Source organism: Streptomyces sp. NPDC111606, assembly GCF_055656945.1.
The window spans coordinates 56744-283692 of record NZ_JBVKBY010000003.1 but is presented as its reverse complement, the minus strand read 5'-3'; the positions used below and the strand labels follow the sequence as shown (position 1 = coordinate 283692).

The following is a 226949-nucleotide window of genomic DNA, read 5'->3' as shown; positions in this document are numbered from 1 at the left end:
CAACGCCCAACTCGGCTTCTACACCTCCATCGCGGGCCTGGGGCTGTCCCCCGACGACACCACCATCAACGGCGACGTCACGGTCGACGCCGGCTGGTTCAACGGCAACGCCACGCAGAACTTCTGGCGTTCGGCGGAGAACCTGGCCCTGGTTCCGGTCAACGGAACCAACCGGTGGGCGGTCGCCCAGGCGGCCCCGTTCCGCCGGATGCACATCCGCGGCGGACTCAACCTCTCCCCCACCGGCTACGGCTGGGCGAGCGGCGGCTACATCGCGGACAGCCGCATCGACGGCCAGGTCGGGCCGTACTCGCAGCAGCAGTGGTACACCCGCGACAGCGCCATCGGCAGCTGGCTCAACGGCGTGTGGAACATGGTGTTCTCCGGCGTCGAGGGCGCCCCCGCGCCAAGCTTCCCCAACCCCCCGTACACCACCCTCGACACGACTCCCGTCTCCCGCGAGAAGCCGTTCCTGTACCTCCAGGGGAACGACTACCGGGTCTTCCTGCCGGAGAAGCGCACGAATGCCCGCGGCGTCACATGGGGCAACGGCACACCGAGAGGCACCTCGCTGCCGCTGACGCAGTTCTACGTCGCACGGCCCGGTGTCACGGCGGCCACGCTCAACGAGGCGCTGGCCCAGGGTCTGCACCTCCTGCTCACTCCGGGGATCTACCACCTCGACCGGCCGATCCAGGTCAACCGGCCGAACACCGTCGTCCTCGGCCTCGGATACGCGACCCTCATCCCCGACAACGGCGCCACGGCCGTGAAGGTCGCCGACGTCGACGGAGTCCGGCTGGCCGGCTTCCTGGTGGACGCCGGACCCGTCAACTCGCCGACACTGGTGGAGATCGGGCCGCGGGGCGCGTCCAGGGATCACTCCGCCAACCCGATCACGGTGCAGGACGTGTTCGTCCGCATCGGCGGGGCCGGTGCCGGCAAGGCCACCACCAGCATGGTGGTCAACAGCCGGCACACGATCGTCGACCACACGTGGGTGTGGCGGGCCGACCACGGCGAGGGAGTCGGCTGGGAGACCAACCGCGCCGACTACGGCGTCGTGGTCAACGGCGACGACGTCCTGGCGACCGGCCTGTTCGTCGAGCACTTCAACAAGTACGACGTGCAGTGGTTCGGCCAGCGCGGCCGCACGATCTTCTTCCAGAACGAGAAGGCGTACGACGCCCCGAACCAGGCCGCCATCCAGAACGGCTCGATCAGGGGTTACGCCGCCTACAAGGTCGGCGACGGCGTGACCTCGCACGAGGGCTGGGGGCTCGGCAGCTACTGCTACTACAACGTCAACCCCTCGATCGTGCAGCATCATGGCTTCGCCGCCCCGGCGCGGTCCGGGGTGCGCTTCCACAACCTGCTCGTGGTCTCGCTCGGCGGCAACGGACAGTACGAGTGCGTCATCAACGACACCGGGGCGCCGACGTCGGGGACGTCGACGGTGCCTTCGACCGTGGTGTCGTATCCATGAGGTGAAGCAGGCCGGACGAGGCCCCGTCCGTCGAGGACGGGGCCCCTGTGGCCTAGTGCGACACCGCAGCGACCGGCGCCGGCGCATAGCCGGTGGGCCGGGCCGTGAACGTGCCGCGTCCCTGCGTACGGCTACGCAGCCGTGTCGCGTAGCCGAACAGCTCGGCCAGCGGCACGGTCGCCGTCACGACCGCCGCCCCCGCCCGGGTGACGGAGCCCGTGACGCGGCCGCGGCGGGCGGCCAGGTCGCCGAGCACGGAGCCGACCGCTTCCTCCGGCACGGTGACCGTGACCTCGACGACCGGCTCCAGGACGACCATCGCGCAAGCGCGCAGGGCATCGCGGAGGCCGAGTCGGCCGGCCGTACGGAAGGCCGTGTCGGAGGAGTCCTTCACATGGGTCGATCCGTCGGTGAGCGTGACGCGCAGGCCCGTCACCGGATGGCCGCCGAGCGGACCCTCGGCGAGGGCGTCGCGGCATCCGGCCTCCACGGCACGGACGTACTCCTGTGGCACCCGGCCCCCGACGACCGTCGAGCGGAACTCGAAGCCGTTGCTGCCCTGTTCGGCCGCGGTGACCGTCAGGGGCTCGACGTCGAGAACCACATGCGCGAACTGCCCCGCTCCACCGTCCTGTTTGACATGACGGAACACGAAGCCGGAGACCCCTCGGCCGACCGTCTCGCGATACGACACCCGCGGCCGGCCGACGTTGACGTCCAGCCCGAGGTCACGCCGGATCTTCTCCACCGCGACCTCCAGATGCAGTTCACCCATGCCGGACAGCACCGTCTGACCGGTCTCGGCGTCGGTCCGCACGACCAGCGACGGATCCTCCTCCGCAAGCCGTGCCAGTGCCCCGGCCAGCCGGTCGGTGTCGGTGGACCTGCGTGCCTCGACCGCCACGGACACCACCGGGTCGGCCACGCTCGGCGGTTCGAGGACGAGCGGGGCGTCCGGTGCGCACAGGGTGGAGCCCGGGCGAGCCGACTTCAGGCCGACCACCGCCACGATGTCCCCGGCGACGGCACGGTCGATGTGGGCATGACGGTCGGCCTGGACCCGCAGGATCCGCCCGACCCGCTCGGTGCGTCGCGCGACTGCGTCGAACACCATGCCTCCCTTCTCGATCGTTCCCGAGTACACCCGCAGATAGGTCAGCCGCCCGGTCGGGGTCGCGCTCACCTTGAACGCCAGCGCCGCGAACGGTGCCGACGGGTCGGCGGGCCGCTCCTCGTCGGCACCGTCGCGCAGACCGCGTACGGCCGGTACGTCGAGCGGTGACGGAAGATACGCCACGACCGCGTCGAGCAGCGGCTCGACACCGCGGTTGCGGTAGGCCGAGCCGCACAGCACGACGACGCCCTCACCGCTGCGGGTCAGCTCCCGCAGGGCGGCGACCAGGCTCTCCGGGGAGAGCGCCGATCGCTCGCAGAACTCCTCCAGCGCGCCTGCATGCAGTTCGGCCACCGCTTCCTCCAGCAGCCGCCGACGCCGTTGCGCCTCGTCCAGGAGATCCTCGGGCACCGGCCCTTCCACGGCCTCCTCAGCACCGTCCGCCCACACCAGCGCCCGCATGCGTACGAGGTCCACGACCCCGCGGAATCCGTCCTCCGTGCCGATGGGCAACTGCACGACCAGCGGCGCAGGATGCAGCCGTTCCCTGATCGATTCGACAGCCGTGTCGAGGTCGGCCCCGGCCCGGTCGAGCTTGTTGACGAACGCGATCCTCGGAACGCCGTGCCGGTCCGCCTGCCGCCACACCGACTCGCTCTGCGGCTCGACCCCCGCCACGGCGTCGAACACCGCGACCGCGCCGTCCAGGACACGCAGCGACCGCTCCACCTCGTCGGCGAAGTCGACGTGCCCGGGGGTGTCGATCAGGTTGATCCGGTGACCGTCCCAGGCACAACTCACCGCCGCCGCGAAGATGGTGATACCGCGGTCCCGCTCCTGCGAGTCGAAGTCGGTGACGGTCGTGCCGTCGTGGACCTCGCCCCGCTTGTGGGTGGTCCCGGTGGCGTACAGGATCCGCTCGGTGACGGTGGTCTTGCCGGCGTCGACATGGGCGAGGATGCCGAGGTTGCGGACGACGGCGAGCGTGTTGAGGTTGGTGATGTTGGTGCGCACGGCCTTTGGCCTTTCGGATGATCCGTAAGTGGAACGGAAAGGGGGCAGCGCGATTCCCGGACGATACGTGCACGCACATGGCGCGGTGGCGCGGGCGTACGTCGGCATGACCTGCCGCCCCGTCAAATGGGTGGCGTGACAGGTGCGTTGACGTACTCGGGCGCTCTCAGGTGTTCGTCACGGACATCCGGTGCCGGCCGCGCAGCGGGCACCGGACGGACAAGGACACGAGGATCACGTCGTACCGGTCGTACCGGGAAGGGGAGACGACGACAGCGGTGCGGTCACGCACGGCCCGGCTCCCCTCGACTCGTCACGACGACGCGCCGCCGAGTGGTGGGCGGCGCGAGCTTGTGTGGTGAGTGTAGGGAGCCGGGCGAGGTCGAAGCAGCTGATTTTTTTCTACTGCTGGTGGTCGTCGATCGCGATGCCCGACGCCGGGCAGACCGCGGCTGCCTCGCGGGCGGCGGCGTGGAGATCCCCGGCGAGGCGTCCCGGCTCGCGGCGACGACATTCACCCGGGCAGGCCTCGGCCCTGCTGCGCAACGGTCTGGTGGAGCGGACCCTTGATCCGTCGGGCGGCGTGGCCGGCACGGTCAGCAGATCGGGCCCCGGTCACCCGCCGTGGCCCGCAGCAGATCCCGTACGAGGTCGAAGTCGATCTTCTCCGGTTTACGGAAGCGCAGGCATCCCTTGCCCATGTCCTGTCCGGCCAGCCGTTCCTGGAAGGCGTCACGGACATCACTGCGCATCAGATAGAAGGAGATGTACTGCCGCTGACTCGCGAACGCGATCTCGGCCTCGCCCTCGCGCTGGTACGTCGGCATGCCGTAGGCCATGACCTCGCTGAAGCCCTGCAGCTCCGCGCGGCACAACTGCCGCAGCCGCGTCAGGGCCACCCTCCGCTCCACCGGCACCTCGGCCAGGTAGCCGTCGACATCCTCCGCCGCGCTCCGCACCATGCGGCGAGGCTAAGTCCCGAGGCGATGCCGATCAATCACTCCAACAAACAACCCGTGCGGGTCGAGGTGGCCCTCGACCCGCACGGGTTGCTGATGATCTGTGTCCGAGGGGGGACTTGAACCCCCACGCCCGATAAAGGGCACTAGCACCTCAAGCTAGCGCGTCTGCCATTCCGCCACCCGGACTAGGTGCCTGCCGCCTTGCCGGGGGTCTTCCCGGCGGCGACGTGGACAACAATACCAAGCTTTCGGAGTGCCTTTCACCTGCGTTTCCGCCCGCCTGGCGGGGGTCCGGGACGGCACGGCCCGATGCCCTTAGGGTCGCATCATGAGTGACTGGACGGTTACGCAGAGCCCTGCCGCAGGGCGTCGCCCGCGTGCGCTGTCGCCCCTCAGGGAGCATCTGCGGGACACGTTCTGGTTCGCCCCCACGGCGGCGATGGTGACCGTCTTCGTGGTCTGGCTGGTGGCGCAAGCGCTCGACGCAGCCATCGTCGAGGCGCTCCAGAAGGACGGCGACTACGAGACGCTCGACGAGCTGCTGCGGTTCGCGGACGACGCGAAGGCCGTGGTGAGCGCCGTCGCCTCGGCGATGATGACCTTCATCGGTGTGGTTTTCAGCATCTCGCTGGTGGCCGTGCAGATGGCGAGCGGGCAGTTCACCCCGCGCGTGGTCCGGCTCTTCGTGCGGAGCCGGATCACCAAGGCGACCTTCGCGGTCTTCCTGGCGACCTTCGTCCTGAGCCTGCTGGTGCTGACCTCCTTCGACACCGCCGACGATGCCCGTGCCGTCACGACGGTGCCGCTGGTGCAGTCGGTTCTCACGCTCTGCATGGTCGCGTTGAGCCTGTTGCTCTTCGTGCTGTACGTGAACACCACTCTGCGGCTGATGCGGATCAGCCACGTGATCGCACGGATCGCCACCGAGTCCTTCCGGGTGGCCGCGTCGACGCCCGTGTCGGCGGACGGACCGGGCACGCCCGACCTCGGCACCGCGACCGCTTGGGTGCCGCACGAGGGCCGGGCCGGGGTGCTGCGGGATGTCCACATCACGCGGTTGGTCCGGGTGGCGCGCAAACACGGGGTGGTGCTGCGACTGATCCCTCGCATCGGGGACTTCGTGGTGCCCGGCACGCCCTTGCTGTCGGTGCACGGCGGCGCGGCCCCACCGCGCCGGGCGCTGCGGTACACGATCTCGGTGGGTGTGGAGCGGACCTACCACCAGGATCTCGGCTTCGGGCTGCGACAGTTGTCCGACATCGCGCTGCGCGCCCTGTCGCCCGCGATCAACGACCCGACGACCGCCGTCCAGGCGCTGGACCGTGTCGTCCAGTTCCTGGCCGCGCTGAGCCGTCGGCCGCTGGACGCCGCCCTGCACCGGGACCGGCGCGGGGTGGTGCGCCTGGTGCAGCCCGTGCCGGGGTGGACCGAGTTGGTGGATCTCGGGTTCACCGAGGTACGGGGCTGCGCCGTCGGCAGCCCGCAGGTCTCACGGCGCATGCTGGCCGGCCTGGACGACCTCCTTCTGCTCGCACCGCCGGAACGCGGCGAGCCGCTCTCCCGCCACCGCGACCTCCTCCACCGGGCGGTCGACCGCGCCGAGCAGTTCCCGGCGGACCGCGCGTTCGCCCTGCATCCGGACCGGCAGGGCATCGGGTGACAGATTGCCCATCAAACAGGGGCGCAACAGGCCCCCAGAGCCATGACGTCGGCGACCGACGCCGGGCACCCGCACGGCAGACCGCATGACGCACCCGGCATCGGACGCGACGCCCCCTCCTCACGGGCCGAGCTGATACTCCGGGAAATTCCCGGGCAACCGCTCCCCCGCAGGCCCTTGTGTCACCGCGCGCACCAGCAGCTCGCCGCCGACGAACGCCCCGCGCCAGGACGCGCCGAAGCCGCCGAACAGTTCGTCCCGGTCGCCGCGGGAGCGCGGCTTGCCGTGGCCGACCTTGAACGCGCGGATCTGCGGGGCCAGACGGTCGTACGTCGCCCGGTCGTCCGTGGACAGCGTGGCGACCAGCGCGCCGTTGGACGCGTTCATCGCCGCCAGCAGTTCCGCCTCCGTGTCGACCAGGACGATGGTGTCGACCGGGCCGAAGGGTTCCGCATGGTGCAGCGGGGAGGACGGGGGCGGATTGAGCAGCGTGACCGGCTGGACGTACGCCGAGGTGTCCTGGCCGGGCAGGAAGCGGGCGTCCGCCGGCTTGCCCCGGTGCAGCGGGACGGCGCCGCGGTCGATCGCCTCGGCGACCTGGTCCTGGAGTTCCTTGGCCTTGGCGGCGTTGATCACCGGCCCGAAGTCCAGTTGCGGGTAGGGGTCGTCGTCCTGTTTCTCCACCGCCAGCGGGTGGCCGACCCTGAGTGTGCGCACCGCCGGGAGGTAGGCCGCCAGGAACTCGTCGAACAGCTCACGCTGGACGACGAAGCGCGGGTACGCCGTGCAGCGCTGTTTGCCGTAGTCGAAGAGCTTGGGCACGACCGCCGTGAGCGCGTCCCAGTCCGTGTAGTTCCAGATGCCCCAGGTGTTGAGTCCCTCCTGTTCGAGTACGTGTCGTTTACCCAGGTCGGCGACTGCCGTGGCCACCGCGGCGCCGGTGTCCCGGCCGCCGACGAAGGAGACGCAGCCGATCTCGGGCGCCCGCACCAGCGCCTCCGACAGCTCGCCCCCGCTGCCGCTGACGAGGGTGACGGGAATTCCCTCGCGGGCGGCCAGCGCGCAGGCCAGGGTCAGACAGGCGACACCGCCGTCGGTCGGGGTCTTGGCGATGACCGCGTTGCCTGCCAGTGCTTGTACCAACACTGCGTGAACGAGCACGCTCATCGGGTAGTTCCAGCTCGCGATGTTGGATACCGGCCCTTCCAGCGGGGCCCGGCCGGCGACCATCGGCTCGATGCCGTCGACGTACCAGCGCACGCCGTCGATGGCCCGGTCGACATCCGCCCGGGCCAGCCGCCAGGGCTTGCCGATCTCCCAGACGAGCAGCAGGGCGAGCAGGTCCCGGTGCTGGGTCAGGGCGTCGAGGGTGGCCGCGACGCGGGCTCGGCGCTCTTCCAGCGGGATGTGCCGCCAGGCGCGGTGCTGGTCCAGCGATGCCCGCACGGCCTGGTGGGCGGCGGCCGGGTCCAGGCGCGGCGGCCCCGCGATCGGGGTGCCGTCGACGGGGCTGGTGGCGGGCAGGGCCCGGCCGTCGGCCTGCCAGGTGGAGTTCCAGAGGTTGAGGACACGGTCGTCCTGGAATGCCTCCGGGGCGACGGTGAGGCAGCGCTGCCAGGCGTCGGTCCAGGAGGTGCCGGATTTGAGGGTGAGGGTGGTTGCTGCCATCGGGTTCTCCGCTCTCGGTGCACAGTCGGGGGCGGTCGTACATGGCTACGGCGGAACTTAGCGGCGTGCGGCAACTCCTCAAAGTGACCGCGCGCCGACTATGAGTGACGTCACGCCTCGACGCCCAGGCGGTCCAGCACCAGGCGCGCGGTCTCGGTGGGTGTGCTGCCGACTCCCACGCCGACCGCTTCCAGCGCTTCCTTCTTCGCCGCCGCCGTGCCGGACGAGCCGGACACGATCGCGCCCGCGTGCCCCATCGTCTTGCCCTCGGGTGCGGTGAACCCGGCGATGTAACCGACGACCGGCTTGGTGACGTGGTCGCGGATGTACGCGGCCGCGCGTTCCTCCGCGTCACCGCCGATCTCCCCGATGAGGACGATCAGTTCGGTGTCGGGGTCGTCCTGGAAGGCTGCCAGGCAGTCGATGTGGGTGGTGCCGACGACCGGGTCGCCGCCGATGCCGACGCACGTCGAGAAGCCGATGTCGCGCAGCTCGTACATCAGTTGGTAGGTGAGCGTGCCGGATTTGGAGACGAGGCCGATACGGCCGGGCTTGGTGATGTCGGCCGGGATGATGCCGGCGTTGGACTGGCCAGGGGTGATCAGGCCGGGGCAGTTGGGGCCGATGACGCGAGTGCCCTTGGCCTTCGCGTACGAGGTGAAGGCGACGGAGTCGTGGACCGGGATGCCCTCCGTGATCACGACGGCGAGCCCGATGCCGGCGTCGGCGGCCTCGACGACGGCCGCCTTGGTGAAGGCGGGCGGCACGAAGACGACGGTCACGTCGGCGCCGGTCGCGCGCATCCCGTCGGCAACCGAACCGAAGACCGGGACGGCTCGGTCGTCGAAGTCGACGGTGCGGCCCGCCTTGCGCGGGTTGACGCCGCCGACGACGTTCGTGCCGGCGGCGAGCATGCGCCGGGTGTGCTTCATGCCCTCGCCGCCGGTCATGCCCTGGACGAGGACCTTGCTCTCCTTGGTGAGGTAGATGGCCATGTCGTCACGTCTCCTCAGGCTGTGGTGGCGAGTTGGGCGGCCCGCAGCGCGGCGCCGTCCATGGTGGTGGCCTGCTGGACCAGGGGGTGGGCGCGGTCGTCGAGGATGGCACGGCCGCGGGCGGCGTTGTTCCCGTCGAGACGCACGACGAGCGGCTTGGTCAACTGGACGGTGTCCAGGGCCTGCACGATGCCGTCGGCGACCGCGTCGCAGGCGGTGATCCCGCCGAAGACGTTGACGAACACCGACTTCACGGCAGGGTCGGAGAGGATGACCGACAGCCCGTCGGCCATGATCTGGGCCGATGCGCCGCCGCCGATGTCGAGGAAGTTCGCGGGGCGGGCACCGCAGCCCGCGACGACGTCGAGGGTCGACATGACGAGGCCGGCGCCGTTGCCGATGATGCCGACCTCGCCGTCGAGCTTGACGTAGTTGAGGCCCTTTGCGGCCGCCGCGGCCTCCAGCGCGTCGTCGTGCTCCACGCCCTCGGCGCCCCAACGCGCCTGCCGGAATCGGGCGTTGTCGTCGAGGGTGACCTTGCCGTCGAGGGCGAGGATCTGCCCCTGTCCGGTACGGACCAGCGGGTTCACCTCGACCAGGACGGCGTCCTCGCGGACCAGTACCTCCCAGAGCCGTATGAGGACGTCGACGGTCTGCGGTGGCAGTCCGGCCGCTTCCGCGATCTCGGCGGCCTTCGCGGAGGTGACGCCCTCGGCGGGGTCGACGGGGATGCGGGCCACGGCCTCCGGACGGCCGGCGGCCACCTCCTCGATGTCCATGCCGCCTTCGGCCGAGGCGATCGCGAGGAAGCGGCCCGCCGCGCGGTCGAGGACGAAGGACACGTAGAACTCGGTCTCGATGTCTACGGGTTGGGCCAGCATCACCTTGCCGACCGTGTGGCCCTTGATGTCCATGCCGAGGATCTGGCGTGCCGTGAGTTCGGCAGCGGCAGGGTCCGCGGCTAGCTTGACGCCGCCCGCCTTGCCCCGGCCACCGGTCTTCACCTGCGCCTTGACCACGACCCGGCCACCGAGCCGACGGGCGATCTCGCGGGCTTCCTTGGGCGAGTCCGTCACCTCCGCCCTCGGTACCAAGATGCCGTGTTCCTCGAAGAGTTCCCTTGCCTGGTGCTCGTACAGGTCCATTCCGGCTCCTGACTCAAAAGTGCCGCACGCCCCCTGGACACCACCCACCGGATGCGGGATAACAAGGTTCATACAGTATTCGTCGACTGTATGCAATGTACCGCGAGAGCCGTTCCACCCCCCTACGAAGGGACAGGACTTCGCCATGCCCGACGACACCCAGGACGTCATTTCCGGTGGTCATCTCGTTGCCAAGGCGCTGAAGGCCGAGGGGGTCGACCGCATCTACACCTTGTGCGGCGGCCACATCATCGACATCTACGACGGCTGCGTCGACGAGGGCATCGAAGTCGTCGACGTCCGCCACGAACAGGTCGCCGCCCACGCCGCCGACGGCTACGCCCGCATCACCGGCAAGCCCGGCTGCGCGGTCGTCACCGCGGGTCCCGGCACCACCGACGCCGTCACCGGCGTCGCGAACGCCTTCCGCGCCGAGTCACCGATGCTGCTCATCGGCGGCCAGGGCGCCCTCACCCAGCACAAGATGGGGTCCCTCCAGGACCTGCCGCACGTCGACATGATGACGCCGATCACCAAGTTCGCGGCGGCCGTGCCGGACACGGCACGCGCGGCGGACATGGTGTCGATGGCGTTCCGCGAGTGCTACCACGGTGCGCCCGGGCCCTCCTTCCTGGAGATCCCGCGCGACGTGCTCGACGCGAAGGTGCCGGTGAGCAAGGCGCGTGTGCCGAAGGAGGGGGCATACCGTGCCTCCACCCGCTCGGCCGGCGACCCCGAGGCGATCGAGAAGCTCGCCGACCTGCTGGTCCACGCCGAGAAGCCGGCCATTCTGCTCGGCAGTCAGGTATGGACGACACGCGGCACCGAGGCGGCCATCGAGCTCGTACGCACCCTCAACATCCCCGCGTACATGAACGGCGCCGGCCGCGGCACGCTGCCGCCCGGCGACCCGCACCACTTCCAGCTGTCACGGCGCTACGCGTTCTCCAACGCCGATGTCATCGTCATCGTCGGCACGCCCTTCGACTTCCGCATGGGCTACGGCAAGCGGCTGTCGCCGGACGCGAAGGTCGTGCAGATCGACCTCGACTACCGCACCGTCGGCAAGAACCGCGACATCGACCTCGGCATCGTCGGCGACGCGGGACTGGTGCTGAAGTCCGTCACCGAGGCCGCCTCCGGGCGCGTCAACGGCGGCGCGTCCAAGCGCAAGGAGTGGCTCGACGAGCTGCGCGCCGCCGAGCAGACGGCCCTGGAGAAGCGGCTGCCCAGCCTGAAGTCGGACGCCTCGCCGATCCACCCGTACCGGCTGGTCAGCGAGATCAACGACTTCCTCACCGAGGACTCGATCTACATCGGCGACGGCGGCGACATCGTCACCTTCTCCGGTCAGGTCGTGCAGCCCAAGTCGCCGGGCCACTGGATGGACCCGGGCCCGCTGGGCACGCTCGGCGTCGGGGTGCCGTTCGTGCTCGCGGCCAAGCAGGCGCGGCCCGACAAGGAGGTCGTCGCACTCTTCGGCGACGGGGCGTTCTCCCTCACCGGCTGGGACTTCGAGACGCTCGTCCGCTACAACCTCCCCTTCGTCGGCATCGTCGGCAACAACTCCTCGATGAACCAGATCCGTTACGGCCAGGCCCAGAAGTACGGCCTGGAGCGCGAGCGGGTCGGCAACACCCTCGGCGACGTCCACTACGACAAGTTCGCGCAGATGCTGGGCGGTTACGGCGAGGAGGTCCGTGACCCCGCCGACATCGGGCCCGCGCTGCGGCGCGCCCGTGAGTCCGGGAAGCCCTCGCTGATCAACGTCTGGGTCGACCCCGACGCGTACGCCCCCGGAACCATGAACCAGACCATGTACAAGTGAGGTGGCCTCCATGACTGGAACGCCGACCAAGGCCCTCGAAGGCATCCGCGTCCTGGACATGACCCACGTCCAGTCCGGGCCCTCCGCGACCCAGCTGCTCGCCTGGCTCGGCGCGGACGTCGTCAAGCTGGAGGCGCCGACCGGTGACATCACGCGCAAGCAGCTGCGCGATCTCCCGGACGTCGACTCCCTCTACTTCACGATGCTCAACTGCAACAAGCGGAGCATCACCCTCAACACCAAGACCGAGCGCGGCAAGGAGATCCTCACCGAGCTGATCCGGCGCTCCGACGTCATGGTCGAGAACTTCGGACCGGGCGCGGTCGACCGCATGGGCTTCACCTGGGACCGCATCCAGGAGATCAATCCGCGTATCGTCTATGCCTCCATCAAGGGGTTCGGCGACGGCCCGTACACCAACTTCAAGGCGTACGAGGTCGTTGCGCAGGCCATGGGTGGGTCGATGTCGACCACCGGTTTCGAAGACGGGCCGCCGCTGGCGACCGGAGCCCAGATCGGGGACTCGGGGACGGGTGTGCACGCCGTCGCGGGGATTCTCGCGGCGCTGTTCCAGCGCGAGAACACCGGGCGTGGGCAGCGGGTCAACGTGGCCATGCAGCACGCTGTACTCAACCTGTGCCGGGTGAAGCTGAGGGACCAGCAACGCCTGACACATGGGCCGCTTGCTGAATATCCGAACGAGGACTTCGGGACGGAAGTTCCCCGCTCGGGAAACGCGTCCGGCGGCGGTCAGCCCGGCTGGGCGGTCAAGTGCGCGCCGGGCGGCCCGAACGACTACGTGTACGTCATCGTGCAGCCGGTCGGCTGGCAGCCGCTCAGCGAGCTCATCGGCCGGCCCGAACTCGCCGCCGACCCCGAGTGGGCGACGCCGGAGGCCCGGCTGCCCAAGCTGAGCAAGATGTTCCAGCTGATCGAGGAGTGGTCCTCGACCCTGCCCAAGTGGGAGGTGCTGGAGCGGCTCAACGCGCACAACATCCCGTGCGGGCCGATCCTTTCCACCAAGGAGATCATCGAGGACTCCTCGCTGGTCGCCAACGAGATGGTCGTCACCGTGCCGCACCCCGAGCGGGGCGACTTCGTGACCGTCGGCAGCCCGCTGAAGCTCTCCGACTCCCCCGTCGAGGTGAGCAGTTCGCCGCTGCTCGGCCAGCACAACGAAGAGGTCTACGTCGGCGAGCTCGGTCTCGGCGACGAGGAACTGCGCCTGCTCAAGTCGAACGGAGTGATCTGACGTGATGGCCGAAGACCGCGTCCTGCGGGTGCGGACGCTCCTCGACTCCGTGCGGAGCGAGGGTCGCACCGCGCTGACCGCACCCGAGGGCAAGGTGATCGCCGACGCGTACGGGATCGCCGTACCGGGCGAGGAACTCGCGACGGACGTCGACGAGGCGGTGGCGTACGCGGCGCGCTTCGGCGGGCCGGTGGTGATGAAGATCGTCTCGCCCGACATCCTGCACAAGACCGACGCCGGCGGCGTGATCGTCGGAGTCGAGGGTGCGACGGACGTACGGGCCGCCTTCCACAAGATCATCGACAACGCCCGTGCGTACGACACGGATGCCCGCATCGAGGGCGTGCAGGTCCAGGAGCTGCTCCCGCAGGGGCAGGAGGTCATCGTCGGCGCGGTCACCGACCCGACGTTCGGGAAGGTCGTCGCCTTCGGGCTCGGCGGAGTGCTCGTCGAGGTCCTCAAGGACGTGACCTTCCGGCTCGCGCCCGTGGACGCCGACGAGGCGCTGTCCATGCTGGACTCGATCCGGGCGGCCGAGATCCTGCGCGGGGTGCGCGGCCAGGCGGCCGTGGACCGGTGGGCGGTCGCCGAGCAGATCCGCCGTGTCTCGCAGCTCGTGGCGGACTTCCCGGAGATCGCCGAGGTGGACCTCAACCCGGTGATCGCGACCGCGGAGGGGGCGGTCGCGGCCGACATCCGCGTGATCCTCGCCGAGGCGCCCGCGAAGCCACGTCGCCGCTACTCGCGCGAGGAGATCCTCACCTCGATGCGCCGGCTGATGCAGCCGTCATCGGTTGCCGTCATCGGTGCCTCCAACGAGCAGGGCAAGATCGGCAATTCGGTCATGCGCAACCTCATCGACGGTGGTTTCGCCGGGGACATCCATCCGGTGAACCCCAAGGCCGATGACATTCTGGGCCGCAAGGCGTACAAGAGTGTGACGGACGTTCCCGGTGAGGTGGATGTGGCGGTCTTCGCTATCCCCGCCAAGTTCGTGGCCTCGGCCCTGGAGGAGGTGGGACGCAAGGGGATCCCCAACGCCGTGCTGATCCCCTCCGGGTTCGCGGAGACCGGTGAGCACGAACTCCAGGAGGAGATCGTGGCCATCGCCGAGCGGCACGGCGTCCGCCTGCTCGGGCCGAACATCTACGGCTACTACTCGACGTGGCAGGACCTGTGCGCCACGTTCTGCACGCCGTACGACGTCAAGGGCGGGGTGGCGCTGACCTCGCAGTCCGGCGGCATCGGGATGGCCATCCTGGGCTTCGCGCGGACCACGAAGACGGGCGTGTCGGCGATCGTCGGCCTCGGCAACAAGTCGGACCTGGACGAGGACGACCTGCTGACCTGGTTCGGCGAGGACCCGCACACCGAGTGCATCGCGATGCACCTGGAGGACCTCAAGGACGGGCGCGCGTTCGTCGAGGCCGCGCGGGCGACCGTGCCGAAGAAGCCCGTCGTCGTCCTCAAGGCAGGTCGTACGGCGGCGGGCGCGAAGGCCGCGGGCTCGCACACCGGAGCCCTCGCCGGCGACGACGCCGTGTACGAGGACATCCTGAAGCAGGCCGGTGTCATCAGGGCACCAGGGCTCAACGAAATGCTGGAGTACGCGCGCGCGTTGCCCGTGCTCCCCGCCCCCAAGGGCGACAACGTCGTGATCATCACGGGGGCCGGCGGCAGCGGCGTACTGCTGTCGGACGCGGTGACCGACAACGGGCTGTCCCTGATGGAGATTCCGCCGGACCTGGACGAGGCCTTCCGGAAGTTCATCCCGCCATTCGGGGCTGCGGGCAACCCGGTGGACATCACGGGGGGCGAGCCGCCGTCGACGTACGAGGCGACGATCCGGCTCGGTCTGGAGGATCCGCGCATCCACTCACTCGTGCTCGGCTACTGGCACACGATCGTCACTCCCCCGATGGTCTTCGCGGAGCTCACCGCGCGCGTGGTGGCCGAATTCCGGGAGCGCGGCATAGAGAAGCCTGTCGTCGCCTCGCTCGCGGGTGACGTGGAGGTTGAGGAGGCCTGCCAGTACCTCTACGAGCGCGGGGTCGTGGCCTACCCGTACACGACCGAGAAGCCGGTGGCGGTGCTCGGCGCCAAGTACCGGTGGGCGCGGGCGGCCGGACTGTTGGGGGGCGGTTCATGAGGTGAGGCAGCGGGGGGCCGGCCGACGGTGCGCGTCGGCCGGCCCCGGGACCCGCGCGCGCACGAAAGGCATTGGACAGGGGGCGCTGGCCAGAACTTTCGACGCAAGGGGTGCAACTAACGTGACAACCACTGACGTTCCAAGGGTCGCCGCCTATCGGGAGGTGGCCGACAAGAACGGACGCGTCTACCGCGTGGGCGAGTCCGACATCGACATCATGGGTCGCAAGCGCAAGTGGATGGTGATCCTCCCCTGGATCGGCATGATGGGCATCTCCTCCGCCGAGTACGCGTTCGCGTCGGCCGAGGACACCCTGCACACCGCGCACAGCTGGAACAGCATGCACATCTTCTGGATGATGACCGTCTGGGTCTTCTTCCAGGCCGCGGTGGCCTTTCCCGCGGGCAAGCTGCGTGAGAGCGGAAAACTACCGGCCCGCTGGGCGATGATGTGCGGCGCGACAGGCACGTTGCTGGGCTACCTGTCGCTGGCCTTCGCGCCGCATGTCGTCTTCGCCTATATCGGCTTCAGCATGTTCAGCGGCATGGGCGCCGGCATGGTGTACGCCACCTGCGTCAACATGGTGGGCAAGTGGTATCCGGAGCGCAAGGGCGGCAAGACCGGGTTCGTCAACGGCGGTTTCGCCTACGGCTCGGTGCCCTTCGTCTTCATCTTCAACGGCTACATGGACCTCACCAACTTCCGCTGGGTACTGGTCTCGGTGGGTGTGTTCCTCGCCGGAATCGTCGCGGTCTCCGGCTACTTCTTCCGGGACCCGCCGAAGAACTGGTGGCCCGCCGACATCGACCCGCTCAACCCGCCGAAGGACCCGCGCGCGGCACGCTCGCTGCGGATGAACCCGCCGGCGGTCCACCAGTACTCCCCCAAGGAGGCATGGAAGACCGGCCGCGTGGCCCTGATGTGGTTCTGTCTGGCGTGCACGTCCGGCGTGAACATCTTCGGTATCGCATTCCAGGTCGACATCGGCGAGGAAGCCGGATTCGCGGGCGGGATCGTGGCCACGGCAATGTCCCTCAAGGCGATCGTCAACGGTACCGGCCGTGGCGTCATCGGCTGGCTCTCGGACCTCTACGGCCGCAAGCGGTGCCTGCTCGCCGTGTGCGTCATCCTGGGCCTCGCCCAGTTCGGCATCCTCTGGTCCGCGGACAGCAAGAACCTGACGCTGTTCCTGATCTTCTCCGCGATCTCCGGCTTCGGCGGCGGCGCCATCTTCCCGATGTTCGCGGCGCTCACCGCCGACTACTTCGGCGAGAACAACAACGCGTCCAACTACGGCATGGTCTACAGCGCCAAGCTCGTCTCGGGCCTGGGCGCGGGCATGGGTGCCGTGGTCGTCGGCAGCTGGGGGCACTCCGGTGCCTTCATCCTGGCCGGCTCCATCTCCCTCTTCGCCGGATGTGTGGCGCTGTTCCTCAGCCCACCGGGACGCGACAAGGACGAGAACCGCATCGTTGCCAACCCACGACCGCTCGGCGAGGACATGGCCTGACATGACGGCAGATCCGTACGCAGGAAGCAGTTCGTCCGCACCCTCCGACGCCGCACACCGTCCCTACCGCGAAGTGACCGACGCGCGAGGCCGCGTCTACCGCATCGGCGAGACCGACCGCGACATCCTCGGTCACTCCCGCAAGTTCATGGTGTATCTCCCGTGGATCGCCATGATGGCCATCAGCGTCTTCGAATACGCGTACGGCTCCGCGGAGGACACCCTGTCCCACGCGCACGGCTGGACGCAGAGCAACACCTTCTGGATCCTCAGCGTCTGGGTGTTCTTCCAGGCCGGCATCGCCTTCCCCGCGGGCTGGATGCGGGAGAAAGGCATCCTGACGGCCCGCACCGCCATGTACATCGGCTCCGGCATGTGCCTGCTGGGGTTCCTCGCCCTGTCGCACCTGGGCAATGTCTGGCTCGCGATCCTCGGATTCGGCGTCATCGGCGGCATCGGCGCCGGTCTGATCTACGCGACCTGCATCAACATGGTCGGCAAGTGGTTCCCCGAGCGGCGCGGCGCCCGGACCGGGTTCGTCAATGGAGGGTTCGCGTACGGATCCCTGCCGTTCATCTTCATCTTCAACTACGGGTTCGACACCGCGAACTACCACAGGGTGCTGGACCTGATCGGCTGCTACATCATGATCGTCGTCCTCGGAAGCGCGTTCTTCTTCAAGGACCCCCCGAAGAACTGGTGGCCCGCCGACATCGATCCACTGAGGCACACGGGCGACCGGAAGAACGCGGTGAGCCTGGCCAAGAACCCTCCGGCGGTCAAGCAGTACACGCCCCGGGAGGCCATCAGGACAGGCATGCTCCCACTGATGTGGCTGTCCATCGTCCTGACCGCCGGCGTATCGATCTTCGGCATCTCCTTCCAGGTCGACTATGCCAAGGAGGTGGGCTTCGGCCCACTCGTCGCAGCCTCGTCGATGGGCGTGATGGCAGTCATCAACGGCATCGGCCGAGGTGTCGTGGGCTGGCTGTCCGACCACTGGGGCCGCAAGTCGACCCTGGTGTTCGTGATCGTCGTCCTGGGCCTCGCCCAGTTCGGCGTGATCTGGGCCGGCGACGTCAGAAGCGAGTCGCTGTTCCTGTTCTTCGCCTTCCTCTCCGGCTTCGGCGGCGGCGCGTTCTACCCGCTCTTCGCGGCGCTCACCCCGGACTACTTCGGCGAGAACTACAACGCAAGCAACTACGGGCTCGTCTACAGCGGCAAGCTGGTCAGCGGCCTGTTCGGCGGCGGCCTCGGCTCCATGGTGGTCGCAGCGTGGGGCTACGACGGCGCGTACGCGCTCGCCGGCGGCGTGTCGATGGTGGCGGCGGGGATTGCCTTGCTGTTGCGGCAGCCGGGCCGCACGGCCGTGCCGTATCCCGCACCCTGACAGATCGCGCATGTGAGGAGGCCCTCCCCGTCCTGGGGAGGGCCTCCTCATGCCGCTACGGCGGTCAGCACTTCTCCCGCAGCGAATGAAGATGCTTGCTCGAACGGCGTGCGAACGTCAGGGAGTCGGTCGGGTTGTCGTGTTCCGCCTGCCAGTGGTGGGCGAATCGCTGACCGCGCAACTTCGTCACGGCGGAGATGAACCGCTTGTAGTCGATGTCGCCGTCCCCGACGTCGACCATGTCGTAGCCGTACTGGTTGGACGGGTCGCTCACCCCGTCCTTGACGTGGAAGAGCGGGTAGCGGTGCGGCTGCTTCAGCACGTAGTCGAGCGGCTCGAAGGGGGCTGCGGAGCCGTCGGGTCGCTTCGAGAAGCGGAACTGGCCCGAGTACGCCCAGAAGATGTCCATCTCCAGGAAGACGAGGTCGGGGTCGGTCTCGGCGAGCAGCACGTCGTAGAGACGGACCTTGGGGTTGTCGGTGGCGAAGGAGAATTCCTCGGAGTGGTTGTGCTGGTAGAACTTCATGCCGCGCGCCCTCGCCGCCGCGCCGTAGGTGTTGAACTCCTCGGCGGCACGCTTCCAGGCGTCGACGGTGGAGCCATAGCGGAACGGCCCGGAGGCGGTTCCTATGTGCTTCAGGCCGAGGGCCTGGGCGTCGTCGAGGACCTTGGTGAGGTTCTGGGCGAAGGTGTAGGCGCCCGGGTCGTCCGAGTAGTAGCCGACATGGCTGCCGATCGGGTTCAGGCCGTGGTTCCGGGCCAGCCGCTTGAGCTGGGCGAGGGTGATCGGGCCGGCCGAGCCCTGGGTGTAGCCGGCGAACTCGACCTCGTCGTAGCCGTACTTCTCCAGTTCGGCGAAGACGGGGGCGAAGCCGAGCGTGGAGACCTTGTCGCGCAGGCTGTACAGCTGGATGCCGAGGCGGCCGGGCGGGAGAACGGGACGGCCATGGCCGTGCCCGCGGCTGCCGGAGGCCGTGGCGGCTGCGGATGCGGTGTCCGGTGCGGCGGTCGCGGCGGGTGCTGCGGCGCCCAGCAGCGCGGCGGCCGTGGTGCCCGCCGCGACGCCGAGCATGCCTCGTCTGGTGAGGCGGTGGGTGAGTTCGGGGTCCGTCTGGGAAAAGCGGCTCATGCCTGGAACTCCCTGTGATCGAAGGCCGTTGTCAGTGGTGAGTGCTTCACTTGTGACCAGTCGGAAGAGACGGGTCGATGGGACCGGCGAGCAGGTGCGTGCCGGTCGTGATCCGTCAGCCGAGACCGGCGAGTTGGAGCAGGAGTGACTTCACATCGGTGGCCGCGACGCGGTCGCCGACAGCGCGGGGGGTGGAGCAGATGAGGAGCGGACCGTCGTCGTCGCTCGCAGGAAGGCGGCCGTGGCTGCCGCGAATAGGTGACGGATCCAGGGGCACGACCGCCATGCGGTAACGCATGCCGAGTTTCTTGCGGGCGAGCGCGGTCGCGGCCTTGACCTTGACGTAGGGGTCGAGGGGATCCATGAAGAGTTCGACCGGGTCGTAGCCGGGTTTGCGATGGATCTCGACGAGTCGCGCGAAGTCGGGCGCGCGGGCATCGTCCAGCCAGTAGTAGTACGTGAACCAGGCGTCCGGCTCCGCCACGGCGACGAGCTCGCCGGAGCGCGGATGGTCGAGATGGTGGGCCTTCTTGCCCTCGTCGTCGAGGAGTTGGGCGATGCCGGGCAGTCCGTCCAGTGCGGCCCGGGTCGCCTCGAGGTCTTCCGGCCGGCGTACGTAGACGTGCGCGATCTGGTGGTCGGCGACGGCGAAGGCACGTGACGCCATCGGGTCGAGGTATTCCATGCCGTCCTGCGTGTGCACCTCCAGCAGGCCTGCCCGCCGCAAGGCCCGGTTGATGTCCACGGGCCGGTCCGCGCGGGTGATGCCGTACTCGGAGAGCACGACCACGGTACGTCCCTCCGCTCGGGCGTCGTCCAGGAGCGGGGCCATGGCCGTGTCCAGGTCGGCGGCCGCTTTCAGCGAGCGCGGGTCGTCGGGGCCGAAGCGCTGCAGGTCGTAGTCGAGGTGAGGGAGGTAGCAGAGGGCCAGGTCGGGATGCCGGGTGCGGAGGATGTGACGGGTCGCGTCGATGATCCAGCGGCTGGAGACGAGATCGGCGCCGGGGCCCCAGAAGTGAAAGAGCGGGAAGGTGCCCAGCTTCTCGGTGAGTTCGTCGTGCAGGGCGGGCGGCCGGGTGTAGCAGTCGGGTTCCTTGCGGCCGTCGGAGTAGTAGATCGGCCGGGGGGTGACGGTGATGTCGGTGTCGGCGCCCATCGCGTACCACCAGCAGATGTTGGCGACGGTGTAACCGGGGTGGGCGCGACGGGCGGCGTCCCAGAGCTTGTCACCGGCGACCAGTCCGTTGTGCTGGCGCCACAGGAGTACGTCGCCGAGGTCACGGAAGTACCAGCCGTTGCCGACGATGCCGTGCTCCGACGGGTGGGTGCCGGTCAGGAAGGTGGACTGAGCGGCGCAGGTAACGGCGGGCAGGACGGTGCCGAGCGCTGCTTGGGAGCCGGACTGGGCGAAGGTCTTGAGGTGGGGCATGTGGTCGAGGAGACGGGGGGTGAGGCCGACGACGTCGAGGACGAGGAGAGGGGTGGGTCGGTGGGCGACGGTGACGTCCTCCGGTTGGGCTGCTTGGCCTGTGGTCGGGACGGCAGAGTCCGGTCGCTCGGTCCTGGTGGCTTCCGGTCGCTCCGCCCTGGCGGCCTCCCGTCGCTCGGTCCCGGCAGCCCCCGGTTGCTCGGTCATGGCAGCTCCTTCAGGCCGAGATCCGTCAACAGGTCGCGGGCGAGGGTGAGTTCGGCGGCGATGCCGTCGACGAGCTGGCTGCGGGCGCGAGGGCGCAGCTCGGCCGGGAGGGCCTGCCAGGTGTAGGTCTCGACCTCGAGATGGCGGGTGAGCGGGTGCGCGCCACCGACCAGGCGGGTCAGTGCGGCCTTGAGTACGGGAAGTGTGGAGGTGAGGGGCGCGGCGGGGGCCGCGTGGAGCGGGACATGGAAGTGGGCGCGCCACGGTGCGGCGTCGGGCAGGGCGTCACCCTTGAGCGCCTCACCCAGGTCGTCGGTGCCGCGCAGGCCGGCGGCGGTGGCGGTGCGGGTCTGGTGCAGGAAGCGGGGTTCGTCGAAGGCGGCGAGGGCTTCGCGAACGTCGGGGAGATGGGGGTGTTCGGCGTGCAGGGCGGCCGAGAGCTGGGACTTGACGACGGTGACGCCGGCTTCGGCGAGCGTGTCCATTGCGGTGTGCGGGTCTTCGAAGGAGGTGGCGAGGTGACAGGTGTCGACGCAGATGCCGATGCGGTCGTGGCCGATCGCAGTGAGTGGGGCGATCGCATCGCCGGTGGTCTCGACGGTGCAGCCGGGCTCGGGTTCCAGACCTATTCGGATGTCGCGGCCGGTCAATTCCCGCAGAGCGTCCAGACGTTGCGCGAGGGTGAGCAGGGCTGTACGGGCGGTCTCGGCGCCCTGCTTGTCATAGGCGGTGCGCCAGGCGAGGGGCAGTGTGGAGATGCTGCCTTCAGTCACGTCGTCGGGGAGCAGGCCGGCGAGGACCCGGGCCAGCGCGGTGGTGTGCTCGAGGCGCTCGGGGTCGGTCCAGTCCGGCTTGTAGACGCGGTACTTGACCTCTTCGGCTCCGAAGCCTTCATACGGGAAGCCGTTGAGGGTGACGACCTCGAGGCCACGCCTGTCGAGTTCCGTCCGCAGACGGCGCAGGGCGGACGGGTCGGTGACGAGCGCGTGGGCGGCGTCCTTGGCGAGCCACAGGCCGATGCCGAGGCGGTCGCGGCCGAGCCGTCGGCGGACGGGTTCGCAGTGGTCGCGGAGTTGTGCGAGGACGCCGTCGAGGGTCTCGGCCGGGTGGACGTTGGTGCAATACGCGAGGTGGACGGTGGAGCCGTCGGGGTGGCGGAAGCGCATGGGTCACGCCCCCGGAGTCGGGGCGGCGGACGTGTGGTCCCGCTCTCTTGGAGCGGCTACCGGTCCATCGGCATCCTTCGAGGCGTCGGCCGGTCCTTCGGCATTCTTCGGGGCCTCGGCCGATTCCTGGGGGCTCTTCGGGGCGCCGCGGAGGATGGAGTTGCCCTCGTGGGTCGCCTCCGGGGTCGCGACGTCGAGGCTGAGGCGGCCGCTGAGCCCGTAGAAGGCAACGGGGTTGCGCCACAGCACCAGGTCGACGACGTCCTCGTCGAAGCCTTCGGCGAGCATCAGGTCGGCGACCTTGCGGGTCTTCAGGGGGTCGCTCCTGCCCCAGTCGGCGGCGGAGTTCACCAGCACCTGCTCGGGCCCGTACTCACGGAGGATCGCGACCATCCGCTCCTCGTCCATCTTGGTGTCGGGATAGACGGAGAAGCCGAGCCAGCAGCCGCTGTCCTTGGCCTCCTTGACGGTGGTCTCGTTGAGGTGGTCGACCAGGACGCGGTCCGTGGGCAGTGCGGACTCCCGGACGACGTCGAGGGTGCGACGCAGGCCCGCCAGCTTGTCGCGGTGCGGAGTGTGGACGAGTGCGGGCAGTTCGTGGTCGGCGGCGAGCTGGAGCTGGGCGGCAAGGGCGGTGTCCTCGGCCGGGGTCATCGAGTCGTAGCCGATCTCGCCGACGGCGACGACCTGGTCCTTGACGAGATACCGGGGCAGTTCGTCGAGGACGGGAGCACAGCGCGGGTCGTTCGCCTCCTTGGGGTTGAGGGCGAGCGTGCAGTGGTGGGCGATGCCGTACTGCGCGGCGCGGAAGGGCTCCCAGCCGAGGAGGGAGTCGAAGTAGTCGAGGAAGGAGGCCGGAGAGGTGCGGGGTTGGCCGAGCCAGAAGGAGGGTTCGACGACGGCGCGGACGCCGGCGGCGTGCATGGCCTCGTAGTCGTCGGTGGTGCGCGACGTCATGTGGATGTGGGGGTCGAAGAGGCGCATCAGGACTCCTTGCCGTCGGTGCCGTCGGTGTCACGGGGGCCGTGGGGGGCCGGCGGAGTGGCTGTGGGGTCGGTCAGGGTCAGGACGCGGTGCAGATCCCCGGGGACCGGACGGCCGGCGGCGGTGCGTTCGGCCGCGTAGTCGCCGAGCATGCGGGCGAGTTCCGCGTCGTCGCGGGCACGACGGTCCAGCTCGGCGACCATGCCGACCGGCACACCGGTGAACAGGCACTTCAGGACGGCGTGGCGCCACTGGTGAGCGTCGAGGTGCCGGGCGGTGTAGGGGCCGACGGCCGCGGCGAGGAGGCTCGTGTCGTTGGTGCGCAGGGCGTCCTCGACGAGTGGCAGGGCCTCGGGGCCGGGCACGAGGTGGGGCAACGCCTGCAGGACGGCGCGGCGTTCCGCGGCGGTGCCTTGGAAGTACACGCGGGAGACGGCTTCGGCGTCGGCGCGAGCCGCATGCAGGATGAGGACGCGGGCGGCATCGGCGTACTCGGAACCGCAGCGGCGGCCGGCCTCGGCGATGCGCAACTCCCAGACGGAGATGGGCCCGTGGGTGCCGGGGTGGGAAGCCGCCTCGTCGAGGGCCCGGTGCAGCCAGGCGCGGCCGTTGGCGTCGAGGCGGGCGGTGACATAGCCGCGCAACTCGGCCGGCGGGATCAGAGCGAGACTCCCGGGGACGGGACCGGACGACTGCACGGTGTCGGGGCTGGGTTCCGTATCGGCCCGGGCGTTCGTGAGCGGGCGGCCTTCGGTGTCCGCGCCCGGGGTCGCCGGGCTGATGCGGGGCTGGGTCATGAGGTGCTCCCTTCAGGGGTGGCGGAGGGATCGCCGTGCGAGGGGACAGGGACGGGAGATCTGAGGGTCGTGGCCTCGGCGCTGCGGAGAAACGGGAGGGAGCGTTCGGCGAAGTGGGGTCCCGCGTGGGAGTGGCGGGGCAGTTCGACGACGGTCAGGCCTTGGTAGCCGGTGGCGGCGAGGGCCGCGAGCACGGGCGGGAAGTCGATCTCGCCGTCGCCGAAGGGGAGGTGTTCATGGATGCCGCGGCGCATGTCCTCGATCTGGACATGCCGGAGCCAGGGGGCGGCGGCGCGTATGCAGTCGGCGGGAGAGAGGGGTTCGAGGCACTGGCAGTGACCGATGTCGAGGGTCAGGCCGAGGTGGTCCGGGTCGCCGAGGGTGCGGCGGAGTCGGTGGAAGTCGGCGAGGGTGGCGAGGAGGTGACCTGGTTCGGGCTCGACGGCGAGTGGGACCCCGGCGGCGGTGGCGGCGTCCAGGACCGGGGTGAGTGCCTCGGCGAGACGGTCCCAGGCCGTGTCCGGGTCGGTGTCGGCGGGCGTGATTCCGCTGAAGCAGTGGACGGCGTGGGCGCCGAGGTCGGCGGCGACCCGGATGGCGCGGATCAGCAGGTCGACGCGGCGGGCGCGGTCGTCCGGGTCGGGGTCCAGCAGGGAGGGGCCGTGCTTGCGGCGCGGGTCGAGTACGTAGCGGGCGCCGGTCTCCACCGTGACGTCCAGACCGAGTGTGTCCAACCGCTGTGCGAGGCGGCGCGTGCGGGCTGCGAGGTCCGGGACGAGCGGGTCGAGGTGCATGTGGTCGAGCGTCAGGCCGACGCCGTCATAGCCGAGGTCGGCGAGCAGCGCGAGGGCGTCGTCGAGGCGGAGGTCGGCGAGGCCGTTGGTGCCGTAGCCGAAGCGGAGGGGGACGCCCGGGGAGGCCGGTTTGCCGTTGTTCCGCGCCGGGTGGGGCCGAGGGCTCATGTGACGCTCACCTTCTCCGCGTACTTCCGTCCGATCGGGGCGAGCGCGGCGATGGCCACGGCGGTGAGCCCGGATCCGGCGCGGGCCGCGAGCGCCGCTTGGAGCGGGATGGTGGCTCGGATGCCGCCGCCGACTGCTCGTTGGGTCAGGGGCGGTGAGGGGTTGAGCGCGGCGTGGGTGTAGGGGCGGCCGGCGGTGGCGGCGTAGGCAGTGGCGAGGGCGCTGCGCAGGGCGACGTCGAGCGTGAGGCCGCCGCTGTTGTGCGCGGGCGTGCGGCGACCGGCCCCGGCACTGGCGGCGCCGCCGATGCCGGGGCCGGCGCCCTCGCCGGGGCCAGTGAAGGTCCCGGCGCCGACGCCCGTCGATCTGGCCCTCGTCGACCCGGCTCGCTTCGAACCGCCTGCACCACGTGCCAAGAGCCCGGTGAGGGCGGCCGTCGCGGCGAGGGCGGCCAGGGGTGGCAGGGAGGTGCCTCCCTGGGTCTCCCGGCGGGAGACGGTGGTCACGGCGAGGGTGTGGGTGCCGAGGAGGGCGGCGGAGGGCAGTGCCGCCCGGGGGCCGCCGGTGGTGGCGGCGCCGAGGAGATGGTCGAGGCCGCGAGCGGCGGCCATGGCCACGGGGCCGGCGGGCGTGTGCTTCAGGGCGAGGTCGTACGCCCAGACGGTGGCGGCCAAGGGGGCGGCCACCGCCAGCGCGGGGCGGCCGGCTTTGGCGGCCAGGCCGAGCCCGGAGACGGTCAGGACACAGGCCGCGGTGAAAGCGGAGGACGGTCGGATGCGGCCGGAGGGCAGGGGGCGGTGGGGGCGTTCGGCGGCGTCCTCCGCGCGGTCCGCCCAGTCGTTGAGGGCCATGCCGGCCTCGTAGAGACAGAGGGAGGAGCCGATGGCCAGCAAGGTGCGGGAGTTGGGCCGGCCTCCGGCGGCGACGGCGCCGCTGAGGGCATCGCCGGGGACGGTGAACAGGGCAGGAAGCCGCAGCAGTTCGGCCCAGGCGTGTCTAACGCTCACGGCCGCTCCCCGGAGCGGGCTCGCCCGGATCGACGGCCCGTGCGGCAGCCTTCTCGGCGGGCTCACGGGGATCGACGCCGTGTACGGCAGCCTTCTCAGCGGGCTCACGCAGATCAGCGCCCTGCACCACAGCCTCCGCGACAGCCTGGCGCGGCGCGGCGCCCTGTCCGGCGGCCTCCTCATCCGGCCCACTCAGACCACCACCCCGTGCCGCAGCCTCCGCGGCGGACTCGCGCGGCCCGACGCCCCGCACCACGGCCTCCGCGGCAGACTCGCTCGGCTCGACGCCCTGTCCGGCAGCCTCCTCAGCCGGCCCACCCAGACCACCACCCCGTGCCGCAGCCTCCGCGGCGGACTCGCGCGGATCAACGCCCCGCACCACGGCCTCCGCGGCGGCCTCGTGCGGCTCGACGCCCTGTCCGGCAGCCTCCTCAGCCGGCCCGCCCAGACCACCACCCCGTGCCACAGCCTCCGCGGCAGACTCGCGTGGATCAACGCCCCGCGCCGTAGCCTCCCCAGCGGGCCCGCGCGGACCAACGCCCCCTGCCGCAGCCGCCTCTACCGTCCCGCGCAGCCCCCCGTCCCGAGCATCGGCAACGCGCTGACCGGCGCCCCGGGCAGCCGACCCGCCCCGACCCTCCTCGCCACGAGCGGGCTCGCCCGCGTGCGCTCGGCGGAGCCGCTCCCCGAGGCCCGCCAGCGCCGCGTACTGCTCCCCCAAGCTCGACGGTCCGTCCCCCACCGGGTCCTTGAAGTAGAAGCCGAGGTCGCCGAGCGGGCCCGTCAGGCCGGCCTCGTGGGCGCGGGCCGTGAGGCGGGCCAGGTCCAGGACCAGAGGTGCCGCGAGGGCCGAGTCGCAGCCCTGCCAGATGGTCTGGAGGATCATGCGTGTGCCGAGGAAGCCGTCGAAGGCGATGTGGTCCCAGGCGGTCTTCCAGTCGCCGAGGGCCGGGACGTCGTCGATATGGACCTCGCCCTCGGGGACGGTGCCGAGGGTGTCGGCGAGGACGCGTTCCTTGCCGGCGTTCTTCGCCGCGGCGGCCGCGGGGTCGGCGAGGGCGGCGCCGTCGCCGCCGCCGAGCAGGTTCGTGCCCGACCAGGCCCGTACGTTCAGCGCCCGCTGCGCGAACATCGGGCCCAGCACGGCCCGCAGCAGTGTCTGTCCGGTCTTGCCGTCCCGGCCCGCGTACGGCAGGCCGCTGCGCTCGGCCTCGCGGGCGGCGACGGGGTGGTGCATGCCCTCGGACGGGGTGAAGTTGACGTAGGGGCAGCCCGCGCGCAGGGCCGCCAGTGCATACAGGGTGCTGGCGGGCAGCGGGGTGCCGAGCCCCGCGGACGCCGGTTCCGTGGAGGCGACGTTCACCACGACCGCCCGCTCCAGTTCATGGCGGTGCACGAAGTCGCGTATGTCGTCGGCGAAGGCCGCGATCAGTTCGGCCTCGCTCCTGGTGTCTCCGGGGGCGGGGCCACCGGGCCTGATCTCCCGGTCGGCGGCGGCGAGTTCGGCGGCGACGGCGGTGGCGACTCCGGGCGGGAGGACGCCGCCGGCGGTCAGGGTCTCGGCGCGTTTGGGCAGGGGGCAGTCGAGGGTGTCGTGGCCGCCGAAGACGAGGTCGGCCAGCGCGGGCAGGCCGCTGTCGGTGAACGCCGGGGTCTCGCTCACCATGCCGGTGGGCGGGTGCAGTCCCGCGGTGACGGCGGCGCACCCCGTGACGACGGTGGTGGCGACGGAACCTCGGGCTCCGATCAGCCACACTCCCACACGCGGTCGGGAGAGGGACGCGGACATGGGCAGCCTCCTTGTCGTGCTTGTCGTGCGCGAACCCCGGGGGGAGGACAAAGACGGCGGGCGGGGGTCCGGCGTCCCCCGCCCGCCGCCGCTCAGCCGCCCGTGGTGGGCAGTTCCTTCAACTGGATGTTGCGGAAGGAGACCTGGTCGTCGGCGCCGTGGTTCTGGAGGCCGATGTGACCGTCGGTCAGGCTCCGCTGGGGGTCCTTGTTCGTGAAGTCGTTGATCTTGACTCCGTTGAGGAACACCTGGAGCCGTTCGCCCTGGACCTTGATCTCGTAGGAGTTCCACTGGCCGGGCGGACGCAGGACCTGGTCACGGGCCTTGATGTTCGCCGACTTGAACGAGTAGACGGAGCCCGTGGTGCGCTCGGGCGCGTCCGTGGCGTCGATCTGGATCTCGTAGCCCTTGTTCACCGCGGACCAGGGGTCGTCGGAGGCCGGGAAGCCCACGAAGATCCCGGAGTTGTCGTCGCCCTGCATCTTCCAGTCGAGCTTGAGGGAGTACGACTTGAGCTCCTTGGCCTGGTACCAGAGCAGACCCATGCCGCCCTCGGACTCCAGGGTGCCGTCCTTGACGTTGAACTTGCCGGGGCCGGCCTGCTTCCAGCCTTCCAGGGTCTGGCCGTTGAAGATCTTCCGGTAGTCCTTGCTCGGCTTGCAGTCCGCCTTGACCTGGCCGGTGGCGTACTGCAGACCGCCGAGCAGGTGGGCCCGGAAGGCCTCGTCGGCGTAGGACTCCTTGGTGTGGCCGCCGCCGGTGTAGAAGGAGCGGCCGCCGCCGTAGCTCTGGCACCAGGCGATCGGGTGGTCGCCCTTCATGTTCCCGCCCTGGTAGGTGGTCTCATCCAGGGTGGCGAGGACCTTGGCCTGCCCACGCGGGTTGGTGCGGTAGTTGTACCACTCGTCGGTGCGCTCCCAGGCGTCGCCCAGGTGCGCGGTCGAGGGGTGGTCGTGGTCCTCGACGCGGACGGTGGCCTTCTGGATGGCCGGGTGCGAGTCGAAGTAGGCGCCGACGAGGCCGCCGTAGAACTCCCACTCGTACTCGGTGTCGGCGGCGGCGTGGATGCCCATGTAGCCGCCACCGTTCTTGACGTAGTTCTCGAACGCCTGCTGCTGCTCGGCGTTGAGCACGTCACCGGTGGTGGACAGGAACGCCACCGCGTCGTACTTGGCGAGGTTGGTCGTGGTGAACTGCCGGGCCTCCTCGGTCGCGTCGACCGTGATGCCGGCCGGGGCGCCGAGCTCCTTCAGGGCGGCGATGCCGGCCGGGATGGAGTCGTGCCGGAAGCCGGCGGTCTTGGAGAAGACCAGGACCTTCTTGCCGCCCTTGAAGGGCTGCTTGGAGAACTCGAAGTCGTCCACGTCGTACAGCGCGCCCTCGCCGCCCTTGAAGACCAGGTAGATCTCCGTGGTCTTCTTGGGCAGGGACCGCAGCGGTACGTCGACGTTCTGGAAGGTCTCCCAGCCGCCGGTGGGCGGAATGTAGGCGGAGCCGTGCAGCGGTCCGTCGGGCGAGCCGGTGCGCAGTTCGATGAAGCCGCCCGCGCCGCCGGAGGAGGCCCGCACGGTCATCTTCTTCTGCCCGTCGAACCGGTAGGGGGTGAAGGAGATCCAGTCGCCGTCGTTGATGTCGCCGACGGTCTTGCCGCCGTTGGCGCCGGTCTTGTCGATGACGGACACGCCCGACTGGGTGGTGAAGTGCTCACCCTGTCGGTGCAGCGGCTGGAGCACGGCACGGGCGGTGCCGGTCAGGGTCTCCTGGCCGTTCGCCCCGCCGTCGGTGTAGCTGGCGCCGACGACGCCGTAGATGTTGGCGTTCGGGTCGTGGCCGCCGTCACCGGCGGGCGGCGTCAGGGTGCCCTCGCAGCCCATCTCGCTGGTCAGCTCGTGGGCGTGGGAGTCGTGACCGAGGCTGTAGGCGACCTTGACCTTGGAGCAGTCGACGGTCTCCTCGGGGTCGGTGACGGTCACCTTGAACGGCACGGGCTTGCCGAACTCGGCCAGAGCACCGTTGCCCGGGATGTCGATCTTCACCTTGGGCTCGGTGTTGCCGACCACGATCCGGGCGCTGGCGTTGCCGGTGTTGCCCTCGGGGTCCTTGGCGGTGAAGGTCGCGGTGTAGGTGCCGACCTTCTTGTACTGGTGGGTGGGGGTGAGACCCTCGCCCTTCGTGCCGTCGCCGAAGTCCCAGCTGTAGGTGAGGTCCGGGGAGTCGGCGTCCTTGGCGGAGGCGGTGAACTTGACCTTCAGGCCGGCCGCACCGGACGTCTTGTCGGCGCTCACCTCGGCGATCGGCGAGAAGCCGTCCTCGGCGTTCTCGATCCGGTACAGCGCGGAGTGCTCGTCGCCCTGGAACCAGGAGATGCCGTAGTCGAGGACGTAGAGCGCGCCGTCGGGGCCGAACTCCATGTCCATGATCTGGGTGCCGGTCCACGGGAAGTCGTTGATCTTCGCTACGGTGCCGTCCTCGTTCTGCTCGATCCGCTTGATCCAGCGGCGGCCGAACTCACCCGCGAAGAAGTCGCCGTCGTAGGCCTCGGGGAACTTCACCTTGGAGTCGAGGTCGGGGTCGTAGCGGTAGACCGGGCCCGCCATCGGGGACTCGGAGCCGCTGCCGAACTCGGGCACGGAGCCGCCGTCGTACGGGATCCACGCGGCCTGCGCGGGTGGCAGGTCGGTGAGGCCGGTGTTGTACGGCGAGGTGTTCTTCGGGGCGGCGCAGTCGAACTTCTCGCCGGAGGTGCCGGTGGCGAAGTCGTAGTCGACGTAGGCGTCGTTGTTGCCGGTGCAGAACGGCCAGCCGAAGTTCGCGGCCTTGGTGACCTTGGCGAACTCGACCTGTCCTGCCGGGCCCCGGCTGGGGCTGGCGGCGCCCGCGTCGGGCCCGTAGTCGCCGACGTAGACGACGCCGGTCTTGTCGTCGACGCTCATCCGGAACGGGTTGCGGAAGCCCATCGCGTAGATCTCGGGACGTGTCTTCTCGGTGCCCGGCGCGAAGAGGTTGCCCGCCGGGACGGTGTACGAGCCGTCCTCGGCGACCTTGATCCGCAGGAGCTTGCCCCGAAGGTCGTTGGTGTTGCCGGAGCTGCGGCGGGCGTCGAAGGCGGGGTTGCGGCCCTCGCGGTCGTCGATCGGCGTGTAGCCGTCGGACGCGAAGGGGTTGGTGTCGTCGCCGGTCGACAGGTAGAGGTTGCCGGCCGCGTCGAAGTCGATGTCGCCGCCGACGTGGCAGCAGGTGCCGCGGGAGGCCGCGACGTCGATGACCTTCTTCTCGCTGGCCGTGTTGAGCGTGCCATTGGCGTTCAGCGTGAAGCGGGAGAGGCGGTTGACGCCGTCGAATTTCTTGAACTCCTCGGCGGTGCCGGTCTCCGGGGCGTCGCCCACGGGGGTGTCGAGCGGCGGGGCGTAGTAGAGGTAGATCGCCCGGTTGTTCTCGAAGTCCGGGTCGATGCCGACGCCTTGGAGGCCCTCTTCGTCGTGGCTGTAGACGTCGAGCTTGCCGGCGATCTTGGTGACGCCGCCCTGGTCGGTGAGGCGCAGTGTGCCGTCGCGCGAGGTGTGCAGGACGCTGCGGTCCGGGAGTACGGCGAGCGACATCGGCTCGCCCATCTCGGGTTCGCCCTTGGCGAGCGGTACCTGCTGGAACTGTCCCTCGGCCGCCGGTTCGTCGTGTTCCGGGTGGCCGGGGTGGGCGCCGGCGACGGTCGCCGGGGTGCCCACGGCCAGGAGCAGGCCGGTGAACAGGGCGACGGCGGTGCGAAGTCTGGGGCGCGGGGTGCGGGTGCTGCGGAGCCTGGTTCTGTGCACGAAGTCCCTCCGGGAACGGGTGGGCCGTACGGGGTGGGTGCGAAGACGTGCGGTGCGGGCGCCGGGGTGCGCCGTCACCCCGGAGGTGGCTGTGCCGTGAACACTTCTGTGTGCCATGAACAGTTCTGCGTGTGTCCTGAACACTTCAGGGACGGTAACCGCGTCCGTCCGGGGCGAACACCCCTTGCGTCAGACTCGGTTGAACTTTCTCCCGTCAAAGGACAAAGCAGCATCTGGGCAGGTCGGAGGGGGGACCGGCGGTGCTGCCGGTCCCCGTCCCCGACCAGCGCCGGGTGCGTGGTTCAGTTGTTGAACGCGGCGTCGAAGGACGCGCTGGGCGGCTCGAAGTCGTACGCCTTGAGACGGGTCAGCGCCTCGGGGGCACCCTGGAGCCGGTCCATGCCGGCGTCCTCCCACTCGACGGAGATCGGGCCTTCGTAGTCGATGGAGCGCAGCATCCGGAAGACGTCCTCCCAGGGGACGTCGCCGTGTCCGGCCGACACGAAGTCCCAGCCGCGGCGCGGGTCGCCCCACGGCAGGTGTGAGCCGAGGCGGCCGTTGCGGCCGTCGAGGCGCTTGCGGGCCTCCTTGCAGTCGACGTGGTAAATGCGGTCGCGGAAGTCCCACAGGAACCCGACGGGGTCGAGGTCCTGCCACACGAAGTGCGACGGGTCGAAGTTCAGACCGAAGGCGGGGCGGCCGCCGACGGCCTCCAGGGCCCGCTGTGTCGTCCAGTAGTCGTAGGCGATCTCGCTCGGGTGGACCTCGTGCGCGAACCGCACGCCCTCGGAGTCGAAGACGTCCAGGATGGGGTTCCAGCGCGTCGCGAAGTCCTCGTAGCCGCGTTCGATCATCGACTCGGGCGCGGGCGGGAACATGGCGACCAGGTGCCAGATCGCGGAGCCGGTGAAGCCGATCACCGTGTCCACGCCGAAGGCGGCCGCGGCACGCGCGGTGTCCTTCATGCGGGCGGCGGCACGCTGCCGGACCCCTTCCGGGTCCCCGTCGCCCCACACCTCGACGGGCAGGATGGCCTGGTGGCGCTCGTCGATGATGGCGTCGCAGACGGCCTGGCCGACCAGGTGGTTGGAGATCGCCCAGCACTTGAGGCCGTACTTGTCGAGCAGTGCCTTCCTGGAGTCGATGTACGACGGGTCCGCGAGGGCCTTGTCGACCTCGAAGTGGTCGCCCCAGCAGGCGAGTTCGAGTCCGTCGTAGCCGAAGTCGCGGGCGAGCCGGCAGACCTCCTCCAGCGGCAGGTCGGCCCACTGGCCGGTGAACAGCGTGAACGTACGCGGCATGCGCGTCAGCCTCCTCAGACCGCTATCGGGGTGTAGACGGCGTTCTTCTCGGCGCTCTCCTCCACCGCCGCCAGTACGCGCTGAACCTGCAGCCCGTCGGCGAAGGAGGGTTCGGGCTGCCTGCCCTCGGCGACCGCGTGGACCAGGTCGCGGGCCTGGTGGACGAAGGTGTGCTCGTAGCCGAGGCCGTGGCCCGGGGGCCACCAGGCGTCCAGGTAGGGGTGGTCGGGTTCGGTGACGAGGATGCGGCGGAAGCCCGCGTGGGCTCCGGGTTCCGTACCGTCGTGGTAGGCGAGTTCGTTGAGGCGTTCCAGGTCGAAGGCGATCGAGCCGAGCTCGCCGTTGAGTTCGATGCGCAGGGAGTTCTTGCGGCCGGTGGCGTAGCGGGTGGCCTCGAAGGACGCGAGGGCGCCCGACGGGAGGCGGCCGGTGAAAAGGGCGGCGTCGTCGACGGTGACCTGGCCGGACCCGTTGGCGGAGACGGCGGACAGGCCACTCGTGGCGCCGCCGGGCAGCGGGCGCTCCCGTACGAAGGTCTCCGTCAGGGCCGACACCCCGGTCAGCCGCTCCCCTGCCAGGTACTGCGCGAGGTCGATGATGTGGGCGCCCAGGTCGCCGAGCGCGCCCGAGCCGGCGAGTTCCTTGCGCAGCCGCCAGGTCAGCGGGAACTCGGGGTCGACCAGCCAGTCCTGAAGGTACGTCACGCGCACGTGCCGCAGCGCGCCCAGGCGGCCCTCGGCGACCATGCTGCGGGCCAGGGCGGTGGCCGGCAGCCGCCGGTAGTTGAAGCCGACCATCGCCACCTGGCCACGCGCGAACGCCTCTTCGGCCGCCCGCGTCATCGACGTGGCTTCCTCGACCGTGTTGGCGAGGGGTTTCTCGCACAGGACGTGCTTGCCGGCGGCCAGGGCCGCGAGGGCGATCTCGGCGTGGCTGTCGCCGGGGGTGCAGATGTCGACGAGGTCGACGTCGTCCCGTTCGACGAGGGCACGCCAGTCGGTCTCGACGGACGCCCAGCCGTGCCGGTCGGCCGCCGCCCGCGCGGCGGCGGCGTCCCGGCCGCAGATCACGGCCTGAACCGGGTTCAGCGGCAGGTCGAAGACACGGCCCGCGGTGCGCCAGCCCTGGGAGTGTGCGGCGCCCATGAAGGCGTAGCCGACCATTCCGACGCGCAAGGGTGGCTTACCTGCTTCGGTCCCTTCTGACTGCTGCTGCGGCTGTCCCATGTGGGTGTCCTCCTCGTCCTGGTCGGGGTGGCGCACGTGGGGGGTGCGGGCGGAACGGATCACTTGAAGCCGGTGGACATGTACTGGTCGACGTTGGCCTTGTCGACGACCGCCGAGTAGAGCGTGATCGAGGCCGGGATCTCGAACTCGGCCATGCCGCTCACGCCCTTGCCCTGGCCGAGCGCGCGGGCCAGGTCGATGGCGGACGCGGCCATGGTCGGCGGGTACAGGACGGTGGCCTTGAGGACGCCGTCGTCCTGCTTGATCGCCTGGAAGGCGGACAGGGCACCGGCGCCGCCGACCATCAGGAAGTCGTCGCGCCCGGCCTGCTCGATGGCCCGCAGCGCGCCCACGCCCTGGTCGTCGTCGTGGTTCCAGAGCGCGTCGAACTTCGACTGGGCCTGCAGGAGCTGGGCCATCTTGGCCTGTCCGGACTCGACCGTGAACTCGGCGGCCTGGCGGGCCACCTTCTGGATGTTGGGGTAGTTCTTCAGCGCGTCGTCGAAGCCCTGGGTGCGCTGCTTGGTGAGTTCCAGGTTGTCGAGGCCGGCGAGTTCGATGACCTTGGCGCCGGACTTCCCCTTGAGCTTCTCGCCGATGTAGTGGCCGGCGTTGAGGCCCATGCCGTAGTTGTCGCCGCCGATCCAGCAGCGGTACGCCTGCGGGGTGTTGAAGATCCGGTCGAGGTTGATGACCGGGATGTTGGCGCGCATCGCCTTCAGGCCGACCTGGGTGAGCGCCTTGCCGTCGGCGGGCAGCACCACCAGCACGTCGACCTTCTTGTTGATCAGCGTCTCGATCTGGCCGATCTGTGCGGCGGTGTCGTTGGAGCCCTCGGTGATCTCCAGGGTGACGTCCGAGTACTTCTTGGCCCGGCTCTTGGCGTTGTCGTTGATGGCGTTGAGCCAGCCGTGGTCGGCCTGCGGTCCGGCGAAGCCGATGGTGACCTGCTTGCCGGGCTTGTCGTCGGCGGCCGGCTGATCGTTCGCGGCCGGCTCGTCCTTGGACTCGTTGCTCGTGCAACCCGTGAGGAGAGCGCCGGCTCCTATGGCGGCGGATCCGAACAACAGTCCTCTGCGACTGGTGAGTTCTGGCATGACGGTGAACCCTTTCCTCAGGTCGTGCGAAGCGGAAGCGGGACGACCCTCAGGTCGTGCTTGCGGTACGGCGCTGGACCAGCACGGCGGCGACGATGATCGCGCCCTTGGCGATCTGCTGGACGTCGCTCTGCAGGTTGTTCAGGGCGAAGATGTTGGTGATCGTGGTGAAGATCAGGACGCCGAGGACGGAGCCGACGATGGTGCCGCGGCCTCCGGTGAGCAGGGTGCCGCCGATGATCGCGGCGGCGATGGCGTCGAGTTCGTAGAGGTTTCCGTTGGTGTTCTGACCGGAGCCGGACAGGATGATCAGCAGGAAGGCGGCGATGCCGCAGCACAGTCCGGACAGGAGATAGAGGTAGAGCCGCTGGCGGCGGACGTCGATGCCGGCGAGCCGGGCCGCCTCCGCGTTGCCGCCGACGGCGACCGTGCGCCGCCCGAAGGTCGTGCGGTTCAGGACCAGCCAGCCGATGACCGTCACGACCGCGAACACCATGACCAGGGGCGGGATGCCGAGGACGTATGCGTCGCGCTCGCCGAGGTCGAGTACCGAGGGAATGGTGACGATCTGCGTCTTGCCGTCGGTGATCTGGAGAGCCAGCCCGCGTGCGGAGGCCAGCATGGCGAGGGTGGCGATGAACGGGACCATCGCGCCGTACGCGATCAGCATCCCGTTGACGAGCCCGCACCCCACGCCGACGATCACCGCCGTGAACAGGATGCCGGCGAAGCCGTACTCCTGGGTCGCGACGGTCGTCGCCCACACCGAGGCGAGCGCGACGATCGCGCCGACGGACAGGTCGATGCCGCCGGAGACGATGACGAAGGTCATGCCGACGGTGACGACGCCGATCACGGAGGCCTGGGTGAGGACGAGTTGGAGGTTGCGGGTGTCCAGGAACTCGTCCGGTTTGGTGATGCCGCCGATGATGATCAGTGCGGCGAGAACGCCGAGCAGGGAGAGCGTGCGCACGTCGGCGCGGGCCATCAGGCCCCGCCATGCGGGCGCTGCGCCGGCCGAGGGCACCTTGCCGGTGCTGTCCCGCGGCGGTGAGGCGTGCTGCGTCATGACGCCGGGCTTCCTTCCATGACGAGGTCGAGTACGCGGTGTTCGTCGAGTTCGCGCGCGGGAGCGGTGTGTACGACACGGCCCTCACGCAGCACCAGGACGCGATCGGCGAGGCCCAGCACTTCGGGCACTTCACTGGAGACCAGGAGCACGGCGAGGCCTTCGTCGGCCAACCGCCGGACCACGGCATACAGCTCGGCGCGGGCGCCGACGTCGACGCCGCGGGTGGGTTCGTCGAGCAGCAGGACGCGGCAGCCGCGCAGCAGCCAGCGGGCCAGCACGGCCTTCTGCTGGTTGCCGCCGGAGAGCGTGCGCACGGGCACCGAGGGGTTGTCGGGCCGCAGCGACAGTTCGCGGGTCGCGGCCCGGGCCGCCCCCAGTTCGGCGGCCCGGTCGATCCAGCCGCCGCGCGAGAAACGGGACATGGACGAGACCGACACATTGCGGGTGACGGACTCCAGCATCAGCAGCGCCTGCGCCTTGCGCTCCTCGGGGGCGAGCCCGAGCCCGGCGCGCACGGCAGCCCGCACGCTGCCCGACCTCAACGCCTTCCCGTCCACGAGGACTTGACCGGCGGTGGGCTTCCTGGCCCCGTAGATCGTCTCCAGGATCTCCGAGCGCCCCGAGCCCACCAGCCCGGCGAGCCCGACGATCTCCCCGGGCCGCACGGTCAGGTCGAGCGGCTCGAACTCGCCGTCCCGGGCGAGTCCCCGCACCTCCAGCAGCGGCTCCCCGGCCGCGGCGGCATCCTGCGCCGGCCGCTCGGGGAAGACGTACTCGACGTTGCGCCCCGTCATCATGGCCACGACCTCGCGCGTCGGCGTGGTCTTCGCGGGGAGCCCGCCCGCGACCGCCCGCCCGTCCTTCAGCACGGTCACCCGGTCGCCGATCCGGCGGATCTCCTCCAACCGGTGCGAGATGTAGACGACGGCGACTCCGGCGGCGGTGAGGTCGCCGACGATGCGGAAGAGGTTGTCGACCTCGTCCGGGTCCAGGGCCGCGGACGGCTCGTCCATCACGATCAGCCGTACGTCGTGGGAGAGCGCCCGTGCCATCGAGACGATCTGCTGCTGGGCCGCCGACAACTCCCCGACCAGGCGGGCGGGGTCGATCTCGGGATGCCCAAGTCGCTTGAGCAGCTGGGCTGTCGACGTCCGCGCGATCTTTGCGCGTACGACGAACCCGGCGGCCGTGGGTTCATGGCCCAGGTGGACGTTCTCGGCGACCGACAGGTGCTCCACCAGGTCGAGTTCCTGGTAGATGGTGGCGATGCCGAGGCGCATGGCGGCGATCGGCGAGCGGAGGGTGACCTCCTCGCCGCGCCAGCGGATGGTGCCGGTGTCGGGCTGGTGGGCGCCGGCCAGGACCTTGATGAGCGTGGACTTGCCCGCGCCGTTCTGACCGAGCAGACAGTGCACTTCACCGGCCTGGACGTCGAGGTCGACGCCGTCGAGGGCCCGGACTCCGGGGAACAACTTGGTGATGCCGGACATGCTGAGCAGGGGTGGTTCTGATGCCATGAGGTCCCCTTGGCGGGCGTGCGGGCCGGTTCAGGGCAGGGCGGAGCGAAACGCGGTGCTGTGCGGGGCAGAGCAGGGCGGTGCGAAGTGCTGTGCGGGTGAGCCGTACGACGTAGGTGGCTTACGCGGGTGAGAACAGGTGGTCGCTGATGAGCCGGGCCGCGCCGATGACTCCGGCGGTGGGGCCCAACTCCCCCAGGACGATCGGCAGGTTGCCGGTCGCCAGGGGCAGCGACTGGCGGTAGACCTGGGTGCGGATCGCGGCGAGCAGGTTGTGGCCGAGGCCGGTCACCCCGCCGCCGATCACCACCAGGCCGGGGTTGAAGAAGCTGACGAGTCCGGCGATGACCTGGCCGACGCGGTTGCCGCCCTCGCGGATCAGGTCGAGCGCGGCGGCGTCGCCCGCGGCGGCCGCGGCGGCGACGTCGACGGCGGTCAGCGTGCCGTTCGCCTCCAGCCGCGAGGCGAGTTCCTCCGACCGTCCCTGCTGGGCCGCCTCGACGGCGTCCCGGGCGAGGGCAGACCCGCTGAAGTGGGCCTCCAGACAGCCCCGGTTGCCGCAGGCGCAGGGGCGGCCGTCGGGCACGGCCTGGATGTGCCCGATGTCGCCCGCGCTGCCCGTGACGCCCCGGTGGACATCGCCCCCCGCGACGATGCCGCAGCCGATGCCGGTGCCGATCTTGATGCAGAGGAAGTCACCCACGGAGCGTGCCACGCCCGCGTGCTGCTCCCCCATCGCCATGAGGTTCACGTCGTTGTCGACCATGACCGGGCAGCCGAGTTCCTGGCTGAGCGCCTCCCGCACGGGGAAGCCGTCCCAGCCCGGCATGATCGGCGGGGCCACCGGTACGCCCTCGGGGAAGCGGACCGGTCCGGGGACGCCGATGCCGGCGCCGTCGTACCCTTCCGCGAGCCCCGAGGCCCTCAACTTCGCCGCCATGGAGAGGACTTGCTCGAAGACCGCGACCGGGCCCTCGCGGACGTCCATGGGCTGGTTGACATGGCCGAGGATTTCCAGCTCGGCGTTGGTGACGGCGACGTCGACCGAGGTCGCGCCGATGTCGACGCCGAGGAAACGCAGCCCGGGATTGAGCCGGACGTTGTGGGAGCGGCGGCCACCGCGCGAGGCGGCGAGTCCGTCGGCCACGACCAGTCCGGTCTCCAGCAGGCGGTCCACCTCCACGGCCAGCTTGGACCGCGAGAGGTCGATCTGATCGCCGAGCTGGGCCCGGGAGTTGGGCCCGCCGTCGCGCAGCAGCCTGAGCAGCTTGGCCTGATGGGCGTTCGCGGGTCGCGCCGTCATGCGTCTCACGAGCCCCTCCCCGCCTCAATCGGCCTGTGCGCGCCGGGTTTCGGCCACTTCCGCAGCCTGCTTTCGAGGGGAACGTAGCAGCGGGCGCCGGGACTGGGAAGAAGTTGCGCAGAGATTGCCATCAACTTTCTCCACTCACAGGACAAAGACGAGATCGGTACGTGCCGGCCATCGATCGTCTTTGTGGGCCCAGGGCGCGCAAGTGCCGCGCGAACGAAGCCGGTTGGCTACCCTGTCCCTCCAGCAGCAGTGCTTTGGGGGGAGCGCGGATGACTCAGGGAACCTCGTCCGACGAACCGGTATCGACGCAGGCCGCGGACAGCGCCGACGGCACGCCGTCACCATCTGTTCCCGCCATGCCGCCCCTGCCCGTCCCCGCCACTCCCCCGAGGTCCGGACGTTCGTCGCCCGACACCGGGCCCGGCTATGCGATGCGCGTGGCGAACGGGTCACACGGCTGGTACCACAACGCCGCCATCAGGGCCCGCCGCAACTTCCGGCTCACCGAGACCCTGCTGCTGCTCGTCTCCGCCTCGATCCCCGTCTCGGCGGTCATCTCACCCGGGACCGCCCAGGTGCCCGCGATCCTGGGCGGCGTCGTCGTGGTGATCACCGGTCTGCGGTCCGTCTTCCACTGGCAGGATGACTACCTGCGCTTCAGCGAGGCCCGCGAGGCGGTCGAGGCGGAACGCCGCCTCTACTACACCGGCGCCGAGCCGTACGCCGACCCGGGGACCCGGGACCGCATGCTCGCCGCCAACGTCACCCGCATCGAGCAGCGGGAGATGGGCACGTGGATCCAGCTCGCGAGTCCGCGCACGGATGCCACGGGGAACAACGGGCAGTACTGAACCCCGCGGCAGCGATCAGGACTTGCCCCGGTCGTGATACGACCGTCGCGTGTGCTCGGTGTGCTCCCGCATCAGCTGCGTGGCGCCCTGCTCGTCCCGGTCGGTGATCGCGGCGATCATGCCGCGGTGCTCGATCCAGGACTGCTGCCCGCGCTGACGGGCGACCGGCGTGTAGTACCAGCGCACCCGCCGGTCGACCTGGGCCGCCAGCTCGGCGAGGACCGCGTTGCCCGCGAGCTCCATGATCTTCGCGTGGAAGCGGGCGTTGAGGGCGACGGCGGCGTCCACGTCATCGGCGGCGACGGCCTTCTCGCCCTCCGCGCACAGCTTCTCCAGGGCCGCGATGCCGGCGCTGTCGGCGTGGGCGGCGGCGAGGCGGGCCGCCTCGGCCTCCAGCAGGGTGCGGACGGTGAGGAGCTGGTCGGCCTCCTCCTCCGTCGGCTCGTGCACGAACGCGCCCTGCGCGGGCCGTAGATCGACCCAGCCCTCGGTGTTCAGCCGCTGCAGCGCCTCGCGCACCGGCTGTCGGGACACACCGAGATGACCTGCCAGTTCGCTCTCGACCAGATGCTGGCCGGGCTGGAGGGCGCGGGTCGTGATGAGTTCGAGCAGCGCCTCGTAGACGCGGTCGCGCAGCGGGCCGGGCCGTTCGAGCTTGGGCACCGCACCCTGCGGCAGTCCTGTCGACAACATCGGTCCCCTCCTGGGCGCACACCGGGCGACTGCGTCGGGTAGCCGACCGTCACGGAAAGCCAGTATCAATTGTCTTTCGTCTACAGTCTACGGCGCACAAAGGCCAGGGAACCGGGGAGTTGGCCACATCACACCCGCATCACACCCGCATCAGGGGCAGCGCACGACCTGCCCCGCGTACGACAGGTTGCCGCCGAAGCCGAAGAGCAGCACCGGATCCCCGGACGAGATCCGCCCCTGTTCCACGAGCTTGGACAGCGCCAGCGGAATGCTCGCCGCCGAGGTGTTGCCGGACTCGGTCACATCCCGCGCGACCACGGCGTTGACCGCGCCGATCTTCTCGGCGAGGGGCTCGATGATGCGCAGGTTGGCCTGGTGCAGGACGACCCCGGCGAGGTCCGCGGGTGCGAGGCCCGCCCGCTCGCAGGCCCGGCGGGCGATGGCCGGCAACTGCGTCGTCGCCCAGCGGTAGACGCTCTGCCCCTCCTGCGCGAACCGCGCGGGCTGCCCCTCGATGCGCACCGCGTGCCCCATCTCGGGCACCGAACCCCACAGCACCGGCCCGATGCCGGCCTCGGCGGACGCCTCCACGACGGCCGCGCCGGCCCCGTCGCCGACCAGCACACAGGTCGTACGGTCGCTCCAGTCGGTCACGTCGGACATCTTGTCGGCGCCGATCACCAGCGCGCGGGCCGCGGCCCCCGCCCGGACGGCGTGGTCGGCGGTGGCCAGGGCGTGGGTGAACCCGGCGCAGACGACGTTGATGTCCATCGCGGCGGGCGACGGGATGCCGATGCGGGCCGCGACGCGGGCGGCCATGTTCGGGGATCGGTCGATGGCGGTGGAGGTGGCGACCAGGACCAGGTCGATGTCGCCGGGCGCGAGGCCCGCCGTCGCAAGCGCCTTGGCGGCGGCGTGCGCGGCCAGCTCGTCGACGGGTTCGTCGGGCCCGGCGATGTGGCGCGTACGGATGCCCACCCGGGAGGTGATCCACTCGTCACTGGTGTCGACCATGCCCGCCAGTTCCTCGTTGGTGAGCACCCTGGCGGGCTGATAGTGGCCGACTGCGGCGATGCGCGAGCCGTTCATCGATGGTGATCCCCTCGAACATCGGGTAGCGGGATTCACCAGTCTGATCAGTGACTCGCGGGTACGGCTGCAAGTGATGCCACAGGAATCGGGCGCCCGTGTTGTCGGCTTCTATCAGACCATCGGACGCCCGAACACTTCTCGAACGCCTACCCGGTGAACAGCTGCGTCGCCTTTTGTACGAGTTCGTAGAGCCCGTACGCGAGCGGTACCCCCACCCACACCCAGGCGAAGGCGATCAGGCCCCGTCGGCTAGGCGGACTGCTGTCGCTGGACATCTGCGGCCTCCTTCGACGCCGGGGCGGAGGTGGGGGACGGGACGTGGTGGCGGGGGTGGACGGGGCGGACGAGCTCGTTGGCGACGAAGCCGACGGCGAGCAGTCCGATCATGATGAACAGGGACATCGTGTACAGGGCCGAGCCGCCCTTGCCCGCCTCCTCCTGCCGGTCGGCGATCCAGTTCACGATCAGCGGTCCGAGGACGCCGGCCGTGGACCAGGCGGTGAGCAGCCGCCCGTGGATGGCGCCCACCTGGTAGGTGCCGAAGAGGTCCTTCAGATAGGCGGGGATCGTCGCGAAGCCACCGCCGTAGAAGGAGAGGATCACCAGCGCGCACAGGATGAACAGCGGCTTCGACGAATCGCCGGCCAGCGCGATCAGCCCGTACATCAGCGCGCCCACGCCCAGGTAGAGGCGGTAGATGTTCTTGCGTCCGATCAGGTCGGAGGTCGACGACCAGCCGATCCGGCCCGCCATGTTGGCGGCGGACAGCAGGGCGACGAAGCCCGCGGCGGCCGACACCGACACCGGCGTGGAGGTGTTCGCGAAGAAGTCCGTGATCATCGGGGCGGCCTTCTCCAGGATGCCGATGCCCGCGGTCACGTTCATGCAGAGCACGATCCACAGACACCAGAACTGCGGGGTGCGCACGGCGTTACGGGCGGACACCTGCGGTCCGTCGAACACGCCGGGCCCGTCGCCGACCGGCTTCTCGGTGCGCGGCACGCGGACCAGCAGCACGCCGAGCAGCATGAAGACGGAGTACGACAGTCCGTGCACCAGGAACGCCATCGCGATCCCGGAGCTGTCGCTGCCGAACGACTCCAGCATCTGCGCCGACCACGGCGAGGCGATGAGTGCGCCGCCGCCGAAGCCCATGATGGCGATGCCGGTGGCCATGCCGGGCCGGTCCGGGAACCACTTGATCAGCGTCGAGACCGGGGAGATGTAGCCGATGCCGAGGCCGATCCCGCCGACGAAGCCATAGCCGAAAACGATCAGCCAGTACTGCTCGGTGGCCGCGCCCAGCGCGGAGAGCAGGAAGCCGGACGAGAAACAGATCAGGGCGACCGTCATCGCCCAGCGCGGCCCGTTGCGCTCCACCAGCGTGCCGCCGAACGCAGCCGACAGACCGAGCATGACGATGCCGAGCTGGAACGGCAGCGCGCTCTGCGTGCCGCTGAGGCCCAGGGCGGATTCGAGCGGCGGCTTGAACACGCTCCAGGCGTAGGCCTGGCCGATGGACAGATGGACCGACAGAGCGGCGGGCGGAACCAGCCAGCGGCTCCATCCCGGGGGTGCGACCGGTGGACTCATGATCCCGAACGGTAGGGAGCAAGAGGGAGGTTGAGAAGTCGGCACGTCGACCGTATGCGGTGAGCGGTATGCAGCACGCGACGAACGGTCGAACACCGTCCGGGAAGGCACGGGATGGCACGGGAACCTGCGGGTGCGTGCGCGAACCCTTGCTGACCCCCTATCCATACTGTAGACAATATTCCGTCGACAGGATTCGACAGTTCCACTGCTGTCGGACCTTTCCCAGCCACCTCCGCGGTACTCCCTCGACCGAACGGAGCGTTCCGAAGTGAAAGTTGCAGTCCTCGGCGCCGGTGCCATCGGCGCCTACGTCGGAGCCGCGCTCCATCGCGCGGGCGCCGACGTGCACCTCATCGCCCGTGGACCGCATTTGGCGGCCATGAGGCAGCACGGAGTGCGGGTGCTCAGTCCGCGCGGCGACTTCACCGCCCGCGCACACGCGACCGACGACCCGGCCGAAGTCGGTCCGGTCGACTACGTCTTCCTCGGCCTGAAGGCCAACTCGTACGCGGCGTGCGGGCCGCTCATCGAGCCCCTGCTGCACGACACCACGGCGGTCGTGGCCGCCCAGAACGGCATCCCCTGGTGGTACTTCCACCGCCACGGCGGCCCCTACGAGGGCTACCGCATCGAAAGTGTGGACCCGGACGGCGCGGTCAGTGCGGTGCTCGCGCCCGAACGGGCCATCGGCTGTGTCGTGTACGCCGCGACCGAGCTCGAAGGGCCCGGTGTCGTACGGCACTTGGAAGGCACCCGGTTCTCCGTCGGCGAGCCCGACCGCAGCGTGTCCAAGCGCTGTCTGGACCTCGGCGAGGCGATGATCGCCGGTGGCCTGAAGTGCCCGGTCGAGCCGGACCTGCGCAACGACATCTGGCTCAAACTGCTCGGCAACATCTCCTTCAACCCGATCAGCGCGCTGGCCCGCGCCACCATGCGGCAGATGTGCCTGCACGGCGGCACCCGCAAGGTCATCGAGATCATGATGACCGAGACGCTCTCGGTCGCCGAGGCCCTCGGCTGCGAGGTCGGCGTCTCCATCGAGCGCCGCCTCGCGGGCGCCGAGCGGGTCGGCGACCACCGCACCTCCACGCTCCAGGACCTGGAGCGCGGCAAGCCGCTCGAACTCGACGTACTCCTCGCGGCGGTCGTCGAGTTGGCGGAGATCACCGGCGTGGAGGTGCCCACCCTGCGCACCGTGCACGCCATCTCGGACCTGCTCGCGCTGAGGAGCGCCGCATGAGGAGCGCCGTATGAGCAAACGCGACCGTACTCCGAAGACGTACACCAGGCTGACGCACCCGCTCGTCCGGGACTCCCGCGACGAGCCGTTCCGGCGGGCGAGCTGGGAGGAGGCGCTGGAGCGCGCGGCCCGCGGCCTCGCGGCGGCCCGCGGCGCGTTCGGCATGTTCTCCTGCGCCCGGGCCACCAACGAGATGAACTACATCGCGCAGAAGTTCGCCCGCGTCGTGATGGGCACCAACAACGTCGACTCCTGCAACCGCACCTGCCACGCGCCCAGCGTGGCCGGCCTGTCGGCGGCCTTCGGCTCGGGCGGCGGCACCTCCTCGTACGAGGAGATCGAGCACACCGACGTCATTGTGATGTGGGGCTCCAACGCCCGCTTCGCGCACCCGATCTTCTTCCAGCACGCGCTGAAGGGGATCAGGAACGGCGCCCGCATGTACGCCGTCGACCCGCGCCGCACCTCCACCGCAGAGTGGGCGGAGAGCTGGCTCGGGCTGAACGTCGGCACCGACATCCCGATGGCGCACGCGATCGGCCGCGAGATCATCCACGCCGGACTGGCCAACGAGGCCTTCGTCCAGCGGGCGACCAGCGGCTTCGAGGAGTACAAGGCGCTCGTCGAGCCGTGGACGCTGTCCCTCGCCGAGAAGGTGACGGGCGTACCGGCCGCCGCCATCCGCGAGCTGGCCCACGCCTATGCCCGCGCCGAGCGCGCGCAGTTGTGCTGGACCCTCGGCATCACCGAGCACCACAACGGCACCGACAACGTGCGCGCCCTGATCAACCTGTCCCTGCTGACCGGGCATGTCGGCCGCTACGGCAGCGGGCTCCAGCCCCTGCGCGGGCAGAACAACGTGCAGGGTGGCGGCGACATGGGCGCCATCCCCAACCGCCTCCCCGGCTTCCAGGACATCCTGGACTCCGACTCCCGGCTGAAGTTCGAGTCGGCGTGGGACACCGTCATCCAGCCCCACTACGGCCTCAACCTCACCGAGATGTTCGAGGCGATGGAGGAGGGCACGCTCAAGGCCGTCTACTGCATCGGCGAGAACCCGGCGCAGTCGGAGGCGGACAGCGAGCAGGCCGTACGGCGGATGCGGCAGCTGGACTTCCTCGTCGTGCAGGACATCTTCCTGACGAAGACGGCCGAGCTGGCGGACGTCATCCTCCCGGCCACCGCCGGCTGGGCCGAGACCGAGGGCACCACCACCAACAGCGAACGGCGGGTTCAGCGCGTCCGCCGGGCGGTCACCCCGCCGGGCGAGGCGCGCGAGGACATCGACATCATCTGCGAACTGGCGGCCAGGCTCGGCCACGAGTGGAAGTACGCCGACGCCGAGGCCGTCTGGAACGAGCTCAGGTCGGTGTCGCCGGACCACTACGGGATGACGTACGAGCGCCTGGCGGAGCACCAGGGCATCCAGTGGCCGTGCCCGAGCACGGAACAGCTGGAACCGACCTATCTGCACGGCCGGTTGTGGGAGTCCGACCCGGGCCGGCGCGGGATGCCGGCGCCGTTCGGGATCGTCCAGCACGATCCGCCGGTCGACCTCACCGACGAGGAGTTCCCGATCCGGCTCACCACCGGGCGGCGGCTCGACTCGTACAACACCGGTGTGCAGAGCGGGAGTTTCGCCTCCCCGCTGCGGCGCGGCGAGTTCGTGGAGCTGTGCCCGGAGGACGCCGAGCGGTACGGGGTCGTCGTCGGTGAGGAGGTCCGGGTGAGCTCGCGGCGTGGTTCGGTCGTCGCGCCGGTGTGGGTCGACACCGCGCTGCGGCCCGGGCTCGCCTTCATGACCATGCACTTTCCCGACGAGGTGGACACCAACCAGCTGACGATCGAGGCGAACTGCCCGATCGCGGGGACGGCGGAGTTCAAGGCGTCGGCGATCCGGATCGAGAAGCTCCCCGTCGCGACCATCGTGAGGTGACATAAGTGGACCTGCACTTCGGCGACAGCAAACCGACGGACGACGAACGGGCCGCCGTCGACGCCCTGTTGGGCCCGCCGGAGTCCTCCTGGGAGGGCGCCGACCGCTCCGACGCGGACCTGAGGTGGGCACGGGGCGGCCGGGAGGCCCGGGACCGCCGCGACCTGCTGTTGCCGGGGCTGCACGCGGTCAACGACCGGGTCGGCTGGATCAGCGACGGCGCCCTCGACTACCTGTGCCGGCGGCTGACCGTGCCCCCGGCGGAGGCCTACGGCGTCGCCACCTTCTACGCCCTGTTCTCGGTCAAGCCGCGCCCCGCCACCGTGCTCCACGTCTGCACGGACCTCGCGTGCGCGGCCGCCGGAGCGAGCGAGCTGTGCGCCGGGATCGAGGCGCGGCTCGGCCTCGGCAGCGGGGTGAGCGTGCAGCGCAGTCCGTGTCTGGGCCTGTGCGAACGGGCTCCGGCGGCGCTCGCGATCAAGGCCGGGGATCCGGTACGTACGGCGGTCTCGGCGCCGGCGACCGTGCACGACGCCGTCCTCGCCGCGCGCGCGCCGGACTCGGCGCCCAAGGAGCCGCCGGCGGCGCTTGCGGTTCCCCAGGCGGGCGGCGACGAGCTGATCCTGCTGCGCCGGGTCGGAGTCGTCGACCCGGCGTCGCTGGACGACTATCGCGCCCACGGCGGCTACACCGCCCTGCGCCGGGCCTTCGAGCTGGGCCCCGCCGGAGTCATCCGCGAGGTCACCGACTCCGGCCTGGTCGGGCGCGGCGGTGCCGCCTTCCCCACCGGGCGCAAATGGCAGGCCACGGCGTCGCAGCCCGACCATCCCCACTACGTCGTCTGCAACGCGGACGAATCCGAGCCGGGCACGTTCAAGGACCGCGTGATCATGGAGGGCGACCCGTACGCGCTGGTCGAGGCCATGACGATCGCGGCGTACGCCACCGGGGCGCACCAGGGTTACCTGTACCTGCGCGGCGAGTACCCACGCGCCCTGCACCTCCTGGAACACGCCCTTGCACAGGCACGCGCGCGCGGACTGCTCGGTGACGACATCCTCGGCCAGGGATACGCCTTCGACATCGAGATCCGGCGGGGGGCGGGGGCGTACATCTGCGGCGAGGAGACGGCTCTCTTCAACTCCATCGAGGGCTACCGCGGCGAGCCGCGCTCGAAGCCGCCGTTCCCGGTGGAGAAGGGCCTGTTCGGCAAGCCGACGGTCGAGAACAACGTGGAGACGCTGGTCAACGTCCTGCCGATCCTGACCATGGGCGCACCGGCGTACGCGGCGATCGGAACGGGGAAGTCCACCGGCCCGAAGCTGTTCTGCGTGTCGGGGAGCGTCGCACGGCCGGGCATCTACGAGCTCCCGTTCGGCGCGACGCTCGGTGAGCTGCTGGAGCTGGCCGGGGCGCGGGACGGGCTGCGGGCGGTGCTGCTGGGCGGGGCGGCGGGCGGCTTCGTACGGGCCGACGAGCTGGACATCCCGCTGACCTTCGAGGGCACGCGGGAGGCGGGCACCACACTCGGCTCGGGTGTGGTCATGGCCTTCGACGACACGGTCCCGCTGCCCCGGCTGCTGCTGCGCATCGCCGAGTTCTTCCGCGACGAGTCGTGCGGGCAGTGCGTGCCGTGCCGGGTCGGGACCGTCCGGCAGGAGGAGGCGCTGCACCGGATCGTGGAGCGCACGGGTGCGGCGGCCGCCGATGACATCGCCCTGCTCAGGGAGGTCGGCCGCGCGATGCGGGACGCCTCGATCTGCGGTCTCGGGCAGACCGCGTGGAACGCCGTGGAATCCGCCATCGACCGTCTGGGGGCGTACGAATGACCGTGATACCGCTGGGGATCCCGCGCCGGCTGCTGGAGTTCACGATCGACGGGGAGCCGGTGCGCGCTCCCGAGGGTTCGACGATCCTCGACGCGTGCCGGGCCGCCGGAAAGGACGTGCCGACCCTCTGCCAGGGCGACACGCTCACACCCAAGAACGCCTGCCGGGTGTGCGTCGTCGAGGTGGAGGGCTCCCGCACCCTGGTCCCGGCCTGCTCCCGCAGGGCCGAGCCCGGCATGGAGGTCCGTACCGACACGGAACGGGCCCGTCACAGCCGTAAGGTCGTCCTCGAACTCCTCGCGTCCTCGGTCGACTTGTCGACGACTCCACAAGTCGCTGAATGGATCAAGGAGTACGAGGCGAAACCGGACCGCTTCGGCCCGGACGCGGCCCGCCTCAACGAGGAACCCAAGGTCGACAACGATCTGTACGTGCGCGACTACGACAAGTGCATCCTCTGCTACAAGTGCGTGGACGCCTGCGGCGACCAGTGGCAGAACACCTTCGCGATCTCCGTCACCGGCCGCGGCTTCGACGCCCGGATCGCGGTCGAGCACGACGCCCCGCTGACCGACTCGGCGTGCGTGTACTGCGGGAACTGCATCGAGGTGTGCCCGACGGGGGCCCTGTCCTTCAAGTCGGAGTTCGACATGCGGGCGGCCGGCACGTGGGACGAGTCGGCGCAGACGGAGACGACCACCGTGTGCGCGTACTGCGGAGTGGGCTGCAACCTCACTCTCCACGTGCAGGACAATGAAATCGTGAAGGTCACCTCACCGCACGACAACCCGGTGACCCACGGCAACCTCTGCATCAAGGGCCGCTTCGGCTACCAGCACGTACAGAACCGGGGCTGAGACACGACATGGGACGAGTCACGGAACGACGCAAGGTGATCCGCATCCGGGACGGGGCCGTCTCCACGCGCCCGGACACGCTCGTCGCCGAGGAACCGCTGGAGATCAGACTGAACGGCAAGCCGCTCGCGATCACCATGCGCACTCCGGGCGACGACTTCGCGTTGGCGGCGGGTTTCCTGGTCAGCGAGGGCGTCCTCGCCGAGCAGGACGATCTGCAGAACATCGTGTACTGCGCGGGCGCCACGGTGGACGGCTCCAACACGTACAACGTGGTGGACGTGAGGACCGCGCCGGGCGTGCGGATCCCGGACATCACGCTCGAACGGAACGTCTACACGACCTCGTCCTGCGGCCTGTGCGGCAAGGCCAGCCTCGACGCGGTGCGCACGACGGCCCGCTGGCCGATAGCCGACACTCCCCCGGTCCGGGTCGAGCCCGAACTGCTCGCGAGCCTCCCCGACCGGCTCCGCGCGGCCCAGCGGGTCTTCGACCGGACCGGGGGCCTGCACGCGGCGGCCCTGTTCTCGGAGGACGGCGAGCTGCTGGACATCCGGGAGGACGTGGGCCGGCACAACGCGGTCGACAAGCTGGTCGGGCGCGCCCTTCAGAACGGGGACCTGCCGCAGTCCCGGACGATCCTGCTGGTCTCCGGGCGGGCCAGCTTCGAGCTGGCGCAGAAGGCCGTGATGGCGGGGATCCCGGTGCTCGCGGCGGTCTCGGCGCCCTCGTCGCTCGCGGTGGACCTGGCCGCGGAGACGGGGCTGACGCTGGTGGGCTTCCTGCGGGGCAGCTCCATGAACGTGTACGCGGGCGAACACCGGCTGGCCCTGCGGACCGCGGCCGCCCAGGCCTGACAGGCTCCCCGCGACACGGCGGCGGGGCCCCGACCGGCGGGGAGCGCCCCCTGCGCCGTACAGGGGCCCCGTCTCAGCCCGTGGCTCGCGCACGCGGTCAGCTCCGGGTGCCTGAGATCCGGATCAGCAGGTCCATGAACCGGTCGCGTTCGGCGCGTGACAGCGGGGCGAGAAGCGCGTCATTGGCCTCGCGGGCCGCCTTCTCACAGCGCTCGAGCAGACGCGCACCCGGGTCGGTGAGGGAGACCGCGTTCTTGCGGCGGTCGTTCGGGTCCGGCTCGCGCAGGACGAGACCGGCGGATTGCAGGTCGTTGAGGATCCCGACCAGGTCCTTGGGGTCGAGCTGAACGCCGCGGCCGAGATCCGCCTGCGCCACGGGGGCGAGGTCGCGGACGGCCGAGAGCACCACGTGGTGCCACATCTTCATGCCCTCGGCCGCGAGCGCCTCGGCGACCAGGGAACGCCCCCGGGCCGCCGCTCGGCCGAGCAGCCAGCTGGGGAGGGAGCGGATCGCGGGAAGGGGTGCTTCGGGCATGCCGGCACCCTATCGGGAATTCATTGGACTTCCCCATGACCGACGGCTAGCGTCAGCATCGCTCAAACCGTTGGTGATCCCAATGAATCCTGGAGGTGCGGTGCGCCGCGTCCGCTACGAATCCACCGGCGGCCCCCTGTTCCTGGAGGAGGCCCCCGTCCCGGAACCCGGCCCGGCGAGCTGCTCGTCCGCTGCGAGGCCGTCGGCGTCACGCTCCCCGTGGTCCGCAAGGTCACCGAGACGGCCGACCCCGTCCCGCTGGGCGGCGAGATCGCGGGCGAGGTCGTGGCCCTGGGTTCCGGAGCCGGCCGCTTCCGCACCGGCGACCGCGTGACCGGCCTGTGCTTCGGACACGGATACGCCGACTACGCGGTCCTGCAGGAGGGCATGGCCTCCCCCGTCCCCGACACCGCCACCGCCGTCGACGCGGTCGCCCTCGTCCGCAGCGGCCTGGTGGCGCTCGGCGCACTGGAGGCCGGCCGGCCGCGGCGCGGGGAGGCGGCACTGATCACCGCGGCGGCGAGCGGGGTGGGACACCTGGCCGTGCAGCTGGCGCGGGTGCGGGGCGCGGGACGGGTCGTGGGCGCCGTCTCCGATCCGGCAAAGGCGGACTTCGTGCGCTCCCTCGGCGCCGACGAGGTCGTCACGTACCGGGACGAGGACTGGGGGGACCCCGTCGACTACGTCCTCGACGCCGTCGGCGGCGACCTGCTGGGCCCCGCCCTCGCGGCGCTCACGCCGGGCGGGCGGCTCGTGGCCTACAGTTCGGGCGGCGGGACAATTCAGGCATACGACCTTCTTGTAGGCGCCAAGTCCGTCGTCGGATTCCAGATGGCACGCATCGCCCGAGGCGAGCCGGAGTCGTACGAGCGATGGCGGCGGGAGCTGTGGGAGCTGTTCGAGAAAGGCGCCGTCAAGCCCGCCGTGCACGGGGCGTTCACTCTGGAGGAGGCCCTCGAGGCCCATGTGGCGGTCGAGACGCGGGCCAACCGAGGGAAAGTAGTACTCCATACGTGAGTGACACGTGCACGGTTCTTGTGATGTGTGCGATAGCCCAACTAACGTCTGTGACGCGCACTTTGGACGTGGGATGTCCGAATGTTCGGATGCCTGGACGCATGACCAGACGATGAAGGGGCGGGCCGCACCATGCCTTCAAGAGTTCGCGCACGTCTCAGAGCTGCCCTCGTCGCGGCCGTCGCCACCCTCGCGACGGCCGCGACGTTAAGTCCGGCCGAGTCCCAACCGGCCACCAAGACACCGTCGTTCGAGCAGCAGGTCCTCTTCAAGGCGTCCCAGGATCCCGGGTACGCCTGCTTCCGCATTCCGGCGATCGTGAAGTCCAAGGACGGCACGCTGCTGGCGTTCGCCGAAGGGCGCGTGCTCAACTGCGGCGACGCCGCCGACATCGACATCGTGCTCAAGCGGTCGACGGACGGCGGCCGCACCTGGGGGCCGCTCCAGGTCGTCAACGAGGGCGCCGGCGACACGCACGGCAACCCGGCACCGATCGTGGACCGCGAGACCGGCCGCATCCTGCTGGCGGAAACGTACAACACGGGCCGCACGGACAGCGGCAGCTGCACCGTGCCGTGTGATCGCACCCCTCATCTGCAGTACAGCGACGACGACGGCGCGACCTGGTCGGCGCCGCGCGATCTGAGCGACCAGATACTGCCCGAGGAGTGGAACTCCTGGTATGCCACCGGCCCCGTGCACGGCATCCAGCTCACCAAGGGCAAGCACGCCGGCCGGCTCGTCTTCGGCGTCAACACCGAGACCTGGGACGGCAGTCGGGTCAGCGCCAACCACGCCGCGCTCATCGTCAGCGACGACGGCGGCAACACCTGGAAGGTCGGCGCCACCGACTCCTGGCCCATCTCCGCGGCCGACGGCACCTACCGGCAGAAGCCGTCCGAGGTGACCCTCACCGAGCGCACGGACGGCACGATCCTGATCAGCGGCAGGGAACAGGACGGCACCGATCTCGGCCATCGCAGCCAGACATACAGCCAGGACGGCGGCACCACCTTCACCGGCCCGTTCCGCGACCTTCCGGACCTCTACACGCCCCAGGTCCAGGGAGCCACGCTCCGCCTGGGCAACCGGCTGCTGCTGTCCGCCCCCGGCGACCCGGACCGCCGGCGGACCATGATGGTCAGGTCCTCGTACGACGGCGGCGCCACCTGGGACAGTGCGGACCGCGGCAAGGTCGTCACCACGGACTGGTCGGGCTACTCCGACATGGTGGACGTGGACGCGTCCACGGTGGGCCTGATGTACGAGGGCGGGGCCGTCGACGCGCGCGACGAGATCCGCTTCGCCCGCTTCAACGAGGACTGGCTGGGACCGCGGCGCGGCGCCGATCCGACCACCTTGGACCTCGCCCCCAGCGCACCCCGCGCGAGCGTCCTCGGCGGCCCCGAGGTGACGGACGGAGTGCTGGGCAATGCCTTCGAGTTCGACGGCGACAACGACGCCGTACGGCTGCCGTACCGGTCCCGACTCCCCCTCGGCACCGGCGAGTTCACGGTCTCGCTGTTCTTCCGCTACTCCGCGGCCTCCGGCGAACAGCCGTTCCTGTGGATGGGCGGGATCGGCAGCACCCAGCCCCAGATCTGGCTGCGTGGCGAGCCGGACAGCGACCGGGTGCGCGGCCTGATCACCACCCGGGAGGGGTTCGGGACGGTGCGCACGGCGTCCGTGTGGGCCGGGGACGCCCACAACGACGGCGAGTGGCACCACCTCGCGCTGCGGCGCGGCGGCGGCCGGCTGACGCTGTTCGTCGACGGCAGGGCCATCAGCACCACGGACGTGGCCGGTTCGGTCAGCCGCAACTCGCCGTTCGGCGTGCATGTCGGCCAGCGCATGGACAGCAGGGCGTTCCTCACCGGCGCGATCGACGACGTGCACGTGTGGAACCGGGCGCTCGGCGACGCGGAGCTCACCGCCGCGGCACGGGCCCGCACGACCGGTAGGACTTCGGCCACCTCCGACACCGTCCTGTGGCTGCCCATGGACCAAGTGCGCTGAGGCCACTAACGTCCCGTGCGTGCCCGACGACGCACGAGCACGGCAGCGCACGGGAACCGGCCTCGGCATACTGCTGGCCCTGGTTCTCGCGGCCGTGCTGCTCACCGCCCTCCCGGACGACGGCGAACGGGAGGGCGGTGGCGCGTGTGCACCGCACTCGGTCGCGGCCTGGTCGGCCGACGACAGGCTCACCGGCGAGTTCGCCCGGTACGGCGACAACCCGTCCCGCACCGACGACTGGACCGGCGGCGACGGCACGCACTCGGTACGGCTGCCGGACGGCCGTGTGCTGTGGCTGTTCTCGGACACCTACCTCGGCCAGGTGTACTCGCCGCCCAACCCGTTCGGCGAGTCCCACACCTGGCGGGAGGCGACCGCTCCCCTGGTGCGCAACTCGGCGGTCGTCATGCGCGACGGGCGCCTGGAGCGCACGCTGGCCACGCCGCTCTTCCCCGACCCCGCGCCGAACCAGTGGCGCTGGCCGGTCGCGGCCCGCGTCGAGCCCCGCTCCCCCGGCTCGTCGGAGCGGGTGCTGCGGGTGCTGCTGTGGGTGCGCGCGGCCGGGCAGCCGCCCTGGATCTTCGGCGTGCCCACCGCCACCGAGGTCGCCACGCTCACGCTGCCCGATCTGCGGGTCGAGTCGGTGGTGAAGGTTCTCGACCAGCAGCTGGTGCCTGATCCCTCCCGGCGCGTCCTGTTCGGGACGACGCTGGTCGAGGAGGACGGCTGGACGTATGTCTTCGGCGGCGACGACGGTCAGGCCGCGTCCCGGCCGGCCTCGCACGCATACGTGGCGCGCGTGCCCGAGGGCAGGCTCGCCGAGCCGGCTGCCTGGCGGTACTGGAACGGCTCCGAGTGGGCCGGGTCGGGTGCCCGGCCGCGCGCGGTGCTCGGGGACGGGCAGCGCACGGGGGTGGGGAGTGCCTTCTCGGTGGCGCGGGTGCGGGGGACGTACGTCCTGTTCACGATGGCCGCGGGCACGAAGGGGCTGACGACCGTCACGTCGTACTGGGCGTGCTCCCCCGCCGGCCCTTGGCACGGGCCGACGAAGGACTTCAGCCCGGCGCTGCCGCAGGGCGGCCAGGTCGCCGCCTACAACCCGCAGATACACCCCGAGTTGAGCGACGACGGACGCCTCGTTCTGAGCTACGACGTGAACTGGCTGGAGACGGGCGGCGCGGCGGCGCAGCTCAGCCGGAACGTGTCCCTGTACCGACCGCGGTTCGTGACGCTGCGGGTGGCGCAGACGCGGTGACCGGCTCGGGGGCGGCGCCCTCGGCGTCGCGGGCCTCGGCGTCGCGGGCCTCGGCGTCGCGGGCCCGGCGCTTGGCGATGACCGCGCACACCATCAGCTGCATCTGGTGGAACAGCATCAGCGGCAGGACGGCCAGCGAGGCGTGCGCGCCGAACAGGACGCTCGCCATGGGCAGCCCGGCGGCGAGGGACTTCTTCGAGCCGGCGAACTGGATCGCGATGCGGTCCTCGCGGTCGAAGCGCAGCGCCTTGGCGCCGTACCAGGTCAGCAGCAGCATCACGGCCAGCAGCACCGCCTCGACGGCGAGCAGCCCGCCCAGCCGTAGCGGGCTCACCTGGTGCCAGATGCCCTGGACCATGCCCGCGCTGAACGCGGTGTAGACGACCAGCAGGATCGAGCCGCGGTCGACGAGCCCGAGGACCTTCTTGTGCCGGGTGACGAAGCCGCCGATCCAGCGGCGCAGCAACTGCCCGGCGACGAACGGCACGAGCAGTTGCAGGACGATCTTGACCACCGAGTCGGCGGAGAAGCCGCCCCCGGTGCCGCCGAGCACGGCTGCCGCGAGGAGCGGGGTGATGACGATGCCCACCAGCGAGGAGAAGGAGCCGGCGCAGATCGCCGCGGGCACGTTGCCGCGGGCCATCGAGGTGAAGGCGATCGAGGACTGGATGGTCGACGGGACGAGGGTGAGGAAGAGCAGGCCCTGGTAGAGGGGGTGCGTCAGCAGCACCGGGACAAGCCCGCGAGCCGCCAGCCCCAGCAGCGGGAAGACGACGAAGGTGCAGGCCAGGACGGTGACATGGAGCCGCCAGTGCTTCAGGCCGTCCATCGCCTCACGGGTGGACAGGCGGGCGCCGTAGAGGAAGAACAGGAAGGCGATCGCGGCCGTGGAGGCCCCGGACGCCACATCGGAGGCCGTCCCGCGCGCCGGGAACAGGGCCGCGAGGCCCACGGTCCCGAGCAGCAGCAGGATGTACGGGTCGATCGGCATCCAACGCGGCCATTGCAGGCGTTTCACTGTGCTCCACTACTTCGCTGTCGTACTGGCTGTCGCTTCGCTGAACTTCGGGTTCCCGGCACGGACGTGCCCTCTCCATCGTCCTCCGGCGATCAGCGATCGGGAATCCGGCACACCACTCTGACTGTCATCACGTTCCGCGATAGCCCGCGCTAGGCTCGGGTCATGTACGACCCGTCTCATCTGCGTACGTTCCTCGCGGTGGCCCAGACCCTGAGCTTCACTCAGGCCGCCCGCCGCCTCGGGCTGCGCCAGTCCACGGTCAGCCAGCACGTACGCCGCCTGGAGGACGTCACCGGGCGGCCGCTGTTCACCCGGGACACGCACTCCGTGGAGCTGACCGAGGACGGCGAGGCGATGCTCGGCTTCGCCCGGCGGATCCTGGAGGTGCACGAGCAGGCGACGGCGTTCTTCACCGGCACCCGGCTGCGCGGCAGGCTCCGCTTCGGCGCGTCCGAGGACTTCGTGCTGACCCGGCTGCCGGAGATCCTGGAGGGCTTCCGCCACGACCACCCCGAGGTCGATCTGGAGCTGACGGTCGAACTCTCCGGCACCCTGCACGAGCAACTGGAAGCCGGAAAGCTGGACCTGGTGCTCGCCAAGCGGCGGCCCGAGGACCGGCGGGGCGACCTGGTCTGGCACGACCGGCTGGTGTGGATCGGCGCGGAGCGGCTGCGCCTGGAGCCGGACCGTCCGGTGCCGCTGATCGTCTATCCGCCACCGGGCATCACCAGGGCGCTCGCGCTGGAGGCGCTGGAGCGGCAGGGGCGTGACTGGCGGATCGTGTGCACGAGCGGCAGCCTCAACGGACTGATCGCGGCCGCACGAGCCGGGCTCGGCGTGATGGCGCACTCCCGGGGCCTGATTCCGCCGGGCCTGGTGCGGGTGCCCGACCGGTCCGGGCTGCCGGAACTGGGGCGGGTCGACTTCGTGCTGGTGCACGGCCGGCGACGGACGGCGGCTCAGGGGGCCGCGGATGCGTTGGCGGGGGCGATTCTGGCGGGCGGGGACCGGTTGCACCGCCGTTAGGGCGCGGGGCGCTTCAGCGCGGCGGGCGCTGATACGTCAGCTGCTTCACACGCCGCAGGAACACCGACGACTCCACGTGCTGTACGCCTTCCAGCCGCCCGAGCGGCCCGCTCAGATACGCGTACAGGTCCGCCGTGTTCCGCACCACCGCCGTGGCCACGATGCTGCACGGCCCCGCCGTCGCCGCGGCGTGGGCGATCTCGTCTGGGCGGGCACGGTGACGTTCGTGGCATTCGCTGGGGCCCTGACATACGGGCCGTGCGGGCCGGAAGTCACGGGTGGGGCGAGCCGGGGACGCTGGTGTGGTTCGCCGGTTCGGCGTTGGCGCTGGTCTGCTTCGGGGGTGATGGCGGGCGCGCTCGCCTTCAATGCGGCGGCGTTCGGCGCCATGGCGTACACCTCGATCTGGTTGCAGACCCTGCTGGGGATGAGCGCGGTGCGCGGCGGGGCGGTCTTCCTGTGGCTGTCGCTGGCGTCGTTCGTGGTCGCGGCGGCCGGCGGTCGGCTGCTGCACGGGGTGCCGGCGCGGCTCACCATCGGCGGCGGGCTGCTGCTGATCGGGGCGGGCCAGTACTGCATGGCGGTGCTGGACGCCGGGTCGACGGCAAGTGCCCTGATACCGGGGCTGGTGCTGGTGGGTGCCGGTACGGGGCGGGTGTCGCCCGGTATCGCGGGTGCCGCGCCGGCCGCCGTACCGCCGGAGCGGGCCGGCATGGCGGGCGGTGCCGTGAACACCTTCCGGCAGCTGGGGTACGCGGTGGGCATCGCCCTGTTCGGCACGGTGCTGACGTCGCGGATGTGCGACACGCTGCCCGCGGACGCGGGCCACGCCCTCGCGGGCGGCGGTGCCGGTGCGCTGCGGGACGTCTTCGGGGAGGGCGTGCTGCGCGCCGCGTTCGCAGGCGGGCTCGACGCGGTCGCGGTGGTGGCGGGCTCGACGGCGGCCGTGGCCGGAGTGCTGGTCCTCGCGCTGGTCAGGAGGCCACGCGTGACGAAGACCACGGTGACATCTGCGGGCCCTCGCGCGCTGGCACAGGCAGAGACGGAGGAGACGACGGCACGCAGGGGATGACATGATCAACAGGGCCCGTACCGGGTAGTCGGGTCGTACAGATTCGGTGGAGATTACGGGTCCGAAACTTACTCAACCGTCAGTTTTCTGTCCGACCCTTCCCTATGTGAGCGCATTTTCCGACGCTGACCAGTGCATACCCGAGCGCCCGGCGATTTCCGGCCCCCTCCCGTCCGAAACGCGGGTGGGGTAGCTTTCACGGCGCTGCGCGGAGCGTCAGCCGAGGCCATTCGGAGCGGGGAGCGGGGTTTGCGCGAGTTCACCAACCCTCCGTTTGCGTTGGCACCGCCGGTGGGCGGCCTGGCCGACGTCGTCTTCCAACATGCCCAGGAGGACCCGCTCCATGTCGCCCTCGGGCGCAAGGACGACCACGGGAACTGGCGGGACGTCACCGCCGCCGAGTTCCGGGACGAAGTGCTCGCCCTGGCCAAGGGCCTTCTCGCCCGCGGCATCCGGTTCGGCGACCGGGTCGCGATCATGTCCCGTACCCGGTACGAGTGGACGCTCTTCGACTTCGCACTGTGGACGATCGGCGCCCAGGTGGTTCCGATCTACCCGACCTCCTCGGCCGAGCAGTGCTTCTGGACGCTGTACGACGCCGAGGTGTCGGCGGCGATCGTGGAGCACGAGGACCACGCGATGACGATCGCCACGGTCATCGACCGGCTGCCGCAGCTGCACCAGCTGTGGCAGCTGGACTCGGGCGCCGTGCAGGAGCTGTACGACGCCGGCGCCCACCTCGACGACGAGGTGGTCCACCGCCACCGGCAGGCGGTCACGCCGGACTCGATCGCGACGATCATCTACACCTCGGGCACCACGGGCCGCCCCAAGGGCTGTGTGATCTCGCACGGCAACTTCATGTACGAGACCGACACGGTCATCGAGCGCTGGGAGCCGGTCTTCCACTCCAAGAAGGGCGACGAGGCGGCGACCTTGCTGTTCCTGCCGCTCGCGCACGTCTTCGGGCGGATGGTGCAGGTCGCCGCGATCCGCGGCAAGGTCCGCTTCGGCCACCAGCCGCAGATGAACGCGGCCGCCCTGCTGCCGGACCTCGCCGCGTTCAAGCCGACGTTCTTCCTCGCCGTGCCGTACATCTTCGAGAAGGTCTTCAACGCCTCCCGTCGCAAGGCCGAGAAGGAAGGCAAGTCCGGCCCCTTCGAGAAGGCCGTCGAGGTGGCCGTGAAGTACGCGGACGCCGTGGAGGCCAAGGCGTGGGGCATCGGCCCCGGCCCGTCGGCCGGTCTGCGCATGCAGCACCAGCTCTTCGACAAACTCGTCTACTCCAAGATGCGGGCCGCGATGGGCGGCCGGATCAAGCAGGCCATGACCGGCGGCTCGGCGATGGACCGACGGCTCGGCCTGTTCTTCGCGGGCGCCGGGGTCCACGTCTACGAGGGGTACGGCCTCACCGAGTCCACGGCGGCCGCGACCGCCAACCCGCCCTATCGCACCCGCTACGGCACCGTCGGGCAGCCCATCCCGGGCACGACCGTGCACATCGCGGACGACGGCGAGGTCTGGCTGCACGGCGGCAACGTCTTCCAGGGCTACCTCAACAACCAGAAGGCCACCGACGAGGCCCTGCACGACGGCTGGCTGGCCACCGGTGACCTGGGGTCCCTCGACGAGGACGGCTACCTCACCATCACCGGCCGCAAGAAGGAGATCCTGGTCACGTCCGGCGGCAAGAGTGTCTCGCCGGGCGTGCTGGAGGAGCGCGTCCGCGACCACCCGCTGGTCTCCCAGTGCATCGTCGTCGGCAACGATCGCCCGTACATCGCGGCCCTGGTCACCCTCGACCAGGAGGCCGTCGAGCACTGGCTGATGATGCGCGACAAACCCCAGATGACCCCGGCCCAACTGGTACGCGACGCCGACCTGGAGACCGAGGTGCGGCGCGCGGTCGTCGCCGCCAACACCCTTGTCTCGCAGGCCGAGTCGATCCGCACGTTCCGGATCCTCGCCCAGCCGTTCACCGAGGAGCACGGACTGCTCACGCCGTCGCTGAAGTTGAAGCGCAAGGCGATCGAGAACGCGTACTCGGGTGAGGTCGACGCGTTGTACCAGGCGTGAGTCCCGCCTTTTTCTCCGGTCCGGAATGCATGGGCGCCTGTGATCGTTGACGATGGTGAGTACCACCTGACGACAACCGTAAGGATCAAGAGCTCGTGAGCAGCAAGGTCCCCCCGATCATCCTCAACAACGGCGTCGAGATGCCCCAGCTGGGCTTCGGCGTCTGGCAGGTGCCGGACGACGAGGCCGAGCAGGCGGTCGCGACGGCGCTGGAGGCCGGGTACCGCAGCATCGACACAGCGGCGATCTACGGCAACGAGGAGGGCACCGGCAAGGCCATCGCCGCCTCCGGCGTCCCCCGCGAGGACATCTTCGTCACCACCAAGCTCTGGAACGGCGACCAGGGTTACGACGCCACGCTGCGCGCCTTCGACGTGTCCCTGGAGAAGCTCGGCCTGGACCACATCGACCTGTACCTCATCCACTGGCCGCTGCCGGCCCGTGGCACCTACGTCGACACCTACAAGGCGTTCGAGAAGCTCCACGCCGACGGCCGCGTCCGCGCGATCGGTGTCTCCAACTTCCTTCCGGAGCACCTTCGGCGCCTGATCGACGAGACGTCGGTCGTCCCCGCGGTCAACCAGATCGAGCTGCACCCGCATCTGCAGCAGCACGCCTCCCGCGAGTTCCACGCCGCGCAGGGCATCGCCACCGAGGCCTGGTCGCCGCTCGGCCAGGGCAAGGGGCTGCTGGAGGTTCCGGCGATCGTCGCCATCGCACAGAAGCACGACCGCACCCCGGCGCAGGTCGTGCTGCGCTGGCACCTCCAGCTGGGCAACGTCGTGATCCCGAAGTCCGTGACGCCGTCGCGGATCAAGGAGAACATCGGGGTCTTCGACTTCAGCCTGGACGACGAGGACCTCGCGGCGATCAGCGCGCTGAACGAGGACCGGCGCCTCGGCCCGGACCCGGCGACGTTCGACGCCTGACGTCCGTTTCCGTACGGCACTCCGCCCGCCGCTCAGCTGTATGAGCGGCGGGCGGACGCGTACGTGTCACCCCGGTCACCGACCTCAGTCACCGCGCACGTCGGTGTGGACGACCTCGAACTCCTCCAGCCCGACCACGGACACATGCGCCTTGGCCGCGCCCTCGTGCCGGGCCCCCGCCTGACCGGCTCGGGACGCCGCCAGGGACGTCTGGTCGACGAAGACCACTCCGGCGATCCCGCGCCCGCGCTCCCGGTCGACCATGAGGGACGCCCTGGCGAGCCCGGGGAGCGTCTCCAGCTTGGGCACCACCGTCGCCCGGAACGTGTCGGCGAGCAGGTCCGTGTCCATCGGGTCGAACTCCAGCCTGGTGAGCCGCAGTCCGCCGCCCGCCTGTGGCTGCCGGACCTGATGGAAGACCAGCGCCTCGTAGTTCTCGACCGCCAGGGTCCCCGCGAACGGCTCCAGCATCGCCGACCGCCGCTCGCGCAGCACCTCGTCGCTGTTGCGGCGGGCCTGCTCCGACTCCCACCAGCTCGCTGCGAGCAGTTTCCCGAGGACCCGGTCCACGAAGACACTCGCTCCCCGGTATCCCGGCCGGTCCTCCAGCAGATCGCGCCCCTGTGTGTTCATCGCCCTGATGGCCATGTCGATCTTCGCGGGATCACCAGTCGTGTAGACAGCGCGTACGAACATGACACCTCCCGGAAATCCGGGCATATGCGAACTTTTCGCTACGTCCAGTCTTCTACTGGGGGCATGGCGTCGCAATCAGCCATCAGTAAGGAAACTTTCCCGACGGAAGGGCCCCCTCCACAGTGCGCACCCGAAGACTGACCCTCGCAGCGGCCTCCGGAGCCGCGCTGCTGGCCACCGCGGCGCTTCCCGCGCAGGCCCGGCCGGCGGACCCCGAGGAAGCCGTCGTGAGCGCGGCCGACCTCCTCGCGAAGGTGACGTCCTGCTCGCAGATCTCGCACGGCAAGTACCGCACCGACCAGGCGGCCCCGGCCACCATCCCCGTCTGCGGCACGAAGAGTGCCGTGTTCTGGACCGCCGACATGGACATCGACTGCGACGGCCGGCGCACCGACAGCTGCAACGAGACCACCGACCCCTGGTTCCTCCCGGACACGGCGTTCCACCAGTCCGACGGCAAGCCCCTGCGGTCCGACACACTGCCGTACGTCGTCGTCCCCAGTCCCGGCGGCACCTGGGACTACCGCGCCGCCGCCATCAAGGGCGGCGGCGTGGCGGCGGTCGTCCACGACGACCAGGTCCTGTACGCCGTGGTCGGCGACACCGGCCCGCAGCAGATCATCGGCGAGGCCTCCTACGCCGCCGCCGAGGCCCTCGGCATCGACCCCGACCCGGCCGCCGGCGGGGCCGCCTCCGGCGTGACGTACATCCTCTTCAGGAACTCGCAGGTCTCGCCCATCGAGAACCACAGCGCGGCGGCCACGCTGGGCGAGAAGCTGGCGAAGGAGTTCGTCAGGGGCAGCTGATTCCGGGTGACCGATCCGGGGATCAGGTCAGTTGGGCTGTCCGAGCGGCCGTACGACCACGGTGTTGACGTCCACACCGTCGGGCTGCCGGACGGCCCACACCACCGAGTCGGCGATCTGGTCGGCGGTGAGCAGATGCCCGGGCGGCAGACTGCCGTGGGCGTCCCAGAAGGGTGTCTCCACCCGGCCCGGGGCCATGTGGGTCACGCCGATTCCCCAGTCGGTGACCTGCCGCCGGGTGTTCTCGGCGAGCCCGGTCACCGCCCACTTCGTCGCCCCGTAGATGTTCCCCGGCCCGGGCACGAACCCGGCGACGCTGCCGACGAGGACGATCCGGCCGCGGGTCTCCTTGAGGGCGTCGACGGACGCGCGGATCAGCAGGGCCGGGCCGAGGACGTTGGTCAGCACCATCTCGGTCCAGTCGGCCGGGTCACCCTCGGCGACCGAGTCATGGGTCGCGAAACCCGCGTTGGCGACGACGGTGTCCAGTCGGCCGAACGCCTTGAGCGTGGTCTCGACGGCCGCCTGGACGTCGCCGTAGTCGGCCGCGTTCCCGACGACCGTCAGCAAGCCGTCCGGATCCCCGAGCCCCTCGGCGAAGCCACGGAGCCGCGCCTCGCCCCGGCCGGTGACGGTGACCCGGTACCCGGCCTCCAGCAGCTGCCGTGCGACCGCGGCGCCGATACCGCTGCCGCCGCCGGTGATGAGCGCGACGGGTGAGTCCGTCATGGTGATCCCCCTGTGTGTCGTTGCGCGTGTCGTTCTGTGTCTCGTACGGACGAAGGGGAGTCCATCACTTGGAGAGCTCTCGAAGTCAAGGCACCGCGGAGGGGAGCGAGCGGCAGGCGTCGGCCGACGTCACTTCGTACGTACGGCCGTGTAGACCGTCTGGGCCGCCAGCAGGAACAGATCCGGCCGGTGATACACGCTCGCCTGGTCGTCCGGGTCGAGGAGCCGGTCGAGGGTCGCGCGGTCGTCGGCGTCGAGGTGGTCGCCGATGCCGTCGCGGGTGCGGGTCAGGGTGGTGACGACGTAGGCGCGGGCGCGGTCAGTGGTCGGGGCGGGCAGGTCGAGGAGGAAGGTGCGGGTGCCGCTGGGCCGGAGGCCGGCCGCGGCGAGCAGGGCGGGCCAGTCCTCGGTCTCGACGACCGTGCCGGGCAGGTCCGCGCGCATCGCTGCGAACCACTCCTCCTCCAGCGCGTCGAGGCGCGCCTGCAGCCCGGGCCGCCCGAAGCCGACGTCGCGCGGCAGGAACCGGGCCGACAGACCACCCTCCTGCAGCGCCAGCGTGCCGCCGAGGGTGAGGCGGGCGGCGAACGCGGCGAGGGCGGCGCGCTGGTCGCCGAGGTGATGCAGGGTGCGGCCGACCCACAGCAGATCGGCGGGATAGTCCAAGTCGTCCAGCACATCCGGGAGTTCACCGGCGAGGGTGCCGAAACGGTCGGCGACACCGAGCCTCCCGGCCCGCGCGCCGGCGCGCTCCAGGAGTGGCTCGGAAGCGTCGACGGCGACGACGCGGGCGCCGGGGAAGGTGTCGGCGAGCAGACAGGCGATCACGCCGGGGCCGCTGCCGGCGTCGACGATCAGCCCCGGTTCGGTCTGCCGTTTGGCCAGCCAGGCCATGGTGTGCTCGTAGAGGGGCGTGAACAGCTCCGCCTGCGCCTCCAGCTCCGGGCCCATCTCGGCCCAGTCGACGTCGGTGTGGTCGTGGTGATGGTGATCGGCGTGCCGGTCTGCGTGGTGGTTGTGCGCCATGTTCGTCAGCCTCTCCTTCGGATGAGGCCAGCGTGCGCCGACGCACCGCCGCGGGGCCACTGTCGTTGCCGGAACGGCAACAACCGAGCGCAAAAATGGGATGCGGCCCGCATGGCGGGTCGCCCACGATGGCCGGATGGACGACGAGATGGTGGAGCGCTTCCTCGAGGACGGGTTCGTGAGGATCGCAGGCGCCTTCCCGCCGCGCGTCGCCGGGCACTGTGAGCGGCTGCTGTGGCGGGAGACGGGGTACGACCCTCAGGACCCGACCACCTGGAAGGACCCCGTGCACTGGGTGTACGACATGGCGCAGGGCCCGTTCGCGGCCGCCGTCAACACCCCCGCCCTGCACGAGGCCTTCGACGTGCTGGTGGGTGAGGATCGCTGGCAGTCGCGCTACTCGCTGGGCAGCTTCCCGCTGCGGTTCCCGCACGAGGAGGAACCGGACGACGCGGGCTGGCACATCGAGGGCAGCTACGTGCCCGAGGGCGCCGAGCACCCGCATACGAACGTGCACTCGAAGGACCGCGCGCTGCTCATGCTGTTCCTGTTCAGCGAGGTCACCGAGGACGACGCCCCGACCCGGATCCGGGTCGGCTCGCATCTCGACGTACCACCGGTCCTGGCTCCGTACGGCGAGGCCGGCGCGTCCTTCCTGGAGCTCGGCCCGAAGGTCGCCGAGGCATCCGCGCACCGCCCGCTCGCCCACGCCACCGGCCGCCCCGGCGACGTCTACCTCTGCCACCCCTTCCTGGTGCACGCCGCCCAGCCGAACCACGGCACGCGCCCCCGCTTCATGGCACAGCCACCCCTGCACCCGGCGGTGCCGCTGGACCTGGACAGAGCCGACGGGAACTACTCGGCGGTGGAGTTCGCGATCCGCCGGGGCCTGGCCCAGGAGACCTGACCAGCCCCCGGCGACCCCCGCGCCCCGTCAGGGGCGCGGGGAACTGCGCGACCAGCCACGGACAACCCGCGGCCGAAGCCACCAGCGAACCATCACAGTGCCGGATACGCGTTCCGCATCAGCTGCTGGAACTGCGCCGAGAACCAGTGCCCCGACAGCGGAGCGTCCGGCAGGGCGCCGGACAGGTTGTTGCCGTTGCGCGGGTTGCCCGTGTACGTCGGGTCGCACATCCGGTCGAACCCCTTGCCCTCGTCGTTCGGGATCTCCCGGCTGGCACCGTCGGACTCCCCCGGCGGCTTGATCCAGACGTACGCGTCGATCCCGGCCGCGGGATTGGCCTGCGGGCGCTCGCCGAGTCCGGCGCCGGACTGGTTGCACCAGTTGCCGACGTGGATGCGGCGGTCGTAGCGGCCGCCGTTGACGTACGTGTCGACGTCGGTCGTCGCGCCCGGGCCGGCGGGCCGTGCGGTGCCGCCCCAGCCGTTCCTGGAGGTGTCGATCAGCATGCCGATGCCGGAGTTGAAGCCGGTCGTGACGAGCTGGTTGCGGAAGCCCTGTGCGAAGGACAGCTCGTCGGTGTACCGGTTCCAGTCGACCCACTTGGACTCGCGCACGGACTTGCCGCCGACGGTGTCGTTGACGGTGAAGTTGTTCTCCTTCAGGGCGCTGTAGTTGGCCGTGTTGGCGATGAAGCCGTGCACGTCGTTGACGGTGGCGCCCTCGGTTGTGGCCGCCTCCTTCATCACGGCCGCGCTGGCGGCGAAGTTGTCGTCCCAGCCGATCCAGCCGTGGTGCCCTGCGTCGATGTAGTTGTAGACGTTGGGCGCGTCACCGAGCTTGCCCAGCGCGTAGCCGACGCCCTTCTGGTAGTTGCCGTTGGCCTTCATCACGTCGCACTGCGGGGTGGCCGTGGGCCTGCTTCCGGTGTTGGTGACCAGGTTGGGCAGTGAGTCGATCTCGATGGTCGTCACGATCCGCAGCGAGGCGTACTTCGGGTCGGCGAGGATCGCGGCGATCGGGTCGATGTACTCGGTCTTGTACCGGCCGAGCTCCGTCGGGCCGAGTTCGCCGTTGGAGGCGAGGGCCGCGCAGTCGCGTCCGGGGAGGTTGTAGATCACCAGCTGGACGACGAGTTCGCCGGAGCCCTTCTGGGTCAGGGCCTCGTCGAGGTGGTCGCGCAGACCCATGCCGCCGTTGACGCCGTTGATGGCGGCGATGCGATCGAGCCAGACGCCGGTCGGCTGGTTCGCGATCCGGCTGCCGCCCGGCTCGGCGGCGGCCTTCGCGGACCACTCCGGGTTCACGTACACCTTGGCCCCGGAGTACGGGTTGTCGGCCTTCGGGCCGGTCGGGTCGGGATCCGTCGGGTCGGTGGGGCCCGAGCCGTCGTCGACGTTGCAGGCCACACCATCGAGGGTGAAGGTGGCCGGGATCGCGTTGGTGCCGCTGTAGGAGCCCTGGAAGCCGAAGCTGACGGATCCGCCCGTCGACAGGGTCCCGTTGTAGGTCTCGTTGGTGGCGGTCACCGCGGCACCGCTCTGGCTGATCCTGGCGTTCCAGCCGCTGGTGACCTTCTGGTTTCCGGCGTACGACCACTTCACCGACCAGTTGGACTTGGCGGCACCCTGGTTGGTGACCGTCACGGCGGCGGTGAAGCCGGTGTCCCACTGGTTCTGCACCTTGTAGTCGACCGTGCAGGGGACGGCGGCCGTGCCGATTGCGCCGGGGTCCGCGGCGAGCGCGGTCCCCGAGGCCCCGGCGACCAGTGCCAGGGCGGCGAGCATCGCAGTTCTGGTACGAGTCATGAGTGCGGGTTCCTTCTTGGTTGCGGGTGCTGACGGTCCATCCGTGCAGGGCGCGCAAGAGGCAAGGAGGAGGTGCCGACGACGGCTGAAATTGCTGAACGCGGGGGGTGTCGCATGAGCGACTCCTCACAGCTCCGGCACGTCGTGACGGACGCGTCGAGTGATGGAATCGCTCCCACTGGTGTCCATGAAGCTAGCGCCAAGTGCCGGTGAAGGACAGGGGAGTTGCTGACTTTCGCTCAACTGAACGCATCGAATCTTTTCGACTCTTCAAGCACCTTGACCCCTTGCACCCCCATCTCCACTATGGGAGCGCTCCCACTGGTTCAGGCCTTGACTTCTCCGAGCCGCAAGGAGGAACCAGCACGTGCATCCCCCACGCAGACGCAGAGCCCTACGACGGTTCTGGACGGCCGTCACGGCGGCCCTTGCGCTCCCCCTGACCATGCTGAGCGCGGCCTCAACTCCCGCTCAGGCAGCTGCCGTTCAGTGCAGTGTCGACTACCGGACCAACGACTGGGGCTCCGGCTTCACCGCGGACCTGACGCTCACCAACCGCGGCACCGACGTCATCGACGGCTGGACCCTGACGTACGGCTACACGGGCAACCAGAGACTCAGCAACGGCTGGAACGGCACCTGGTCCCAGTCGGGCCAGTCGATCACGGTGAAGAACGCCGGCCACAACGGGCGGATCGCCGCCGGAGCCGCGGTCACCACCGGCGCGCAGTTCGGCTACAGCGGCGCCAACGCCGCCCCCACGAACTTCGCGATCAACGGCACCAGCTGCACCGGCGCCCACCAGCCCCCCATCACCGTGCTGACCAGCCCGGCCGCTGGCGCCGTCTACTCGCAGGGCGACGCCGTCCCGCTCGCGGCCACCGCCGCTGCCGCGGACGGCGCGACGATCAGCAAGGTCGAGTTCTACGACAACACGACACTGCTGGGCACGGACACGACGGCGCCGTACTCGCTCTCGGCCTCGAGCTTGACCGTGGGCAGTCATTCGCTCCTGGCGAAGGGGTACGACAGCCTCGGCGCGTCCGCGGAGTCCACGCCGGTCGGCATCACGGTCGCCTTCGGTCCCGCCGTGGTGGCCACTCCCGCCCAACTCCCGGTCCAGCAGGGCAGGACGGCGACGTTCGAGCTGAAGCTGTCGACCCAGCCATCGGCCAATGTCACCGTCACAACCGCCCGCACGAGCGGCAACTCGGGCCTGTCGGTGACCGGCGGCGCCTCGCTCACCTTCACGCCCTCGAACTGGAACACCGCGCAGCGGGTCACCATCACCGCCGACAATTCCGGTACCGGCGCGGCGACTTTCGAGTCGACGGCCAACGGGCACGCGAAAGCGTCGGTCACGGTGACCCAGATCGCGGCGACGAAGGCGTACGACGCACGCTTCCTGGAGCTGTACGGCAAGATCACCGACCCGGCGAACGGCTACTTCTCGCCGGAGGGCATCCCCTACCACTCCATCGAGACGCTGATCGTCGAGGCGCCGGACCACGGCCACGAGACCACGTCCGAGGCCTACAGCTACCTTCTCTGGCTGCAGGCGATGTACGGCAAGGTCACGGGCGACTGGTCCAAGTTCAACGGCGCCTGGGAGATCATGGAGAAGTACATGATCCCGACCCACGCCGACCAGCCGACCAACTCCTTCTACAACGCCTCGAAGCCGGCGACGTACGCACCCGAGCTCGACACCCCGAACGAGTACCCGGCGAAGCTCGACGCGTCGGTCTCGGTCGGCTCGGACCCCATCGCCGGTGAACTGAAGAGCGCGTACGGCACGGACGACGTCTACGCCATGCACTGGCTGCAGGACGTCGACAACACCTACGGCTACGGCAACTCGCCGGGTAAGTGCGAGGCGGGGCCGGGCGACACGGGGCCGTCGTACATCAACACCTTCCAGCGCGGTGCGCAGGAGTCGGTGTGGGAGACGGTGCCTCAGCCGACCTGTGATCAGTTCAAGTACGGCGGAAAGAACGGGTACTTGGACCTCTTCACCGGTGACGCGTCGTACGCCAGGCAGTGGAAGTTCACCAACGCCCCGGACGCCGACGCCCGTGCGGTGCAGGCCGCGTACTGGGCCGACAAGTGGGCCGAGGAGCAAGGCAAGGGGGGTGACATCTCCGCGACCGTGGCGAAGGCCGCGAAGATGGGCGACTACCTGCGCTACGCGATGTACGACAAGTACTTCAAGAAGATCGGCAACTGCGTGGGGCCCGCCGGCTGCCCCGCCGGCACCGGCAAGGACGCCTCGCACTACCTGCTCTCCTGGTACTACGCCTGGGGCGGCGCCACCGACACCTCGGCGGGCTGGTCCTGGCGCATCGGCTCCAGCCATGCGCACGGCGGCTACCAGAACCCGATGGCCGCGTATGCACTCAGCGCGTATGCCGATCTGAAGCCCAAGTCGGCGACGGGGCAGGCGGACTGGGCCAAGTCGCTGGAGCGGCAGGTCGAGTTCTATCGCTGGCTGCAGTCCAGCGAGGGCGCGATCGCGGGCGGTGCGACCAACAGCTGGGCGGGCCGGTACGCGACCCCGCCGGCCGGGAAGTCGACCTTCTACGGCATGTACTACGACCAGCAGCCCGTCTACCACGACCCGCCGTCCAACCAGTGGTTCGGCTTCCAGGCGTGGTCGATGGAGCGGGTGGCCGAGTACTACCAGCAGACGGGGAACGCGGCCGCGAAGGGCGTCCTCGACAAGTGGGTCGACTGGGCGTTGTCCGAGACGACCGTCAATCCGGACGGTACGTACCGGATCCCGTCCACGCTCCAGTGGTCGGGGCAACCCGACACCTGGAACCCGTCAAGTCCGGGCGCGAACACCGGACTTCATGTCACCGTCGTCGACTACACCAACGACGTCGGCGTGGCGGCCGCGTACGCCAAGACCCTGACGTACTACGCCGACCGCTCGGGTGACACTGCGGCCGCGACGACGGCTAAGGCGCTGCTCGACGGCATGTGGGACAACCACCAGGACGACCTCGGCATCGCCGTCCCGGAGACCCGCGCCGACTACAGCCGCTTCGACGACGGGATCTACGTCCCGAGCGGGTGGAGCGGCACCATGCCGAACGGTGACGCGATCAACTCGTCGTCGACCTTCGACTCGATCCGGTCGTTCTACGAGGACGATCCGGCCTGGTCCAAGATCGAGGCGTATCTCGCGGGCGGGGCGGCGCCTTCGTTCACGTATCACCGGTTCTGGGCTCAGGCGGACATTGCGTTGGCCATGGGCTCGTATGCGGAGTTGCTCGAATAAGGGGCGCGGAGCGCCTTGGGGCGCGGGGTTGTCCGGCGACTGCAGGCCTTCTGCGGCTGTCGCGCGGTTCCCCGCGCCCCTTTCGGCGCGACCTTGCCCGGTGCTTGTACCTTCCCCCACATCGAAGGAGAGGACGCGTGCGAAGAACCCGCATCCTCACGGCCGTACTCGCATTCGCCGCCGGACTGCTCGCGGGCACTCCGCCCGCGCTCGCAGGCTCCGATGCTTCGAGGGAGGTGTCGATCAGCGCCGACACCTGCACCTGGGGGAACGCCCGCAACGGCCTCGGCGGCGCCTACCGCCGGCAGGAGTCGACGAAGACCTGGACGCCGCTGCTGGACTCGGTCGGCTGGGACGACTGGGGGCACACGGGTGTGGTGAGTCTGGCGTCCGACTCCGTGGACCCGGACAGGGTGTACGCGGCGGTAGGGATGTAGGCGGCTTCCAGGCCGACGTTCAGCTGTCCAACACCGGCTCAAGTGCCTGGAGCAGCTGGGCGCTTGACTGGTCCTTCGCTGACGGTCAGCGGATCACGCAGCTGTGGAACGCCGAGTACGCGCAGTCGGGCTCAGCCGTGACCATGAAGAACGTGGGCCGGAACGGGAACGTGGCGCCCGGGTCGTCCGTGGGCTTCGGGTTCACGGGGAGCTGGTCGGGGGCGAACGCCAAGCCGACGACGTTCGGGCTCGGGGCCGGAACTGGGCGGTGAGTTGAGTCAGGCCGAGGGCGGCGCGTGCCGTCGCAGGCGCGCGCCCTCCGTGCACTCCTACAGCTTCCACTCCCCGATCTGCTCAGCGAAGCCCGAGTCCATCCCGAAGGTGACAGTCGCCGCCTTCGACGCCTTCGGCACCTCGAACACGACCCAGCCCAGAGTCTTCGCGCCCGGCTTCAACCGGACGTCCGACGACATCGAGGGGCCGGCGGTGATGTCGGCGAGGACGGGCCCGAACTGCTGGCCCTGGTCATCCACGATCTTCGTCCCGTTGACCGGAGCATCGGAGTAGACCTTGGAGCCGGTGTTGACGAGTTGGAACTGCACGCCGATCCACCGGTTGCCGGACTCGGGGGCGAAGAACTCGTCACCGGACTTGGCGTTGTCGACGACCTTGACCACGGTGGCGTCGAGTCCGGTGCCACTGTCCGTGCCCTTGAGGGCGATCGTGTCGCCGACCTTGGCGACCTCGGGCGCGGCGCTGCTCTTCTCGGCGGTGGGCTCCTTCTCGTTGCCGCTGCCGGCCTTGGCAGAGGCGTTCGCCTTCGGCTTGTCGACGACTTCGTCGCCGGAGCCGCTGCCACAGGCGGACAGACCGAGCGCGGCGACGGCGACCGTCGCGGTGGCGACGAGACGAATGCGGGTGCGGGGGCGGTGGACCATGTTCTCCCCAGGTTTCGGTAGTACGCATGTGAAGGACCCGTGAAGAACACGAATGGTTGTACGGCTCATCGACCAAGACCCGAACCGTCGGAAACCCTAGGGAGTGCACATTCCCTTCACATGTGCTCTACGGTATTCCGCCTGTACTGGCATCACTCCGGGGGAATCAATGCGAACCCGCATCATTACCGCGACTCTGCTCTGTGCCGCCGCGGTCGGCGTCGTAGCCTGCCAACCATCCGAGGACAGCGAGTCGTCCGGCGCCGGCGCCACCTCGACAGCGTCCGCGGCCCCGACGAGCCGCCCGCCTTCGAGCGACGACAAGCCGGCCGAAGCCGAGAGGGCGACCGTCCCGAACTTCGTGGCAATGGGCCTGCAGTCCGCGCAGGACAAGGCACAGGAGCTCGGCTTCTACGCACTCACCTCGCACGACGCGCTCGGCCGGGACCGCATGCAGGCCTTCGACAGGAACTGGCAGGTCTGCAGCCAGAACGTCAAGGCCGGCACGTCGGTGTCGACGGACACGGAACTGGACTTCGGGGCGGTGAAGTTGGAGGAGAAGTGCCCGGCGAGGGAGGAGAAGGCGCCGTCGGCGGCGGGCGGCAGAATGCCGGACTTCAAGGGCAAGTCGGTGAAGGCTGCTCGGGCAGCTCTGGAGTCCGGCACGTCGATCACCGTCGATGACGCGAGCGGCGACGACCGTTGGGTACTGGTCGAATCGAACTGGCAGGTGTGCACGCAGTCCCCGGACGCCGGCTCCGCACTGAACGGGCGGCCCGTCACGTTCACCGCAGTCAAGTTCGACGAATCCTGCCCGTAGGCGAGACCGGTGAGACCGGCGGCCGTCGCGGAGAGTCGGACGGCCGCCGATCCATGTTCCAGTCGGGTCAAATCGCCCAAACTCAGGGCGTGTAGACCGTCGGCCTGGGCGCCGCGGCCATCCCGTTGCCTATGAAGAAGCTCGGGTGCGGCGGCTGGTTGTAAGCCGTGTTCTGCCAGGACAGGCCCGTGCGGTACATCGGGTCGTGGAGCAGGGTCGTGATCTTCGTGGTCGTCTCGTGCGGCGTCGAGTAGATCCTCAGCGCCGTGTTGCCGCTCGTGCGCCAGATGACCTCCTCGCGCCAGTCGCCGAGGATGTCGCCGGACAGGACGGGCGTGGCCTTCGTGCCGTTGTTGGAGGAGACGCCGGAGCCGGTGAGCAGGCGGGTGTCGGTCGACGTGCCGTACTTGTCGATGCGGGTGCCGTCGAGGAGTTCGCGGACGGGGTCGCCGTCCCACCAGGACAGGAAGTTGGCCGAGGACGGCTCGCGGCCCTTGGCGGCGCCGGCCTCGTCGCGGACGGAGGTGTCGGAGGCGGACCACATCTCGGCGCCGTCGTTGCCCGCCCAGATGTCCCCGGCGACTCCCCGGCCGTTGTCGCAGCAGGCGGCGAGCTTCCAGTTCACGGTGCCGTCGGCGGGGTTGATGTACAGCTCGGCCGGCTGGCCGGTCGACTCCGAGACCTTGAAGTACTCCAGGCCCGCGTGCGCGGGGTCGAGGTCGGCCAAGTGCTGGGCGTCGCCGTGGCCCGTCTTCGTGGTCCACAGGCCGTTGCCGTTGTCGTCGACGGCCATCGAGCCGTAGACGATCTCGTCCTTGCCGTCCCCGTCGACGTCCCCGACGGACAGACTGTGCGAGCCCTGTCCGTCGAATCCCTTGCCGCTGTTGGTGGAGGAGTTGGTGTCGAAGGTCCAGCGGCGTGTGAAGCTGCCGTTGCGCCAGTCCCAGGCGGCGATGACCGTGCGGGTGTAGTAGCCGCGGGCCATGATGAGGGAGGGTCGGGAGCCGTCCAGGTACGCGGTACCGGCGAGGAATCGGTCGACCCGGTTGCCGTACGAGTCGCCCCAGGACGAGACCGTGCCGCGAGCCGGGACGTAGTCGACCGTTCCCATCGCCTCGCCGGTCCGGCCATTGAACATGGTCAGGTATTCGGGGCCGGAGAGTACATAGCCGGACGAGTTCCGGTGGTCCGCCGACGAGCTGCCGATCACCCTGCCTGTGCCGTCCCGCGTGCCGTCGGCCGTCTTCATGGCGACCTCGGCCCTGCCGTCGCCGTCGTAGTCGTACACCTGGAACTGCGTGTAGTGCGCGCCCGAGCGGATGTTGCGGCCCAGGTCGACGCGCCACAGCCGGGTGCCGTCGAGCTTGATGCCGTCGACGATCGTGTTGCCGGTGTAGCCGGACTGGGAGTTGTCCTTGGCGTTGGTGGGCTGCCACTTGAGGACGAGGTCGAGAGCGCCGTCGCCGTCGAGGTCACCGACGGAGGCGTCGTTGGCCTCGTAGGTGTACGCCACTTGGTCGGGCGTCGTACCGCCGGCCGGCGGGCTGATCGGGACGTCCTTGTAGCCCGGGCGGAACTGGACGGCGTGGACCGAGTCGCCCTGCTCGACGCCGCCCACGATCGCGCGGACGGTGTAGTCGGCCTGCTCGGGGGCGCCGGAGTGGAAGTAGTTCGTGGAGCCGGTGATCGGGGTCGAGTTGACCTTCGTGCCGGCGCGGTAGACGTTGAAGGACACGTCGTTCGGGTCGGTGCCGAGCCAGCGCCAGCTGACCAGGTTGCCGTCGGCGGTGTGGACGCTGACCACCCCACGGTCCAGCTTCTCGACCTGGCGGGCGGTGGCGGCCTCGGCTGTTCCTGCGCCGTTCAGGGTGGTGAGCCCGGCGGCGGCCAGGGCTGCGGTGGCGAGGGTCGCGGCGAACGCGGCCCGGCGTCTGCGGTGCTTGCGCGGGTGCTGCACGTGACGTGCCTCCTCGGGAGGACGGACGGGTTCCGCTCCCTCAGTCGCCACCGTGCGTGCCGAAGTTGCCGTATCTCGCGGCCAGTTCGGCCACCGTCCGGGCGATCCTCTCGCGCAGTTCGGGTGGCTGGAGCACCTCGATGCCGGTGCCGAGGCGCAGGAACTCGGCGTGGGCGTGGTCGACGGACTCGATGGGGACGGTGACCCGTGTCCAGCCGTCCTCCTCCGTGCGCGCATCACCCCTCACCGACCCCGCGAGCTCGACGCCTGGCGCAAGCCGGACCACCGCCTCGTCCCGGCGCAGGCGGTCGCGGAAGTCGTGCTGGTACGCCGTCCAGTACGCGGGCAGGTCGAAGTCGACGGGTCGGGTGAACTCGGCCTCCGTGGTGGCGAGTTGGAGGATCTGATCGACGTGGTACGTGCGCGGTCCGGGGCCCGCGACGACGTACCAGCGGCCGGCCTTGAGGACGAGCCCGTACGGCTCCAGGCGCCGCTCCACGTCCGTGGGCGCACGCCAGCGGCGGTACAGGACCTGCAGGACACGGCTGTTCCAGACCGCGTCGGCCACCGCCGGGAGGTACGGCGTCTCGTCGGCGTCGGCGTACCAGCCGGGTGCGTCGAGATGGAAGCGGCCGCTGATCCGGTCGGCGTGGATGCGCAGTTCCGCGGGCAGCGCGGCACGCACCTTGAGCTGGGCCGCGGCCAGGACGGAGCCGAGGCCGAGTTGGGCGGCAGGGCCCGGGGCGCCCGCGAGGAAGAGGGCCTCGGCCTCGTCGGCGGTGAGCCCGGTGAGACGGGTGCGGTAGCCGTCGAGCAGGCGGTAGCCGCCGGCGTGGCCCGCGTCGCCGTACAGCGGAACTCCGGCCGCGCTCAGCGCCTCCACGTCCCGGTAGAGGGTGCGGACGGACACCTCCAGCTCCTCGGCGAGCTGGGCGGCGGTCATCCGACCCCGGGTCTGGAGGAGGAGCAGGATCGAGACCAGTCGGCTGGACTTCACTGACACAGGATGGCAGTGAAGCGGTCATAGCGTCCTGCCATGGCCCTTACGGAGAACCCCGCCTTCACCGAGAAACTGCTGACCGTACCGCCGCCGATCGAGGTGGCCGGGCGGCACATCAAGCGCTACCACGTCACCGCCGACCCGGCGGGCATCGCGCCCGAGGTCGAGAAGGCGGCGTACGCGATCCTGCCGGAGCTGCTGCCGGAGCCGGACGGCACTCCCCCGGCGACGTTCGTGGTCCTGCACCGGGGCGGCGACGACGGCGCCTATCTGAATGCCTACAGCTGGGTGTGGGACAACGTCCTGCACTTCAAGGGTGCGTCGGCGGGACAGCCGGTGCTCGGTTGCCCCGACCGCGACCCGACGCACTTCATCACGCCCGACCTGCCGTGGATCGGCTGCGTCTGGGAGCTCCCGCCGATCCTGCACGAACGGGACGCCTGGGTGCGGCACATGCTCGCGCCCGAAGTCCCTGATCTGACGGCCTACTTGGCCGATTCCCTGTCCGACGGCACCACTGGAGACCGCACATGAGCAGCCCGCACGACTTCGACTTCTTCCACGGCGACTGGGACGTCGTCAACCGCCGCCGCACGGACTTCCTCGACCCGGACAGCGACTGGGAGGAGTTCCCGGCGACCAGCCGCTGCCGGCCGCTGTTCGACGGCGCCGCCAACATCGACGAGGTCGACATGGCGCACCTGGGCTCGAAGGGGCTGACGCTGCGGCTCTTCGACCGGGCGACCGAGCAGTGGTCGCTGAACTGGTCCTCCAGCCGCACCGGCAAGCTGTTCCCGCCGGTGTTCGGGCGCTTCGAGGGCGAGCGCGGCGAGTTCCACGGCGACGACGTCCACGACGGCAAGGACGTACAGGTGCGGTTCGTCTGGTCGGGCGTCTCCGCCACCTCGGCACGCTGGGAGCAGGCGTTCTCCATGGACGGCGGTGAGACCTGGCTGACCAACTGGACCATGGACTTCACTCGGCCTTCCGGAACGCCCGGAGCGTGAACACCGGGTCCGGCCGGGGGCGGTCCTGGTCCGGGAGCCTCGCCAGACGGGCGACGAAGCCCTCGGCGAGGGTGCCGCCGGGCGGCACGGTGACGAACCAGCCCCGGCGCAGGTCGGCCACCGTACGGCGAGGGCTGCGGCCCTGGCCGTGACCGGTGAAGCCGGCCCCGCCGGCCGGGACCAGGCCGTGGCCGAGGGCGTGCGACTCGACGAGGTCCGCCGCGTCCCGGGCCGGGCGGGGCGGGCGGGAGGCCATGACGGCGTCGATGTCGCTGCCCACGTTGTGCGCGGCGCCCTTGTCGACCGTGGTGACGTAGACCCCGCCGGGCCGCAGCACACGGGCGCACTCGCCGACGATGGTCCGTACGTCCTGGTCGGACTGCGCGAGATGCAGCAACCACACGCTGGTGACGGCGTCGAAGCGGTCGGCCGGGAACGGCAGCCGGCGGCTGTCGGCGAGCAGCACGGCGCCGGGCAGGCGGGTGGCGGCCTGCCGGGCCATGGCGGGCGCGAGATCGACGCCGGTCACGGACAGGCCGTCCCGCCCGGCGGCGAGCCGCCGGGTCACGATGCCGGTGCCGCAGGCGACGTCGAGCAGCCGCCGGGTCCCGTCCGGCAGCAGGCCCAGCACCGCCTGGGCCGCGGCGGCCGCCCGGGGCTCGCCGCCGCGCGAGGCGTCGTACCGCTCGGCTTCCTTGTCGTAGTCGAGCACGCCCGTCACTGTGCCCCGTGGCCGGGGGCGAGCTCCTCGATCCTGTGGGCGAGTGCGAAGTCCCGCTCCGTCACGCCGCCCACGGTGTGGGTGTTCACGGTGAGGGACACCGTGTTGTAGCCGAGGGTGAGGTCGGAGTGGTGGTCGAGCTCCTCCTGGACCTGGGCGATGTGCACGACCATCGCCGTGGCCGCGAAGTGTGAGGCCAGCCGGTAGGAGCGGGCGATGCGGTCGCCGTCCGACGTCCAGCCCGGCAGCTCCGCGAGCCGGTCCTCGATCTCCTTCTGCGACAGCGGTTCGAGGGGCATGGCCTCGCTCCTTCCTGCACGGGAGGGTTCGTCTTCAGCCTGCCACAGCCTGCGCGCGGCGGCCCTGGTCAGACGGGTTCCCCAAGGCTCAGCGCCGCACGCCTTCGGCCGCCAGGTCGTCGGCCAGCGCGGCGATCTGCGCCCGGCCCTCGACGCGCTCCAGCCACTCGTGCGGCAGGCCGTGGTCGCCGTACCGGGCGCCCAGCAGGTTTCCGCAGATGGAGCCGGTGGAGTCGCTGTCGCCGGAGTGGTTGACGGAGAGCAGCAGAGCGTCCCGCACGGTGGGTGTGACAAGAGCGCAGTAGACACCGATGGCGAGCGCCTGCTCGGCGACCCAGCCCTCCCCCAGGGTCTCGACCTTCTCCGCGGTGGGTGCGCCCTGCCCGGCCAGGTCGACGGCCTCGGTGAGCGCGGCCGACGTCTCCTCGTGGCCGGGGTGGCGCGCCAGCAGCCGTAGCGTGCGCAGGACCGCGCCCTCCAGGGAGTCGCCCGCCACGAGGTGCGCCACGATCGCGGCCAGGGCCCCGGCCGCGTAGTAGCCGGTGGGGTGACCGTGGGTGATCTGGGCGGCACGGGCGGCCATGGCGAAGGCGCCGTCGGCGGAGTTCACCAGGCCGAAGGGTGCCGAGCGCATCACCGCGCCGCAGCCCTTGGAGTCGGGGTTGACCTCACCGGGCTTGCCGTCGAGCGCGAGCCCGGGGTCGGGTGCGTACAGCTGGGCGACCCCGGACACGCACGCGTTGCCGGGAGCCCGTCGGGCGTACAGCCACGCCTGGGTGATCAGACCGCCCTCGGGCGCGCCGCTCTGCGGCGGTGCGGCCTGCTCGGGGCCGGGGTGGCGCTGGGTCTCCAGCCAGCGTTCGTACGCCCAGCGCACCAGCATGACCCATCCGCCGCCGATGCCCTTGAGCCGCTCCCGTCGGTGGGCCTGGATCAGCGCCTCGGCGGTGAAGAGCGTCATCTGCGTGTCGTCGCTGATGCGGGCCACGTCGCTGTCCCCGGCGAACAGGGGTGCCGTCACTCCGCGCTCTCCGTTGGCGGCGCGGATCCGCTCCAGCGAGCTGAACTCGACCGGATAGCCGAGCGCGTCCCCGAGGGCCCCGCCGAGCAGACAGCCACGCACCCGGGCGCGGTACACGGCCTCGCCCGCCAGGGACGACATCCACGGCTCGTTCATTCGGCGCACTCCTCGACTACGGTCGTACTCATGACCATTGTCCCGTCCGGCAGCACCGAGCCCGCCAGCACCCCCTCCGGCCCGGGCGTCGGCCCGTTGCTGCGGGCCTGGCGGGAGCAACGGCGGGTCAGTCAGCTGGAGTTGGCGCTGCGGGCCGACTCCTCGGCGCGGCACATCAGCTTCATCGAGACGGGCCGTTCGCGGCCGAGCGAGGAGATGGTGCTGCGGCTCGCCGAGCACCTGGACGTGCCGGTGCGCGAGCGCAACGCGCTGCTGCTGGCCGCGGGCTACGCCCCGCGCTATCCGGAGACCCCGCTGGACGACCCGGCGCTGGACGCGCTGCGCGCGGGCATGGAACAGCTGATCCAGGGCTACGAGCCCTACCCGGCTCTCGTGGTGGACGCGATGTACAACGTCCACGCGGCCAACCGGGGCATCCTCATGATCCTCGACGGCATCCCGGAGCACCTGCTCGATCCCCCGCTGAACGCGATGCGCCTGACCCTGCACCCGGAGGGCCTCGCACCGCGCATCCGCAACCTGCGCGAGTGGCGCGGCCATCTCCTCGCGCAGATGGAGCGGCAGATCGCGCTGCACCGCTCCGAGCCGCTGCGCAAGCTGTACGAGGAGGTGGCCGCCTACCCGGTTCCGGAGGAGACGCCCGGCGCCGGGCCCACCGAGCCGGTCCCGTACTTCGCGCTGCCGATGCAGATCGAGCACGAGGGCCGTGTGCTGTCCTTCATCTCCTCCATCTCCACCTTCAACACCCCCATGGACGTGACCGTCGCCGAGCTGGCCATCGAGACGCTGCTCCCGGCCGACCCGGCGACGGTCAAGTACCTTCAGTCGCTAATGCCCTGACGGGTCTTCAGGGCCATGTGCTGCAGCACGGCGAACCCGGCGACGGTGAGCGCCTGCAGCACCGTCCACACGCCACCCGCGGTGGACGGCGACAGCCACAGCGCGAGGGCGGCGAGACTCAGCACACTCCAGGCGAGGTTGGCCTCGATCACGGCACGCACCGGGAGCGCGGCGGGGCGGGCACGCGAGGCGAGCAGGCCCACGGCGGCGGCGTACACGGTGAGGAAGGCACCGAGGGCGAGCAGCAGAGTGCTGTCGACCCCGAGCAGCCGTCCCAGCGGGCCGGACGCGACGAGATAGCCGAGCCCGTTGGCCCCGGTCACCACCGCGTCCAGGGCCAGGAAGCGGCGCAGCACGGTCTGCGGGTCGGAGGTCCGGGCGAGCGCGGTGAGCGAGGTGGCGGACATGACGAATCACCCTCCGTCGAGGTCGGATTGCGGCGGACCCGAATCCCGGGCCGGAGTGCGCCGACCCGGAACCCGGTGCCCCAACGGTCTCGCGGAGCGGCGGGACGGTCGATTACCTGCGGGGTAATGGCAACGCCTGCTCAGGGGCGCGGGGAACTGCGCGAGCGACCACGACGGACCGTCAGGCCGCAGACCACACCGACCACCCCATGGCCAACCGGAACGTGGCACACTGCACCCCGTACTTTCGGCGCGTAGGGGAGGCGTGGCGTGAGTGAGCGGCGGCCCGCGCCGACCGTGGGTCAAGTGGTGCTCGGCAGGCGCCTGCAGGAGCTGCGGGAGGCGGCCGGGCTGGGACGCGACGAGGCCGCACGCGTGCTGCGCGTGGCCGCGGCGACCGTACGGCGGATGGAGACGGCCGAGGTCGCGCTGAAGATCCCGTACGTACAGGTGCTGCTGGAGACCTACGGCGTGCCGGAGGACGAGGCGGCGGCGTTCGTCTCGCTGGCCGAGGAGGCCAACCAGCCGGGCTGGTGGCAGCGGTTCCACGACGTGCTCCCGGACTGGTTCAGCCTGTACGTGAGCCTGGAGGGCGCCGCCCGCATCGTCCGCTCCTACGAGCCGCACTTCGTGCCCGGCCTGCTGCAGACCGAGGAGTACGCGCGCGCCGTGCTGGAGGCGGGCACGATCGGCCAGACGGGGCCGGAGACCATCGAGCGGCATGTGTCGCTGCGCCTGGAACGGCAGCGGCTGCTGGAGCGCCCGGACCCGCCGCACCTGTGGGTGATCATGGACGAGACGGTGCTGCTGCGTCCGGTGAGCATCCGCGGCGAGGTGATGCGCGACCAGCTGGACAAGCTCCTGGGGTTCGCCGAGCGCGATCGCGTCACGCTGCAGATCGCCGAGTTCGCCTCGGGCCCGCATCCGGGGACGTACGCGCCCTTCACCCTGTTCCGTTTCGCCGAGCCCGAGCTGCCCGACATGGTCTACACCGAGTACCTGACCGGCGCCCTGTATCTGGACTCCCGCAAGGAGGTCGCCGCACATCTGGAGGTCCTGGACCACATGTCGACGGCCGCCGCGTCGGCCGAGCGCACCAGGAAGATCCTGCGGGAACACCGCAAGGACTGTTGAGGCCAAGGGCCGCGAAGGCCATCGATCCCCGAGGAGAACACATCGCATGACCGGTTCCGAGGCCGCGCCCACCCGCGTCGACACCAGCCGGCCGCACCCGGCCCGCGTCTACGACTGGTGGCTCGGCGGCAAGGACAACTACCCGGTGGACGAGGAGCTGGCCCGGAAGATCCTCGCCGTGGACGGCACGGTCCTGCGCGGGGCCCGCGCCAACCGCCGCTTCATGCACCGTGCCGTGCGCACCGTCGCCGAGGCCGGGATACGCCAGTTCCTGGACATCGGCACGGGCATCCCCACCGAGCCCAATCTGCACCAGGTGGCGCAGGGCGTCGCCGCGGAGTCCAAGGTCGTGTACGCGGACAACGACCCGATCGTGCTGCGGCACGCGGAGGCGCTGCTGCACGGGTCGGGAGAGGGCAGCACCGACTATGTGCACGCCGACGTCCGTGACGTCGACACGCTGCTGGGCCGGGCCGGGGAGTCCCTGGACCTCGGCCGGCCGGTGGCGCTGTCACTGGTCGCGCTGACCCACTACCTGGGTGACGACCCCGACGGCGACGACGTGTACGGCCTGCTGGAGAGGTACGTCGCCGCGCTCGCCCCGGGCAGCTATCTGATCCTCTCCCAGGTCACCCCGGACCTCAGCCCGGCGGCCATCGAGAAGGCGGCGAACCACTTCCGGCACAGCGGCACCCCGTTCTTCCCCCGGTCGCTGCCCGAGTTCTCCCGCTTCTTCGACGGTCTCGAGCTGCTCGGCCCCGGCGTCATCCCGGTCTACGGCTGGCGGCCGGAGGCGGCGGACGTGGCGGCCCAGGCGGAGGGCATCGTGCCGGTGTACGCGGGGGTCGCGCACAAGCCCTAGCCGTACGGGTGCCCGGCGACGGTTACCCGTACGGGTGCGGTGAAGGGGTGCGCTCCCGCGCCCCGTCCTAGGTTCGGGACCAGAGCCCCGGCCTCCGGGCAAGCAAGGGAGCGCCTGTGACCGACACGCGGATACCCGCCGTCCCGCCCGCCGAGCCGGGCGCGGCGCTGCTCAAGGCGGGCAGGTGGTTCCGGCCTGGCACGCCCGCGCCCGATCTGCACAGCGTCGCGCTGACGGGCGGGCGCGAGGCGGACGCCTTCTACCGGGACCGGTGGAGCCACGACAAGGTCGTGAACTCCACGCACGGCGTGAACTGCACGGGCTCGTGCCGCTGGCAGGTGTACGTCAAGGACGGCATCATCACCTGGGAGACCCAGCAGACCGACTATCCGAGCGTCGGCCCCGACCGCCCCGAGTACGAGCCCCGCGGCTGTCCCCGGGGCGCCGCCTTCTCCTGGTACACCTACTCCCCCACCCGGGTCCGCCACCCGTACATCAGGGGCGTCCTCCTGGAGATGTACCGGGAGGCGAAGCAACGCCTGCGCGATCCGGTCCTGGCCTGGGCGGACGTCGTGAACGACCCCGAGCGCCGCCGCCGTTACCAGCAGGCGCGCGGCAAGGGCGGTCTGGTGCGGGCGAGTTGGGACGAGGCGATCGAGATCGTCGCCGCCGCGCACGTCCACACCATCAAGACGTACGGCCCGGACCGCATCGCCGGCTTCTCCCCCATCCCCGCGATGTCGATGGTGTCGCAGGCGGCGGGCGCCCGCTTCCACTCCCTCATCGGCGCCCCGATGCTCTCCTTCTACGACTGGTACGCCGATCTGCCGGTCGCCTCCCCGCAGGTCTTCGGCGACCAGACCGACGTACCGGAGTCCGGCGACTGGTGGGACGCCGCGTATCTGATCATGTGGGGCTCGAACGTCCCGGTGACCCGGACGCCCGACGCGCACTGGATGGCGGAGGCCCGCTACCGGGGCCAGAAGGTCGTGGTGGTCGCCCCCGACTACGCCGACAACGCCAAGTTCGCCGACGAGTGGCTCCACCCGCACCCCGGCACGGACGGCGCGCTGGCCCTCGCCATGGGGCACGTCGTCCTCAAGGAGTTCTTCGTCGACCGCGAGACGCCGTTCTTCGCGGACTACGTGCGGCAGTTCACCGACCTGCCCTTCCTGGTCACGCTGGAGGAACGGGGCGGCGCCTACGTCCCGGCGAAGTTCCTGCGCGCCTCGGACCTGGGCCAGGAAGGCGCGAGCGCGGAGTGGAAGACGGTCGTGCTGGACGCCGCCACGGGACGCGCGGTCGCCCCGAACGGCTCCCTGGGCTTTCGCTGGTCCGAGTCGGGCATGGGCAAGTGGAATCTCGAACTCGGCGACATACGCCCGCAGTTGAGCCTGTACGGCAGTGAGGTCGCCGCGGGTGTCGAGGTGCTGCTGCCACGCTTCGACACGGAGGGCGGGGCGCACGGGCAGGGGCGCGGGGACGTCGTGAGGCGCGGTGTCCCGGCAACGAAGCTCGGCGGCGCGCAGGGGCCGCTGGTGACGACGGTCTTCGATCTGCTGCTGGCGCAGTACGGGGTGGCGCGGGAGGGCCTGCCCGGCCGTTGGCCCGTGTCGTACGACGACCGCGACGCGCCCGGCACCCCCGCCTGGCAGGAGGCGCACACTTCGGTCCCGGCCGCCAAGTGCGTACGCATCGCCCGGGAGTTCGCGCGGACCGCCGAGCGGTCGAAGGGCCGCTGCATGATCCTGATGGGAGCCGGCACCAACCACTGGTTCCACTCCGAGACGATCTACCGCGCCTTCCTCGCCCTGCTCCAGCTCACCGGCTGCCAGGGCCGCAACGGCGGCGGCTGGGCGCACTACGTGGGCCAGGAGAAGTGCCGTCCGGTGACCGGCTGGGCGACGCTCGCCTCGGCGTCGGACTGGTCGCGGCCGCCGCGCCAGATGATCGGCACGGCGTACTGGTTCCTCAACACCGACCAGTGGCGCTACGACCGTTTCACGGCCGACGTGCTCGCCTCGCCGCTCGGCACGGGCCGGTTCCGGGGGATGACGGGCGCGGACTGTCTCGCGCTGTCGGCGCGGACGGGGTGGATGCCGTCGTATCCGACCTTCGACCGCAATCCGCTGGAGCTGGGCGAGGTGTTCGGTGATCCGGTGTCGCGGGTGGTGGCCGAACTGCGCGCGGGGACCCTGAAGTTCGCCTGCGAGGACCCGGACGCGCCGGAGAACTGGCCGCGGGTGCTCACGCTGTGGCGGGCCAACCTGCTGGGCTCGTCGGCGAAGGGCGCCGAGTACTTCACGCGGCACCTGCTCGGCACGCACTCGTCCCTGCAGGCAGAGGAAGCCCCCGAGGACGTCCGGCCGCGGGATGTGACCTGGCACGACGAGGCGCCCGAGGGCAAGCTCGACCTGCTGCTGTCGCTGGACTTCCGGCAGACGTCGTCCACGCTGCTGTCGGACGTGGTCCTGCCCGCCGCGACCTGGTACGAGAAGCACGACCTGTCCAGCACGGACATGCACCCCTTCGTGCACTCCTTCACTCCGGCCGTGGACCCGCCGTGGCAGGCCCGCACCGACTTCGACGCGTTCAAGGTGCTGGCGGAGCGGCTGAGTGAGCTGGCCGTCGGTCATCTGGGGGTGCGCAAGGACCTGGTGGTGACCCCGCTCCAGCACGACACCCCGGGCGAGATGGCCCAGCCGGGCGGGGTCGTCCTGGACTGGAGGCGCGGGGAGTGCGATCCGGTGCCGGGGAAGACGATGCCGAACCTCACCGTGGTGGAGCGGGACTACACGGCGATCGGCGCCAAGTTCGCCGCGCTCGGGCCGCTGGCGGAGCAGCTCGGCCTGCCCGCCAAGGGCATCACGCTGAAGCCGGACGAAGAGGTCGAGGACCTCCGGCACCTGAACGGTGTGACACCCGACGGCCGGCCCCTGCTCGATACGGCCGTGAAGGCCGCGAACACCATCCTCGCCCTGTCCGGCACCACCAACGGGCGCCTCGCCACGCAGGGCTTCCGCACGCTCGAGGCCCGTACCGGGCAGGAGATGGCGCACCTGGCGGCCGAGCACGAGGGCAAGCGGGTCACGTACGCGGACACCCAGGCGGCGCCCGTCCCGGTGATCACCTCACCGGAGTGGTCGGGCAGCGAGTCGGGCGGGCGGCGCTACACCGCCTTCATCCTCAACACCGAGCACCTCAAGCCCTGGCACACCCTCACCGGCCGCCAGCACTTCTTCCTCGATCACGACTGGATCCACGAGCTGGGCGAGGCACTTCCCGTCTACCGGCCGCCGCTGGACATGAACAAGCTGTTCGGCGAACCGCGCCTGGGACCGGACGGGCAGAAGGAGGTGACGGTCCGGTACCTCACCCCGCACAACAAGTGGTCCATCCACTCCGAGTACCAGGACAACCTGTTCATGCTGGCGCTCTCCCGGGGCGGCCAGAACATCTGGATGTCCCCGCAGGACGCGGACGCGATCGGCGTCGTGGACAACGACTGGGTGGAGGCGGCCAACCGCAACGGCGTGGTCGTCGCCCGGGCCGTCGTCTCGCACCGGATGCCGCCCGGCACCGTCTACATGCACCACGCGCAGGAACGCACGGTCGCCGTCCCGAAGACGGAGGCCACCGGCAGGCGCGGCGGTATCCACAACTCGCTCACCCGGCTGATCCTCAAGCCGTCCCATCTCGTCGGCGGGTACGCCCAGCTGTCCTGGGCGTTCAACTACCTGGGCCCGACGGGCAATCAGCGCGACGAGGTGACGGTGATCCGCCGCCGCAGCCAGGAGGTCGAGTACTGATGCGTCCGATGGCCCAGATCGCGATGGTGATGAACCTCGACAAGTGCATCGGCTGTCACACCTGCTCGGTCACCTGCAAGCAGGCGTGGACCAACCGCCGGGGCATGGAGTACGTCTGGTTCAACAACGTCGAGACCCGCCCCGGCCAGGGCTACCCCCGCCGCTACGAGGACCAGGAGCGGTGGCGCGGCGGCTGGGAGCTGAACCGGCGCGGGGCCCTGAAGCTGAAGGCGGGCGGCCGCTTCCGCAAGCTCGCCGGGATCTTCTCCAATCCCGAACTCCCGGAGATCAAGGACTACTACGAGCCCTGGACGTACGACTACAAGAACCTCACCGACGCCCCGCTCGGCGACGACTACCCCGTCGCCCGGCCGATCTCGGAGCTCGACGGCAAACCGATGAAGATCGAGTGGTCGTCGAACTGGGACGACAACCTCGCCGGCGCCCCGGCCTACGGCGACCTCGACCCGATGGTGGAGCGGGCACGCACGCAGGCCTCCGAGAAGGTGCGCTTCGAGTTCGAGCAGACCTTCATGTTCTATCTGCCGCGCATCTGCGAGCACTGCCTCAACCCGTCCTGCGTGGCCTCGTGCCCGTCGGGGGCGATGTACAAGCGGGCGGAGGACGGCATCGTCCTCGTCGACCAGGACCGGTGCCGGGGCTGGCGGATGTGCGTGACGGGATGCCCGTACAAGAAGGTGTACTTCAACCACGCCACCGGCAAGGCGGAGAAGTGCACGATGTGCTACCCGCGGATCGAGGTCGGTCTGCCGACGGTCTGCTCGGAGACGTGCGTGGGCCGGCTGCGCTATCTCGGGGTGGTGCTGTACGACGCCGACAGGGTGACCGCCGCTGCGTCGGTGCGCAGCGAACGGGATCTGTACGAGGCGCAGTTGGGTGTCTTCCTCGATCCCGAGGACGCCGGGGTCCGGCACGCGTGCGACGCGGCGGGGATTCCGTACGACTGGGTGGAGGCGGCGCGCCGCTCCCCCGTGCACGCGCTGATCAGCAAGTACCGGGTGGCGCTGCCGCTGCATCCGGAGTACCGGACGATGCCGATGGTCTGGTACATCCCGCCGCTCTCCCCGGTGGTGGACGTGCTGACGGAGACCGGGCACGACGGTGAGGACGTGGGGAACCTGTTCGGCGCGATCGACAGCCTGCGCATTCCGCTGGAGTACCTGGCGGAGATGTTCACGGCCGGCGCCATCGGCCCGGTCCGGTCCTCGCTGGAGAAGCTCGCCGCGATGCGCTCCCACATGCGGGCGATCAACCTCGGTGAGGAGCCGGATCCCTCGGTGTCGGCCGCCGTCGGCATGGAGGCCCACGAGATCGAGGAGATGTACCGGCTGCTGGCGATCGCCAAGTACGAGGACCGGTACGTGATTCCGACGGCCGCCGTGGCGGACGCCCGGCACCTGGAGGAGTCCGCGCTGCCGCAGGGGTGCAGCCTCGACTACGACGGCGGGCCCGGGATGGGCGGGGACGGCCCCTTCGGCCAGGACTCGGGCCGCAAGCTGCTGCCGCTGGTGACGGTGGAGAACTTCCACGCCCTGCGCAAACGGCAGACGGCGGACCGCGCGGCCGACCTGCCCCCCACAGCCCCCATGGCCCAATCAGCCGACACAGCCGAGACCGAGGAGGCATGATGCCGTCCTTCGAGGTGCTGTACCAGGCGGCCGCACTCTGCCTGACCTACCCCGACGACGACTTCCGCGCCCGCCTGCCGCTGCTGCGCGAGGCGGCCCCGCAGCTACGGGAGTTCACCGACCACGCGGCCCTCACACCCCCGCAGGAACTGGCCGCCCACTACGTCCAGGTCTTCGACTTCAAGAACCGCCACAGCCTGTATCTGAGCTGGTGGCGCGACGGCGACACCCGGCGGCGCGGCATGTCGCTGCTGCGCTTCAAGGAGCTCTACCGCGCCCACGGCCTGGAGTTCACCGGCGAGGAACTGCCCGACTTCCTGCCCGCGGTACTGGAGTTCGCGGCCCGCACCGGCGACACCGGCCTCCTGCTGGAACACCGGGACTGTCTGGAGGAGCTCCGCGCCCGGCTCACCGACTTCGGCACACCGTACGCGTCCGTCCTGGACGCCGTGTGCGCCACACTGCCGACCGCACAACCGGGGGCACGCCCATGACCACACTGCTGTGGGGCGTCCTGCCCTACGTCGTCTTCGCCCTGCTCGTCGCCGGTCTGATCTGGCGCCACCGCTACGACCGCTTCGGCTGGACCACGCGCTCGTCCCAGATCTACGAGTCGAAGCTCCTGAACATCGCCTCGCCCGCCTTCCACTACGGCATCCTGTTCGTGCTGGTCGGCCATCTGGTGGGCCTGTTCGTCCCGGAGTCCTGGACGGACGCGCTCGGCGTCAGCGAGCACACGTACCACCTGTTCTCCCTCTACGGCGGCACGGCCGCGGGGGTGCTGACGGTCGTCGGGATCGTCCTGCTGATCTACCGCCGCCGCACGAAGGCACCCGTGTTCCGGGCGACCACGGCCAACGACAAGATCATGTACGTCGTGCTGGCGGCGGCCATCGTGATGGGCATGGTCGCCAAGCTGTCCCACTCCTCCGGCGACGGCTACAACTACCGCGAGTCCATCGCCCCGTGGGCCCGCAGTCTCTTCACCCTCCAACCGGACCTCGACCGGATGGCGGGCGTGCCGGTGCTGTACGAGGTGCACGCGGTGATCGGCATGGTGCTCATCGCGCTGGTGCCGTACACCCGACTGGTCCACATGTTCAGCGCGCCGGTGCAGTACCTGTTCCGGCCGTATGTGGTGTACCGCAGCCGGGACCCCAGGCAGTTGGGGCCCCGGCCGGAGCGGCGGGGCTGGGAGAAGACCGGGTCCTGAGCGCCCCTATGCGGCGCCGCCCTTCTGGTCCTTCTCGTCGTCCACGATCTCCGCGTCCACCACACCGTCGTCGTCCTGCGGCGCGGACTGCTCCGCGCCCGTGCCGGTGGCGCTGTCGCTCGGCGCCTGCTGGGACCGGGCGTACATCGCCTGGCCCATCTGCTGGCTGACCGAGGCGAGTTTCTCGATGCCGGTGCGCAGGGCGTTGGTCTCGGCGTTCTGCTCCAGCTGCTGCTTCAGGTCCGTGATCGCCGACTCGACCTCGGCCTTGGTGTCCGCCGGGACCTTGTCCTCGTTGTCGCGGATGAACTTCTCGGTCTGGTAGACGAGCTGTTCGGCCTGGTTGCGGGTCTCGGCGTCGTCGCGGCGCTTGCGGTCCTCCTCGGCGTACTGCTCGGCCTCCCGCATCATGCGGTCGATGTCGTCCTTCGGGAGGGCCGAACCGCCCGTGACCGTCATCTTCTGCTCACGGCCGGTCGCCAGGTCCTTCGCGGAGACGTGCATGATCCCGTTGGCGTCGATGTCGAAGGCGACCTCGATCTGCGGGACGCCGCGCGGGGCCGGCGGCAGGCCGGTGAGGTCGAAGACACCGAGCTTCTTGTTGTACGCCGCGATCTCACGTTCGCCCTGGTAGACCTGGATGCCGACCGAGGGCTGGTTGTCGGCGGCCGTGGTGAAGATCTCCGAACGCCGGGTGGGGATGGTCGTGTTGCGTTCGATGAGCTTCGTCATGATGCCGCCCTTGGTCTCGATGCCGAGGGACAGCGGGGTGACGTCGAGCAGCAGGACGTCCTTGACGTCGCCGCGGATGACACCGGCCTGGAGGGCGGCGCCGACGGCCACGACCTCGTCGGGGTTGACGCCCTTGTGCGGGTCCTTGCCGGTGAGTTCCTTGACGAGTTCGGTGACGGCGGGCATCCGGGTGGAGCCGCCGACGAGGATGACGTGGTCGACCGCCGAGAGCTTGATGCCTGCGTCCTTGACCGCCTGGTGGAAGGGGGTCTTGCAGCGGTCGAGGAGGTCCGCGGTGAGCTCCTGGAACTGGGCGCGGGTCAGCTTCTCGTCGAGGTGGAGCGGCCCTTCGGCGGAGGCCGTGATGTAGGGCAGGTTGATCGTCGTCTCGGTGGAGCTGGACAGCTCGATCTTGGCCTTCTCGGCGCCCTCGCGCAGCCGCTGCAGCGCCATCTTGTCGGTGCCGAGGTCGATGCCGTACTGCCCCTTGAACTTCTTCACCAGGTACTCGACGACCCGCTGGTCCCAGTCGTCGCCGCCCAGGTGGGTGTCGCCGTTGGTGGCCTTGACCTCGATGACGCCGTCGCCGATCTCCAGCAGCGAGACGTCGAAGGTGCCGCCGCCGAGGTCGAAGACCAGCACGGTCTGCTCCTCGCCCCGGTCGAGGCCGTAGGCGAGGGCGGCGGCCGTGGGCTCGTTGATGATCCTGAGCACCTTCAGGCCGGCGATCTCCCCGGCCTCCTTCGTGGCCTGCCGCTGGGCGTCGTCGAAGTAGGCGGGAACGGTGATCACCGCGTCGGTGACGTCCTCGCCGAGATACGACTCGGCGTCCCGCTTCAGTTTCTGCAGCACCCGGGCCGACAGTTCCTGGGCCCGGTAGCGGGAGCCGTCGACGTCGCCCTGATCCGGGAAGCGCCAGTTCGCGTCGCCCATGTGCCGCTTCATGGAGCGGGCGGTGCGCTCGACGTTCGTCACCGCCTGCCGTTTGGCCACCTCACCGACGAGTACCTCGCCGTTCTTGGCGAAGGCCACGACCGACGGTGTGGTCCTGGCCCCCTCCGCATTGGCGACGACAGTGGGTTCGCCGCCCTCCAGGACGGCGACCACCGAGTTCGTGGTCCCGAGATCGATCCCGACCGCGCGTGCCATCGCTGTCCCCTTCCGCCAGGGCACCCCTTGAACTCCAGCACAAAACTTGAGCGGGTTCTTGTCAATGGGACGGGTGACCGCGGGGACGGCCGCCAAACAGTGGCTGAGCGCTCACTCAGGGTTCGGGGGGCCGGCCCGAAGGGCCGCCCCCCAGGGGCGCGGGGCTGTATCGATATGCGGCTCCGCCGCGTGGGCGCGACCAGCCACGACGGCGCCGCAGCCGCAAGAGGCCCTGTCACGGCTCCCCGCGAAGCGCTACGCCAACTTCGCCGACAGCGTGATCGTCGTGCCCGTCAGCGCCTGACTGACCGGACAGTTCTTCTTGGCGTCCTCCGCCGCCGCAGCGAAGCCCTCGGCGTCGAGACCGGGCACGGTGCCCTCGACGGTGAGGTGAATCCCGGTGATCCCCTCACCCGGCTGGAAGTTCACGTCGGCCGAGGTGACGAGCTTGGTGGGCGGGGTGCCGGCACCCGCGAGGGCGTGCGACAGCGCCATGGAGAAGCAGCTGGAGTGCGCGGCGGCGATCAGCTCCTCGGGGCTGGTCTTGCCGTTCGCGTCCTGGGAGCGCGAGGCCCACGTGACCGGCTGGGCGGCGATGGCACCAGAAGAGTCGAAGTTGACAACACCGTTGCCCTCGAGCAGGTTGCCTTCCCAGACGGTGTGTGCGGAGCGCGTGGTAGCCACGGTTCTTCCTTTCGCGTGGGGGCCCGTTTCCTGGGTCCGTGCCCCCATCCGATCACACTCCGGCTCAACTCACCCGGAAGACCGGCCCACGCGGGGTGAACGGCAGACGACGGCCCTGCGGGAGCAGGTACGCGTGCTCGCGCCGCACCCGCAGCACGTCGCACCAGCCGTCCGTGATGACCAGGACGGGCGCGCCGGGCGGGAAGTCGTCGGCGCGCTGGAGGAGGTCGATCCCGGGCTGCAGGACCGTACCGCCACGGCCGTGCACCCGTACCCGCCCCGCGATCTCCGTCACCGGCACATAGCCGGCGTCGTAGGGTCCCGCGTCGCAGAACACCACCCGCGCGGCCGGTACGTCCCGGGCGGCGGCGTAGGAGGCGATGGCGCCGAGCGCCTTGCCGAGGAGCACGCTGCCCATCGAGCCGGAGGTGTCCAGGACGACACCGAAGGTGCAGCGGGCGATCTCCTCGGGCGGGAAGTAGCGCCCCGCGCGCGGGATGTCGGGCGTCGACGACTGGCGGCGCGAGGGACGGGCGTACGTCCGCACCGGCTCGGGGCGTGGCACGAACTCGTCGAACCAGCGGGCCAGTCGGGCGTCCCAGGGCAGCGGCGGATGGCTGAGCGCTCGGATCTCCTGGACCAGGCCGCCGGGCAGGAAGCCGCGTTCCTGCTGCTGGTGCAGGTCGAGGCCGTGGGAGAGGCCGCGGCGGTAGAACTCGTCGAGGTCGCAGTACTCGCCGGGGGCGCCGAGCGGGGCGCCCAGCACATCGCCGACGCCCTTGCCGCGCAAGGTGGCCAGACGGCGCATGCGGCGCAGGTCGCCGACGATGCGGTCGTACACCTCCTCGGCGGACAGGCCGCTGAACTGCGCGTCGTACAGGAGCCCTTGGGGCATCTCGCCGACCTGCATCTCGCGCAGCCAGCCGTTGATGACGTAGTCGCAGGCGACGTTGAACAGGTACGGGTCGCGGGTGCCGCAGCGGTCGCCGTGGCGCAGGGCGGCGTGCAGCATCTCGTGAGCCAGGATGAACCGCCACTCCTCGTCCTCGAACGTCCGCAGCGGGTTGATGTAGATCTCGCCGGCCTCGGCGTTGACGGCGGCTACGGCGATGCCGTGCGCGCGGGCGAGTTCGGCGTCGGCGACCAGCTTGATGCCGGCCGCGATGCCGCCGAGCAGCGGGTAGGAGGTGATGAACCACTCCAGTGCCCACTGCCACGGCCGCTTCTTGACCGGCTCGCCGAGCATGGATTCGCGGCGGCCGCCCGCCAGGTCCATGGCGGTGGAGACGGTGCGGGTCAGCGCGGTCGCGAAGGCCAGCTGGTGGTCCGGGGGCGACCCGAACCAGCCCATCCACTCCACGAGCAGCTGGTCGGCCTCGGAGCCCGCCGTGCCGCAGCGCTCGTACGCGGCCGGGATGCCGTCGCGCCGCCAGCGCGCGGCAAGCTGTTCCTCGTCGCCGTCCGGGTAGGTCAGGGGCAGGTGGTCCGGGGCCTTGCCGACCGGGAAGCTGAGCAGGAAGCGGTTGACGACGACGCAGCGGGCGGCGAGGTCGGCGCGGTCGGGCTGCACCGGCCTGCCCTTCCTGGAAGGGACGTGGCCGAAGCCGAGGTGCAGGACGGCGTGCGCGATCGCCCAGGCCCAGGCCGCGGGTTCGGCGATACGGTCGGGATGGACGTGCAGGTCGCCGTCGGAGTCGACGCGGACGAGTCCGTCGTGGGGCGCCTGCTCGCACTTCTCCTGGCGGCAGACGGTGAACTCGACGGTGGCGAGCGCGGGATTGGCTCGCACCAGTCGCAGGCCCTCGGCGAACGCCTCCGCCGCGAGGTCCCGCTTCTTCTTCCCCTTCCCCTTGTCGGGGGTACGGCTCATCGCCGCGCCTCCACCAGCCGGGGCATGTCCCGCGCGGCCTCCACGAGGAACCAGGACGGCAGGACCGGGTTGCCGTCGGTGTCGGAGGCGATGACGCTCTGGGCGACCTCGACGGAGATCTCCGCGAGCTGCACCAGCAGCGACTTCGCGCGGTACGCGGTCTGGCGGCCGGTCGCGGACATGTGGTCCTTGCTGACCGGCAGCTCCTTGATGAGACGGCCCCGGAAGGACTCGGCGAGGTAGTAGAGCAGGTCGCGGTCCTGCATACGGTGCGGCCAGCGGGCGTCGCCCTTGATGATGGCCTCGATGCCGTACTGGCTGCGCACGATCTTGACGTAGCCGCAGAACGCGGTGGCGTGCACGGGCGTCAGCGTGCCGTGCGCGAGGACCTTCAGCGTCTCCTCGTCGAGGTCCCGGCCGAACGAGTGCAGGGCGTCGGAGAGCATGTGCCAGGAACGGGGCGTGGAGAACGGCTCCTCGGTCTTCGGCGGCTTGGACCACAGGTGGTCGGGCCGGTCGATGAGGTGGTCCAGGATCCAGGGGTGGATGCCGTTGTTCACCGCCCAGGTCAGCCAGTCCTTGGCGGAGGCCTCCAGGTGGACGTGGGTGAGGCGGTTGACGAGCGCGGAGGCGATGGGCCGGGCGAGCGCGTTGTCGGTGGCCCGGTTGCCGGCGCCTATGACGATGGAGCCCTTGGGAAGCTCGTAGTTGCCGATACGGCGGTCCAGGATCAGCGAGTAGAACGCCTTCTGCACATCGGGGGTGGCCGCGTTCAGCTCGTCCAGGAACAGGCAGTACGGCTCGTCGCGGGCGATGGCCTCCGGCGGGCAGAACACCGACCGCCCCTCGCGGATCTGCGGCACGCCGATCAGGTCCTCCGGTGCCAGCTGGGTGCCGAGCAGGCTCACGCACTCCAGGCCCAGCGACTCGGCGAAGTTCCTGACCAGGGAGGACTTTCCGATGCCGGGGGCGCCCCAGATGAACACCGGCCGCACGGTGGCAAGGCCGAGAAGGAGGTCGGGGATACGGGCGGGCGTGACGGTGACGGCTGCCTGCAAAGCAGGGTCTCCCTTGGGGTGTTCGAGCAGTTTGCGACTCGAACAGTGTGTGCCCGTGAGGCTCTCGGACGCAGCCGATTTTCAGGCGGCCCGCTCCTGCGGCTCCACGTCCAAGGGCACCTGAGGCCCGTCCGACTCCCGCAGCCAGCGCCGCAGCACACGGTGGACGTGCTCGGCGCCCACGAGGTCCTCCCCGTCGCCGACCGGTGCGGAGAAGGCAAGCGGCGACAGCAGGAACGGCTTGCCCTGTGCCCCGCCGAGTCCGCCGTGCGAACCGATCTGCTCCTCGAAGGCGAGGACCTCGCCGTCGGCCTCGTCGTAGGCGGAGTTGACCATGATGTCGGCGGCGTTCGGGAAGGAGTTCGTACGGCGCACGGCGTCGGCGGCGCCCGGCCCGAAGGCCTCCAGCGGGCCCGGCTTGTCGTCGAGTTGGTCCAGCGGGATCTCGGCGCCGTATGCGCCCAGCACGACCCCTGAGTGCTCCTCGCTGCGGACGAGCAGGAAGCCGACGCCGGGGTGGTTGGCGAGGGTGGTGAGCAGGGCCGGGTGACGGGCGTCGATCTCCTCCTTGGTCATCCGGTGCGGCACGTCCGGGAAGGAGACCAGGCCCAGGTTGCCGGACGCCAGCACGATCGGCTCCGAGCGGCGGCGGGACGGGCGGTGCTGCTCGCCGCCGTCCTCGACGGGCCGGCGCAGCGCCGCACGCACGGCCGCGCGGGCCTCGGCGCCGCTGTGGGTGCGCCGCGCCCTGCGTGGCACGGGCAGACCGCAGCCGGCCCGCACCAGGTCACCGAGGCCGAGGCCGTAGCGGGCGCGGAAGGTCTCGCCGGGGCTCTGGCCATGGTCGGACAGCACGACGATCTGGTACGGCCGCGGCGCGTGCTCGGCGACCTTCTCGATCAACGCCAGCGCCCGGTCGAGGCGTTCGAGGACCTTCTCGGTGTCGCGGCCGCGCGGCCCGGAGTGGTGCGCCACCTCGTCGTACGCCACGAGGTCGGCGAAGACGGCGGTGCGGCCCGCGAGCATGTCGCCCATCACCGCGGCGACGACGACGTCCCGTTCGACGACGGTCGCGAAGGCACGGACGAGGGGGTAGAGGCCGCCGCGGGAGACCCTCGGTCGGACCTTGCGGGCGCGTGCCCGGGTGGACTGGCCGATCTCGCGGCCCACCTCGGCGGTGAAGGACAGGGCGGTGCGCACGGCGTTGGCCGGGTCGGAGAAGTAGGCGAAGTAGCCCGAGCGGGAGCGGTTCTCGCGGCTGCGGCGCTTGGTGGCGATGGACAGCACGAGGGCCTGTTCGTCGGCGCCGCCGCTGAAGAGGTTGCCGCGGCTGGCGCCGTCGGCGGTGAGCAGTCCGCCGTCGCCGGTGCGGTCGATGGCGCGGCGCTGGAGCTCGGCGGCGTTGGCGGGGCGGTTGCAGACCATGACCTCGCGGGCGGCCTTCTCGTACCAGCGGAAGGCGGGGACGTCGTGGTTGCTGCCGTGCAGGATGCCGAGCTGACTGGCGCCGGTCTGGCTGGACCAGTCGGTGCGCCAGGGGGTGAGCCGGTGGGTGGCGAGGGCGCTGTCCGCCTCTCCGATGCCGCCGTTGCCGAGCCAGCGGGCGACGGTGGGCATCAGGTCCTTGCCGACGGCGTCGAGGAGGACGTCGTGGCCGACGCCGTCGAGCTGGATGAAGACGGTGCCGGGGCTGGAAGGGCCGGGCGGCAGGGCCTTGCGGCGGCGGTCGGCGAGGCGGTACAGGCGGCGCCGGTACGCGTCGTCGTCCCGGACGGCGAGGGCGGCGCCGGTGGCGGAGGCGACGGCGGACATCACGGCGGCGACGATGACGGCGGTCTCGGGGGCGGCCTCGCTGTCGCCGGAGGGGACGAGACGCAGGGCGACGATCAGCAGCGAGCCGTTGAGGAAGAACACCAGCAGGCCCAGCACCAGGGCGGGCACCAGCAGCAGGAGCCGTACAAGGAGGGGCCAGGCGAGCGCGGACAGCAGACCGAAGGCACCGGCGCCGAGGGCGGCGGTCATGGCTATGTGGGTGGCGCTGTCACCGTCGGCCGACTGCAACTGGAAATCCGGCAGGATCCCGGCGAGCACGAGCATGGTGACGGTGGAGACGGCCCACACGGCCACGCTCCGCCCGACCTGACTGGCAACCCGCCGCCAACGCCCACCACGCACGCCCAGCCCACCTCACGTCCCGGCCCAGCACCCGAAACGGGCCTTTCACGCCCCAGCCTGGCACACCCCTCCGACACCGGACCGGACACGTCGTCCCGCCCGGCCGCCTCGGCACGCGCCGTGGGCCGTGATCGTCAACGGCCGTCGTAGCCGGCCGTCGGCATCGACAGCCTCCGGTGCACGCGCGCCTTCATCTGCGCGTCGTACAGCGGCTCCGCACGCCCCACGATCTCCACCCGCACACCCCGCCGGGCGCACTCCGCGGAGAAGTCGTCGACGGACGACAGCGCGCTCTCCAGCACCCTGCGGCTGGGCGCCACGAACAGGTCGAGGCCGGGGCGGACGCCCTCCCACAGCACGCTGTGGTCCGCCCGCAACCGGCGCACGAGGAGTTCGCGTGCGACGACGTACCCGTGCTCGGCGGCCCAGCGCGCGCACATCGCGTGCTGGCTGCGGGAGTCCACCAGGAAGGGGTCGGCGTCCAGCTCTTCGAGCGGCGTCAGACTGGCGATCGCCGTCACGCGCACTACGGATGCCCCCATGGCGTCCCCCTCACCTCCGGGTTTCGCCGCCGACCCTACTGCAGCCCGTAGGCTTCGGGGAGTCGCGCGAAGGGGGCAAAGAGGTGCCGGTGGAGATCACCTGGTGGGGCCATGCCACCTGCACGGTCGAGGATTCGAACGTGCGCCTCCTTACCGACCCTCTGTTCGCACGCCGGCTCGCACACCTGCGCCGCCGCCGGGGCGCACCGCCCCCGCCCGGCGCCTGGCGCGTGGACGTCGCCGTGGTCTCCCATCTGCACGCCGACCACCTGCACGTTCCGTCTCTCGCCAGGCTGCCGCAGGGCACCCGCCTGCTCGTGCCCCGGGGCGCGCCCCGGGCGGTGCCGGGCCTGCGCCGGCTCACGCATCTGCGGGTGACCGAGATGGCGCCGGGGGACGTGACGACGGTGGGCGACGTGGCCGTACGCGCCGTTCCCGCGCGGCACGACGGACGCCGGCTGCCCGTCGGCCCGCACCGCTCCCCCGCCCTGGGCTACGTCTTCGAGGGCGAGGCACGCACGTACTTCGCCGGGGACACCGGGCTGTTCGACGCGATGGCGAAGGAGGTCGGGCCGGTCGACGTCGCATTGCTGCCGGTCGGCGGCTGGGGACCGTATCTCGGGGACGGGCATCTGGACGCGGGGCGGGCGGCCGAGGCGCTGGCCCGGCTCGGGCCGCGCAGTGCGGTGCCGGTGCACTACGGCACGTACTGGCCGATCGGCATGGACGCCGTGCGCCCCCATGAATTCCATGCGCCCGGCGACGAGTTCGCACGGCTCGCGGCGGAGCGCGCGCCCGGCGTGGCGGTGCACCGGCTCGCGCACGGGGAGCGCGTGCGCCCGGAGGTGGCCCGGTGACGGTGTGGGCCGCCGCCACGACGACGGTGCCGTACGAGTCGACCCAGCAGGCGATCGGCTATCCGACGCTGTTCCTGCTGGTGCTGATCGGGGCGCTGGTGCCGGTGATCCCGACGGGCGCGCTGGTGAGTTCGGCGGCGGTGGTGGCGTTTCACCAGACGGCACCGTTCTCGCTGGCGCTGGTGTTCGTGACGGCGTCGACGGCGGCGTTCCTGGGCGATGCGACGCTGTACTGGCTGGGGCGGCGCGGCATGCGCTCGAAGAACGGCTCGCGCTGGCTGGAGGCGATCCGCTCGCGCGCGCCGGAGGAGCGGCTCACTCAGGCGCAGGACAAGCTCGCCGGGCACGGTGTGGCCGTGCTGGTGCTGTCGCGGCTGGTTCCTGCGGGGCGGTTGCCGGTGATGTTGGCCTGTCTGCTGGCCGAGTGGCCGATGCGGAGATTCGCCCGCGGTAACCTGCCGGCCTGCCTGGCCTGGGCTGTGACGTACCAGTTGATCGGGATTCTCGGTGGGTCGTTGTTCAGCGAACCCTGGGAGGGCGTGGTCGCGGCGGTGGCGCTGACGCTGGTCATCAGCGGAGCGCCCAGTGTGTGGCGTCGTCTGCGGAAGGCTTCGTCGGGGTGAGGTGCGATGCGCCCACAGGGCAGGGGCTCCGGTCGTGTGGCGACTGGGGACGGCAGGGGTTGATCGCGCCCACGCGGCGGAGCCGCATTTCGGCACGGCCCCGCGCCCCCAGGGCGTCACAGCACCCGTGAGCCACCGACCGGCAGGTCCCACAAGTCCTCCCTCGCCAGCCCGGCCTTTTCCCACGCCACCCGCGCGCGTGTGAGCGGCTCCAGGACCGGCTCAGCCGACAGGACGAACGTCGCCCAGTGCATCGGCGCCATCCTGCGGGCCCCCAGATCCTGGGCCGCCCGCACCGCCTCCTCCGGGTCGCAGTGGACGTCGCTGAGCCACCAGCGGGGGTCGTAGGCGCCGATGGGGAGCAGGGCGAGGTCGATGCCGGGGTAGCGCTCGCCGATGCGGGTGAACCAGTGGCCGTAGCCCGTGTCGCCGGCGAAGTACACGCGCTGTCCGTCGGGCGCGGTGAGCACCCAGCCGCCCCACAGACTGCGGCAGGTGTCGATCAGGGTGCGCTTGGACCAGTGGTGGGCCGGGACGAAGTCGAAGCGGACACCGCAGAGTTCGGCGGCCTCCCACCAGTCCAGCTCGGTGACCTGCGTGAACCGGCGGCGGCGGAACCAGGCGGCGAGGCCGGCCGGCACGAACACGGGGGTGTCGCGCGGGAGTCGGCGCAACGTGGGGGCGTCCAGGTGGTCGTAGTGGTTGTGGCTGATGACGACCGCGTCGACGCGCGGCAGGGCGCTCCAGGCGACGCCGACGGGGGTGATGCGGGCCGGGGTGCCGAGGATGCGGCGCGACCAGACGGGGTCGGTCAGGACCGTCAGTCCGCCGATCCGGACCACCCAACTGGCGTGGCCCGCCCAGGAGACGGCGACCGTGCGCGCGTCCACGCGGGGCACCGGGCCCGGCTCGAAGGGCAGCTTCGGGATGTCGGCGAGGCCCTCCCGGCCGGGGCGTACGGCGCCCTCTCGGGCGAACCGGGCGAGGGTCTTGAAGCCGGGCAGCGGGGCGGTGAGCCGGTCGTGGAAGGTCCGCGGCCACACCCGGCGTTCGCCCAGCGGGCGGGGCGCGGCGAGCGGCGGGAACGGGGGTGCGAAGGGCAGCGGGTCCGCCGGGGCGTCGGCTTCCCGGGTGGTCGTACGCGGTGGTGTCGACATGGATGAGTCGGACTGCTGCGTCATCGAGGCGGCTCCCATCGCTGAGCTTCGTCACGGAGATCGTCGAAGACCGACTTCAAGTGGATCAACGCACGGTGCACGTGTGGCAGTTCCAACGGCGAGGGTGACGTGATGCATTCCGCGCGTTCGGCTTCGGTACCGGCCAGCAGAGGGCCGGTGGACAGCCGTACGCGCAGCGCGCCGAGGTCGTCGCCGAAGCGGTGCCCGCCCGGTGCGGGCATGCCGAGCCGCTCGGCGAGGAAGTCCTCCAGGTCCTGCGCGTCCCCGACGCCGTGCGCGGACAGCCCGGCGCGCAGCGGGCCGAGATCGACGTACACGTGCCGCCCGGCCTGCGGGGGCCGCGCCACGGCGCCCGCTCCTACGGCAGCGGCGTGCACTGCGGCTGCCACGCGTGCGTGCAGGCGCACGGTGGCGCTGACCCGCGCCGTGACCGGCTCGGGCTCCTCCAGTGCGTACTGGGCCGCGCGGGCGACCGGGCCGGCGATCCGGGCGCCGAGCGCGGTGAGCACGTCGAGCACGCGCGCGTGGAGGCCGTTGCCGGCGTCGTCGGCGGGGAAGCGGGCCACCGCGGCCGGCCAGCCCTGCGGGAGGTGGGCGCCGGACAGGTCGGTGACGACGGTGACTTGGTCGGGCAGCATCTCGGCTGGGCTGACCAGCACGGTGTCGTGGACGGCGTGCACGGTGTCGCGCCAGGTCTCGTCACTGACGAGGTGCAGCCCCTCGCCGGTGGCCGCCTCCAGGGTCTCGTGCAGCACCTCGGGCGGGGCCACGGTGGCGGTGGGGTCGTCGGCGACGGACAGCACGAGCAACCGCGGGTCACCGCCCTCGGCGCGTACCCGGCGGACGGTCTCCAGCAGGGCGTACGGGTCCGGCACTCCGCCGCACTCCGCCGGTGTCGCCACGTGGAAGACGGGTCTGCCCAACAGGCGTGCGTACGGCGCCCACCAGGCGGCGCAGGGCCGCGGGACCAGGACGTCGCCGCCGATCGCGGCGGTCAGCGCGAGCAGCAGGGCGGGCGCCCCGGGAGCGGCCACTGCCCGCTCTGGCTCGGTCGGCAGACCGCGTCGGCCCCAGTAACCGCTCGCGGCGGCCAGGAGGCCGTCGCCGCCGCCGATCAGCTCGCTCTCGGCCCGGCCGGCGGCAGCCGCGAGGACGGCGGCCAGTTCGGGCAGCACGGGCAGCCCGTCGCCCGGGAGCGGGGGCCCGTAACGGACGGGGCCGTGGCCTTCGAGGTCCGTCGGGCGCATCCTTGCCTCCGCGCTGTGCCAGGTGCCTCAGTGGTTCGTCGTGCGGTGCTCCGTGCGGGTCGGTTGTTCCGTGGTGCGGGTTGCGGGGTTCGTACGGCGAGAGGGGCCGCACGGTGTGTCGTGCACCCCTCGCGCTCCGGGTACCCATCGTGCCCCCACCCCATGAGTGCCCGCAGGGGTCAGTCCTGCGCGGTGGGCGTCCTGCGTCGCAGCCGGTACACCGCACCGCCGGCCGCGCCCGCGATCAGCACGCCACCGGCGACGAGGGCGGGGACGGAGTCGGTGAAGGTGCCGCCGTCACCGGCGCGCACGCCGTGGTCGACGGCCGCGCTGTCGCAGTCCTGCGCGTGTGACCCGCTGTGGTCGCCCTTGCCCGAGGGCGCGGCTTCCTCCCACCCGCTTCCGGCCTTGCCGGGTTCGGTGTCGCCCGAGTGGGGCTCGGTGCAGGGATCGCCGCCCCCGTCGGCGCCGCCCCAGCCGCCCTCGGTGCCACCCTTGCCGCCCTCACCACCGCTCTCCGTGCCGTCCTTGCCGCCCTCGCCGCCCTCGCCGGCACCCTGGGTTGCGCCGTCCGTGCTGCTGCCCTTGCCCTCGCCTCCGGTACCACCCTTGCCGCCACCGCTGTCGAGGGCCACCGTGAGCGTCGCGCTCCACTCCTTGCCCTCCCCGCCGGGCGCCGCCGGGCAGGCGCCGTCCACCGTCCATGCGGAGTCCGGTCCGGCCGCGTCCGGGTCGTCCTCGAAGTTCTCGGCCGGCGGGATGCGAGCGGTTCCGCTGTAGGCGGGCCCGGCGGCCTTCTCGTCGTTGCCGGAGACCCGCTTCAGCTGGACGGTGCCCTCCTCGAAGGCCTGCGAGGTGGCGTCGATGGTGGCCGGAGCGGTGCTGCCGAGGGCGTCGCAGGAGACCGAGACCGTGACGCTGCCGCCCGGGGCGACGGAGCCGGGGCTGACCTCCGCGGTCGGCTCCGCGAAGGCGGCCGAGGCGACGAAGCCCAGGACGACACCGGCCAGGGCGGCGACGGACAGGGCGCGGGCGGTGCGGCGCATGGGTGAGCTCCTTCGGCCGGCTGCGGGGTACGGCGGTCGTGCCCCCGCAGCCATGACAGCCCGCCCGGCGTCCGGGCGCGCGCGGCCGGGCACCATTCGCGGGACGGGGGCGGCCGAGTGGGTGACGCCGTACGGTCGGCCGCTCCGTCAGTTCAGCAGCGCGGCCAAGTCCCGCTCCAGCCCCCGCCCCCGCCTGCTGACCACCCCGGCGGCGACGTCCGACAGCTTGCGGTTGGTGCCCTGGGAGATGCGGCGCAGTACGCCGAAGGCGGTGTCGGCGTCACAGCCGAGGACGTGCATGACGATGCCGCACGCCTGGTCGACGACGGGCCGGGAGCGCAGGGCGGCGCCGAGATGATCGAGCTCGCTGAGCGCGGCGCGGTAGGAGCGGTCGCGGACCAGGAAGCTGGTGGCGAGTTCGCCGAGGGCGTGCACGGGCCCGTGCGCGACGTCCTCCAAGGCGCCGGGCCGGAAGCTGTAGAGACTGAGCGTCACCGTGAGCCCGGAGCGGAGGAACGGGAGCGTGACGCTGGAGCGCACGCCCGAGTCGAGCGCCATGGCGCGGTACTCCGGCCAGCGCTCGTCGCGCAGCAGGTCGGCCGAGTCGACGGGCTCGCCCCGTTCCAGGGCCGCCGGGATGGGCCCGTCCCCGGAGCGGAGCTGCACGGCGACGAGTCCGGCGAGGTCGGGGTGGGTGACGGCGGCGGGCCGCTCGGCACCTGTATCGGCCACCATGCTGCTCGCGCCGCAGCAGTCGGCGGTGCAGCGCATGGCCTGTTCGACCAGTTCGGACAGCCTGCGCCCCGGCAGGGCGGCTTCGGCGGACCGGTCTCCCCAGCGACCTACGCCATCGTGAACGGGCATCCTCAACTCCTCCTCATTTTGGGCGCTTTCCCGGTACTGCGCGGGGAAAACAGTCGAGAACACCGGGGACCAGTTGGAGCCCCGCCGCCCCGGGCCCCATCGCCGCGAGCTAGGTTCGTCCCCATGGCGAAGACCGACGAATTCGGTGAAGAACTTGCGGATTTCGTGCGCCGCGTCGCGGAGCTCAAGGCGGCACGGACCGTTTCGGGAGAGGACCTGCCGACCGTCCTGGACGCGGCCATCTTCGAACTGGACCATGTCGCCGCCCAGTTGTGGCCGTCGTACGAGCGGCTGACCTCGGGCGAGCTGCCCCGTACGACGTCCGCCGACCGTCAGGAACAGCATCTGCTGCGGGCGGTGTTCCAGCGGTTTCCGCTGCCGGTCGCGCTGGTGGACCGGGAAGCGGTGGTGCGCCGGCTGAACTTCGCGGCGACCTCCTTCACCGGCGTCCGGGCGGGCTATGCGACGGGCCGGCCGCTGACCGGATTCCTCGCCCACGCCGACCGGGCGGCGTTCCGTTCACAGGCCGCCGCGGTGGCACGCGGCGAGGGCGACCGCAGCCTGACCGTGCACCTCCAGCAGCGCCCGTCCGTCCCGCTCCACGCGACCCTGACGGCCGTACGCCCCAGCGGGGAGCCCCACACCACCGTGCTGGTGGTGCTGCAGCCCGGCGACCTCCGCGCGACCGGGGTCCCCGCTCCGGGCGACAGCCCGACCACCCAGGTCCCCGACCTCACCGAGACCACCCGGCACGCGGCCCTGATGGACGTCCTGGACGAGATGACCACGACCCTGCTGACGGCACCGCGCGACGACCGCGAGGCAGTCGTCCGGCGCGCGGCCCAGGTGCTGCATGGGCGCTTCGCCGACTGGGTCATCGCCGACACGGGCACGGCAGGCGCGACCGGACTGTCCCGCACGACCGTGCTGGCCCCTTCGGAGAAGGAGGCGAAGACGCTGGCGGCCCGGTCGCCGGCCGACTGCCCCCTCGCCGTGGAGACGGCACGCACCGCCTCCGCCGCTCTCCAGGTCCGCCCGCCGAACCCGGACGCCTTCGGCCATGATGCCGAGGGCGCCCCGGTCCTCGTGCAGGCGAACGTCACGTCACTGCTGTGTGTGCCGCTCACCGTCGAGGGCGCCGTGGCGGGCGTCCTGACACTGTTCAGATGCGGCGCCCGCCTGGCGTTCTCGATGGCGGAGGCGCGGGCGATGGACACCATGTCCCGCCACATCGCGCTGGCGGTGACAGGACCGCCCTGAGCGGCGCGCGGCCGTGTCAGCCCACGTCGTCGAGCACCTGCTCACGCACCCGGGTGCAGCACCGGCTGATCAGCCGGGACACGTGCATCTGCGAGATACCGAGCTGTTCGGCGATCCGGCTCTGCGTCATGTCCCCGAAGAAGCGCATGTACAGGATGGCGCGCTCACGCTCGGGCAGGGCCGCCAGCCGCGGCGCCACGGCCTCGCGGTCCACGACCGTGTCCAGTGCGGGATCGGCGGAGCCCAGCGCGTCGCTGAGTGAGTAGCCGTCCTCGCTGCCGGGCAGCTCCGCGTCCAGCGACAGGGCGGTGAAGCTCTCCAGCGCCTCCAGACCGGCCTTGACGTCGGCCTCGCTCATGTCGGCGTGCTGTGCGATCTCCGCGACGGTCGGCCTGCGGCCCGAGACGGTCTGCAGGTCCTGGACCGCGAACCGCACGCGGTTACGCAGGTCCTGGACGCGGCGCGGCACGTGCAGCGTCCACATGTGGTCGCGGAAGTGGCGCTTGATCTCGCCGGTGATGGTGGGCACCGCGTAGCTCTCGAAGGCGTTGCCGCGCTCGGGGTCGTAGCGGTCGACGGCCTTGACCAGCCCGAGGGCGGCCACCTGGCGCAGGTCGTCAAAGCTCTCGCCGCGGCTGCGGAAACGTCCCGCGAGCCGGTCGGCCATGGGCAGCCACGCCTCGACGATCCTCTCGCGGACGGAGTCGCGCTGCTGCCCCTCGGGCAGGGTGGCGAGCTTGCGGAAGTCCTCCGCGGTGTCGGGGGCGTCGTCGTGCGGGTGGTGCTTCGCGCTCACTGAGGTGGGCATCGTGCGTCGCAACTCCCTTGGTTGTGCTCTGGCTTGGACGGTCACCGAGGGAGAGCGGGCGCGCGCCGGGGGACCGGACACACCCGTGGCGGGAATTGCCGCTCCCACGGACGTGCCTCCTGTCCGAAGCACTGGTTGTTCGCCTGCCCTCACTCCCGGTCCGCAAACACCCACACAGGTTTTCCGCCCGCGCGCGGGGTCACTCGAAGCGGTGCCGCGCAGCCCGACGGAGCCCAGGAGGTCCCGCATGAGCACCAAGGTCGCCGATCACATCCTGCAGCGCCTGCGCGAGTGGGGTGTGGAGCACGTCTTCGGGTATCCCGGTGACGGCATCAACGGCCTGCTCGCCGCGTGGGGACGCGCTGACAACCAGCCCCTGTTCATCCAGTCCCGGCACGAGGAGATGTCCGCGTTCCAGGCGGTCGGCTACGCCAAGTTCAGCGGGCGTCTCGGGGTGTGCGCGGCGACCTCCGGCCCCGGCGCGATCCATCTGCTCAACGGCCTGTACGACGCCAAGCTCGACCACGTCCCCGTCCTGGCAATCGTCGGCCAGACGCACCGCACCGCGATGGGCGGCTCGTACCAGCAGGAGGTGGACCTGCACTCGCTCTACAAGGACGTCGCCTCGGACTTCGTGGAGACGGTGACGGTTCCCGAGCAGCTGCCGAACGTCCTGGACCGGGCGATCCGCACCGCCTGCGCGCGCCGCGCCCCCACGGCGGTCATCATTCCCGGCGACGTCCAGGAACTCGAGTACTCCGCCCCCACGCACGACTTCAAGATGGTGCCCTCCAGCCTGGACAGCGGCAACTGGACGGCGACCCCCGCGGACGACTCGGTGCGTCGCGCGGCGGAGATCCTCAACTCCGGTGACAAGGTGGCCATCCTGGTCGGCCAGGGCGCGTCCGGGGCACGGGCCGAGGTGGAGCGGATCGCCGAACTGCTCGGCGCCGGCGTGGCCAAGGCACTGCTCGGCAAGGACGCCCTGAGCGACGAACTGCCGTACGTCACCGGCGCGATCGGCCTGCTGGGCACCCGCCCGTCGTACGAACTCATGCGGGACTGCGACACGCTGCTGACGATCGGATCCTCCTTCCCGTACACGCAGTTCCTTCCGGACTTCGGCAACGCGCGCGGGGTGCAGATCGACATCGATCCGCACATGGTCGGGATGCGCTATCCGTACGAGGTCAATCTCGTCGGCGACGCGAAGGCCACGCTGCAGCGGCTGATCCCGCTGATCCGCTCCGAGGAGCGCGGCCGCGAGTGGTACGACACGGTGTGCGACAACGTGGCGCACTGGCACGAGGTCATGGACCGGCGGGCGAAGCTGTCGGCCGACCCCATCAACCCGGAGTACGTCACCCGCGCCCTGGACCCGCTGCTCCCCGACAACGCGATCGTCTCCTCCGACTCGGGTTCGGCGGCGAACTGGTACGCCCGGCACCTGACGATGCGGCCGGGCATGCGCGGGTCGCTGTCCGGGACGCTCGCGACGATGGGCTGCGGTGTGCCGTACGCGATCGGCGCCAAGTTCGCCCACCCGGACCGTCCGGCGATCGCGCTGGTCGGGGACGGGGCGATGCAGATGAACGGCCTGGCGGAGCTGATCACCGCGGCGAAGTACAAGGACCTGTGGGAGGACCCGCGCCTGGTGGTCGGCATCTTCAACAACCACGACCTCAACCAGGTCACCTGGGAGATGCGCGCGATGGAGGGCGCCCCGTCCTTCCTGCCGTCCCAGGAACTCCCCGACGTCCGGTACGCCGCCTTCGCCCGCTCCCTCGGCCTGACCGGCATCCGCGTGGAGAAGCCGGAGGACGTGACGGCCGCCTGGCGCGCGGGCCTGGAGGCGGACGGCCCCGCGGTGATCGAGTTCCTCACCGACCCGGCCGTACCGCCGATCCCGCCGCACGCCACGTGGGACCAGATGGAGGCGACGGCCGCGTCGATCCTGAAGGGCGACGCGGATCGCGGGTCGATGATCCGACAGGGGTTCAAGGCGAAGATGCAGGACTTTCTGCCGGGGCGGGGCAAGAAGGGCGACTGAGCTGTTGAACAGCGCAGAAGAGTTCGCGTAGTAGACGATTCCCCAGCTGGTGATCTGTGTCAGGCACAGGGCGAGCAGCGCGGCGCGGGGCCGCGACCGGTCCCCCGTTCCGGTCGCGGCCCCGCGGGCGTCGACGTCGGTCAGCAGCCTCCGGACGAGGCCGGGGCGCCCACGCCGATCTGGAGGGTGGTCGGGGCCGCGCAGCAGCCGCCGCCCTCGCCGCTCTGCGCGGCGTCGGGCTCGTCGAACAGGCCTGCGCCGCCGCAGACTCCGGTCTCGGGGAGGGTGAGTTCGACGCGTTCGGCTGCCTCACGGTCTCCGGCGAGGGCAGCGGCGATGGAACGGACCTGCTCGTAGCCGGTCATCGCGAGGAAGGTCGGCGCACGGCCGTAGCTCTTCATGCCGACCAGGTAGATGCCCTGCTCCGGGTGCGAGAGCTCGTTCACGCCGTGCGGGTAGACGGTGCCGCACGAGTGCACGTTCGGGTCGATCAGCGGGGCCAGGGCGGTCGGTGCCTGGAGGCGGTCGTCGAGGCCGAGCCGGACTTCGGAGAGGAAGGACAGGTCCGGCCGGAAGCCGGTCAGGACGATGACCTCGTCGACAGGGTCCAGGCGCCGTCCGTCCTCGGCGACCAGGATCAGGCGGTCGCCGTCCCGTTCGACGGCCTCGGTGCGGAAGCCCGTGACCGCGGACGCATGACCGGCATCAACCGCAGCCTTCGCACGCAGACCGAGCGCACCGCGCGCCGGGAGCTGGTCAGCCTCGCCGCCGCCGTAGGTGTTGGCGCTGATACCGCGGCGCAGGATCCACACCGCGTGCGTCCCGTCCTCCTCCTTCGCGAGGTCCGCGAGGTAGGCGAGGGCGGTGAAGGCGGAAGCACCCGAACCCACGACGGCCGTGCGCTTGCCCGCATAACGGGCACGTACCGACGGGTCCTTGAGGTCGGGGACGCGGTGGGAGATACGGTCGGCGGCCGCCCTCTCGCCCAGGGCCGGCATGCCGTCGGCACCCATCGGACTTGAAGTGGACCAGGTGCCGGAGGCGTCGATGACGGCGCGGGCGCTGATCCGTTCCTCGGTGCCGTTCGCCGCGCGGACGTGCACGGTGAAGGGCTGCTCCTCGCGCCCGGCATCGACGATACGGTCCCGGCCCGCGCGGGCGACGCCGGTCACCGTGACGCCGTACCGGACCTTGTCCCCGAGGATGTCGGCGAGCGGCTGCAGGTACCGCTCGGCCCAGTCACCGCCCGTCGGGTAGGCGGTGCCGTCCGGGCGGACCCAGCCGGTCGGGGCCAGCAGCTTCTCGGCAGCCGGGTCGGTGAGCTCCGCCCACGGGGAGAAGAGCCGCACGTGGGACCAGTCCCGGACAGCGGTGCCGGCCGACGGTCCGGCCTCCAGGACCAGTGGTTCGATGCCGCGCTCGATGAGGTGGGCAGCGGCGGCCAGGCCGATGGGGCCGGCTCCGATGACCGCGACGGGCAGCTGGTCGGTGGTGGACGCGCTGTCAATGGGCTCAGCCACGACGATTCCCCTTTGCTTCGACATCCGTCGATCTCTTGCGCTGCCAAGCATGGCACCTGTATTGATGGACGTCAACATAGACGTTTGTCGAATCTGAAGATCGAAGCATGGAACAGGTAGACGTAGCGGTGATCGGGGGCGGACAGCCCGGACTGGCCGCCGAACACGCTCTGCGCCGCCAGGTTGGTTGCACTGCAGCGCAGAGGTCGGATTGATCCATGCGGCCGGCGCGAGGTGGCCAGTCGGCCTTCAGTTCCGCGGTTCCCTGGTCCGAAGTGGGTTGTGGGTACGTCGGCGAGGGCGTTCCCCGGTACGGGGTGACATCTCAGGCATAGGGCGGTACAGCCCACATGAACGGGCTCCTTCGGCAGAGGCCCAACTGGTGTTCATCTCGCCGGTCGGTCACCGGTGTCCGGCTGTTCCAGGTGAGAGGCCAGGACCGCCGCCTGGACGCGGCGCTGGACGCCGAGTTTGGCCAGAAGTCGGGAGATGTGGTTCTTGACGGTCTTCTCCGACAGGAAGAGCTTCTTGCCGATCTCGCGGTTGGTCAGGCCGTCGCCGATCAGCGCGAGGATGTCCCGCTCGCGGGGCGACAGGCTCGCCAGCTCGGGTGCGATGGCGGGCGTCTCGGCGGGGTCGGCGCGCAGTGAGCGCATCAGGCGGGCCGTGGTCGCAGGGTCGAGCATCGACTGGCCCGAGGCGACCGTGCGGACCGCGGAGATCAGGTCGGAGCCTCTGATCTGCTTGAGGACATAGCCCGAGGCACCGGCCATGATCGCGTCGAGCAACGCGTCCTCGTCGTCGAACGACGTCAGCATCAGACAGGCCAGCTCCGGCATCTGGCTGCGCAGCTCCCGGCAGACCGTGATGCCGTCCCCGTCGGGGAGGCGTACATCGAGCACGGCGACGTGGGGCCGCAGCGCCGGGCCCCGCGCGAGGGCGTGGGCGACGGTGTCGGCGTCGCCGACCACCGAGATGTCCGGTTCGGCGTCGAGCAGGTCGGTCAGGCCGCGTCGTACGACTTCGTGGTCGTCCAGCAGGAACACGCGGATCGGGTTCTGCTCCGTGAAGGTGCCTGTCTCGGTCATGACGACCCCTTGTTCCCCGGTGGTGCACAGCTGCGGACCATGGACTGCCCCTGGTCCCGATCATTGCTCGCCGGGGTCGGATGCACTAGGGCCGTCCGGCCCCATCGGCTACGCGATGCGCCCCCCACCGGCCCAACGGCGGTTCAGCGGCTCTGGGAGGTGTTCTGATCGCGGTCGAGGAGCAGGGGTGTGGCCGGTCGCGCCGTTCCCCGCGCCCCTTGGGGAGCTGCCGAACCGCAGATTGGCTTCACCGGGTCTGCTCAGAACCCAGTCGAGCTTTCCGCGGCTGTCGCGGCGGACGGGTCACCCGACGCGGTGATGCTGCCGTGGCCCTCCAGGTCGAAGTCCACGTCCACCACGCCCTCGACCGCGCGCACGAGACGGGCGGCCACAGGGATCAAGGACGTGTCCCGGACCTGCCCGGCTATCCTCACCACTCCGTCGTGCACCTCGACCCGGATTGCCGAGCCCGGCATCCGGAAAAGGTAGGCGACGAGCTCGCGGCGCACCTCCTCGGCGATCTCGTCGTCGCTGCGCAGGAACACTTTGAGCAGGTCGGCCCTGCTGACGATGCCCTCCAGCATGCCCAGCTCGTTGACCACCGGCAGTCGCTTGACCTTGGCGTGGGCCATGATGCGGGCGGCCTGGGCGAGTGTCGCGTCGGGGCGGGTGGTGAGCGCCGGAGAGGTCATCAGCTCCTCCGCGGTGATCGCGCCGGCCTTCGCCAGGTCGGACAGACGGCGGAGCTGGGTGTACCGGTCGGGGTCGCTGTCGCGGAACTCCTCCTTGGGCAGCAGGTCGGCCTCGGAGACGACACCGACGACGCGGCCCTCGCCTTCCAGGACCGGCAGAGCGCTGACCTTCCAGTCCTGCATCAGCTGCACGATCTCCTTGAAGGTGGCCTTGCGGCCGACGGCAGCGACGGTGTGGGTCATGACGTCGCTGACGATGTGCAGGGTGGCGTGCATGGTGGCGCTCCTTCCTCGCTTCGGTCCGCGGGGCGGCTCAGACGCAGCTGCCGGAGCCGTAGGGGGCGTACAGGTCCAGCAGCCGGGTCCGGGCGGAGCGGAGGCGGTGGGCGAGGACGTCGCCGACCCATTGGGTGACGGCGTGTCCCATGACCGGATCGTCCTGACACATCAGGCGTACGGCCTCGGCGTCGAACTCGTACGCCCGCACCGGAGTCGTCGCCTCGGCGCCCATGTGCCAGACGTGCGAAGTGAAGAGCCAGGACCAGCCGACGAGTTCGTTGTGCCGGAGGGTCTCGATGACGGCCGGGCGGCGGCCCGGCACGCGCATGTCGAGCTCGACGGTGCCGGTCCGGATGATCCAGAACCGGTCGGCCTTGCCGCCTTCCTCGAACAGGCGCGTGCCTTGCGAGAAGGCCACCTCGCGGGCGACGCGCATGAGTCGCTGCCGGTGTTCGGTGGGCAGGGCGCGGAGCATGCTGGGCGTGGGCGTGGTGATCATGGCGTGCCTCCCGACGCAGTGCAGGGACCTGTGCAGCCAGCGTGTGCCCATCGCCAACGGCCGACCATGGGCCACCCGGTCCATCCACGCGGGCCACTCGGCTCCGACGAGGAGACCTCCGGCACCCTCCCGCGATCCCGACGCGGAGGTTCCATGAAGGCGTAAGAGGTCCCGCCGGACGGAGGGGTGAGCGATGTGGGTGCTGCACCGACGCCCGACCACGGGAGGCTGTTCGCGTTCCTTCTGGTGGTCTCCGCGGCCGTCGGGTTCGTGGTGCGCGCGGTGCTCGACGCTCCGGCCATCCACAGAACTCGAGACAATCGCGATGCCCGTCACCGTGACTACGGGAAACCGGACCGCCGCCCGTGCCTGGCGTGGCTTCGCCGGTACGGGGTGGCGCGAGGCCATCGATGTCCGTGACTTCATTCCCTGTTCCCCGAGGAGCGGGACGCGCCGCTGAAGCGCGCGATCATGCCGAACGGCGGCCTGCGCCTGGTGGAGAACGGGCTACCGAACGTGTCCGTGCGCAGTTCAGGGCGCACGGACTGTCGGTCTACTGATCGTGAGCCCATCTCCGGTACGCGGCCACGGCGGTCGGCAGGGTGGGGAAGATCAGGTCTTCTCCCACGGAGTCGGCGAGGCCGTAGGCCTGGAGGTCGTCCTGGAGGTCCTGCTTGACTCGGGCGAGTGCGAAGACGATGCCGCGGTCGGTGAGCTCGCGGCGCAGTTCGTCGACGGCGTCCAACGCGGTGATGTCGACCTCCACATTGGCCTCGGTGTTGAGGACGAACCAGCGGACGGGGACGGTCTGTTCGTCGACTCCGGCCAGGGCACGGCGACGGAAGTCCTCGGCGTTGGCGAAGAACAGCGGTGAGTCGTAGCGGTAGACCAGCAGGCCGGGGATCGTGCGGGCGGTCGGGTAGTCATCGACGTCGTGCATCCCGGCGATCCCGGGAACCACGCCCTGGATCGCGTCGTGCGGACGGGCGACCCGCGTCAGGAGCTCCGCCACGGACAGACCGACCGCGACGAGGACGCCGTACAGGATGTCCAGGGCGAGCACCCCGGCCAGACAGCCGAAAGCGAGCAGGAGTTCGCGGCGGCGGAAGGACGCCAGCCGGCGGAAACCGGCGAGGTCGATCATGCGGACGGCGGCGTAGACGACGAGTGCGCCGAGAACGGCGGACGGTGTGCGGGTCAGCAGCGGGCTGAGGAAGAGCAGGACCATGAGGACCACAGCGCCGGCGACCAGTGAGTAGGCCTGGCTACGGGCGCCCGCCGAGGAGGCGAGCGCGGTGCGGCTGGCGCTGCTGCTGACGGGGAAGCCGTGCAGGGCACCGGCGCCGAGGTTGGCCGCGCCGAGCGCCAGGAACTCCTGGTTGGCGTCGAGCGCGGGCCCGTCGCCTTCACCTTTCGCGCGGCCCGTGAATGCCCGCGCGGTGAGGATGAAATCCGTGTACGCGACCAGGAGAACACCCAGCGCGGGCAGGACGAGGCGGGGCACCTCGGTCCAGTCCGGCCACGCCAGGCCGGGCAGCCCCGAGGGGACCTCGCCGATCACCTTGATGCCGTACCGGTCGTCGAGGTCGAAGGCCACCACGGCGATCGTGCCGAGGACGACGGCGAGCAGCGGTCCGGGTACGGCGCGGACGTGCCTCGCCACGATGAAGAGCAACGCGAGGATGGCGACGGAGAGCACGACGGTGGCCGTATGGGCGTCTGTCACGTCCCGCGCGAATGACCACAGCTGGGGGAAGAACCGGGTCTCCGTCGTCTCTACCCCGGTGAGTTTGGGCAGCTGGTCCACCATCATGATCAGCGCCACGCCGGCCATGTAGCCGATCAGTACCGGGCGGGAGAGCAGGTCCGCGACGAAGCCCAGCCGCACGGCCCGTGCGACCAGGCACAGTAGGCCGACCGTGACCGCGAGGGTGACCGCGAGGGTGGCGTAGCGCTCGGGGTCACCGGCAGCGAGCGGGGCGACCACGGTGGCGGTCATCAGTGCGGTCGTGGACTCGGGGCCGACCGAGAGCAGGCGTGAGGAGCCGAACAGCGCGTAGAGGGCGAGGGCGGGCAGGATCGCCCATAGTCCGGCCACCGGTGGGAGCCCGGCCACACCTGCATAGGCCATGACTTGAGGGACGAGGTACGCCGCCACCGTGACGCCGGCCAGTAGGTCGCCCCTCAGCCAGGAGCGCTGGTAGCCCAGAAGGGCTACGGCTCCGGGCACCAGACGGCGCCACCCCCGGACGTGCCCGTCTTCGCCCCGTGCCATCGGCCACCCTTCTCCGCCGAACACAGGATCCACCGGCCCGTTCAGGACCATGCGAGGTGAACCGTGTCCGGCCGAGCATGCACCCCAACGGGCCGTGAGAACAGGGCCGTTCAGCCCTACGGCCACGGACCTTCGGCATCCGGCGGCCACCCGCCCCGCCACCACGAGAGTGAGCAGCGGCGGACACCGACCGGGACCGTCACATCTCCCCGAAGGGAGTCACCACCATGGCCGTGCACGAGCACCCTCACCGGAGTTCGGGCCTCCACTTGCCGTCCTTCCGCAGGAACCGGACCGGCCCCGCCTCCGCCCCCGAGTCCGCCGTGTCGGCACTCAGCGACACGCACACCGCACGGGCCTACGTCTTCGCGTCCCTGCGGCTGCTCACCGGGTTCGTCTTCCTGTGGGCGTTCCTCGACAAGACCTTCGGCCTCGGCTACGCCACCCCCTCCGGCAAGGGCTGGACAGACGGCGGTTCGCCGACCAAGGGCTTCCTCAGCAGGGTTGCCGCCGGGCCGATGGAGTCCACCTTCCACGCCTGGGCCGGGGGCGCCTGGGCGGACTGGCTGTTCATGCTCGGCCTGCTCGGGATTGGCATCGCGCTCATCGCCGGTGTGGCGTTGCGGCTCGCAGCCGTGGCGGGCACCGTGATGATGACGCTGATGTGGGTCGCCGAGTGGCCGCCCGCCCAGACCCTTTCCGACGGTTCGCCGAGCATGTCGACGAACCCGTTCGCCGAATACCACCTCATCTATGCCGTCGTCCTGATCGCGCTCGCCGCCGTCTCCGCCGGCGACACCCTCGGCGTCGGCAAGTTCTGGGCCAAGCTCCCGCTCGTCCGCAGCAGCCCCTGGCTGCGCTGACCAGGGAGAGGGGGCGGCGCGGTGGGCCCCACGGCGGGCCCACCGCACCTCACCGCACCTCACCGGACCGGCCAGGGCCGATCGGCCCCTCGAAGGGACCTGCGGCCCCTACCCGGGGCCCTGTCCGAAGACGAAGCTCGAATCGGGACCACCGATTCAGGAGGCGGAATCATGACCCGCACCATTACCCTCAGCGTCACCGCCGGCCTCGACGGCTCACGTGAGAGCCGCGCCGCGGCAGAGTGGGCGGCCCGTGAAGCACAGTTGCTCGGCCTGCCGCTGAAGCTGGTCCACGTCCGGGAGCCCGTACCGGCGCCCATGGCACAGGCACCACTGCTCGGCTCTGAGACACAGCAGAACTGGACCGAGCGGATTCCCCGCGAGGCGGCCGAGGGCATCCGGCTGCGCCATCCCGGCCTCGACGTGATCAGCGAGCAGCTGTCCGGCCGGCCGGCCGAAACGCTGGTCGACGAGGCGAAGGACGCCGAACTGCTCGTCCTCGGCTCTCGCGGCATGAGCGGGATCGGCGGCTTCTTCGTCGGCTCGGTCGGACTGGCCGTCGTGGCACACACCGAGCGACCGGTCGTCCTGGTCCGCGCCGGCGAGCAGGCTGCCGACGAGCACGAGGCGGACCGCGCCGGCATCCCGTCCGCCGCGACCGCCTTCCGGCCCGTCGTCCTCGGCCTCGACATCGAGAGCCCGGACGACGAACTGATCGAGTTCGCGTTCGCCGCCGCCGCCCGCCGCGGTACTTCACTGCGGGTGGTGCACGGCTGGAACATCCCCCCGTACTACGCGTACGGCCTGTCCATGGACCTCGAACTCCACGGTTCTGTGGCAGGGGCCGAGGCCAGCGCCCTGACCGAGGTCCTGAGCCCATGGCGCAAGAAGTTCCCGGACGTCGAGGTCAGTGAGGAGTCCCCCTACGGAATCCCCGCCGCCCAGCTTGTCGACATCTCCCGCGAGGCATCACTGGTCGTAGTCGGCCGCCGCATACGCCGTAACCCGATCGGCGCGCACATCGGCCCCATCACCCACGCCGTCCTGCACCACTCCACCGCCCCCGTCGCTGTCGTTCCGCACCACTGACGGAAGAACCCGAGGAGCGCAAAACATGAAGGCAGCGGTCGTACGAGCCCTCGGCGAACCCCTGGTCATCGAGGACCGGCCCGACCCCAAGTGCGAGCACTGTCTGTCCGGCTGGGAGACGCTGTGCGAGCAGCAGATCAACACCGGGTACGGCTGCGACGGCGGCTACGCCGAGAAGATGCCGGCCTGGGCGGACTTCGCGCAGCCGGTGCCCGCAGGCGTCACCGCGATCGACACCGCCCCGCTGACCTGCGCCGGCGTCACCACGTACAAGGCACTCAAGGTCGCCGACGTGAAGCCCGCCCAGCTCCTCGCCAGCTCCGGGATCGGCGGACTCGGGCATCCGGCCGTGCAGTACGCGAAGATCGCCGGAGCTACGGTCGCCGCGATCGACGTCACCGACGAGAAGCTCGAACTCGCCGCCGAGCTGGGCGCCGACCTCGTCATCGACGCCCGCAAGCACGACATGGGCGAGGTCCTGAAGCGGCACGGCGGCGCCCACGCGGCCATCGCTCCGGCCGTGGACGAGGCCGCCTACGCAACCGTCAGCTCCGGGCTCCGACGCGGCGGCAAACTCGTCATGGTCGCGCTCCCCGCGCAGGGCACCATCCAGGTCCCGATCTTCGACACCGTCGTGAACGGCACGAGCGTGATCGGCTCGATCGTAGGTACCCGGCAAGACCTCGGCGTGGGACGGTGAGTGCGATGGACCTGCCCATCGTCGTGGGTGTCGACGGCTCCGAGCCCAGCCTGCGGGCCGTCGACTGGGCGGCCGACGAGGCCGCGTTGCGCGGGGTGCCGCTGCGACTGGTGTACGCCTCGCTGTGGGAGCGGTACGAAGGCTCCGCCGTCGCACACGACCTGGGCAAGCGGTCCGAGCAGGTCCGGGCCCAGGACATCGTGGACGCCGCCGCCCGGCGTGCCCACCGCCGTCAGGCCGAGGTGACGGTCTCCACCCTCACGCTGCCCGAGGAGCCCGAGTACGCGCTGGTGCGGGAGAGTCGCGGCGCCTCCCTGCTGGTGACCGGCACGCGCGGCCGCGGCGGCCTCACCGAGGCACTGTTGGGATCGGTGAGCCTGACCGTTGCCGGGCATGCGCACTGCCCGATGGTCGTCGTGCGCGGTAACCACGACGACCAGGCCCGGCGAGGGACGCACGGCCGCATCGTCGTCGGCGTCGGTGAACGGCCGACGACCCCGGCAGCGGTGCGCTTCGCCGCCGCCGAGGCGCGGCGCCGGGGCGCGGTCCTGGACGCCGTACGGGCCTGGCGGCACCCCGCGCACGAGAGCACGGACCACCCGCTGCTTGCCGGCGAACCCGCCCGCATGCATGAGCAGCAGGCCGCAGAGGTACTGGAGAAGGCACTGAACGACGTCCCCGCCGATATCGACGCACGTCGCCGTACGGTCGAGGGACACACCCGGAACGCCCTCATGGACGCCTCGCGTGGTGCCGACCTCCTGGTCATCGGCGCCGAGCGCCGCCACCGGCACTTCGGGCTCCAGTTGGGCCGGGTGGCCCACGGGGTGCTGCACCACTCGGCCTGCCCGGTGGCCATCGTGCCCGAGCCGGAGTGACATTCGAGGAAAGAAGCCCTGGTCGGCAGGGCGGTGCCTTGCGGCTGACCCTGCCGACTCCGCCACCGTGCGACCTGAATCGACGACTCCCGGAGTCTTCCCATGCCCAAGGTGGAACACCAGAACGCCACCGCACTTTCCGACGACGAACTGCGCACGATCGATGCCCATTGGCGGGCCGCCAACTACCTGGCCGCGGGCCAGATCTACCTGATGTCGAACCCACTGCTGACCGAGCCCCTCAGGCCCGAGCACATCAAGCCACGGCTGCTCGGCCATTGGGGCACATCACCGGGCCTGAACCTCGTGTACACGCACCTCAACCGCGTCATCAAGGCCCGCGGGCTCGACGCGTTGTGCGTATGGGGGCCGGGGCACGGCGGGCCGTCCGTGCTCGCCGGCTCCTGGCTGGACGGCAGCTACAGCGCGACCTATCCGGACGTGTCGCGGGACGCGCAGGGCATGGAGCGGTTGTTCCGGCAGTTCTCCTTCCCGGGCGGCGTACCGAGCCATGTGGCCCCGGAGGTCCCGGGGTCCATCCATGAAGGCGGCGAGCTCGGCTACTCGCTCGCCCACGCCTACGGCGCCGCCTTCGACAACCCGGATCTGCTCGTCGCGTGCGTGATCGGCGACGGTGAGGCGGAGACCGGGCCGCTGGCCGCTTCCTGGCACTCCAACAAGTTCCTCGACCCCGTCCACGACGGCGCCGTCCTGCCGATCCTGCACCTCAACGGCTACAAGATCGCCAACCCGACCGTGCTGTCCCGCCTGCCCGAGGCCGAACTCGACGCGCTGCTGCGCGGATACGGCCACGAGCCGCTCCACGTCACCGGCGATGACCCCGCGGCCGTCCACCGTGCGATGGCCCATGCCTTGGACGAGGCGTTGGACCGCATCACCCTGATGCAGCGGTCCGCCCGGGAGGGCGGCGTCGGCGAGCGCGTCCACTGGCCGGTGATCGTCCTGCGCACCCCGAAGGGCTGGACCGGGCCCGCCGAGGTCGACGGTCTGCCGGTGGAGGGCACCTGGCGCTCCCACCAGGTCCCGCTCGCCGGCGTGCGAGAGAACCCTGAGCACCTGCGGCAGCTGGAGGAATGGCTGCGTTCGTACCGGCCAGAAGAACTCTTCCACCCGGACGGCCGACCCGTCGCCGACGTCCTCGCCTGCGTTCCCGACGGTTCCCGGCGCCTCGGCACCACACCGCACGCCAATGGCGGGCTACTCCTGCACGACCTTCCGATCCGGTCCCTGGACTCCTACGCCGTACCGGTCGACAAGCCGGGCACGACCCTGCACGAGCCGACCCGCATTCTGGGGGACCTGCTGGAACAGGTCATGAAGGACACCGCTGCCCGCCGGGACTTCCGGCTGGTCGGCCCGGACGAGACAGCCTCCAACCGCCTCCAGGCCGTCTTCGACGCCAGCGGAAAGGCATGGCAGGCCGGAACCCTTCCGGTCGACGAGCATCTGGAACGGCACGGCCGCGTGCTGGAGATCCTCTCCGAACACCTCTGCCAGGGCTGGCTGGAGGGCTACCTCCTCACCGGCCGCCACGGACTGTTCTCCTGCTACGAGGCGTTCGTGCACATCGTCGACTCGATGGTCAACCAGCACATCAAGTGGCTGAAGACGTCCAGGCAGCTGCCCTGGCGTGCCCCCATCGCCTCCCTCAACTACCTCCTCACCTCGCACGTCTGGCGCCAGGACCACAACGGCTTCTCCCACCAGGACCCCGGCTTCGTCGACCACGTCCTCAACAAGAGCCCCGAAGTCGTACGGGTCTACCTGCCGCCGGACGCCAACACGCTCCTGTCCGTCGCCGACCACGCCCTGCGCAGCCGCGACTACGTCAATGTGATCGTCGCCGGCAAGCAGCCCTGCTTCGACTGGCTGTCCATGGACGCCGCCCGCGCCCACTGCGCACGCGGAGCCGGCATCTGGGACTGGGCCGGCACCGAGAACGGCGGCGAACCGGACGTCGTCCTCGCCTGCGCCGGCGACGTACCCACCCAGGAGATCCTGGCGGCCGCCCAGTTGCTCCGCCGTCACCTGCCCGGTCTCGCCGTCCGCGTGGTGAACGTCGTCGACATGACCCGGCTGCTGCCGCGCGAGGAACACCCGCACGGCATGACCGACTTCGAGTACGACGGCCTGTTCACCAAGGACAAGCCGGTGATCTTCGCCTACCACGGCTATCCCTGGCTGATCCACCGCCTCGCCTACCGGCGCACCGGTCACCCGAACCTGCACGTGCGCGGCTACAAGGAGTCCGGCACCACGACCACGCCCTTCGACATGGTCGTCCGCAACGACCTCGACCGCTACCGGCTCGTCATGGACGTCATCGACCGTGTCCCCGGCCTCGCGGTGCGCGCCGCCGCCGTACGCCAGCGGATGGCCGACGCCCGCACCCGCCACCACGCCTGGATCCGCGAGCACGGCACCGACCTGCCCGAGGTCGCGGACTGGACATGGAACGCCTGAAGATCACCGCTTCTCAAGGAGCGCCACCATGACCGTACGTGTCGGCATCAACGGCTTCGGCCGCATCGGCCGCACCTACCTGCGCACGGCCCTCGACCGTGCCGAGGCAGGCGGCCAGGACGTCGAGGTGGTCGCGATCAACGACATCACCTCACCCGCGCCCCCGGCCCACCTGCTGGAGTACGACTCGACGTTCGGGCACATCGGACGCGAGGTCGTCCACGACGACAGCTCGATCTGAACCGTGAGGCGAGCGTGGCGGAGATCAACGAGGCGTTCACCACGGCGGCCGAGGGTCCGCTCAGCGGCGTCCTGCGCGTTTCCAACGCCCCGATCGGGGCTGCACCAACCGGCTCCTCGACCTCACGGCTTGGTCGCCGACGGCTGAACACGGCGGGCTGAAGGGAGCTGGAGGGGGCCGGTGCCGCCGATCACCGGTCCCTTCCGCATGCCCGGACGACCAGCAGGGACGAGCAGCGGAGAACGTTGGGCCGAGCGGCCCCCGACAGACCCCGGACAGCCCATGGGACCGCTCGCCGATCCGCTGGATGCTCGAAGTGTCGAGAGGCCTGGAGGACCCACGATGACCACGACGAACGCCGACCAGCTCGACCGACCGCCGGTCCACGCCCTGCTCGCGGACGGCACCACCGTGTGCATCCGCCCCGTCGTGCCCGGCGACCACGATCAGCTGGAGGGGCTCTACGCGGAGATGTGCCCGGAGAACCTGCGGCTCAGGTTCTTCGCGGCGAGCCGCCGGTCCGGCGCCATGGCTGCCGACCGGGCCTGTGCTCCGTCCCGCACCGGCCACCGGGCCCTGTTGGCCGAGATGCAGGGCCGTGCGATCGGCCTCGCCGAGTACGAGGGGGGAGATGTAGCGGGCGACGGGGCGGACTCCGCCGAGATATCCGTCGCCGTGGCCGACGGGCTGCACCACCGCGGTGTGGGCACCCTGCTCGTCGAGCACCTGGTCTCCGCGGCCCGCGCCGAAGGCATCACCGCCTTCACCGCCGACGCCCTCAGCGAGAACCACGAGATCCTCCGCCTCTTCGCCGATCTCGGCCTGCGCGTCACCCGCCGATTCGACGGTCCGGAGGTGCGTTGCACAGTCGCGCTCGACGAGGACGACGCCTATCTGTCGGCCGTGGAGGTCCGCGGGCTTCGCGCCGGTGTGGCCAGTCTGCAGGCCCTGCTCCGGCCGGACGTGGTCGCGGTTGTCGGCGCCGGACGCAAGCCCGGCTCGGTCGGCCGGGCGATCCTCCATCATCTGCACTCCGGCGGTTTCACCCGACGCCTGTTCGCGGTGAACCCCAGCGCCACGTCCATCCTCGGCGTCCCGTGCCACCCGTCCGTCACCGCGCTGCCCAGGACCCCGGACCTCGTGGTTGTCGCCGTGCCCGCTGCGGCCGTCCCGGTCACCGCCGAGGAATGCGGCGAGGCAGGCGTGCGGGCTCTGCTCGTGGTGACCGCGGGCCTCGACTCCGACCAGGCACAGGCGCTGCGATCGGCCTGCCGTACCCACGGCATGCGCCTCGTCGGCCCGAACTGCCTGGGCATCGTCAACACCGAGCCGGAGCTGAAGCTCGACGCCACGTTCGCCGCCGGCCACCCGCGCCCCGGCACGGCGGGCGTCGCCGTCCAGTCCGGCGGCATCGGGATCGCTCTGCTCGACGGACTGTCCCGCCTGGGCATCGGCGTCTCCTCCTTCGCCTCCCTCGGCGACAAGTACGACGTCAGCGGCAACGACATGCTCCAGTGGTGGGAGAGCGACGGCCGCACCGGTCTCGCCCTGCTGCACCTGGAATCCTTCGGCAACCCGCGCGCCTTCTCCCGTACGGCCCGCAGGGCCACCCGCCGCATGCCGGTACTCACCGTCGATGCGGGGCGCACCGACGCGGGCCGCCGTGCCGCCGCCTCACACACCGCGGCCGCCGCCACCCGCACCATGACCCGCCAGGCGCTGTTCACCCAGGCCGGCATCACCGCGACCCGCTCGGTGGGTGAACTCCTGGAGACTGCCGCCCTGTTGGACTCCCAGCCGCTTCCGGAGGGCTCCCGCGTCGCGATCGTCACCAATGCGGGCGGCGCGGGCGTCCTGACTGCGGACGCCTGCGCGGAGGCCGGGCTCACCCTGCCGACGTTCACCCCCGCGACGACCGACGACCTGCTCGCCGTACTGCCCGAGGGCGCGGCCGTCGGCAACCCGATCGACGCCACCGCCGCGGTCACGGAGGAACAGCTCGGCACTTGCGTGGACCGACTCATACGGTGCGCCGGCATCGACGCCGTACTCGTGGCCCTCGTCCCCACCGCCGTGGCCGAGGCGACCGGCGACGACCTGGTGCGGGCACTCACCCGGGCGCCCGGACGCAGGGCGCGGCCGGTAGCCGTCGTTCGCTTGGAACAGGACCGGTCGGTCGAGCTGCTGCCTGCCGCCGACGGTGGCACGATCCCCGCCTACGCCGAACCGCACGCGGCGGCACGCGCGTTGGCCCACGCCGCCCACCGCGCCGCCTGGCTCGCACGCCCCGCCGGTACCGTCCCGGACCTGACGGACGTCGACACCCGGCGCGCTCACGAGATCACCGAGGAGTTTCTCCGCACGCACCCGTACGGCGGCTGGCTCGACCCACGCACCTGCGCCGACCTCCTGTCCTGCTACGCCGTCCCCCAGATCCCGTGGGCCTGGGCCGAGACCGAGGACCAAGCCGTCCTCGCCGCCGACCGGCTGCGCGGCTTCGACGGACGGGTCGTCATGAAGGCCCACTGGCCGGGGCTGGTCCACAAAAGCCAACAGCACGCCATCCACCTCGACCTGCGCGGAGACGCCCAGGTACGGGCGGCCTTCCGGGACCTGGACACACGGTTCGCCGACCTCATGACCGGTGTCGTCCTTCAACCGCTCGCCGACCGCGGGACCGAACTGTTCGCGGGCGTCGTCCAGGACGAGGTCTTCGGGCCGCTCATCCTTTTCGGGCTCGGCGGTACGGCCACCGAGGTGCTCGCCGACCATGCCGCCCGGCTCGCCCCGCTCACCGACCACGACGTGCACGACCTGATCACGTCGCCGCGCTGCGCCCCGCTCCTGTCCGGCGCCCACGGCAGCGCACCCGTCGACCTCGAAGACCTGGAACAACTGCTGCTGCGGCTGTCCCGCCTGGCGGCCGACCTGCCCCAACTCGCCGAGGCCGACTTCAACCCGGTCCTCGCCACACCGGGCCAAATCACCGTGCTCGACGCACGGATCCGCCTGCTGCCGCGCCGGCCCCACGACCCCTATCTGCGCCGCCTGCGCTGAGGAGGACCAGCCATGAAGCACAACAAGGTCGGTTCCGTGATGACCGGTAACGTCGTCCGGGCCGAGTACGGCACCCCCTTCAAGAAGGTGGCACGGCTGCTCGCCGACCACCGGATCAGCGGACTGCCGGTGGTCGACGAGGACGACAGGGTCATCGGGGTGATCTCGGAGACGGACCTGATGGCGCGCCAGGCAGTGGTCCCCGACCCGTACGAGCGGGAGCGCCGCTTCCGCCTGACCGGCCTGACCCGCAGCGCCCGGCGGCGGGCCGCGAAGGCCAAGGCCCGCACAGCCGGTCAGCTGATGACTGAACCGCCAATGACCGTGCACGCCGAGGACACCATCCTCGTGGCGGCCCGGATCATGGCCCAGCGGCGCGTGGAACGGCTGCCCGTCCTCGACGAGGAAGACCGGCTGGTCGGCATCGTCACACGGCGCGACCTGCTCCAGGTCTTCCTGCGGCCCGACGCGGAGATCCACGACGAGGTCGTCCAGGAGGTGCTGGTCCGCACCCTGTGGCTGGCGCCCCTCAGCATCGATGTCTCCGTGACGGAAGGGGTCGTGACGCTCACCGGCCAATTGGAGCGCAGGAGCGAGAAGGAGATCGCGGTCTCGATGACCTGCCAGATCGACGGCGTGGTCGCGGTCGTCGACCAGCTCGCCTGGCGCATCGACGACGCGGGGCTTCGGCCCGACGAGCGGGCACTGCAGGGCGTGGCCGAAGGCCGGCCGCGCCGGCTGTGAGAGGAGGCGAACCACCATGACCGGAAAGGTACTGGTGGCCTACGGAACCACCAACGGATCGACCGCGCAGATCGCCGAGACCATCGCCGACGTTCTGCGCAAGGGCGGGTTGAAGGCGGAAGCACTGCCCGCCCGGAGTGTGGCGAGCGTCGCGTCGTACGACGCCGTCGTGGTCGGCGGCGGACTGTACGCCGGACGCTGGCACAAGGACACCCGCCGCTTCGTCCGGCGGCACGGCCGGGCCCTCGCCGGTCGCCCGCTGTGGCTCTTCAGCAGCGGCCCCCTCGACGCCTCGGCCTCCGAGCGGGACATCCCGCCCGTACCCGGGGTGAAGAAGGCCATGGCCCGGCTGGATGCCAGGGAGCACGTCACGTTCGGCGGCTGCCTGGAGGAAGGCGCGAAGGGGTGGGTGGCAGGGATGATCCTGCGCTCCGGGAAGGGCGGGGACTTCCGGGACTTCACCGCGATCGAGGACTGGGCGGGGCGTGTGGCCGCCGAGTTGAGGGATGGTGTCCACCGCACGCACTGCCCCGTGGTCGTCGTTCCCGGCGACTGACCGGCACCCTCTCCTGGCTGCTGCTCGGGCGTGGCTCAGTCCGCGCCCGAGCGTCCGTCTGCAGTGAGCAGGATGCCCGTGACCAGGTCGGGCCGGATGCGGATCGCCTGGTCCATCTCCTGGTCCATCGCCTGCTCCACCCACGGCTGGACCAGGGCCCGGCAGCGGGCCAGGTCGTCGGGGTCGGTCACCAGCCGGGCGTACCCGGTCACCACCACACTCCACCCGAGACGCGTCTGCGGGTCGATCGCGTCCGCTTCGTAGGCGACCACGACACCCGGGTCGTCGGCCCGCTGGGTGTGCGAAGTCAGAGCAGCGCCCTCGTGGGTGCGGATGACGATGTCTCCGCCGTCGAGGGCGTGGTTGACCGGGCGTACGGTCGGCAGGGCGTGCCGGGTGAAGACGATCCTCCCCAGGGACACGCTGCCCAGCAGCCGCAGCGCCTCGGCGCCGTCCAGCTCGATACGGCGGCGCGGACCTTCGAGGAGCGGCCGACTGTCGTTGTGGACCATGAGGTGGCTTCCATCGGGTGCGTTACTCGGTCTGCAATCGGTGTGCATTCGGTCGGTGTACCGGCGGAGCGACACCGCGGGGGATCGGTGCCGCTCCTGCGTCCACTCTCTCCCCAGCCGCGGTCGGCGCCAAGGGCCGATGGGCCCCGGTGAGGGCCCGAACGGCCCTCACCGGCTGTCGCTGTCCTCGGTCCCGGACAGCGCCGCCCTGCCCGCCTCCAGACGTGCCACCGGCACCCGGAACGGCGAGCAGGACACGTAGTCCAGTCCTGCCGCGTGGAAGAAGTGGACGGAGTCGGGATCGCCACCGTGTTCGCCGCAGACGCCGATCGTCAGGCCGGGACGTGTGGCGCGGCCTTCGTCGACGGCGATCCGGACCAGCCGGCCGACGCCGTCGCGGTCGATCGTCTCGAACGGCGAGGCGGGGAAGACTCCCTTGTCGAGATAGGCGGAGAAGAACTCGGCCTCGACGTCGTCGCGGGAGAAACCCCAGGTGGTCTGGGTGAGGTCGTTCGTGCCGAAGGAGAAGAACTCCGCCTCTTCGGCGATACGGCCGGCGGTGAGCGCGGCGCGGGGCAGCTCGATCATCGTGCCGACCGGGCAGTGCACGGGGACGCCGGACTCCTCGGACACCTCGGCGAGCACCCGCTCCACTTCCGCACGCTCGATCCGCAGCTCTTCGACGGCGCCGACCAGCGGCACCATGATCTCGGCGTGCGGTGAGCCCCCGTCTCGTGTGCGGGCCACGACGGCCTCGGCGACGGCCCTCACCTGCATGGCCACCAGGCCAGGAACGACCAGGCCGAGGCGCACGCCCCGCAGGCCGAGCATCGGGTTCTCCTCGTGCATGCGGTTCACCGCGTCGAGCAACTCGACGTCGTGCGTGTCCGGTTGTTCAGCCGCTGCTACGCGCACGGCGAGTTCCGTGCGGTCGGGCAGGAACTCGTGCAGAGGCGGGTCCAGCAGGCGGACGGTGACCGGCAGGCCGTCCATCGCCTCCAGGATGTCGGTGAAGTCCTCGCGCTGGAGCGGCAGGAGAGCCGCGAGCGCCCGGTCACGCTCGACGTCGTCGCGGGCCAGGATCATCTCCTCCACCAGCTTGCGTCGCTCACCGAGGAACATGTGCTCGGTGCGGCAAAGCCCGATGCCCTGAGCGCCGAACCTGCGGGCGCGCCGCGCGTCCTCGGGGGTATCGGCGTTGGCCCGGACCTCCAACCGCCGTACGGCATCAGCATGTTCCAGCGCACGCGCGACGGCGGTGACCACGCCCGCCGACCGCCGGCCGGTCTCCAGGTACTGCATGACCACGGAGTCGGCCAGTGGCACCGACCCTGCGTACACGGCACCGTCGGAGCCGTCCACGGAGACCACCGTGCCCTCGGCGACGACATCGCCGGCGCGGGTGGTGAAACGCCGGGCCTCGGTGTCCACGGCGAGTTCCTCGGCACCGCACACGCAGACCTTGCCCATGCCCCGGGCCACCACGGCCGCGTGGCTCGTCTTGCCACCGCGGCTGGTAAGCACCGCCTGGGCGGCGATCATGCCCGGCAGATCGTCGGGGGTGGTCTCCTGGCGCACCAGGACCACCTTCTCGCCGGCCGCGGCACGTCGTACCGCCTCGGCGGAATCGAAGACCGCGGCCCCGACCGCGGCACCCGGTGACGCGGGGATGCCATGGGCGAGCGCCTCACCGGTCGCGGAGGCGTCGAAGCGGGGGAACATCAGCCGGGCGAGCCCGTCGCCGCCGACCCGCGCCAGAGCCTCGTCGGCGGAGACGAGCCCGTCGGCGGTGAGTTCGGCGGCGATGGTGAACGCGGCCTCAGCGGTGCGCTTGCCGACCCGGGTCTGGAGCATCCACAGCGTGCCGCGCTCAATGGTGAACTCGATATCGCACAGGTCCCGGTAGTGCCGCTCCAGGGTTCGCATGTGGGCGAGCAGTTGTGCGTACGACCGGGGATCGAGACGCTCCAGCTCGGCCAGCGGCACGGTGTTGCGGATGCCGGCGACGACGTCCTCGCCCTGCGCGTTGGGCAGGTAGTCGCCGTAGAGTCCGCTGCGGCCGGTGGCCGGGTCGCGGGTGAAGGCGACGCCGCTGCCGGAGTCGGGGCCGAGGTTGCCGAAGACCATGCGCTGCACGGTGACCGCGGTGCCCAGGTCGTCGGGGATGTGCTCGCGGCGCCGGTAGAGGCGGGCGCGTTCGCCGTTCCAGGAATGGAAGACCGCGAGGATCGCCCGGCGCAACTGCTCGGCGGGGGACTGCGGGAAGTCCTCCCCGGTCGCGTCACGGATCAGCTGCTTGTACGCCTCCACCAGCTCGGCCAGGTCGCCCGCGCCGAGGTGGAGGTCGTCGGGAGCGTCGCGCAGGCTCTTGAGCGTCGTCATGGTGTGCTCGAACAGCGCCGGGTCGACGCCCATGACCGTACTGCCGAACATCTGGACGAGCCTGCGGTACGAGTCCCACGCGAACCGCTCGCTCCCCGAGACCTTGGCCAGCCCCAGGACGGAGTCGTCGTTCAGGCCGATGTCGAGGACCGTCTCCATCATCCCGGGCATGGAGAACCGTGCCCCGGAACGGACGGACAGCAGCAGCGGATCGTCCCGCTGCCCCAGCCGTCGCCCGGCGGCGGCCTCGACGGTCGACAGGTGCCGGGAGACCTCCGCCGGCATGCCGTCCGGTTCCGTACCGGTGCCGAGAAAGGCCCGGCACGCGTCGGTCGTGACGGTGAAGCCCGGCGGGACCGGCAGACCCAACCGGGTCATCTCGGCCAGGTTCGCGCCTTTGCCGCCCAGCAGATCCGCCTTGTCGCGGCGGCCCTCGCGGAAGTCGTACACGTAACGGGCCATGACGCTGCGCTCCTAGGTCGGCTGGTCGGTTACGGTCCCGGCTGTCGAGCCACGACTCACTTCCAGCGTCGGACGTCGGTGGCCGGGTCGGCATGTGCTGGGCGTCCCCACAGCAGGGCCGAACGGCCCCAGCCGCCAACCTGTGAGCACGCCGCCGCAGGACCGCGTCCGGCTCGGTTCCCGTACCGTCACCCGCCGGGGGCCGGTACCGTGACCCATGACCGGAGCGGCCGGTGTCCGACCGCCCACGGGACCGGAGGAGACGCAGGTGGGAAGCGCCGAGGAACCTCGGGAAGCCCGCGTTCGGCTGCCGCAGCTGAGGCTGGACGAGCTACTGGAGGAGCTCCAGGCCCGGCTGGATGCGGCACGCGGCACGCGCGACCGGGTGCACAGCCTGCTGGAGGCGGTGCTCTCCGTCGGCCGGGAACTGGACCTGGAGCAGGCGCTGCACAGCATCGTCGAAGCCGCCGCGGTGCTCGTCGACGCCGAGTACGCCGCACTGGGAGTGATCGGGCCGGACGGCACGCGGCTGTCCGCCTTCCACACCGTCGGGGTCGGCGAGGATCAGATCGCCAGGATCGGCCACTTCCCCGAGGGCCACGGCATCCTCGGCGAGCTGATCCACCACCCGGAGCCGCTGCGCCTGGCCAAGATCTCCGAGCACCCGTCCTCGTACGGTTTCCCGCCGAACCACCCGCCGATGAACACCTTCCTCGGCGTTCCCATCCGGGTGCGCGACCAGGTCTTCGGCAACCTGTACCTCACCGAGAAGCGCGGCGGCGGACAGTTCGACGAGGAGGACGAATCCGTCCTGTCGACGCTTGCTGTCGCGGCGGGCGTCGCCATCGACAACGCCCGCCTCTACGAGGACTCCCGGCTGCGGGAGCGCTGGCTGCGGGCGAACGCGGAGATCACCCACACCCTGATGTCCGGCGGCGACCGCGGCGAGGTCCTGGGACTGATCGCCGACCGCGCCCGGGAGATCACGGGCGCGGCGCTGGCCGTCGTCGCGATGCCGATGGAGGACACCGACTCGCTCAGCGTGGAACTCGCCATCGGGCCGGAGGCGAAGGCGTTGCGTGGTCTGGTCCTGCCCGTCGATGGCAGCCTGATCGGCGAAGCCTTCTCGATGGTCGCCCCCGTTACCAGCCCGGACGTCTCCCATGACGAGCGGGTCTCGGCGTGGCGCCCACGCTTCACCGGCCTCGGCCCGGCGGCCGCGGTTCCGGTGGGGACAGGAGAGGGCGGCGTACGCGGCGTCGTTCTGCTGATCCGCGAGGCGGGGCAGACGGTGTTCACCGGGAAGGAGATCGAGCCGCTGCAGGGCTTCGCGGCGCAGGCTGCCGTAGCCATGGAGCTGGCCGAGCGCCGGCAGGACGCGGAGGAGGTCGCCGTGCTCAAGGACCGCGACCGCATCGCCCGCGACCTGCACGACCTGGCGATCCAGCGGCTCTTCGCCACTGGCATGACCCTTCAGAGTGCGGGCCGCTTCATCGAGCACCCTGAAGCCTCCGAACGCGTGGTGCGGGCGGTGGACGACCTGGATGAGACCATCAAGATCATCAGGTCGACGATCTTCGGCCTGCGTTCCCGTGAGGGCGCCGGCCGGTCCGGGCTGCGGGCGCGGGTGGTACGGATCGCGGGCGAGGCGGCACCCGTGCTTGGCTTCGCGCCCGGCGTGCGCATGGAGGGCTTGGTGGAGACGCAGGTGCCGCGCGAGATCGCCGACCACGTGGTCGCCGTCCTCTCCGAGGCCCTCACCAACATCGCCCGCCATGCCCATGCCGACCGCGCCGACGTAGCTCTGGCGGCCGACGCCCACCAGCTCCGCCTCACGGTCACCGACAACGGCGTCGGCATCCCCGCCGACGGCCGCCGCAGCGGGCTGCGCAACATGGCCGAGCGGGCACGGCAGCTGGGCGGTGAGCTGGAGCTGAGCAGCCCGCCCGTAGGGGGCACCAGCCTGGTGTGGTGGGTACCGGTGCCGACCGAGTAGAGCCGCCGGGCACAGCCGGTCCAGGTTGCCGGGATGCCCGCTCCACTCGGACCGAAGGCATGGTCCGAACGTCCCCGGCACCATGCCCGTCCGCCTCTCGTGGGCCGTCCCCCGCGAGTACGACGCTGAGATCAGAGCCCTGGCTGTCCGACAGGGCAGCCTCACGAAAGGCGGTGAGGGCGATGACACTCCCCCTGGTCGTAGGCGTCGACGGATCGGACGCGAGTCTGCTGGCCGTGGACTGGGCAGTGGACGAGGCCGCACGAGGCGATCTGCCGCTGCGGCTGGTGTACGCCTCCCTCTGGGAGCGCTACGAGGCCGCCGTACCGTCGCTCGGACGGGAACGCCCCTCCGAGCGCGTGCTGGCCGAACACATCGTCGCCTCGGCGGCTGAGCGTGCCGCACGGCGTGCCCCGGCGGTGAAGGTGACCACCGGCATCGTCCCCGCCGAGCCGGTCGACGCCCTTCTGCTCGAGGGCCACAATGCCTGCGCCCTGGTGACGGGAGACCGGGGCCGCGGTGAGCTGAAGGGACTGCTGCTCGGATCGGTGGGCCTGGGCGTGGCCGCCCGAGCACACTGCACGGTGATCGTGGTCCGTGGCGACGAGGCGGCCATGGTCGGCCTGCACGAGCGGATCCTGCTCGGCGTGGGAGATCCGGCCTCCGGCGACCGGGCCGTGCGCTTCGCCTTCCGCGAGGCTGAGGCACGCGGATGTGCTCTCGACGCCGTGCGCGCCTGGCGCTGGTCCGCACAAGAGGGCACGGACCATCCCGCGCGCGACGGCGAAAGGCGAGCGGCAGCTCAACTCGACGAAGTGCTGCGCGAGGCAGTGGCCGAACACCCGGGCGTCCGGGTACGCCGAGCCACTGTCGAGGGCCCGGCCAGCCGTATCCTCGTGACCCGCTCGGCCGACGCGGACCTTGTGATCATCGGCGCACGTCGCCGGCACGGCCACTTCGGCCTGCAACTCGGCCGCGTGGGCCACACGCTGCTGCACCACGCTCACTGCCCGGTGGCAGTCGTTCCGCAGTGGGCGTGAATGCTGACTCCCCGTGAGGCGGCGTGCATTCGGCATCCGTGGCGAGGACCTACGCCCCGTCGACGGCGGCACCGGCTCGGCGCCAACCCCTCGCTCACTGGTTCGACGTATGTCAACATAGATGCATGTCGAATACGACGACAGTGCTGCCCCTGCTGGAGCCCGAGGCCCCTGAGGCCGTGGAGCCCTGCTGCCCGCCGTTCACCGAACGAACGCTGACCGCCGAAGAGGCCGAGAAGACGGCCCGCATGTTCAAGGCACTCGGCGACCCGGTGCGCCTGCGGCTGTTCTCAGCAGTCGCCTCACACCCGGGCGGCGAGGCATGCGTGTGCGACATCTCCGACGTCGGCGTCTCCCAGCCGACCGTCTCCCACCACCTGAAGAAGCTCAAGGAAGCCGGACTGCTCACCTCCGAGCGTCGCGGCACCTGGGTCTACTACCGCGTCGAGCCGTCGGTGGTCGCCGCCATGGGACGGATGCTCGGAACCCTCGGCTGACGTTGCGCGTACGGCAGTGCGTCAGCTGAAGTTGGCCACCTGGGGACTGAACTCTTTTCCTTCGACCGACGCGAGCGTCCGGGGCCGCCGCGTGATCCCGCAAGTCACTTGATGTGGCGGGCGACCTTGGTGACGGCGTGGAGCAGGTACTCAAGGGGGCCGCGACGGAATATCCGGCTCCAGGCCCACGCCAGGAGCATGGCGGCGCCGATGAAGCCCAGGAGCACCACAAGCGCCGGGAAGTCCTGGCTGTCGATGCCGAGGACGCGGATGGCGACTATGTGCAGGACGTACGCGGTCAGGGACATCGCACCGACCGCGCAGACGGGTGCCGTCAGACGCGCGGAACGACGCATGCGGGCGGTGGCCATGAGGCACAGGGCCAGGACGACGAGAGCGACGCCCGTGTTACCGAGTATGGAGGCGGTCGTCTGGCTGTGCGGTGCGGCCACCAGCAGCCAGGCCGGAGTGTGCTCGACCGGCTCGCCCACGGCGTCGGACCACCAGGCCGATGACGCCGAGCCGCCCTCCGTGGTCGCGGCGACCGCGGCGCTCGCGTGCGGGACGAGGGTCAGGGCAAGCCAGGAGCCGCCGTAGCCGAGCACGGTCAGGGCGGTGCCCGTCAGGGCCAGCCGGCCACGGACACGGGCGCTCGTCAGGTCGAGGCGGGCGACCGCCATGCCCGCGATCATGAACGGTGCCCAGGTGAGGACGGGATACCCGCCGGTGAACATCAGGTCGAGCAAGCCGTCCGTGTCGCTGCTGCGGGCAATTGGATCCCAGCCGATGACGGTGTCGGCCCAGCTTCCTTCGTCGATCGACCGGTGGATGAGATACAGCAGCTGGGGCAGGACGAGTGCGCCCACGGCGGCCACGATCGCCAGCGTCCTGTCCGACAGCCGGTACAGCGGGAGGACGGAGAGGAACGTGAGCCCGTAGTAGGCCAGGATCACGTCGACCGACGTACCCAGCGCGGCCAGGGCGAAGCCCAGGGCGATGAGGACGACGGCCCTGATGACGACCCTTCCCACTGCCTGGCGCCCCGTGCGGCCGGTCCGGGGCTGCGGGCGGCCGGTGATGATGACGAGCGAGAAACCGGCGAGCAGGGCGAACAGGGCGGAGGAACGGCCCCGTGCCGTCTCCATCAGGAAGCCCAGGACCCCGCCCTCCGACGGGTCGGGGCCGACGTGGGCGGCGTACATGCCGAACATCGCCAGCCCACGGGCCAGGTCGAGGCCGATCAGGCGTCCGGTCGACGACGAGGGACGGGCCGGAACAGCACGACGGTCCCCCTCCCCGGTCGCCGTGGCGGGCACCGCGGCGGGTTGCGTGGGCGAGGGGCTGTTGTGTGTCATATCTCTTTAGGGTGCACATTCAACCCATTGGTGCACATACCGCATGATTCCGGACCTGACCTGCCGACTGGGCGGGGTCGGCCCCGGTCACCTGGCGGCACCCGATGCCAGGCTCCGGCGGCGGGCCTCGGCGTGAGATGACCGGGATACCGGCCCCCTGACGATTGCCGACGAATGGAGCCACAGGTGATCCGGGTGCTGGTGGTCGACGACGAGGCCCTGATTCGTACGGGCTTCACACACATCCTCAGTGCGTCCGAGGACATCGAGGTCGTCGGGGCGGTTCCCGGCAGCCAGGCGGTCCGGACGGCCGAGGAGGCAGGACCTGACGTCGTACTCCTCGACATCCGGATGCCCGATGTGGACGGACTCACCGTGCTGGCCGACCTGTGCGCGCTGCCGGACCCTCCGGTGGTCGCCATGCTCACCACGTTCGGCATGGACGAGTACGTGGCCACTGCACTGCGCTCGGGTGCCGCGGGCTTCCTGCTCAAGGACACCAATCCCGAACAACTTGCGGATCTGGTCCGCACGTTGGCAGAGGGCGGCGTCGTCCTTTCGCCCAAGGTCACACGGACTGTCGTGGACGGCTATCTGGACAACGAACCGAGTGAGCCTGCCGCCCGAGCCGTCGCACGGCTGACCGACCGGGAGCGCGCCGTGCTGATCCTCGTCGCCGAGGGACTGTCCAACAGCGGCATCGGCGGCCGGATGCACCTCAGCATCGGCACCGTGAAGGAGCATGTCAGCTCCATCCTCACCAAGTTGCGGGTGGGCAGCCGTGTCCAGGCGGCCCTGCTCGCCGAACGGGCCGGCCTGCTGAGGCTCCCCCAGGAGGGAGAGGACAGGTGACACCCCGACGCGTAGTTGCCACCGCCGCGCTGGTGGACGGCACGCTCATCGCAGCCTCGCTCCTGGATGTCTGGGTCAACGTCGACACCCAGGACCAGCCGGCCATGGCCTGCGGGCTGCTCGCCGCCGCCGCACTGACACTGCGCCGTCGGCTGCCCCTGCTCACCTTCGTTCTTGCGCTGCCCGCGACCCTGGTCACCGACGCGATCTTCGCCACCCTGGTCGCGTTGTACACCCTCGCCTCGCACACACGCCGACGCTCGCTGCTGATCGTCTGCGCCGCCGCGTTCACGCTCAGCGACATCGTCCCGTGGCACTGGCCACCCTCGCTGGAAGCGGTCGGGATCTCCGACAGCTCGCTTTTCATCGCGCTGGGCTACACCCTGGCCACGGCGGCCGCTCCCGTGTTCCTCGGCCAGCTCGTCCAGGCCCGACGCGAGCTGACGATGAGACTCGCCGAAGTGACCGAAGCGCGGGAACAGGAACGGCTGCTGACCGCGCAGTCCGTGCTGGCCAAGGAACGCGCCCAGCTCGCCCGGGAGATGCACGACGTGGTGTCCCACCAGGTCAGCCTTATCGCCGTGCAAGCCGGAGCCCTCCAGATGGGCAGCCGGGACTCCGCGGTCAAGGAGACCGCAGCCGCGATCCGGCGCCTGAGCGTGCAGACGCTCGACGAACTGCGGCACATGGTCCACGTACTGCGCGCTGCCGGCAGCCGCCCCACCGAACTGACCCCACAACCGTCCCTCGCCGACCTGCCGCGACTGGTGAGCGGCAGCGGCATCGAGACGGAGCTGCGGACCGACCTTCCCGACAACCTCCCGCCAACTGTCCAGCGAGCCGTGTACCGCACCGTGCAGGAGGCACTGACCAACGTCCGCAAGCACGCGCCCGGAGCAACGGCGACGGTCTGTGCCGACCACGAGAACGGGACTGTCCACATCACTGTCACCAACACCGCCCCCACCAGGCCGGCCCTCCCCCTGCCCGGCGCGCATCAGGGCCTGGTCGGCCTGCGTCAGCGCGCCGAGCTTCTCGGCGGCACCCTCAGCCACGGCCCCACGGACGACGGCGGCCACGAACTCCGTCTGGCGATCCCGGTCCCGGGGACGTGGGGCGCGGGATGAGCCCGCGCGAGCAGGACCCGAGCCGCGAAAGCGGCACCGGAGACGTGGCGCACCCGGAGGCCGGAGCCTCAGTGCCCCAGCGCTGCCCCTTCCGGGCGGTCCTCGTCCTGGTCCCTCGGCAGCAGCAGTTCCTCGTAGCGGCCCAGTGCCAGGACAGCGCCGAGCATGAGAAGCGGGAGTAGCACAGCGAGCAGCGCCATGACCTGGTCCTTCCCCAGAACCGAACGTATGTGGGGGATGAGATCCGGGTCACCCTCCCTGCCGTCGGCAAACCCTGTGTCGGCGTCCGATGTGCGGGTACGCGGTGCGGACGCGAAGATCTGGAGGGAGTCATGCAGCGAGGCAGTGACCGGCTGAGCGTCCACCGTGACGACGAGATGAAGCACGAACTGCAGGGGCTGCTGCGATCCGGGCATCCCACCCGGACGGAGGAGTGGCACGATCCGGAACCGACCGCCGACGACGACCTGCAGGTCGCGGGCGGCCCGGTGGCGCCGGGAACGTCCACTGCCTCCCTGGCGGTGGTCCGGCTGGAGCTGGCCCGGTTCCTGGGCCGCAGCTCGTTCCCGGCGACCCCACGGGAGCTGATGGGCGTGATGCGCCGCGGATACGCCCCCGACGCCCTGGTCGAGCCGATGGAGCGCCTGCCGCGTTCGACGCGCTACGCCAACGTCCAGGAGCTGGCCGAGGCCCTGACCGGGGGCGAGCGGACCGCGCGCCGGAGGAACGCATAGCGGCCCGGTCGGTGGGTACTGCGGGCGGGGTCACGCCGCCACGGCCGCGGCACCCGTCACCGGCCGGGAACGCAGGAGGGCCAGCGATGGCTGAGTTCGTGAAGGACGTCATGACGCCGGGCGTGGTCGCCGTCCGCCCGGACGCCTCGCTCGTCGAGGCGGCCCAGCTGATGCGGGCACAGGACATCGGTGATGTGGTGGTGGCCGACGGCCAGGACGTCGTGGGCGTCCTCACCGACCGTGACATCACGGTGCGGGCGGTCGCGGACGGCGCAGATCCGCTGACGGTGAGCGTCCGCTCCGTGTGCACCCGCAACCCGGTGATGATCGACCCGGGCGAACGGGTGTCCGTCGCGGTCGCGTTGATGCGCAAGCACTCCGTACGGCGGCTGCCGGTCGTCGAGGACGGGCTGCCGGTCGGCGTCCTCAGTCTCGGCGACCTCGCGGAGACCGAGGATCCCGACTCGGCGCTGGCGGACATCAGCCGCGCCGCTCCGGGCGAGTGAGCGGATGAGCCACGACCGGGCGGCGGGATCAGCACCTACGGCGCCACCGTCGACGTCAGCGACGCCACCGTCCGCTCTCTGATGTACGGGCTGCTGCGCACGAGGCGACCGCGCGACCAGGTCAGGTCCCTGCCGAGCGGCGGCCGCGGCGACCCCCACGAGGCCCGCTTCAGGGCCGCGAAAGTGAGTTGAGCATCATGCGTATCGCATTTCTGACCGCACCCGAGGGCGTCGAGGAGGTCGAGCTCACCGAGCCGTGGCAGGCGGCGGTGAACGCGGGCCATGAGCCGGTGCTCGTGTCGACGAAGCCGGGCACGATCCAGGCGTTCCACCATCTCGACAAGGCCGACAAGTTCCCGGTGCAGGAGGTCGTGGGCGAGACGTCGGCCGACTCCTTCGGCGGGCTGGTCCTGCCGGGCGGGGTCGCCAACCCGGACTATCTGCGGACGAACACCAAGGCCGTCGCGTTCGTGCGGGACTTCTTCGAGCAGGGCCGCCCGGTCGCCGCGATCTGCCATGCCGCCTGGACGCTGGTGGAGGCGGACGTCGTACGCGGCCGGGTGCTGACCTCCTGGCCGAGTCTGCAGACCGACATCCGCAACGCGGGCGGCACCTGGGTCGACGAGCAGGTGCGGATCTGCGACCACGGCAACAACAAGCTGGTCACCAGCCGCAAGCCGGACGATCTGAAGGCGTTCTGCGGGACGTTCCTGGAGGTGTTCGCCAGGGAGTCCAAGAGGGAGGCCGTCTGACGCGGGCCACCTCCTGTGGGAGTGCCCGTCCTCACCCCGTGCCCCGGTCGCGGGCGCCCTCGCGGGTGCGGCCCGAGGCCACGGTGCGGCGTGGGTTGCGGCGCAGGTATTCGCCCTCCAGCTGCGCCATGCGATCGTTGTGGGCCCGCAGCGCGTCGTTCGAGCCGTACAGCAGCGTGTCGTGGCGCGTCCGGTGGATGGTCTCCAGCTCCTTCATGAGCTGCTGGTCGTCCAGCCGGCCGGGGTCGACTCCGGTCATGGTGGTACCCCGCTCGTCGTGTTCAATCATGCGGTCCGGGTACCCGCCCGCCGAGCACACAGCACCCGAGCGGAGTACGGGAGACAGCCATGGATCTCGCCTTCCTGCATCCACTGTACGAACACCCCGGGCCCTGGGCCTCCGTGTACGTGGGCACGTCCCGGCATACGGAGGACACCCCTCATGAGCGGCACCTGACAGCCAGGGCCCTGACCCGCGAGCTGGCCGGGCAGGGCACCGACCACGCGACCTGCCGGGCCGTACAGGACGCACTGGAAGGACTCGAGCACTCATCGGAGCCGCACGGGCGCGCGATCTTCGCCCGGGCGGGTGAGGTGGCCCTGGATCCGCCCCTGGCCCGCGCCCCGCAGCGCGACAGCGCCCACTGGGCGCCCCTGCCGCACAGCGCTCCCCTGCTGGAGCTGGCGGGCGAGGACCCGGTGTGCGTGGTGGCGTACGTCGACCGCAGGGGCGCCGCCTTCGAGCTGCGCACCGCGCTGGGCCGGCAGGACGTCGGCGCGGTCACCGGGCGGCAGCATCCGGTGCACCGGACGAGCACGGTCGACTGGTCCGAGCGGCACTTCCAGCTCAAGGTGGAGAACACCTGGGACCACAACGCGGCCGAGATCGCCGACGCGCTCTCCGTCTGCCAGGAGGAGACCCGCGCCGACCTGCTGATCCTCGTGGGCGACGACCGAGAGCGGCGGACCGTGCACGAACGCCTGCCGCAGCGGCTGCACGACCTCGTGGTCGAGGCCCCGCACGGCACCGGCAGCCGGCTGCTCGACGAGGACGTCGAACAGGCCCGCGCGGACCACGTGCGGCAGCGGGCGGCCCGGGAGCTGGAACGGTTCCTGGCGGCGCGCGAGCCCGGGCCCGAGGGCCGCGCCGGAGCCGTGGAGGGCGTTCCCGCCCTGATGGAGGCCGCGCGCGAGCACCGCATCGACGAACTCCTGATCCGCCCGGACAGCCCGGACGCCCACCGCGAGATCTGGGTCGGCGAGGACCCGGACCAGCTGGCGGTACGCCGCACCGAACTGAAGATCCTCGGCGAACAGAACTCGTGGTCGGCCCGAGCCGACGACGCCCTGCTCCGGTGCGCGGTCGCGACGGGCGCCGGCGCGTTGTCGGTCACCCCGGCAGGGCCGGAGAAGGACCCGGCGGGCGGGTTGGGGGCACTGCTGCGCTGGACGTGAGCGGTCAGTGCGCTACCGCGCCCGCTCCACCCTCCGTTCGTCCCACACCGGCTCCGGAGTCTCGCGGACCCGCCCGTCGCTGCCGAACACCAGGTACCGATCGAACGAGCGGGCGAACCACCGGTCGTGCGTGACGGCCAGCACCGTCCCCTCGAAGGCCTCCAGCCCTTCCTGGAGAGCCTCGGCGGACTCCAGGTCGAGGTTGTCCGTCGGCTCGTCGAGGAGCAGCGCCGTCACACCCTCCAGCTCCAGCAGCAGGATCTGGAACCGGGCCTGCTGCCCCCCGGAGAGCCGGTCGAAGGCCTGCTCGGCCTGCTGGGTCAGCTCATAGCGGCGCAGGCGGGACATCGCGGCGCCCCGATCCTGGGCGTGCTCCTTCCACAGGATGTCGAGCAGGGTCCGCCCCATCAGCTCGGGGTGCGCATGCGTCTGCGCGAAGTGCCCCGGCACGACACGCGCCCCGAGCCTCCACTCCCCCGTGTGCGCCACGCCCTCCCCGGCCAGCAGCCGCAGGAAGTGAGACTTGCCGGACCCGTTGGAGCCGAGGACGGCGACACGTTCGCCGTAGAAGACCTCCAGGGAGAACGGCTTCATCAGCCCCGTGAGCTCAAGCGCCTCGCAGGTGACGGCCCGCACCCCGGTACGCCCGCCCTTCAGCCGCATCCTGATGTCCTGCTCGCGCGGCGGCTCCGGCGGCGGCCCCGCCTCCTCGAACTTGCGCAGCCGGGTCTGGGCCGCGCGATAGCGGGAGGCCATGTCGGGGCTGTTCTCGGCGGCTTGACGCAGCGCCAGCACCAGCTTCTTCAGCTGGGCGTGCTTCTCGTCCCAGCGTTTGCGCAACTCCTCGAAGCGGGCGAAGCGGGCACGCCGGGCCTCGTGATAGGTGGCGAAGCCGCCACCGTGCACCCAGGCGTCCGCGCCCGCCGGTGAGGGCTCGACGGAGACGATCTTCTCGGCGGCGCGGGCGAGGAGTTCACGGTCGTGGGAGACGAAGAGGACCGTCTTGCGGGTCTCCTTCAGCCGCTCCTCCAGCCACCGCTTGCCCGGCACGTCGAGGTAGTTGTCGGGCTCGTCGAGCAGCAGCACCTCGTCGGTGCCCCGCAGGAGCGCCTCCAGCACGAGCCGCTTCTGCTCACCGCCGGACAGCGTGCTCACCTGCCGCCACTGCGCCTTCTCGTACGGCACGCCGAGCGCGGCGGTGGTGCACATGTCCCACAGCGTCTCGGCCTCGTAGCCGCGCGCCTCGGCCCAGTCGGCGAGGGCCTGCGCGTACTTCAGCTGGGCGGCCTCGTCGTCGACGGTCATGATCCCGTGCTCGGCGGCGTCGACCGCCTTCGCGGCCTCGCGGATCCGGGACGGCGCGACCGACACCAGCAGGTCGCGGACGGTCGTCTCGTCCCGTACGGACCCCACGAACTGCCGCATCACGCCGAGCCCGCCACTGACGGTGACGGTGCCGCCGTGCGGCTTCAGCTCGCCGGAGATCAGCCGCAGCAGGGTCGTCTTGCCGGCACCGTTGGGGCCGACCAGCGCCACGACGGCCCCTTCTCCCACCCGGAAGGACACGTCGCCGAGCAACGCCCTCCCGTCGGGGAGGTAGTACTCGAGGTGCGCGGCTTCCAGATGTCCCATGGGGTCGAATTGTGGGGGCCGACGAGGAGCCCGGGCAAACGCATATTCCGAAGGCCGGGCGGTTTCGGGCTCCCGGCCCTACGGCGCATCCTCGTCGACGGCCTGTCCGGCCGGTCCGCTGTCGCCCGCGGGGGTGACGACCGCTCCCGCCCAGGAGAGCGCCTTCCAGCCGCTGTCGGGCGCCCCGTCCAGGACCACCACCCCGGTGTTGTCGAGCGGGTGCGCCGCGGCGAAGGGGACGTCGACGTTGGCGGCCCGGGCCGCCGTCCACATCCGGATCACGGCGCCGTGGCTGACCATGGCGACGGCCCCGGCCCCGCTTTCGGCGGCCTCGGCGACCACGGAGTCGTAGCGCGCCAGCACCTCCGTGCCGCTCTCGCCGCCCGGAATGCGCAGGTCGGTGTCGCCGGCCGCCCAGGCGAACACGGTCTTCATGTAGGCGTGCCCGGCCTCCGTGTCGCCGCGCAGCATCTCCAGATCACCGGCGAACACCTCACGGATCCCGTCCCGGACGAGCACCTCCAGGCCGCGTGCTGCGGCCAGCGGGGCGGCGGTGAGCTGGGTGCGGATCAGGGTGGAGGCGTAGAGCGCGTCGATGTCCTCGTCGGCCAGCGCCGCGGGGAGGGCGGCGGCCTGCTGCTCGCCGAGCGCGGTCAGGCCGGCGCCCGGGACGGCCGTGTCCAGCAGATAGTCCACGTTGGCCGGGGTCTGACCGTGGCGGACGAGGAGCAGGCGCATGTACGGGTTCCTCCGTGTGTCGGTCACCACCGGCCGGACAGCAATCGGCCACTTCAGGGTACCCACCCCTGTATGAGCCCAGACGTCGACCTCACCCTGCCCAAGCCCGGCCGCCACGCTGTGCGCAACCGGCTCCTCGCCCTCGACTCCCGGCTGTTCGAGTTCGCCGCCGAGCGGAACTGGCCGTATGCCGAGCGGGTCCTGCCGCGGCTGAGCCGGAGCGCGAACCACGGAGTGCTGTGGTTCGCGACGGCCGCCGCCATGGCCGCGAGCCGGACACCCCGGGGCCGCCGGGCCGCGGCCCGGGGCCTCGCCTCGTTGAGCCTGGCCTCGCTGACCATCAACACCCTCGGCAAGCGGTCGGTGCGCCGCCCCCGCCCCGTCCTGGACACCGTCCCGGCGGTCCGGCAGCTGAAGCGGCAGCCGATCACCACGTCGTTCCCGTCCGGTCATGCCGCGTCGGCGGCCGCGTTCGCGACGGGTGTCGCGCTGGAGTCGCCCGCGTGGGGACTGGCGGTGGGCCCGATCGCCTGGTCGGTCGCGCTGTCGCGGGTGTACACCGGCGTCCACTTCCCGAGCGACGTGCTCGCGGGCGCGGCCCTGGGCGCGGGTGCCGCGTTCGCCGTACGGGGCATGGTGCCGACGCGTGACCGGGCGGTCCCGCCGGCCCGGCCCCGCACGGACGTACCGGCGCTGAGCGAGGGGGACGGCCTGGTCGTGGTGGCGAACAAGGGGTCGGGCAGCTCCGACCGGGTGCACGCACTGCTGGACATGCTGCCGCGCGCCGAGCTCGTCGAGTGCGAACCGGACGACACCCGGGCCGAGTTGCGCAAGGCGGCGGAGCGGGCCCGGGTGCTCGGCGTGTGCGGCGGCGACGGCACGGTGAACGCGGCCGCGGAGGTCGCGCTGTCGCACGGGCTGCCCCTCGCGGTGCTGCCCGGCGGCACGTTGAACCACTTCGCCCTCGACCTGGGCGTGGAGGACGAACGCGATCTGAGCCGGGCCATCCAGCGCGGCGAGGCCGTGCGCGTGGACGTGGGCCGGTTCACCTGCGACGGCCGGCAGGGCCTGTTCCTCAACACGTGCAGCCTCGGCGTGTATCCGGAGCTGGTGCGCGAGAGGGAACGCTTCGAGCACCGGGTCGGCACCTGGCCGGCCGGAGTGCTCGCGGCCCTGCGCGTCCTGCGCAGCGACCGCCATCCGCTGCACGCCGAAGTCGCGGGACGCCCCCACCCGTTGTGGATGCTGTTCGCCGGCAACGGCACGTACCACCGGATGGGCCTCGCCCCCGCCCGGCGCCTGAATCTCGCGGACGGCGTGCTCGACGTACGGGTCGTGCACGGCGGCCGCCGACCCGCGCTGCGGCTGCTCGCGGCCGCCGTGGCGGGCCCGCTGACCCGCTCCCCCGCCCACGCCGCGGTCCAGGTCGGCCGACTGCGCCTGTCCGGCGTCACACCGGGCGCGCTGCTCGCGTACGACGGCGAAGTCACCGAGGTGGGCGGCGAGGTGACGCTGGAGAAGCTGCCGGAGGCGCTGACGGTCTACCGGCCGCTGCCCGGCGCCTGAGCGGTCGAGAGAGTCCGGTTGTCCAGATAGTAAAACGCAGGTCTCAGCATTCGACATGCGCGCGTACCGTGTCGTCCACCGCCCCGGGGCCGTGCGCCCCTGCGGCGGTACGACGAGGAGAGGGGAACAGGCATGTCGAAGCCGCAGGAGACCGCCGTCTACACGCACGGGCATCACGAGTCCGTGCTGCGTTCGCACACCTGGCGCACCGCCGCCAACTCGGCGGCCTACCTGCTCGGTTCGCTGAAGCCGCACATGTCGGTCCTGGACGTCGGCTGCGGCCCGGGCACGATCACCGCCGACCTCGCGGCCCTGGTCCCCGACGGACACGTCACCGGCGTCGACCGGGCGCCGGAGATCCTGGAGCAGGCCCGGGCCACGGCCGCGGGACGCGGTCTGGCGAACGTCGGCTTCACGGTCGCCGACGTGCACGCCCTGGACTTCCCGGACGACACGTTCTGCGTGGTCCACGCCCACCAGGTGCTCCAGCACGTCGGCGATCCGGTCGCGGCGCTGCGCGAGATGCAGCGGGTGACCAGGCCGGGCGGCCTCATCGCGGTCCGGGACTCGGACTACGCGGCCATGGCCTGGTATCCGGCCTCCCAGGGGATGGACGCCTGGCTGGACCTGTACCGCCGGGTCGCCCGCGCCAACGGCGGCGAGCCGGACGCCGGGCGCCGGCTGCGCTCCTGGGCGCTGCGGGCGGGGCTCACGGACATCACCGCCACGTCGAGTACCTGGACCTTCGCGACGCCGGACGAGCGGGCCTGGTGGAGCGGGCTGTGGGCGGATCGCACGCTGGCCTCGGCGTATGCCGAGCGGGCCACCGAGGGCGGGCACGCGAGTGCGGAGCAGTTGCGGGCCGTGTCGGAGGCCTGGCGGCAGTGGGGGCGCCACGACGACGGCTGGTTCAGCGTGCTGCACGGGGAAATTCTGTGCCGTAAGGACGCCTGAATCGTGCCTTTCTGGAAACTCGACGGGCAGGAGGTCAAATTATGGTTCCTATTCTGCTCGTACTGCTACTGGCTCTGATTCTCTTCGGTGCCGGATTTGCACTGAAGGCACTCTGGTGGATCGCGATCGTGGTCCTCGTACTGTGGCTCCTGGGATTCGTGATGCGCGGTACAACCACGGCAGGAGGCAGGGGCCGCTGGTATCGGTGGTGAGAAAGAGGATATGCCGGGAGTGAACTGAATTCACCGAGGTGAATTCACTCCCGGGGAAGCAGCGGTCCCAGCGGCCCGAGGTCCAGATTGAGGTCCTCGGGCCGCAGTCCGTAGCGCTCGCGCAGCTCGGTCATGCGATCGTCGAGCAGCATCAGCGTGAGCCCGATGCGCTCCTCCTGCTCCTCGCTCAGCTCGCCCGTGTCGAAGCGGCGCACCGCCTGCCGTTCCATGAGCTGGCGCAGCAACTCCACGACCGTCAGGACGAGTTTCACGAGGTCGCGTTCCACGGTGTCGGGTTCGAGGTCCAGGCGGTTGCGTTGTGATGTCACGTCAACTCCCCCCAGGGCGACGGAACCTGCTCGTTGACGGAGCTGATCAGTGCGTTCAGGTCGATACGGACGAGGTCGACGTCCGCGATGCGCAGGGTGATGTCCCCCGTGACGACGACGCCCCCGGCGAGCAGCCGGTCGAGCAGGTCCACGAGGGCGACCTCACGGCGTTCCACGACGGTCACTGCCGCTCCTCCGGTTCCTCCGCGAACTCCTCGGTGAACGAATAGGCCGCCCAGGGTCCGGTGAGTTCGACGCGGATTCCGGGGGCGTCATCCTTCTCCCGGTCCACCAGTTCCACGAATTCCTCGGAAACCGCGCGCGGCACCAGATAGGCGGCGTTGAGCATATTCTGCCCGGACGCCCCGGAAAGGGTGGCGCTCTGTGGGGCGTGGAGCCGGGAATCCTCGGCGAACGCGGAGAGTTTTTCGTGCAGCCGGCCGGCCAATGCGGTGGCCTTTTGCCACACGTCCTCGCGGGCCCGCGTCTGCATGCGCCGCCGGCGCAGATAGTCGCGGCCCGACGTGCCCGCGGCCTCCGGTTTGGCGGTCTCCGCGGGCTCGGCGGGCTGCTCGGCCTCCGTGGACTCCGTTTCGGCGTACACCTTCACGCCCCACTCGACCCGCCCCTCGAGCCGGTCGAGGATGCGCCGGAAGTCCTCCTCGCGGGCCTCCATCATCGTGCGTACGCCGCTGTCGTCCCGGAAGACGGTGGCGAGCCGCAGCGGCAGCGGGGTGGTGACGACGGTGAGCGCGTCGATGACCTGCTGATGGGCCCGGGCCGTCGACGTGAGCCACTCCATGTCCTCCAGGTGGGCCCGCAGGGGCTCCTCGGCGAAGTCCGCCTCGGGCACCGTGCTGACGACGGCGATCAGGCCGTGGTGGGTCAGCTGCTTCGGCGGCGCCCCGGCCACCCCCGCCAGCTGGGACTGGAGGGCAGAGCGAAAGGGGCGGCAGACGGCGTAGACATAGCGCAGTGCGGTCATGGGGCCTCCTCCTGTGCCCGGGCGGGCTCCAGCTGGGCCAGGCGCTCACGCAACTCGGCGTTCTCCCTGGTGAGTTCGTCGCGGCGGGCCCGTGTGGACAGGGCGGGGTCGTCCTCCCACCAGTCGATGCCCATCTCCTTCGCCTTGTCCACCGAGGCGACGATGAGCCTCAGCTTGATGGTGAGGAGTTCGATGTCGAGCAGGTTGATCCGGATGTCGCCCGCGATGACCACGCCCTTGTCGAGCACGCGCTCGAGGATGTCGGCGAGGTTGGCGCCGCCGCCGTCGTGACCGTAGGGCTGGGGCAGCCGCCCGGGGGTCGTCATCGGCGGCTCCTGCCACCGGCGTACTCGGCCTCGTCGACTTCCTCGTCCTCGGGCTCCTTCTCGGCTTCCTCCTCGGCCTCGGGTTCGTCCTCGTACTCGTACTCGTCATCGGCCTCGCCGTCGGCCTCGTACTCCTCCTCCGGCTCCTCCGCGTCCTCGTCCGAGTACTCCGCGTCCTCCTCGCCCGCCTCGTCCTCTTCCTCCTCCTCGGCGCGAGGCGCTTCCTCGTCCTCCTCCTCTTCTCCTTCGTACGCCTCCTCGTCCTCCTCCGCGACCGCATCCTCGTGGCTGCGGACGACCTCGCCGTCGCGGATCTCCCCGCGCCAGCCGTCCTCAGCCTCTCCCTTGAGGGTGATGAAGCGGACGTAGTTCTTGAGGTCGAGGCGGGCGCGGCGGCCCTGGGCGCGCCAGATGTTGCCGGTCTTCTCGAACAGGCCCTTGGGGTAGTACTCGATGACCAGCAGGACGCGGGTGAGGTTCTCGGCGAGCCGGTGGAAGGAGACGACGCCCTTCGTGGTGCCCTTGGCGCCCTCCGACGTCCACGCGATGCGGTCGTCGGGTACCTGCTCGGTGGTGTGCGCCTTCCAGCTGCGGTTGGACCAGAAGACCTTCATCTGCCAGTCGGAACTCGTGTCGTCGGCACGGTTCGCGTTCTTCACGCCCTTCGCGAAGGTGCTGAAGTCCTGGTACTGGGTCCACTGGTCGTACGCGGTGCGCAGCGGGACGCCGACATCGACGTACTCGAGGATGACGGTGGGCTTCTTGCCCGCTCCGCCCTTGCCTTTGCCCTTGCCGCCGACGAGGTTCTTCAGCGCTCCTGTCACGCTGTCCTTGGCCCGTGACGCGCCGAGCTCCAGTGCGGAGCGCAGGGGCCCCTTGCCCTCGGCGAGCTTGCGGCCGCCGTCCAGGGCGAGCTTGGCGAAGCCGGGGCTCTTGCCGTCGGCGATGTCGTTCAGTTTCAGCGTGGTCTCGCCGAGCTTGCGGCCGGCGCCGGTCAGCAGTCGTGTGGCCTGTGCGGCCACGTAGTCGCGCAGTTCGGCCTTGAGCCGGTCGGCTGCCTCGCTCTGGGCGACGCCGCTGAGCGATTCCTTCGCCCCGCGGGCGGTCGAACTCGCAGATCCGAGCGTGTCGGTCATCGCTCGCCACCACCCTTCGGCACCCGGGCCCGCGCGCTCCGGGCGGCCCCGCGTGCGGCGGTCGTCTTCTTGGCGGCCGTCTTCTTCGCTGTCGTCTTCTTGGCCGCGGTCTTCTTGGCGGGCGCCTTCTTGGCCGCCGACTTCGCGGTCTTCTTCGCCGGAGCCTTCTTGGCCGCCTTCCGGCGCGGCCTCCCCTCGGACTCCTCGGGCTCCTCGGACTCGGATTCCGAGGCCTCGGGCTCGTCGTACTCCGACTCCTCGGCATCCTCGTCCCGGCCGCCGAGATCCGGCGTCTCGGGAACAATGCCCTCCAGCTGGTCACGCACCTGTGCGGTACGCCCGTGCAGCCGGTCGGCGAAGGCGTCGAGCTGCCGCTCGACGAGGGCGCCCGACGCGGCCTGTCCGACGCCTCGCAGGTCCTCGCGCAGCTGGTCCCCGATCTCCTTGAACTGCGGGTTGTTCTGCAGTTGCTGGGACACCAGGTCCGCGAGCGCCCGCGGGCTCAGATGCATCCGCTTGCCGGCCACCATGGTGCCGATGGCGAACGCCAGTTTCATCTTCTTCGTACGTCCGAGGACGTATCCGGCCCCTACCGCGAGGCCCAGTCCCAATCGATTCATAGTGCCGTCCCATCACTTTCCGGTCCGGTGCGCCCGAGCGCGATCTCCAGCCGGTCGAGGAGTTCGTCCTCCCGGCGGTCGAACTCGTCCTCGTCGATCTCGCCCGAGGTCAACTGCTCCTCCAAGGCGGCGAGTTCGGCGCGCACCGTCGCCGGGTCGTAGTAGATGCGCTCCGCCTCCTGCACGACCTGTCCGATCACCCATGCGCTGCCGCGCACCGGGGCGAACGGCAGCAGCAGTACCTCTCCGACCAGTCCCACGGCCTCACTCCTCCGTGCTCTCCGCGCCGATCGTGGTTCCCGCGGGCTCGGCGGGGCCGGGGTCGACGAAGCTGTACGGCGGCAACGGGCCGTTGAGACGCAGTTCGAGGTGCGGATGGCCCTTGCGGAGCTGCTCCACGGCCGTGAGGAACGTCTCGACGCCGCCGCGGTCCACCAGGAACGACACGTTGGCGAGCCAGCCGGAGGAGTCGGGGCCCACGCTGACCGCGTCCGCGGCCGGTTCCAGGGTGTGCTGGACGTCGGTGGCGTCCTCGGCCTCCTGGGCCTTGACCGCGGCGACCACCATCTCGCCGAGCCGCAGCCGCTCCTCGTAGGTGCCGCCGCCCGCCTGCCGGTTGGCCTCCGTGATGGCCCGGATCTCCGGGTTCTCGGAGAGCACCCGATGCAGTACGGCCTCTTCGGCGTGGCTGGCCTTGATGTTGTACTCGACCTTGCCGTCCAGGGCGGTGAGCCGCTCCTTGTAGTGCTCGGCGCGTTCCGCGAGGACACCGGTGACCGTGCCGTCGTCAGGGGCGACGCTGCCGAACCGCATGGGCAGCACACAGCCGGCCGCGCCCGCCTCGGCGAGCACGTTCGAGTGGGCCAGCAGTTCCCTGCGCTTGGGGCGCAGCCCTTCGGGGGCGTCGCTGACGAGGGCCGCCAGGTCGCCCTGCTTCAGCATGCGCAACTGGCGGGGCGGGTCGCCGACGCCGCCCACGGCGCTCGGGAGTGAGGGGTGCGAGCTCGCGGTGATGCCGTACACATACGTGCTCACTCCTGCTCCTCCTTCCTGCGGGACGCGGTGGACTTGCGGGCGCGCGGCCTGGACTCGCGCTCACCCTCGTCCCGGTCGTCCCGAGCCTGCTTGAAGGCGTCCGAGATGGTCTCGGCGGCGCCGGACAGCGCCCCCTTGGACTTGCCGCGTGCGCCGGACTCGGTGATCTCCCCGACGAGGTCGGGCAGACCCGGGCTCTTGCGCGGGCCCGCCTCCAGGTCGAGGCGGTTGCACGCCTCCGCGAAGCGGAGATAGGTGTCGACGCTGGCGACGACGACCCTGACGTCGATCTTCAGGATCTCGATGCCGACGAGGGAGACCCGTATGAATGCGTCAATGACGAGCCCCCTGTCGAGGACGAGTTCCAGGACGTCGTAGAGGCCGCTGCTGCCACCTCCGCCGCCGGACTGCTGTGCGGGTACCACGGTCATGCCGATCTTTCTCCTTGTCCGGGAATGGTGTGACGGGCGTGGGTGAGCGGCCTAGCGGCCGCCGGACCTGCGTGCGTCGGACCGCCCGCGTTCGTAGCGGCGGACACGGCGGTAGCCGGTGAGCTGCCCCTGGTGGTCGAGTTCCACCTGGTAGCTCGCCATCAGGCTCATCGTGTCGGGGACGCGGCTCAGCTCCAGGACTTCGATCTCCAGTGCCCAGCCGTCCTCGGTCTGTTCGAACGAGGACACCGTCTCGGCGTCCTTGCCGGTGAGTTCGGCGAGCTGGGCGCGTGCCTGGCGCAGCACCTCCATGGGGGACGGCTTGTCGTCCGCCCCGCCCTGTCGTTGTCTGGATGACTTGGGTGAGTTCTGTGAATCAGTCATGGGCGCCTCCAACGGCGAGTGGCCCGGAAGGCCTTGGCCAAACCCATGAGTTTGTGTGTCTCAGCCACGGAGTGCGTCGAGCCGGCGGCGCGCGGGTCCCAGCGCACGGGGCCGGCTCATCACCCCCTTCCATGGGTTCGTGCGGGCCTGTTCCACGGCGTCCGCGATGGTCCAGCGGCGGGCGTCGAGGTCCGGGTCGTCCAGGTGGGACCAGGTCAGCGGGGTGGCGACGGGTGCGCCGGGACGGGGGCGCACGGTGTAGGGCGCGACCGCTGTCCGGGCGTAGGCGTTGCGCTGCACGTCGAGGTAGAGGCGGTCGCCGCGGTCCTTCTTGCGGGCGGCGGTGGTGAGCCGGTCCCGGTGGGCGGCCACGAGAGTGTCGGCGACGTCCCGGGCGAACTCGCGTACCTGGTCGAAGTCCTCCTCTCCCTTCAGCGGCACCACGATGTGCAGGCCGCGTGACCCGGTGGTCATCAGTGCCGACGCCAGCTTCAGCTCGTCGAGCAGTTCGCCCAGCAGCCCGGCCGCCTCCCTCACCCCCGCGAAGTCGTCGCCGGCCGGGTCGAGGTCGAAGACCATGCGGTCGGGCCGGTCGATGGGGGTCCCCCCGCTCGAGCGAAGTCGAGAGTGGGGGAGCTCGGTGCGCGACAGCCAGCGGTGCAGGGTGAGGCAGGCCTGGTCGGCGAGGTGGACGAGGGTCGCGACGTCGTCGCAGACCGTGTGGCGGACGGTGCCGTCCTCCTTGGCGACCTCGACGCGGGAGATCCAGTCCGGGTAGTGCTCCGGGGTGTTCTTCTGCATGAACTGCGGGCCGTCGACGCCGTCGGGGTGCCGCTCCAGCATCAGCGGGCGGCCACGCAGGTGCGGCAGCATGAACTCGGCGACGGACCGGTAGTAGTCGACGAGGTCGCCCTCGGTGTACTCCTTCGCGCCCCCGTCGCCGGGAAAGAGCACCTTGTCGACGCGTTTGACCTCGACGGTACGGCGGCCCGCCCGCACCTTCCTCGTACCGTCGTCGTCGGTCACCGTACGACCGCCTCCTCCACCAGCAGCTTGCCCGCGGCGGCGATGGAGGCGGCGTCGATGCCGGCGGCGTGCAGCTGCTCGTCCGGCGAGGCCGAGCCCGGCATCATGCGCACGGCGAGGCGCACCAGGCGGGGCACGGGGCGCCCGTCGAGGAACGCGTCGAGGACGGCGTCGCCGATGCCGCCCTCCTCGTGGTGGTCCTCCACGGTGAGCAGGCAGCCGGTCTCCTCGGCGGCCCGGCGCAGGGTGTCCCGGTCGACGGGCTTGACCGAGTAGAGGTCGACGACCCTGACCTGGATGCCGTCGCGGGCCAGGGCGTCGGCGGCGGCGAGCGCCTCGTGCACGGTGACGCCGGCCGCGACGACGGTCAGCCGGTCGCGGTCACTGGAGCGCAGCACCTTGCTGCCGCCGACCGGGAACTCCTCGTCGGGGCCGTAGACGACCGGGGCGGCGCCGCGCGAGGTGCGCAGATAGCGGACGCCCTCCAGGCCGGCCATGGCTGCGACGAGCTGCGCGGCCTGGTTGGCGTCGCACGGGTACAGCACGGTCGAGCCGTGCACGGCCCGCATCATCGCGAGGTCCTCCAGGCCCATCTGGCTCGGCCCGTCCTGCCCGATCGCGACGCCCGCGTGCGAGCCGACGAGGTTGATACCGGCGCCGCTGACGGACGCCATGCGCACGAAGTCATGGGCGCGGGTGAGGAAGGCGGCGAAGGTGGAGGCGTACGGCACCCAGCCACGGGTCGCGAGCCCCACCGCCGCGGCGACCAGCTGCTGCTCGGCGATGTAGCACTCGAAGAAGCGGTCGGGGTGTTCCTTGGCGAAGAACTCGGCACGGGTGGAGTCGCTCACCTCGCCGTCGAGGGCGACGATGTCGCCGCGACCGGTGCCGAGCGCGGCGAGCGCCTCGCCGTAGGCGTTGCGGGTGGCGACCTCCTCCCCCTTGTCCCAGCGGGGCAGGTCGAGGCGGCCGTCGGGTACGGAGTGCAGCATGCGGGTCGCGGACGGCTCGTGGACGTGGATGCGCAGGTCGCGCCGTCCGCCGAGTTCGGCGATGGCCTCGTCGGCATCCGGCAGCGGCTTTCCGTGCAGTCCCTCGCGGTCCTCCACAGCCTCGACGCCCTTGCCCTTGAGGGTGCGGGCGAGGATCACGGTGGGCTGCCCGACGGTGGACTCGGCCTCTGCGTACGCGCGGTCGATGGCGTCCACGTCGTGCCCGTCGATCTCGATGGTGTGCCAGCCGAAGGCCTGGAAGCGGCGGGCGTAGGCGTCGAGGTCATGACCGTGGCGGGTCGGGCCGCGCTGGCCGAGCCGGTTCACGTCGACGATGGCGGTGAGGTTGTCCAGACGCTCGTACGCCGCGTGCTCGGCGGCCTCCCACACGGACCCCTCGGCGAGCTCGCTGTCCCCGCACAGCACCCACACCCGGTACCCGGTCCGGTCCAGCCGCTGCCCGGCCAGCGCGATGCCCACGCCGACCGGCAGTCCCTGCCCGAGCGACCCGGTCGCGGTCTCCACCCACGGCAGCCGCCGCGGCGTCGGATGCCCTTCGAGCCGGCTGCCGAGCTTGCGGAAGGTGACCAGTTCGCCGTCCTCGATGGCGCCGGCAGCCTTGTAGGCGGAGTACAGAAGCGGCGAGGCGTGTCCCTTGGAGAGGACGAAGCGGTCGTTGCCGGGGTGGGCGGGCCGGTCGATGTCGTAGCGGAGGTGCTCCGCGAGGAGGACGGCCATCAGATCCGCGGCGGACATCGACGAGGTCGGATGCCCCGATCCCGCGGCGTCGGAGGCACGCACGCTGTCCACCCGCAACTGCTGCGCCAGTTCGACGAGTTCAGCGGTGTTCATGAGTCTCCTTTCGAAGGGTCCTGGGAGCGGGGTTCGGGGGCGATGGGCGCGTCCGGGTGCGGTTTGTGGACGGCCGGTGTCCCGGGGGGAGGCCGGCCGTCCGTGTCGGCATCGGTATCGGAACCCGGCTCACGGCCGCCCGCCCGGGAGTTGGGCCGCTTCACGGGGCCGGGAGGTTCGGGGTGCTTGGCGGCGTCGGGGTCCTGAACGGGGTCGGGCGGTTCGGTTCCCTCGGGGCCGTCGGCCTGGTTCCGGGCGGGCTCGCCCGCCGGCTGCTTCCCGGCAGGCTCGCCGTGCTTCTCCGCCTTCTTGTCCTGCTCCCCTGTCTCCGACCGCCCCGGCACCCGGGCCAGCTCCGGCGACGCCGTGTCCAGCGGTACCGACCACGACCGCACCAGCCCCAACTGCACGGCCTGGCGCGGCAGTACGGCGTCCAGGAGCCAGTCGGCGGCGACGCGGACGCGGTTGCCCGGCATGGCCGCGAGGTGGTAGCCGCGGGTCACCGCGCCCGCCGCCACGCCGGACAGGGGGACGCCGAGCGGGTTGGCCGCGGCCTTGACGCCGCCCAGGTCGACGACGAAGCCCAGGTCACGGTGGCGGTAGGCGCGCCGCTCGCCCATGCCGAGGGACGCGGCCACGTTCTGGCCCACCGTCCTGCCCTGCCGCCAGGCGTGCTGGGCGGTCATCGGCGTGTACTCGCCGGGCTTCTCCAGGTCGGGCACGGCGGCCGCGTCCCCGGCGGCGAACAGCTCGGGCCGGCCCGGCACCTGGAGGTGCGGGTCGACGAGCAGACGGCCCTTCTCCATGGGCAGTTCGAGGGACTCGGCGAGCGGATCGGGCCGTACGCCGACGCACCACACGAGCGTGCGGGTGTCGACGAACGAGCCGTCGCTCAGCACCACCCCGTTGTGCGTGGCCTCCTTCACCGAGGTGCCCATCCGCACGTCCACGCCCCGCTGCCGCAGCACCCGGTCGGCGGTCCGCGACAGCCTCTCGTCCATCTCGGGCAGCACGCGATCGGCGATGTCGAGCAGCAGCCAGCGTGGCCGCATGCCCGCGCGCAGGGGGTGCTTGCGCACCTGGGAGTCGGTGAACAGCTGGCCCTGCGCGGCGACCTCCGTGCCGGTGTATCCGGCACCCACCACCACGAAGGTGCAGCGTGCGGCGCAGCTCTTGGGGTCGTCCGCGGTGGCGGCGAGCTCCACCTGCCGGGTCACGTGGTCGCGCAGGTACAGCGCCTCGGGAAGGCCGCGGAAGCCGTGCGCGTGCTCGGCGACGCCGGGGATGGGCAGCAGCTTGTTCACGCTGCCCGCGGCGAGGATCAGCCGGTCGTAGGGCAGCGTTCCCACGTCGCCCTCGGGGCCGGTGTAGTGGACGGTGTTTCCGTCCAGGTCGATGCTGTCGGCCTCGCCCAGCACGAGCCGCACATGGCGCAGGGTGCCGGACAGCGAGACGGTCACCCGGCGTGGTTCCAGGATGCCGGCGGCGACCTGGGGCAGCAGGGGCAGATACAGGAAGTAGTCGGTCGGGTTCAGCAGGGTGATGTCGGCTTGACGCCGGGTGATCCGGGACAGGGTGCGTGCCGCCCGGTACCCGGCGAATCCGGCGCCGACGATCACGATGCGGGGTCGACTCACGGTTGGCCTCCGGGCCTGTCGCGTACCTCGGGAGCCTTCCGCGTCCCCCTGGTCAGGGCCGCCAAACGTCCGCCCCGGGGACGGCGCCGGTTTCCGGCACCTCGAGGCGGCGCGACAAGGCGGCACGTCAGGGCCACGCCGGGACGGCCGGCCCGGTTTCCGGCCGGACCTCCGGGTACCCGGGACGGCGACCGTCCCCGCGGCCGACGCGGCAGCCCCGGAGGTGCTCCCCATGCCCGAGTACGGCTACTTCCCGGCGACCGAGGAGTGCAGGCCCGCCGATCTCGTCGAGCGGCCGCGGATGGCCGAGCAGGCCGGATTCCGGTTGCTGTGGATCTCGGACCACCACCACCCGTGGAACGACGCGCAGGGCCGGAGCCCCTTCGTGTGGTCGGTGATCGGCGCGCTCCCGGAGGCGGTGTCCCTGCCCCTCGAGACGGCCGTGACCTGTCCGACCGTGCGGATCCACCCGGCGGTGGTGACCCGAGCGGCGGCGACCTGCGCGGTGATGACGAACGGCCGATTCCGGCTCGGCGTCGGTACCGGCGAGGTGATCATGCGCCGGCTCTTCTCGGGCGAGGAGATCAGCCACTACGGGAACCACTACCGGGTGGAGTACGCCCGCCTCAGCACGGTCCCCGACGAGCCCGTCCAGATCGACATCTCCGGCTGCGGCCCGGCGGCGACCTCCCTCGCGGCGCGGGTCGGCGACGGCTTCGTCACGAGGGTGCCGGACGAGGAGCTGGTCACCCTGTTCCTCCCCCACTGCCTCCAGGGCGTGGGGGCACCCCGCGTCGGGCGGCGGGAACGCCAAGCCGGTCATGGGCGGCACGAAGGTCTGCCACGGCACCGACCGCGACGAGGCCGTACGCACCGTCCGCCGACTGTGGTCCAACCAGCTGCCGCCCGGCGGGATGGGCCGGATCCCGCCCTCGCCGAGCCGCTTCGAGCAGCTCGAGCCGCTGAACGCCTCCACCGAGGCGGGCTTCGACCGGATCTGCGTCAACCGGATCGGACCCGACCGACGCGGCTTCGTCGACGTCCACCGTACGAAGGTGCTGCCGCGGCTCCGGCACTGCGAGGAACGGCCCAGGCGCCATGAAACTCCATCTCCCCGTCGTCTCCGTCTACACGGTCCCCACCGACGCCCCCGAGGCGGACGGCACGCTGGCCTGGAACTCCACCACCGTGGTGATCGCCGAGGTGGCGGCGGGCGACGCGACCGGCACCGGCTGGACGTACGGCCCGGCGGCGATCGGCGACTTCCTGCGCGACCATCTCGCCCCCCTCGTCGAGGGACGTAACGCCCTGGACATCCCGGCCGCGCACGACGCGATGTGCCGCGCGATCCGCGACGCCGGCCGCCCCGGCGTCGCCGCGTGCGCGATCTCGGCGCTGGACATCGCCCTGTGGGACCTCAAGGCCCGGCTCCTCGAACTGCCCCTGGCCCGGCTCCTCGGCCTGTGCCGCGAACGCGTCCCCGTCTACGGCAGCGGCGGCTTCACGACGTACCACGACAAGCATCTGGCCGCGCAGTTGAACGGCTGGGTGCACGGGCAGCACATCCCGCGCGTGAAGATCAAGATCGGTGAGGACCGGGGCCGCGCGGTGCTGCGCGACGTGTCCCGGGTCGAGGCAGCGCGTCAAGTGATCGGCCCAGAGGCGGAGTTGTACGTGGACGCCAATGGCGCCTACACCCGCAAACAGGCGGTCCGCGTCGGCCACGCCCTCGCCGAGCACGGCGTCGGCTGGTTCGAGGAGCCGGTGTCCTCGGACGACCTGACGGGCCTGCGTCTGGTCCGCGACTGTCTGCCGTGCGACGTCACGGCCGGCGAATACGGTTACGACCTCCCGTACTTCGCCCGCATGATCACCGCGGGCGCGGTCGACTGCCTCCAGATCGACGCCACCCGCTGCGGCGGCGTCACGGAGTTCCTGCGCGCCGCCGCCCTGGCGCAGGCCCACGGCCTGGACGTCTCGGCCCACTGCGCCCCGCACGCCCACGCCGCCGCGGCGGCCGCCGTCCCCAACCTGCGCCACATCGAGTGGTTCCACGACCACGTCCGCCTGGAGGACATGCTCTTCACCGGCGCCCTGGACCCGACAGGCGGCTCGGTGGCCCCGGCCCAGGGCATCGGCCATGGGCTGACGTTGCGGGCGGAGGAGGCGCAGGAGTACCGGGTCGCCTAGCAGGAGAACCGGGGTGCCCATGAACAGCCCGGGCCACGGGCCTGGCGACGGGTCATGCGGGTCAGCGGTGGGCGAGCGAGGAGCCGACCTCGTGATCTCGGTGAACGGGCCGAAGATCCCGGCAAAGGCGTTGTTGACCCGGACGTCGATGTGCCCGAAGGCGTCGGCGACTTGCCGGGCCGCGTGGTCGACGGCTCGGCGTCGGCCATGTCCGCGGTGACGGTCAGCGCCTCACCGCCGGCCCGGTCACGACGAGGGCCCTGCCGCGCTTCGGCAGGGCCCTCTCCCACGGCATGCGCACGGGCGTCACGCCCGGTGGTGCGGCTGCTCGGGGCCGATGTCGTCAGGGTGGGGATTGCGTGCAGCGCGCGCGTCCGGCGTCCCCACGCCGGGCACTGCGGACCCGGGCGGCGCGGGCGGCATGGGCGGGTACGGCACGGCGCCTTCGGCGGTGTGACCGTGAGTGGCCGTCAGTCCCGCCTCGTCCGGAGCCGGCCGGCTCGCGGACGGACGTGCCGCGCCGCGCAGCGCATACGCCGCCGCGCCGAGAATCACCGCGGTGATCAGTGCGGCGGCCCAGTCCGGCAGCCCGGCGGCGAGGCCCAGTCCCAGCGCGAGCGCGAGGGCCGCGCCCGCGTACAGGGCGACGGCGCCGGACGCGGCGTACAGCGTGGCCCGGCGGCGCTGCCTGCGCGTCTGCTCGCGCAGTTCGTCGCGGACGGTCTCACGCGCCACCTGTGCCAGCTCGTCGACCAGGTGCTTGTCCAGGTGCTCAAGGTGATCCAAGCGGTCCATGGACGCCGAGTACCCGTACAGGCTTACGCATAACACCTCCGTCACGAGCCGCGTGAGGGGATCGCGTGAAACGATCACACTCCCCGGCCGCCCCCAACTAGGCTCGTCCGTATGGACATCCTGGGAACCACGCTGCGTGTCTGCATCGACGACCTGGAGACCGCGGTCCCGTTCTACGAACGGCTCGCGGGCGCCCCCGCCCTCCGCTTCGAGCGCGGCGGCGTCCAGGTGGCCGCGATCGGCTGCTTCTTGCTGATGAGCGGTCCGGAGGCCGAGTTGGAGGTGCTGCGCAAGGTCGCGGCGACGATCGCCGTCAAGGACGTCGACGAGGCGCACCAAGTGCTGAGCGAGCTGGGCGCGCACATCATCGCGGGCCCGGTGCCGACGCCGGTGGGACGCAATCTGCTGGCGCTGCATCCGGACGGGACGATCTACGAGTACGCGGACCGTCAGTCCTGATCGAAGGCCGACACGATGATGTCGGCGAGCAGCGCGCCGGCCGTGCCCTCCGGGTCCAGATCGGGGTCGTAGATGGTGACGTTGAGGCCGACGCAGTGCGCGGAGGCGAGCAACGGCCGCAGCAGCGCGACGAGTTCGTCGGGCATGAGGCCTTCCGGGTCGGGGCTGTCGACGGCGGGCATGACCGACGGGTCGAGGACGTCGGCGTCCAGGTGCACCCAGAAGCCGTCCAGCTGCGGGATCTCGAAGGCCTGGCGGGTGACGGACCCGAGGTCCTGCGCGCCCCATTCGCGCAGGTCGCCGACGGTCACCACGGGAATCTTCAGGTCGGCGAGCTCGGCCCGGTCCTCCTCGAAGCAGTCGCGGATGCCGAAGTACCGCACGTCCTCGTCACGCAGATAGGGCCTGAGCCCCTCCAGGTTGGTCAGGTCCTCCTGCCCACGCCCGGTGGACAGGGCGACCTCCTCGCCGCCCGCCGCGCCGACCCGCTCGGAGTTGCCCGGGTGCCGGAAGTCGGGCGAGGCGTCCACGACGGCCAGCCCGTAGCGGCCGATACGGCGCAGCGCGAGGGCGGCGCCCAGATTGATGGAACAGTCGCCGCCCAGGACGACCGGGAAGTCCCCGGCGCGCACATGGTGCTCGATCCGGTCGGCGAGCCTGCGGGTGTACCCGGCGAGGGCGGCGGCGTTGAACACGCCGTCCCCCTCCTGCCAGTCCCCCCGGTCGTACCTCGGCGGCACGACCACCCCGCCCTCCAGTGCCCGCAGGCGCTGCACGATCCGCTGCTCACGCAATGCCCCGGCGAGCTTGTAGCAGCCGGGCACGGTGCCGGGGGCGGGCGGGCGCAGGCCCAGGTTGGAGGGTGCGTCGAGCACGACGATATTCCGCATGCGGTTCATCCTCGCCGACGTAGAGTCGACCCTCAATGCCATTGACGCGGGAGCAGGTAGCGGGAGCATGAGCGAGCAGCACACGTACCGGGTGATCGTCCGGGGCACTTGGGACACTCTCACCGACACGGCCCGCGCGCGGCTGCTCGCCGAGGCCGGGGAGCACGGTCTGACCAGCATGCGGTTCAGCGAGGAGGGGTCGCTCTTTTACGAGCCGTCGCCGCTCAAGCACTTCTCGATGCGCTACGTGGTGGTCTCCGACGCGGCGGACGGCGAGGAGATGGCCGGCGCGATCGCCGAGGACCGGGCCGAGGGGGCGCTGCGCGAGCTGGGCTACGGCTTCCGCGATCTGAGGTCGACCGTCACGGACCTCGACACGATGAAGATCAACTTCAAGCCCGCATCTCGGCGGTGATCGCCCACCGCTGATGGTCCCGCCAGGCCCCGTCGATGAAGAGCATGCCCGGCGAGAAGCCCTCCAGGCGGAAGCCGCAGGCGCGGGCGAGGGCTATGGAGGCGGTGTTGGCCGGCTGGACGTTGATCTCCAGCCGGTGCAGGCGCAACGGGCCGAAGGCGTGGCCGACGACGAGGTCGAGGCCCTCCCGCATGAGGCCGCGCCCGGCCGCGTGCGCGAAGGCGCCGTAGCCGAGGGCGCCGCTCTGGAAGGCGCCCTCGACGATGTTGTTGATGTTGATGAACCCCGCGATGCCCCCGCTGTCGTCCTTCACGCAGACCAGGAACCCCGCCTTGGTCGGGTCCTCGATCAGCCGCCCGGCGTAGGCGGCGTACGCGGCGCCGCTGTCCGGCGGGAAGAGCCACGGCTGGTGCAGTTCCTTGCTCTCTCGCGCGCGCGTGGTGAACTCGCCACCGTCCTCATAGGTGAAGTGGCGTATGCCCACGCGGGGGCCTTCGGCGAGGTAGCGGGACGCGGGATGCGGCATTCCGACAGCGTACGACCGGTCAGCGGCGCCGTCGCATGAAGAACGCCCCGAACAGTGCGCCGATGATGCCCACGGCGAGCAGCGCCACCCACAGCGGCATCGTCACCAGGGGGATCAGCAGCCGGATCTCGGTCTCAGCGGTGTTCTCGAAGATGAAGATCAGGGCGAGCACGACGAGCACCAGCACAGCGATCCGGGCCGGCGTCATTGCCCCGCGCACGCCACCCCGGTGCCCGTCGACCTTCCTGCCGCTCTCCGACGTCTTCGCGGTCATACGTCCAGGATGCTCCCCAATCTGCGATCACGCACGGTGAGCGGCCTTCACCTGCGCTCAGCCGAGCACCGGCAGCTGCAGCACCCCCGTGTCCTGGGGCGCACTGACCACGGTCACCGGCTTGATCCCCCGGTTCCCGAAGTACGCACCGTCACTCGCCGCGATCACGAACCGCAGCCGGTGCCCCTTCTCGTACCGGTGCACGATCCCCGGCAGGGTCACCGTGAAGCTCTTCGTCACGTCGGGCACCCGCACCGGTGCCACCAGCCGGTGCACCAGCGTCCGGGTGCCGTCCGGCGCCACGTCGTACAGCTTGGCGAACAGCACGAGCTTGTCGGCGGCGTCCGCCGAGGTTTGCGTCCGCTCGGCCTTCGGGGAGACGACCTTGAGCGTGGCCCGGGGCGCGCCCACGACGTCGGTGGCGCGGGCGAGCGGCTCGCTGGTCCAGCCGAGGTGGGTGCCCGGAGTGTCGTACGGCGCCGGGTCCGGGATGCCGAGGAGTGCGGCGAGTGAGCTCTCCGAGTGGCTGGTGGGGGTCAGCCAGTTGCTGTAGGTGCGGCTGCCGCGTGCCACCTTGCTCCGGTTGTCGACGAGTTTGCCGTCGCCGGAGAGGTAGAGCGTCCGGCTGAGCGCGGGGACGCGGTCGGCGGTGGCGTAGGTGTGGTCGGGGTCGGTGATCCAGTCGCGGTAGTAGGCGAAGGCCGGACCGGTGTCGACGTTCTTCTTCCCCAGGTAGCGGTCGAACCAGGCGAGGATGCGCCGGCCGACGTAGCTCGTCTCCAGGTTGCCCTGGGCGAGGTCGAGTTCACCGGCGGCCGGGTCGGTGAGGCCGCCGCTGTGGCCCCAGGACTGCCAGATCATCTTCGTCGGTGTCCCCTGGCCCTTGAGGGTGTTGTACGTCGCCGTCGCCTCGTTGAGGTTGAAGAGGCTGTCGGCCTGGCCCTGGACTAGGAGGGTGGGTGCCTTCACGCGGCTCAGGTACGACACCGGGGAGACGCTGCGCGCGTAGGCGAGCAGCTCGGCGGTCCGCTCGGCCGGGTAGCGGCCGGAGTTGAGGGTGCGGATGGTGTCGCAGGCCTTGGTGACGAAGTGCAGGCAGGCCAGGGAGTTGATGCGGGAGGGGTCGAGACCGGCTTCCAGCAGCGGCTGCCCCTCGCCCATGACGTAGAAGCCGTTGGCCCACTGCCATTTGAAGGCGCCGGGCACGCTGCCGCTGCCGACGGCGTTGTTCGGGTCGAGGGAGTACGCGAGGTCGTTCCAGGTGATCATCGGCGCGAGCGCGTCGAGGCGCTGGTCGACGGCCGCCGCGGCCAGCTGGACGGCCCCGCCGTAGGAGCCGCCGGCCATGCCGACGCGCGGGTCGCCGGGGGCGTCGAGGGTGACGAAGTCCGCCTTCGTGCCGTCGTCGGCGGCGCGCCTGCCGCCCAGGAAGTCGATCAGCCGCGAGGCGGCGACGCCGTCGATGGTGGGGTCGTCGAGCGAGATCAGGCAGCCGGACTTGCCGAAGCCGAGGCCGGAGTAGATGAGGGAGACGTACCCGCGCTGGGCGAAGGCCTTTCCTATGGCGTCGGTCGAGCCGTCGGACTTGCTGCCGCCGAAGCCGTTGGTGGCGAGGACGGCGGGTGCGGGGTGGGCGCGGTCCACGCCCGCGGGCCGGTACAGATCGGCGTCGACGGTGCAGGTGCGGCCGCCCGCCTGGACGGTGAACTTCAGGGCGGTGACGGTGAACTGGCCGCCCGCGGCGGCCGGAGCGGTGAGTGCGAGGGGTGCGGTGAGCGTGGCGCCGAGGACGAGGGTGAGTGATCTGGGCACGCGACGGGACACGGAGACCTCCACACTGAGGCACGCTGAGGACAGCCCGGCTTACCGACCAGTAAGTACTGGTCGGTTGTCATGGTGTGACACGTGTCAAGCGAGGTCAATCGCCGTGACGGGGGTTTCTTGACGGAGATTCAGTGAACAGCGCTCAGCGCAGCGCGGGCTCGTCGAGGGTCAACGTGCCTGCACCGGCATCGAGTTCGGCACCCACGCCGAGGGGGATCGTCAACGCCCCTTCACCGTGCCCGAACCCGAACTCCTCCACAACGGGCACACCGAGGCCACCCAGCCGGTCCAGGAGCAGCGCACGCACCCGCTCGTACGGCTCGCACTCCTGCCACGACCCGAGCAGCACGCCGCGCACGCCGTCGAACAGGCCGGCGCGCAGGAGTTGGGTGAGGTAGCGGTCGAGCCGGTACGTCTCCTCGCCCACGTCCTCCAGGCACAGCAGACCGCCACGTGCGGAGGTCCGGGCATACGGGGTCCCGATCTCGGCGGCGAGCAGGCTGAGGCAGCCGCCGAGTGTGACTCCCCGCGCCCGGCCGGGAACCAGTGCCGAGCCGGTGGAGACGATCGTACGCACGGAGTCCGGCTCGAACAGCGTGGCCCTCAGGTGGTCCTGCGCCCGCGTGTTCTTGATGAAGTCGACGCCCGCAGCCATCGGTCCGTGCAGGGTGACCAGGCCCAGCCGGTTGGCGAACGCCTCGTGCAGCGCGGTCACGTCGCTGAAGCCGACGAACACCTTGGGTCCGGCCGCCCGCATCGCCTCCCAGTCGAGGAGGTCGACCAGGCGCTGCGCCCCGTAGCCGCCCCGGGCGCACAGCACGGCGTCGACGGCCGGATCGCACCAGGCGGTCTGCAGATCGGCGGCCCGGTCGGCGTCCGCGCCCGCCAGGTACGCCAGCTCCTCGTGCCGGTCGAGCACATGGGGTGCCACCACCGGGTCGAGGCCCCAGCCGCGCAGCACGTCGAGGCCGGCCCGCAGCCGTTCCGCGGGAACGGGTCCGCTGGGTGCGACGACGGCCACGCGGGCGCCGGGGGCGAGCCTGGAGGGGCGAAGGAGGGGGTTCACTTGGCGAGTTCCAGTCTGGGGACGCCGGGCGGGTTGAGCCCGAACACCTGGGCGTACAGGGAGAGTTCGGACTCCAGGACGCGGATCATCGTCTCCGCGCGCCGGAATCCGTGGCCCTCCCCCTCGAAGGCGATGTAGGCGTGCGGCACCCGGCGCCCCTCCATGCGGGCGAGGAACCGCTCGCACTGGGTCGGCGGGCAGATCACGTCGTCGAGGCCCTGGAGCAGCAGGAAGGGCACGGTGAGGCGGTCGGCGTGCGCCGCGGGTGAGCGTTCCGCGTACCGTGCCGGCACCTCGGCGAGCGGTCCGATCAGGGATTCCAGGTACTGCGACTCCAGGTCGTGGGTCTCCCCGTCGCCCCAGCTCGCCAGGTCGAGGATGGGGTAGAGGATCGTGCCGCAGGCGTAGATGTCGGTGGTGGTGAGGGATGCGGCCGTGGTCCAGCCGCCCGCGCTGCCGCCGCGGATGGCGAGCCGGCCGCGGTCTGCGGTGCCCTCGTCGGCGAGGGCGAGCGCGACGGCCGCGCAGTCCTCGACGTCGACCACGCCCCACTGCTCGCGCAGCCGGTTGCGGTACTCCCTGCCGTACCCGGTGGAGCCGCCGTAGTTGACCTCGGCGACCCCGATGCCGCGCGAGGTGAAGTAGGCGATCGCCAGGTCGAGGACGAGGGGCGCACGGCCGGTGGGGCCGCCGTGCGCCCAGACGACGTACGGCGGCGGTGTGTCGCCGGGGGCCACACAGCCGGGGTTGTGCGGCGGGTAGATGTGCGCGTGGATCTCGTCTCCGGCCGGGCCGGTGATGGTGCGGATCTGCGGCTCGGGGTAGTGGGCGGGGTCCACGGCGTCGTCGTGCTCGGCTCCGATGACCCGGGCCCGGCCCGTGCAGGTGTCGAGCTCCACCACCTCGTAGGCGCTGCGGGGGCTCGCTCCGACGGCGACGACCCGCTCGCCGTACACCGCGAGGGTGGGCGCGAACTCGGTCCAGGGGCCGGCCGCGTCGACGACCTCGCCGGTCTCGGGGTCCAGTACGCCGAGGGCGGTCGAGCCGCGCCCGTGCACGACGGCGACGGGTCCGCTCGCCAGCGGGGCGAACCAGCGCAGGCCCGGCTTCCACAGCGGTCCGCCGAACTCCTCCTCGCGCGGGCAGAGCGGTTCGCCGTCGCGGTAGAGGTTCCACCAGCCGCTGCGGTCGCTGGCGTACAGCAGCCGGCCGTCGGCCGACCAGTCGGCCTGCGCGATCGCCTCGTCCGGGCCCCCGGCGACGGTCCGCGGGGCGGCGAGCGTGCCGTCGGCGCAGATGTCGGCGACCAGCAGCTCCGTGCCGTCCCACGGCATCCGCGGATGGTCCCAGACGAGCCACGCCGCGCGCCGCCCGTCGGGCGAGATCCGCGCTCCGGTGATGAACCGGTGCCGGTCGTCGGTGAGTTCGCGTACGGCTTCCCGGCTGTCGGCCGCCGAGCCGTCCAGCGGGACGGCGGCCAGGACACGCCGCACGTCGGTGGGCCCCTCGCCGGTGAACTCCTCCAGCACGCACCACACTTCACCGAGGTCGAGCCGCAGCTGCGGCTCCGCCCAGCGCAGTCCACCGCCCACGGAGGACACGGGCGTGATCGGACGCGGTTCGGCGCCCTCCTCGTACCGGTAGAGCCGCTGGTCGGCGAAGTCGACGAAGACGACGAGCGGCCGGCCGTCGGCCACCTCTCCGGCCCAGGGCTGTCCGCCGTACTCGACGACCCGGCTGCGCACGTTCCACGGAGCGGGCAGCACGGACTCCTCCGTGCCGTCGGCCCGGCGCCGCACCAGTGTGCGCCGCCCGCCCTCGGTCGGCCGCGGCTCGGTCCACCAGGCCTCGTCGCCGACGAAGCCCACGTACTCGGGGTGCCCGTCGTGGGTGGCGGCGAGAGCCGCGTCGATGGGTGAGGGCCAGGAACCGTAGGCCAGCGTCTGCACTGTCTCCCCCTCTCGCCTAGGCCGTACGCAGGAAGCGGTCGAGGACACGGACGCCGAAGTGCAGCGCCTCGACCGGCACGCGCTCGTCGACGCCGTGGAACATGGCCCCGTAGTCGTACCCGTCCGGCAGCCTCAGCGGTGAGAAGCCGTACCCGGTGATGCCGAGCCGTGAGAACTGCTTGGCGTCGGTGCCGCCGGGCATGCAGTACGGGACCGTGTGGCCCTCGGGCGCGAACTCCTCGACGGCGGCGCGCATTCCGGCGTACGTCGGCGAGTCCACGGGTGACTGGAGGGCCACCTCCTGATGGTGGAACTCCCACTCCACGTCGGGCCCGGTGAGCTCGTCGACGGTGGCCCGGAACTCGTCCTCGAAGCCCGGCAGATACCGCCCGTCGACGTAGGCCACGGCCTCCCCCGGAATCACGTTGACCTTGTAACCCGCCTCCAGCATGGTCGGGTTGGCGCTGTTGCGGACGGTCGCCTCCACGAGCTTGGCCGCCGGGCCGAGCTTCTCCAGCAGGCCGTCCACGTCGTCCAGGTCGGCGTCGAGGCCGTACAGCGCGGCGAGTTCGGTGAGGGCGGCGCGCACGGTCGGGGTCAGCCGCAGCGGCCACTCGTGGGCGCCGATCCGGGTGACGGCGGCGGCGAGGCGGCTCACCGCGTTCTCCCGGTTGGGCCGGGAACCGTGCGCGGCCCGCCCGCGTGCCGTCAGCTTGATCCAGCCGGTGCCGCGCTCCCCCGCCGCGAGCGGGTAGATCTGCCGGCCGCTGCCGTCGTGGAAGGTGAACGCGCCGGACTCGCCGATGCCCTCGGTGCAGCCCTCGAACAGCCCCGCATGCCGGTCCGCGAGAAATCCGGAGCCGTCCTCGGCGCTCGCCTCCTCGTCGGCGGTGAACGCGATCACGACGTCCCGCCGGGGGCGTACGCCCGCGCGGGCCCAGCCCCGGACCACGGCCAGGATCATCGCGTCCATGTTCTTCATGTCGACCGCGCCCCGGCCCCACACGACCCCGTCGCGGATCTCCCCGGAGAAGGGGTGCACGCTCCACTCGTCGGCCTGCGCGGGCACCACGTCCAGATGTCCGTGGACGAGCAGCGCGTCCGCCGACGGGTCGGTGCCCTCGAAGCGGGCGACGACGTTCGTACGGCCCCTGGTGCGCTCCAGCAGGGTGGGCGTCAGGCCCGCCTCGGCCAGCTGCGCGGCGGCGTACTCGGCGGCGGGACGCTCCTGGCAGTCGCCGCCGCCGCGATTGGTCGTGTCGATGCGGATGAGGTCGGAGGTGAACGTCACGACCTCGTCCAGTGCCTGCCCGTCAGCCATACTGCTCCTCCACCGCGGCCGAGACGATCGTGGTGACCGCCTTGAAGGTACGGATTCCCTCGTACATGCGTTCGCTGGTGTACGCCACCTTGCGCTCACCGATCCGTTCGACACCGGGGACGACGGTGGCGGCCATCGCGAGGTGCTCGGCGTCGAACTCGACCGCGATGGTGAACGGGCCCTGGCTCACCGGCTCCTGACGGACCGCCAGTCCGGCCGCCTCCTTGGCCGCGGCGCGGATGTCGCCCGCGGTCCTGGTCGGCGTACGGCATACGGCCGCGTACCGCGAGACGTGGTCCTTGACGGCGACCTTCAGTGCCCCGGGCGCGTACCCGAGCGCGTCCTCGCAGGCCACGTCGTCGCCGGTGACGAGCACGACGGGCACGCCGTACTCGGCGACGACGTGCGCGTTCAGCAGCCCCTCGCTCGCCCTTACGTCGTTCAGCCACACCCCGGTGATGGAGTTCGCGAGGTAGGTGTGGGCGAGGACGCCCTCCATGCCGGCGCCCGCGTGGTAGCCGACGAAGGCGATGCCGTCCACGTCGCCGTGCTGCACGCCCTCGACCATGGACAGCGTCTTGTGCCGTCCGGTGAGCATCTCCGCGCGCTCGTCGAGCCGTTCGAGCAGCAGGTTGCGCATGGTCCAGTGGGCCTCGTTGATGACGACGGCGTCGGCACCCCCGTCGAAGAATCCCAGCACGGCGGCGTTGACGTCCGAGGTGAACATTCCCCGGCACCGCTCCCACTGAGGCGTCCCCGGCAGCACGTCGGCCGGCCAGGTCACGCCGGTGGCGCCCTCCATGTCGGCGCTGATGAGGAGTCTCATGCTGCTTCACGTTACGCGTCGGCAAGGCAACTTCCTACGAGACAGCAGAACGCCGGCCCACCCGATCAGGACGTGGGCAACGGGAAGGTGGCGACCGGATCGCTGGTGGGGTGGGAGGAACCTGCGCTCGGCTCGACGGTGACGGCGAGTGCGGCGGCGGCGCCGGGCGGGGGAAGGGACGCGGACTGCAGGCCGGCCTTGGCGGCGAGGAGCCCGGCGGAGCGGACTGCGTCGCCGGGGTCGACGTACCACATCTGGTAGGTCTTGTCCGCAGGCAGAGGGGCCAGGTCCTGGCAGAAGTAGACGGCCTCGTTCAGCTCCCGGGAAACCGCCACGGTGCCGGATCCGCCGTAGGCCAGGTCCTTCCTGACGAAGGTGGTGTCGGGCGCCGTGAGGAGCCGGCCGAGGTCGGCGGCCTGGCTGCGGGCCTCCTGGCGGGTGTCCCGCGCTTCCTGGTGCTGCCAGGCCGCCAGCCCGCCGAGCGCGGCGGCCGCGGCCAGACTGGCGGCCAGCGCGAGATGCATCAGAGGGGGCGTGGATCGTCGGAAGCGGCGCCCCTTCGCGGGGCCGGGGAGCGTCGGCGGAAGCTGGGGGGTCCGGGCCACCTCGGCGAGGACGCGGTCCTTCAGACCCTGCGGCGGGGTGCGGGTTGCCGCGAGCGCCAGCCAGCCCGCGGCCTCCTGATGACGGAGCGTCTCCTGGACGCAGTCGGCGCAGTCGGCAAGATGGCGGCGGAAGGCCTCCCGTTGCTCCTGGGTGAGGGCGTTCACCGCATAGGCACCCACGAGGTCGTGTGCATCGTGCGAGTCGGCTGTCATCACGGCGGAGCTCCCAGGCAGTGCCGCAGACGGGTCAGAGCCCTGCGCAGACGGCTCTTGACGGTGCCGAGCGGCAGGGACAGCCTCGAAGCGATCTCGGTATGGGTCAGGCCCTCGTAGTAAGCGAGCACCACCGGCTGCCGCAGCTCGGTGCTGAGCTCCTTCAGGCACGAGCGGACCTGTTCGCATTCCCCGAGCGCCTCCACGGCGTCCACGACGTCGTCGAAGGCCGGCGTCGCCTCGTGCTGGGAGACGGCGCGCTCGCGCTCGGCGGACCTTTGCAGCGTGCGGACGCTGTCCACGGCGCGGTGGTGAGCGATTGTCAGCATCCAGGTCATGGCGTGCCCGCTCTCGGGCCGGTAGCGCGGCGCGCTCTGCCAGACCTCGAGCATGACCTCCTGGGTGACCTCCTCGGCGCGCGCGGGGTCCCTCAGCACCCTGCACGCGATTCCGTAGATCGGTCCGGCGGCCGCGTCGTACAACCGGGAGAAGGCGTCCTGGCTGCCCGCAGCGACGGAAACCAACAGGCGATCGGTCTCGGATGTACCGATGCGCCGGGCCCCGGATGCCTCCCGCTTGGCCACACCCTCTCCCACCTGTGTAAATGCCCCGATCCATCATGTTCGGTTCACCCACCCTTCTTTAAGTGTCCGAGTCCCGGCCGTCGTCCGCATCCCGCAGCGGAGCGGGGCGGGCGACCCGCGAACCGGCGGCGACCTGGCCACCGGGGTGGAGCACGTCATCGCCGTAGAGGGCCTGGACCCAGTTGGCCTGGTAGACGGTCTCGAGGTAGCGCTCCCCCAGGTCAGGGGCGATCGCCACCGCGGTCAGACCGTCCGGCTCGTGCGTGGCCAGCCAGCGCGTCGCGCCGCTGACGACGGTGCCGGTGGAGCCGCCGAAGAGGAATCCGCGTCGGGCCATGCGGTGGCAGGCGCGGATGGTGTCCGCCTCCTCGACGTGCACCGCCTCGTCGACGTAGGACTCGTCGAGCAGGGGCGGGCTCACGCTCATGCCCAGGCCGGGAAGCATGCGGCGGCCCGGGGTCCCGCCGAAGGTCACCGAGCCGGCGCTGTCCACCGCCACGATGCGGACCGGCCGGTGCCACTGCCGGAAGTAGCGGGCGCAGCCCATCAGTGTCCCGGTGGTGCCGGCCCCGACGAACAGGACGTCCAGTCCCGGGAACGAGCGGGCGATGGCCGGTGCCGTCCTGCGGTAGTGCGCTCTCCAGTTGCCCGGGTTGGTGTACTGGCTGAGCCATACGTACCGGTCGTCGAGGGCGGACAGTGCGCGAACGTAGTCGAGCCGCGCCCGGAGGAAGCCGCCGTCGGCGCTCGGCTCGGTGATCACGTGCACCTGGGCGCCCAGCGCCTCCATCACCAGCCTGGTCGACAGGTTGCAGCGGGAGTCCGTCACGCACAGGAACCGGTAGCCCTTGCTCGCGGCGATCATGCTGAGGGCCACGCCCATGTTGCCCGACGAGGACTCCAGCAGGACCGACCGCGGCGTCAGGACCCCTGCCTGTTCGGCAGCCTCCACCATCTCGGTGGCGGGCTTCAGCTTGATCGAGCCGGCGAAGTTGAAGCCCTCGCACTTCAGGTAGAGCCTGTGCCCCAGTGTCGGCTGGAGGTCGACGTAGAGATCCTCCTCGTTGAAGGTGTAGGGGGCGGATATGACTGACACGATGGCCTCCGCGGATCGAAGAGCAAACGGGCCCGGACGGTGGTCACCCGTACCGGCTCAGCTCATGGAAGAAGCCGTCGACGACGTGCAGCTCGCCGGAGCCCGCCACCTCGTCGTAGACGTACTTGCCGACTGACAGATCGAGCACTCCGAGACCGAAGGGCGAGAACACCACCGTCCGGTCCGCCGACGGCGATACGCGTCCGGCCATCACGTCCGCCAGCGTCCCCGTCACGAAGTCGCGGTTGCCGGTGAGCTGTTCGGCCAGGTGGACGGAGGTGTCCGCCCTCAGACAGTGCTCGACGTCGTCGACGATGTTGTCCGAGGCGAGCACGACCTCAGGGGCCAGGTCGCGCAGCGACACGTGCAGCACGAGCGGACGGTGTGCGAACCACGACGGATCGTGGACGTGCGGCCGGGCGGCGACCGTGGCGAACACGACCAGGTCGCTCTGGCGTATCAACTGCTCGGCGCTGTCGTGCAGGACGATCCAGCCGGCGGCGCCGGACTGCTCCAGGTAGCAGCGGAACCCGGCGGCGCTCTCGGCGGACACGTCGTGCACGCCGATGGTGTCGAACGACCAGCCGGTACCGGCCAGGAAGGTGTGGATGTAGCGGGCGATCAGGCCCGTCCCGATGAAACCGACGCGTGCCGGGCGCCCTCGGTCACGGCTGAGTCGGTCGGCCGCCAGGGCCGCCGACGCGGCCGTCCTCGTGGCGCTGATGATCGAGGCTTCCATGCAGACGAACGGGTAGCCGGTGTGGCGGTCGTTGAGGATGAGCACCGCCGAGGCCCTGGGAATGCCGGCCGCGACGTTCTGCGGAAAGCTGGAGATCCACTTCAGGCCGTCCACCCCTGCCTCCCCGCCGATCGAGGCGGGCAGGGCGATGATCCGGGACGACGGACGGTCGGGGAAGCGCAGGAAGTGGGACGGCGGGTTCACCGAATCCCCGGCGTCGTGCAGCCGGTAGGTCTCCTCGACCACCTCCACGATCTGCTTCTCGCGCCCTTGCAGCGCTTGCTGGACCTGGCCGCCCGACACGATCGCGAACGGCGGCACGGCGGCCGGCCCGGTCGGTGCGGACTCCCAGGTGCCGGAACGGGTGGTGGTCATGGGGTGATCACCTCCACGGTCGGCGAGCAGTCGGCCAGGCGCACCGCGTCCGCCATCGCGACGAGCACCTCGCGCGGCCCCTCGTACGGCTCCCTGCTGTGGGCGGTGCGGACGTTGTCGACGAGCATCAGGTCGCCGGCCTGCCACGGCTCGCGCACGGTGTGGGACTGATACACCTCGTTCAGCAGCTGCACGGTGTCCTCACCGATCGGTGCGCCGTCCCCGTAGCGGGTGTTGAACGGCAGCCCGTCGGCACCGTAGATGTCGACCAGGTACTCACGTATCTCGGGGGCCAGGGTCCACTCGTTGAGGAAAGCGATCTGGTTGAACCAGCAGCGCCGGCCGGTGACCGGGTGCCGCACCACGGCGCTGCGGCGCTGCCAGGTCCGCAGTGCGCCGTCGGGTTGCCACTCGAACTCGATCGCGGCCGCGCGGCAGTAGCTCTCGACCGCACCGCGGTCCTCACTGCCGAAGGCGTCGGTCAGGGACGCCCCGATCTCCTCGTTGTAGTTGCGGGTGAGCAGCCAGCCCTCCCTCAGGAACCGCTCGACGAGATCGGTGGGCAGCGCGCCCAGCACCGTGGGTGCATCGGCCAGCGCGGTGGCCCCGCCGGCGTCGGGGGCGCCGAGGCAGGCGAACAGCATCAGGCCGGGGAACTCCAGGGTGTAACTGAGCTCGTGGTGCATGCACATCGGCTGGTGCGGCGGCCACTTGGACGAGGAGTACACGCCGTCGGCGTACGTCCGCCGGGATGCGAAGGCCTCCTTCTCACTCATCAGACCGGCGCCCAGCCGTCGGAAGACGGCGGCGGTCCCGGCCTGGTCGCCCAGTCCGAGGCCACGGACCAGGACCGAACCGTGCTCGGCCACGACGGCGCGTACCGCGTCCCGGTGCTCGGCGGCCCAACTCGCCGCGTCGCCGGTGGAGTCGGCACGCAGGATCGGGGGTTTGCCGGACTGAAGGTCGACGTCGAGCATCGGCACAGGGGGCGAGGTCGGCATCTCGGTCTCCTTTCGGTCGTGATTCAGGAGGAAGCCGGTGGTGCGGGGCCGACCCCGGCCGCGGGGGCCGTGGGCGCGGCGGCTCGGGATCTGCCGTTGACGAGGCGGGCCAGGTCGGCCAGGACCGGGTGGCGCGTGAGGTCCTTGACGTCCACCGCACGGTCCAGGGCGATCGCGAGCCGCACCGCCGCGAGGGAGGTGCCGCCACGGTCGAAGAAGTGGTCGTGCCGGCGGATCGTGTGCTCCGGTACGTCGAGCACCTGAGCCCACAGGGCGGCCAGCCGCCGTTCGGTCGGCGTGCGGGGGGTGTCGCGGCCCTCGTCGGCCATGTCGAGCCCGGGGTCGGCGGATCCGATGTTCGGCGTCACGGCGCTGACCTGCGCGGCGAGGGCGGTCAGGGCTTTCCTGTCGACCTTGCCGTTGGCGGTCACGGGCAGGCTCCCTTGCCAGTGGAACTCCGAGGGGACCATGTACTCGGGCAGCGACCGGGCCAGCCGGTCCCTGAGGGCGGCGTCCTCGAGCGGGCTGTCACCGGAGTAGTAGGCCACCAGGCGCCCGCCCTGGCCGGCCCCCTCGACGGCCACCACCGCACCGTCGCGGACCCCGGGGGCCCGCAGCATGGCGCTCTCGACCTCGCCGATCTCGATCCGGAAGCCGCGGATCTTGACCTGGGTGTCCTGGCGGCCGAGGAACTCCAGCCTGCCCCCGGTCACCCAGCGGCCGTAGTCGCCGCCCCGGTAGAGCCGTCGGCCCGCGTGGTGCGGATCCGGTAGGAAGGCCTGCCGGGTGCGCTCGGGGTCGTTGACGTAGCCGCGGCCGACGCAGACCCCGGAGAAGACGATCGCGCCCGGGGCGCCGAGCGGCACCGGTGACAGGTGCTCGTCGACGACATGGACGTGCACGTTGCTGATGGGCGAGCCGAGCGAGATCCGTCCGTTGTCCGGCGCCCGGTCCATCACCTCGTGGTTGGTGTCGTCCGAGGTCTCGGTCAGCCCGTACGCGTTGACCAGCCTGATGCCGGGCTCGGCCGCGAACCAGCGCTGTACGAGCTCCCATTTCAGCGCCTCGCCGGTGACCGACACGCAGCGCAGATCCGGCAGCGCGCGCGGGTGCCGCTCCAGGTAGGCCACGACCGCGTCGAGGTACGACGGCACGACCTGGAGGACGCCGACCCCGCCGCGGGCGATCGTGTCGACGAACCGCGGCACGTCCAGGATCGCGTCCTGTTCGACGAGCAGTGTCCGTCCGCCGACCAGCAGCGCGGAAGCCAGTTGCCACAGCGAGATGTCGAAGCACTGGGGCGCGGTCTGGGCGACCACCTGCCCCTCGCCGATCTCCAGGTCGTCGATCTTGGCGTAGAGGTGGTTGAGCATGCCCGCGTGCTCGCACATGGCTCCCTTGGGCTCGCCGGTGGAGCCGGACGTGAAGTAGATGTAGGCGAGTTGGTCCGGTGCGACGCCGACGCCGAGGTCGGAGTCCGCATGTCCCTCCGCGTAAGCAGCGTCGACCGACAGCGCCCGGACCTCGGGCAGCGCGTCGAGGGCCCCGTCGAGCATGGTGGTGCTGCCCGGCTCGGTCAGCACGAGCCGGCACCCGGCACGAGTGAGCATGGTCGTGATGCGGTCGGCCGGGAAGTGCGGCTCGACGGGCAGGTACACCCCGCCGCCCTTGAAAACCGCCAGGACGGCGGCCGCCCAGTCCAGGTTCCGCTCCATCACCACCGCGACGACGCCTTCGCGGCCCAGTCCCCGGGCCAGCAGGGCCCGCGCCAGCCGGTTGGCCCGCGCGTTGAGTTCCCGGTAGGTCCACCGCTGGTCGCCGCGTACGGCCGCTACGGCGTCCGGGTGCGCCCTGACGCCTTGTTCGAAGAGCTCGTGGAAGCGGTGATCGGGCAGCTCACGGCGGGGTCCGGCGAGTCCTTCGAGCTGGAAGCGGCGCTCCTCGGCGGAGAGCAGGCTCTGCCGGTCGTGCGGGGCGTCCGGATCGGCGGCGATCAGGGTGAGAGCGGTGAGGTGGTAGCCGACGATCCTCGCGGCGCAGTCGGCGTCGAGCGCGTCGGTCCGGTACCGCAGTCGCAGTGCGGGCCGCTCGCCGGGTCGCGGTGTCTCCAACCGCAGCACGGCGTTCCCGGCGAGTTCGCCGCCGTCGCCGATCGGATCGAACTCGGCCTCGCTGGACGGTCCGGGCAGGCCCGACTCACGCCGGAGCCCGTCGACGGGGAAGTCCTTGTGCAGCAGCAGTTCCGACTCGGCCCGGTGGGCCTGGAGCACCAGCGTCCGCCACGAGCCGGGCTCGACGGTCAGTCGGCAGGGCAGCGGCCGCCCGGCCGGTACGGCGACGTAGCCAGTCGTGACCTCGCGTTCGCCGGACAGAGCTGCGAGCACCTTGGCGTGCGCGGCCAGCAGCAGCGAGCGCAGAGGTACCGCCAGATCGTCCGCCAGCCGGCTCAGCGCATCCGCCCGATCCTCGGGAACCATCGCCTCGTGCTCGGCGACACCGGTCACCGGGTCGAGGGTCCACCGCGGGACCGTGGTGACCCCGCCGGCGGCGAGCACGCCCCGCCAGAACACCCGGCCGGCGTCCGCAGTCCTTGTCGTCGATGTCGTGGATGTCATGGGGCCGACCTCACCTCGTCCTCGCTGTACGAGCGGATCGGCCGTGCCGGGTTCCCGCCCCACCGGGCCTCGTGCGGGACCGTCTCGCCCTTCATCAGGAAGGAGTCCGGGGCGAGCACCGCACCGTCGCCCACCGTCACGCCGTAGTGGACGAAAGCGCCGACCCCGAGGGTGCATCCGGAGCCGATCGTGCTCCGGTCGGACTTGAAGGCGCCGTCCTCCTGCGAGTGGCACTGGATCACGCTGCCCAGGTTGAGCGTGCAGCCGTCCCCGATGGCGGCCATGGCCCGTTCCGTCAGGAAACAGCCGTCGTCGAAGACCATGCGGCCGAGCCGCACCCCCAGCAACCGCCAGACGACGTTCTTGAACGGGGTGCCGTTGAGCATCCTCACGTACGTCTCCGACGGCACCTTCCAGTAGCGCTCGTGCTGCCAGAAGTCCCGGGTGTAGATCGAGCAGAACAGGGGCTTCAGGGGACAGACCGCCGTGACGACGCGTTCGAGTAGCACGAAGTACGCGATGGTGAACGGCACGACGAGGATGTCGGCCAGCATGATCCCCGTCACGCCGAGCGGCCCGTACATCTCCGCGGCCGCTGTGACGAGCAGGATGAGTGCGAAGGCAAAGATCCAACGCGACAGCAGGTACCACACCATGGTGGCGACGTTGTGCCTGTTCTTGGCGGCAAGGCCGTGCCGCAGCTCCTCATCGCCCTTGAGCCGGTCGAACGTGCTGTCCCGCAGGACCGAACGCGGAATCTCGAAGCTGGGCGAGCCCAGCAGCCCGACCCCCTCGCGGACCTCCCCGTCGACCGGCACCATCACCTTCGTTGCGAGCAGGCAGTTGTCGCCGGTCCTGCCCCGCGTGGGATAAGCGATCCGGTTCCCGAGGAAGTTGCGCGGCCCGATCGACACCCGGGACACCTGGAACGCGGTGCTCGAGAAGTCGGCGTTCATGATCGACAGGCCGTCGGCGACCATCGTCCCGCGCCCGACGGAGCTCAGATACGGCGTCTCGTGCTTCATCTCCGTGCCGAAGTTCGACCCGGTCTGCTGGACGCGGGAGAGGTCGTAGCCGAGGCCCCGCAGGTAGTGGACGATGGCGGAGCTGTCACCGAACAGCCGCTTCAGGAACTTCCAGTTAGTCAGGAGCGTGATCGTCCGGTGCACCTCGAAGTGGAAGCCGTACAGCCGGTAGGTCCTGCCCGGCCTGATGGTCAGGCTGAGCAGACGGGGCAGGGCCGTCAGGACGAGGAGACCGGCGGGCACGGCGCCGAAGACGAGCACGAAGGACATCGCCAGGGCTTCGAGGTAGAACGTCCCGTCCCCGAAGACCGCGGGTCCCGGCTCCAGAGCCGTGCTGAGCTGGGGGACCTCGACGAGCAGTGCGGCCACACCGCCGACCGCCAGGGGTATGTACACGACCAGCGCGAGCAGCAGCTGCAGAAGGCTGTGGGTCGCCCTGCGCACCGCGCCGCAGCGGACCTGCCCGACCACCTGGTAGTCCACGTCGGTCCGCTGTGCCGGTGACCCGTGCCAGTGCTCGCCGTCGGGCACTGCCTGCCCACGATGCAGCGAGGAGGCGTGTCCGAGCTGTGCCCCGTCGCCCAGCGCCGTGTCGATGTCGAGGACGGTGGCCTCGCTGACCAGCACGTTCCTGCCGAGGGTGACGGGGCCCGTCTGGATCAGTCCGGCGTGTGCCCGGTAGCAGGAGAAGAACGAGTCCTTGCGAACGACGGCGCCGTCACCGATGGTGAGCAGGTCGGTGCACACGGGCACGTTCCGGGAGAGGACGACGGCGCCCCGCCCGACCTTCGCGCCCAGCGCCCTGAGGTAGAGCAGATAGAGCGGGGAGCCGCTGAACAGCACCATCGGATCCGCCCGCACCAGCGTCTTGACGATCCAGAAGCGGACGTACCTGACGCTCCAGACGGGGATGTGCTGAGGCTTCCACCGGCCTACGAGGGTCCACTTCACAAGGACGGGGAGGACGCACAGGACCAAGAAGGCCGCGCCCCCGAACACGACCGAGCGCACGTACACATCGAGTACGCCCGATCCGGCGGAGATCCACCCGTAGCCCAGAGCGGTGCCGAAGGCGAGGAGGTAGGCGTACGCCAGGAAGGCCAGGAACTGCAGGGCGCCGCACAGGACGTACTGCCGCTTGCCCGCCGCGGACCGGACCGGCTCCGGGGCCGGCGACTCCGGTGCCGGGACCACGGCCGCGGTTTGCGCCCGGGGCGCCGGCTCGGCATCCGCGAGCGCCGTCGCCAGGCTCCTGATCGTCGGGTGCCGATAGACGTCCCTCATCGACACCGAGGGCAGATCCGCGCGCTTCCTGACACGTGCGCAGAAGTGCGCCATCACCAGCGAGTCGGCGCCCAGGTCGTCGAAGAAGTGCCCCTCTACCGGCACCTGTTCGGTCCGCACGACCTCGGCCAGCACCGCGGCGAGGGTTCTCTCGATGGCGGCCGGTTCACCGCGTCCGTCCAGCAGAGCCGTGGATTCCTCCATGCACTTGATTCGGCGCCGATACGCGTACGGATCACCCTTTTTACAAACTTCTGTTACTCGAACCGCATTCGATTACCCAGGGTGTACATGCAGTTGCGGAGGACGCGGCCGGCCCACCCCGCCCCCGCGGCGCGCGAACGCCCCTTTCACGCCCCCGAGGCGCGCTTGTCAGCCACCCTGTGCGGGCACTACTGTCACCACGCCTTGGTGAACGGGAAATCCGGTGTGATGCCGGTGCGGCCCTCGCCACTGTGAATCGGGAAGTCCGGCTCCAGCCCTCACGGGCAGCCACTGGGTCCTTCGGGACCCGGGAAGGCGGAGCACGGGCGGTGGTACCCGTCAGCCAGGAGACCGGCCAAGGCGCGTCAACCATCCACGAGGTGCTGGAGAGGGTCTGCTGAGCCATGCACATAGCCGAGGGTTTCCTCCCGCCGGCGCACGCGGTCGCCTGGGGCGTCGCGTCCGCTCCGTTCGTCGTCCACGGAGTCCGTTCGCTCACCCGTGAGGTCAGGGAGCACCCCGAGAGCACGCTGCTCCTCGGCGCCTCCGGAGCCTTCACGTTCGTCCTGTCCGCGCTGAAGCTGCCCTCGGTGACCGGGAGCTGCTCGCATCCCACCGGGACCGGGCTGGGCGCCATTCTCTTCCGGCCGCCGATCATGGCGGTCCTCGGCACCATCACGCTGCTCTTCCAGGCGCTGCTGCTCGCGCACGGCGGCCTGACCACGCTGGGCGCCAACGTCTTCTCGATGGCGATCGTCGGCCCCTGGGCCGGATACGCGATCTACAAACTGCTGCGCCGCTACGACGTGCCGCTGATGGTGGCGGTGTTCTTCGGGGCGTTCGTCGCCGACCTGTCCACCTACTGCGTCACCAGCGTCCAGCTGGCGCTCGCGTTCCCCGACCCGAGCAGCGGATTCCTGGGCGCGCTCGGCAAGTTCGGCTCCATCTTCGCCATCACTCAGATCCCCCTCGCGGTGAGCGAGGGACTGCTCACGGTGCTCGTGATGCGGCTGCTGGTGCAGTCCAGCAAGGGCGAGCTGACCCGGCTGGGCGTGCTCCTCACCAAGAAGCGGTCCCGGACCGAGACCGAGACCGAGGCGGTGGCCCGATGAGCAGGCGTCCGATGAGCAAGAACACGAAGATCAACGTCCTGCTGCTGCTCGTGGTGGCCGCGCTCGCGGTCCTGCCGCTCGCTTTCGGCCTCGGCGACCACAAGGAGGAGCCCTTCACGGGCGCCGACTCCGAGGCGGAGACCGCGATCACCGAGATCAAGCCGGACTACGAGCCCTGGTTCTCCCCGCTGTACGAGCCGCCGTCCGGTGAGATCGAGTCGGCTCTGTTCTCCCTCCAGGCCGCCCTCGGCGCCGGTGTCCTCGCCTACTACTTCGGCGTGCACCGGGGCAGGCGGCAGGGCGAGCAGCGGGCGCTGGAGCGGGCCCGGGACACCGGGAGCGCGGCCGGTGGCACCGCGACCGCCGAGGAGTCCACGGCCGAAAGGGCCTGATCAGTCGTGCTGCCGATCGACGCGGCGGCGCACAGCAGTCGCTGGCGCCGCCGTCATCCGGTGGACAAGGCCGTCCTCGGACTGGGTCTCACCGTGCTCGCGATCTCGCTGCCGCCCTGGCCGGGCGCGGCCCTGGTGCTCCTCACGTCCCTCGTGGCGCTGCTGGGACCGGCGGGCGTGCCGGGCCGCCGGCTGTGGCGTGCCTATCGCGTGCCGCTGGGCTTCTGCGTGACCGGCGCGGTCACCCTGCTCGTCCAGGTGGGCGGCCCGGAGGGCTTCGTGTCCCTCGCGGACGACGGCCCGCTGCGGGCCGGGGAACTGCTGCTGCGCACCTCGGCGGCCTCGCTCGGGGTCCTGCTGTTCGCCTTCACCACCCCCATGTCCGACCTGCTGCCCCGCCTGGTGAAGGCGGGGGTGCCCGCACCCGTCGTGGACGTCGCCCTGGTGACGTACCGCATGAGCTTCCTGCTCCTGGACTCCGTGCGCCGTATCCGGGACGCCCAGGCAGCCCGGCTGGGGCACACGAGCCGGGCCGCGGAGTGGCGTTCCCTGGCCGGACTCGGCGCCACCGCCTTCGTACGGGCCTTCGACCGGGCCACCCGGCTCCAGGCCGGGCTCGCCGGGCGCGGCTACGACGGCACCCTGCGTGTCCTGGTGCCCGAGGCCCGCGTGTCCGTCCGCTTCACCACCGCGAGTTGCGCCCTCCTCGCGGCGCTGGCCGCCCTCACCCTCGTACTGGAAAAGGCCCTGCCATGAGCGAGCCCACCGCCCTGGTCGCCCTGCGGGGCGCGTCCTACGCCTACGAGGACGGCCCCGTCGTGCTCAACGGCCTCGACTTCGACGTGCGCGAGGGGCGCGCGCTGGCGCTGCTGGGCCGCAACGGCAGCGGCAAGACCACGCTGATGCGGCTGCTCAGCGGCGGACTCAGGCCACGCGACGGCCGGTTGACGGTGCAGGGCACGCCGGTCACGTACGACCGCAAGGGGCTGACCCGGCTGCGGACGACCGTCCAGTTGGTGGTGCAGGACCCGGACGACCAGCTCTTCGCCGCCTCCGTCGCCCAGGACGTCTCCTTCGGCCCGCTGAACCTCGGCCTGTCCGACTCCGAGGTGCGCGCGCGGGTCGACGAGGCGCTCGCGGCACTGGACATCAGCGCGCTGGCCGACCGGCCCACGCATCTGCTGTCGTACGGTCAGCGCAAGCGCACGGCCATCGCCGGCGCGGTGGCGATGCGGCCCCGGGTGCTGATCCTGGACGAGCCGACCGCCGGGCTCGATCCGGACGGCCAGGAACGTCTGCTCGCCACCCTCGACGGGCTGCGCGCGAGCGGCACCACGGTGGTCATGGCCACCCACGACGTCGACCTCGCCCTGCGCTGGGCCGACGACGCGGCGCTCCTCACCCCGTCCGGCGCGCGCACCGGGCCGGCACCGGTGATGCTGGCCCGCACCGACCTCCTCCAGCAGGCCGGTCTGCGGCTGCCGTGGGGGGTCGCGGCGGCCCAATTTCTGCGGTCGCAGGGCTTGTTGAGCGACACGTCCGCAGGCCCGCGCACCCCGGACGACCTGGCGGCACTCGTCCCGGCACCGGAGTAGCGGCCGTCCCGGCACGACATATACGCCCACCAAGGGCATCAATGTCTTGAATGTTTCATAGCTCCCTGTTGTATGGATTCACGACAACGGGAGTGAGGCAGCATGGCCAACGACATCGCGGACGCGGGCCCGCCGCAGTCCGCGTGCTTGAAGCCCAACGCGATCGGATTCGTGGACGCCCTCGTCATCGGGCTCAACGCCACCTCGCCCGCGTACTCGCTGGCCGCGGCCATCGGCCCGGTCGTGGCCCTCGTGGGTGTCTACGCCCCCGGCGTCATGCTCGCGTCGTTCGTCCCGATGCTGCTGATCGCCTCGGCGTTCTACTACCTCAACAGGGTCGACCAGGACTGCGGGACGACCTTCTCGTGGGTCACCCGGGCGATGGGCCCGTGGGCGGGCTGGCTCGGCGGCTGGGCCATCACGATGACCGGTGTCCTGGTGATCGGCTCGCTGGCGGACGTGGCGGTGACGTTCGCCCTGCTGGCCTTCGGTCTCGACAGCTGGGCCGAGAACGAGTTCGTGCGCCAGCTGCTCACGGTGCTGCTCATCATCGTGATGACGGCCGTGTGTGTCATCGGCACCGAGGTGTCGGCCCGGGTGCAGAACGTCCTCATCCTGGCGCAGGTCGCCTGCCTGATCGCGTTCGCCGTGGTGGCGCTCTACAGGGTCTACGCCGACACCGGCACCCTCGACTCCGTCGACCCGGCGTTCAGCTGGCTGGACCCCTTCGGGGCGGGCGGCGCCGGGCTGACGTCGGGCCTGCTGCTGGGCGTGTTCATCTACTGGGGCTGGGAGTCGGCGGTCAATCTCACCGAGGAGGTCGAGAACTCCGCCACAGCTCCGGGCAAGGCGGCCGTGTGGTCGACGGTCATCCTGCTGGTCACGTATGTGGCGGTCGCCTACGCGGTGGTCGCCTACGCCGGGCCGGCGTTCCTGTCCGAGAACGCCGCGGAGGAGGAGTTCATCTTCGCCATCCTCGCCGACGAGGCGATGGGCGGCTGGGACTGGGTGGTGCTGCTGGCGGTCTCCACCTCCGGGCTGGCCTCGACACAGACGACGATCATCCCGGCCTCGCGCACGGCGCTGTCCATGGCCCGCCGGCACGCGCTGCCGTCCCACTACGGGCACATCAGCCCGCGCTTCCGCACTCCCGACGTGAGCACGTGGTGGGTGGCCGGCATCGCCATCGCCTGGTATCTGGTTGTCCGTCAGATCAGCGAGAACGCCCTGTTCGACTCGCTGACCGCGCTGTCCCTGCTGATCGCGTTCTACTACGCGCTCACGGGCATCGCCTGCGCCGTCTACTACCGCCGCCATCTCACCGAGAGCCTGCACAACTTCCTGCTCATCGGGCTCGGCCCGCTGATCGGTGCCGGACTGCTCGTCTGGCTGCTCGTCGAGTCGATCGGCGACATGGCCGATCCCGAGAACTCCTACAGCGGCGTCTCCTGGTTCGGGCTCGGCCCGCCGCTGGTCATCGGGATCGGCATCACCCTCGCGGGTGTGGTCCTCATGGCCGTATGGCGTCTGATGGCCCCCACCTTCTGGGCGGAACGCCCCGAGGTGGCCGACCCCGATCTCGTGCACGGCGACAAGGAGCACTGAAGATGTCGGTCGTTCTCGGATACGACGAGTCCCCGGGCGCCGTCCGCGCACTGCACGTCGCCATCGAGGTGTCGGCCGCGTTCGGCGAGCCGCTCGTGCTGGTCTACGGCGCCGCGGCGCCCGGCGCCCTCGGTGAGGAGTACTCCGCGCACCGCGATGCCGTCCAGGAGGCCGGGCGCACCGCGCTCTCGCACGCCGTCGGGGTGGCCGACGAGGCCGGTGTGCGGACCACCGTGGAGGTCATCGACCAGAAGCCCGCCGAGGCGCTGATCGAGGCCGCGACGCGCCATGGGGCGAGGTTCATCGTGGTCGGCAGCTGGGGTGAGAGCCCGTTGCGCGGGGCCCTGCTGGGCTCCACACCCCACAAACTGCTGCATCTGTCCCGTACGCCGGTCCTGTGTGTGCCCACCGAGCCGTGACCCGCCGGGTTCAGGTCGCGGTGGCCTCTGCCGCGGCCTTGCCTGCCACACGGCCCGAGAACAGGCAGCCGCCGAGGAAGGTGCCCTCCAGGGAGCGGTAGCCGTGGACCCCGCCGCCGCCGAAGCCGGCGACCTCTCCGGCCGCGTACAGACCGGAGATCGGGGTGCCGGAGGCGTCCAGGACGCGGCCGGAGAGGTCGGTCTGGAGGCCGCCGAGGGTCTTGCGGGTGAGGATGTTGAGGCGCACGGCGATGAGGGGGCCGGCGCTCGTGTCCAGGATCTTGTGGGCGGACGCGGTCCGGCTGAGCGTGTCACCCGGGTAGGCGAGCGCGTTGCGGATGCCCATGACCTGGACGTCCTTGGTGTAGGGGTTGTCGATCTCGCGGTCGCGGGCCTCGATCTGCCGCTTGAGGTCCGGGAGTTCGATGAGGTTGTCGCCGGTCAGCTTGTTCATGCCCGTGACGAGTTCGGGCAGGGTCTTGGCGACGACGAAGTCCTCGCCCTTCTCCTTGAACCGCTCGATCGGCTCCGGCGTCTGCCAGATGCGGGACAGCAGCATCCAGATGTTCTTCTCCGTCAGATCCGGGTTCTGCTCGGAGCCGGAGAGCGCGAACTCCTTCGCGATGATCTTCTGGGTCGTGACGAACCAGGAGTAGTCGTAGCCGCTGTCACTGATCGACTTGAGGGTGTGCAGGGTGTCGTAGCCCGGGATGTCGGGGCTGGAGAAGCGCTTGCCCTTGGCGTCGAACCACATGGAGGACGGGCCGGGCAGGATGCGGATGCCGTGGCCGGGCCAGATCGGGTCGTAGTTCTTCAGGCCCTCCGTGTAGTGCCACATCCGGTCGGGGTTGACGATCCGTCCGCCCGCCTTCTCGGTGATCGCCAGCATCCTGCCGTCCACGTGCGCGGGCACGCCGGTGATCATGGACTTGGGCGGGGTGCCGAGCCGCGCGGGCCAGTTCTTGCGCACCAGGTCGTGGTTGGCGCCGATGCCGCCGGAGGTGACGATCACGACGGGGGCGTTCAGCTCGAAGTCGCCGACGACGGTACGGGAGCTGGGCTTGCCGCGCCCGGCGCTGCTCGGCTCCAGGACGGCGCCGCGTACGCCGGTGACGGCACCGCCCGTGACGATCAACTCGTCGACTCTGTGGCGGAACTTGAAGGTCACGAGCCCGTCCTTCACGGCCGCCCGGACCTTCTTCTCGAACGGCTCGACCACGGCCGGTCCGGTGCCCCACGTGACATGGAAGCGCGGGACCGAGTTGCCGTGCCCGTCCGCGAGGCCGCCGCCCCGCTCGGCCCAGCCGACGATCGGGAACCACTGCATGCCGAGCCCGGCCAGCCAGGACCGCTTCTCCTCGGAGGCGAAGTCCACATACGCCTCGGCCCACTTGTAGGCCCAGTGGTCCTGGCCCGACGGGTCCAGGATCCCGCGGTCGAAGCCGGCCGTGCCCAGCCAGTCCTGCCAGGCCAGCTCGTGCGAGTCCTTGATGCCCATCAGCCGCTGCTCGGCGGAGTCGACGAGGAACAGTCCGCCGAAGGACCAGAACGCCTGCCCGCCGAGACTGGCCTCCGGCTCCTGGTCCAGGAGCAGCACCTTGCGTCCCGCCGCCGCCAGTTCGGCCGTGGCGACCAGCCCGGCGAGGCCGTGGCCGACCACGATGGCGTCCGCGTCCGACGAGTCGGCCGAGGCCGCGAAGGCCGGGAACGTGGCCTGCGCGAGGGCGGCACCGGCGAGCACCCCGCCGGCGACGGTCAGGGCCCGCCGGCGCGTGATCGCGGCAGGGGTTGACGAGTTCTCCATGGGCTGCCTTCCGGGGAGATGCGCAAGGGGCGGGAGACACACGAGAGGCCGCTGCGAGAGCGGGTGTTACCGACGGTAGCCCAGGGGGTGTCGAGGTCGCCAGATGCTGCAACCGTGAACTTTTCTCATGTTTTCAAGTCGCCCACCCCCCGCGCCCTCATGCCCCCAACTGCCCCCCGCCTTCAAGCCCGATGGACGCGATCCACGAGGATGTCGATCACCAGCGGCGTCCGGGGCCCGTACCCCAGCAGCACCCCGTCCTCCATGTCCACGACCCGCCGGTCCATCCCCGCAGGCGTCTCGCCGATCCCGGGGATCTTCACGAGGCCGTCGACACCGCCCACGGACTCCAACCCCTTGGTCATCATGAGGATCACATCGGGCCGGGCCCGCACCAGCGCCTCGCTGGTGATCGGCGTGAACGGCTTGTCCAGGCCCGCCTCCTTGCACGCATCCACCGCCCCCGCGGCCTCGATCAGCGAGTCGGCCCCGGAACCCTTGCCGCCGATCAGATAGACGGCGGCGCTGCCGCGCAGGCAGAGGAAGGCGACCTTGGGCCTGCCGCCCTCGGGCACGGCGGCCCGCGCCGCGGCGAGTTCACCGCGCATGCGCTCAACCAGGGCCTTGCCGGCCCCGGGCACGCCGAGGGCCTCGGCGATGCGGGGGGTCCGTGTGGTGACGTCGGTGAGTTCGCCGGCCGGGTCGAGTACGACGACCGGGACGCCGGCGTCGCGGATCTGGTCGATGGCCTCCTTCGGACCCGTGTCGGTGTCGGCCAGCACGACCGTGGGCCGCAGCGACAGCACGCTCTCAGCGCTGACATCGTGCGCCTTGGTGACCTGCGGGAGCCGCTTCGCCTCCGCGAAGGTGGCGGTGACGTCCCGGCCGACGACCCGGTCACCGAGACCCAGCGTGAACACGATCTCCGCGACACCGCCGTTGAGCGGCAGGATCCTCGAGGCGTCCTCGACGGTCCCCTCGCGCCCGTCCGAGGAGTCGACGGTGACCGGCAACTTGGGCGCGGGCGGGTCGCCTTCCAGGGGAACGAGGGTGTTCTTCGCGAGCTGCCGCTCGGCCGCGACGGCGCGCTCACTCGCGGAGGCCACGGAGGCCGGGGACGGATCGGAACCGCCCGACGCTCCCCCACCCCTACCGCAGGCACCCGTCAGGCGGCCCTGCCGGCCGAGTGGAGCGGCGTCCGGTTCGCGGCGGGCGACGCGCTGGGCGTGCTGGACGTGACGGTGGGCACCGCAGGCGCACAGGAGGGCGGGGAGACACCGCAGCCGACGCCGTACCCCTCGGAGGAGAAACAGGGGGAGCAACAGGCGGAGAACCCGGCGGCGGGCCACCCCACACGACCGGCGGCGCCCACGGCCACCGTCAGCCACCCCGAGCTCACCGCAGGAACCGAACAGCACGTCACCGGCGCCGGGTTCGAGCCGGGCGAGGTCGTCCTCGTGGCGATCGACGAGGACACCCGGTACCGGGCGGCCTCGTAAGGCTGCCCACATCGCTTACCCAAATCCACTGCACACAGCGCCAGTTGGGCTACCGGCCCCCGTTGACAAACAAACCGCGTTAGTACTTAGGTTTGCCTTACCTAACCAAGCGATGGGTTCCTCGCTCACACCGAGGCACCCTCACCGAGAAGGGCCCACAGCCGACCATGAGACCCGTTCCCTCCGCCCGTACGGCCGCCCGCGCCACGCTGGCCGTAGCCGCCTCCGCCGCCCTGACTCTGGGCCTCGCCGGCTCGGCCTCCGCCGCCACCTCGACCCGCACGGTTACCGACGGCGGCACGACGTACAACCTGTCGCTCACCGCGCCCGGCACGGCCGCCGCCGCGGGCCAGGTCATCACCGTCTCCGGCTCCGGCTACAACACCGGCCAGGGCGTCTACGTCAGCCTGTGCGTGGTCGACGGGGCGCAGGGCGCGAACAGGCCCACCCCGTGTCTGGGCGGCCAGGACGAGAGCGGCTCCACCGGTGCCTCGCACTGGGTCAACAACACCTTCGGCGGCATGTTCGCCAACAGCTCCAAGTTCGGCACGGGCGGCACCTTCAGCGTGCAGATCTTCGTGAAGGCCACGCTCGACGACGGCAGCGTCTGCGGCGAGGACGTCGAGTGCGCCGTCGTGACACGCGCGGACCACTTCGACAGCGCGGACCGCAAGTACGACGTCCACGTCCCGATCACCTTCCAGTGACGGTGTGACGGGAGGAAACCCCCATGCAGCACAGACGACCGGCGGCGCTCCTGGGCGCCGCCGCGCTCGTGGCCACGGCCATCACGATCGGCTCCGCCGCACAGGCCTCCGACACCCCGAGGACCGCTCTCGGCAAGGACGGCCAGAAACTCACCGTCTCCGCCTCCGCGGGCCTCGACCCGGACGGCGAGACGCTCCGCGTCACCGGCTCCGGCTACGACGCGGCCAAGGCCGTCTACGTCGCCCTGTGCAAGGACAACGGCGACAACCGAGTCCCCGGTCCGTGCCTCGGCGGCGCCGACCAGACCGGCACCGGCAGTTCCTCGCAGTGGATCGTCCCCGCGGGTGACGACTACGCGGGCGACCTGGCCGTGACGTGGGGCGAGGGCGGCACCTTCGACGTCGAGATCGGCGTCAAGGCCAAGGACGCGAGCCTCGACTGCACCAGGGTCACCTGCTCCGTCGTCACCCGCGTCGACCACCGCAACCCCGGCGACCGCTCCCAGGACGTCCGCGTCCCCGTCACCTTCGAGGGCCAGGTCCCCGGCGACGGCGGAGACGGTGTGGACGTGCCGCCGGGCACCGTCGGCTACGTACGGGCGGCCGAGTTCACCACCGCGGGCCGGCCACTGGACCTGCTGCTGCACCCCGACTCCGGGAAGCTGTACGTCGGTTCGGACAACATCCCCGACACCGCGGACGTCGCCGAGCAGGGCCTCTACGCCCTCGACCCGAAGGACGGCAAACTCCTCAGCCACGTCCAGCAGGCCCCCGGCTCCACCGGCGCGCTCGCGGCCCGTGTGGTCCGCTGGGTCGCCGCCCCGCTGGCCGGCGACGGCGTCGTCTTCCACTACCCGCTGCGTGGCATCGGCACCGCGAAGGACGGCGACACGGCCGCGAAGGGCGTCTGGCTGACCGGCGGCTCGGTCACCGGCGTCGGTCCCGGGACCGAGGCGACCACGACGCTCGTCGCCCAGGGCGCCGTCCTCTCCGAGGTCGAGACCGCCACCGGCAAGGTCGGGAAGACGGCCACCCTGGAGGGCGGCGGCATCCTCGGGGTGGACGCCGCGCGCGGCACCGCCTGGTCGGCCGACTCCGCGGGCGGAAAGCTGTACCGCATCGACACCGGCACCCTCGCGGTCACCGCCACCGTCGAACTCCCTTCCGCCGACGTGTACTTCGTCGAGACGGACCCGGCGACCGGCAATGTGTGGGTGGGCAGCTCGTACGACGTGCTCGTCCTCGACAAGGACGGCAGGCCCCTGGCCAAGCTGACCGGCAAGGACCGGGCCACGGCCATGGCCTTCGACAGGACCACCGGCGAGGCCTTCGTCCTGCGCGAGGACTGGGGCACCGCCGAGGACGGCGCGGACAACGTCGGCGCCCTGGAGATCCACGACAGCTCGACCGCCGAGCAGGCGGCCGAGCCCGTCGCCCTGCCCGGCAGCCGCGCCGGCGCCTACGCGGGCGTCGCCGTGACCCCCGGCGCCACGTCCGTCTACGTCACGAACCAGGCCGAGAGCAAGGTCGTCAAGCTCGACCGCCGGGTCTCCCCGAAGGTCGTGCAGTCCCCCACCGACCAGTCCGTCGCGCCCGGCGCCAAGGTCACCTTCGTCGCCGCCGCCGAGGGTGCCCCGGAGCCCACCGTCCGCTGGCAGGTCAGCCCGGACGGCGGCCAGACCTGGTCGGCGGTCGAGGGCGCGACACAGAACGCGTACTCCTTCACCGCGAAAGCCGCGCAGGACGGCTACCGCTACCGCGCCGAGTTCACCAACCCGGCCGGCACCACCCGCACTTCACCGATCACCCTCACGGTCACGGAGCCCGGCGACGGGGGCAACGGAGGCGACGGGGGCAACGACGGTGGCGGGAACACAGAGCCCTCCGGCACCAGCACCGTCACCGGCCCCAACGGCCAGAAGCTCACCGTCACCCCGGTCAACAACCTCGCCACCGAGAACCAGACCCTGAAGGTCACCGGCTCCGGATACGACCCGAGGAAGGGCATCTACGTCGCCCTGTGCGTCGACAACGGCGACGGCGAACTGCCCACGCCCTGCATCGGCGGCGTCGACATGACCGGCGGCTCGCACTCCTCCGCGTGGATCTCCTCCGACCCGCCGGACTACGGCGAGGACCTGGCGATCCCGTACGGAGCGGGCGGCACCTTCGAGGTCGAGCTGACCGTCGACGCCAAGGACGAGTACACCGACTGCTTCAAGGCCACCTGCGTCCTGGCCACCCGCAACGACCACACCCTCTCCGGCGACCGCTCCCAGGACGTCAGGGTCCCGGTCGGCTTCGTCGGGCAGGACCCGGTGGACACCGACGACGACAGCCCGGGCGGGAACAGCGGCTCCGGCACGAGCACGACGGGCGGCAGCACCGGCGGCGGCACGGGTACGACGTCCACCACGGGCGGCGGCTCCGGCGGCACCGGCACCTCGACCGCGGGCGGCAGCCTCGCCTCCACCGGCGTGAGCGTGCTCTCCGTCGCCGCGCTCGCGGCCGCGCTGCTCGCCGCCGGCTGGGGGGCCTGTCGCAGGGGACGCAAGGCCGCCTGACGACACGGCGGGCGGGGTCACCGTGCCCCGCCCGCCGGCAGGCCCGTCACACCGTCCGGCCCGCCACCACCCACTTCGACGGCAGCTCGATCCGCGCGCCGTCGGGCCCGTACTCCGTGGTGATCAGCGGCAGTTCGCCGCTCGCGAGGACGCTGAGCCCGGCCGCGCGCAGATACTCGGGCACGGAGGCGTCGGCAACCTCTCCGGGGGCGATGCCGTGCCGGAAGATCGGCGCGAGCTTGGGCGGCGGGCCGGACGGACTCTGCGCGAGGCCCATGAGGATCGGCTTCGCGGACTCGGAGAGTTCGACGAGGAAGGCCCGGCCACGCTCGCCGACCAGCGTGGCGATCCCGTTCACCATCAGCTGCCGGTCGTCGGGCTCGGCCTGATGCAGCACGCCCCGCATATAGATGTTGGCGTCGCCGAGTTCCGCGTGCAGCGTCTCGGCCTCGGCCTTCTCCACCGCGTCGAACAGCCGGTACGTCGCCTGTCCGGCAGGGTCGGCCCGCCGGGCGTGGTCCAGGGCGGCGGCGGACAGCTCGACGCCGAGGACGCGCGGGAAGCGTTCGGCGAGGAACCGCGTCTGAGTGCCGTTGCCGCAGCCAAGGTCCACCAACGCCAGGCCCGGATCGGTCAGGTGCGCCTCGAAGAGGGCCAGGTGGCGGCCGGCGGTCAGGGCAGGCTCGGCGTCCCAGAACACCGCGCCCTGTTCATCGCTCGCTTCACGCCAGAAGCCCTCCCAGGCCTGACGGTATCGACTCGTCACGCTCATCTGCCCAGCTCCCCAGGTTGCGACGCCGACCCGTCGTCAAGTGACGGGCGAGACCGGTCTATCGCGGCCCGGTGACGGCTACAAGCGCGTGGCGCATTCCTTCACTCCGCATTCGAGACTCGTGCGCCGTCGTACGCCCCGGGCGCGAGGGTCAGCGTCGCGGGAGTGTGAGTTCGAACCAGACGGCCTTTCCGGCGCTCGTACGGCTGGTGCCCCACTCGCGGGCGAGCACGCTCACCACACGCAGCCCGCGTCCGGTCTCGTCGTCCGGACCGGCGTTGAGCAGCGTCGGCAGCTCGTGGTCGTCGTCGTCCACCTCGCACAGCAGCGTCTCACCGCGCACGAGCCGCAGCTCGACGGGGCGGCTGTGGGAGTGCCGTACGGCGTTGGTGACGAGCTCGCTGACCAGCTGCTCGGCGCTGTCGGCGAGGCGCGACAGGCCCCAGTCGTGCAGCTGTTCACGGACGACGGCGCGGGCCCGGCCGACCTCCGCCGGGTCGAGGGCGAGCCGCCATTCGGCGACGTCCTCCGGCTCGATGCCGTTGAGGCGGGCCATCAGCAGGGCGACGTCGTCCTTGCGGCCGCCGCGTGTGTTGAGGGCGCGGATGATCGTGTCGCAGGCGTCGTCCATGGACGCGGCCGGGTGGGCGGCGGACTCGCACAGCGTCGCGAGCCCGACACCGATGTCTTCACCGCGCACCTCGACCAGTCCGTCGGTGCACATCACGATCCGGTCGCCGGGCCGCACGCGCACGCGTACCGCCTCGAAGGGCACCCCTCCGACGCCGATCGGCGCGCCCGTGGGCAGGTCGAGCAGCTCGCTGTGCCCGTTCTCGGCGCGGACCAGGACGGGCGGGATGTGGCCGGCGTTGGCGATGTGGAGCTCGCCGGCGATCGGGTCGTAGACGGCGTACAGGCAGGTCGCGAGGTAGGTGTCGCCGAGGCGCTGGGCGAGGTCGTCGAGGTTGCGCAGCAGCTGGGCGGGCGGCAGATCGAGGGCGGCCATGGTCTGCACGGCCGTACGCAACTGGCCCATCATGGCGGCCGAGTTGAGGCCGTGCCCCATGACGTCGCCGACGACCAGGGCGGTGCGTGCGCCGGGCAGTTTGACGGAGTCGAACCAGTCGCCGCCGACCCGGCCGAGGAGAGTGCCCGGCAGATAGCGGGTGGCGATGTCGCAGCCCGCCATGCGCGGCGGGATGTGCGGCAGCATGCTGTCCTGGAGGGTCTCGGCGACGCTCTCCTGGTACGTGTACATGCGCGCGTTGTCGAGCACGAGGCCCGCGCGGGCGGCGAGTTCGGCGCCGGTGACCCGGTCCATGTCGTTGAACTCGACGCGCTCGGGGTGGCGCAGCAGGATCATGAAGCCGAGCACCACGTCGCGTGCCTTGAGCGGCACGACCAGCATGGAGCGGCCCGTGATGAGCGGCCGGATGTCCCGCTTCTCGAACTGCGAGGCGATGGCGTGCCCCAGCTGCTCGCTGATGCGCGGCACGAGCACGGGGTCGCCGGAAGTCATGCACTGGAAGAACGGCGTGTGCGCCGGGAAGGGCATGGCCTCGCCGACCGGCACGACGTCCTCCCAGCGGCCGGGTTCGTCGGTGTGCTCGAGGGCGACCCGGTGCCACATGGTGGTCGTGTCCGGTGCGCCTTCGGGGAATCCCTCGCCGGCGACGACCTGTTCGCGCAGATAGGTGCCGGCTACGTCGGTGAAGCGGGGCACGACGGCCTTGCTGACCTCGACAATGGTCCGGGACAGGTCGAGGGACGTGCCGATGCGGCCGCTGACCTCGTTGAGGAACTCCAGACGTTCGCGTACGGCGGTGTACTCGAGGTCCTCTGCCTCGTCGGTGTACTCCTGCGGTAACGGCAGGCCCTGAGCGGCGGCCCGGGCGGCCCGCTCGCGGCGCGCCCTGCGCTCGACACGCCGGGGCACGCCCCAGTCGGGGGTGACGGGCACCCGGTCGTTCTGGCTGAACTCCAGTACCGGATAGCCCAGTTCGAGGATCTGGCCGACGATACGGGCGCTCTCCTCGACGCTCATGCTGGGCAGGATCTCGGGGAGCCTGCGGGCGAGTTCCTCGGCGCCGGGGAAGTCGGTGTGCAGGGCGAATCCGGGTGCGACGCGCTCGTAGCCGGTGTCCTCCTCCTGGGCCTCCTGCTGGAGCCGGCCCACGTCGGCGCCCAGCACGAGCAGCCGCTCCGGGCCGGGTCCCACCAGCGGGTAGGCCCACCACAGGACGTCGACTCGGTCGCTCCCCCACCCTTCGGGCGGGGGGACCCCCATCTCGCTTCGCTCGGGCACGGTGAGGCGGGCGCGGCCCGCGGCCGGGTAGTACAGCCGCCCGTCGAGGGAGGTCTCCAGATCGTGGCCGAGACCGTCGTAGGCCGAGTAGGCGCCGTACAGCGAGACGTCGTCGTCCTCGGGCAGCGCGCCGGAGACGGGCAGCAGATCGACGGCCGCGCGTCCGATCGCCTCCTCCTTGGCGGCGCCGAACAGACGGCGTGCGCCGGAGCTCCAGTGCGAGACGAGGCCCTCGCGGTCGACGACGACCACGGCCAGTGGGATCCGTCCGGACGCGGCGTGTTCCGTCACCGCGCCGTCCCTCTCGGTGCCACGGTCCATGGCCCAGGCCCTCTCTCCCCACGGCTCCGCAAGATCTGCGCGCCCACACCACCGTACGGCTCCGGGCCGAAGTGATGTGCAGCAATAGGGGAATTGATATGACGAGATCAAGACGGCCCGCGCAGGGGCCGAAAGGCCCACCCTCGCCGCGTCCCCGCAGCACAACCCATGTGCCGGTGCGCCTGATCAGTCCTCGTGCCCGAGCTGAAGATCGCGTTCCGTACGGCCTCCGCCGGCGACCTGGAGCACGGTGGCGACCGGCGGGTAACCCGTGGCGATGACGGTGTACTCGCCGGTGGACAGGTCGACGAACCGGAAGGTCCCGTCGGGGCCCGTGGTGAGCGTGTCCATGACGTTGCCGACGGCGTCGAGCAGCGTCACGCGCGCGTCCTCGACGGGGCGCCCCCCGCCTGCCCGCACGGTGCCCCGCAGCAGGGCGCCGCCGGCGAGTTCGATGTCCTGGCGCGTCTCGCGGGCCGCCTTGACGGTGACGGGGACGGCAGCCGGACGGAAGGCCGACGCGCTCGCTGCGAGGGTGTACTCGCCGGCGACGAGTTCGGTGATGACGTAGCCGCCCTCGCGTCCGCTGCGGGTGGTGGCCACGACCTCGCCCTGCACGTTGGTGAGCGTGACCGTGGCGTCCACGGGCGTGCCGTCCGGGGTGAGCACCCTCCCGGCGAGGCGTCCGGCGCCGCCCAGGACGATGTCCAGGTCGACGGGGCGCTCGCCGACGGTCACGGTGACGGCCTGCGGCTGGTGGCCGCCCGCCGCGGCGATCATGACGTACGACCCGGGCCCCGGTGTCGCCAGCCCGTACCGCCCGTCGACGCCGCTCGCGCCGCGCCCGACCTGCTGCCCGCCGATGTCGATGAGCGTGAGTGCCGCGCGCGGTACGACGGTCCCGTCGGGATGCTGCACCAGGCCGCGGACGGGACCTGCGGCGGCGTACTGCGAACGGGCGGGCGGGATCGGGGCGTTCACCGGCGCCGATTCCGTCTCCGGGGCCTGGGCGTCGTGGGACACCAGCGGTTTCTCCTTGAGGAAGAAGGCGATGAGCAGGCCCAGCACGAGCACCGGTACGAGGTAGAGGAAGATCCTCGGCATGGCGTCGGCGTAGGCCTGGATGTAGTCGTCGCGCAGCGCCGGGGGCAGGGTGTGGACGAGCTGCGGGGTGATCGACTCGGGGTCGGGCAGCTCGGCGCCCGCGCGCGTGGGGAGCCGTTCGGCCAGGGCGTCGGCGAGCCGGTCGGCGAAGAGGGTGCCGAAGATGGCAGCGCCGACGCTGCCGCCGATCTGCCGGAAGTAGTTGTTGGCGCTGGTGGCGGTGCCGAGGTCGGCGGGGCGCACGGAGTTCTGCACGGCGAGGATCAGGACCGGCATCACCATGCCGATGCCGGCGCCGAGCACCGCCATCCAGAGGCTGTAGTGCAGCCGGGGCGTGTCGACTTCGAGGCGGGACAGCAGCCACATGCCGACGGCCGAGAGGGCGCCGCCGAGCACGGTGTAGATCTTGTAGCGGCCGGTGAGGCTGATGAGTTGGCCGCACACGATCGAGGCGCCGACGATACCGCCCATCATCGGCAGCATCAGCAGGCCCGACTCGGTGGCCGTGGCCCCGTCGACCATCTGCAGGTAGGTCGGCAGATAGCTGGCGGCGCCGAACAGGGCGACGCCGATCACCAGGCCGACCAGGCCGGTCACGTTGAAGACGGAGTCCCTGAACAGCCGCAGCGGGATGAGGGGTTCGGCGGCGAAGTGCTCGGCGACGACGAAGAGAACCGTGGCGAGGGCCGCTCCCCCGGCGAGGCCGAGGATGACGCGGGAGTCCCAGGCGTACTCGATGCCGCCCCAACTGGTCAGCAGGACCAGGCAGGTGGAGGCGGTGGCCAGCAACACGGAGCCGAGGACGTCCAGCCGGGCCCTGGCCTTCGGCTTCGGCAGCTTCAGGACGACGGCCACGACGGCCAGGGTGACGAGGCCGAAGGGGACGTTGATGTAGAAGCACCAGCGCCAGGAGACGTGGTCCGTGAAGTAGCCGCCCAGCAGGGGGCCGGCGACCGAGGCGAGGCCGAACGCGGCGCCGATCAGGCCCATGAAGCGGCCGCGCTCCCTGGCCGGCACGATGTCCGCGATGATCGCCTGGACGCCGATCATGAGGCCGCCCGCGCCGACGCCCTGGACCGCGCGGTAGGCGATGAGCTGGTCCATGGTCTCGGCGCGCCCGGCGAGCGCGGAGCCGACGACGAAGACGACGATCGCGAACTGGAAGACGCCCTTGCGGCCGAGGAGGTCGCCGAGCTTGCCGTAGATCGGCAGTCCGACGGTGGCCGTGAGCAGGTAGGCGGTGATCGCCCAGGACATCTTGTCCAGGCCGTGCAGCTCGCCGACGATCTTCGGCAGCGCGGTGGCGACGATCATCTGCTCCAGCGCGGCCAGCAGCAGCGCGAGCATCAGTGCGAAGAAGACCAAGCGCACCCGGCGCGGGCTCAGTTGGGCCTCGGCGCCTTGGGGCGGAGCCTGTGGAGGTGGTGCGGTGACGGTTTCGTCCTGCACCAGAGTCGTGCCGCCCACGTACCGCTCCCCTCGCCGTACCTGCTCACATTTCCCGCATGAGAGCGACAACTACGAGCAAGCACGGCGAGTTACGGCACAGTCCCGGACACGGCGGAGATCCACTCGATCCGGTGAGGGGGCCAAGGGCCCCCGGACACCTGGGACTTACTTCTCGACCTCGGTGGCGAGCTTGGCGAGCAGCTCGTCGTAGATCCGGCCGAGGCCCTTGGGCGCGAAGGTCTTCTCGAAGAAGCCGCCGATGCCGCCCGCGCCCTGCCAGGTGGTGGTGACGACGACGAGGGACTTGCCCTCACCGGCCGGGGTGACCCGCCAGGTGGTGACCATGGAGGAGTTGCGGTCCTTCTCGACGAGCTCGCCGTCGGTGGGCTCACTGACCTCCAGGAGGCAGTCGCGCACACGCTTGCTAGTGGCTTGGAGCTTCCAGTGGACGAGGGTGCCCTCGCCGTCGCCGCCCTCGCGCACCTCGTACTCGCTGAAGTGCCCGGGCAGCAGCTTCTGCCGCGTGCCGCTGTAGTCGGCGAGGGCGTCGAACACCTTCTCCGCGTCCGCCGCGACGACCCGCTCCGTAGTGGCCTCGACCTGCGCCATTGACTTCCTCCAGGACCTGAATTCTCGGGGATTGGAGCAAGCCAACCACCCCGCTGCCGGACCGCCCAAATCGGGGTCCCGCTCAGCTCTCCGAACCGATCGCACAGTGATCGAAAACGAAGCCCGGGGATAGGTCGCACGATCAAGGGAACATGTGTTCTATTCTGGGGCCAGTGCTACCGAGGAGGCCTCATGCGCTGGGAGAACCTCACCCTGGAGTCCGACCACAGCCGTGCCGACTCCGCGCTGTTCGGCGCGGACGCGGTGGTCACCCGTACCTTCGACACGCCCGAGTTCGCCGGGATCACGTTCCACGAGATCCGGGCCCGCTCGATCCTCAACCGGGTGCCGGGCGCCTCGCGCATGCCCTTCGAGTGGACGGTCAACCCCTATCGAGGCTGCTCGCACGCGTGCGTGTACTGCTTCGCCCGCAAGACCCACAGCTATCTGGACCTGGACACGGGCCTCGGCTTCGACTCCCAGATCGTGGTCAAGGTGAACGCGCCGGAGCTGCTGCGCCGCCAGCTCGGCTCGCGCCGCTGGCAGGGCGACCACATAGCGATGGGCACGAACGTCGACTGCTACCAGCGCGCGGAGGGCCGCTACCGCCTGATGCCGGGGATCCTCGCCGCCCTGCGCGACCATGCCAACCCGTACTCGATCCTCACCAAGGGCACGCTGATCCTGCGCGACCTGGAGCTGCTGAAGCAGTCCGCCGAGGTGACGGAGGTCGGCGTCTCCGTCTCGGTCGGCTTCACCGACCCCGAGCTGTGGCGCACCGTGGAGCCGGGCACGCCCGCCCCCGAACGCCGCCTGGACGTCGTCCGGACCCTGACCGAACACGGACTCGGGTGCGGCGTGCTGATGGCGCCGGTGATCCCGTTCCTGAGCGACAGCCCGGCCCAACTGCGGGCCACCGTGCGCGCGATCGCCGCCTCCGGGGCCACCTCGGTCACGCCCCTGGTACTGCATCTGCGGCCCGGGGCACGCGAGTGGTTCATGGCCTGGCTCGGCCGCGAGCATCCATATCTGGTGCGCCGGTACGAGCGGCTGTACGCGGCCGGCGCCTACGCGCCGAAGTGGTACCAGCGCCGGGTCACCCGTCAGGTGCACGACCTGGCGCAGGAGTACGGGATAGGCCCCACGCGCGCGGGGATGCCCCGGCGGATCCGCGAGCCGGAGCCGGCCCCCGCCGAGCACACGGCGTCCGAGCCGACCCAGCTCTCGCTGATCTGAGAGCTTCGGCGGGCATTGGGGCGCATCTCTCGGCCCAATAGGGTCAAGTCTTGCCCGAAGCAGTTCTTCCAGGCCCCCCTTCCGGGATGAATGCGGCCGGGATCGTGGCCTTCGCGGTCCCGCACCCTCCGTCCTGGGAGGACCCCATGGGAAGACGCGCAGCCGTGCTGTGCGGCGCCGCCGTCGTCATGGCCGCAACCGTGACGGCTGTCCCCGCCGGAGCGAGCGCCACCGACACCGCGGACACCTTCAAAACCGCACCCCTGACCTGGAAGAAGTGCGGCAACACGAAATACCCGACGCTGCAGTGCGCGTCCCTCGACGTGCCGCTCGACCACACCGAACCGCGCGGACGGCAGATCACCCTCGCGCTGTCCCGCGTCCCGCACACCGCGAAGAAGTACCAGGGCCCGCTGCTGGTCAACCCCGGCGGCCCCGGCGGCAGCGGTCTCACGCTCGCCGGATTCGTCGCCTCCGCACTGCCCAAGGCGGTGGCGGCACAGTACGACGTCATCGGCTTCGACCCGCGCGGCGTCGGCAGGAGCAAGCCCGCCGTCAACTGCAAGCCCGGCCACTTCGCCCCGGTGCGCCCGAACTCCCTGCCGAGCACCCCGTGGATCGAGCGGGCGAACCTGCTGCGCGCCAAGTCCTTCGCGCGGGCCTGCGGCAAGAAGTACGCGGACGTGTTGCCGCACCTCAACACCGTCAGCGCCGTACGCGACATGGACCGGATCCGCGCGGCACTCGGGGTACGGCAGATCAACTACTTCGGTTACTCGTACGGCACCTACCTCGGCGCGGTCTACGCCAAGCTCTTCCCGCAGCGGGTGCGGCGCGCGGCCCTCGACTCGGTCGTCGACCCCACCGGCGTCTGGTACGAGGCCAACCTCGCGCAGGACGTCGCCTTCAACGACCGGCACCGCGCGTTCCTGGCGTGGGTCGCCAAGTACGACCGGACGTACGGGCTCGGCACCGATCCGTCGCGGGTCGAGGCCGCGTGGTACCGGATGCGGGCGGCCCTGGCCAGGACGCCGGCCGGCGACAAGGTGGGCGCCTCCGAGCTGGAGGACACCTTCCTGCCCGGCGGCTACTACAACGGGTACTGGCCCTACCTCGCCGAGGCGTTCGCCGCGTATGTGAACGACGGGAACGCCGACCCGTTGGTCGAGGCGTACGAGAAGTTCGGCGCCGCCGACGCGTCCGACGAGAACAGCTACAGCATCTACGCCTCCGTGCAGTGCCGCGACGCCGCATGGTCGCGCGACTGGCAGCAGTGGCGGACGGACAACTGGTCCGTGCACGCGAAGGCGCCGTTCATGACCTGGAACAACGCCTGGTACAACGCGCCGTGCGCGTTCTGGCCGAAGGACCCGCTCCCCTCGGTGAGCATCGCCAACAGCAAGGTGCCACCGGTGCTGCTGTTCCAGTCGACCGACGACGCGGCCACCCCGTACCAGGGCGCCGTCACGGTGCACCGGCAGCTGGCCCGCTCCAGCCTGGTGGTCGAGCGGGGCGGCGGCAACCACGGCGTCACGCTGGGCGGGAACTCCTGCCTGGACAAGCACCTTGCGGCCTACCTCGCCGACGGCACGGTGCCGCGCGGCGCGGGTGAGGTCGACGCGGTGTGCGAGGCGCGGCCCGACCCGAAGCCGCTGAGCTCCAAGGTGGTGGCGGCGGCGCGCGGCGCCGAACTGCATCGGATGGTCGGCTTCCGCCACTGAGCGCTTGATCGCCGGTCACCGGTCACCGATCGCCTGACGGTCCGTCGGGGGCGTTGTCAGACCCATGGTCCACCATGGACGCATGAGTGAGCTGACCAGGATTCCCGCCCCCGACGGGGTCGCCCCCGCCGCCCAGTACACCCATGTCGTGCTCGGCACCGGCCGCTTCGTCGCCGTCTCCGGCCAGCTCGCCCTCGATGAGGACGGCAAGCTGGTCGGCGAGGGCGACCCCGCGGCCCAGGCCCGCCAGGTCTTCGAGAACCTGAACCGCTGCCTCACCGCGGCCGGCGCGACCTTCGACGACGTCATCAAGCTCACCTACTTCGTCACGGACATGGCCCACATGCCCGCCCTCCGCACGGCCCGCGCCGAGCACATACCCGACGACCGGCTGCCGGCCGCGTCGGCGGTCCAGGTCGCCGGGCTGGTGCGCCCTGAGTTCCTGATGGAGGTCGAGGCGTTCGCCGTGCTGCCGTACTGATCGGGGTCGGGCCGGCCGGCGGACGGCTACGGTGCCGTCATGGATGACGACGGCATACGGATCCGCCCCATGACCCCGGCCGACTGCGACCGCGTCGCCGAGATCCGCGTCGGCGGCTGGCAGACCGCCTACAGAGGCCTGATCCCGCAGTCGTACCTGGACGCCCTGGATGTGGCCCAGGACGCCGGACGCCGCGACGCCTACTTCTCGCAGGCCGACGGCAGCGTGGTCGACCTGGTCGCCGAGCAGGGCGGTCGGATCGTCGGCTGGGCCTGCCACGGTCCGTACCGTGACGGCGAAGTGCGCACCGGCGACGCCGAGTTGTACGCCATCTACGTGGACCCCGCGCAGTACGGCACCGGCATCGGGCGGTCCCTGCTCCAGGAGTCGGTACGCCGTTGTACGGCCGCCGGACATACCCGCATGCTCCTGTGGGTCCTCAAGGACAACGTCCGCGCCCGGCGCTTCTACGAACGGGGCGGCTTCCGGGCGGACGGGGCCGAGGAGCCCTTCGAGGTGGACGGCGTCGAGGTGCCCGAGGTGCGGTACGCGCGTGTGCTGAGGGCCGGCTGACAGGGGCGTCGCTTTACGCATTGCCGTCGGCCGGCCGGGGCCTCACCGCTGGTGTGGGATGCGGGCCAGCGCCCGTACCGCCGCCTCCGCGAGGGCCGGGTGGGCCAGGGCCTCGTTCAGGATGCGTCTGGCCCGGGTGTCGCCGAGGGCGCCGAGGCCGTCCACGCAGGCGAGGGCCACGCGGCGGTACGGGTCGTGCGGGCGCAGGCGTCGCTCCAGGGTGGTGATGAGGGCGGGCACGGCCTCGGGGGCGCGCAGTTCGACCAGGAGCCGGACCGGGTGCAGGGCGTAGGCGACGCGCAGTTCGTTGGTGGCGAGGGCGGCGGCCGCGCGGGCGGTGCGCGGGTCGCCGAGGCGGGCGAGGGCATGGGCGGCGGAGGCGCAGCGCTGCGGGTCGCGGTGGTTGAGAAGCAGGACGAGGGACTCGAAGGCCCGCCGGTCCCCGGCGAGGCCCAGCCGGAACGCGGCCAACTCCCTGGACCACAGCGGCTGACCCGGCGCGGTGAGCACGTCGGCCAGCTCGCCGAGGTCCTCGGTCGTCACGAGGCGGTCGTACGCGGCCGACGCACCGGACTCCTGCCGTAAGCGCTCCGTGAGTGATCGCAACTCTTCGTCCATGAAGGCGAGCGTATGCAAGCGGCCCGCTTCTCGGGACCTACATCACAAAGACGGGGGCTGGCGTGCTCGTTACCCACCGGTTAAGCTCATACGAGCGAGTTACCCACTCGCACATTTGCTTGCAGCGGCCTGGTGACGCAGCCGCCGCAAGGGGGTACCTCCCACGCCCTTAAGGCAGTGGGGGCGCTGGTCGGTTCGGTACATCGTGTACCTCAGTACGACTCGGCTCCGGGACAGGGCCGGTCGGATCCTCCCGTTCCCCGGGGCGTGTGCACGCCCCTCGGCGACGGCACCGGGCGTGTGCGCCAGTAGCCCGGCAACACCCGCACTCACTTCTCTCCGCACCCGGTGCGCTCTCGGTTCGGCCTCGATGGGGCCGGGCTCCGGCGCACCCGGGCGCGCTCCCAGTCGTCACCCTCATTCCTGGAGTCCCGCGATGGCCACTCCCCTGTCCGACACCCCTCTGTCCCCGCTGAAGACCGTTGCCGTCGTCGGCCTCGGCACCATGGGCACCGGCATCGCCGAGGTCCTCGCCAAGGCCGGTCGCGACGTCATCGGCATCGACATCAGCGAGGCCGCGACCGCCAAGGCCGTCGCCGCCCTGGAGTCCTCGACCGCCCGCGCCGTGGAGCGCGGCAAGCTGACCGAGGACGAGCGCGCGGACGCCCTCGCCCGCATCCGCACCTCCACCGACCTGCGCGCCGCGGCCGACGCGGACCTGGTCATCGAGGTGGCGCCGGAGTCGTACGAGATCAAGCAGCAGATCTTCCGCGAGCTGGACGGGATCGTGCGCCCCGAGACGATCCTGGCGACCGGCACCAACGCCCTGTCCGTCACGCGGCTGGCCGCCGACTCGGCCCGCCCGGAGCGGGTTCTCGGTCTGCACTTCTTCAACCCGGCGCCCGCGATGCGGCTGGTCGAGGTCGTCTCCTCGGTGCTGACCGCGCCGATCGCAGTCTCCGCGGTCACCAACCTCGCCCTGGACCTCGGCAAGGAGCCCGTCGCGGTGGGCGACCGGCCCGGATTCGTCGCCGACGGGCTGCTATTCGGCTACCTCAACCAGGCGGCCGCGATGTACGAGGCGAAGTACGCCTCCCGCGAGGACATCGACGCCGCGATGCGGCTGGGCTGCGGACTGCCGATGGGCCCGCTGGCGCTGCTCGATCTGATCGGCATCGACACGGCGCGCACGGTCCTGGACGCCATGTACACCGAGTCCCGCGACCGGCTGCACGCCCCCGCGCCGATCCTCAAGCAGCTCAGCGAGGCGGGCCTGACGGGCCGTAAGTCGGGCCGCGGTTTCTACACGTACGAGGCGCCGGGCAGCGCCACCGTCGTGCGGGACGCGCTGACGCCGCTGGACGACGCCGCCCTCACGCCGGGCCGCGAGGTCCGCTCGGTCGGTGTCGCGGGCTCCGGCACCATGGCGTCCGGGATCGCGGAGGTCTTCGCCAAGGCCGGCTACGACGTCGTGCTCGCCGCCCGCAGCGAGGAGAAGGCGCAGACCGCGAAGGCCCGTATCGGCAAGTCTCTTTCCCGCTCTGTCGACAAGGGCCGGATGACCGCCGAGGCCGCCGCGCAGACCCTGGACCGGATCACCGCGGCGGGTTCGTACGACGCGTTCGCCGACGTCGATCTGGCCGTCGAGGCCGTCGCCGAGGACCTGGAGATCAAGCGGCAGCTGTTCGCGACGCTGGACAAGGTCTGCAAGCCGGGCGCGGTGCTGGCCACCACCACCTCGTCGCTGCCCGTCGTCGCCTGTGCCCGCGCCACCTCGCGTCCGCAGGACGTGATCGGCATGCACTTCTTCAACCCGGCGCCGGCCATGAAGCTGGTCGAGGTCGTCCGCACGGTCCTGACGGGCGACGACGTCCACGCGACGGTCCGCGAGGTCTGCGGCCGGATCAGGAAGCACGCCGTGGACTGCGGCGACCGGGCCGGATTCATCGTCAACGCGCTGCTGTTCCCGTACCTGAACAACGCGATCAAGATGGTGCAGGAGCACTACGCGACGCTCGACGACATCGACGCGGCGATGAAGCTGGGCGGCGGCTACCCGATGGGGCCGTTCGAACTGCTGGACGTCGTCGGGCTCGATGTGTCCCTCGCGATCGAGAAGGTCCTGCACCGCGAGTTCCGCGACCCGGGCCTGGCTCCGGCGCCGCTGCTGGAGCACCTGGTGGCCGCGGGCTGCCTCGGCCGCAAGACGGGCCGTGGCTTCCGCGAATATGCCCGGCGCTGAGCGGCCCGGGGACTGGTTCGGAGGCGGTCAGGAGTGGGGCGGGCTGCTGGATCCCGGCGGCTCTCCCCCGACCACCCGGCGCGGCCCGGCCCCGCCCGCCGAACCCGGCGTTCCCCCGCCCGCCGAGGGCGGGGGAAACCCCGTACATGCGCATCAAGCTGCGCACATGCAGTACGTTCGGGTCATGCCCCAGCCCGCCAAGTCCTCACGTACACCAGCCACGCCCGACGCGCCGGAAAGTGCCGCCGGCAGTCGCGCGGCCGCCCAGCGGCTCAAGATGCGCCGCGAACTGGCTGCCGCGGCCATGGAGCTGTTCGCGACCAAGGGGTACGAGGCAACCACCGTCGACGAGATCGCGGCGCAGGCCGGGGTCGCCCGCCGCACGTTCTTCCGCCACTTCCGCTCCAAGGAAGAGGCGATCTTCCCCGACCACGACGACACACTGATCCGCGCGGAGGCGGTGCTCAACGCGGCGCCCGCGCACGAGCACCCGCTCGACACCGTATGCCGTGGCATCAAGGAAGTCATGAAGATGTACGCGGCCCGTCCGGAGATCTCGGTGGCCCGCTACAAGCTCACACGCGAGGTGCCCACCCTGCGTGAGGCGGAGATCGCGTCGGTGGCCCGCTACGAGCGCCTGTTCACCCGCTATCTCCTCGGCCACTTCGACGAGCACGCGCACGACGACGACGCCAACGACGACCCGCTGCTGGCGGAGGTCGCCGCGTCGGCCGTGGTCACCGCGCACAACCACGTCCTGCGGCGCTGGCTGCGGGCCGGCGCCCAGGGCGACGTGGAGGCACAGCTCGACCACGCCTTCGCGATCGTGCGGCGGACGTTCGGGACGGGGATCGGGGCGGGCCGGGAGACCGCACCGCGTACGGTGCCGGCCTCCGTGGCCGGTCAGGGCGAGGTGCTCGTGACCGTGGCGCGGACCGACGCGCCGCTCGACGAGGTGATGCGGACCATCGAGCAGGCGCTGAAGGAGCGGGCGTAGAGCGTCACCGGCACTGGGGCGCCTCCTGGCGACTCCCGCCACGGGAACCATTTCCCCGGCCCGACCGTCCTCCATGTCGAAGCACGATCTTGATGGTGCGCTTGACGGTGTGCGACGGAAGAGGGTTGCCATGCGGACGAACGACCCGACCAAGCTCCAGGCCACGCTGGCCGATGGGCGGCGCATGACCCTGTCCCTCCCTGCGACGGACGCGAAGTGGGCCGCCGACGGCATCAAGGGCCTGCGTACCGTCCCGCCCACGCACACGGGCCGCGGCGAGGAGCCGCCCGCCCTCCCCGCGGAGCCGGCACTCCCCCTGCAGGTGGCCCTGCTCGGCCTGGGCGCGTAGCGCCTTCTCCGGCTGATCGGGCCGGCCCTGCGCGACAGCCGCGTGCCAGGCCTGGCGACGGCGGCATGACGCGCCGGACAAGGCCCGATCCCCGGCGCAGCCGGACCGACCGACCTGGGGCGAACCTCGCCGCCTCCCCGGTGCGCAGCCGCGCCACCAGCCGTTCCGTCGCCGGGGCCGGCATGTTGTTGCCGGTGCCGAGCATGAGAGGCGAGGCGGCCCGGTGCCGGGCCGATCAGGGGCAGGGCGTCGGGGGTCACCGGGCGCGGCCCCATCCACTCCTGCTCGCCGCTCCAAGTCGGCGCCCGGCCGGGCAGCCGCCACCAGCGCCTGAACGCGGCCCTGTCGGAAGAGGCAAGGCCCCGGTCGAGCCCCATCGTCCCGGCGGCCATCTCGATGCGTACGCCGAGCGAGGCGCACACCTCCCGGAACCAGACGCCCGCGGCGATCACGACGGCGTCCGCTTGGTAGGTCCCCGCGACCGTACGGACCTCGACGCGATCCGCGCCCTCCCGGACCGCCGTCACCCGCGCGCTCTCGACCAGCTCGGCTCCGCCGCGCCGCAGCCACGAACTACCTACTGTCCAAAGCCAGTTGACGCTCCACCAGGAACCCGGTCGGGGCGGCCGGCCCGAGGGCGGGCTCCGTCTCGGCCGGCGCCGCGCCCCGCAGCACCCGCTCCAGCGCGACCGCCGCGCCGAGCCGAGCCGAGCCGACGGAAGCCCGCCAGCCCGTGCGCCGCATCCGGGTACGACGGACGAGGACCCGGTCCGGGGCGTCGCCGGCATGCACGACTCGTACCGGGACGCCGCGCCGGCACTGCGTGCCGGTGCGCGGCCGGAGCCGCGGGCGGGAGGCGCTGATCGCCTGGGCGGTGTGCGGCTTCCCGCTCGTCCGGACCGCCGAGCGCCCCGTCGTCCACCGCAACCCCCTGCTCCACGGCCTGACGACGACCGGTGACCGATAGCGCCCGATTAACACCTACTCGTCGGTAGCTTTGATCGATCATCGCTCATTTGTTACGTAAAGATTTCATCTGAGAGCAAGTTCTGGCACCCAGTGCCTTGCCGGATGACACGGCGTGCCATACGTTGAAAGTGTCCGGGCGGCCGGCGTGCAGAGACCTTTCGTACGTCGGCTGTCCCCGCAAGCTCCCCCCGGGGCCTGCGCGCCCGGGCGCCTGCGTCACAGGCAACCTCCCGCGCCACAAAGCGCTGCCGAACAGCACAACAGCCGAACCGACGGCAACCACCAAATCCCTCAGCAGCACCGACGTAACCCTCAGCACCCCTCCCTCAGGGTGCGTATCGCCGGAGGCAACACCGTGACCGTGAAGGACATCCTCGACGCGATCCAGTCGCCGGACTCCACGCCCGCCGACTTCGCCGCCATGCCGCTCCCCGAGTCGTACCGCGCGATCACCGTGCACAAGGACGAGACGGAGATGTTCGCGGGCCTGGAGACCCGCGACAAGGACCCGCGCAAGTCGATCCACCTCGACGACGTCCCGCTGCCCGAGCTCGGCCCGGGTGAGGCCCTGGTGGCCGTGATGGCCTCCTCGGTCAACTACAACTCGGTGTGGACGTCGATCTTCGAGCCGCTCTCGACCTTCGGGTTCCTGGAGCGCTACGGCCGCAGCAACGAGCTGGCCAAGCGCCACGACCTGCCGTACCACATCATCGGCTCCGACCTCGCGGGCGTCGTCCTGCGCACCGGCCCGGGCGTCAACGCCTGGAACCCCGGTGACGAGGTCGTCGCGCACTGTCTGTCCGTCGAGATGGAGTCCAGCGACGGCCACAACGACACCATGCTCGACCCCGAGCAGCGGATCTGGGGCTTCGAGACCAACTTCGGCGGCCTCGCGGAGATCGCCCTCGTCAAGTCCAACCAGCTGATGCCCAAGCCGGGCCACCTCAGCTGGGAGGAGGCCGCCGCTCCGGGCCTGGTCAACTCCACCGCGTACCGGCAGCTGGTCTCCCGCAACGGCGCCGGCATGAAGCAGGGCGACAACGTCCTGATCTGGGGCGCGAGCGGCGGACTCGGGTCGTACGCCACGCAGTTCGCACTGGCCGGTGGCGCCAACCCGATCTGTGTCGTCTCCAGCGACCAGAAGGCGGACATCTGCCGCTCGATGGGCGCCGAGGCGATCATCGACCGCAACGCCGAGGGCTACAAGTTCTGGAAGGACGAGCAGACCCAGGACCCGAAGGAGTGGAAGCGCTTCGGCAAGCGCATCCGCGAGCTGACCGGCGGCGAGGACATCGACATCGTCTTCGAGCACCCCGGCCGCGAGACCTTCGGCGCCTCGGTCTTCGTCACCCGCAAGGGCGGCACCATCACCACCTGTGCCTCGACCTCGGGCTACATGCACGAGTACGACAACCGCTACCTGTGGATGTCGCTGAAGCGGATCATCGGCTCGCACTTCGCCAACTACCGCGAGGCCTGGGAGGCCAACCGGCTCATCGCGAAGGGCAAGATCCACCCGACGCTCTCGAAGGTGTACTCGCTGGAGGACACCGGCCAGGCGGCCTACGACGTGCACCGCAACCTCCACCAGGGCAAGGTCGGCGTCCTGTGCCTCGCCCCCGAGGAGGGCCTCGGCGTGCGCGACGAGGAGATGCGCGCCCAGCACATCGACGCCATCAACCGCTTCCGCAACATCTGAGACACCCGAGGTCATAGATGACTGAGCGTCAGCCCGCCGAAGGCAAGCGGGAGAAGGACCGGCCGTGGCTCATGCGCACGTACGCCGGTCACTCCACGGCCGAGGCGTCCAACGAGTTGTACCGGCGCAACCTCGCCAAGGGCCAGACCGGTCTGTCGGTCGCGTTCGACCTGCCGACACAGACCGGCTACGACTCCGACCACATCCTCGCCCGCGGCGAGGTCGGCCGGGTCGGCGTACCGGTGGCCCATCTCGGTGACATGCGCCGGCTGTTCCAGGACATCCCCCTGGAGCAGATGAACACCTCGATGACGATCAACGCCACCGCCATGTGGCTGCTGGCGCTCTACCAGGTCGTCGCCGAGGAGCAGGGCGCGGACATCACCAAGCTCCAGGGCACGACCCAGAACGACATCGTCAAGGAGTACCTGTCGCGGGGGACCCATGTCTTCCCGCCGGGGCCCTCACTCCGGCTGACGACGGACATGATCACGTACACGGTCTCCCACATCCCGAAGTGGAACCCGATCAACATCTGCAGCTACCACCTGCAGGAGGCGGGCGCCACGCCGGTCCAGGAGATCGCGTACGCGATGTCCACCGCGATCGCGGTTCTCGATGCCGTACGCGACTCGGGGCAGGTCCCCGCCGAGAAGTTCGGGGACGTCGTGGCCCGTATCTCCTTCTTCGTGAACGCGGGTGTCCGCTTCGTCGAGGAGATGTGCAAGATGCGGGCGTTCGGGCGGATCTGGGATCAGGTCACGCGCGAGCGATACGGCATCGAGAACCCCAAGCAGCGCCGCTTCCGTTACGGCGTCCAGGTCAACTCCCTCGGTCTGACCGAGGCGCAGCCGGAGAACAACGTCCAGCGGATCGTTCTCGAGATGCTGGCCGTGACCCTCTCGAAGGACGCACGCGCGCGTGCCGTGCAGCTGCCCGCCTGGAACGAGGCGCTGGGTCTGCCCCGGCCCTGGGACCAGCAGTGGTCGCTGCGTATCCAGCAGGTGCTGGCGCACGAGAGCGATCTGCTGGAGTACGAGGACATCTTCGACGGCTCGCACGTCATCGAGGCGAAGGTGAGCAAGCTCGTCGAGGAGTCCCTCGCGGAGATCGAGCGGATCCAGGAGATGGGCGGCGCGATGGCCGCCGTCGAGTCCGGCTACCTCAAGTCGCAGCTGGTCTCCTCGCACGCCGAGCGCCGGGCCCGGATCGAGTCCGGGCAGGAGAAGATCATCGGTGTCAACATCTTCGAGACGACCGAGCCGAACCCGCTGACGGCGGACCTGGACACCGCGATCCAGACGGTCGACCCGGCGGTCGAGGCCCGGGTCATCGCGGGCCTGGAGCACTGGCGCGACACCCGCTACCAGCCGCCCTTCAACCACCCGCGCCCCTGCAAGGCGCTGGACCGGCTGAAGGAGGCCGCCAAGGGCACCGGCAACCTCATGGAGGCCACCCTGGAGTGCGCCCGCGCCGGGGTCACGACAGGCGAGTGGGCCGGGGCGCTGCGCGAGGTGTTCGGGGAGTTCCGGGCGCCGACGGGCGTGTCGTCGGCACCGGTTGCCGTCCCCGCGGAGGAGGGCTCGGCCATGGCCGACGTCCGCCGCAGGGTCGACCTGACGGCGAAGGACATGGGCGTCGGCAAGCTGCGGTTCCTGGTCGGCAAGCCCGGCCTGGACGGGCACTCCAACGGGGCCGAGCAGATCGCCGTACGGGCGCGTGACGCCGGCTTCGAGGTGGTCTACCAGGGCATCCGCCTGACGCCCGAGCAGATCGTGGACGCGGCCCTCGCGGAGGACGTGCACGCGGTCGGCCTGTCCATCCTGTCCGGCTCGCACGCCCAGCTCGTGCCGGACGTGCTGGACCGCCTTCGTGTGGCCGGTGCCACAGAGATACCTGTCATCGCCGGTGGGATCATCCCCAATGGCGACGCCGAGCAGCTGAGGGCCGCGGGTGTGGCCGCCGTCTTCACCCCGAAGGACTTCGACATCACCGGAATCATCGGCCGCATCGTCGACGAGATCCGGAAAGCGAACAAGCTCGACCCCCTGGAGGTCCCCGCATGACCGTCAACCGTCTGCGTCCCCGCCGCTCGTGTCTCGCGGTCCCGGGAAGCAACCCCCGCTTCCTGGAGAAGGCGCAGGGCCTGCCGGCGGACCAGGTCTTCCTCGACCTGGAGGACGCGTGCGCCCCGCTCGCCAAGCCCGAGGCGCGGCACACCATCGTCAAGTTCCTCAACGAGGGCGACTGGACGGGCAAGACGAGGGTCGTGCGCGTCAACGACTGGACGACCGAGTGGACGTACCGCGACGTCGTGACCGTCGTCGAGGGGGCCGGCCAGAACCTCGACTGCATCATGCTGCCGAAGGTGCAGACCGCCGAGCAGATCGTCGCCCTCGACCTGCTGCTGACGCAGATCGAGAAGACGATGGGCTTCGAGGTCGGCAAGATCGGCATCGAGGCGCAGATCGAGAACGCCCAGGGCCTGAACAACGTCAACGAGATCGCGACGGCCTCCCAGCGCGTCGAGACCATCATCTTCGGCCCGGCCGACTTCATGGCGTCCATCAACATGAAGTCGCTGGTCGTGGGCGAGCAGCCGCCCGGCTACCCGGCGGACGCCTACCACTACATCCTGATGAAGATCCTGATGGCCGCCCGCGCCAACAACCTCCAGGCGATCGACGGCCCCTACCTCCAGATCCGCAACATCGACGGCTACCGCGAGGTCGCCCAGCGCGCCGCGGCCCTCGGCTTCGACGGCAAGTGGGTACTGCACCCGGGCCAGGTCGAGGCGTCCAACGAGATCTTCTCGCCCTCGCAGGAGGACTACGACCACGCCGAGCTGATCCTGGACGCGTACGACTACTACACGTCCGAGGCGGGCGGCAAGAAGGGCTCGGCAATGCTCGGCGACGAGATGATCGACGAGGCCAGCCGCAAGATGGCGCTCGTCATCTCCGGCAAGGGCCGCGCCGCCGGCATGCAGCGCACCAGCAAGTTCGAGATCCCGGAGGCCTGAGCGCGATGCAGTTCGGACGCACCTACGAGGAGTTCGAGGTCGGGGCGACGTACAAGCACTGGCCGGGCAAGACGGTCACCGAGTACGACGACCACCTGTTCTGTCTCCTCACCATGAACCACCACCCCCTCCACATGGACACGAACTATGCGGAGAAGACGACGGACTTCGGCAAGAACGTCGTCGTCGGCAACTACATCTACTCGCTGCTGCTCGGCATGAGCGTGCCGGACATCTCCGGCAAGGCCATCGCCAACCTGGAGATCGAGTCGCTCAAGCACGTGGCGCCGACCTTCCACGGCGACACGATCTACGGCCAGACGACGGTGCTCGACAAGTGGCCGTCAAAGTCCAAGAACGACCGCGGCATCGTCTATGTCGAGACCAAGGGCTACAAGCAGGACGGCACGCTCGTGTGCGTGTTCCGCCGCAAGGTGATGGTGCCGACCGAGACGTACATCAAGGAGCGCGGCGGCGAGCAGCCGGGCCGCCCCGAGCTCAAGGAGCAGGAGAAGTAGCCATGGCGCGACTCGCCCAGACCGCCGGTCTGACCGACATCCAGCAGGAGATCCTCTCCACCGTCCGCGACTTCGTGGACAAGGAAATCATCCCGGTCGCCACCGAGCTGGAGCACCGCGACGAGTACCCCCAGCAGATCGTCGACGGTCTGAAGGAGTTGGGCCTGTTCGGCCTGATGATTCCCGAGGAGTACGGCGGTCTGGGCGAGTCGCTCCTGACGTACGCGTTGTGCGTCGAGGAGATCGCCCGCGGCTGGATGTCGGTGTCCGGCATCATCAACACCCACTTCATCGTGGCGTACATGCTCAAGCAGCACGGCACGCAGGAGCAGAAGGACCACTTCCTGCCGCGCATGGCGGCCGGCGACATCCGCGGCGCCTTCTCGATGTCGGAGCCGGGCCTGGGCTCCGACGTGTCGGCCATCACGTCGAAGGCGGTGAAGGACGGCGAGGAGTACGTCCTCAACGGCCAGAAGATGTGGCTGACGAACGGCGGAACGTCCTCTCTGGTCGCCGTTCTCGTCCGAAGTGACGAAGGACACCCCGAGGGCACCGCGCCCCACAAGTCGATGACGACCTTCCTTGTCGAGAAGGAGCCCGGCTTCGGAGAGGTCCGCCCCGGCCTCACCATCCCCGGCAAGATCGACAAGATGGGCTACAAGGGCGTCGACACGACCGAGCTCATCATGGACGGCCTGCGCATTCCGGCCAATCGGGTGCTCGGCGGCGTCACCGGCCGAGGTTTTTACCAAATGATGGACGGCGTCGAGGTCGGCCGCGTCAACGTGGCGGCGCGTGGCTGTGGCGTCGCTCAGCGTGCTTTCGAACTCGGTGTCCAGTACGCCCAGCAGCGTCACACCTTCGGCAAGCCGATCGCCCAGCACCAGGCCATCCAGTTCAAGCTGGCCGAGATGGCTACCAAGGTCGAGGCGGCGCATGCCATGATGGTGAACGCGGCACGCAAAAAGGACTCCGGAGAGCGAAACGACCTCGAGGCTGGGATGGCGAAGTACCTCGCCTCCGAGTACTGCAAGGAGGTCGTCGAAGATGCCTTCCGGATCCACGGCGGCTACGGCTTCTCCAAGGAGTACGAGATCGAGCGCCTCTACCGAGAGGCTCCGATGCTGCTTATCGGTGAAGGTACCGCCGAGATCCAGAAAATGATCATCGGTCGCAGGCTGCTCGAAGAGTATCGGTTCCAGGGATAGATGTGCGGGTTCGGGGTGTTTTCTTCGAGAAGAAGATCACACCCCGTCAATACTCTTCAGCCGCCGACTCGGCTTCCTGGCTTGCCCAGTTGTGGCCCGCGACCGGTACGATCCCCGGAAAGCCGCCGTCCCCCGTCGAAGCGCGGCATCATCCGCTACGAAGGTCATCCATGCCCCACAGCCAAACCTCTGCACCTCGCGACAGCCGGGCCGGCGTACGCCTCGCGCGCGGAGCATCGCCGTGGCTTCTCCCGACCGTCGCCACCGCAGCCCTCAGCCTGGCCCGCGCACGCCGTTCCGGCGTCGCCAAGGCCGTGGCCGTGCCCGCCACCGCGCTCGCGGCGGGCATGCTGTGGTTCTTCCGCGACCCCGAGCGCGAGATCGCGCAGGGCCGGGTCATCTCTCCCGCCGACGGTGTGGTGCAGAGCATCATGCCGTGGAAGGACGGCCGCACCCGCGTCGCGATCTTCATGAGCCCGCTCAACGTCCACGTCAACCGTGCGCCGCTCTCCGGCACGGTCACGTCCGTGGAGCACATCCCTGGCGGGTTCGTTCCGGCGTTCAACAAGGAGAGCGAGAACAACGAGCGCGTAGTCTGGCATTTCGACACCGAACTCGGCGACATCGAAATGATCCAGATCGCCGGCGCGGTGGCCCGTCGCATCGTCCCCTACATCCCGCAGGGCACGAAGGTCGAGCAGGGCGACCGTATCGGTCTGATCCGCTTCGGCTCGCGTGTCGACATCTACCTGCCCGAGGGCGTGGAGGTCGCGGTCGAGGTCGGGCAGAAGACCGTGGCTGGGGTGACTCGCATTGACCGTGATTGATCCTGAGACACAGCCGGGCTGGGTGCCCGAGGCCGACGAGGTCGACGAAGAGGAGGAGATGCCTCTTTCTCTCCGCCTGTCGATAGCGGACACCCTCACCCTCGGCAACGCCACATGCGGCTTCATGGCGGTGTACTTCACCACCACCGGCATCCTGATCCCGCACCTCACCGGCAGCCAGGAAACCGGCATGGCCCGCCACAGCGCGGCCACGGCGGTCATCCTGATGCTCTGCGCGGCGGTCTTCGACCTGTTCGACGGCCTGGTCGCGAGGAAGCTCCGCTCCTCCCCGATGGGCGCGGAGCTGGACAACCTCTCCGACCTGATCAGCTTCGGTCTGGCCCCGGCGTACTTCGTCCTGGTCTACGGCATGGTCGCCGACGACGCGCATCAGCGGGTGGCGGCGGTCGGCGCGATCGTCGTGCTGCTCGCGGTGGTGCTGAGACTCGCGCGCTTCTCCTGTGTGACCCCACCGAACGGCATGTTCCAGGGCATGCCGTCGCCGTTCGGCGCGCTGACGGTGGTCTCGATCGTCCTGCTGGAGCTGCCCTTCGTGGCGACCCTGCTGGCGATCCTGGGCACGGCCTGGCTGATGGTGAGCCGGGTCGAGTACCCGAAGCCGCGCGGCCGCCTGGCCGTGGCGATGCTCGGCTGGATCGTGGTCAGCATGGGTCTGCTCGCCGCCTGGGCCTTCGACGCGCCCAGCGGTCAGCTCCTCCTCCAGACGGGCTGCGCGCTGCAGCTGGTCACGGGCGCGGTCATCCCGCTGTTCGCCACGGCCCGCCGGGTGAACAACTTCCGCGACAACCGGCGTGAGGCACGGGCGGCACAGCTCCCGTAAACAGCCGCGCCGAAGCCGTACGCGGCCGTACGACACCAGGAAGGGCCCCCAGCCGGTCGGCTGGGGGCCCTTCGTCGTATCGTGCGTCGGCCGCGTCGGCTCAGCTCAGGAAGTCCCCGGCGATCCGCTCCGCCACCCGCTCCAGAATCGGGCCCGCGTCCGCGATGCACTTCGCCACGTCCGGCTCGACCTCCGTCAGGGGGTACGCCCGCCGGATCCCGGCCCGGCCCAGCGCCTCCGGCGCGAGCGCGAGGCGGCCGCACACCGCGACGACCTCCTTGCCGGCCGCGCGGGCGGCGGCGGCGACGCCCGCCGGGGCCTTGCCGTGCAGGGTCTGCTCGTCCAGGGAGCCCTCGCCCGTGATGACCAGCTCCGCCCGCTCCAGCGCGGGCGCGAAGCCCAAGACGTCGAGCATGACCTCGATGCCGGGGCGGAAGCGGGCGCCGATGAGGAGCGCGCCGTAGCCGATGCCACCGGCCGCGCCGGCGCCCGGTGCGGCGGCGTGCACGGCGGCCTTGGCGCCGACCGACTCCTCCAGCACCTTCGCGAAGTGCGCGAGCGCCGCGTCCAGCGTCGCCACGTCGTCCGGCGAGGCGCCCTTCTGCGGGCCGTACACCGCCGGTGCGCCCTTCGGACCGGTCAGCGGATTGTCGACGTCGCTGGCGAGCACCAGTTCGACCGAGGCCAGCCTCGGGTCCAGGCCGGACAGATCGGCACCGGCCAGGTCGCCCAGGCCTCCGCCGCCCGGCGGCACCGGCTCGCCGTCCGCGTCCAGGAACCGCGCACCCAGCGCGCTCAGCATCCCGGCGCCGCCGTCCGTGGTGGCGCTGCCGCCGACGCCGAACACGATCGTGCGGGCGCCCGCGTCCAGGGCGGCCCGCAGCAGCTCGCCCGAGCCGTAGGTGGACGCCGTGAGCGGCGCGAAGACGCCGGCGGGCAGCCGCTGCAGGCCGCTCGCCTCGGCCATCTCCACGACCGCCGTGTCGCCGCGCAGCGCGAACGCCGCCGTCACCTCGTGCCCGAGGGGCCCGGCGACCCGCACTTCCCGGCGCTCGAAACCGGCCGCGACCGCCGCGTCCACGGTCCCGTCGCCGCCGTCGGCCACGGGCATGGCCTCGACCTGGACGGCCGGCACGACCCGGCGCAGACCGGCCGTCACACGCTCGGCGACCTGCACGGCCGTCAGCGACCCCTTGAACTTGTCCGCGGCGATGAGCACGCGCTGTGTCACCTGTTTTCCCCTTGCTCTCCGGGCCTCGCGCACGTCAAGGCCAGTCGCGCCGCTGCGACCTTAACCGGAGGAGGCCCATGACGTCATGCCCTGCCCGGAGCCTGAGAACGCCCGGCGAACCCGTTGTGCGTACTGCCCGAACCCGGAGCGGACGCCCCCGGAATTGGGTAAACCGGTCCTATGACCCCTGTGGGCACTGAGCCAGAGCTCGCCGACCGCGTACTCGGAGGCTGGCTCGGCCGGATCGCGGGCAACATGCTCGGCAAGCCGGTCGAGCAGGGCGACCTGTGGACGCGGGACCGTATCGACCGCTATCTGCGGCAGGCCGCAGCCCTGCCCCTCACCGACTATCTCCCCGAGCCGGTCAGCGAGGACGACGGGTTCGAGCTGCGCCCCGAGTGGCGCCAGTGCGTGCGCGGCCGTATCCACGGCAGCTGCCGCGACGACGACGTCGACTACGCCATCCTCGGCCTCGACCTGCTGGAGACCCACGGCTTCGGCTTCAGCACCGAGCAGGTCGGCGACCTGTGGCTGCTGCGGCTGCCGTACCTGCAGACCTTCACGGCGGAGCGGGCCGCGTACCGCAACCTGGCGAACGGTCTGAAACCGCCGCTGACCGCCACGTACGACAACCCCTACCAGGAGTGGATCGGCGCCCTCATCCGCGCCGACATCTATGGCTGGACCTGCCCCGGCGACCCGCGCCGCGCCGCCGCCCTCGCCCGCCGGGACGCGGTGCTGTCGCACACCGGCAACGGGGTGTACGGCGCGATGTGGGCGGCGGCGCTGGTCGCGGCGGCGTTCACGGCGTCCACGGTCCGCCACGCGGTCGACCAGGCACTCGCCGTCATCCCGGCGAGCAGCCGTCTCGCCCGCACCGTACGCCGCGTCGTATCGCTCCACGACACCCGGATGACCTGGGAGGACACGCTCACCACGGTCGCCGAGGAGACCTCCGGGCTCGGCTGGATCCACACCGTCCCGAACGCGGCCGTGCTCACCGCGGGGCTGCTGTACGGCGACGGGGACTTCACCCGCAGCATCACCCTCACCGTGCGCGGCGGCCTGGACACCGACTCCAACGGGGCGACGGCCGGCTCGGTGGCGGGTGTGCTGACCGGGGCGCAGGCGATCCCCGACCAGTGGACGGGGCCGCTTGAGGACACGGTCCGCAGTGCGGTGTTCGGGTTCGACGGAATGCGGATCAGCGAGCTGGCGGAGCGGACGGTGCGGCTGGCGGAGGCGGAGGTCTAGGGCCCGGCGACGGGCGGGGCCGGTTGCCCGGGCTGGTTACGCTTCCCCCATGACCACCACGCCTGACTTCGCCGCGTACATCGCAAGTCTGCCCCGCGTCCTGGCCGGTGCCGCCGCGCTGTTCCGGGACACCGAGGGCCGGGTGCTGCTCGTGGAGCCCAACTACCGTGAGGGCTGGGCGCTTCCGGGCGGCACGATCGAGTCCGACGACGGCGAGACGCCCCGCCAGGGTGCGGCCCGCGAGACCGCCGAGGAGATCGGCCTGGACCGTGACCTGGGCCGGCTGCTCGCGGTGGACTGGGTGCACGGCACGGGGCGGCCGCCGCTGGTGGCGTACCTGTACGACGGCGGGGTCCTCGGCGAGGACGACTTCAAGGCGATCCGCTTGCAGGAGGAGGAGCTGCTGTCCTGGCGGCTGGTCGCGCGCGAGGAGATCACCGCTCATCTGCCGGGTTCCCTGGGCCGCCGCGTCCTGGCCGCACTGGACGTGCTCGCGGACGGCGGCGGAACGGCGGAGCTGGAGAACGGTCACCGGGTGGCCTGACCTTGGCCGTGCCGGGACACCCGCACCCGCCGACCACCTCGAATATCCATTCGCGGCCCGTACGATGCCCGTCCTACCCTCGGCAGCATGACCAAGCCCCTCGTCGCCCTCCTCAGCGGCGCCGGTATCTCGACCGACTCGGGCATCCCCGACTACCGCGGGCCGAACGGGCTGTGGCGGCGCGATCCCGAGGCCGAGAAGCTCGTGACGTACGAGTACTACATGGGCGACCCGGAGATCCGGCGGCGCTCGTGGCAGATGCGGCGCAAGAACCGGACGCTGAAGGCCGAACCCAACACCGCGCACCGGGCGGTGGCCGAGCTGGAGCGGTCCGGGGTGCCGGTGCGGGTGATCACGCAGAACGTGGACGGGCTGCACCAGCTCGCCGGTATGCCCGCGCGCAAGGTGCTCGAACTGCACGGCAGCGCGCGGAGTGTGGTCTGCACGAAGTGCCATGCCCGCGGGCCGATGGAGGACGCGATCGCGCGGGTCGAGGCGGGCGAGGACGATCCGCCGTGCCTGGAATGCGGCGGTGTCCTCAAGTCGGCGACCGTCATGTTCGGCGAGCGGCTCGACCCCGTGGTCCTCGGTGAGGCGGTCGCGATCACCAAGGCGTGCCAGGTGTTCATCGCCGTCGGCACCACTCTCCAGGTCCAGCCCGCCGCCGGCCTCGCGGGCGTCGCCGCCGACCACGGCGCCCGGCTCGTCATCGTCAACGCCGAGCCGACGCCGTACGACGACCGCGCCGACGAGGTGATCCGCGAGCCGATCGGCACCGCGCTGCCGAAGCTGCTGCGCGGGCTGGGCGAGTAGCTCAGAATGCGATCATGACTTCTCGGATCCGCCATGTGACGATCGACTCCGCCGACGCCTACGCCCTCGCCGGCTTCTGGTCCCAGGTGCTGGGCCTCCCCGTGCACGAGGACGACAAGCCCGGGACCGAGGAGGTGCTGATCGAGGGCGCCGGCCTGCTGTTCGTCACCGTCCCGGAGCGCAAGACCCTCAAGAACCGGATCCATGTGGACCTTCAGCCGCAGGACCGCACCCGTGACGAGGAGGTCGAGCGGCTCCTGGACCTCGGCGCCACCCTGGTCGACGACCGGCGCACCCCGGACGGCAAGGGCTGGGCGGTCCTCGCCGACCCGGAGGGCAACGAGTTCTGTGTGGAACGCGGGGCCGCGGAGCGGGCCGGTGAGGCGGGGGCGGTCTAGGGCCCGTCCGGCCATTCCCCTCGTCCGCCGGGCCGGCGGGCCCGGCGGACCCGGTCTGCGGGGATGGGCGTGCCCCGCCGAGCAGCGAAGCGAGGAGTGGGGCGGAGCCACAGGGGCGGGCCGGTCATGCGGGAGAGCGCGCCGCCAAGTCTCCCGGGCAGGCCAGAGTTTGCCGGACACGGCCTAGAACAGCGCCGTTCCCACCCTTCCGTTCTCGAAGTCCAGCAGGCGCTGCTTGCGGTCCAGGCCGCCGCCGTAGCCCGTGAGGCTGCCGTTCGCGCCGACGACGCGGTGACAGGGGACGATGATGCCGATCGGGTTCCTGCCGTTGGCGAGGCCGACCGCGCGGGAGGCCCCGGAGTTGCCGAGGATGTCGGCGAGTTCGCCGTAGGAGCGGGTCTCGCCGTACGGGATCTTTCGCAGTTGCTCCCAGACGCTGCGCTGGAACGGGGTTCCGCTCAGGCGCAGTTCGAGGGTGAACTCCTTCAACTCGCCCGCGAAATAGGCCTTCAGCTGCTCCTCGGCCTCCCGGAAGAAGGACTCGTCGCGGGTGCCGAAGGTCTCCTCGGCCGGTCGGTGGCGTTGGTCGGTCATGTAGAGGCCGCACAGGACGCCCTTCTCGGCGACGAGCGTGAGGGGGCCGTACGGGCTGTCGATGAGGGTGTGCTGCTTCATCACGCGTTCCTTTGACGTGCTTACACGGGGAGGAAGTTGATCGGGTGGCTGTCCGTCGCCCACAGGTACTGCACGGCGTACGCCCGCCAGGGGCGCCACGCGGCCGCCCGGGCCGTGAGGGCCGCGGGTGTGGACGGCAGGCCCAACTCCTGGGCGGCGCGGCGGATGCCGAGGTCGGTGGGGAGAAAGGCGTCGGGGTCGCCGAGGGCGCGCATCGCGATGACGTCGACCGTCCAGGGGCCGAAGCCGGGGAGGTCCAGGAGCCGGGCCCGGGTCTGCGGCCAGTCGCTGTCCGGGCCCAGGCGGACGTCGCCGTCGGCGAGTTGGCGGACCAGGGTGGTGAACGTCGTACGGCGGGAGCGAGGCATCGCCAGTGACTCCGGGTCCACCGAGGCCAGTGCCTCGGGGGCCGGGAAGAGGTGGGTGAGGCCGCCCTCGGGGTCGTCGACCTGCTGACCGTGGGCGGTGACCAGGCGGGCCGCGTGGGTGCGGGCGGCCGCCGTGGAGACCTGTTGGCCGAGCACGGCCCGTACGGCGAACTCCGCCTCGTCGACCGTGCGCGGCACCCGTCGGCCGGGTGCCTTGTCGACCAGGGGCGCCAGCAGCGGATCCGTGCGCAACTGGTCGTCGATAGCGACCGGATCGGCGTCCAGGTCCAGCATCCGCCGGCACCGGCTGATCGCGACGGTCAGATCGCGCAGGTCGCTGAGGGTGAGGCGGCAGGCGATGTGGTCGGGCTGGGGGGTCAGGGACACGATGCCGTGTCCGTACGGCAGCCTGAGCGTGCGCCGGTACGCGCCGTCCCGCCACTCCTCGACGCCGGGGACCGCGGTCGCCGCGAGGTGGCCGAAGAGGTTGTCGGGGTTGAGGGGGGCGCGGAACGGCAGCCGCAGGGTCAGGGCGCCGGCGGTGTCCGCCGGGATTCCCGGGATCCTCGAAGTTCCCGAAGCCACCGGGTTACTGCGCGGTGCCGCGCGGGTGCGCAGGTCGGTCGGGGCGAGGGCGTAGACCTCGCGCACGGTGTCGTTGAAGGTGCGGATGGACGCGAACCCGGCCGCGAAGGCGATGTCCGCCATGGGCAGGGGCGTCGTCTCGATGAGGAGGCGGGCCGCCTGGGCGCGCTGGGCCCGGGCCAGGGCGAGCGGGCCGGCGCCCAGTTCGGCGAGGAGCTGGCGTTCGATCTGCCGGGTGCTGTAGCCGAGCCGGGCGGCGAGGCCGGGGACGCCCTCGCGGTCCACGACTCCGTCGGCGATCAGCCGCATCGCGCGGGCCACTAGGTCGGCGCGCTGGTTCCATTCCGGTGAGCCGGGGCTGGTGTCCGGTCGGCAACGCTTGCAGGCCCGGAACCCGGCCTGCTGGCAGGCGGCGGCGCTCGGGTGGAACCGCATGTTCTCCGGCTTGGGTGGGACCACGGGGCAACTGGGCCGGCAGTAGATCCCGGTCGTGACGACCGCGGTGAAGAACCAGCCGTCGAAACGGGCGTCCTTGGACCGGACGGCGCGCACGCAGCGCTCGGTGTCGGTGTGCATCCCCTTCTGCATGTGTCCAGCATCGTCCACGCAGGCGAGGCGGGCTGGCGAGAATCCGACATCGACCTCGGCTGGGCTGGGAGCCGCCGGATCACCCGCACCGCGAGCCGCATCCCGAGCCGCGTCCCGAGATGCATGAAGAAGCATTCATGTGTTCATGTACGATGAGTAAGATACCCGGCATGGGTCATGGAGCCGTCACCGCCGCGCAGGACGCCGCCGAGCGCGTACGCCTGGACGCGGCCAACGTCGCCAAGGTGGCCACCACCCTCCAGGCCCTCTCCACCCCCTCCCGCCTGCTGATCCTGGCGCGACTGCGCGAGGGCCCGCTGCCCGCCACGGAGCTGGCGGCGGAGGTGGGCATGGAGCAGTCCGCGTGCTCGCACCAGCTGCGGCTGCTGCGCAACCTGGGCCTGGTGGTGGGTGAGCGGCGCGGTCGTTCGGTCGTCTACGCGCTGCACGACCACCATGTCGCCGAGCTGCTCGACCAGGCCGTCTACCACGTGGAGCATCTGCGCCTGGGCATCAGCGACACGGCGGAGTGAGCCGCGCCGGCCGTCCGGGGCCGGCCTCCGCCGACTGCGGCGCTACGACGCGCTCGGAGCGGGCTTCGGGCCCACACCCTGCAACTGCTGGATCTTCCCGCCCAGTTGGGGCCGGAGCCGGTCCAGCACCTCCGGCTTCGCGCTGACCACCCAGCGGGTGCCCACGAGGTACTTGCCGCCGTAGACAGCGGCCGCGTCCAGCCAGGTGAGTTTGAACTTCTCCTGCGGGAACGTGGTGATGAGGTAGTCACCCTTCTTCGTGCGGCAGACACCCTCGCGCAGTTCTTCCGCTTCGGTCCGGATCTTGACCTTGCAGCCCGTCAGGTCGGCGATCACCTCGACCTTCGCCGGTGCCACGACTCCGGCGACGGTGGCGGAGACCTTCGCCGGAGTGCTCTTCGCTGCGCCTGCGTCGTCCTCACCTCCGCCGCACGCGGTGGTCATGAGCAGGAGGGCCAGACTGCCGACCGTCGCAATACGGCCCATGCTTCCTCGGTGTGACTGCACGATTCTTCCCCGGTGCTTCCTCGGTGTGACGGCGCGAAGAGTGGTACGGATCAGCGCCGCGAGCCGTTCACCTGTGGTGTCACTCGCCGGCGATCGGCAGCCAGCGGGCGGCGTAGGCGCGCAGCCCCGCCAGTTCGGCACCGCGCGCGACGTAGCCGAGGTGGCCGTCGGGGCGTACGAGTGCCTGGGCGACGCCCGGCCAGGGGCTCCGGTCACCGAGGCGGTGGACGGTGATCAGGTCGGCCCGGCCGTCCAGGAGCGGTGCGAGCCGCTGGTCGGCCCAGAGGTGCGGGGGTCCGGTCAGGAGCAGATGCCAGCCGGGGGCGGCGATCCGGGCCTGGAGACCGTGCGGCCGGTCGGGCAGGCGGTCCCCGGCGCGTGGGCCGCGACGGGGCGCTCGGGTACCCGTCGTCGAGGCGGGGCTTCGGCGGTAGTGGATGCCGAGTTCGGAGACGGTACGGAAGACGCGGCGGCGGGGCATCGTCGCGACCACCGCCAACGGGGCCAGGCGCGGGACGAGTTGCTCGCGGGCGAACCTCAGGACGGGATGAGGGCTGGTGCCGATGGCGAACGCGCGGTCGGTGAACCGCCGCACCTCGCGGCCGACCGGGGCACGCTCGCTCGCGTACGTCTCCAGCAGCTCCTGCGGTGCGGCGCCCCGGCACCCGAGGGCGAGCTTCCAGCCCAGGTTGAGGGCGTCCTGAATGCCGGTGTTCATGCCCTGCGCCCCGGCCGGACTGTGGATGTGGGCGGCGTCGCCCGCCAGGAAGAAGGGTCCGGAGCGGTAGAGGGTGGCGCCGCGGTTGTGGAGCCGGAAGTCGGTCATCCAGACGGGATCCCGCAGGACCAGGCCCTTCGCGCCGTACCGCTCGGCGATCCGTTGCAGCAGCGGCACCGTCACCTCGCCGGCCGCCGCGTCGGCCGGGCGCACGGCGAGCATCCGCCAGGATGCCGGCGTGACCAGCGGGAAGAAGAACACCATCCCGCCCCCGGTCATGTACGAGTGCACGGAGCCCGGCTCCAGCCCGTCCACCTCCAGGTCGGCGAGCAGGTACGTCTGCGGATAGGCATGACCCTCGAAGCCGATGCCCGCCTGGGCGCGTACGGTGCTGTGGGCGCCGTCGCAGCCCACGACGTAGCGCGCCGTCACGACTTCCTCCGTACCGTCCCGGCCGCGCAGTCGGCAGACGACGTGGGAGCCCTGCCGTTCCAGCCGAACCAGCTCGGTGCCGCGCTCGACGGACACCTCCCTCGCCGCCAGGTGCTCGCCCAGCACGCTCTCCGTCTCGGCCTGCGAGAGGAACAGCAGGAAGGGGTACGGCGTGTCGGTCACCCCGATGTCGAAGAGCGGCACCGACACGGTGCGCCGGGCCAGGTGCAGGCTCAGCCGCACCGCGGGATTGCCCCGGGCCACGAGCCGGTCGGTCACGCCGAACCCGGCCAGAGCCTCCAGGGTGCGGGGCTGGATGCCGAGCGCCCTGGACTCGCGCACCCGGTCGAGGGAGCGGTCGACGATGCGGAACCTGGTTCCGTAGGAACGCAGTTGCGCGGCGAGCGCGAGCCCCGTGGGCCCGGCACCGACCACCAGCACGTCCAGCGATGCCGTCATGGGTCCACGGTAGACAGGCAGCTTGCCGGTTTCATTGAAACCGTTCCTCACTCGACCTGCCGGGCGAACTCGTCGTAGGCCGCCTTGTCGAAGAGTACGAACCTGACCTCCTCGACCGCCGTCTGGGCGGCCCGCACGGTCGCCACCGCGATCCGGGCGCCGTCGTCCATCGGCCAGCCGTAGATGCCGGTGGAGATCGCGGGGAAGGCGACAGTACGGGCGCCCAGCTCGTCGGCGACCCGCAGCGACTCCCGGTAGCAGGAGGCCAGCAGCTCGGAGCGGTCCTCGGTGGCCGCCCAGACCGGGCCCACCGTATGGATCACCCAGCGTGCGTCCAGTTCCCCCGCCGTCGTGGCGACCGCCTGCCCGGTCGGCAGGCCCTTGCCGTACCGGGAGGCGCGCAGCTTGCGGCAATCGTCGAGGATCGCCGGGCCGCCGCGGCGGTGGATGGCGCCGTCGACCCCTCCCCCGCCGAGGAGGGAGGAGTTCGCGGCGTTGACGATCGCGTCGACGGACTCTCGGGTGATGTCGCCCTGCACGAGCCTGATGGTGGTCATGACTGCCTCTATAGCAGCCATGACCATCGCCCGCCGGTCATGACCAGGCGACCGGCAGCGAGCGCACTCCGTGGACCGTGCTCGTCGACAGGGCGAGCGACTCGGGCGGGGAGGTCATGCGCAGGTTCGGGAGTCTGCGGAACAGGGTGGACAGGCCGAGGCGGAGTTCGGTGCGGGCCAGCGACTGGCCGAGGCACTGGTGCAGGCCGTGCCCGAAGGCGACGTGGCCGCTCGCGTCCCGGTGGACGTCGAGGGCGTCCGGGTCGGCGTACACGGACGGATCGCGGTTGGCGGACTGCAACGCCACCACCACCCCCTCTCCGGCGCGGATGCGGACGCCGGACAGGTCGACGTCCTGCGTGGCGACCCGCCGTATCCCGGAGTGGATGACGGTCAGATGGCGCAGGAGCTCCTCCACCGCGCCCGGCCACAGGGAGTCGTCGGCGCGCAGTGCGGCCAGCCCGGCGGGGTTGTGCAGCAGGGCGATCACGGCCAGCGGGAACATGTTCGCCGTGGTCTCGTGGCCGGCCAGCAGGAGCAGGGAGACCATGCCCGTCGCCTCGTCGAGCGTGGCCTCGCCGGTCGCGACGCGTTCCGTGGCCAGACGGGAGATCAGGTCGTCGGCGGGGTCGTGGGTGCGCCGCTCGATGAGGGCGCGCAGATAGCCGTAGAGCGCCATGCGGGCGGCCATCGCCTCGGCCGGGTCGCCGGCGACGCTGGTGAGGGCGTTGGACTTCGCACGGAAGAAACCGTGGTCCTCGTAGGGGACGCCGAGCAGTTCGCAGATGGCGAGGGTGGGCAGGGGCAGGGCGTACGAGGCGACCAGGTCGGCCTCCGTCGCGTCGCCGTGGGTCATCGCGTCCAGGAGGCCGTCGCAGATCCGCTGGATGGCGCCGTCCAGCTGCTCCACGCGCCGGAAGGTGAAGTCCGGGATCAGCATGCGGCGCAGCCGGGTGTGGTCCGGCGGGTCCATCTGGTGGAAGAGGCCGGGGGCCTGCGGCGGGGCGCCGGGGCGGGTGTGCGGGAAGTCGGGGTGGTTGGCGTCCGCGCTGAAACGCTCGTCGGCCAGGACCGCACGGGCGTCCTCGTACCGGGTGATCAGCCACGGGCTGCTGTCGCCCCGGATCGTCACCCGGCGGATCGGCTCCTCGGACTGCCACTTGGCGTATTCGGGGGCCGGGTCGAGCAGGGGGCGGAGCGTGGGGAGGGGCGGGTGGATCGTCACTCCTGCGTTCCTTCCGTGGGCAGGCCCGCGAGGCCCAGCAGCAGCGACTTGACCTCCGTCGCCGCGTACGCCTCCCTCGCCCGGTCCGGCTCCGAACACAGCAGTACGGGGCCGTGGTCCGGGTCGGCGGGCAGGCGGCCGTGGCTGCCGCGGACGCCGGACGGGTTCAGCGGGACGGTCCTGAGGCGGTAGCGGAAGCCGAGCTTCTTGCGGGCGACCTGCCCGACGGCGCGCAGCTTCACCGCCGGAACGGTCTCGTCGTAGAGCAGCTCGGCCGGGTCGTAGCCGGGCTTGCGGTGGATCTCGACCTGGCGGGCGAAGTCGGGGGCGCGTTCGTCGTCCAGCCAGTAGTAGTACGTGAACCAGGCGTCGGGGCCGGCGAGTGCGACGAGCTCGCCCGAGCGCTCGTGGTCCAGGCCGTGGGCCGCCTTGCCCTCGGCGTCCCACACCTGCTCCACACCGTCGAGTTCACCGACCAGCTCGGCGACCGCGTCGGTGTCGGCGGGGTCGCGGACGTAGACGTGGGCGATCTGGTGGTCGGCGACGGCGAAGGCGCGCGAGGTCCACGGGTCGAGGTACTCCATGCCGTCCTGCGTGTACACCTCCAGCAGGCCTGCCCGGCGCAGGGCGCGGTTGATGTCGACCGGGCGGGAGACGGGCGTGATGCCGTACTCGCTGAGCGCGACGACGGTGGCGCCCTCGCTCAGAAAGCGGTCGATCAACGGGCGCAGGGCGTCGTCCAGTTGACGGGCCGCGGCGATGGTGGCGGGTGAGTCGGGGCCGGAGCGCTGGGGCTCGTAGTCCATCTGCGGGATGTAGACGAGCGTGAGGTCGGGGCGGTGTTCGTCGAAGACCTGGCGGGCGGCGGCCAGGATCCACTGGGTGGAGGGCATGCCCGCGTTCGGGCCCCAGTAGGTGAAGAGGGGGAACGGGCCGAGCCGGTCGGTGAGTTCGTCGTGCAGGGACGGCGGCCAGGTGTAGCAGTCGGGTTCCTTGCGGCCGTCGGAGTAGTAGACGGGGCGCGGGGTGACCGTCCAGTCGACGTCGGCGCCCATCGCGTACCACCAGCAGATGTTGGCGACCTTGTAGTCGGGGTTCGACCTACGGGCCGTCTCCCAGATCTTCTCGCCGCCGACGAGCGCGTTGTGCTGGCGCCACAGCATGACCTCGCCGAGGTCGCGGAAGTACCAGCCGTTGGCCACGGCGCCGTGCGTGGCAGGGGGTTCGCCGGTGAGCAGGGTGGACTGGACGGTGCAGGTCACGGCGGGCAGCACGGTGTCGAGGCGGGACTGGAAGCCGCGCTCACCGAGGGCGGCGACGGCGGGCATGTGCTTGAGGAGACTCGGGGTCAGGCCGACGATGTCGAGTACGACCACGCGGTTCGACGGTGCGGTCATGAGCGGTCCTCCTTGAGGCCGAGGCCGGTCAACCGGTCCCGGGCCCAGGCGAGTTCGGCGGCGATGCCGCCGGGCAGGTCGGTGGGCGGTTCGGGGAGGACGGACCACGTGTAGGTCTCGACCTCGATGTGGTCACAGCCGGCCGAGGCCCCGCCCAGCAGCCCGCCGAGGACCTGGTCGAGCTGGTCGGCGGTGGTGCGCAGCGGGGGTTCGGGCTCGGTGTGCAGCGGGGCGTGGAAGTGGACGCGCCAGGGACCGCCGTTGTCGGGAAGGTCGCCGTCGAGGGCGTCCGGGAGGTCGTCGACGGCCAGGACGTCGCCGTCGGCCGGCGTGCGGGTCTGGTGCAGGAACCGGGGTTCGGCGAGGCGGTGCAGGGCCGCACGGGCGGCCGGGTCGGCCGGGTGCTCGGCCTCCACCGCGCAGGACGCCTGAAGCTTGACCACGGGCAGCCCGGCCTCCGCGAGCCGCCGCAGCGCCTCGGCCGGCTCCTCGAACTGCACGGCGAGATGGCAGGCGTCGAGGCAGATGCCGAGCCGGTCGGGGTCCAGCCCGCCCAGTTCCCGTACCGCCTGGGTGGTGGTCTCGACGACGCACCCGGGTTCCGGTTCGAAGCCGACGCGGATACGGCGGCCCGTCCACGCCTCCAGCGCGGCGAGCCCGGTGGCCAGCCGGTCCAGGGCGTGCCGGGCCTCGTCGGCGCAGGGCGGCGTCCACGGGGTGCGCCACGCCAGCGGCAGTGTGGAGACGCTGCCGTGGCCGACGTCGTCCGGGAGGAGAGCGGCGAGAACGCGGGCGCAGTCCAGGGTGTACTTCAGCCGGGCCTCGTCGGCCCAGTCGGGCAGGTAGACGTCCTTCTTGACGACCTCGCGGTGGAAACCGGCGTACGGAAAGGCGTTGAGGGTGACGGTCTCCAGGCCGCGTGCCCGTAGCTCCGCCTTCAGCCGCTCCAACGCCCCGGCGTCGTCGGCGAGTTCGGTGACCACGGGGCGCGCCAGCCACAGCCCGATCCCGAGCCGGTCGGCGCCGAGGCGCTCACGCACAGGCTCGGCGTACTCCGCGAGCTGGGCGATCACGCCGTGGAGGTCCTCCGCCTGGTGGACGTTGCTGCAGTAGCCGAGGTGGACGGTCGTACCGTCGGGATGCAGGAAGCGCATGCGATGCTCACGCTCCCCCGCGGCGTATGGAGTTGCCCTGGAAGGTGGCCGTCTCGTCCGGCTTGGGCTCCTCCAGCTCCAGCCGCCCGCTCCGGCCGTAGAAGGCGACCGGGTTGCGCCACAACACCTCGTCCACGGCCTCGTCGTCGAACCCGGCGGCGAGCATGGCGTCGGCGGTCTTCCGCGTCTTCAGCGGGTCCGAACGCCCCCAGTCGGCAGCCGAGTTGACCAGCACCCGCTGCGTCCCGTGCTCCTTGAGGATCTCGACCATCCGGTCCTCGCTCATCTTGGTCTTCGGGTAGATCGAGAACCCGGCCCAGCAGCCGCTGTCGAGGACCATGCCGACGGTGAGCTCGTTGGGGTGGTCGAGGACGACGAGTTCGGGGGCGATGCCCGACTCCCGTACGACGTCCAGGGTGCGCCGGGTGCCGGCGGCCTTGTCGCGGTGCGGGGTGTGCACGAGGGCGGGCAGCTCGTGCTCGACGGCGAGCTGCAGTTGGCGGGCGAGCGCCTCGTCCTCCTGCGGGGTCATCGAGTCGTAGCCGATCTCGCCGACGGCGACGACCCGGTCCTTGGCGAGGTAACGGTCCAGTTCGTCGAGGACCGGGCGGCAGCGGGGGTCGTTCGCCTCCTTCGGGTTGAGCGCGATGGTGCAGAAGTGCTGGATGCCGAACTGGGCGGCGCGGTGCGGCTCCCAGCCCAGCAGCCCGTCGAAGTAGTCGTAGAAGCTCTCGGGCGAGGTGCGGGGCTGCCCCAGCCAGAAGGCGGGCTCGACGACCGCGCGCACTCCGGCGGCGTACATCGCCTCGTAGTCGTCGGTCGTCCGGGAGGTCATGTGGATGTGGGGGTCGAAGATGCGCACGGTCAGCCCTCTTCCTTGAGTGCCTGGTTGAGTTCTGCGCCGATGACGTCCGGGAAGGCACGGACGACGGGCACGATGTCCTGGGGTACGTCCCGCCCCGCGACGATCCGCTCATGAGCGAAGTCGGCGAGCATGCGGGCCAGTTCACGGTCCGCGCGTGCGCCGAGGCCGGTGACGCGGTCGAGCGGGATCTCGCAGAAGACGCACTTCAGTACGGCCTGGCGGTACTCGGCGTCCGGAAGGTGCGCGGCGGCGTACGGGCCGAGAGCGGCCTCGATCAGGGTGGTGTCGTTGCCGCGCAGGGTTTCCCGTACGAGGGGCAGCGCGAGGTCGCCCAGGTCGAGCAGCGGCAGGGTGCGCAGGATGGCGCGCTGCTCAGCCGGGTCGCCGTGCCGGTGCAGGCGGGTGACCTCGTCGGCGAGGGCCTGGCCGCGCAGGGGCAGCGCGGTGAGCAGGACGGCCCGGGCGGCCTCGTCGACCGTCCAGTAGTCGGTGAGGCGAGCGTGTCCGCAGCGCCTTCGGGCGGCGGGGAAGAGGCGTCGTACGGCGGCGGGTTCGGCAGCGACCTGGGCGGCGCCGTCGTCCAGCCAGGTGCGGGCCGTGGGGTCCAGTACGGCGGTCAGGGCGGGGTGGGGGTGGTCCGGCGGGGCCGTGGAGGAGTCGGTTGTGACAACCATGGGGGGGACAACTTCCGGGAGGACAGGACGAGTCGAGGCACATGAAAGAGGCAGGTGGGGGCTAGACGCGCGCGCCGGCCCGTTCGGCCGCGCGCAGGAACTCGATGGAGCGGCGGGCGACCTCGGGCGCGTCGAGCGAGCCGCCCTGGATCTCCACGGAGACCAGACCGCGGTGGTTCAGATCGCGCAGGGCGTCCAGTACGGGCGGGAAGTCGATCTCACCGGCGCCGAATTCGAGATGCTGGTGGATACCACGCCGCATGTCCTCGATCTGCACGTTGCGCAGGAGCGGCGCCGCCTGGTGCACGCAGTCGAGCACGGAACGTTCCTCCACACAGTGCGCGTGGCCGACGTCGAGCGTGATGCCGAACAGTTCGTGCCCGCCGACCAGTCGGGCCAGGCGCAGACAGTGCTCGACGGTGTCGACGAACATGTACGGCTCCGGCTCGAAGGCCAGCGCAACCCCGTACTTCTCCGCCGTCTCCAGCACGGTCTCGACACCACCCGCGAGCCGCTTCCACGCGTCCCGCTCGGGCAGCCCGTCGGGTGCCGGGCCGCTGCACAGATGGACGGTGGGCGAGCCGAGGTCGGCGGCGATCCGCAGGGCGCGGCGCAGCAGGTCGACCCTCGGCTCGGAGCCTTCCGACATCAGCGTGGGCAGGTGCTTGCCCCAGGGGTCGAGGAAGTACGGCGCTCCGGTCTCCACCGTGACGCCGAGGCCGTGCCGGTCCAACTGGCGGGCGAGGGCGGTGACACGGCGGGGCAGGTCGTCGGCGTACGGGTCGAGGTGACCGTGGTCGAGAGTGAGCGCGACGCCGTCGTAGCCGAGGTCGGCGAGGACGACGAGGACGTCGGTCAGCCGGTGGTGGGTGAAGCCGTTGGTGCCGTAGCCGAACTTGAGAGGAGTGGGGGGACGTCTCATGGTGCGGGTTCCTCACACGGAGGGTGGTGGGTCTCAGGTGGGGGATATGCGCCGGGCCAGCCGCCGCGCGAGGGGGTGGACGACGCCGAGGGCCGCGGCGACGGCCGGTGCCCCGCCGCGCGCGGTCAGCGCCGCCTGAAGGGGCATCAGCCCGATGATCCCGGCCCCGACGGCCCGCCGTACGTTCTCGGCCGAGGGGTTCTGTACGGCGCGGGCCTGGGCGACGCCGTAGGTGCCGAGATAGGCAAGAGCACCGGCGGCGGTGACGGCGATCCGGAACTTTCCGGAGGCGGCGGCGGTGAGGGCGGTGCGGACCATCTTGGAACGAGCGGCAACGGCAACGCCCTTCAGGGGCGCGGGGAACTGCGCGACCAGCCCCGACGGCGCGGCAGACAACACACACCTCTTCGCGGCACTCCCGGCTGCGCCTCGGACCACTGGAACAGCCGTGGCAATCGCAGTCACCGCCGACACAGCAAGAGTCCCGACAGGAACCCGCACCGGCGCCCCGCCGATCTCGTGCCGACTGAGCGCCATCAACGTGCCGGTATGGACGCCGACCAGCCCGGCAGGCACGGCGGCCCGACGCAGAGCGACACCGACCGACGGCGCATCCGCCCCGGGCACGACTGCTCCGGCCAGAACGTCCAGAACCCGGGTCCCTGCCATCACGACGCCGCGCGCCGAGGTGGACTTGAGCTTCAGGTCATACGCCCACACCAGCCCGGCCAAGGGCAGCGCGGCGCCCACGCTGCGACGACCCCCCGCGGCGGCCGCAAGACCGAGCCCCGCCGCAGTGAGCCCGGCGGCCACGGCGAGGGCGGTACGCCGGGGAATCCGGCCCGACGGCACCGGTCGTTCGGGCCTCTCGACGGAGTCGACCGTGGCGTCGGCGTAGTCGTTGAGGGCCATGCCGGCCCAGTAGAGGCAGACGGAGGAACCGATCACGCCGAACGTACGGGCGCCCAGCGGACGTCCGGCGGCGGTCGCTCCCGCGATCACGTCACCGGGGACACTCAGCGCGGCCGGCGCCCTGACAAGCTGCGCAAGGTCGGTGAGGCGCACGGCAGACCGGGATCCGAAGCGGACAACCGCTTTCCGATCTTTCATGGCCGCACCCTACTCGGGGGCTGTTGACCATTCAGGTACCTACCCCCCGGTAAGA

At 71.0% G+C, this 226949-nt stretch carries 197 protein-coding genes, 1 tRNA gene, 8 pseudogenes and 1 riboswitch (1 of these 207 cut by a window edge); of the genes and pseudogenes, 93 read left to right on the top strand and 113 right to left on the bottom strand.

All coding sequences use genetic code 11. The features are described from left to right. A protein-coding gene (locus ACZ7M7_RS13050) for a coagulation factor 5/8 type domain-containing protein (protein WP_472115709.1) crosses the window boundary here: on the top strand, nucleotides 1-1486 show its 3' portion. Its footprint begins 365 nt before the window's first position; 1486 of the gene's 1851 nt are visible here — the last part of the coding sequence; its start codon lies beyond the left edge, outside the window; it ends in the stop codon at nucleotides 1484-1486. A gap of 52 nt (nucleotides 1487-1538) precedes the next feature. Here ACZ7M7_RS13050 and fusA read toward each other — a convergent pair whose 3' ends face one another. The 4 genes from fusA to ACZ7M7_RS13030 all read right to left on the bottom strand — a co-directional run bounded on the left by fusA (nucleotide 1539) and on the right by ACZ7M7_RS13030 (nucleotide 4762). Then, entirely contained in the window at nucleotides 1539-3614 is a 2076-nt protein-coding gene (gene fusA, locus ACZ7M7_RS13045; protein ID WP_472115706.1) for an elongation factor G, read from the bottom strand. A gap of 166 nt (nucleotides 3615-3780) precedes the next feature. Then, nucleotides 3781-3906, bottom strand: coding sequence for a hypothetical protein (locus ACZ7M7_RS13040; protein WP_383622336.1), 126 nt, complete (start codon nucleotides 3904-3906; stop codon nucleotides 3781-3783). A 304-nt stretch (nucleotides 3907-4210) separates the two neighbouring features. Beyond that, nucleotides 4211-4576 (bottom strand): iron chaperone, encoded by a 366-nt coding sequence (locus ACZ7M7_RS13035; RefSeq protein WP_383622342.1) that lies wholly within the window; start codon nucleotides 4574-4576, stop codon nucleotides 4211-4213. 101 nt (nucleotides 4577-4677) lie between these two features. Next, nucleotides 4678-4762: transfer RNA gene (locus ACZ7M7_RS13030), tRNA-Leu, on the bottom strand. A 142-nt stretch (nucleotides 4763-4904) separates the two neighbouring features. Here ACZ7M7_RS13030 and ACZ7M7_RS13025 point away from each other — a divergent pair. Beyond that, nucleotides 4905-6236 carry a DUF2254 domain-containing protein gene (locus ACZ7M7_RS13025; RefSeq protein WP_472115703.1) on the top strand — a complete coding sequence of 444 codons (1332 nt, stop codon included), beginning with the start codon at nucleotides 4905-4907 and terminating at the stop codon, nucleotides 6234-6236. A 120-nt stretch (nucleotides 6237-6356) separates the two neighbouring features. Here the strand turns inward: ACZ7M7_RS13025 and ACZ7M7_RS13020 are convergent, their stop codons facing one another. The 3 genes from ACZ7M7_RS13020 to sucC all read right to left on the bottom strand — a co-directional run bounded on the left by ACZ7M7_RS13020 (nucleotide 6357) and on the right by sucC (nucleotide 10044). Continuing rightward, nucleotides 6357-7904, bottom strand: coding sequence for an aldehyde dehydrogenase family protein (locus ACZ7M7_RS13020; protein WP_472115700.1), 1548 nt, complete (start codon nucleotides 7902-7904; stop codon nucleotides 6357-6359). A gap of 110 nt (nucleotides 7905-8014) precedes the next feature. Further along, a complete protein-coding gene (sucD, locus tag ACZ7M7_RS13015) occupies nucleotides 8015-8899 on the bottom strand; it encodes a succinate--CoA ligase subunit alpha (RefSeq protein ID WP_472115697.1) in 885 nt (294 codons plus the stop codon). A gap of 14 nt (nucleotides 8900-8913) precedes the next feature. Further along, nucleotides 8914-10044 (bottom strand): ADP-forming succinate--CoA ligase subunit beta, encoded by a 1131-nt coding sequence (gene sucC / locus ACZ7M7_RS13010; protein ID WP_472115694.1) that lies wholly within the window; start codon nucleotides 10042-10044, stop codon nucleotides 8914-8916. A 145-nt stretch (nucleotides 10045-10189) separates the two neighbouring features. Between sucC and ACZ7M7_RS13005 the strand changes: the two genes are divergently transcribed. From ACZ7M7_RS13005 to ACZ7M7_RS12985, 5 genes are all read left to right on the top strand, one after another. Beyond that, complete coding sequence (locus tag ACZ7M7_RS13005) at nucleotides 10190-11872, top strand: thiamine pyrophosphate-binding protein (protein WP_472115690.1); 1683 nt, start codon at nucleotides 10190-10192, stop codon at nucleotides 11870-11872. Nucleotides 11873-11882: 10 nt separating this feature from the next. Beyond that, entirely contained in the window at nucleotides 11883-13124 is a 1242-nt protein-coding gene (frc, locus tag ACZ7M7_RS13000; protein ID WP_383600917.1) for a formyl-CoA transferase, read from the top strand. Nucleotides 13125-13128: 4 nt separating this feature from the next. Then, entirely contained in the window at nucleotides 13129-15273 is a 2145-nt protein-coding gene (locus ACZ7M7_RS12995; protein WP_472115687.1) for an acetate--CoA ligase family protein, read from the top strand. Nucleotides 15274-15394: 121 nt separating this feature from the next. Beyond that, a complete protein-coding gene (locus tag ACZ7M7_RS12990) occupies nucleotides 15395-16783 on the top strand; it encodes an OFA family MFS transporter (RefSeq protein ID WP_383600919.1) in 1389 nt (462 codons plus the stop codon). Nucleotide 16784: 1 nt separating this feature from the next. Next, nucleotides 16785-18173: an OFA family MFS transporter gene (locus ACZ7M7_RS12985; RefSeq protein ID WP_472115684.1), complete on the top strand. Its 1389-nt coding sequence runs from the start codon at nucleotides 16785-16787 to the stop codon at nucleotides 18171-18173. A 64-nt stretch (nucleotides 18174-18237) separates the two neighbouring features. Here the strand turns inward: ACZ7M7_RS12985 and ACZ7M7_RS12980 are convergent, their stop codons facing one another. The 15 genes and pseudogenes from ACZ7M7_RS12980 to ACZ7M7_RS12910 all read right to left on the bottom strand — a co-directional run bounded on the left by ACZ7M7_RS12980 (nucleotide 18238) and on the right by ACZ7M7_RS12910 (nucleotide 38968). Beyond that, on the bottom strand, nucleotides 18238-19302 hold the full coding sequence (locus ACZ7M7_RS12980; RefSeq protein ID WP_383622364.1) for a sugar phosphate isomerase/epimerase family protein: 1065 nt from the start codon (nucleotides 19300-19302) through the stop codon (nucleotides 18238-18240). Between the two features lie 115 nt (nucleotides 19303-19417). Further along, complete coding sequence (locus ACZ7M7_RS12975; RefSeq protein WP_472115680.1) at nucleotides 19418-20938, bottom strand: nucleotide pyrophosphatase/phosphodiesterase family protein; 1521 nt, start codon at nucleotides 20936-20938, stop codon at nucleotides 19418-19420. After that, nucleotides 20935-22104, bottom strand: coding sequence for a metabolite traffic protein EboE (eboE, locus tag ACZ7M7_RS12970; protein WP_472115677.1), 1170 nt, complete (start codon nucleotides 22102-22104; stop codon nucleotides 20935-20937). The genes ACZ7M7_RS12975 and eboE (ACZ7M7_RS12970) overlap by 4 nt, the downstream gene beginning before the upstream one ends. A gap of 3 nt (nucleotides 22105-22107) precedes the next feature. After that, nucleotides 22108-23088 (bottom strand): TatD family hydrolase, encoded by a 981-nt coding sequence (locus tag ACZ7M7_RS12965; RefSeq protein ID WP_472115674.1) that lies wholly within the window; start codon nucleotides 23086-23088, stop codon nucleotides 22108-22110. Beyond that, nucleotides 23088-23885 (bottom strand): EboA domain-containing protein, encoded by a 798-nt coding sequence (locus ACZ7M7_RS12960; RefSeq protein WP_472115671.1) that lies wholly within the window; start codon nucleotides 23883-23885, stop codon nucleotides 23088-23090. Before ACZ7M7_RS12960 ends, ACZ7M7_RS12965 begins: the two co-directional genes overlap by 1 nt. Next, nucleotides 23882-24847 (bottom strand): sugar phosphate isomerase/epimerase family protein, encoded by a 966-nt coding sequence (locus ACZ7M7_RS12955; protein ID WP_472115668.1) that lies wholly within the window; start codon nucleotides 24845-24847, stop codon nucleotides 23882-23884. Before ACZ7M7_RS12955 ends, ACZ7M7_RS12960 begins: the two co-directional genes overlap by 4 nt. After that, on the bottom strand, nucleotides 24844-25854 hold the full coding sequence (locus ACZ7M7_RS12950) for an SCO3242 family prenyltransferase (RefSeq protein WP_472115665.1): 1011 nt from the start codon (nucleotides 25852-25854) through the stop codon (nucleotides 24844-24846). Before ACZ7M7_RS12950 ends, ACZ7M7_RS12955 begins: the two co-directional genes overlap by 4 nt. Before the next feature lie 598 nt (nucleotides 25855-26452). Then, nucleotides 26453-27643: pseudogene (locus tag ACZ7M7_RS12945) on the bottom strand (inositol-3-phosphate synthase); the annotation flags it as partial. 92 nt (nucleotides 27644-27735) lie between these two features. Next, complete coding sequence (locus ACZ7M7_RS12940) at nucleotides 27736-31452, bottom strand: ThuA domain-containing protein (protein ID WP_472115662.1); 3717 nt, start codon at nucleotides 31450-31452, stop codon at nucleotides 27736-27738. A 302-nt stretch (nucleotides 31453-31754) separates the two neighbouring features. Then, nucleotides 31755-32753: a sugar phosphate isomerase/epimerase family protein gene (locus ACZ7M7_RS12935; RefSeq protein ID WP_472115659.1), complete on the bottom strand. Its 999-nt coding sequence runs from the start codon at nucleotides 32751-32753 to the stop codon at nucleotides 31755-31757. Nucleotides 32754-32767: 14 nt separating this feature from the next. Beyond that, nucleotides 32768-33979, bottom strand: a complete 1212-nt coding sequence (locus tag ACZ7M7_RS12930) for a Gfo/Idh/MocA family protein (protein WP_472116641.1) — start codon at nucleotides 33977-33979, stop codon at nucleotides 32768-32770. A 59-nt stretch (nucleotides 33980-34038) separates the two neighbouring features. Continuing rightward, nucleotides 34039-35076, bottom strand: a complete 1038-nt coding sequence (locus tag ACZ7M7_RS12925; protein ID WP_383600946.1) for a substrate-binding domain-containing protein — start codon at nucleotides 35074-35076, stop codon at nucleotides 34039-34041. A 49-nt stretch (nucleotides 35077-35125) separates the two neighbouring features. Beyond that, nucleotides 35126-36145, bottom strand: coding sequence for an ABC transporter permease (locus tag ACZ7M7_RS12920; protein ID WP_383600948.1), 1020 nt, complete (start codon nucleotides 36143-36145; stop codon nucleotides 35126-35128). After that, nucleotides 36142-37665 carry a sugar ABC transporter ATP-binding protein gene (locus ACZ7M7_RS12915; protein ID WP_472115656.1) on the bottom strand — a complete coding sequence of 508 codons (1524 nt, stop codon included), beginning with the start codon at nucleotides 37663-37665 and terminating at the stop codon, nucleotides 36142-36144. The genes ACZ7M7_RS12920 and ACZ7M7_RS12915 overlap by 4 nt, the downstream gene beginning before the upstream one ends. 121 nt (nucleotides 37666-37786) lie before the next feature. Beyond that, the gene (locus tag ACZ7M7_RS12910) at nucleotides 37787-38968 is read right to left on the bottom strand and encodes an ROK family transcriptional regulator (RefSeq protein ID WP_472116637.1); all 1182 of its coding nucleotides are present in this window, start codon (nucleotides 38966-38968) and stop codon (nucleotides 37787-37789) included. Nucleotides 38969-39246: 278 nt separating this feature from the next. On the opposite strand from ACZ7M7_RS12910, the gene ACZ7M7_RS12905 reads away from it, so the two are divergent. Continuing rightward, on the top strand, nucleotides 39247-39828 hold the full coding sequence (locus ACZ7M7_RS12905; protein WP_472115653.1) for a DUF4231 domain-containing protein: 582 nt from the start codon (nucleotides 39247-39249) through the stop codon (nucleotides 39826-39828). Between the two features lie 15 nt (nucleotides 39829-39843). On the opposite strand, the gene ACZ7M7_RS12900 is transcribed toward ACZ7M7_RS12905, so the two are convergent. From ACZ7M7_RS12900 to ACZ7M7_RS12885, 4 genes are all read right to left on the bottom strand, one after another. After that, a complete protein-coding gene (locus ACZ7M7_RS12900; protein ID WP_472115651.1) occupies nucleotides 39844-40521 on the bottom strand; it encodes a GntR family transcriptional regulator in 678 nt (225 codons plus the stop codon). 150 nt (nucleotides 40522-40671) lie between these two features. After that, a complete protein-coding gene (locus ACZ7M7_RS12895; protein ID WP_383600959.1) occupies nucleotides 40672-41610 on the bottom strand; it encodes a beta-ketoacyl-ACP synthase III in 939 nt (312 codons plus the stop codon). Between the two features lie 149 nt (nucleotides 41611-41759). Continuing rightward, the gene (locus tag ACZ7M7_RS12890; RefSeq protein WP_274245889.1) at nucleotides 41760-41888 is read right to left on the bottom strand and encodes an MFS transporter small subunit; all 129 of its coding nucleotides are present in this window, start codon (nucleotides 41886-41888) and stop codon (nucleotides 41760-41762) included. Then, a complete protein-coding gene (locus ACZ7M7_RS12885) occupies nucleotides 41863-43206 on the bottom strand; it encodes an OFA family MFS transporter (RefSeq protein WP_383600962.1) in 1344 nt (447 codons plus the stop codon). Before ACZ7M7_RS12885 ends, ACZ7M7_RS12890 begins: the two co-directional genes overlap by 26 nt. Before the next feature lie 271 nt (nucleotides 43207-43477). Here ACZ7M7_RS12885 and ACZ7M7_RS12880 point away from each other — a divergent pair, with 271 nt between their 5' ends. The 5 genes from ACZ7M7_RS12880 to fdhD are packed head-to-tail and all read left to right on the top strand — an operon-like array spanning nucleotide 43478 to nucleotide 49928. Beyond that, nucleotides 43478-44449: a 2-dehydropantoate 2-reductase gene (locus ACZ7M7_RS12880; RefSeq protein ID WP_472115647.1), complete on the top strand. Its 972-nt coding sequence runs from the start codon at nucleotides 43478-43480 to the stop codon at nucleotides 44447-44449. A 10-nt stretch (nucleotides 44450-44459) separates the two neighbouring features. After that, entirely contained in the window at nucleotides 44460-46385 is a 1926-nt protein-coding gene (locus ACZ7M7_RS12875) for a molybdopterin oxidoreductase family protein (protein ID WP_472115644.1), read from the top strand. A 5-nt stretch (nucleotides 46386-46390) separates the two neighbouring features. Next, nucleotides 46391-48214 (top strand): NADH-ubiquinone oxidoreductase-F iron-sulfur binding region domain-containing protein, encoded by a 1824-nt coding sequence (locus tag ACZ7M7_RS12870; RefSeq protein WP_472115641.1) that lies wholly within the window; start codon nucleotides 46391-46393, stop codon nucleotides 48212-48214. Further along, complete coding sequence (locus ACZ7M7_RS12865) at nucleotides 48211-49071, top strand: 2Fe-2S iron-sulfur cluster-binding protein (protein WP_472115638.1); 861 nt, start codon at nucleotides 48211-48213, stop codon at nucleotides 49069-49071. The genes ACZ7M7_RS12870 and ACZ7M7_RS12865 overlap by 4 nt, the downstream gene beginning before the upstream one ends. Nucleotides 49072-49079: 8 nt before the next feature. Next, nucleotides 49080-49928, top strand: coding sequence for a formate dehydrogenase accessory sulfurtransferase FdhD (fdhD, locus tag ACZ7M7_RS12860; RefSeq protein ID WP_472115635.1), 849 nt, complete (start codon nucleotides 49080-49082; stop codon nucleotides 49926-49928). A gap of 97 nt (nucleotides 49929-50025) precedes the next feature. On the opposite strand, the gene ACZ7M7_RS12855 is transcribed toward fdhD, so the two are convergent. Next, nucleotides 50026-50463 carry a MarR family winged helix-turn-helix transcriptional regulator gene (locus ACZ7M7_RS12855; RefSeq protein WP_383622406.1) on the bottom strand — a complete coding sequence of 146 codons (438 nt, stop codon included), beginning with the start codon at nucleotides 50461-50463 and terminating at the stop codon, nucleotides 50026-50028. A 100-nt stretch (nucleotides 50464-50563) separates the two neighbouring features. On the opposite strand from ACZ7M7_RS12855, the pseudogene ACZ7M7_RS12850 reads away from it, so the two are divergent. The 3 genes and pseudogenes from ACZ7M7_RS12850 (at nucleotide 50564) to ACZ7M7_RS12840 (ending at nucleotide 54751) form a co-directional block, all read left to right on the top strand. Then, nucleotides 50564-51480: pseudogene (locus ACZ7M7_RS12850) on the top strand (quinone oxidoreductase family protein). Nucleotides 51481-51612: 132 nt separating this feature from the next. Further along, nucleotides 51613-53496, top strand: a complete 1884-nt coding sequence (locus tag ACZ7M7_RS12845) for an exo-alpha-sialidase (RefSeq protein ID WP_472115632.1) — start codon at nucleotides 51613-51615, stop codon at nucleotides 53494-53496. Nucleotides 53497-53515: 19 nt separating this feature from the next. Further along, nucleotides 53516-54751 carry a DUF4185 domain-containing protein gene (locus tag ACZ7M7_RS12840; RefSeq protein ID WP_472115630.1) on the top strand — a complete coding sequence of 412 codons (1236 nt, stop codon included), beginning with the start codon at nucleotides 53516-53518 and terminating at the stop codon, nucleotides 54749-54751. On the opposite strand, the gene ACZ7M7_RS12835 is transcribed toward ACZ7M7_RS12840, so the two are convergent. Beyond that, nucleotides 54687-55742, bottom strand: coding sequence for a bile acid:sodium symporter family protein (locus tag ACZ7M7_RS12835; protein ID WP_472115627.1), 1056 nt, complete (start codon nucleotides 55740-55742; stop codon nucleotides 54687-54689). The genes ACZ7M7_RS12840 and ACZ7M7_RS12835 overlap by 65 nt on opposite strands. A 192-nt stretch (nucleotides 55743-55934) precedes the next feature. On the opposite strand from ACZ7M7_RS12835, the gene ACZ7M7_RS12830 reads away from it, so the two are divergent. After that, nucleotides 55935-56798, top strand: coding sequence for a LysR substrate-binding domain-containing protein (locus tag ACZ7M7_RS12830; protein WP_369274561.1), 864 nt, complete (start codon nucleotides 55935-55937; stop codon nucleotides 56796-56798). A 13-nt stretch (nucleotides 56799-56811) separates the two neighbouring features. On the opposite strand, the pseudogene ACZ7M7_RS12825 reads toward ACZ7M7_RS12830, so the two are convergent. Beyond that, nucleotides 56812-57012: pseudogene (locus tag ACZ7M7_RS12825) on the bottom strand (Lrp/AsnC ligand binding domain-containing protein); the annotation flags it as partial. Nucleotides 57013-57144: 132 nt separating this feature from the next. Between ACZ7M7_RS12825 and ACZ7M7_RS12820 the strand changes: the two are divergent. The 3 genes from ACZ7M7_RS12820 to ACZ7M7_RS12810 all read left to right on the top strand — a co-directional run bounded on the left by ACZ7M7_RS12820 (nucleotide 57145) and on the right by ACZ7M7_RS12810 (nucleotide 60875). Then, nucleotides 57145-57870 carry an MFS transporter gene (locus ACZ7M7_RS12820; protein WP_472115624.1) on the top strand — a complete coding sequence of 242 codons (726 nt, stop codon included), beginning with the start codon at nucleotides 57145-57147 and terminating at the stop codon, nucleotides 57868-57870. A 249-nt stretch (nucleotides 57871-58119) separates the two neighbouring features. Continuing rightward, nucleotides 58120-59946, top strand: coding sequence for an AMP-dependent synthetase/ligase (locus ACZ7M7_RS12815; protein ID WP_383600993.1), 1827 nt, complete (start codon nucleotides 58120-58122; stop codon nucleotides 59944-59946). Between the two features lie 95 nt (nucleotides 59947-60041). Beyond that, on the top strand, nucleotides 60042-60875 hold the full coding sequence (locus tag ACZ7M7_RS12810) for an aldo/keto reductase (RefSeq protein WP_472115621.1): 834 nt from the start codon (nucleotides 60042-60044) through the stop codon (nucleotides 60873-60875). Between the two features lie 84 nt (nucleotides 60876-60959). On the opposite strand, the gene ACZ7M7_RS12805 is transcribed toward ACZ7M7_RS12810, so the two are convergent. Further along, complete coding sequence (locus tag ACZ7M7_RS12805) at nucleotides 60960-61571, bottom strand: hypothetical protein (protein ID WP_383600998.1); 612 nt, start codon at nucleotides 61569-61571, stop codon at nucleotides 60960-60962. A 122-nt stretch (nucleotides 61572-61693) separates the two neighbouring features. Between ACZ7M7_RS12805 and ACZ7M7_RS12800 the strand changes: the two genes are divergently transcribed. After that, on the top strand, nucleotides 61694-62377 hold the full coding sequence (locus ACZ7M7_RS12800; RefSeq protein ID WP_472115618.1) for a glycoside hydrolase family 75 protein: 684 nt from the start codon (nucleotides 61694-61696) through the stop codon (nucleotides 62375-62377). A gap of 27 nt (nucleotides 62378-62404) precedes the next feature. Here ACZ7M7_RS12800 and ACZ7M7_RS12795 read toward each other — a convergent pair whose 3' ends face one another. Next, the gene (locus ACZ7M7_RS12795; protein WP_472115615.1) at nucleotides 62405-63106 is read right to left on the bottom strand and encodes an SDR family oxidoreductase; all 702 of its coding nucleotides are present in this window, start codon (nucleotides 63104-63106) and stop codon (nucleotides 62405-62407) included. Nucleotides 63107-63235: 129 nt separating this feature from the next. After that, nucleotides 63236-64132 (bottom strand): class I SAM-dependent methyltransferase, encoded by an 897-nt coding sequence (locus ACZ7M7_RS12790; RefSeq protein WP_472115612.1) that lies wholly within the window; start codon nucleotides 64130-64132, stop codon nucleotides 63236-63238. A gap of 136 nt (nucleotides 64133-64268) precedes the next feature. On the opposite strand from ACZ7M7_RS12790, the gene ACZ7M7_RS12785 reads away from it, so the two are divergent. Then, nucleotides 64269-65039, top strand: coding sequence for a phytanoyl-CoA dioxygenase family protein (locus ACZ7M7_RS12785; RefSeq protein WP_472115609.1), 771 nt, complete (start codon nucleotides 64269-64271; stop codon nucleotides 65037-65039). A 92-nt stretch (nucleotides 65040-65131) separates the two neighbouring features. Here ACZ7M7_RS12785 and ACZ7M7_RS12780 read toward each other — a convergent pair whose 3' ends face one another. Continuing rightward, entirely contained in the window at nucleotides 65132-66844 is a 1713-nt protein-coding gene (locus ACZ7M7_RS12780; protein WP_472115606.1) for a glycoside hydrolase family 6 protein, read from the bottom strand. Between the two features lie 367 nt (nucleotides 66845-67211). Here ACZ7M7_RS12780 and ACZ7M7_RS12775 point away from each other — a divergent pair, with 367 nt between their 5' ends. The 3 genes and pseudogenes from ACZ7M7_RS12775 to ACZ7M7_RS12765 all read left to right on the top strand — a co-directional run bounded on the left by ACZ7M7_RS12775 (nucleotide 67212) and on the right by ACZ7M7_RS12765 (nucleotide 70836). Next, nucleotides 67212-70127, top strand: a complete 2916-nt coding sequence (locus tag ACZ7M7_RS12775; protein WP_472115603.1) for a glycoside hydrolase family 48 protein — start codon at nucleotides 67212-67214, stop codon at nucleotides 70125-70127. Between the two features lie 137 nt (nucleotides 70128-70264). After that, nucleotides 70265-70558 (top strand): annotated as a pseudogene (locus ACZ7M7_RS12770) (xyloglucanase); the annotation flags it as partial. Then, nucleotides 70450-70836, top strand: coding sequence for a cellulose binding domain-containing protein (locus ACZ7M7_RS12765; RefSeq protein ID WP_472116634.1), 387 nt, complete (start codon nucleotides 70450-70452; stop codon nucleotides 70834-70836). The pseudogene ACZ7M7_RS12770 and the gene ACZ7M7_RS12765, both read left to right, overlap by 109 nt. Nucleotides 70837-70893: 57 nt before the next feature. Here the strand turns inward: ACZ7M7_RS12765 and ACZ7M7_RS12760 are convergent, their stop codons facing one another. Continuing rightward, a complete protein-coding gene (locus ACZ7M7_RS12760) occupies nucleotides 70894-71502 on the bottom strand; it encodes a DUF4352 domain-containing protein (protein WP_472115600.1) in 609 nt (202 codons plus the stop codon). A gap of 169 nt (nucleotides 71503-71671) precedes the next feature. Between ACZ7M7_RS12760 and ACZ7M7_RS12755 the strand changes: the two genes are divergently transcribed. Continuing rightward, nucleotides 71672-72322, top strand: a complete 651-nt coding sequence (locus tag ACZ7M7_RS12755) for a PASTA domain-containing protein (RefSeq protein ID WP_472115597.1) — start codon at nucleotides 71672-71674, stop codon at nucleotides 72320-72322. Between the two features lie 82 nt (nucleotides 72323-72404). On the opposite strand, the gene ACZ7M7_RS12750 is transcribed toward ACZ7M7_RS12755, so the two are convergent. Then, complete coding sequence (locus ACZ7M7_RS12750; protein ID WP_472115594.1) at nucleotides 72405-74279, bottom strand: rhamnogalacturonan lyase; 1875 nt, start codon at nucleotides 74277-74279, stop codon at nucleotides 72405-72407. Nucleotides 74280-74319: 40 nt separating this feature from the next. After that, the gene (locus tag ACZ7M7_RS12745; protein ID WP_472115591.1) at nucleotides 74320-75276 is read right to left on the bottom strand and encodes a helix-turn-helix transcriptional regulator; all 957 of its coding nucleotides are present in this window, start codon (nucleotides 75274-75276) and stop codon (nucleotides 74320-74322) included. Between the two features lie 39 nt (nucleotides 75277-75315). On the opposite strand from ACZ7M7_RS12745, the gene ACZ7M7_RS12740 reads away from it, so the two are divergent. Then, nucleotides 75316-75813 (top strand): hypothetical protein, encoded by a 498-nt coding sequence (locus ACZ7M7_RS12740; RefSeq protein WP_472115588.1) that lies wholly within the window; start codon nucleotides 75316-75318, stop codon nucleotides 75811-75813. Then, the gene (locus ACZ7M7_RS12735; protein WP_383601029.1) at nucleotides 75810-76286 is read left to right on the top strand and encodes a hypothetical protein; all 477 of its coding nucleotides are present in this window, start codon (nucleotides 75810-75812) and stop codon (nucleotides 76284-76286) included. Before ACZ7M7_RS12740 ends, ACZ7M7_RS12735 begins: the two co-directional genes overlap by 4 nt. Here ACZ7M7_RS12735 and ACZ7M7_RS12730 read toward each other — a convergent pair. From ACZ7M7_RS12730 to ACZ7M7_RS12720, 3 genes are all read right to left on the bottom strand, one after another. Further along, entirely contained in the window at nucleotides 76255-76998 is a 744-nt protein-coding gene (locus tag ACZ7M7_RS12730) for a class I SAM-dependent methyltransferase (protein WP_472115585.1), read from the bottom strand. The genes ACZ7M7_RS12735 and ACZ7M7_RS12730 overlap by 32 nt on opposite strands. A gap of 5 nt (nucleotides 76999-77003) precedes the next feature. Next, on the bottom strand, nucleotides 77004-77306 hold the full coding sequence (locus ACZ7M7_RS12725) for a 4a-hydroxytetrahydrobiopterin dehydratase (RefSeq protein WP_328878131.1): 303 nt from the start codon (nucleotides 77304-77306) through the stop codon (nucleotides 77004-77006). Nucleotides 77307-77394: 88 nt separating this feature from the next. Further along, entirely contained in the window at nucleotides 77395-78483 is a 1089-nt protein-coding gene (locus ACZ7M7_RS12720) for an ADP-ribosylglycohydrolase family protein (RefSeq protein WP_472115582.1), read from the bottom strand. A gap of 30 nt (nucleotides 78484-78513) precedes the next feature. Between ACZ7M7_RS12720 and ACZ7M7_RS12715 the strand changes: the two genes are divergently transcribed. Beyond that, nucleotides 78514-79344 carry a helix-turn-helix domain-containing protein gene (locus ACZ7M7_RS12715; RefSeq protein ID WP_472115579.1) on the top strand — a complete coding sequence of 277 codons (831 nt, stop codon included), beginning with the start codon at nucleotides 78514-78516 and terminating at the stop codon, nucleotides 79342-79344. On the opposite strand, the gene ACZ7M7_RS12710 is transcribed toward ACZ7M7_RS12715, so the two are convergent. Further along, nucleotides 79326-79751: a hypothetical protein gene (locus ACZ7M7_RS12710; RefSeq protein WP_472115576.1), complete on the bottom strand. Its 426-nt coding sequence runs from the start codon at nucleotides 79749-79751 to the stop codon at nucleotides 79326-79328. The two genes, ACZ7M7_RS12715 and ACZ7M7_RS12710, sit on opposite strands and share 19 nt — an antisense overlap. Nucleotides 79752-80021: 270 nt before the next feature. On the opposite strand from ACZ7M7_RS12710, the gene ACZ7M7_RS12705 reads away from it, so the two are divergent. The 6 genes from ACZ7M7_RS12705 (at nucleotide 80022) to narI (ending at nucleotide 88418) form a co-directional block, all read left to right on the top strand. After that, nucleotides 80022-80885, top strand: a complete 864-nt coding sequence (locus ACZ7M7_RS12705; RefSeq protein WP_472115573.1) for a helix-turn-helix domain-containing protein — start codon at nucleotides 80022-80024, stop codon at nucleotides 80883-80885. A gap of 46 nt (nucleotides 80886-80931) precedes the next feature. Next, complete coding sequence (locus ACZ7M7_RS12700; protein WP_472115570.1) at nucleotides 80932-81747, top strand: SAM-dependent methyltransferase; 816 nt, start codon at nucleotides 80932-80934, stop codon at nucleotides 81745-81747. Nucleotides 81748-81863: 116 nt separating this feature from the next. Then, the gene (locus tag ACZ7M7_RS12695) at nucleotides 81864-85556 is read left to right on the top strand and encodes a nitrate reductase subunit alpha (protein WP_472115567.1); all 3693 of its coding nucleotides are present in this window, start codon (nucleotides 81864-81866) and stop codon (nucleotides 85554-85556) included. Beyond that, a complete protein-coding gene (gene narH, locus ACZ7M7_RS12690) occupies nucleotides 85556-87205 on the top strand; it encodes a nitrate reductase subunit beta (RefSeq protein ID WP_472115564.1) in 1650 nt (549 codons plus the stop codon). Before ACZ7M7_RS12695 ends, narH begins: the two co-directional genes overlap by 1 nt. Further along, on the top strand, nucleotides 87205-87699 hold the full coding sequence (gene narJ / locus ACZ7M7_RS12685; protein ID WP_383601053.1) for a nitrate reductase molybdenum cofactor assembly chaperone: 495 nt from the start codon (nucleotides 87205-87207) through the stop codon (nucleotides 87697-87699). The genes narH and narJ overlap by 1 nt, the downstream gene beginning before the upstream one ends. Next, nucleotides 87696-88418: a respiratory nitrate reductase subunit gamma gene (gene narI, locus ACZ7M7_RS12680; protein ID WP_472115561.1), complete on the top strand. Its 723-nt coding sequence runs from the start codon at nucleotides 87696-87698 to the stop codon at nucleotides 88416-88418. Before narJ ends, narI begins: the two co-directional genes overlap by 4 nt. 6 nt (nucleotides 88419-88424) lie before the next feature. On the opposite strand, the gene dnaK is transcribed toward narI, so the two are convergent. The 6 genes from dnaK to ACZ7M7_RS12650 all read right to left on the bottom strand — a co-directional run bounded on the left by dnaK (nucleotide 88425) and on the right by ACZ7M7_RS12650 (nucleotide 96628). After that, nucleotides 88425-90299: a molecular chaperone DnaK gene (gene dnaK, locus ACZ7M7_RS12675; protein WP_472115558.1), complete on the bottom strand. Its 1875-nt coding sequence runs from the start codon at nucleotides 90297-90299 to the stop codon at nucleotides 88425-88427. Nucleotides 90300-90554: 255 nt separating this feature from the next. Beyond that, the gene (locus tag ACZ7M7_RS12670) at nucleotides 90555-90983 is read right to left on the bottom strand and encodes an OsmC family protein (RefSeq protein ID WP_328421283.1); all 429 of its coding nucleotides are present in this window, start codon (nucleotides 90981-90983) and stop codon (nucleotides 90555-90557) included. Between the two features lie 64 nt (nucleotides 90984-91047). Then, complete coding sequence (locus tag ACZ7M7_RS12665; protein ID WP_472115555.1) at nucleotides 91048-92853, bottom strand: vWA domain-containing protein; 1806 nt, start codon at nucleotides 92851-92853, stop codon at nucleotides 91048-91050. Further along, complete coding sequence (locus tag ACZ7M7_RS12660) at nucleotides 92850-93911, bottom strand: ATP-binding protein (RefSeq protein ID WP_472115552.1); 1062 nt, start codon at nucleotides 93909-93911, stop codon at nucleotides 92850-92852. The genes ACZ7M7_RS12665 and ACZ7M7_RS12660 overlap by 4 nt, the downstream gene beginning before the upstream one ends. Before the next feature lie 81 nt (nucleotides 93912-93992). Then, nucleotides 93993-96032 (bottom strand): phage holin family protein, encoded by a 2040-nt coding sequence (locus ACZ7M7_RS12655; RefSeq protein WP_472116631.1) that lies wholly within the window; start codon nucleotides 96030-96032, stop codon nucleotides 93993-93995. 188 nt (nucleotides 96033-96220) lie between these two features. Next, nucleotides 96221-96628: a hypothetical protein gene (locus tag ACZ7M7_RS12650; RefSeq protein ID WP_328421291.1), complete on the bottom strand. Its 408-nt coding sequence runs from the start codon at nucleotides 96626-96628 to the stop codon at nucleotides 96221-96223. Nucleotides 96629-96711: 83 nt separating this feature from the next. On the opposite strand from ACZ7M7_RS12650, the gene ACZ7M7_RS12645 reads away from it, so the two are divergent. Both ACZ7M7_RS12645 and ACZ7M7_RS12640 read left to right on the top strand, forming a co-directional pair. Continuing rightward, entirely contained in the window at nucleotides 96712-97485 is a 774-nt protein-coding gene (locus ACZ7M7_RS12645) for an MBL fold metallo-hydrolase (protein ID WP_472115549.1), read from the top strand. Then, nucleotides 97482-98108 (top strand): DedA family protein, encoded by a 627-nt coding sequence (locus tag ACZ7M7_RS12640; RefSeq protein WP_383601073.1) that lies wholly within the window; start codon nucleotides 97482-97484, stop codon nucleotides 98106-98108. Before ACZ7M7_RS12645 ends, ACZ7M7_RS12640 begins: the two co-directional genes overlap by 4 nt. 116 nt (nucleotides 98109-98224) lie before the next feature. Here the strand turns inward: ACZ7M7_RS12640 and ACZ7M7_RS12635 are convergent, their stop codons facing one another. From ACZ7M7_RS12635 to ACZ7M7_RS12620, 4 genes are all read right to left on the bottom strand, one after another. After that, entirely contained in the window at nucleotides 98225-99289 is a 1065-nt protein-coding gene (locus ACZ7M7_RS12635) for an MBL fold metallo-hydrolase (RefSeq protein WP_383601074.1), read from the bottom strand. Then, the gene (locus tag ACZ7M7_RS12630) at nucleotides 99286-100533 is read right to left on the bottom strand and encodes an aminotransferase class I/II-fold pyridoxal phosphate-dependent enzyme (protein WP_383601076.1); all 1248 of its coding nucleotides are present in this window, start codon (nucleotides 100531-100533) and stop codon (nucleotides 99286-99288) included. Before ACZ7M7_RS12630 ends, ACZ7M7_RS12635 begins: the two co-directional genes overlap by 4 nt. A gap of 179 nt (nucleotides 100534-100712) precedes the next feature. Then, the gene (locus tag ACZ7M7_RS12625) at nucleotides 100713-101579 is read right to left on the bottom strand and encodes a hypothetical protein (RefSeq protein ID WP_383601079.1); all 867 of its coding nucleotides are present in this window, start codon (nucleotides 101577-101579) and stop codon (nucleotides 100713-100715) included. A gap of 147 nt (nucleotides 101580-101726) precedes the next feature. Further along, nucleotides 101727-102443: an ANTAR domain-containing response regulator gene (locus tag ACZ7M7_RS12620; protein ID WP_383601082.1), complete on the bottom strand. Its 717-nt coding sequence runs from the start codon at nucleotides 102441-102443 to the stop codon at nucleotides 101727-101729. A 123-nt stretch (nucleotides 102444-102566) separates the two neighbouring features. On the opposite strand from ACZ7M7_RS12620, the gene ACZ7M7_RS12615 reads away from it, so the two are divergent. Continuing rightward, on the top strand, nucleotides 102567-103703 hold the full coding sequence (locus ACZ7M7_RS12615) for a GAF domain-containing protein (protein WP_472115544.1): 1137 nt from the start codon (nucleotides 102567-102569) through the stop codon (nucleotides 103701-103703). Nucleotides 103704-103719: 16 nt separating this feature from the next. Here ACZ7M7_RS12615 and ACZ7M7_RS12610 read toward each other — a convergent pair whose 3' ends face one another. Beyond that, complete coding sequence (locus ACZ7M7_RS12610) at nucleotides 103720-104511, bottom strand: RNA polymerase sigma factor SigF (RefSeq protein WP_383601087.1); 792 nt, start codon at nucleotides 104509-104511, stop codon at nucleotides 103720-103722. A gap of 247 nt (nucleotides 104512-104758) precedes the next feature. Here ACZ7M7_RS12610 and ACZ7M7_RS12605 point away from each other — a divergent pair, with 247 nt between their 5' ends. Beyond that, nucleotides 104759-106561 carry a thiamine pyrophosphate-requiring protein gene (locus ACZ7M7_RS12605; RefSeq protein WP_472115541.1) on the top strand — a complete coding sequence of 601 codons (1803 nt, stop codon included), beginning with the start codon at nucleotides 104759-104761 and terminating at the stop codon, nucleotides 106559-106561. 140 nt (nucleotides 106562-106701) lie between these two features. Here the strand turns inward: ACZ7M7_RS12605 and ACZ7M7_RS12600 are convergent, their stop codons facing one another. The 4 genes from ACZ7M7_RS12600 to ACZ7M7_RS12585 all read right to left on the bottom strand — a co-directional run bounded on the left by ACZ7M7_RS12600 (nucleotide 106702) and on the right by ACZ7M7_RS12585 (nucleotide 110639). After that, nucleotides 106702-108105 carry an NAD(P)-binding domain-containing protein gene (locus tag ACZ7M7_RS12600; protein WP_472115538.1) on the bottom strand — a complete coding sequence of 468 codons (1404 nt, stop codon included), beginning with the start codon at nucleotides 108103-108105 and terminating at the stop codon, nucleotides 106702-106704. Between the two features lie 362 nt (nucleotides 108106-108467). Further along, nucleotides 108468-109169 (bottom strand): response regulator, encoded by a 702-nt coding sequence (locus ACZ7M7_RS12595; RefSeq protein WP_383622472.1) that lies wholly within the window; start codon nucleotides 109167-109169, stop codon nucleotides 108468-108470. A 260-nt stretch (nucleotides 109170-109429) separates the two neighbouring features. Further along, nucleotides 109430-110137, bottom strand: coding sequence for a CBS domain-containing protein (locus tag ACZ7M7_RS12590; protein WP_472115535.1), 708 nt, complete (start codon nucleotides 110135-110137; stop codon nucleotides 109430-109432). Nucleotides 110138-110174: 37 nt separating this feature from the next. Next, a complete protein-coding gene (locus ACZ7M7_RS12585) occupies nucleotides 110175-110639 on the bottom strand; it encodes a cyclic nucleotide-binding domain-containing protein (protein WP_472115532.1) in 465 nt (154 codons plus the stop codon). 325 nt (nucleotides 110640-110964) lie between these two features. Between ACZ7M7_RS12585 and ACZ7M7_RS12580 the strand changes: the two are divergent. Then, nucleotides 110965-111149, top strand: a pseudogene (locus ACZ7M7_RS12580) (hypothetical protein); the annotation flags it as partial. A gap of 43 nt (nucleotides 111150-111192) precedes the next feature. Here the strand turns inward: ACZ7M7_RS12580 and ACZ7M7_RS12575 are convergent. Further along, nucleotides 111193-112914, bottom strand: a complete 1722-nt coding sequence (locus ACZ7M7_RS12575; RefSeq protein WP_472115529.1) for a SulP family inorganic anion transporter — start codon at nucleotides 112912-112914, stop codon at nucleotides 111193-111195. A gap of 227 nt (nucleotides 112915-113141) precedes the next feature. Here ACZ7M7_RS12575 and ACZ7M7_RS12570 point away from each other — a divergent pair, with 227 nt between their 5' ends. The 9 genes and pseudogenes from ACZ7M7_RS12570 to ACZ7M7_RS12530 all read left to right on the top strand — a co-directional run bounded on the left by ACZ7M7_RS12570 (nucleotide 113142) and on the right by ACZ7M7_RS12530 (nucleotide 123526). Then, nucleotides 113142-113777, top strand: coding sequence for a hypothetical protein (locus ACZ7M7_RS12570; RefSeq protein WP_472115526.1), 636 nt, complete (start codon nucleotides 113142-113144; stop codon nucleotides 113775-113777). Between the two features lie 171 nt (nucleotides 113778-113948). Further along, nucleotides 113949-114866, top strand: coding sequence for a universal stress protein (locus tag ACZ7M7_RS12565; protein ID WP_472115523.1), 918 nt, complete (start codon nucleotides 113949-113951; stop codon nucleotides 114864-114866). A gap of 25 nt (nucleotides 114867-114891) precedes the next feature. Further along, nucleotides 114892-115551: pseudogene (locus tag ACZ7M7_RS12560) on the top strand (zinc-binding dehydrogenase); the annotation flags it as partial. Nucleotides 115552-115571: 20 nt separating this feature from the next. Beyond that, the gene (locus tag ACZ7M7_RS12555; RefSeq protein WP_472115520.1) at nucleotides 115572-116444 is read left to right on the top strand and encodes a universal stress protein; all 873 of its coding nucleotides are present in this window, start codon (nucleotides 115572-115574) and stop codon (nucleotides 116442-116444) included. A 102-nt stretch (nucleotides 116445-116546) separates the two neighbouring features. Next, complete coding sequence (locus ACZ7M7_RS12550; RefSeq protein ID WP_472115517.1) at nucleotides 116547-118928, top strand: phosphoketolase family protein; 2382 nt, start codon at nucleotides 116547-116549, stop codon at nucleotides 118926-118928. A gap of 28 nt (nucleotides 118929-118956) precedes the next feature. Further along, nucleotides 118957-119166: pseudogene (locus ACZ7M7_RS12545) on the top strand (glyceraldehyde 3-phosphate dehydrogenase NAD-binding domain-containing protein); the annotation flags it as partial. Between the two features lie 345 nt (nucleotides 119167-119511). Next, the gene (locus ACZ7M7_RS12540; protein WP_472115514.1) at nucleotides 119512-122226 is read left to right on the top strand and encodes a bifunctional acetate--CoA ligase family protein/GNAT family N-acetyltransferase; all 2715 of its coding nucleotides are present in this window, start codon (nucleotides 119512-119514) and stop codon (nucleotides 122224-122226) included. A gap of 12 nt (nucleotides 122227-122238) precedes the next feature. Then, nucleotides 122239-122970: a CBS domain-containing protein gene (locus ACZ7M7_RS12535; protein ID WP_472115511.1), complete on the top strand. Its 732-nt coding sequence runs from the start codon at nucleotides 122239-122241 to the stop codon at nucleotides 122968-122970. Between the two features lie 16 nt (nucleotides 122971-122986). After that, entirely contained in the window at nucleotides 122987-123526 is a 540-nt protein-coding gene (locus tag ACZ7M7_RS12530; RefSeq protein WP_472115509.1) for a flavodoxin domain-containing protein, read from the top strand. Nucleotides 123527-123561: 35 nt separating this feature from the next. Here ACZ7M7_RS12530 and ACZ7M7_RS12525 read toward each other — a convergent pair whose 3' ends face one another. Together ACZ7M7_RS12525 and ppdK are read right to left on the bottom strand one after the other, a co-directional pair. Beyond that, a complete protein-coding gene (locus ACZ7M7_RS12525) occupies nucleotides 123562-124038 on the bottom strand; it encodes a pyridoxamine 5'-phosphate oxidase family protein (protein ID WP_451169731.1) in 477 nt (158 codons plus the stop codon). A gap of 168 nt (nucleotides 124039-124206) precedes the next feature. After that, nucleotides 124207-126882, bottom strand: coding sequence for a pyruvate, phosphate dikinase (gene ppdK / locus ACZ7M7_RS12520; RefSeq protein ID WP_472115506.1), 2676 nt, complete (start codon nucleotides 126880-126882; stop codon nucleotides 124207-124209). Nucleotides 126883-127150: 268 nt separating this feature from the next. Here ppdK and ACZ7M7_RS12515 point away from each other — a divergent pair, with 268 nt between their 5' ends. The 3 genes from ACZ7M7_RS12515 to ACZ7M7_RS12505 all read left to right on the top strand — a co-directional run bounded on the left by ACZ7M7_RS12515 (nucleotide 127151) and on the right by ACZ7M7_RS12505 (nucleotide 130415). Next, nucleotides 127151-128878: a sensor histidine kinase gene (locus tag ACZ7M7_RS12515; RefSeq protein ID WP_472115504.1), complete on the top strand. Its 1728-nt coding sequence runs from the start codon at nucleotides 127151-127153 to the stop codon at nucleotides 128876-128878. A 182-nt stretch (nucleotides 128879-129060) separates the two neighbouring features. Beyond that, nucleotides 129061-129918 (top strand): universal stress protein, encoded by an 858-nt coding sequence (locus tag ACZ7M7_RS12510; RefSeq protein WP_472115501.1) that lies wholly within the window; start codon nucleotides 129061-129063, stop codon nucleotides 129916-129918. 125 nt (nucleotides 129919-130043) lie between these two features. Beyond that, nucleotides 130044-130415 carry an ArsR/SmtB family transcription factor gene (locus ACZ7M7_RS12505; RefSeq protein WP_383622509.1) on the top strand — a complete coding sequence of 124 codons (372 nt, stop codon included), beginning with the start codon at nucleotides 130044-130046 and terminating at the stop codon, nucleotides 130413-130415. A gap of 104 nt (nucleotides 130416-130519) precedes the next feature. Here ACZ7M7_RS12505 and ACZ7M7_RS12500 read toward each other — a convergent pair whose 3' ends face one another. Then, nucleotides 130520-131770 (bottom strand): DUF418 domain-containing protein, encoded by a 1251-nt coding sequence (locus ACZ7M7_RS12500; protein WP_472115498.1) that lies wholly within the window; start codon nucleotides 131768-131770, stop codon nucleotides 130520-130522. A gap of 186 nt (nucleotides 131771-131956) precedes the next feature. Here ACZ7M7_RS12500 and ACZ7M7_RS12495 point away from each other — a divergent pair, with 186 nt between their 5' ends. Together ACZ7M7_RS12495 and ACZ7M7_RS12490 are read left to right on the top strand one after the other, a co-directional pair. Then, nucleotides 131957-132622 (top strand): response regulator, encoded by a 666-nt coding sequence (locus ACZ7M7_RS12495; RefSeq protein ID WP_383609994.1) that lies wholly within the window; start codon nucleotides 131957-131959, stop codon nucleotides 132620-132622. Further along, on the top strand, nucleotides 132619-133749 hold the full coding sequence (locus tag ACZ7M7_RS12490; protein ID WP_472115495.1) for a sensor histidine kinase: 1131 nt from the start codon (nucleotides 132619-132621) through the stop codon (nucleotides 133747-133749). The genes ACZ7M7_RS12495 and ACZ7M7_RS12490 overlap by 4 nt, the downstream gene beginning before the upstream one ends. Before the next feature lie 68 nt (nucleotides 133750-133817). On the opposite strand, the gene ACZ7M7_RS12485 is transcribed toward ACZ7M7_RS12490, so the two are convergent. Continuing rightward, on the bottom strand, nucleotides 133818-133949 hold the full coding sequence (locus ACZ7M7_RS12485; protein WP_383609942.1) for a hypothetical protein: 132 nt from the start codon (nucleotides 133947-133949) through the stop codon (nucleotides 133818-133820). A gap of 132 nt (nucleotides 133950-134081) precedes the next feature. On the opposite strand from ACZ7M7_RS12485, the gene ACZ7M7_RS12480 reads away from it, so the two are divergent. From ACZ7M7_RS12480 to ACZ7M7_RS12470, 3 genes are all read left to right on the top strand, one after another. Then, the gene (locus ACZ7M7_RS12480) at nucleotides 134082-134483 is read left to right on the top strand and encodes a DUF2795 domain-containing protein (RefSeq protein ID WP_383609939.1); all 402 of its coding nucleotides are present in this window, start codon (nucleotides 134082-134084) and stop codon (nucleotides 134481-134483) included. 86 nt (nucleotides 134484-134569) lie between these two features. After that, entirely contained in the window at nucleotides 134570-134989 is a 420-nt protein-coding gene (locus tag ACZ7M7_RS12475; protein ID WP_472115492.1) for a CBS domain-containing protein, read from the top strand. Nucleotides 134990-135186: 197 nt separating this feature from the next. Next, on the top strand, nucleotides 135187-135741 hold the full coding sequence (locus ACZ7M7_RS12470; protein ID WP_472115489.1) for a type 1 glutamine amidotransferase domain-containing protein: 555 nt from the start codon (nucleotides 135187-135189) through the stop codon (nucleotides 135739-135741). A 31-nt stretch (nucleotides 135742-135772) separates the two neighbouring features. On the opposite strand, the gene ACZ7M7_RS12465 is transcribed toward ACZ7M7_RS12470, so the two are convergent. Continuing rightward, nucleotides 135773-136030, bottom strand: a complete 258-nt coding sequence (locus ACZ7M7_RS12465; RefSeq protein WP_383609931.1) for a DUF6158 family protein — start codon at nucleotides 136028-136030, stop codon at nucleotides 135773-135775. Between the two features lie 59 nt (nucleotides 136031-136089). Between ACZ7M7_RS12465 and ACZ7M7_RS12460 the strand changes: the two genes are divergently transcribed. Beyond that, nucleotides 136090-137196: a baeRF2 domain-containing protein gene (locus ACZ7M7_RS12460; RefSeq protein ID WP_472115486.1), complete on the top strand. Its 1107-nt coding sequence runs from the start codon at nucleotides 136090-136092 to the stop codon at nucleotides 137194-137196. A gap of 12 nt (nucleotides 137197-137208) precedes the next feature. Here ACZ7M7_RS12460 and ACZ7M7_RS12455 read toward each other — a convergent pair whose 3' ends face one another. Then, nucleotides 137209-138828, bottom strand: coding sequence for an ABC-F family ATP-binding cassette domain-containing protein (locus ACZ7M7_RS12455; protein WP_472115483.1), 1620 nt, complete (start codon nucleotides 138826-138828; stop codon nucleotides 137209-137211). 78 nt (nucleotides 138829-138906) lie between these two features. Then, complete coding sequence (locus tag ACZ7M7_RS12450) at nucleotides 138907-139566, bottom strand: histidine phosphatase family protein (RefSeq protein ID WP_383609922.1); 660 nt, start codon at nucleotides 139564-139566, stop codon at nucleotides 138907-138909. A gap of 72 nt (nucleotides 139567-139638) precedes the next feature. Here ACZ7M7_RS12450 and ACZ7M7_RS12445 point away from each other — a divergent pair, with 72 nt between their 5' ends. From ACZ7M7_RS12445 to ACZ7M7_RS12435, 3 genes are all read left to right on the top strand, one after another. Next, nucleotides 139639-141132, top strand: coding sequence for a phosphatase PAP2 family protein (locus tag ACZ7M7_RS12445; RefSeq protein WP_472115480.1), 1494 nt, complete (start codon nucleotides 139639-139641; stop codon nucleotides 141130-141132). Nucleotides 141133-141264: 132 nt separating this feature from the next. Then, on the top strand, nucleotides 141265-142086 hold the full coding sequence (locus ACZ7M7_RS12440; protein ID WP_472115477.1) for a class I SAM-dependent methyltransferase: 822 nt from the start codon (nucleotides 141265-141267) through the stop codon (nucleotides 142084-142086). Nucleotides 142087-142127: 41 nt separating this feature from the next. Continuing rightward, nucleotides 142128-142298, top strand: a complete 171-nt coding sequence (locus ACZ7M7_RS12435; protein ID WP_383609914.1) for a hydrophobic protein — start codon at nucleotides 142128-142130, stop codon at nucleotides 142296-142298. A gap of 44 nt (nucleotides 142299-142342) precedes the next feature. Here ACZ7M7_RS12435 and ACZ7M7_RS12430 read toward each other — a convergent pair whose 3' ends face one another. Genes ACZ7M7_RS12430 through ACZ7M7_RS12370 form a run of 13 tightly spaced genes read right to left on the bottom strand, consistent with a single transcriptional unit; the run spans nucleotide 142343 to nucleotide 152051 of the window. Then, the gene (locus ACZ7M7_RS12430) at nucleotides 142343-142627 is read right to left on the bottom strand and encodes a gas vesicle protein K (protein ID WP_328421329.1); all 285 of its coding nucleotides are present in this window, start codon (nucleotides 142625-142627) and stop codon (nucleotides 142343-142345) included. Then, complete coding sequence (locus tag ACZ7M7_RS12425) at nucleotides 142624-142812, bottom strand: gas vesicle protein (protein WP_030953078.1); 189 nt, start codon at nucleotides 142810-142812, stop codon at nucleotides 142624-142626. Before ACZ7M7_RS12425 ends, ACZ7M7_RS12430 begins: the two co-directional genes overlap by 4 nt. Further along, entirely contained in the window at nucleotides 142809-143612 is an 804-nt protein-coding gene (locus tag ACZ7M7_RS12420; protein ID WP_472115473.1) for a GvpL/GvpF family gas vesicle protein, read from the bottom strand. The genes ACZ7M7_RS12425 and ACZ7M7_RS12420 overlap by 4 nt, the downstream gene beginning before the upstream one ends. After that, complete coding sequence (locus tag ACZ7M7_RS12415) at nucleotides 143609-143938, bottom strand: gas vesicle protein (protein ID WP_383609907.1); 330 nt, start codon at nucleotides 143936-143938, stop codon at nucleotides 143609-143611. The genes ACZ7M7_RS12420 and ACZ7M7_RS12415 overlap by 4 nt, the downstream gene beginning before the upstream one ends. Next, nucleotides 143935-145074: an SRPBCC family protein gene (locus tag ACZ7M7_RS12410; protein ID WP_472115470.1), complete on the bottom strand. Its 1140-nt coding sequence runs from the start codon at nucleotides 145072-145074 to the stop codon at nucleotides 143935-143937. Before ACZ7M7_RS12410 ends, ACZ7M7_RS12415 begins: the two co-directional genes overlap by 4 nt. Then, the gene (locus tag ACZ7M7_RS12405; RefSeq protein ID WP_472115466.1) at nucleotides 145071-145694 is read right to left on the bottom strand and encodes a DNA primase; all 624 of its coding nucleotides are present in this window, start codon (nucleotides 145692-145694) and stop codon (nucleotides 145071-145073) included. The genes ACZ7M7_RS12410 and ACZ7M7_RS12405 overlap by 4 nt, the downstream gene beginning before the upstream one ends. Then, entirely contained in the window at nucleotides 145691-145954 is a 264-nt protein-coding gene (locus ACZ7M7_RS12400; protein WP_383609898.1) for a gas vesicle protein GvpG, read from the bottom strand. Before ACZ7M7_RS12400 ends, ACZ7M7_RS12405 begins: the two co-directional genes overlap by 4 nt. 4 nt (nucleotides 145955-145958) lie before the next feature. Further along, nucleotides 145959-146729 (bottom strand): GvpL/GvpF family gas vesicle protein, encoded by a 771-nt coding sequence (locus ACZ7M7_RS12395; RefSeq protein WP_472115463.1) that lies wholly within the window; start codon nucleotides 146727-146729, stop codon nucleotides 145959-145961. After that, on the bottom strand, nucleotides 146726-147160 hold the full coding sequence (locus tag ACZ7M7_RS12390; RefSeq protein ID WP_383609892.1) for a gas vesicle structural protein GvpA: 435 nt from the start codon (nucleotides 147158-147160) through the stop codon (nucleotides 146726-146728). The genes ACZ7M7_RS12395 and ACZ7M7_RS12390 overlap by 4 nt, the downstream gene beginning before the upstream one ends. 51 nt (nucleotides 147161-147211) lie before the next feature. After that, the gene (locus ACZ7M7_RS12385; RefSeq protein ID WP_383609890.1) at nucleotides 147212-147544 is read right to left on the bottom strand and encodes a gas vesicle protein GvpO; all 333 of its coding nucleotides are present in this window, start codon (nucleotides 147542-147544) and stop codon (nucleotides 147212-147214) included. A gap of 60 nt (nucleotides 147545-147604) precedes the next feature. Next, nucleotides 147605-148570 carry a non-homologous end-joining DNA ligase gene (ligD, locus tag ACZ7M7_RS12380; RefSeq protein WP_472115460.1) on the bottom strand — a complete coding sequence of 322 codons (966 nt, stop codon included), beginning with the start codon at nucleotides 148568-148570 and terminating at the stop codon, nucleotides 147605-147607. Further along, nucleotides 148567-150414: a transketolase gene (locus ACZ7M7_RS12375; protein ID WP_472115457.1), complete on the bottom strand. Its 1848-nt coding sequence runs from the start codon at nucleotides 150412-150414 to the stop codon at nucleotides 148567-148569. Before ACZ7M7_RS12375 ends, ligD begins: the two co-directional genes overlap by 4 nt. Then, nucleotides 150411-152051: an NAD(P)/FAD-dependent oxidoreductase gene (locus ACZ7M7_RS12370; protein WP_472115454.1), complete on the bottom strand. Its 1641-nt coding sequence runs from the start codon at nucleotides 152049-152051 to the stop codon at nucleotides 150411-150413. The genes ACZ7M7_RS12375 and ACZ7M7_RS12370 overlap by 4 nt, the downstream gene beginning before the upstream one ends. 232 nt (nucleotides 152052-152283) lie before the next feature. Between ACZ7M7_RS12370 and ACZ7M7_RS12365 the strand changes: the two are divergent. Beyond that, nucleotides 152284-153124: pseudogene (locus ACZ7M7_RS12365) on the top strand (LLM class flavin-dependent oxidoreductase); the annotation flags it as partial. 25 nt (nucleotides 153125-153149) lie between these two features. After that, a complete protein-coding gene (locus ACZ7M7_RS12360; RefSeq protein ID WP_472115451.1) occupies nucleotides 153150-154241 on the top strand; it encodes an enolase C-terminal domain-like protein in 1092 nt (363 codons plus the stop codon). A 306-nt stretch (nucleotides 154242-154547) separates the two neighbouring features. Here ACZ7M7_RS12360 and ACZ7M7_RS12355 read toward each other — a convergent pair whose 3' ends face one another. Beyond that, on the bottom strand, nucleotides 154548-155036 hold the full coding sequence (locus ACZ7M7_RS12355; RefSeq protein ID WP_383609875.1) for a phage holin family protein: 489 nt from the start codon (nucleotides 155034-155036) through the stop codon (nucleotides 154548-154550). A gap of 111 nt (nucleotides 155037-155147) precedes the next feature. Here ACZ7M7_RS12355 and ACZ7M7_RS12350 point away from each other — a divergent pair, with 111 nt between their 5' ends. After that, nucleotides 155148-155495, top strand: coding sequence for a VOC family protein (locus ACZ7M7_RS12350; RefSeq protein ID WP_472115448.1), 348 nt, complete (start codon nucleotides 155148-155150; stop codon nucleotides 155493-155495). Here ACZ7M7_RS12350 and ACZ7M7_RS12345 read toward each other — a convergent pair. After that, nucleotides 155486-156385 carry an arginase family protein gene (locus ACZ7M7_RS12345; RefSeq protein WP_472115445.1) on the bottom strand — a complete coding sequence of 300 codons (900 nt, stop codon included), beginning with the start codon at nucleotides 156383-156385 and terminating at the stop codon, nucleotides 155486-155488. The genes ACZ7M7_RS12350 and ACZ7M7_RS12345 overlap by 10 nt on opposite strands. Nucleotides 156386-156452: 67 nt before the next feature. Here ACZ7M7_RS12345 and ACZ7M7_RS12340 point away from each other — a divergent pair, with 67 nt between their 5' ends. Continuing rightward, nucleotides 156453-156800 carry a DUF6204 family protein gene (locus tag ACZ7M7_RS12340; protein ID WP_472115442.1) on the top strand — a complete coding sequence of 116 codons (348 nt, stop codon included), beginning with the start codon at nucleotides 156453-156455 and terminating at the stop codon, nucleotides 156798-156800. On the opposite strand, the gene ACZ7M7_RS12335 is transcribed toward ACZ7M7_RS12340, so the two are convergent. The 14 genes from ACZ7M7_RS12335 to ACZ7M7_RS12270 form a co-directional block, all read right to left on the bottom strand. Next, on the bottom strand, nucleotides 156778-157326 hold the full coding sequence (locus ACZ7M7_RS12335) for a GNAT family N-acetyltransferase (protein ID WP_472115439.1): 549 nt from the start codon (nucleotides 157324-157326) through the stop codon (nucleotides 156778-156780). The genes ACZ7M7_RS12340 and ACZ7M7_RS12335 overlap by 23 nt on opposite strands. A 19-nt stretch (nucleotides 157327-157345) precedes the next feature. Continuing rightward, nucleotides 157346-157600, bottom strand: coding sequence for a LapA family protein (locus tag ACZ7M7_RS12330; RefSeq protein ID WP_383609865.1), 255 nt, complete (start codon nucleotides 157598-157600; stop codon nucleotides 157346-157348). A 57-nt stretch (nucleotides 157601-157657) separates the two neighbouring features. Beyond that, nucleotides 157658-159424 carry a CocE/NonD family hydrolase gene (locus ACZ7M7_RS12325; protein WP_472115436.1) on the bottom strand — a complete coding sequence of 589 codons (1767 nt, stop codon included), beginning with the start codon at nucleotides 159422-159424 and terminating at the stop codon, nucleotides 157658-157660. A 142-nt stretch (nucleotides 159425-159566) separates the two neighbouring features. Then, nucleotides 159567-160490, bottom strand: a complete 924-nt coding sequence (locus ACZ7M7_RS12320) for a S66 peptidase family protein (RefSeq protein WP_472115433.1) — start codon at nucleotides 160488-160490, stop codon at nucleotides 159567-159569. Further along, nucleotides 160487-162439 (bottom strand): dipeptidyl-peptidase 5, encoded by a 1953-nt coding sequence (locus tag ACZ7M7_RS12315; protein WP_472115430.1) that lies wholly within the window; start codon nucleotides 162437-162439, stop codon nucleotides 160487-160489. Before ACZ7M7_RS12315 ends, ACZ7M7_RS12320 begins: the two co-directional genes overlap by 4 nt. A gap of 16 nt (nucleotides 162440-162455) precedes the next feature. Then, nucleotides 162456-163760 (bottom strand): M20/M25/M40 family metallo-hydrolase, encoded by a 1305-nt coding sequence (locus tag ACZ7M7_RS12310; RefSeq protein WP_472115427.1) that lies wholly within the window; start codon nucleotides 163758-163760, stop codon nucleotides 162456-162458. Then, nucleotides 163753-164586 (bottom strand): M55 family metallopeptidase, encoded by an 834-nt coding sequence (locus ACZ7M7_RS12305; protein WP_472115424.1) that lies wholly within the window; start codon nucleotides 164584-164586, stop codon nucleotides 163753-163755. The genes ACZ7M7_RS12310 and ACZ7M7_RS12305 overlap by 8 nt, the downstream gene beginning before the upstream one ends. Before the next feature lie 65 nt (nucleotides 164587-164651). After that, nucleotides 164652-165404 (bottom strand): anti-sigma factor, encoded by a 753-nt coding sequence (locus ACZ7M7_RS12300; protein ID WP_472115421.1) that lies wholly within the window; start codon nucleotides 165402-165404, stop codon nucleotides 164652-164654. Then, on the bottom strand, nucleotides 165404-165988 hold the full coding sequence (gene sigK, locus ACZ7M7_RS12295; RefSeq protein WP_472115418.1) for an ECF RNA polymerase sigma factor SigK: 585 nt from the start codon (nucleotides 165986-165988) through the stop codon (nucleotides 165404-165406). Before sigK ends, ACZ7M7_RS12300 begins: the two co-directional genes overlap by 1 nt. 58 nt (nucleotides 165989-166046) lie before the next feature. Further along, nucleotides 166047-167084, bottom strand: coding sequence for a 2,3-diaminopropionate biosynthesis protein SbnA (gene sbnA / locus ACZ7M7_RS12290; protein ID WP_472115415.1), 1038 nt, complete (start codon nucleotides 167082-167084; stop codon nucleotides 166047-166049). Between the two features lie 43 nt (nucleotides 167085-167127). Beyond that, on the bottom strand, nucleotides 167128-168198 hold the full coding sequence (sbnB, locus tag ACZ7M7_RS12285; RefSeq protein WP_472115412.1) for a 2,3-diaminopropionate biosynthesis protein SbnB: 1071 nt from the start codon (nucleotides 168196-168198) through the stop codon (nucleotides 167128-167130). After that, nucleotides 168195-169199: a TauD/TfdA family dioxygenase gene (locus tag ACZ7M7_RS12280; RefSeq protein ID WP_383609836.1), complete on the bottom strand. Its 1005-nt coding sequence runs from the start codon at nucleotides 169197-169199 to the stop codon at nucleotides 168195-168197. Before ACZ7M7_RS12280 ends, sbnB begins: the two co-directional genes overlap by 4 nt. 23 nt (nucleotides 169200-169222) lie before the next feature. Beyond that, nucleotides 169223-171814: a non-ribosomal peptide synthetase gene (locus tag ACZ7M7_RS12275; protein WP_472115409.1), complete on the bottom strand. Its 2592-nt coding sequence runs from the start codon at nucleotides 171812-171814 to the stop codon at nucleotides 169223-169225. After that, nucleotides 171811-174327, bottom strand: coding sequence for a Pls/PosA family non-ribosomal peptide synthetase (locus ACZ7M7_RS12270; protein WP_472115406.1), 2517 nt, complete (start codon nucleotides 174325-174327; stop codon nucleotides 171811-171813). The genes ACZ7M7_RS12275 and ACZ7M7_RS12270 overlap by 4 nt, the downstream gene beginning before the upstream one ends. A gap of 188 nt (nucleotides 174328-174515) precedes the next feature. After that, a riboswitch (cobalamin riboswitch) is annotated at nucleotides 174516-174701 on the top strand. A 30-nt stretch (nucleotides 174702-174731) separates the two neighbouring features. Here ACZ7M7_RS12270 and ACZ7M7_RS12265 point away from each other — a divergent pair. The 6 genes from ACZ7M7_RS12265 to ACZ7M7_RS12240 all read left to right on the top strand — a co-directional run bounded on the left by ACZ7M7_RS12265 (nucleotide 174732) and on the right by ACZ7M7_RS12240 (nucleotide 179450). Then, nucleotides 174732-175439: an energy-coupling factor ABC transporter permease gene (locus tag ACZ7M7_RS12265; RefSeq protein ID WP_383609827.1), complete on the top strand. Its 708-nt coding sequence runs from the start codon at nucleotides 174732-174734 to the stop codon at nucleotides 175437-175439. A gap of 11 nt (nucleotides 175440-175450) precedes the next feature. Then, nucleotides 175451-175831, top strand: coding sequence for an energy-coupling factor ABC transporter substrate-binding protein (locus tag ACZ7M7_RS12260; RefSeq protein WP_383609824.1), 381 nt, complete (start codon nucleotides 175451-175453; stop codon nucleotides 175829-175831). A gap of 6 nt (nucleotides 175832-175837) precedes the next feature. Beyond that, the gene (gene cbiQ / locus ACZ7M7_RS12255) at nucleotides 175838-176587 is read left to right on the top strand and encodes a cobalt ECF transporter T component CbiQ (RefSeq protein ID WP_383609821.1); all 750 of its coding nucleotides are present in this window, start codon (nucleotides 175838-175840) and stop codon (nucleotides 176585-176587) included. After that, nucleotides 176584-177426, top strand: coding sequence for an ATP-binding cassette domain-containing protein (locus tag ACZ7M7_RS12250; RefSeq protein ID WP_472115402.1), 843 nt, complete (start codon nucleotides 176584-176586; stop codon nucleotides 177424-177426). Before cbiQ ends, ACZ7M7_RS12250 begins: the two co-directional genes overlap by 4 nt. Nucleotides 177427-177528: 102 nt before the next feature. Continuing rightward, nucleotides 177529-179031: an APC family permease gene (locus ACZ7M7_RS12245; protein ID WP_472115399.1), complete on the top strand. Its 1503-nt coding sequence runs from the start codon at nucleotides 177529-177531 to the stop codon at nucleotides 179029-179031. A gap of 2 nt (nucleotides 179032-179033) precedes the next feature. Beyond that, nucleotides 179034-179450 (top strand): universal stress protein, encoded by a 417-nt coding sequence (locus ACZ7M7_RS12240; RefSeq protein ID WP_472115396.1) that lies wholly within the window; start codon nucleotides 179034-179036, stop codon nucleotides 179448-179450. 10 nt (nucleotides 179451-179460) lie between these two features. On the opposite strand, the gene ACZ7M7_RS12235 is transcribed toward ACZ7M7_RS12240, so the two are convergent. Then, nucleotides 179461-181254, bottom strand: a complete 1794-nt coding sequence (locus ACZ7M7_RS12235; RefSeq protein WP_472115393.1) for an FAD-binding dehydrogenase — start codon at nucleotides 181252-181254, stop codon at nucleotides 179461-179463. A gap of 182 nt (nucleotides 181255-181436) precedes the next feature. Beyond that, nucleotides 181437-182423: a heme/hemin ABC transporter substrate-binding protein gene (locus ACZ7M7_RS12230; RefSeq protein ID WP_472116628.1), complete on the bottom strand. Its 987-nt coding sequence runs from the start codon at nucleotides 182421-182423 to the stop codon at nucleotides 181437-181439. 57 nt (nucleotides 182424-182480) lie between these two features. Here ACZ7M7_RS12230 and ACZ7M7_RS12225 point away from each other — a divergent pair, with 57 nt between their 5' ends. From ACZ7M7_RS12225 to ACZ7M7_RS12215, 3 genes are all read left to right on the top strand, one after another. Further along, nucleotides 182481-182753, top strand: a complete 273-nt coding sequence (locus ACZ7M7_RS12225; RefSeq protein ID WP_472116686.1) for a hypothetical protein — start codon at nucleotides 182481-182483, stop codon at nucleotides 182751-182753. Nucleotides 182754-182920: 167 nt separating this feature from the next. Further along, nucleotides 182921-183460 (top strand): hypothetical protein, encoded by a 540-nt coding sequence (locus ACZ7M7_RS12220; RefSeq protein ID WP_472115390.1) that lies wholly within the window; start codon nucleotides 182921-182923, stop codon nucleotides 183458-183460. Nucleotides 183461-183483: 23 nt separating this feature from the next. Next, nucleotides 183484-186024, top strand: a complete 2541-nt coding sequence (locus ACZ7M7_RS12215; protein WP_472115387.1) for an immunoglobulin I-set domain protein — start codon at nucleotides 183484-183486, stop codon at nucleotides 186022-186024. A gap of 46 nt (nucleotides 186025-186070) precedes the next feature. Here the strand turns inward: ACZ7M7_RS12215 and ACZ7M7_RS12210 are convergent, their stop codons facing one another. The 4 genes from ACZ7M7_RS12210 to ACZ7M7_RS12195 all read right to left on the bottom strand — a co-directional run bounded on the left by ACZ7M7_RS12210 (nucleotide 186071) and on the right by ACZ7M7_RS12195 (nucleotide 192584). Beyond that, complete coding sequence (locus tag ACZ7M7_RS12210; RefSeq protein ID WP_472115384.1) at nucleotides 186071-186796, bottom strand: class I SAM-dependent methyltransferase; 726 nt, start codon at nucleotides 186794-186796, stop codon at nucleotides 186071-186073. Between the two features lie 151 nt (nucleotides 186797-186947). After that, nucleotides 186948-189422, bottom strand: a complete 2475-nt coding sequence (locus ACZ7M7_RS12205) for a SpoIIE family protein phosphatase (RefSeq protein ID WP_472115381.1) — start codon at nucleotides 189420-189422, stop codon at nucleotides 186948-186950. A gap of 186 nt (nucleotides 189423-189608) precedes the next feature. Next, complete coding sequence (locus ACZ7M7_RS12200) at nucleotides 189609-191993, bottom strand: MFS transporter (RefSeq protein ID WP_472115378.1); 2385 nt, start codon at nucleotides 191991-191993, stop codon at nucleotides 189609-189611. Nucleotides 191994-192140: 147 nt separating this feature from the next. Further along, complete coding sequence (locus tag ACZ7M7_RS12195) at nucleotides 192141-192584, bottom strand: SRPBCC family protein (RefSeq protein WP_328878225.1); 444 nt, start codon at nucleotides 192582-192584, stop codon at nucleotides 192141-192143. A gap of 192 nt (nucleotides 192585-192776) precedes the next feature. Between ACZ7M7_RS12195 and ACZ7M7_RS12190 the strand changes: the two genes are divergently transcribed. From ACZ7M7_RS12190 to ACZ7M7_RS12175, 4 genes are all read left to right on the top strand, one after another. Further along, nucleotides 192777-193820 carry an Rv2578c family radical SAM protein gene (locus ACZ7M7_RS12190; RefSeq protein ID WP_472115375.1) on the top strand — a complete coding sequence of 348 codons (1044 nt, stop codon included), beginning with the start codon at nucleotides 192777-192779 and terminating at the stop codon, nucleotides 193818-193820. A gap of 146 nt (nucleotides 193821-193966) precedes the next feature. Next, nucleotides 193967-195541: an alpha/beta hydrolase gene (locus ACZ7M7_RS12185; RefSeq protein WP_472115372.1), complete on the top strand. Its 1575-nt coding sequence runs from the start codon at nucleotides 193967-193969 to the stop codon at nucleotides 195539-195541. A gap of 82 nt (nucleotides 195542-195623) precedes the next feature. Further along, on the top strand, nucleotides 195624-196022 hold the full coding sequence (locus ACZ7M7_RS12180) for a RidA family protein (RefSeq protein ID WP_383609787.1): 399 nt from the start codon (nucleotides 195624-195626) through the stop codon (nucleotides 196020-196022). 39 nt (nucleotides 196023-196061) lie between these two features. Continuing rightward, on the top strand, nucleotides 196062-196595 hold the full coding sequence (locus ACZ7M7_RS12175) for a GNAT family N-acetyltransferase (RefSeq protein WP_472115369.1): 534 nt from the start codon (nucleotides 196062-196064) through the stop codon (nucleotides 196593-196595). Nucleotides 196596-196637: 42 nt separating this feature from the next. Here the strand turns inward: ACZ7M7_RS12175 and ACZ7M7_RS12170 are convergent, their stop codons facing one another. Beyond that, nucleotides 196638-197213 (bottom strand): adenylosuccinate lyase, encoded by a 576-nt coding sequence (locus ACZ7M7_RS12170; RefSeq protein WP_472115366.1) that lies wholly within the window; start codon nucleotides 197211-197213, stop codon nucleotides 196638-196640. Nucleotides 197214-197649: 436 nt separating this feature from the next. Between ACZ7M7_RS12170 and ACZ7M7_RS12165 the strand changes: the two genes are divergently transcribed. From ACZ7M7_RS12165 to ACZ7M7_RS12155, 3 genes are all read left to right on the top strand, one after another. Next, nucleotides 197650-199455 (top strand): 3-hydroxyacyl-CoA dehydrogenase family protein, encoded by a 1806-nt coding sequence (locus ACZ7M7_RS12165; protein WP_383609778.1) that lies wholly within the window; start codon nucleotides 197650-197652, stop codon nucleotides 199453-199455. A gap of 184 nt (nucleotides 199456-199639) precedes the next feature. Then, a complete protein-coding gene (locus ACZ7M7_RS12160; RefSeq protein ID WP_383609775.1) occupies nucleotides 199640-200452 on the top strand; it encodes a TetR family transcriptional regulator in 813 nt (270 codons plus the stop codon). Nucleotides 200453-200582: 130 nt separating this feature from the next. Further along, the gene (locus tag ACZ7M7_RS12155; protein WP_472115363.1) at nucleotides 200583-200801 is read left to right on the top strand and encodes a hypothetical protein; all 219 of its coding nucleotides are present in this window, start codon (nucleotides 200583-200585) and stop codon (nucleotides 200799-200801) included. A gap of 573 nt (nucleotides 200802-201374) precedes the next feature. Here the strand turns inward: ACZ7M7_RS12155 and ACZ7M7_RS12150 are convergent. Further along, nucleotides 201375-201728 (bottom strand): hypothetical protein, encoded by a 354-nt coding sequence (locus ACZ7M7_RS12150; protein ID WP_472115360.1) that lies wholly within the window; start codon nucleotides 201726-201728, stop codon nucleotides 201375-201377. Nucleotides 201729-202131: 403 nt separating this feature from the next. Between ACZ7M7_RS12150 and ccrA the strand changes: the two genes are divergently transcribed. The 7 genes from ccrA to pssA all read left to right on the top strand — a co-directional run bounded on the left by ccrA (nucleotide 202132) and on the right by pssA (nucleotide 209885). Continuing rightward, nucleotides 202132-203469, top strand: a complete 1338-nt coding sequence (ccrA, locus tag ACZ7M7_RS12145; RefSeq protein ID WP_383623370.1) for a crotonyl-CoA carboxylase/reductase — start codon at nucleotides 202132-202134, stop codon at nucleotides 203467-203469. 17 nt (nucleotides 203470-203486) lie between these two features. Then, the gene (locus ACZ7M7_RS12140; RefSeq protein ID WP_472115357.1) at nucleotides 203487-205535 is read left to right on the top strand and encodes a protein meaA; all 2049 of its coding nucleotides are present in this window, start codon (nucleotides 203487-203489) and stop codon (nucleotides 205533-205535) included. Continuing rightward, nucleotides 205532-206491 carry an HpcH/HpaI aldolase/citrate lyase family protein gene (locus ACZ7M7_RS12135; protein WP_031475710.1) on the top strand — a complete coding sequence of 320 codons (960 nt, stop codon included), beginning with the start codon at nucleotides 205532-205534 and terminating at the stop codon, nucleotides 206489-206491. Before ACZ7M7_RS12140 ends, ACZ7M7_RS12135 begins: the two co-directional genes overlap by 4 nt. Nucleotides 206492-206496: 5 nt before the next feature. Then, nucleotides 206497-207009, top strand: coding sequence for a MaoC family dehydratase (locus tag ACZ7M7_RS12130; protein WP_030948303.1), 513 nt, complete (start codon nucleotides 206497-206499; stop codon nucleotides 207007-207009). Between the two features lie 2 nt (nucleotides 207010-207011). Then, nucleotides 207012-208217, top strand: coding sequence for an acyl-CoA dehydrogenase family protein (locus ACZ7M7_RS12125; protein ID WP_031475707.1), 1206 nt, complete (start codon nucleotides 207012-207014; stop codon nucleotides 208215-208217). Between the two features lie 170 nt (nucleotides 208218-208387). Then, nucleotides 208388-209044: a phosphatidylserine decarboxylase gene (locus ACZ7M7_RS12120; protein WP_048579466.1), complete on the top strand. Its 657-nt coding sequence runs from the start codon at nucleotides 208388-208390 to the stop codon at nucleotides 209042-209044. A 22-nt stretch (nucleotides 209045-209066) separates the two neighbouring features. Beyond that, nucleotides 209067-209885 (top strand): CDP-diacylglycerol--serine O-phosphatidyltransferase, encoded by an 819-nt coding sequence (pssA, locus tag ACZ7M7_RS12115; protein ID WP_383609988.1) that lies wholly within the window; start codon nucleotides 209067-209069, stop codon nucleotides 209883-209885. A 100-nt stretch (nucleotides 209886-209985) separates the two neighbouring features. On the opposite strand, the gene ACZ7M7_RS12110 is transcribed toward pssA, so the two are convergent. Next, nucleotides 209986-211116, bottom strand: a complete 1131-nt coding sequence (locus tag ACZ7M7_RS12110) for a glycerate kinase (protein WP_472115353.1) — start codon at nucleotides 211114-211116, stop codon at nucleotides 209986-209988. Between the two features lie 180 nt (nucleotides 211117-211296). On the opposite strand from ACZ7M7_RS12110, the gene ACZ7M7_RS12105 reads away from it, so the two are divergent. From ACZ7M7_RS12105 to ACZ7M7_RS12090, 4 genes are all read left to right on the top strand, one after another. Beyond that, a complete protein-coding gene (locus ACZ7M7_RS12105; protein ID WP_472115350.1) occupies nucleotides 211297-212370 on the top strand; it encodes an ADP-ribosylglycohydrolase family protein in 1074 nt (357 codons plus the stop codon). A gap of 49 nt (nucleotides 212371-212419) precedes the next feature. Continuing rightward, a complete protein-coding gene (locus tag ACZ7M7_RS12100) occupies nucleotides 212420-212914 on the top strand; it encodes an NUDIX domain-containing protein (protein WP_472115347.1) in 495 nt (164 codons plus the stop codon). 87 nt (nucleotides 212915-213001) lie between these two features. Beyond that, nucleotides 213002-213727: an SIR2 family NAD-dependent protein deacylase gene (locus ACZ7M7_RS12095; protein WP_451169880.1), complete on the top strand. Its 726-nt coding sequence runs from the start codon at nucleotides 213002-213004 to the stop codon at nucleotides 213725-213727. A 14-nt stretch (nucleotides 213728-213741) separates the two neighbouring features. Continuing rightward, a complete protein-coding gene (locus ACZ7M7_RS12090; RefSeq protein ID WP_427839167.1) occupies nucleotides 213742-214125 on the top strand; it encodes a VOC family protein in 384 nt (127 codons plus the stop codon). A 183-nt stretch (nucleotides 214126-214308) separates the two neighbouring features. On the opposite strand, the gene ACZ7M7_RS12085 is transcribed toward ACZ7M7_RS12090, so the two are convergent. Next, a complete protein-coding gene (locus ACZ7M7_RS12085) occupies nucleotides 214309-214800 on the bottom strand; it encodes a methylated-DNA--[protein]-cysteine S-methyltransferase (protein ID WP_472115343.1) in 492 nt (163 codons plus the stop codon). A gap of 20 nt (nucleotides 214801-214820) precedes the next feature. Then, on the bottom strand, nucleotides 214821-216341 hold the full coding sequence (locus ACZ7M7_RS12080; RefSeq protein WP_472115340.1) for a DNA-3-methyladenine glycosylase 2 family protein: 1521 nt from the start codon (nucleotides 216339-216341) through the stop codon (nucleotides 214821-214823). A gap of 170 nt (nucleotides 216342-216511) precedes the next feature. Between ACZ7M7_RS12080 and ACZ7M7_RS12075 the strand changes: the two genes are divergently transcribed. Further along, a complete protein-coding gene (locus ACZ7M7_RS12075) occupies nucleotides 216512-216874 on the top strand; it encodes an ArsR/SmtB family transcription factor (protein ID WP_126396275.1) in 363 nt (120 codons plus the stop codon). A gap of 42 nt (nucleotides 216875-216916) precedes the next feature. On the opposite strand, the gene ACZ7M7_RS12070 is transcribed toward ACZ7M7_RS12075, so the two are convergent. The 10 genes from ACZ7M7_RS12070 to ACZ7M7_RS12025 all read right to left on the bottom strand — a co-directional run bounded on the left by ACZ7M7_RS12070 (nucleotide 216917) and on the right by ACZ7M7_RS12025 (nucleotide 226894). Beyond that, a complete protein-coding gene (locus ACZ7M7_RS12070) occupies nucleotides 216917-217360 on the bottom strand; it encodes a hypothetical protein (protein WP_472115337.1) in 444 nt (147 codons plus the stop codon). A 100-nt stretch (nucleotides 217361-217460) separates the two neighbouring features. Beyond that, nucleotides 217461-218990: an FAD-dependent monooxygenase gene (locus tag ACZ7M7_RS12065; protein WP_472115334.1), complete on the bottom strand. Its 1530-nt coding sequence runs from the start codon at nucleotides 218988-218990 to the stop codon at nucleotides 217461-217463. Between the two features lie 47 nt (nucleotides 218991-219037). Continuing rightward, entirely contained in the window at nucleotides 219038-219547 is a 510-nt protein-coding gene (locus ACZ7M7_RS12060) for an O-acetyl-ADP-ribose deacetylase (protein WP_383609736.1), read from the bottom strand. A gap of 37 nt (nucleotides 219548-219584) precedes the next feature. Further along, nucleotides 219585-220772 carry a cytochrome P450 gene (locus ACZ7M7_RS12055; protein ID WP_472115331.1) on the bottom strand — a complete coding sequence of 396 codons (1188 nt, stop codon included), beginning with the start codon at nucleotides 220770-220772 and terminating at the stop codon, nucleotides 219585-219587. Continuing rightward, a complete protein-coding gene (locus tag ACZ7M7_RS12050; RefSeq protein WP_472115328.1) occupies nucleotides 220769-222169 on the bottom strand; it encodes an alkaline phosphatase family protein in 1401 nt (466 codons plus the stop codon). The genes ACZ7M7_RS12055 and ACZ7M7_RS12050 overlap by 4 nt, the downstream gene beginning before the upstream one ends. Then, complete coding sequence (gene eboE / locus ACZ7M7_RS12045) at nucleotides 222166-223323, bottom strand: metabolite traffic protein EboE (RefSeq protein ID WP_472115326.1); 1158 nt, start codon at nucleotides 223321-223323, stop codon at nucleotides 222166-222168. The genes ACZ7M7_RS12050 and eboE (ACZ7M7_RS12045) overlap by 4 nt, the downstream gene beginning before the upstream one ends. A gap of 7 nt (nucleotides 223324-223330) precedes the next feature. Continuing rightward, on the bottom strand, nucleotides 223331-224185 hold the full coding sequence (locus ACZ7M7_RS12040) for a TatD family hydrolase (RefSeq protein ID WP_472115324.1): 855 nt from the start codon (nucleotides 224183-224185) through the stop codon (nucleotides 223331-223333). Nucleotides 224186-224187: 2 nt separating this feature from the next. Continuing rightward, the gene (locus tag ACZ7M7_RS12035; RefSeq protein WP_383609721.1) at nucleotides 224188-224862 is read right to left on the bottom strand and encodes an EboA domain-containing protein; all 675 of its coding nucleotides are present in this window, start codon (nucleotides 224860-224862) and stop codon (nucleotides 224188-224190) included. Between the two features lie 61 nt (nucleotides 224863-224923). Further along, complete coding sequence (locus ACZ7M7_RS12030) at nucleotides 224924-225784, bottom strand: sugar phosphate isomerase/epimerase family protein (protein ID WP_472115321.1); 861 nt, start codon at nucleotides 225782-225784, stop codon at nucleotides 224924-224926. A gap of 33 nt (nucleotides 225785-225817) precedes the next feature. After that, nucleotides 225818-226894: an SCO3242 family prenyltransferase gene (locus ACZ7M7_RS12025; protein WP_472115318.1), complete on the bottom strand. Its 1077-nt coding sequence runs from the start codon at nucleotides 226892-226894 to the stop codon at nucleotides 225818-225820. Between the last annotated feature and the right edge of the window lie 55 nt (nucleotides 226895-226949).

Coding starts and splice junctions, on each gene's coding strand:
- ACZ7M7_RS12050 (WP_472115328.1), bottom strand. CDS start 222,169: ATGACCGCACCGTCGAACCGCGTGGTCGTACTCGACATCGTCGGCCTG.
- fdhD (WP_472115635.1), top strand. CDS start 49,080: ATGGGACGAGTCACGGAACGACGCAAGGTGATCCGCATCCGGGACGGG.
- ACZ7M7_RS12035 (WP_383609721.1), bottom strand. CDS start 224,862: ATGGTTGTCACAACCGACTCCTCCACGGCCCCGCCGGACCACCCCCAC.
- ACZ7M7_RS12975 (WP_472115680.1), bottom strand. CDS start 20,938: ATGACCGAGCAACCGGGGGCTGCCGGGACCGAGCGACGGGAGGCCGCC.
- ACZ7M7_RS12935 (WP_472115659.1), bottom strand. CDS start 32,753: ATGCCGCGTACGTTCACGCTGTTCACCGGCCAGTGGGCCGACCTGCCG.
- ACZ7M7_RS12140 (WP_472115357.1), top strand. CDS start 203,487: ATGACTGAGCGTCAGCCCGCCGAAGGCAAGCGGGAGAAGGACCGGCCG.
- ACZ7M7_RS12445 (WP_472115480.1), top strand. CDS start 139,639: ATGAGCCCAGACGTCGACCTCACCCTGCCCAAGCCCGGCCGCCACGCT.
- ACZ7M7_RS12570 (WP_472115526.1), top strand. CDS start 113,142: ATGGCCGTGCACGAGCACCCTCACCGGAGTTCGGGCCTCCACTTGCCG.
- ACZ7M7_RS12505 (WP_383622509.1), top strand. CDS start 130,044: ATGTCGAATACGACGACAGTGCTGCCCCTGCTGGAGCCCGAGGCCCCT.
- ACZ7M7_RS12630 (WP_383601076.1), bottom strand. CDS start 100,533: ATGCGCCCGACGGACCTCGAAGGCCACGGCCCCGTCCGTTACGGGCCC.
- ACZ7M7_RS12235 (WP_472115393.1), bottom strand. CDS start 181,254: ATGGAGAACTCGTCAACCCCTGCCGCGATCACGCGCCGGCGGGCCCTG.
- ACZ7M7_RS12510 (WP_472115501.1), top strand. CDS start 129,061: ATGACACTCCCCCTGGTCGTAGGCGTCGACGGATCGGACGCGAGTCTG.
- ACZ7M7_RS12120 (WP_048579466.1), top strand. CDS start 208,388: ATGCCCCACAGCCAAACCTCTGCACCTCGCGACAGCCGGGCCGGCGTA.
- ACZ7M7_RS12170 (WP_472115366.1), bottom strand. CDS start 197,213: ATGGACGAAGAGTTGCGATCACTCACGGAGCGCTTACGGCAGGAGTCC.
- ACZ7M7_RS12485 (WP_383609942.1), bottom strand. CDS start 133,949: ATGGCGCTGCTCGCTGTGCTACTCCCGCTTCTCATGCTCGGCGCTGTC.
- ACZ7M7_RS12900 (WP_472115651.1), bottom strand. CDS start 40,521: ATGTTGTCGACAGGACTGCCGCAGGGTGCGGTGCCCAAGCTCGAACGG.
- ACZ7M7_RS12080 (WP_472115340.1), bottom strand. CDS start 216,341: ATGCAGAAGGGGATGCACACCGACACCGAGCGCTGCGTGCGCGCCGTC.
- ACZ7M7_RS12185 (WP_472115372.1), top strand. CDS start 193,967: ATGGGAAGACGCGCAGCCGTGCTGTGCGGCGCCGCCGTCGTCATGGCC.
- ACZ7M7_RS12375 (WP_472115457.1), bottom strand. CDS start 150,414: ATGAACACCGCTGAACTCGTCGAACTGGCGCAGCAGTTGCGGGTGGAC.
- ACZ7M7_RS12795 (WP_472115615.1), bottom strand. CDS start 63,106: ATGACGGACTCACCCGTCGCGCTCATCACCGGCGGCGGCAGCGGTATC.
- ppdK (WP_472115506.1), bottom strand. CDS start 126,882: ATGGCCCGTTACGTGTACGACTTCCGCGAGGGCCGCCGCGACAAGGCG.
- frc (WP_383600917.1), top strand. CDS start 11,883: ATGACTGGAACGCCGACCAAGGCCCTCGAAGGCATCCGCGTCCTGGAC.
- ACZ7M7_RS12905 (WP_472115653.1), top strand. CDS start 39,247: ATGACTCAGGGAACCTCGTCCGACGAACCGGTATCGACGCAGGCCGCG.
- ACZ7M7_RS12575 (WP_472115529.1), bottom strand. CDS start 112,914: ATGGCACGGGGCGAAGACGGGCACGTCCGGGGGTGGCGCCGTCTGGTG.
- ACZ7M7_RS12275 (WP_472115409.1), bottom strand. CDS start 171,814: ATGACATCCACGACATCGACGACAAGGACTGCGGACGCCGGCCGGGTG.
- ACZ7M7_RS12095 (WP_451169880.1), top strand. CDS start 213,002: ATGACCAAGCCCCTCGTCGCCCTCCTCAGCGGCGCCGGTATCTCGACC.
- ACZ7M7_RS12475 (WP_472115492.1), top strand. CDS start 134,570: ATGGCTGAGTTCGTGAAGGACGTCATGACGCCGGGCGTGGTCGCCGTC.
- ACZ7M7_RS12460 (WP_472115486.1), top strand. CDS start 136,090: ATGGATCTCGCCTTCCTGCATCCACTGTACGAACACCCCGGGCCCTGG.
- ACZ7M7_RS12755 (WP_472115597.1), top strand. CDS start 71,672: ATGCGAACCCGCATCATTACCGCGACTCTGCTCTGTGCCGCCGCGGTC.
- ACZ7M7_RS12790 (WP_472115612.1), bottom strand. CDS start 64,132: ATGGCGCACAACCACCACGCAGACCGGCACGCCGATCACCATCACCAC.
- ACZ7M7_RS12555 (WP_472115520.1), top strand. CDS start 115,572: ATGGACCTGCCCATCGTCGTGGGTGTCGACGGCTCCGAGCCCAGCCTG.
- ACZ7M7_RS12340 (WP_472115442.1), top strand. CDS start 156,453: ATGAGCGAGCAGCACACGTACCGGGTGATCGTCCGGGGCACTTGGGAC.
- ACZ7M7_RS12920 (WP_383600948.1), bottom strand. CDS start 36,145: ATGACGCAGCACGCCTCACCGCCGCGGGACAGCACCGGCAAGGTGCCC.
- ACZ7M7_RS12305 (WP_472115424.1), bottom strand. CDS start 164,586: ATGAGACTCCTCATCAGCGCCGACATGGAGGGCGCCACCGGCGTGACC.
- ACZ7M7_RS12415 (WP_383609907.1), bottom strand. CDS start 143,938: ATGACGACCCCCGGGCGGCTGCCCCAGCCCTACGGTCACGACGGCGGC.
- ACZ7M7_RS12310 (WP_472115427.1), bottom strand. CDS start 163,760: ATGGCTGACGGGCAGGCACTGGACGAGGTCGTGACGTTCACCTCCGAC.
- ACZ7M7_RS12245 (WP_472115399.1), top strand. CDS start 177,529: ATGGCCAACGACATCGCGGACGCGGGCCCGCCGCAGTCCGCGTGCTTG.
- ACZ7M7_RS12980 (WP_383622364.1), bottom strand. CDS start 19,302: ATGAGCCGCTTTTCCCAGACGGACCCCGAACTCACCCACCGCCTCACC.
- ACZ7M7_RS12855 (WP_383622406.1), bottom strand. CDS start 50,463: ATGCCCGAAGCACCCCTTCCCGCGATCCGCTCCCTCCCCAGCTGGCTG.
- ACZ7M7_RS12955 (WP_472115668.1), bottom strand. CDS start 24,847: ATGAGCCCTCGGCCCCACCCGGCGCGGAACAACGGCAAACCGGCCTCC.
- ACZ7M7_RS12190 (WP_472115375.1), top strand. CDS start 192,777: ATGCGCTGGGAGAACCTCACCCTGGAGTCCGACCACAGCCGTGCCGAC.
- ACZ7M7_RS12330 (WP_383609865.1), bottom strand. CDS start 157,600: ATGACCGCGAAGACGTCGGAGAGCGGCAGGAAGGTCGACGGGCACCGG.
- ACZ7M7_RS12205 (WP_472115381.1), bottom strand. CDS start 189,422: ATGGACCGTGGCACCGAGAGGGACGGCGCGGTGACGGAACACGCCGCG.
- ACZ7M7_RS12420 (WP_472115473.1), bottom strand. CDS start 143,612: ATGACCGCACTGCGCTATGTCTACGCCGTCTGCCGCCCCTTTCGCTCT.
- ACZ7M7_RS12355 (WP_383609875.1), bottom strand. CDS start 155,036: ATGGACCGCTTGGATCACCTTGAGCACCTGGACAAGCACCTGGTCGAC.
- ACZ7M7_RS12535 (WP_472115511.1), top strand. CDS start 122,239: ATGAAGCACAACAAGGTCGGTTCCGTGATGACCGGTAACGTCGTCCGG.
- ACZ7M7_RS12590 (WP_472115535.1), bottom strand. CDS start 110,137: ATGCACGCCACCCTGCACATCGTCAGCGACGTCATGACCCACACCGTC.
- ACZ7M7_RS12625 (WP_383601079.1), bottom strand. CDS start 101,579: ATGCGCCGCACCGCCCGCGCCCTGTCCGTCGCCGCCCTGGCCGGTGTC.
- ACZ7M7_RS12820 (WP_472115624.1), top strand. CDS start 57,145: ATGGCGGGCGCGCTCGCCTTCAATGCGGCGGCGTTCGGCGCCATGGCG.
- ACZ7M7_RS12875 (WP_472115644.1), top strand. CDS start 44,460: ATGAGCAAACGCGACCGTACTCCGAAGACGTACACCAGGCTGACGCAC.
- ACZ7M7_RS12450 (WP_383609922.1), bottom strand. CDS start 139,566: ATGCGCCTGCTCCTCGTCCGCCACGGTCAGACCCCGGCCAACGTGGAC.
- ACZ7M7_RS12090 (WP_427839167.1), top strand. CDS start 213,742: ATGACTTCTCGGATCCGCCATGTGACGATCGACTCCGCCGACGCCTAC.
- ACZ7M7_RS12500 (WP_472115498.1), bottom strand. CDS start 131,770: ATGACACACAACAGCCCCTCGCCCACGCAACCCGCCGCGGTGCCCGCC.
- ACZ7M7_RS12270 (WP_472115406.1), bottom strand. CDS start 174,327: ATGGAGGAATCCACGGCTCTGCTGGACGGACGCGGTGAACCGGCCGCC.
- ACZ7M7_RS12610 (WP_383601087.1), bottom strand. CDS start 104,511: ATGCCCACCTCAGTGAGCGCGAAGCACCACCCGCACGACGACGCCCCC.
- ACZ7M7_RS13020 (WP_472115700.1), bottom strand. CDS start 7,904: ATGGCAGCAACCACCCTCACCCTCAAATCCGGCACCTCCTGGACCGAC.
- ACZ7M7_RS12155 (WP_472115363.1), top strand. CDS start 200,583: ATGCGGACGAACGACCCGACCAAGCTCCAGGCCACGCTGGCCGATGGG.
- ACZ7M7_RS12525 (WP_451169731.1), bottom strand. CDS start 124,038: ATGGTCCACAACGACAGTCGGCCGCTCCTCGAAGGTCCGCGCCGCCGT.
- ACZ7M7_RS12740 (WP_472115588.1), top strand. CDS start 75,316: ATGGCCCTTACGGAGAACCCCGCCTTCACCGAGAAACTGCTGACCGTA.
- ACZ7M7_RS12595 (WP_383622472.1), bottom strand. CDS start 109,169: ATGACCGAGACAGGCACCTTCACGGAGCAGAACCCGATCCGCGTGTTC.
- ACZ7M7_RS12410 (WP_472115470.1), bottom strand. CDS start 145,074: ATGACCGACACGCTCGGATCTGCGAGTTCGACCGCCCGCGGGGCGAAG.
- ACZ7M7_RS12260 (WP_383609824.1), top strand. CDS start 175,451: ATGAGCAAGAACACGAAGATCAACGTCCTGCTGCTGCTCGTGGTGGCC.
- ACZ7M7_RS12865 (WP_472115638.1), top strand. CDS start 48,211: ATGACCGTGATACCGCTGGGGATCCCGCGCCGGCTGCTGGAGTTCACG.
- ACZ7M7_RS12070 (WP_472115337.1), bottom strand. CDS start 217,360: ATGGGCCGTATTGCGACGGTCGGCAGTCTGGCCCTCCTGCTCATGACC.
- ACZ7M7_RS12300 (WP_472115421.1), bottom strand. CDS start 165,404: ATGACAGCCGACTCGCACGATGCACACGACCTCGTGGGTGCCTATGCG.
- eboE (WP_472115326.1), bottom strand. CDS start 223,323: ATGCGCTTCCTGCATCCCGACGGTACGACCGTCCACCTCGGCTACTGC.
- ACZ7M7_RS13035 (WP_383622342.1), bottom strand. CDS start 4,576: ATGGTGCGGAGCGCGGCGGAGGATGTCGACGGCTACCTGGCCGAGGTG.
- ACZ7M7_RS12220 (WP_472115390.1), top strand. CDS start 182,921: ATGAGACCCGTTCCCTCCGCCCGTACGGCCGCCCGCGCCACGCTGGCC.
- ACZ7M7_RS12960 (WP_472115671.1), bottom strand. CDS start 23,885: ATGACCCAGCCCCGCATCAGCCCGGCGACCCCGGGCGCGGACACCGAA.
- ACZ7M7_RS12890 (WP_274245889.1), bottom strand. CDS start 41,888: ATGTCCAGCGACAGCAGTCCGCCTAGCCGACGGGGCCTGATCGCCTTC.
- ACZ7M7_RS13025 (WP_472115703.1), top strand. CDS start 4,905: ATGAGTGACTGGACGGTTACGCAGAGCCCTGCCGCAGGGCGTCGCCCG.
- ACZ7M7_RS12125 (WP_031475707.1), top strand. CDS start 207,012: ATGGCGCGACTCGCCCAGACCGCCGGTCTGACCGACATCCAGCAGGAG.
- ACZ7M7_RS12805 (WP_383600998.1), bottom strand. CDS start 61,571: ATGTTCGTACGCGCTGTCTACACGACTGGTGATCCCGCGAAGATCGAC.
- ACZ7M7_RS12785 (WP_472115609.1), top strand. CDS start 64,269: ATGGACGACGAGATGGTGGAGCGCTTCCTCGAGGACGGGTTCGTGAGG.
- ACZ7M7_RS12250 (WP_472115402.1), top strand. CDS start 176,584: ATGAGCGAGCCCACCGCCCTGGTCGCCCTGCGGGGCGCGTCCTACGCC.
- ACZ7M7_RS12350 (WP_472115448.1), top strand. CDS start 155,148: ATGGACATCCTGGGAACCACGCTGCGTGTCTGCATCGACGACCTGGAG.
- ACZ7M7_RS12635 (WP_383601074.1), bottom strand. CDS start 99,289: ATGACGCAGCAGTCCGACTCATCCATGTCGACACCACCGCGTACGACC.
- ACZ7M7_RS12930 (WP_472116641.1), bottom strand. CDS start 33,979: ATGGGACAGCCGCAGCAGCAGTCAGAAGGGACCGAAGCAGGTAAGCCA.
- ACZ7M7_RS12065 (WP_472115334.1), bottom strand. CDS start 218,990: ATGACGGCATCGCTGGACGTGCTGGTGGTCGGTGCCGGGCCCACGGGG.
- ACZ7M7_RS12405 (WP_472115466.1), bottom strand. CDS start 145,694: ATGAATCGATTGGGACTGGGCCTCGCGGTAGGGGCCGGATACGTCCTC.
- ACZ7M7_RS12160 (WP_383609775.1), top strand. CDS start 199,640: ATGCCCCAGCCCGCCAAGTCCTCACGTACACCAGCCACGCCCGACGCG.
- ACZ7M7_RS12530 (WP_472115509.1), top strand. CDS start 122,987: ATGACCGGAAAGGTACTGGTGGCCTACGGAACCACCAACGGATCGACC.
- narJ (WP_383601053.1), top strand. CDS start 87,205: ATGCCGTCCTTCGAGGTGCTGTACCAGGCGGCCGCACTCTGCCTGACC.
- ACZ7M7_RS12985 (WP_472115684.1), top strand. CDS start 16,785: ATGACGGCAGATCCGTACGCAGGAAGCAGTTCGTCCGCACCCTCCGAC.
- dnaK (WP_472115558.1), bottom strand. CDS start 90,299: ATGGCACGCGCGGTCGGGATCGATCTCGGGACCACGAACTCGGTGGTC.
- ACZ7M7_RS12925 (WP_383600946.1), bottom strand. CDS start 35,076: ATGCCAGAACTCACCAGTCGCAGAGGACTGTTGTTCGGATCCGCCGCC.
- ACZ7M7_RS12605 (WP_472115541.1), top strand. CDS start 104,759: ATGAGCACCAAGGTCGCCGATCACATCCTGCAGCGCCTGCGCGAGTGG.
- ACZ7M7_RS12720 (WP_472115582.1), bottom strand. CDS start 78,483: ATGAACGAGCCGTGGATGTCGTCCCTGGCGGGCGAGGCCGTGTACCGC.
- ACZ7M7_RS12130 (WP_030948303.1), top strand. CDS start 206,497: ATGCAGTTCGGACGCACCTACGAGGAGTTCGAGGTCGGGGCGACGTAC.
- ACZ7M7_RS12195 (WP_328878225.1), bottom strand. CDS start 192,584: ATGGCGCAGGTCGAGGCCACTACGGAGCGGGTCGTCGCGGCGGACGCG.
- ACZ7M7_RS12965 (WP_472115674.1), bottom strand. CDS start 23,088: ATGCGCCTCTTCGACCCCCACATCCACATGACGTCGCGCACCACCGAC.
- ACZ7M7_RS12215 (WP_472115387.1), top strand. CDS start 183,484: ATGCAGCACAGACGACCGGCGGCGCTCCTGGGCGCCGCCGCGCTCGTG.
- ACZ7M7_RS12440 (WP_472115477.1), top strand. CDS start 141,265: ATGTCGAAGCCGCAGGAGACCGCCGTCTACACGCACGGGCATCACGAG.
- ACZ7M7_RS12915 (WP_472115656.1), bottom strand. CDS start 37,665: ATGGCATCAGAACCACCCCTGCTCAGCATGTCCGGCATCACCAAGTTG.
- ACZ7M7_RS12830 (WP_369274561.1), top strand. CDS start 55,935: ATGTACGACCCGTCTCATCTGCGTACGTTCCTCGCGGTGGCCCAGACC.
- sbnB (WP_472115412.1), bottom strand. CDS start 168,198: ATGACCACCACCCGTTCCGGCACCTGGGAGTCCGCACCGACCGGGCCG.
- ACZ7M7_RS12845 (WP_472115632.1), top strand. CDS start 51,613: ATGCCTTCAAGAGTTCGCGCACGTCTCAGAGCTGCCCTCGTCGCGGCC.
- ACZ7M7_RS12105 (WP_472115350.1), top strand. CDS start 211,297: ATGACCCCTGTGGGCACTGAGCCAGAGCTCGCCGACCGCGTACTCGGA.
- eboE (WP_472115677.1), bottom strand. CDS start 22,104: ATGCGCTTCCGCCACCCCGACGGCTCCACCGTCCACCTCGCGTATTGC.
- ACZ7M7_RS12585 (WP_472115532.1), bottom strand. CDS start 110,639: ATGATCACCACGCCCACGCCCAGCATGCTCCGCGCCCTGCCCACCGAA.
- ACZ7M7_RS12480 (WP_383609939.1), top strand. CDS start 134,082: ATGCAGCGAGGCAGTGACCGGCTGAGCGTCCACCGTGACGACGAGATG.
- ACZ7M7_RS12620 (WP_383601082.1), bottom strand. CDS start 102,443: ATGCCCGTTCACGATGGCGTAGGTCGCTGGGGAGACCGGTCCGCCGAA.
- ACZ7M7_RS12835 (WP_472115627.1), bottom strand. CDS start 55,742: ATGCCGATCGACCCGTACATCCTGCTGCTGCTCGGGACCGTGGGCCTC.
- ACZ7M7_RS12360 (WP_472115451.1), top strand. CDS start 153,150: ATGAAACTCCATCTCCCCGTCGTCTCCGTCTACACGGTCCCCACCGAC.
- ACZ7M7_RS12025 (WP_472115318.1), bottom strand. CDS start 226,894: ATGAAAGATCGGAAAGCGGTTGTCCGCTTCGGATCCCGGTCTGCCGTG.
- ACZ7M7_RS12725 (WP_328878131.1), bottom strand. CDS start 77,306: ATGCCCCTCGAACCGCTGTCGCAGAAGGAGATCGAGGACCGGCTCGCG.
- ACZ7M7_RS12390 (WP_383609892.1), bottom strand. CDS start 147,160: ATGACCGTGGTACCCGCACAGCAGTCCGGCGGCGGAGGTGGCAGCAGC.
- ACZ7M7_RS12710 (WP_472115576.1), bottom strand. CDS start 79,751: ATGTCCGCCACCTCGCTCACCGCGCTCGCCCGGACCTCCGACCCGCAG.
- ACZ7M7_RS12030 (WP_472115321.1), bottom strand. CDS start 225,784: ATGAGACGTCCCCCCACTCCTCTCAAGTTCGGCTACGGCACCAACGGC.
- ACZ7M7_RS12700 (WP_472115570.1), top strand. CDS start 80,932: ATGACCGGTTCCGAGGCCGCGCCCACCCGCGTCGACACCAGCCGGCCG.
- ACZ7M7_RS12175 (WP_472115369.1), top strand. CDS start 196,062: ATGGATGACGACGGCATACGGATCCGCCCCATGACCCCGGCCGACTGC.
- ACZ7M7_RS12335 (WP_472115439.1), bottom strand. CDS start 157,326: ATGCCGCATCCCGCGTCCCGCTACCTCGCCGAAGGCCCCCGCGTGGGC.
- ACZ7M7_RS12895 (WP_383600959.1), bottom strand. CDS start 41,610: ATGAACGGCTCGCGCATCGCCGCAGTCGGCCACTATCAGCCCGCCAGG.
- ACZ7M7_RS12600 (WP_472115538.1), bottom strand. CDS start 108,105: ATGTCGAAGCAAAGGGGAATCGTCGTGGCTGAGCCCATTGACAGCGCG.
- ACZ7M7_RS12550 (WP_472115517.1), top strand. CDS start 116,547: ATGCCCAAGGTGGAACACCAGAACGCCACCGCACTTTCCGACGACGAA.
- ACZ7M7_RS12100 (WP_472115347.1), top strand. CDS start 212,420: ATGACCACCACGCCTGACTTCGCCGCGTACATCGCAAGTCTGCCCCGC.
- ACZ7M7_RS12280 (WP_383609836.1), bottom strand. CDS start 169,199: ATGCCGACCTCGCCCCCTGTGCCGATGCTCGACGTCGACCTTCAGTCC.
- ACZ7M7_RS12165 (WP_383609778.1), top strand. CDS start 197,650: ATGGCCACTCCCCTGTCCGACACCCCTCTGTCCCCGCTGAAGACCGTT.
- ACZ7M7_RS12540 (WP_472115514.1), top strand. CDS start 119,512: ATGACCACGACGAACGCCGACCAGCTCGACCGACCGCCGGTCCACGCC.
- narI (WP_472115561.1), top strand. CDS start 87,696: ATGACCACACTGCTGTGGGGCGTCCTGCCCTACGTCGTCTTCGCCCTG.
- ACZ7M7_RS12665 (WP_472115555.1), bottom strand. CDS start 92,853: ATGAGCCGTACCCCCGACAAGGGGAAGGGGAAGAAGAAGCGGGACCTC.
- narH (WP_472115564.1), top strand. CDS start 85,556: ATGCGTCCGATGGCCCAGATCGCGATGGTGATGAACCTCGACAAGTGC.
- ACZ7M7_RS12910 (WP_472116637.1), bottom strand. CDS start 38,968: ATGACGGCGCGACCCGCGAACGCCCATCAGGCCAAGCTGCTCAGGCTG.
- ACZ7M7_RS12135 (WP_031475710.1), top strand. CDS start 205,532: ATGACCGTCAACCGTCTGCGTCCCCGCCGCTCGTGTCTCGCGGTCCCG.
- ACZ7M7_RS12760 (WP_472115600.1), bottom strand. CDS start 71,502: ATGGTCCACCGCCCCCGCACCCGCATTCGTCTCGTCGCCACCGCGACG.
- ACZ7M7_RS12385 (WP_383609890.1), bottom strand. CDS start 147,544: ATGACTGATTCACAGAACTCACCCAAGTCATCCAGACAACGACAGGGC.
- sucD (WP_472115697.1), bottom strand. CDS start 8,899: ATGGCCATCTACCTCACCAAGGAGAGCAAGGTCCTCGTCCAGGGCATG.
- ACZ7M7_RS12470 (WP_472115489.1), top strand. CDS start 135,187: ATGCGTATCGCATTTCTGACCGCACCCGAGGGCGTCGAGGAGGTCGAG.
- ACZ7M7_RS12210 (WP_472115384.1), bottom strand. CDS start 186,796: ATGAGCGTGACGAGTCGATACCGTCAGGCCTGGGAGGGCTTCTGGCGT.
- ACZ7M7_RS13005 (WP_472115690.1), top strand. CDS start 10,190: ATGCCCGACGACACCCAGGACGTCATTTCCGGTGGTCATCTCGTTGCC.
- ACZ7M7_RS12885 (WP_383600962.1), bottom strand. CDS start 43,206: ATGAGTCCACCGGTCGCACCCCCGGGATGGAGCCGCTGGCTGGTTCCG.
- ACZ7M7_RS12085 (WP_472115343.1), bottom strand. CDS start 214,800: ATGAAGCAGCACACCCTCATCGACAGCCCGTACGGCCCCCTCACGCTC.
- ACZ7M7_RS12995 (WP_472115687.1), top strand. CDS start 13,129: ATGGCCGAAGACCGCGTCCTGCGGGTGCGGACGCTCCTCGACTCCGTG.
- ACZ7M7_RS12240 (WP_472115396.1), top strand. CDS start 179,034: ATGTCGGTCGTTCTCGGATACGACGAGTCCCCGGGCGCCGTCCGCGCA.
- ACZ7M7_RS12735 (WP_383601029.1), top strand. CDS start 75,810: ATGAGCAGCCCGCACGACTTCGACTTCTTCCACGGCGACTGGGACGTC.
- ACZ7M7_RS12715 (WP_472115579.1), top strand. CDS start 78,514: ATGACCATTGTCCCGTCCGGCAGCACCGAGCCCGCCAGCACCCCCTCC.
- ACZ7M7_RS12565 (WP_472115523.1), top strand. CDS start 113,949: ATGACCCGCACCATTACCCTCAGCGTCACCGCCGGCCTCGACGGCTCA.
- sucC (WP_472115694.1), bottom strand. CDS start 10,044: ATGGACCTGTACGAGCACCAGGCAAGGGAACTCTTCGAGGAACACGGC.
- ACZ7M7_RS12060 (WP_383609736.1), bottom strand. CDS start 219,547: ATGACCACCATCAGGCTCGTGCAGGGCGACATCACCCGAGAGTCCGTC.
- ACZ7M7_RS12075 (WP_126396275.1), top strand. CDS start 216,512: ATGGGTCATGGAGCCGTCACCGCCGCGCAGGACGCCGCCGAGCGCGTA.
- ACZ7M7_RS12180 (WP_383609787.1), top strand. CDS start 195,624: ATGAGTGAGCTGACCAGGATTCCCGCCCCCGACGGGGTCGCCCCCGCC.
- ACZ7M7_RS12455 (WP_472115483.1), bottom strand. CDS start 138,828: ATGGGACATCTGGAAGCCGCGCACCTCGAGTACTACCTCCCCGACGGG.
- ACZ7M7_RS12780 (WP_472115606.1), bottom strand. CDS start 66,844: ATGACTCGTACCAGAACTGCGATGCTCGCCGCCCTGGCACTGGTCGCC.
- ACZ7M7_RS12435 (WP_383609914.1), top strand. CDS start 142,128: ATGGTTCCTATTCTGCTCGTACTGCTACTGGCTCTGATTCTCTTCGGT.
- ACZ7M7_RS12465 (WP_383609931.1), bottom strand. CDS start 136,030: ATGATTGAACACGACGAGCGGGGTACCACCATGACCGGAGTCGACCCC.
- ACZ7M7_RS12615 (WP_472115544.1), top strand. CDS start 102,567: ATGGCGAAGACCGACGAATTCGGTGAAGAACTTGCGGATTTCGTGCGC.
- ACZ7M7_RS12650 (WP_328421291.1), bottom strand. CDS start 96,628: ATGGGGGCATCCGTAGTGCGCGTGACGGCGATCGCCAGTCTGACGCCG.
- ACZ7M7_RS12265 (WP_383609827.1), top strand. CDS start 174,732: ATGCACATAGCCGAGGGTTTCCTCCCGCCGGCGCACGCGGTCGCCTGG.
- ACZ7M7_RS12345 (WP_472115445.1), bottom strand. CDS start 156,385: ATGCGGAATATCGTCGTGCTCGACGCACCCTCCAACCTGGGCCTGCGC.